Raw genomic sequence first — 227,515 nt, 5'->3', positions numbered from 1 at the left:
ACCTGCTGTGGACGAAGTACGCTCGGCTGCCCGCCTCGACGAGCGACTACAGCGTGACCCGCAACGTGCGGATCCCGATGAGAGACGGCGTCGAACTGTTCGCGAATCTCTTGGAGCCGAAGGGACCGGCGTCGGGAACGATTCTCGTCAGCTCCCCTTACGGCTACAACGTGATGGGATCGGCCATAACCGGCGGAATGTTCGCCTGCCGCGGTTATCGGGTCGTGCTGATCCGGTGGCGGGGCACGTTCGGATCGGGGGGAACTTTCGAACCGCACATGCGGGAAGCCGACGATGCGGCCGACATCGTCGCTTGGATGCGCGAGCAGCCGTGGTTCGACGGGCGCTTTGCCACGCACGGCTTTTCATCTGTCGGCTTCGCCGCGTGGGCGTTGCTGATGGATTCGCCTCCAGAACTGGCCACCGCGGTCATCGCGTGCGCGCCGCACAACTTCGGCGCATTCGTCTATACCGGCGGGGCGTTTTTGCTCAGCACTGTGTTCGAATGGTCGTTCGCCACGACCAAGCAGGAGGAGCCAATCCTGCCTCGCGTCTTTGCGGTTCTCTCTTCCCGGGGCCGTATCAAGAAGGCCCTGGCAGCGCTTCCGCTGGTCGACGCCGCCGAAAAGCTGATGGACGGGAAGGCGCCCTGGTACCGCGAGTGGGTCAGTCGGCGGGATCTGGGCGCCCCATGGTGGAAGCGCGCCGACCTGACTGAAGCGCTGGATCGGGTGCACGTTCCCGTGCTGCTGCAAGGCGGCTGGCAGGACGGTTTCCTACGCCAGACGCTGGCGGGGTACGCACGGCTGGCCGAGCGGGGCGTCGATGTCGCACTCACCATGGGCCCGTGGACGCATGCTCAGGGGGGCGCCGAGGGTGCCCGCATCCTGCTCCCCGAAGCCCTCGCCTGGTTCGACGAGCATCTGGCCAGATCAAGCGACCGGCGCCGCGCCACGCCGGTCAAGGTGTTCGTCAGCGGCCCCGGCGAGGGGTGGCGCGACCTTCCGGCCTGGCCGCCGGCGACGGTCGAGCAGATCCTGTATCCCCGCTCCGGGGAACTCCTGGCCGCTCAGCCGGCCGACGTGGGAGAAGTGAGCGAGTTCACGTATGACCCCGCCCAGCCGACTCCCACGTACGGTGGCGCGTTCGTCACGCAAGTTTCCCCGGGGTTGACGGCGGGCTACACGGATGACAGCGCGCTCGCATCGCGTTCCGATGTGCTGGCATTCACGTCAGACCCGTTGACCACGGAGCTCGAAGTCGTCGGCAGCCCAGTTGTAGAGCTGGGCCACAGTTCCGACAACCCCTTCGCCGACCTGTTCGTTCGCGTGTCGGAAGTGGATGCCCAAGGCCGCTCACGCAACGTCAGCGACGGGTTCGTCCGACTCGACCCTTTGGCGCCCCAGGGCCTGATTCGTATGGAGCTCGACGCCGTAGCGCACCGGTTCGCGCGAAACAGCCGGATTCGGCTGGTCGTTGCGGGCGGGTCGCATCCGCGCTGGGAGCGGAACCTGGGAACACCCGACGACCCGGCCACCTCAACGAGGATGCTGCCGTCACACCGGACGATCGACCTGTCGATCTCACGGGTCGTGGTTTCGATCAGGGGCGTGGATCAGGGTAGGGCCGACGCCGTGGTGGAGAGCGAACTGCTCGACCAGGCGAAGGCCGAAGACGCCGGTGCGTAGCCCGTTGCCCAGCGCGGCCTCTGCAACGTCCACCATCGCCTCGACGACGACCAGGAGGGCGCGCAGCGTCTCGGGGACGGCGGGGTCGGCCTTGCGCGGGGTGGCGGCCTCGTCGTGAGTGAGGGCCAGGTGCTCGCGGTGGCCGGACAGCACCTTGCGGGCGGCCTTGGTCTGGGGTGGGGCGGCGTCGGCGGCCTGGTGCATGGTGCGGATCGCGGTCTTCACCGAGGTCGCCGAAGCGTCCCGGGCCGGGGTGACCAGCCACTCCAGCCGGGTCATCCCCAGCCCCGCATCCACGGCCAGCATCCGCTCCAGGTCGGCGCGGACCTCCTCCGTCAGCAGGTGCCCTACCAGCTGCGAGGTCAGATCGGAGGCCGCCTTGCGGGCGGTGCCGACCATCTTGGCCAAGACCAGCGCGCCGGGCCGGATTACCCTGGCCGCCATCAGATACTCGCGCGCCAGGTTGAACAGCAGCGTCGGGGAGTCATGCTCCATCGCCCGATCCAGCAGGAACTGCTCCAGCTCCTTCATCGCCTGGCTGCCTGCAGGGGCGGTCTTCCACTCCAGGTATTTGGCGACCTGCGCCAGATGGCCCGAGCGGGTCTGTGCCCGGTGGCCGTATAACGACAACGCCGCCGGCGACACGCCCAGCCGCTCCGCGACCCGGGCCACCGCCGCTGGCGGCGCGGAGGCCGCATCGTCGGGCACGAACCCGAGCCACGGCAGCGTGCAGAGCTGGACCAGCATGCCCAGCTGGTCCACTGAGCGCCGCCCACGACCTGGATCGACGAACGCCAAGTCCGCTGGCGTCGGCGTGAAGTACCGGATCAACTCATCTGCGCTGATCTCCGGGAACGAGCGCAGCTGCTCAAGCTGCTCCTCGGAGAACATCTTCTCTGACAACGCACCACCCCACGTGCCGTACCGGACGAAACCGGAACAGAACGTAGCGGCAGTGATCGTCAACCCGCCACGGGCAGTCAAACGCCTCCGTTACCGCAGGTCAGAGGCTACTTCGTTGAAAATTTCTTCATTGCTACCGGGACCCCTAGTAAGAAGGAGCTGCAGCTCTCGCGCATCGTCGAGCACGCCGCCCGTCAGCTCGTCCAACTTGTGGAGGAGGCCTCCGCCCAGATCAACTCCGCCCCCGCACACTCCGCGCAAGGCCAGAGCCACGAGGGGCCAGCCCTGATGCCCGTCACCGCGCACGCGCGGAACCAGGAGGGCGGCAACGATGTCTGACGATCCGCTGGCGTACCGCCATCCGGCGCGTGCGCTCTGGTGGGCGCCAGCCCACATGTCGGCCTGTGCGACTGGATCGGCTGTTGAACGGGATCAGTCTTCGCCGCGCTGCTTCTGGAGCACGGCCAACGCTTCATCCCCGCGCCCCGCCCCGCCCAGATTGCGCCAGGCCCGCCCGGCAGCTGCTTCGCCACCGCGCTCGCGCATGCCGACCGCCACCAGCTGACCTACGTGGAGGGGATGGCCCTGACCGCCGGCGATGGCGGCCACCTCGCTGTCGAGGTCGGCGCAGATGCGGGAGACCTCGCTTTTGGAGATCCCGGACTCGGCGCCGAGGGCTTTGACCAGGTCATCGACGTTTCTGGTGGACACTCCTTGCAGGTAGGCCTCCATCACCACCGCGAACAGTGCCTGGTCGATGCGGCGGCGGCGTTTCAGCAGGGAGGGGAAGAACGACCCGGACCGCAGTTTGGGGATCTTCAGTTCCAGGTCGCCGGCTGCGGTGGTGAGCAGTCGGTCGCGGTAGCCGTTGCGGTGCGTGGTTCGTGCTTCGGTGCGTTGGTGGGGTGCGGCGCCGATCACCGCGGCGGCCTCGGCTTCGATGAGCGCTTGCAGCATGCTTTGGAGCGCTTGGCGGATGACGTCGTCGGCGTCGGCGGCTTTCAAAGACTCCAACAGGTCGAGCAGGGCAGACTGGTCCAGAGCCATCGTGTGGTGTCCTTCGCGAGAACCTTGGCGGGAACTCGCTGACCGTCACACGATGGCTCGTCCCATGTCTGGGGCTTGCGTTATCAGCTTGGAGTTACACCACCCGAGGGGACGTGACCCGGTCTTGCTGCAGGACTCAACGTCCAGGTCCACAGAGTGCTCACCTGCCGGCGGCTACCACAGGAGTCTGCCGGATGGCTTAGAGCCTGTTAGCGATCGGTTTGGGTGGGTTGTGAGCTTCCCCTCGTAGCGTGGAGACCGAACCGGGAGAGGTTTGGTCGTGGCAGGTACCACGAGGCGCCGCTTTGATCCGGAGTTTCGGGCTGGAGCGGTGCGCATCGTCAAGGAGACCGGCAAACCCGTCTCGCACGTCGCGCGGGACCTTGGTATCAACGAGTACACGCTGCACAACTGACCGGAAAATGATCCACCTCAGCCAGCGCGCGGCAGCGAACCCCGCCGGTGATCGCCGGTTCGGGGTTTGCCACAGCGGTATGGGTCAGGCGGCCGAGGTCAGGGTGACGGTCAGACCGAGTGCTTCGAGCTGCCGGACGTAAGTGCGGATCCTCTTGTCCTTGTTCACGCGGTCGGCGTGGTACCCGGCTCCTAGGTCGAAGTACTTGGCCGTGGGGTCGGCGAGCAGGTGCCAGATGATGACCAGGATCGACCGGGCGACGGCGACCAGAGCCTTGAGCTTGCCGCGGCGTTTGACGATGCGCCGGTAGCGTTCGCCGAGAAAGCTATCGGTCCGGGCAGCCACGGCCGCGGCTTGGCCGAGGACTCCTTGAGGTAGGGGTTGCCCTTGCCGGTCCGGCCGCCAGTGGGGCTCTTGGCGCCGGACTGGATCGTTCGCGGGCATAGTTTCGCCCAGGACACCAGATGGCCGGCGGTGGGGAACCGGTTCATGTCCAGTCCCACCTCCGCCAGGATGACTTGAGCGACCGCCGGGCTGATGCCGGGAATCTCATCGAGCCGTTCCACGGCCGACAGCATCGGCTGACTGGCCGTGGTGATCTCGGGATGGTGACTGGGGCTCGTGGAAGAATTCCCGTCCCGGCCGCTGTCGCCCGAGGCGCGATGTGGCTGCGCGGCAGGCAGATCGTCTAGAAGCTGCTCGATTCGGGCGGTGAGCTTGCCGATCTGCGCATCCAGACCGTCGATCTGGGCCAGTAGCAGCGCCGCGATCTCGGCGTGGTGGTCGTCGAACTGGCCGGTGAGCGCTTCGACCAGTGCTGGGATCTTGGCGCGCATCCTGCCGCGGGCGAGCTCGGCCAGCACCCGTGGATTGCGTTCTCCTGCGATGAGCGCTTCGATCATGTCCCGGATGGAGGCTGTGGTCAGTGTGCTGGCCACCGCCGACACCTTGATCAGGGAGTCTTCCAGTAGCTTTTCCAGCCGTAGCCAGTACCGGGTCCGCTCGGCGGTCAGGTCGCTGCGCATCCGCGTGTAGTCACGCAGCGTCCGAATCTCCTTGGGGGGTACGAACGAGGGCCGAACCAGGCCTTTCTCGGTGAGCTTGGCCAACCAGACCGCGTCCAGTTTGTCGGTTTTCGACCGGCCTGGCAGGTGCTTGACGTCACGGGCGTTGACCAGTTGCACGTTCAGTCCCCGGGCCTCCAGCACGTAGTACCAGATCCGCCAGTAGTCGCCCGTCGATTCGACGGTGACCTTCTCCACGCCCAACTCGATCAGCCGGTCGCTGAGTTCGGTGACCGCGTTCATGGTGGCTTCCACGTCCCACACCTTGGTCACCCGGCGTCCGGACGTGGACGGGTGCGGTATCCGCGTGCACACCTTGCCGAACGCCTTGGCCACATCGATCGCCGCGACTCGTTCGATGAGATGTTCATGCTCCTCATCCGGGACTTCCACGGGTTCTCTCATCGCCATGGGGTGATCGCTCCTTGTCGGCCGGGGGTGGTGGCGGGCTGCTCGGGGGCCTCGGTCGGGAGCCGAACATTCTGACCGGCGTGCTCGAAGCAAACAGTGCGTGACCCATCAAGGTCGGGGCCCCAGCGCCAGACTGAGTGACGGGATCGATGTGTCCCACGTTATGACCGGCGTCGGCGAGCAGCCCGCTCAAATTTTCACGCCTGTGTGGCGTCCGTGGAAGGGTCAGGATGACTGGGTGCAGATGGACCGGCACGCCAACGGGCAGGCCGGCGGTAACAGCGGCGGAGGCGGGACGCTGAAGGAGTCCGAAAGCGAGGAGCTGGCGCGGCTGCGGCGGGAGAAGGCCGAGCTGGTCAAGCAGCACGCTCGCGAGAAGGCGGCGTGGGAGAAGGAACGCGCTGAGCTGGAAGACGAGCGTGATGACGCCCCTATGTTTGTCAAGCCGTCGCTGATGCAGTCTGCGCTGGTGAGAGCGCTTCCCTGATGATCGGGAAGACTTCTCGGGCGACGTACCGTTTGAGGCAGCGGATGATCTCCTTCTTGGACTTGCCCTCGGCGGTACGCCGCTGCGCGTAGTCGCGGGTGCGCTGATCGCGCCCGAGTCTGGTCAGCACGACTGTGTAGAGGGCGCTGTTGCTGCGCCGGTCACCACCACGGTTGAGACGGTGTCGGGCCGTCTTTCCAGAGGACGCTTCGATGGGATTGACGCCACATAGCGCGGCGAAAGCGGCCTCGCTGTTCAGCCGCTCAGGGTTGTCACCTGCGGTGATGAGGAGACAAGCGGCGGTGTCCGGGCCGACTCCGTGCCGTTCGAGCAGCCGTGGGGCGCAGCCGGTGATGATCTCTGTCAGGGCGTTTTCGTGGGTGCGGATCTCCTCGGTGAGCGCGATGATCCGCAAGGCCAGGGTGCGCAGGACGGCGATGGCCGCGTTCTCGATCCCGCCAAGGGAGCCGGGCTGGAACGCGGCGCACGTGCGCAGCAGCGCGGCCTGTCCAAGCTCCTTGAGCGAGTCGCGCAGACTTGGATCGGTTCGCGCGAGTACGGCTTTGAGCTGGTTCATGGTCTGAGTTCGTGCCTTGATCGCGGAATCCTTGGCCATCTTGAACAGCCGGATCATCTCGACCGCGCCGTCGCCGGTCTTGGCGATCGCCGTGGCCTGTCCGGCCAGGACCGCCCGCGCAGCGTTCTCGGCGTCAACGGCGTCGCTCTTGCCGCGTCGGCGCCGTGCCGCCCGGTTGGGCCGGTTGACCTCGAGGACCTGGATCTCCTGGCCGAGCAGGTAGCGGTTGAGCGCCACTCCGTGGGAACTGGTGCCCTCAACGCCGGCCCGGCGCAACCGGCCGTGTCCGCGAGCCCAGGTGAGCAGGGCGGCATACCCTGCCGCGGTCGTCGGGAACGACTCGGTGGCCACGAGCCTTCCGAGCGCGGTGACGACCGCGGCGACGTGGGTGTCGGCGTGGGTGTCCACCCCCAAGACGATCTCTTCATCGTCAACGCGGGTGGTCTCGGCAACGGCGCGGGTCACGGTTCTCCTCACAGGCTCGGGGGTCACCGGCCGGGCGGAGGAGGTCAGGACTGTGACGATGCGCTCGCAAGGCCCCTATGGGGACACATCCCCGCCTGGTCGGCGGCACGCCCAGGCCCAGGCGACAGGTCATCACGAAGGCACGGGGCCAGTCTCAAGCCGGGTCAGACCTGGGCGCTCCGGGCGGTGCCTGTCCAGTCTCACAGTGCTCAAGCGCTCAGTGGTCTTGTGGGTGAAAGAGGCGATGGGCCGGTGAGCGTGGCGGCCTTCATCTGCTCTCAGAAGACCGACCATGACATCGGCCACGCCACCAGTTGCCGGGCGCTGGGGGTGTCGCAGTCGTGGTTCTACAAGTGGAAGAACCGCATCGGCCAGACCGCCCCGACGGCGCGTGAGCAGCGGCGGGTGCGCCTGGATGAGGAGATCAAGCTTCTGTTTGCGGCATCGGGCGGCACCTACGGCTCGCCCCGGATCACGCAGGACCTGCACGCCGAGGGCTGGAAGGTGTCGGAGAACACGGTCGCAGCCCGGATGGCTGAGCTCGGGCTGGCCGGCCGCCCGCCCAAGAAGCGCCGGTCGCTGACCCGGCAGGGCAAACGGCGAGCGGCGCCGGACCTGGTCGGCCGCACGTTCACCGCGGTCGCGCCGGACGTGCTGTGGGTCGGCGACGGCACAATGATCGATACCGATGAAGGGTCGCTGTACCTGGCCACGGTTGAGGATCTGTTCTCTCGCCGGCTGCTCGGCTACGCCATGTCCGAGCACCACGACGCGGCGCTGACCGTCGCTTCACTTCAGATGGCGGTGGCCACCAGGGGCGGGAATGTGGACGGGGTGATTTTTCACTCGGACCGTGGGTCGGAGTACACCGCTGCCCGCTACCAGGCCGAATGCCGCAAGCACGGCGTGGTGCAGTCGATGGGCCGGGTGGGATGCGCTCTCGACAACGCCGCGGCCGAGGCGTTCAACAGCACGCTCAAGGTCGAGTACGTGCACCGGCACCGCTTCCGGACTCGGGCTGAGGCCCGCGTGAAGATCGCAACCTGGATCGCCGACTTCTACAACACAAGGAGGAGGCACAGCGCCAACGACGGACTGTCCCCCATCACATTCGAGCATCAGATGACCGAGAAGAGGCAAACCTCAACGGCCCTGCTGAGGGCCGCTGTGGCATAGGACCGTCTCCACGTTTTCAGGGGATTGACAGTTGGCGTGTCGGCTCTGGAGACAGAAGAGGGCTTCTGATAGTCGAGGGAGTGTCTAGAGATCACTCGCCCACCAGAAGCCCTTGGATGACTGTCTACCGGTTTCCTGGCGTCAGCGCCAGTTGTGTTGTGCCCGGTTGCCTGTGCCGGGATCGGATCCGGTCGTACCCGTCGGATCTGACCGATGAGCAGTGGCAGGTGCTGCGGCCGGAGGCCGAGGCGGTGATGGCCAGGTTACGCAAGGGCCCAGGCGGTGCACCGACACGTCATGATCTACGGGCGATGCTGGACGCGATCGGCTATGTGACCAGGTACGGGATCGAGTGGCGGGCTATGCCGGTGGACTTCCCGCCATGGCCGGCGGTGTACGCGTTTTTCGAACGCTGGTCCGCCCGGGGGATGCCGCACAGCTTGGTGGATCGGCTGCGCGGCCGGATCCGGGTCGCGGCCGGCCGCAAGGAGGCGCCGACCGCGGCGGTGATCGATGCGCAGAGCGTGAAGGCGGCCGAGACCGTCGGCTCGGCCGCCTGCGGGTACGACGGCGGCAAGAAGATCAAGGGACAGAAGCGGCATATCGCGGTCGACACCCTCGGCCTGCTGATCTGTGTGATCAGCACCGCGGCCTCAGTGCAGGACCGTGACGGTGCCGCTCCGCTGCTGGCCCGGCTGCGGGAGAAGTTCTCCACCATCGGCCTGGTGTGGGCTGACGGCGGCTACGCCGGACGGCTGGTCACCTGGGCCAAGCAAGTCCTGGCCTGCACCATCGAGATCGTCAAGCGCAATGACGACATGAAGGGGTTCGTCGTGCTGCCCCGCCGGTGGGTGGTGGAGAGGTCCTTCGCCTTGCTGATGCGCTACCGCCGTCTGGTCCGCTGCTATGAACGAAAACCGGAGCATCACGAAGCCATGGTGCTGTGGGCCACCGTCCACCACATGACCCGCCGCCTCACCCGTGACCTGGCAGGACTGCCAGCCCACGGCCGCTGGAGCGACCCTCCACCGCTGCCGGCGCCGACCAGCCCCGACCGGCGCGGCAAGGTCCTCGAACTCCTGGCTGCCCAGCCCTGGCGGGCATGGAAGGGCAGCGAGCTGGCCGCCATCCTCGGGATCGACAACGTCAACAGCTTCCGCGTCCAGCTGTCCCAATGGTCACGCCAAGGCCACATCAACAAGATCGGCCCTGCCCTCTACGGACCCGCACTTAAGCATCTGTGAACAGGCTCTTACTCCCAGAACTGATTAGGTGCACCTGTCGGCTGACCGTCGATGCCGTCCGCTGTCCTTCGTCCTGACTCCCGGCCAGGCCGGAGACAGCCCGCAGTTTCGCGCCGTGCTGGAGCACATCAAGATCCGCCTGCCGATCGGCCGTCCGCGCGCCAGGCCGGGCGCGGTTGCCGCTGACAAGGCGTACTCCTCCCGCGGCAACCGCGCCTACCTGCGCCGACGCCAAATCAAGGCGGTCATTCCGGAGAAGGCCGATCAGGCAGCCCACCGCAAGAAGCGCGGCTCTCGCGGCGGACGCCCGGTCAGCCATGATCCCGATCTCTACAAGCAGCGCAACACAGCGGAACGGTGCATCAATCGAATCAAGAAGTGGCGTGGGCTGGCCTTCCGGTTCGACAAGACGCCCGACAGCTATCTGGCAGGCCTGCACCTACGCGGAGCCGTCTTGTGGATCCGAAGCCTCTGACCGGCCTGAAGATCCGAACCTCGTACAGGCTCTAACGGGCGATCACCTGCACCTCGGGAAACCGCGAGGAACGCCTGTCGAGCAGGTCGCCTTTGCGCCGTAGATGCAGATCGAAGAAGGCCATGGTGTAGGCGCGGGTGACGGCCACGGAACGCGCCGCCGACAGTGTCCCGTTTACCGCTCGCAACTGCTCCTTTGACAGGCCGATCACCGGGGCCACCTGCTCGTACACCAGCGGCAGGTCGGTATAGGAATTGTGCTTGACACCCTTGGTCTTCACGTGCAGCCGCCAGCCCTTCAGCCGGGACCAGAAGGCCTTCTGCCCGCGGATGGGCTTGTCGAAGATCTCGGCCTCCATGAGCATGTACGGCTTGGCCAATCCTTTGGCGGCCACCTTGCCGAGGGCGGGTCCGTCCAGGTTCAGAACCGCCTTGACCCGCCGATCCTCCAGCATCGTCGCGGCGGCCGTCGCTCCTCCCGCGGAATGGCCGAACATGCCGACCCTGCTCAGGTCGAACGCGCCACGCAGCCCCTCCGGCAGCTTCCGGCCTTCAGCATCGGGGTTCTGCCCCTTGTTCAGCTCCTTGAGCCGGTCCAGCACGAAGCGCGTGTCAGCCACCCGCACCTTGATCTCTTCGGCCTTCTCGTCCAGCCGGCTCACCGGGACTGGCTTCAGGACACGGCCGGTGACCGTGCCGTTGGGGAACTCCACCTCGCCGGCATCGCCCGGATGATCGATCGTGACCACCATGTAGCCCCAGCTGGCCAGTTCTTCGACCGTGGCGGTGTTCATGGAACGGTCGGCGCCGTTGCCGGGCGAGAACAGTACGACGGGCAGCCCCCGGCCCGCCACACGGGCCCCTTCGCGGCCATGGGTCAAAGGCAGGCTGACAGCCGCAGGCGAGAGGCTGCTGTTGCGATAGAAGGCCTCGGCGGCGCGAGGCGGCAGCCAAGGCGCAGCGGGGTGGCCGTCCGGACGACGCGTGGGGTACCACAGGCTGATCATCAGCTCACGCCGGTCATGTGCCTTGATCCACGGGTCGGCCCTGGAGCCGTCACGCAGGTGCAGCGCGACAGTGCCGATCTCGCGTGGACCTGTCGGCTGGGGCAGGGCCACAGTGACGGGCTTTGACATGGCCTGTACGGCGGGCCCGGTGAGCAGAAGGCCGACCGCCACGGCAGAGGCAACGCCCCGTCTGAGCAATGCGCAATTCATAACGGCCACGCTAGGGAGGCTCGTTGTCCAGAAGCTCCCCACCGGAGATGATTTTGGCACTCATACGAATGAAGGAAGCACCCGTCCACCTGGAGGGGAGGTCAAGGCCAACTTGAGCTTGACACTGAGGGCACTCCCCGCTAGAGCCTGTACGAGGTTCGGATCTTCAGGCCGGTCAGAGGCTTCGGATCCACAAGACGGCTCCGCGTAGGTGCAGGCCTGCCAGATAGCTGTCGGGCGTCTTGTCGAACCGGAAGGCCAGCCCACGCCACTCCTTGATTCGCCGCATCCTTCGAGACTCGGAAGCCGACGACATCCCCGAGCTGCGTGACGCCGCACCCGACGAGCCGTTGTCCGCGCTGCTCCTGACCGCCTGCTCACTGGAAGGGCACTCGTATCTGGACACGCTCATGGGCCTCGCGTCCAGTTTCGGCATCGGAGCACTGGTGGTCGGGCGGTCAGCGTCCGGAACGACGTGTGAGGTCGGCGGGGACCACCAGGTGGCGGAGGCGTCTGGGACACTGGCCGAGAAGCTGCGAGACGCCACCCTGTTCCACCTGCCCCAGGAATCCGCGAGCGCGGTGCTCCACAGGCTCGCCGTGGGGAACGGCATGCCCGCAGAACAGCCAACGCGGGAAGTGGACCTGTCTGTGCCGCCGCCTGGCACGGCGGAGCGCCGCGTGCGATTGAGCGTCGTCGGCGAGCCTATCGTCGAGGTCGATGGCAGGGTGGTCGACATCTCCGGCCGAACCAAGGCTCTGGAGTTGTTCGTGCTTCTCGCGGTCCGTCCGAAGGGCTTGGAACGCGAGGAGATCTGCGAGCATCTCTGGCCGGATGTTGAGGAGACGCTGGCCGGCTACCGCTTCCACAGCGCCCTCAAAGATCTGCGCGTCGCACTGCGCGAATCCACCGGCCTTCGAGACAAGGAGGCCAGTTTCGTCGAGCGGAGCGGCAAGACCTACCGCATTGAGGCAGAGCACGTTGACGTCGACCTGTGGACCTTCCACCGAGCGCTCGCCGACGCGCGTACCGCTGCTGATGGGGAAGCCAAGACGGTCGCGTTGGAAGCGGTCGCTGGCCTGTGTCGAGGACGCCTGGGGCAGGGCCTCAAGTACGACTGGATTGACCAGGATCACCGGTGGCCGCTGACCGTGGCGAGCGTCAAGGCACTCCTCCAACTCGGGACGCTCCACGAGCGAGCCGGACGGAGCGAACGGGCACTGGAGGTGTTCGACCAGGCATGCGCGCTCGACCCCGACATGGAAAGCGCAGCCCGGGCAGCCATCCGGCTCCTGGTCGAACTCGGCCGCTCCGACGAAGCCCGCCTACGCGTCCGCCAACTCAAGGCACGCCTTGCCGCCCTCGGCGTCTCCGCCTCCCTCGAGACCCGGGCAGTTCTGGACCAGGCGAATCGCCGAGCGTAGACAAGGGCGATAGCGCGTCGGCGAACGTAGCGATCTTCCGTGCTGGTGGAAGATCCCCGCTCAGAACATTGACACATGATGAACTTCCCGGTGGTGCCGGTGTCCGTCTCCGGCGTACTCGGCGGAGCGACCACCTGGGCTTGTGCTTCAGCACCGACGGTGGTCCGCCGATGCTGGTTTGGCCGTGTCGCCGACCTCAGGCGTTCTGAATCGACTCGAAACGGCCCTGCCCTCCGAGTGGAGGACAGGGACTTCGGTGTTTCGGCGTTGGAGTCAGGGGCGGGTGTCAGCGGCCGCAGTGCCGGTTACCCGTGCCCTCCCTGTACCGCGACGTTGTGGCTGGCTTGCGCCGATTGGAAAGTGTCGTCGCCGGCCCACTGGACGGTGTACGTGTACGTGCCGCCCTCGGTGGGTGTATCCGCGAAGCGGAACGAACCGTCGCTGGCGGGAGTCACTGCTGGCAGCGTGGTGGTGATGGTGCCGTTGCGGTTGGAAACGGTGCGCTGCACGGTCAACGAGGTGCCGGGTGCGGGAGTCTGGTCGCCGGTGTCGAGTGCGCCGCTGAACTGGAGTTGTTTGCGGGTGCTCCCCTCTGCCGGTCCGGACAGGGTGAGCGACGACTGGTGCTTGGCCACCGTGACGTTGTGGCTGGCCTGCGCTGATTGGAAAGTGTCGTCGCCGGCCCACTGGACGCTGTACGTGTAGGTGCCGCCCTCGGTGGGGGTGTCGGTGAAGTTGAAAGATCCGTCGCGGGTGGGGGTCACTGCTGGCAGCGTGGTGGTGATGGTGCCGTTGCGGTTGGAAACGGTGCGCTGCACGGTCAACGAGGTGCCGGGCGGGGGAGTCTGGTCGCCGGTGTCGAGTGCGCCGCTGAACTGGAGTTGTGTGCGGGCGATTCCCCCCGCCGGTCCGGACAGGGTGAGCGACGACTGGTGCTTGGCCACCGTGACGGTCACCGAGGTCCTGCTCCACCGGAAGTCCGAATTACCGTCCCAGTCCACGTCATAGCTGATCGTCCCGGCGACGGGTGGGGTGTCGGTGATGGTGAACGTACCGTTCGCCGCGGTTGTCACACCGGCGAGCGTCGCGCTGGTTCCATCGGGCTGTCGGCGGGTCACCACGAGCGGCTGCGCACCCGGATCCGACCCGTCGGACAGTGTGAGCCGGCCGGTCATGGTGAGCGGTTCGCGCGCTGTCGCCGATGGCGGAGCCGTCAGGGTCAACGTCGACGTCGGGAAGGATGCTGGGAGGGTGGCACCGTGCAGTCGCCACAGGTAGAGCCGGTTGGTAGACGGCTCCTTGAGCACGCCGAAGACATCGGCGCCTGAGAAGGTGAGGCTCCCGGGAACTAGCTCACCGACCGGGTTGTCGTTCGTGTAGGTCTTAGCCGTTGTCGCCGCGTCGTATACCTCGATGCCCCGACCGGACCCGGACGCCCGCCCACCCGCGACATGAGCACCATCCGGGCTGACCGCGACAGCCTGCGAGTTGCCCGGAAACGTCGGCTCCGCGCCGTAGGTACGGACGTTGGCCAGGGTGGTGGTGTCCCAGCCGTCGTACCGGTATGGATGCCAGAACGACGAGATCGCCATCGAGCCGTCCGGCGTGATGGCGAGGTCGTTCAGGAAGCCCAGGTTGTGCGTGTGGCCGCTGATCTCGCCGCGCAGGGTGGCGGGGGTGGCGCTCACGTCGTACACCAGCAGATCGCCCGGGCTCCTCCCCGGACTGCCGACCACCAATGCATTCCCGGCGGCGGCGACCAGTGGGGCCCTGTACATGATGACAGGGATCCGGACCGGCTCCGGTGCCGTAGCCGACAGGTCGAGGCTGAGGACGCCGCCGCCCCACCCGACGCCGCAACCGTACCCGACCCACAGCCGGCTGCCGGACAGTGACAGGTTCGTCGGGCACGGGTACGCGGCCAGGTCGATCCGCCGGGTGACAGTGAGGGTGGCGGTGTCGATTTCTGCCACCTGATTCGATCCGCTCAGCGCCGCGTACAGGCGGGTGCTGTCCGGTGTGATGGCAAGGCCTAGTGCACCGGATACGTCGGTGATGGCCCCTTTGAGTGTGCCCTGGGTATTCGCGACGATGATCCGGTCGTTCGCGGCGATGAAGACCTTGCCGCCGCCTGCGGCCACGTCACCGCCAATTGTGGCGCCGTCGAGGTACGTGGTGGAGTCGGCGGCTGACGCGGCGGGTGCCACGGCTGTGAGAAGGCCGACTGCCACGGCCAAGGCGCCGCCGAGGGCGACCAACCGGCGCGTTAGCCGGGTGCCGCGTTTCAGCTTTCGCGGCGAGCGCAGGTGTCCTCTGGACCCGATCGGGTGGGAATTTTCCGGGGGTGGGGGGTTGATCATGGCAGAGATGTAGCCATACCTGACTCGTCAAGTCAAGCATTTATCGAACCCGCATTCGATGACTTCTCGTCGGTCTAGGCCAAGATGCGGGCCATGTCAGCGGCGGCGTAGGTGATGATCTGCTCCGAACCTGAGCGCTTGAGGAACGTGAACAGCTCCAACATGAGCCGCAAGTCGTCACCGCAGCCTGCCAGCCGGAGATACTCGCCCGATACCGAGAACGGCGAGAGCTGCACATCGCACGCCCGCTTCAGCATGATCAGGACGTCGGTGCAGAACAGGGCGGGCTCCAGGAGGAGCATGCGCGCGCCTTCCGAGATGAACCCCAAGGCCGAGTCGACGGCCGCCATCGGCGATCGCGGGTCGATCTGGAATGGGCGGCGATCGCCGGAGGCCGGGACGGCATCCATTGCCTTCCGGTATCCCTCATAGAGCCGGGACGAGTACGTCGGTCACTACAACGGCCACCGACCTCATCAGGCGCGAGGGCAACGACCACCTGATCAAAACGAACAGGTGGTGGTGCCGATGCGTCCAGTGGGAGGTGAGAGGAGGTGGCGGTCGTACGGGGTGTGGTTCCGGGATGGTGCGGTTCGGTCCCGGAACCCTGGCGGCGCCGGCCTGCCCTGACGCGGCCGGTGGGCGGGTCAGGCTGCCTTGAGCTGACCAACCTCGCCGACTGTGGTGCGTCAAAACTCGCATATACGATCTGAACTGGGGTTTCTCCGAGCATGGGCTACATGCGCGAGTCCGAGGTGGAACGAATCTACCGGGCCATGCGGCTGTACGGGAAAGGCCGGATCGAACGCCGCAAAGTACTCGGCGGCGCGATCAACGAGTACCGCCGAGCCGCATGAGCCAGGCATCTCCCAGGGGGTTGGCGGGAGGAGATCTGCTGCAGCCCACACTTTTTAGCAAGCGAAATGTGTTCTTAACAATGCCTATCTTTATATTTCACAGTGGACTTCTCAGATGCCGCACGTCGTCGAGGTAGCGCCGGTAGTAGTCCTCCAGGTCGTGGCGGGGCTCGTACCAGCGGGTGCCCGCCGTCCAGGCGGCCTCGTCCACGGGGACGCCGAACCGGCGGGCGGCGGCCAGCGCCGCGCCCCTCGCGCCCACCTCCGGCCCCCTGGCCAGCCGGAGCGGACGCCCCAGCGCGTCGGCGAACAGCTGCAGCCAGGCATCAGAGCCGGTGCCGCCACCGCAGACGGCCACCTCCCCGGTGAGCCCGGCCGCCTCGAAGCAGTGCCTGGCGGCGAAGGCCAGGCCCTCGCACCCGGCGCGGACGACGTCCGCCTTGGTCACGGCCAGCTCCAGGCCGTCGAGCCTGCCTCGCGCCGCCGGTTCGACGAACGGCGCACGCTCGCCCGACGGAGAGAGGTAGGGCAGGAAACGCGCGCCCCGCGCGCCCGGCGGGCTCTGGCCGAGGAGGTCACCGAGCTCGCCGTGCCCGACGCCGACCAGGCGGAGCAGCCAGTCGAGCGCCGCGGTGCCGGTCATGGCGGGCATCGCGCGCAGCCAGCCGTCCGGCGTGCAGAGGGTCTGGCCCGCGGGCTCCCCGCCAAGGTCGAGCCGGTCGGTGGCCACCTCGCAGGCGAGCGTGGTCCCGATGATCAGCAGGCCGTCGCCCGGCCGGGCGACCCCCGCCCCGGCGGCGCAGGCCGGCAGGTCGTACGGCCCGGCGGAGAGCGGGACGCCCCGGAAGGCGCCCCGCAGGATCTCCCCGGCCGGCAGCTCCGCCGCGACGGGCGGTAGCAGTCCCCGCCGGTGCTCCAGGCCGCACAGGCGGAGGAGGTCCGCGTCGCGTTCCCTCGTCCGCGGATCGGTGAAGAGGTTGGAGGCGTCGGACAGGTCTGTGGCACGCACCCCGGTGAACCGCTGCATGATCATGTCCTTGCAGCGCGCGGCGGTGGTCGCCCGGTCCAGCGTTTCGGGGCTGGTTCGGTCGAGGTGGGCGAGCAGGGGGGCACCCGAGCCGGGGAAGGCGGCGTTGCCGGTGCGCCGGAAGAGCTCCTCGAACGTGCCGTCGCGCATCCACTCGCCGACCAGCGGGGTGGCGCGGCCGTCCAGCCAGGACAGGGCGGGCCCGGCGGGCCCGCCGTCCTCGTCGAGCAGCCAGAGCCCGTCTCCCTGGCCGGTGAGCCCGGCGGCCTGGACCTCGCCGGTCCGCACGCCACCCGCCGCGAGCCGCCCGAGGACATCCTTGACGGCCGCGACCACCGCCTCCGCGTCTTGCTCTACCTGGCCGGGGCCCGGATGGCCGAGCGCGAGCGGCCGCGATTCGACCGCCACCACCTCGCCGTCCGGCGCGAAGGCCACCGCCTTGACCCCGGACGTCCCGGCGTCTACTCCGACGATCATCTCTGACTCCTGCTTGTCGGGGGATTGCTGGACCCGGGATCGCCGGCCCGGGAAGAGAGGAGGGGAGCGCGGTGGCCGATCGCCCGCGGAGCGTCTGACGGGACGGAGGTCACCGATCTGACCACAGGCCGGGACGGTCGTGGAGTGGCCTTGGGGGAGTCCGCCACCGGGCCGGGGCGGGGCGTGCTCAGCCGGTGAGGGCCGGGGCGGTGACCGTGTAGGAGAGGGGCTCGCCGCGGCACCAGCGGGCGACCTCCTCGACCGCCATCCGGACCGCGCGGTCGGCGGTCTGCCGGGTGGCCCCCGCCAGGTGCGGGATGAGGAGGGTGTTGGGCGCGGACCTCAGCGGATGGTACGCGGGCAGCGGCTCCGGTTCGTAGACGTCCAGGCCGGCCCCGCCAAGGTGCCCCGACTCCAGGGCGGCGGTGAGCGCGTCGGTGTCCACGAGGGCGCCCCGCGCGGTGTTGATCAGGACTGCTCCGCGGGGCATCAGGGCCAGTTCGGCGGCGCCGATCAGGCCGTGCGTCTCGGCGGTGAGCCGGGCGTGCAGGCTCACCACCCGAGAGCGCGCGAGCAGCTCGGGCAGCTGCACCGGGGTGACGCCCCCGGGCAGCGTGCCGGCGAACGGGTCGGCCACGAGGACGTGTGCCCCGAGCGACTGGAAGGCGGCGGCGACCCGGCGGCCGATGGCTCCGAACCCGACGACGCCCACCTCGGCGCCGTCGAGCTCGCCGCCGCAGACGTCGTAAGAGTACAGGTCCGAGCGCCACTGCCCGTCGCGCATCGTGGCGTGCACCTCGCTGAGGCGGCGCAGCACGCCGAGGGTCAGCGCCACGGCCAGCTCGGCCGCGGCGGGGGCGTTCCGTCCCGGTGTGGAGCACACCGTCACCCCCCGCTCGGCGGCCCTGGCGAGGTTCACGTTGACGGGGCCGCCGCGGGTGACAACGAGCAGCTTCAGAGCGGGGGCGTTCGCGAGGACCCGGGCGGTGAACGGGGCCATCTGGGTGATGGCCACCTCGACGTCCCGCAGCGCGGCAATCAGCTCGTCCTCGTCCCCCGACGCCTCGTGCACCTCCGCGATCGGGCCGAACGGCCGCGCCGGCCACGGCCCGCTCAGGGACGTCACCGCGACGTGCTCGCCGAGCTCGGCGCGGAGCCCGTCGGCGATGGCGGAGGGCCGGACGAAATGATCTCCGGCTGCGAGCACGTTCACTACATCTCTCAGCATGACGTGAAACGCTACATCAGCTCTGTGAGAATTAACATAGAAAATGTTAAATATCTCAATTGGAGATCACTCCGGCACCACCCAGGTCCACCGACCTCTAGAGCTCGGCGATCTCGACGTTGCGGTGCCTCTCGCGCAGGCGCTGGACGGCGTCGGCGGGGGCGCGTGAGTCGACCACGATGGTGTCGAAGTCGTCCAGTGGCGCCACTTTGTGCAGCGCCACCCGGGCGAGCTTGGAGTGGTCGATCGCCAGGACGCGGCGCGAGGCGGAGCGGAGCATCGCCCGCTTCACCAGCACGATTTCCTGCTCCTGGTGGAAGGCGTAGCGGTCGGAGACCGCGGAGGTGGAGACGACCACCAGGTCCGTGCTCATCGCCTCGATGGCGTCCACGCAGGCGACGCCGAGGAAGGAGTCGTGCGTGGGGTGGTACTCCCCGCCGAGCGCCATCAGCCGGATGCCGGGCGCCGCCGCGAGCAGCTTGATGGCCTCCAGGAAGTTGGTGACCACGGTCAGCGGGGCGACCTCGCCGAGGTGCCTGGCCACCGCGAGCGCGGTCGTGGAGTCGTCGAGCATGATCGAGCTGCCGGGCTCGATGAGCCGGGCGACGTGCCGCGCGATCGCCTCCTTCTCCTCCTGGTGGGCCGTGCGCCGGTAGACGATGTTGCTCTCGAAGACGTTGGACGCCTGCGCGGTCGCGCCTCCCCTGAACTTGCGGACCATCCCCTGACGTTCGAGCTCGTCCAGGTCGCGGTGGACCGTCATCACACTGACGCCGAAGGCCTCGGCGAGATCGGTGACCGAGGCCGATCCCTGGCGCATGATGTGCTCTGCCATCGCCTGGCGCCGGGAGGCGCCGCCTGCCGTGTGCTGACGCGAATTCACCTGGCGAGCTCCAAGTCGTTGTTGATCGCGCATCGTAGCGCTATCGGATGGGGGAGTTGAAGCACCGGAGAGCCGGGCCGCCGGGGCCGAAGGCCAGCTCGGTCACCGTGCCGTGCTCGATGAGCGGCAGCCGCCTACGGTAGTCGGCCAGCGGGATGTCCAGGAGCCCGCACAGGGCCAGGCGCAGGATCGTGTTGTGCGCGACCACGAGGACCCGTCCCGCCGCGTCCAGCTCCCGCAGGCACCGGGTGACCCGCTCCACGGCGTCGACGGGGTCCTCCCCGCCGGGCAGGAAGTCCGTGACGGGGTCGGCCTCGAAGCGCCGCACGGCCTCAGGGTCCATCTCGGCGCGGCGGAGCCCTTCGGCGTCGCCGAAGTCCAGCTCACGCAGGCGGGGGTCGGTGCGCAATGGGAGCCCCGCCGCGCGGGCGGCGTCCGTGGCGGTGTCGCGGGCACGCAGCAGCGGTGAGGAGACCACGCCGGTCAGCTCGGCTCCCCGCGCCCAGTCCGCGAGCAGCCGCGCCTGTCCCCGCCCCACCTCGTCCAGGGGGATGTCGCTGACGCCCGCGTAGCGTCCCTGGACGCTCCACTCGGTACGGCCGTGCCGGGAGAGGAAGATCGTCATGACGTGACCGCCTTCGCTGCGAGTTCGGTGGTGAGGTAGTCCCGCTCGACGAGCGCGTCGACGAGCAGGCGGAAGCTCCGCTCGAACCGTGCCACGCGGTCCGGGCGGGGATCCAGCTGTTCGCCCCGGGACACCATCTCCCGGATGGTGTCGTCGAGCGAGCGCCCGGATGAGGCGGCGAGCACCGCCATGCCGACCGACGCCTCGGGGTGGCGGGGGATCCGGACCGGCATGCCCAGGACGTCGGCGCGGAGCTGGCACCAGTAGCGGCTGCGCGTGGCCCCGCCGACCAGCGCGAGGCTCTCGGAGACGGGGGCGCCGAGCAGCGCGAGGGAGGCCAGGCCCAGCCGTTCCCCGTACGCGACGCCCTGCAGCAGCGCCGCGTAGTGCTCGGCCTCCGACCCGGTCTCGCCTACCACGACCTGCTCGGCGTCCGGCCGGTAGAAGGGGAAGCGCTCACCTCGGGTGGTGAGCGGGTAGACGACGGCCCCCGCGGGTTCGTACCGGGCGGCGGCCTCGTCGAGGGCGGCAAGGTCACGGCCGGGGAACGCGGAGGCCAGCACGCCGGCGCCGACGTTGGACGCGCCGCCGGGCAGCCAGCCGCCGCCGGGGTGGCGGTGGCTGTAGACGGCGCCGGAGGGGTCGCGCAGGAGCTTGTCGCTCACCCCCTTGAGCACCAGCGTGGTGCCCAGCACGGACACGCCGCTGCCTGGCGTCAGCGCGCCGGCGGCGATCTGGCCCGCGCAGCCGTCGGTCATGCCCGCGACGATCCCGCATCCTTCGGGCAGCCCGGTGAGGGCGGCGGCCTCCGCCCCCACCTCGCCGATCGGGCTGCCCGGCCGCGCGACGGGGCCGAACAGGTCGGAGGGCAGGCCGAGCCGGGACATCACTTCCAGGGGCCAGCGCTCCCTGAGCGAGTCGTAGCCGGTCTTCAGCGCGTGGCTGAAGTCGGTCGCGGTCAGCTCGCCCGCCAGGCGGGCGGTCACCAGGTCGGCGGAGTGCAGCAGCCGTGCGCCGGCGGGCAGCCCGCCGTTCCCGGCGAGCCAGAGCAGTTTGGGCAGCGCCCACGAGGCCTGGATCCGCACGGCCAGGTCGTCCCAGAGTTCCTGTCCGGCGGCGGTCACCTGTTCCACGTAGGGGTGGCCCCGGTCGTCGTCATACATGAGGGCGGGCGAGACGGGCCTGGCCGCGGCGTCGGCGAGCACGATCGTGCCGGAGGTGCTGCACACCGCGAGCGCCCGGATCCGCCCGGGGGCGAGGCCCGCCGTGGCCTGCCGGCACGCCGTGACCGCAGCCCGCCACCAGTCTTCGGGGTCCTGCTCGTGCCCGCGTCCCGCACCGCGCAGGCTGCGCAGCGGGGCGGACCCCGTCGCCAGCGGCGTGCCCCGGCCGTCGACGACGGTCACCCGCACCCCTTGAGTGCCGATGTCCATCCCGGCCCACGCGGGATCACCTGTGAATCTCTCTGAAACCATGCGCCCTCTCACGCCCCGGCTTCGGCGGAATCCCGCATCGGCCACCCTTGACACTCGGATCTGGTGGCTCATAGTCTCCACCCATCAATCACAAAATCACATCATAAATCGTTAGATTTAACAAAGAGATAGCAGGGAGGTGTGCATGATCGGCAATGCGGCCCACCGTGCCCCCGCCCAGACCCCGGCCTCCCCCTCCGCGCCGGCCCGGCTGACGCCGTACGGCCTGCGCTGCGAGCACCGGGAGACGCCGCTCGGCGTCGGCGAGCCCCGCCCGCTGCTGTCGTGGCGGCTCGCGTCGGCGCGGGCGGGCGACGACCCGGTGGCCTACGAGCTGGAGGTGGGCGGCTGGTCCAGCGGCAGGATCGAGGACCCCGCCGCGATCGGCGCGGTTTACGGCGGGCCACCGCTCCTTCCCCGCACGAGGTACGGCTGGCGCGTCACCGTCTGGGCGGAGGACGGCGCCGAGGGCAGCGCGGAGTCGTGGTTCGAGACCGGCCAGGACGTCTGGCAGGCGTCCTGGATCGCGCACGACCCCGACGCCGTCGAGCACGTCGACCCGCCGACAGAGGGCGACCAGGCGCTCAGCCACCACGGCCTGCTGCCCTGTCCCCAACTGCGCACGAGCTTCGAGAGCGCGGCCGGGGTGACCCGGGCCAGGCTCCACATCAGCGCCAAGGGCCTGTACGAGGCCAGGGTCAACGGCCACCGGGTCGGCGACGCCGAGCTCGCCCCGGGCTGGACCGACTACCGCAGGCGGATCCAGTACCAGGTCCACGACGTGACCCCGTTCCTGCTCGACGGCGAGAACGTGCTGGCCGCGACGCTCGCCGACGGCTGGTGGAGCGGCTTCACGGGCTTCGACCCCCGTCGCCCCGGCTACCACTACGGCCGCTTCCCCGAGCTCATCGCCGAACTCCACCTGACGTTCGACGACGGTTCCACCCGGATCGTCGCCACCGGCGAGGGCTGGCGTACGGGCCACGGCAAGATCCGCTACGGCGACCTGCTCAAGGGCGAGTGCCACGACGCCCGCGCCGAGACCCCCGGCTGGGATCTGCCCGGGTTCGACGACTCCTCCTGGCGCCCCGCCGTGGTCACCGGGGACGACCACTCCCTCCTCGTCGCCTCCCGCGACGAGCCGGTGCGCGCCCTCGGCGAGCTGCTCCCGGTCTCGTCCGTCCTGGTCCGGCCGGGCGTGCACCTGGTGGACTTCGGGCAGAACATCGCGGGCCGGGTGCGGCTCGCCGTACGGGACCAGGAGCCGGGACGGCGGGTGACCGTGCGGCACGGCGAGACGCTCGACGGCGAGGACCGCCTGCACACCGCTAACCTGCGCACCGCCGACGCGACCGACGTGCTGATCACCGCGGGTGGAGCGGAGGAGGTGTTCGAGCCGCGGTTCACCTACCACGGATTCCGCTACGCAGAGGTGAGCGGGCTCGACCGGCTCGACGACATCCGGGCGGTCGTCCTGCACAGCGACACCCCGTGGACCGGCACGTTCGAGTGCTCGGACCCGGAGGTCAACCGGCTGTACGAGAACATCGGCTGGGGCCAGCGCGGCAACTTCGTCAGCGTCCCCACCGACTGCCCGCAGCGCGACGAGCGGCTGGGCTGGCTCGCGGACGCGCAGGTGTTCCTGCCCACGGCCTGCTTCAACGCCGATGTCTCCGCGTTTTTCAGTAAATGGATGCGGGACGTGGTGGACGCGCAGTCACCGGAGGGCGGTTTCTCCAACGTCGCCCCGCTGCTCACCGGAGTGGCCGACGAGGGCGCGCCGGGCTGGGCGGACGCGGGAGTACTGGTGCCCTGGCACCTCTACCGGGTGTACGGCGACGACAGGTTCCTCGACGTGGACTCCATGGCCCGGTGGGTGGACTTCGTCGCGCGGCACAACCCCGACCTGATCTGGCGGCACCGGACCGGCCCGCACTTCGCCGACTGGCTGGCCCCCGGCCCCGCCACCCCGCGTGAGGTGCTGGCCACGGCGTTCTTCCACCGCAGCGCGGCACTCGCCGCGGAGGCCGCCCGGGTACGCGGCCGGCACGGCGAGACGGAGCGCCTGGGGGCGCTGGCCGCCCGCATCCGTGAGGCGTTCGCCGCGGCGTTCGTCGGCGACGGCGGCCTGGTCGAGGGCGACACCCAGACCGGCTATCTCCTGGCGCTCGCGTTCGGCCTGCTCACCCCCGAACAGGGGCGCGGCGCCGCCGCCCGGCTGGCCATGCTGGTCGAGGAGTCGGGTCCGCAGACCGGGTTCCTCGGCGTCAACCTGCTCTGCCCGGTGCTGTCCGCGTACGGCCGCGCCGACCTCGCCCACACCCTGCTCCGCCGTACCGACCCGCCGTCGTGGCTCTACCAGGTGCGGCACGGCGCGACCACCGTCTGGGAGCGCTGGGACGGGGTCGGGGCGGCCTCGATGAACTCCTTCAACCACTACGCGTTCGGGTCGATCGGCGAGTGGCTCTACAGCGGCGTCGCGGGGATCGACCAGGCGCCCGGCTCCGTCGCCTTCCGCGAAGTGGTGATCTGCCCCCTCCCCGGCGACCTGAGCTGGGCCTCCGCCTCCCACGAGTCGGCACGCGGTCTCATCTCGGTGAGCTGGCGGAACGATGAGGAGGGCTTCCGCCTTCAGACGCGCATCCCGCCCGGCGCCACGGCGACGGTGCACCTGCCCGGCGGTGACACCCGCCAGGTGACCTCGGGGGACCACATTTTCGAGCTAGTCCGAGGAGAGAAACCATGACCGACCTTCGCGACGCCAGGATGAGCCGCGCCCGGTTCTTCCGCATGATGGGTGGTCTGGCGGCGGCAGCCGCGGCGGCCGGGTGTTCCACCAAGCCGCAGACGGGCGGCGTCACCGGCGCGACCGGCGCCGCGGCGCTCGACCTGAAGTTCGTGGGCGTCGCCGACCAGAAGACGCCGATGGACGAGCTGGTCGCCGCCTACAAGCAGGCCAGAGCCGGTGTGTCGATCACGACCTCGTACGCCCCGACCGACCAGGTGCAGACCTCGCTGCGCACCCAGCTCGGCGCGGGCAACGCCCCCGACCTGCACGTCGTCTACCCGGGCAGCGGCAGCGCGATGTCGATGACCCAGATCGCCGGGGCCGGACTGCTCGCCGACCTGTCCGCCCAGGCGTGGACGAAGACGATCCCCACCGGCTTCAAGCCGGCCTTCCAGCTCGACGGCAAGACCCTCATGTACTCGGCGGGCTCGTCGGTCATCGGCGCGATCTACAACAAGAAGGTCTTCCAGGAGGCGGGCATCGACGCCCCGCCCACCACGTGGACCGAGTTCCTCGGGGTCTGCGAGAAGCTGAAGAGGGCGGGCAAGATCCCGATCGCGGTGGGCGCGCAGACCCCGTGGGTCACCCAGCTCATCACCTACGCGCTCGTGCCCTCCACGGTCTACGCCAAGGACCCCACCTTCGACGACAAGCAGGCCGCAGGGCAGGCGAGCTTCGCCCAGTCCGGCTGGCGCGACGCCATGGAGATGTACCTGGAGCTGCAGAAGCGCGGCTACTTCAACGACAAGCCCAACGGCACCACCTTCGAGCAGCAGACCTCGATGGTCGCGACCGGCAAGGCCGCGATGGCGATCCAGGTGTCGGCGGTGCTGCCGTCCTTCCGTGACGCCGCCGCAAGCCCCGACGACCTGTCGATGTTCCCGCTGCCCGGCGCCGACGACGCCGCCTCGGTGTGGATCCCCGCGGGGGTCGTCGTGGGGCTCGGCGCGAGCGCCAAGGGCAGGAACGCCGAGGAGGCCAAGGCCTTCATCGACTTCCTCGGCAGGCAGGAGAACATCAACCGTTGGGCCAAGGCGATCGCCGCGATCCCGCTGACCCAGGACGCGAGCTCCACGATCGACCCGGCCGTGGAGTCGTTCCTGCCCTTCACCAAGGACCGGGCGGTGCCGTTCATGGACCAGCGCTGGCCCAACGCGGAGGTGCAGCCGACCCACTTCGCGGTCATCCAGGACCTGCTCGCCGGGAAGAGCAAGATCGACGAAGCCCTGAGGAAGATGGACGAGGCGTACGCCAAGTGAACGGCCCGCACCCCCTGACAGGCCCGGACCGCGCCGGACGGCATGCCGCCCCGGACGGGCGGGAGGTCTCGTGACCCTGGCGACCCGGCCGGTCGACGCGCCACCCGCCGTGCGGACGCGGCGGGTCAGGCCCCTGGCCGGTCTCTCCCCCTCCTGGCTGTTCGCCGTCCCCGCCCTGCTGGTCTACGCGGCGGTCGTGCTCTACCCGAGCGTCGTCGGCGTGTTCTACGCCTTCACCGACTGGAGCGGTGTCGGCAAGGACATGTCCTTCGTCGGGCTGTCGAACTTCCAGACGATCCTCGGTGACGAGCAGGTCATGGGCTCCCTCGGGAACACGCTCCTGCTGACCGTGGCGATCCTGGTCGTGCAGAACGGCGTGGGGCTGTTGCTAGCGCTCGGCGTGCACGCCCGGCTGAAGAGCCGCGCGCTGCTGCGGGTGGTCTTCTTCGCCCCCGTCGTGGTCAGCCCGGTCATGGTCGCCTTCCTGTGGAAGTATGTCTACACCCCGGACCCCTCCACGGGCCTGAACGGCCTGCTCGGCCTGGAGGTCGACTGGCTGGGTGACCCGTCGGTCGCGCTGTGGTCGATCGCGGGCATGGTCGTGTGGCAGTACGCCGGCTACTCGATGGTCATCTTCCTGGCCGGGCTGGAGGGCGTCCCGAAGGAGTTGCACGAGGCCGCGATGATCGACGGGGCGGGCACGCTCCAGCGGTTCCGCTACGTCACCTGGCCGCTGCTCGCCCCGGCCCTGACGATCAACCTGATGCTGTCCACGATCGGCGGGCTGAAGCTGTTCGACCAGGTGTTCGCGGCGACCAACGGTGGCCCCGGCTACGCCACCGAGACCCTGTCGACCGTCCTGTACAAGCAGGCGTTCGTCTACGGCAAGTTCGGCTACAGCACGGCGATCGCACTCGTGCTCGCCCTGTTCGTGGCGGCGGTCTCGCTCGTCCAGATCTACTACCTGCGCTCCCGGGAGGTGGCCCAGTGAGGTCGAGGACCTTCCTGCTGGAGATCGTCATGATCGCGGTGGCGGTCGCGTTCCTCTTCCCGGTCTACGCGCTGGTCACCCTGGCGCTGAAGGACCCCGGGCAGATCGCGCAGACCCCCCTCTCGCCGCCGAACCCGCCCACCACGGCCAACTTCGCCGAGGCGTGGTCGGCGGCGGCGCTCGGCCCGTCGCTGATCAACAGCACGGTGATCACGGTGGTCAGCCTGATCGCGCTGATCGGGCTCGGCTCGTTCGCCGCCTACTTCCTGGCCCGGACCGCGACCCGCCTCGGCTACGCGCTGTACGTCCTGTTCCTGCTCGGCATCGTGCTGCCGTTCCAGCTCGGCATGATCCCGCTGTACGGACTGGTCAACGACCTGGGCCTGATCGGCACGCATACCGGGATGATCGTGTTCTACACCGGCATCCAGCTACCGTTCACGGTCTTCCTCTACACCGGCTTCATCCGGGCGCTCCCCCGGGAGTACGCGAGCGCCGCCCAGATCGACGGCGCCTCGCACCTCACCGCCTTCACCAGGGTCGTCTTCCCGCTGCTGCGGCCGATCACCGGTACCGTGCTGATCCTCAACGCGGTCTTCATCTGGAACGACTTCTTCACGCCGCTGCTCTACCTCGGCGGGTCCGGCTTCGAGACGGTCCCGGTGAGCATCTTCGCCTTCGTCGGCCAGTACGTCTCCGACTACGGCCTGGTCTTCGCCGGACTGGTGCTGGCCGCGCTGCCGATCGTGGCGGTCTTCCTGGTGCTGCAGAAGTACGTGATCAAGGGCTTCTCCAGCGGTCTCAAAGGCTGACGCCCGTCTCCGGCGGGAGGCCGGGGTCTTCCACCGGAGGTATTCGATGAACGTGTTCGACGCGCTGCGGAGCCCGCCCCGCAGCCATTCACCCGCGGCGATCTGGTGGTGGAGCGGCGAGCCGCTGCGCAGGGAACGGCTGCGCTGGCAGATGGAGCGCCTCGTCGCGGGCGGCGTGCACAACCTGGTCATCCTGAACCTGGCCCCGTCGGGACCGTTGTTCGGCGCCGACGCCGACGACCCTCCGTTCCTGTCGGAGGCGTGGTGGGACCTGCTGGACGGAGTCTGCGAGGACGCCCTGCGTGTCGGCGCGCGCCTGTGGTTCTACGACCAGCTGGGCTTCTCCGGCGCCGACCTACAGGCCCGCCTCGTGCAGGAGAACCCGGCCTTCGCCGGGCAGTGGCTGGCCGCCGACGGCTCGGTGTCGCTCCGCGGGTTTGACTACCTGTCCCGTACGGCGTGCGAGGTGCTGCTCGACCGGGTGCACGGCGAGTTCGCGCGGCGGCTGGGCCACCGGTTCGGCAGCGTGATCGCCGGCTCGTTCCAGGACGAGCTGCCGTCGATGCCCACGTGGTCGGCGACGTTCAGCGAGGAGTTCCTCGCCAGGCGCGGCTACCCGTTCTCCCGGGACGGAGGCCCCTCCGTCTGGCGCGACTACCAGCGGACCAGGGCCGAGCTCGCCGAGGAGGCGTTCTTCCGGCCGCTGGCAGAGTGGCACGCCGAGCACGGTCTGCTCAATGGCTGCGACCAGCAGGACCCGGCCCGCGCGGGACACCCGGTGGAGGGCGTCGAGCTGTACGCCGACTACACGCGCACGCACCGCTGGTTCAGCGCGCCCGGCTCCGACCACCACGGGGACGCACGGGTGCACTCCTCCCTCGCCCACCTGTACGGCCGGCCCCGCACGTGGATCGAGGCGTTCCACTCCAGCGGCTGGGGCGGAACGCTGGAGGAGACGTTCGACTGGCTGCTGCCCTGGCTGCGGGCGGGGGCCAACCTCTACAACCCGCACGCGGTCTACTACACGACGAGGGCCGGCTGGTGGGAGTGGGCGCCGCCGTCGACCGACTGGCGCCAGCCGTACTGGCGGCACCACCGCGTCTTCGCCGACGCGGTCACCCGTCTGTGCGCGGTCCTCTCCCTGGGCCGCCACCTCTGCGACGTCGCGGTCCTGTTCCCCACGGCCACCGCCCAGGCGGGCACCGCACCCCCCGGGACGGCCCACGGCTCCGGCGAGGACGGCGGGGACGCGGCGAGGTCCGGAACCGGCGACCGGGACGCGGCGGCGCGGGCGCAGCGGGTCTACCGGGAGCTCGTGGGCGACATGGCCTGGTTCCAGACCGTGCCGGGCGCGCTCGACCGGCTCTGCCTCGACGCCGACGTGATCGACGAGGAGTCCGTCCAGCGCGCGGTGGTCTCGGACGGAAGGCTCAAGGTGTCCACCGAGTCGTACGGGGTCGTCATCCTCCCGGCGACGACCGTCCTGGACGAGGTGACCGCTGAGCGGCTGGACGGGTTCGTGACGGACGGCGGCCTGCTGGTCGCCGTCGGGGCACTCCCGGACTCCCCGCGACTCCGCCGCCACTTCGAGAGGACCGCTGGAGGGGAGGCCGCCGAAGCCGGGGAAGGCTCGGTCGGCGGCTCCGCGAGGGGCTCCGGGGCGGGTCCCGGAAGAGGCGCGGCTCGATCCGTCGCGTCGGCCGCGGATCTCGCAGAGGGGCTGGCGGGATACGTCCCCCAGGTCGAGGCTCCCGTCCCACCACTGGCGCGCGAGGTGGACGGCACGACCGTGGTCTTCCTGACCGCGGCTTTCCCAAGGGCGAGCGAGATCGGTGTCGGCAGGCCGGAGGAGCGCGGCGTCGAGCTGGGCTGGCTGGACGCGACCTGCGACTTCGACTCCGGCCGCTACCGGCGGGAGATGCGGGTCCGGATCCGTGACGTCACGGGGACGCCCCTGCTGGCAAGCCCCTTCAGCGGCGAGCTCCGCCCTCTGCCATACACGCGCGACGACGGCGTCGTCGAGGTGACCGTCCCCTTCGAGGACGGTCCCGCCGCCCTGCTCCTGTTCCCCGGCCAGGGGACGGCCCCCGAGGCGGCGGAACCGGCGGCGGCCCCGGAGGCACGGCTGCCGGAACCGGCCGCCGGGTCACGCGCGCCGTACACGCATGAGATCGACCTCGGCGACGAGTGGGACATGGAGCTCGTGCCGACGCTGGACGACACCTGGGGGGACTTCGGCACCTCCGCGACGACGGTCGAGCGGTGGACGCTGGAGACTCCGGACGGCGAACCCGTCCACGCGACGTTCGGCCCGCACGGCCTGTGCCGGACCGGAGACGGCGACTGGCGTCCCGCGATTTGGTCGACCTCGCGCGGCCTGCACAAGGACCCGATCCACCGTGACACGCTCGGCCCGAAGGGACACGTCCCGGAGGAGTTCCTCGACTTCGGCCCCGTTCCAGCGGGCCGGGCCGCCTGGTTCCGCACGAGCGTCACCGTGCCCGGCACCCCGGAGGCCAGGCTGGTCGTCGGGGCGGCGGCGGCGAAGCAGGTCCGGGTGGACGGTACGGAGCTGCCGCTCGACGACTCCGGATACCTCGCCGTCGGCCTGAGCCCGCTTGAGCCCGGTGAGCACCTGCTGGAACTCCGGCTGATCCCCGACGAGGACCTCACGCTACGGGCGCACGTGTCCTTCACGGCGGATCCCGAGACCGCGCGCAGGCCCGAGTGGATCGTCGGTCCCGTGCTGGAGACGGTCGTGGAGGGCGGAGAGAGCGGCGAGGGCGTTGTCCAGATCGCCTCCGCCGCCCCCTGCATGGTCCTGGTGAACGGAATCGAGGCCGGGAGGCAGGGCGGGTTCGACCCGTACGCCGAGGCGGACATCCCGCGCGTGCGCCGCTACGACGTGTCGCACCTGCTCCGTCCCGGTCCCAACACCGTCCGCGTGGAGTCGGACGGGGCGGTGCTGGCCGACGGCCTGGTGGTCTCCGGCCCCGGCTGGACGAGCGGACCCGGCGTGCGGCGGCGCCAGCACGGCGACCCCGCCGCGCTCCACTTGCGCGCCCGCCCGCATCCCCTCCCCGAGGCGGGTTGGATCGACTCCCGCACCACCGCCCTGCCCGCGATCTTCGCGGTGCCCGGCGTGACGGGACGGGTCGAGCGGTTCCAGGTGGACGTCCCGCCCGGCGCGACGCTGATGGAGGCCGACGTCCACGGCCCGGTCCGGGTGCTCGTCGACGGCGTGGAGTCCAGCCTGCCCGCCGTCCTCGACGGCTCGGCCCGCCGGGCCGAGCTTATGGTCACCACCCGCCCCGGCCTCCAGGGCGGGGCGGCCCTGGCCGGACCGGTCAGGTTCGCCTGCGGCCCCGGACGGATCAAGCTGGGCGACTGGGAGACGCAGGGGCTGGCCGGATACAGCGGCGGCGTCCGCTACCGCACCGCCGTCCGGCTCCCCGCCTCCGCGGCGCCCACGGAACCCGGCCCCGCCGGGCTCGCGGGGGGACGCAGGCGGGCGGAGCTCGATCTGGGACGGGTGCGCGGCACGGCGGAGGTCACCGTGAACGGGCGGTCGGCCGGGGTGCGCGTCTGCTGGCCGTACGTCTTCGACCTGGACCTGGACGAAGGAGAGAACACGGTCGAGATCCTCGTGCTCGGCACCCTCGCCCCCTACCTCGACGAGGTCAGTCCCACCCACTTCGTCTTCCCCGGCCAGCGGGTCACGGGCCTGTTCGGGCCCGTGGTCCTCAGAAGTCGTTCACCAGCGGGCCTGTGAGATGTGATCGAGCGTGGCCCTGGCCTCAGACCCATCAGCCGCTGCTGAGCACGGACCGAGCCGACCGAAGGCGAGCAGCAGCCGAACCCCCGGATGTCCAACCGAGGGTCAGGGCCAACTTCGTTTGACTTGCAACCAGTACTACGGCGACCCTAGGTCCCATCTCTTTTCGACCTCCAACTTGGCGACCCGCCTACGCAACCGCGCAAGTTCTTCTCGCTCGCTGCGGGCCAGCCCCACTCCGGCGTCGGGCTCGGTCTCTTCAGTCTCGCGAACCCATACGCGCAGGGTCTCGGAACCTGTCAATTTGATCGAGCTGGGGGACAGGGCGGAGGGGTTCAGGCTCCTCATTCGCGATCGGGATACGAAGTTCACCGCGATGTTCGACGAAGTCTTCACGGCCGAGGGCATCCGCATCCGCAAGACACCACCTCGCGCTCCGCGGGCCAACGCTTTCGCCGAACGCTGGATCGGTGGCGTGCGCCGAGAACTCCTCGATCGGATCCTCATCGTCAACGCCCGCCACTTACGACGCGTGCTGGCCATCTACGAGACCCACTTCAACGAGCATCGCCCACATCGCTCCCTGGGCCAAGCCGCTCCGCTACGAGCCCTTCCCGACCCGGTCGAGGACGATATCAAGGTCATCCGACGTGACCGCCTCGGCGGGCTGATCCACGAATACGCGCAGGTCGCATAAGGTGGCCGAGTTCTTGGCATCCACACGGTAACGGACCGGCGGGCAGCTACTCGGTCGACACGGGCGGGTCCTGTGCGGTGGCAGCTCGTTCGCGTCGCCGCTCACCGCGTACGTGGTGGTGCGCGGCGACGGTGGGCAGTGGTCGCCGCGCGTGCCGATCGCCTGGCGGTCCTGCGGACTGGTGTGATCAGGGTGTAGGCCATCGAGCGTGATCAGCGAATACGGGTATGCGGCCATGGGCGGTCTCTCCTTCTGGCGGGCTGCCCAGCCGCCCTGATCCCCGCAGGTCGCCCCACGGGGCGGAGCGTATCGTTGACAGGTGAGACCTCCCCCCGCGAGGCCGCGGCTCTTGTTGTGCCGGAAACGAGGGGTTATGGCTCATGACACGACTCACCGGAGTCCCGCGCCGACGATCGCGCGGGTCGCGGTGACCTTGACCGTAAACGGCGTCGATCATCGGCTCGACTTGGACTCCCGCGTGACCCTGCTGGACGCCTTGCGCGACGGGCTGGGGCTGACCGGCACCAAGAAGGGCTGCGACCAGGGCGCCTGCGGCGCGTGCACCGTGATGGCGGACGGCAAGCGGGTCCTGTCCTGCCTGACATTGGCCGCGCAGTGCGAGGGCCGGGCGATCACCACCGTCGAAGGCCTCGCGGCCGACGGCGTCCTGCATCCGGTGCAGGAGGCGTTCGTCCGTCACGACGCCTTCCAGTGCGGCTACTGCACCTCCGGGCAGATCATGTCGGCGGTGTGCCTGCTGGCGGAGGGGCGCGCGGGTTCGGCTGCGGAGATCCGCGAGTTCATGAGCGGCAACCTGTGCCGGTGCGGCGCCTACCCCAACATCGTCAAGGCGATCCGCGAGGTCCGCGACCGGATGGGGGCGGGTGGCCGAGATGCGTGAGTTCGAGTACGTCAGGGCGGACGAGGTGGGCCAGGCCGTGGCGACGGTGACTGCGGATCCCGGCGCGTCCTATCTGGCCGGCGGCACGACTCAGATCGACCTGATGAAGGACGGCGTCCTGGAGCCGGACCGGCTGGTCGACATCACTCGGTTGCCGCTCGCCGGCGTCGCGCGCGACGGCGACGTGCTGCGTGTGGGGGCGCTGACCACGATGGAGGAGCTGGCCGCCGACCCCACGGTGACCGTGCGCCTGCCGTTCCTGCGTGAGGCGCTGCTGCTGGGTGCGTCCGTCCAGCTGCGGAACATGGCGACGATCGGCGGGAACCTGTTGCAGCGCACCCGCTGCCGCTATTTCCGCGACCCCACCGTCCCCGCGTGCAACAAGCGGCACCGTGGTTCCGGGTGCGCCGCGGTGCGGGGGGCCGCCAGGATGCACGCGATCCTGGGCGCGAGCGAGCACTGCATCGCCGTGCACGCCTCGGACATGGCGGTGCCGCTCGTGGCGCTGCACGCGGTCGTGCACCTGCGCGGGACGGGCGGGGAGCGCTCGGTCCCGCTGACGGAGTTCTACCGCGTGCCGGGGGACACGCCCGACGTGGAGAACGTGCTCACCCACGGTGAGCTGATCACCGCTGTGGACATCCCGCTGCTCCCGCCGGACGCGCACTCCACATACCTCAAGATCCGCGACCGGGTCTCCTACGAGTTCGCGCTCACCTCCGCCGCGGTGGTCCTGCGGTTCGACGGCGGCGTGATCGGCGAGGCACACGTCGCCCTGGGCGGCGTTGGGACGATTCCCTGGCACGCGCCCGAGGCCGAGCAGGCCCTGCGGGGGCTGCCCCCGAGCCTGGAGGTCTTCACCGCGGCGGCCGAGGCCGCCGTCCGGGACCCGTTCACCGTGGAGGGCACCGCCTTCAAGGTCGAGCTGGCCAAGCGCACCCTGGTGCGCGCCCTGCGAACCGCCGCCGAAGGTGCGTCATGACGATCGTCGAGCAGATCGATCTGGTCGGCGAGGGAGTGGACAGGGTCGACGGTCCCTTGAAGGTCACCGGCGCCGCGCACTACCCCAACGACTTCAGCTTCCCCGATCTGGCGCACGCCGCGCTCGTGCGCAGCACCGTGGCCGCCGGGCGGATCAGCCGGCTCGACACGAGCGCTGCTCAGGCCTCGCCCGGCGTGCTGGCGGTCATCACCCACCAGAACGCGCCCTCGCTGGGGCGTGCGCCCGACAATATCCTGTCGGCCCCGCCGCCGCCGTTGCAGGGGGATCGGATCCTGCACTACGGCCAGTACGTGGCCGTGGTGGTGGCGGGCACCGCCGAGGAGGCGACGGCCGCGGCCCGTCGGGTCGAGGCGGAGTACGAGGCGACCGAGCCGGTCCTCGACTTCCACGACCCCAGGGCGGAGGTGCTCACCGACCCGTTCGAGTTGGACTCCAGTCGCGGCGACGCCGGGACCGCTCTGGCCTCGGCCGAGGTGACGTTCGAGGCGACGTACACCACCGTCGACAACACCAACAACCCGCTGGGCCTCTTCACCACCGTGGCCGCCTGGGACGGCGAGGCCCTCACCGTCCACGACGCCACGCAGTGGCCCGTCCTCCTGCGTACGGCGCTCGCGCGGGTGTTCGACATCCCGGAGAGCGGCGTGCGGGTGCTGGTCCCGTTCGTCGGCGGCGGCTTCGGGGCGGGGCTGCGTGTGTGGCCGCATGTCATGCTGGCGGCGCTGGCCGCGCGCACGGTGGGCCGGCCTGTCAAGCTCGTGCTGACCCGCCCGGAGATGTTCACCGGCGTCGGTCACCGCACGGCCACGGAGCAACGCCTCAAGATCGGCGCCGGCCGTGACGGACGACTGGTCGCGATCGACCACGAGAGCACCTCGACGCTGCAGATGGAGGGGGACAACTTCGAACCGTGCGCCTCCGGCACGGCTTACGCCTACGCCTGTCCCAACGTCTCCACGCGTGACCGGCAGGTCCGGCTGAACGTCACATGGTGCAACTCGATGCGCGCGCCCGGCGAGGCGCAGGGAAACTTCGCGCTGGAGTCGGCCATGGACGAGTTGTCGTACGAGCTCGGCATCGACCCGCTCGATCTGCGGCTGCGCAACTACGCCGAGAGCCACCCGCAACTCGGCCTCCCGTGGTCGAGCAAGGCCCTGCGCGAGTGCTACGAGGTCGGCGCCGAGCGGTTCGGCTGGTCGCGCCGCCTACCCGAGCCCCGCTCGATGCGCGACGGCGACTGGCTGATCGGGTACGGCCTGGCCGGCGTCTCGTTCTTCTGGTTCCAGAAGCCGTGCGAGGCGACCGCGACGCTGCGCAGGGACGGGACGGCTCTGGTGCGCAGCGCGGTGACCGACATCGGAACCGGCACCTACACGGTGATGGCCCAGCTGTCGGCCGAGCTGCTCGGGCTGGACCTGCCGCGCGTCACCTTCGAGCTCGGCGACACCGACCTGCCGCCGGGGGCCGTGGCGGGCGGCTCGGGCCTGACGGCCAGCCTCGGCAGCGCGATCCACGCCGCCTGCCGCAATCTCGTGCAGGAATTCCTGGACATCGTCCGCGACGATCCCACCTCGCCGCTGGCGGGGTGCGCCGTCGACGAGGTCAGCATCGGCCGCGGTCGCATCCACCGGACGGGATCGCCCGAGCGCGGCGAGGCATACACCGACATCCTCGTCGCGCACGGGCTGACGGAGCTCAGCGCCTACGGCGCCAGCACCCCGGCCGACTCGCGGGAGCTGGGCCTGGCGCCCGCGGGACCCTTCGGCGCGAAGTTCGTGGAGGTGCGGGTCGACCCGGATCTCGGACTGCTGCGGGTGGCCAGGGTCGTCTCGGTGATCGACGCAGGCCGCATCCTGAACGAGAAGACAGCCACCAGCCAGATCATCGGCGGTACGGTCGGCGGCATCGGCATGGCCATGTTCGAGGAGACGGTCACCGATCCGGGATCCGGGCGCATCGCCAACGCCACCTTCGGCGACTATCTGATCCCGGTCAACGCCGACATCCCCGACATGCAGGTGAGCTTCGTCGGCCGGCCCGACAGGTTCAACCCCGTCGGGGTCAAAGGCGTCGGCGAGATCGGCCTCGTCGGTATGGGTGCCGCCATCGCCAACGCGGTCCACCACGCCACCGGCAGGCGCATCCGCTCGCTGCCCATCACGATCGACAAGCTCTTCTGATAGGACGCCCTTAGCTTGCGATTTAAGCAGGTCCGGGTGTTGGTGCGGTCTGGGGTGGATAGCGCCCGATAGCAGGACTATCGCGACATAGCGGGATGCACCGGAATGTGACCGTTGTGGTACGGCGTGTCGCACCCAGGAGAGCGGCCACCATCTCCATCTTCGGTGTTGTCGAGACGCCGGAGACCCGAGAGGTGGCCGCAGATGCTCACTATCGCATCGGTGCGCGAGGTGACGGAGCACATCGGCGCATCCAGTCGGTCACATCTTCGTTCCCTGATCGATTTCCGGGCCGGCCTCCACCGGCTCTTATGGCGCCGGGCGGACGCGTTGTTCGAGCTCACCGACGCGATGCTGTGCGCTCAGGGGCCGGTGCGCTCGCCGGTGGAGTTGTCGATGGAGCCGGAGTTCCGCCGCGGGCACGGCTCGGTCTATGCCGCTTTGGATCAGGGCCGGATCGACACGGGCGGGCTGCGGCGCCTGCTGCTCGGGGTGTCTGCCGCGGCCCGGCCGGGCGAGCCGTTGATGTTCGCGCTGGACGTCACGCCGGACGCGCGACCCGACGCCGAATACGCCGATGAGCGGGTGATGGTGCAGGTTCGCGGCAAGGGCGGGGACAAGTTCCTGCCCGGCTGGCCCTACAGCCTGCTGGTGGGCGTGCAGTGGGGAGACTCCTCCTGGGTGGACCCGATCGAGGCGCGCCGGCTGCGGCCGGGCGAAGAACACACCGATGTCACCATCGAGCAGATCACCGGCCTGCTGGCCGACCTGGAGGCGACCGGCCGGCTCACCGCAGGCGATCCGCCACCGCTGATCATGCTGGACGCCGGGAACTACGCCACCGACATCACCCACGCCCTGGCCGGCCGGCACGTTCAGATCCTGGTCCGGCTGCGCGCCACCCGCGTCTTCTACGCCGACCCCGAACCCCGCCGACCCGGCGAAATGGGCGCGGGTAAGCGTCACGGCCGGGAGTTCTCCTGCTCGGATGCGGCCAAGCGGCACGCCCCGGACATCGACTTGACCGCAGGCTCGGTCCGGTACGGCACCGTGACGGTGCGCGCCTGGAAGGGCCTACATCAAAAGCTCACCCGCACCGGCCGCTGGGCCGGCCACTCCGCCGATGAGCGGCTGCCCATCGTGCGCGGCACCGTCCTGCAGATAGTCGTGGACCGGCTGCCCGACGGCCGCAGACCCACCAAAGATCTCTGGCTGTGGCACGCCGGGCCCGTCGAGGTCGACCCGGATCTGGTGGATCTGTTGTGGAAGGCCTACCTGCGTCGCTTCGACCAAGAGCATTTTCACCGGTTCGCCAAGGTCTACCTGGGCATGGCCCGCGCCCATCTGGCCTCGGCGCAGGCCACCGATCGCTGGATGCATCTGATCATGGCCGCCTACGCCCAACTTCGGCTGGCCAGTCCGCACGTCGATGATCTGCGCCGTCCCTGGCATCCACGCCCCGAACGGGGAAAGCCGCTCAGCCCGTACCGGGTCCGCCTCGGGTTTCGCCGTCTCCGCGCAAAACTCGGGACACCCACCGACTCACCGAAACTCACCCGACCCGGCCCCGGACGTCCCAAAGGATCAAGGAACCGGCCGAAGGACAAGCGTCCGCCTTACCGAAAGACCGTAACGACCGACAACGAACACCGAGAGTGACGTTAAATCGCAAGCTTAGGACTCCCAACAAAAGTGGTGGGCTTGACCTGGTCAGAGGTCGGTGTCGTGCACGAGGCCGCCGGGTAGCGGGACGCGGTCGGCCGCGTAATCGCAAGCGATAAACCTGGCGACGTCGGCGATCATCCCCGGGATACTGGTCGCCCATGGATGAGGTCGAAGTCGTCGTCGCCCATTCCGAGCGCGCGACTCTGCGCGTCGGTGACGTGTTCTTGAAGGTGGACGCCGATCAGGCGCGCATCGACGTCGAGGTCGAGGCGATGTCCCTCGCGCCGGTCCCGACCCCGGAGGTCGCACGACGCGCGTCACGGCCGCATCGGCTTCCGGCCCGGTTGTCGCCGGACCTCGCGCGGTGTTTGGATGGGGATCATGGCCCTCGACGAGCTGCGCGACCTCCTCATCCGCCATGCTCGACCCGATCTCAGAACGCCCATCGAGGATGTCCTGATCTTCAAGGCCGAGCGCCCCCAGCCCCCGACCCCGACGACCTACGGCAAAGTGCTGGCGGTCGTCGCCCAGGGCACGAAACGGTTCGCGCTGGGCGACCGCCTGTACGAGTACCGAGAGGGGCAGTATCTCGTCGCTTCGGTCGACCTGCCGGTGACCGCCCATTTCGCGAAGGCCGGCCTTGAACAACCTGGGCTTGGGGTCGGGATGACCCTGCATCCGGCGGCCATCGCGGAGGTGCTGCTGCAGGCGGATCCAGACGATCTGCCGGATCTCGGTGACGACGCGCCGCCCGGCCTGGCGGTCAGCACCGCCTCCGCCGAGCTCCTCGACGCCGTCGTCCGCCTGCTTCGCCTGCTCGACCGGCCCGGCGACATCACCGTCCTCGCGCCGCTCATCAAACGGGAGATCCTCTGGCGGCTGATCACCAGCGATCAGGGCGCGATCGTGCGCCAGTTCGGGCTTCCCGACAGCAGCCTCAGCCACGTCGCCCGCGCGGTGCAGTGGATCCGCGACCACTACGCGCAGCCTTTCGGTGTCGAGGATGTGGCCAAACTGGCGGGGATGAGCGTCTCGGCCTTCCACCGCAATTTCCATGCCGCCACCGCGATGAGCCCGATCCAGTTCCAGAAGCAGATCCGCCTCCAGCAGGCGCGGCTCCAGCTCGCCGCGGCCCCGGGTGACATCGCCGCCGTCAGCCGTCGCGTCGGCTACACCAGCCCGTCACAGTTCAGCCGCGAGTACCGTCGCCAGTTCGGCGCGCCACCGAGCCAGGACGCCAAGCGCCTCACTCCAGCACGCGATCAAGACGGATCGGCAGGGATCTCTGCCTGACCCCGGTAGCGTGCCAGACGGCGTTCGCGATCGCGGCGGCCGTACCGACGTTGCCGATCTCGCCGGCGCCCTTGACGCCCATGGGGATGCCGGGCTCGTGGTCGGGCACGAAGTCGGCTTCGATGTCGGGCACGTCGGCGTGCGCGGCGATGTGGTAGCCGGCGAAGTCCGCGTTGACGTGCCGGCCGGAAACCGGATCGCGTAAGCCCTCTTCGTGCAACGCCATGGAGAGTCCGCCGATCATCCCGCCGACGACCTGGCTGCGGGCCATGAGCGGGTTGACCACGCGGCCTACGGCGAACATCCCGAGCAACCGGCGCACGCGCACCTCGCCCGTCATGGGATCGACGGTCACCTCGGCGAACACGGCGCTGAAGGAATGCCGTTCCCTGGCCGACAACCCGCCGAGCGACCGCGTGGTGTCGGCCGTGACCGTCCCGCGGCACTCCTGGCCGCGCAGCTTCTCCGCGGCCTCGATGATCGCCCAGCCCCAGGACGTGGTCCCCCGGGAACCGCCCGCGCCCCACGCGGGACCGAGGCCGCTGTCGGAGATCCTTAGCCGGATCCGTTCCGTGCCGACCGCCAGCGCGTCGGCGGCGATCGCGGTCAGCGCGGTGCGCGCGCCGGTGCCGAGGTCGGTCGCGCCGATGGCCACCGTGAAGGTCCCGTCCGCCTCGGCGGTGATCGTGGCCGAGGAGGGGAAGGCCCCGGCACTGAAGGACGTGGCGGCCAGCCCGGTGCCGACCAGCAGAGCTCCCTCCCGCCCCACCCGCGGCCGGTGATCACGCGTGTCCCAGCCGAACCTGCGGGCGCCTTCGAGCAGGCACGCGACCAGGTTGCGGCTGCTGAACGGCAGTCCCGACACGGGACCGGCCACCGGCTCGTTGCGAAGCCGCAGTTCGAGCGGATCCATGCCCAGCCGCTCCGCCAGCTCGTCCATGGCGGATTCGAGGGCGAACGACCCGGGCGCGGCGCCCGGTCCCCGCATCGAGTACGGCGGCAAGATGTCCAGTGGGACAGCGCTGAGCCGGGTACGGATCGCGCGCGCCGCGTAGAGCGTCTTGGTGAGCTCGGTGCATCCCTCGAGGTACTCCACCAGCGGCGAGATCTCGAACGCCGCTTCGTGGTGGATCGCCCGCAGCCGGCCGTCCGCGTCGGCGCCGATCCGGATCCGCTGATCGATCGCGGGCCGCATCGCGGTCGCCAGGAACACCTGGGCGCGGGTGAGCGTGACCCGTACGGGCCGGCCGAACAGCCGCGCGGCCATCGCGGCCAGGATCAGCTGTGGACCGCAGAGTCCCTTGGAGCCGAAGCCGCCCCCGACGTGCTCGGTGCGGACGCGCACCAGATCCGGGCTCAACGAGAACAGCGTGGCCAGGGTGACGGCTATGGAGAACGGCCCCTGGTTGGAGTCGATCGCCTCCAGCCGCTCTCCCTCCCACCACGCGGTCGCCGAGTGCGGCTCCATGGCGCTGCAGTGCTCCTCGGGAGTGCAGTACCGTTCCTCGACCACCACCGCGGACACGGTGAGCTCCGCCTCCACGTCACCGACGTTCACGGGCTCGTCGAAGATCGCCAGCGCCGGACGGCTCGCCGGGTGATCGGCGGTGAAGTCCGTGTCATGCGGCTCCTCGTCGTAGGTCACCGGTAGCGCCTCGGCTGCCGCCTGGGCCTGTTCGAATGTCTCGGCCACGACGAGCGCGACGGGCCGGCCGGCGAAGGGGATCACCTCGTCCTGCAAGAGCTGCAGCTGGCCGTCCGGGCCGAAGAAGCCCCCCGCCTTCGGGTTGAGGCGAGGCGCGTTCCTGTGGTCAATCACGCCGAGCACGCCGGGCATGTCGTGGACGGCGGAGACGTCGATGTCGCGGATTCGGCCGCGGGACACGGTGGCCAGGACGACCACGCCGGAGGCCAGATCCGGCATCGGCACGTCACCGGCGTAGCGGGCTGCGCCAGTGACCTTGGCCCGGCCCTCGATCCGCGGCTGCGCGACCCCGACTGCGTTCTTCATGGCTGGAGCTCCTTCAGCACGGTCTCGATGAGATTGCCGGCCAGCCTCACCTTGTAGCCGTTGCCGGGCAGCGGTTCGGCGGCAGCCAGTTCGGCATCCGCGGCGGCCCGGAAAGCCTCGGCCGTGAGGGGAGCGTCCAGCAGGAAAGCCTCTGCGGTTCTGGCGCGCCACGGCCGCGAGGCGACCCCGCCGAGAGCGATCCGCACCGAGCCTTCGTGCAGGTCAAGCCCCGCTGCGATGGAAACGGTGGCGAAGGCGTAGGACGCGCGCTCGCGGACCTTCCGGTAGCGCGACCGTGGGGACACCGCGCTACCCGGCAGGACCACCGCGGTGATCAATGCTCCCGGCGGCAGCGCCGTCTCGCGGTGCGGCGTGTCCCCGACGGGCGGGTAGAACTCCGCCAGCGGGATCTCGCCGGGGCCGTCGAGCATCTCGTAGCGCACGACCGCGTCGAACGCCAGCATCGCGACCGCCATGTCAGAGGGATGGGTGGCCACGCAGCTCCGGGTCCAGCCGAGGATGGCGTGGTTGTGGTGCTCCCCGGCGATCGCGGGACACCCGGTGCCGGGGACTCGCTTGTTGCACACCTGCGCGGCGAAGTAGGCGCACCGGGTCCGCTGCAGCAGGTTGCCGCCCACCGTGGCCATGTTGCGAAGCTGGCCGGACGCGCCGGCCAGCACCGCCTGGCTCAGCGCCGGATAGCGCCGCCGTACCTCGGGATGGGCGGCGAGGTCGCTGTTGGTCGTCGTGGCGCCGATGACCAGCCCGCCGTCCGGCGCCTCGCTGACGCCGGCGAGCGGCAACCGCCGTACATCGACCAGTCTCGTGGGAGCCTCCACCCCCGCCTTCATCAGATCGACGAGATTGGTGCCGCCGCCCAGGTATCGGGCACCGCCGTCGGCTGCGATCAGCGCGTCACGGACGTCCGTCGCACGCTCGTAGGCGAACTCCTTCATCCCGCGGTCTCCTCCTGGGCAGCCGTCTCCAGCACGGCGCGGACGATGGACGGGTAAGCGCCGCAGCGGCACAGGTTGCCGCTCATCCGCTCACGCACCTCCGCCGCGTCCAGTACCGGCGCCGGGCCGTCCGGGGACACGTCGGCGGTGGCCGCGCTGGGCCAGCCCGCCGCGTGCTCGGCCAGCATCCCGACCGCCGAGCAGAGCTGCCCGGACGTGCAATATCCACACTGGAAGCCGTCGAGCCTGATGAACGCCCGCTGAAGCGGCAGCAGTCCGCCGTCACCGGCCAGTCCCTCGGCGGTTGTGATCTCGGCGCCCTCGGCGGTCACCGCCAACGTCAGGCAGGAGACCACCCGCCTGCCGTCGAGGAGCACGGTGCACGCGCCGCACTGGCCGTGGTCGCAGCCCTTCTTGGGTCCGGTGTGGCCGATGTCCTCGCGCAACGCGTCCAGCAGCGTCGTGCGATTGTCGACGCTCAACCGGTGCGGCACGCCGTTGACCTGGAGCGAAATCACGCTGCGGTGATGGTTCGTCATCGTCCTTCCTCCCTCGGGGCTACGTAATCAGTCCTGCGGCGGGCGGACGATCCCCGAAGCTCGCGCGTCCTTGCCCATTCCTGCTCGCATGGCGGCCCCTCTCGACGGCGATCAGAGCGGCCAGGATGGCCACCACGCCGGCCAGCCCGGCCAGCGGCGGGAGGAGCACGGCGGCCGGCGCGGCGGCAAGGACGGCGCAGGCCGCGGCCAGCCGCCGGCGGCCGAGCGTGCGCTGCATCCGGAGCCTGAACAGCAGATGTCCGACGAGGTAGAGCGCGACACCGCCATGGAGCGCGAGTGCGGAGAACACGCCCAAGGGCTCACCCTCGCCGGCGTGCGCGACCACGCCCTCGACGCCCAGCGCGGTGAGCAGGATCCCGGCGATGATGGGGAAGTGCCCGTAGGTGTAGGCCTCGACGGCCAGGATGACCTGCTCCTCGCCACGTACGCCGCTGAGCCTGCGCTCTGCCGCGCCTGCCACCACATCGAAGTAGAGCCACCACAGGCACACCGCGACGGCGATGCCGAGGATGGCCGCGAGCAGCAGCGCCGCGCTGACGGGCTGTCCCGCGGCGCCGGCACCGACGGCGATGACCGACTCGCCGATGGCCAGGATCAGGAACAACCCGTGCCGCTCGGTCATGTGCGCCGGGCTGCGCAGCCGCCAGTGACCGTTCCTGGCCGTGAGATAGATGCCCACCCAGTCCACCGCCAGGGCGACGGCGAACAGCAGCACCTGCGTCCAGCTCCCCAGCAACGTCCCGGACACCAGGAGCGCCGCGCTCGCCGTCATGGGCAACCAGGTGATGGCGATCTGACGCCGCAGCCCGGTGTCACCGTTCGCGGCCACGGCGAAGACCATGAGATGCACCCAGCGAACCACCAGGTAGGCGCCCACCAGCACGAGGGCGCCCGGCCCATCGGCCCACGCCTCCGGGATGGTCAGACCGACCACGAATATCGCGGCCATCGCGACGACCATCCCGCCCCGCAGCAGACCCCCGTCTGCCCGGGAATGGTTGCCCAGCCAGGTGTAGCCGGACCAGGTGCCCCACAGCAGCGCCAGCATCAGCAGGCCCCGGAACACGCCGTCGGCATCGCGCTCGCGTGCCATGGATCCGGTGAGCTGCGTGATCGCGAAGACGTAGACGAGGTCGAAGAACAACTCGAAGGGCGTCGCTCGGTGGTCCTCGCCGGCCGATCGTACGGTCGGCAGGGCCATCTGCCGCAGAGCCATGATCGACCTCTCTAATCGAAGGCCAAGGCCGGGACACGAGGCCTCCGGCAGAAGTAGACGAACGCGGGCGGCACGTTGGCCCACACCGTCCGGCTGACCACGACCTCCTCGAACAGCCCGCCCAGGGACCGCCGTAGCCGCCGGGCAGGCGGAGCCCACCGCGTGTGCGCGTACGCGAACGTGGTGAACGCGCCGTGCGGGGCGAGCGCGCCGGTGAGGGCATCGAGCAGGTCGTGCTGTCGGCTCGCGGCGAACGCCGCCCAGGGCAGTCCGCTCACGATCACGTCCGCGCGGTGGTGGCCGCGCTCCGCGAGCACCTCGCGAAGATCCCGGGCGTCGGCCACTGCGACGTCGATCTGGGAATAGCGGCCGGCGAGGCGCCGCGCGAACCGCTCGTTGATCTCGATGGCCAGGTGATGGCCACGGCCGCCGAGCCGGCGCTGGATCGCCGCCGTGAACGCACCCGTGCCCGGACCGACCTCGACGACCAGCGGGTCACCGTCACGCGGCACTGGCGCGGTGATCAGGTCGGCCAGCGGCTCGCCGCTCGGCGCGACCGCGCCGACGGTGAAGGGGGCGCGCGCGAACTCGTGCAGGAACGCGGCGCGGTCGTGGGCGCTCACCGGACGGCCCCGGGCGATGACCGCAGCACCCGGGCGAGCCAGTCGTTCCTGGTACGGCGGGCCGTGACCGAGATCCGAGCCTCGGGCACCTCCCCGCGACCGATGACCGATCTCCAGCCGAACTCGTTCATCTCGCGGGTCCAGACACCGGGCTCGCCGGAGTACTGGCGGCTGGAGGTGGTGATGTTGCGGTGATCGAGCATGGGCGTCTCCTCGTTCACAGGGCGGCCTTGCCGCCGACGGGGATCTCGTCGACGTACTGCGCCTCTCCGGCCAGCAGCGGCTGCAGGGCTGCGACGAACGCCTTGGCCCGCTCGTTCGCGAAGAACCTGCCGTGGGCCTCCTGACTGACCCAGCCCTCGGTGACGTAAACGGTGTCCGGATCGCCGGCCGAGCGGCCGACCAGGAAGACGACGCAGTCCTCATTCGGCAGGGATGGTGCGTCGAGCAGGGCCGCGACCAGGTCGTCGCCCCTGCCCGGCTGCGCGGTCATGGCGGCATGGAAGCCGTGGCTGATGGTCATGGGGTTACTCCTCACTGGTGGAGCTCGTCGCAGCCCACTGTGGGCGCCGCTCGGCCGTGCCACATCAGTCATCCGACTCCCGCCTTGAGCGCCCACGGCGGCCGGTGACTTAACCGCTGATGCAGTTAGGTCATTTGACAGATGCGCGGCTCGGGCGCGTGTCCGACCATCGACACGTGACGAGTCCTCCAGAGCCGCCGGCCGTCCTGCGCATGCGGGAGGTCCGGGACCGGGCGCTGTTCGACCTGGACGACGGTGCGGTCACACCGTCGAACCGGGCCGAGCTGAAAGCGGTCGCTGACCTGCTGAACGTGTTACTGGCCAGCATGGTCGTGTCCTCGTTGCAGTACGAGCAGCACGCGCTGCTCGCCCGCGGGCCTTTGCACCGGACGGTCGTGGAGTTCCTCTACGGCTGTGCCGACCGTGACCGCGCCGGCGCGCGGCTGCTCGCGACCCGCATCGCCCAGCTCGGGTTCACCGCAGATCACGACCCACGGCACCTGCCCGCGCGGTCGCGCATCACCTTCCAGACGTTCCAGGACGGCGATCTCACCGGCATCGTGACGCAGGACCTCGTGGGGGCGCGGATCCTCATCCAGTCGTTGCAGGAGGCGGTGCGCTGGGTCGGGGTCGACGACCCCACCACCCGGCGCCTGCTGGAGCGGCTGCTGGAGGACAAGGAGGCGCAGGCCGACGAACTCAGCGCGGGGCTTCGGAATCCGGGGAGAGCGCATCCCTGAGCCCCGCGCGAGAGGTGACGCCGAGCTTGGGAAAGATGCGGTACAGGTGCGCACCTACCGTCCGGTGCGAGAGGTAGAGCCGCTCCGCGATCTGTTTGTTGGTCAGACCGCTCGCCGCCAGCTCGGCGATCTGCAACTCCTGCGCGGTCAGGGCGACCGGGCCGCCTGGCGATGTCTCGGCCGTCCGGTGTCCCGCGGCGCGCAGCTCGCTCTGCGCACGCTCGACCCAGGGCCCGGCGGCCATCGCGGCGAAGCCGTCGCACGCGACGAGAAGATGCCGGCGCGCCTGCGACGCCGATCTGCCACGACGCAGCCTCTCGCCGAGGACGAGCCGGACGCGGGAGGCGTCCCACAGCCACCGTTCCGCCACGTGGCCCCACAACAGCGACTCCAGCCGCGCCTTCGTCTCATCGTCATCGAACACGAGAAACTCCGCCGCCGCCTGGATCAGCGTCATGCGGGTCGATAATGCGGCCACGTCGGCGGCCCGCATCGCCTCGACGTGCGCCCTGGCTTCGACCATCCGCCCGGTCCGCACCGCCGCCTCGACGAGGTCGAGCATGACCCACATGCAGTGAGGCACATATGAGGCGAGAGCGCCGGGCGGGCTCATCGCGGCCGCGTGGTGGAAGGCGGCGCCGAAATCTCCCTGTCCCAGCGCTGCGAGGGTGCGCGGATGCTGGGCGAAGAGGGCCGCAGCCGTCACACCACGCGGGAGCGCCCAGTGGGTGATCTCGTCAGCGAGCGCGTACGCCTCCTCGAAGCGTCCCCGTCCGGCGGCGAGGATCGCCCTGTTGTACAGGAAATACCACGCGAAGAAGGAGAAGCCGCTGGTGTCACAGACCTGCTGTCCCTCACGAGCGAGTTCCTCGGCCTCGTCCCATCGGCCGACGAGGTAGTCGTCCAGGCACAGGTGCATGAGGGCACCAAGGTGCCGGCGGGGCGCTCCTCCCTCCCGTCCCTGCTGGACCAGCCGCCACGAGGACTCGCGGCAATCACCCAGCCGATCCAGATAGACCGAGGCCGTGCCGACCCGCACGATCCGCGTGGGGTCGGTCTCGTCCGCGAGAGTGTCGAGGATGACCTGGCTGCTCGCCAACGCCGCCGCCCCCGTGCGGACCGGGTCAGGAAAGGTCCTGCTCGCCAGCGACAGTACGTCGGGCGGTCGTGGCTCCAGCCTCTCCAACGCCCGATAGAACGGCTCCCAGTACTCCGGGGCGCTGCCGTACCAGGACAGCAGCATCAACGTGTGCATGGCCTCGACGAGCGCGGGATCCTCGGCCCGGTAGCCGTGCTCCGCGGTCTCGATGGCACCGACCAGGAGCCGGTGAGCGGTGGCGACGTCGCCGTCCCCGTTGAGCATCAGGAATGCGGCCGCGTTGGCCGCGTGGAGCGAGCCGGTGGAATCCGGAGCCGCCCGCCGCGCATCGGTCAGGAGCGTCTTCGCGTCGTCGATGGCTCCGCTCGCCTCGGCGCCGATGTACGCGGCTTCGGAGAGCCGACGCCCCCGATCGGCGCTCGTCACGCTCAGCTCGGCCGCGCGGATCAGCGCGGCGACCGCGGCGAACGCGTCACCGCGAAGCATGATGCGATGCGCTGAGTCCTCAAGCAGAGCCGCCACCGTCTCGTCCGGGCCGACGGCGGCCGCGGCGAGGTGCCACGCGCGACGTTCCTGGTCACCCGTCAGGGCACCGGCGAGGGCGACATGCGCGCTCCGGCGCTCTTCGTGCGTGGACCCCGCCACGATCGCCGACCGGATCAGTGGGTGCCGGAACGCGATCCGCGCCGTGGCGTCGTCCACGCGTACGAGCTGTGCCCGCTCGGCGGGGGCGAGGTCGGCCAGCCCGGCCTCATCCGCCAGGGCGGCCCTGAGCACCCGGACGTCGCCGGTGCCCTCGAACGTGGCCAGCAGGAGCATTCTCCTGGTCGATTCCGGCAGGTCAGCGATCCGCGCGGCGAACATCGCCTGGAGCCGATCGCTGAGCGGGACCACCTCGGAGTGCGCCACCGCGGGATGCGGCGCGCCCAGCAACGTCGAAGGCAGTTCCGTCAATGCCAGCGGATTGCCCTGTGCGAGGTCGAGCAGCCGTTTCCTGATCCGCACCGGCATATCTGGGAAGTTGACGTCGACCAGCTGCCCTGCCGCTTCTCGATCCAGTGGCTGAACGGCCACCTCGGTCAACCCTCGCGGCGCCGAGGAGCTCACCGCGCCCGTCCTGGCGGAGATCAGCAGCGCAGCCCGGACGCCCTGCAGACGGCGGGCGACGAATCCCAGCACGACGGCACTGGCCCGGTCGATCCATTGGACGTCGTCCACGAGAAGGGCGAGCGGCGCCTCAGCGGCGACCCCCTTGACGAGCAGGAGGGCGGTGTTGCAGACCAGGAGCGCGTCAGTGGGCGCGCCGGCGCCGAATCCCAGCGCCACCGACAATGCCTCCCGGAGCTCCGGCGGCAGGCGCCGGATGTCGGCTTCGACCGGCAGGAGCAGCTGATTGAGGCAGGAGTAACTGACGTCGGCTTCGAACTCGGACCCGGACGCTCGCAGCACGCGCATCCCCGCCGTGACGGCCAGCTCGGCCGCGGCGGCCAGGAGAGCGGACTTGCCGATACCGGGGTCCCCCCACAGCAGCCGCGCGTCGCCATGCCGCCGAGCCGCGTCGAGAAAGCCGGACAGCTGTTCGAGCTCGGCATGGCGGCCGAAGAGTGCGTTGCTGGCCACGGATACCTCACGGCGTCGGTCAGTGCCTCACCAGCTCCGGATGAAGACTGCTGCGATCATAGCCATCACACGATCACCCTCAAGGTCTGCTTCCGCCTCTCTCCTCAGGAAGGCGAGATTGGGCAAGGGATCGCGACCATCGAGCAAGTCCCCCCGCCTCACCGCCCATGGGCAGACGTGTCCGGAGTGCAACTAGGGCGCGTATTCAATTGTGATCAAGGGATGGTCCTGGTGAGGTCTCTGATCCAGATCATCGCGGCGCGAAGGTGGAGGCCGGCGAGGTAGCTCTCAGGGGTCTTGTCATAGCGGGTGGCGATGCCTCGCCAGGCCTTCAGCTTGTTGATCAGGCGCTCGACGGTGTTCCGCTCCTTGTAGAGGTCGGCGTCGTGGCTGACGGGCCGACCGCCCTTGCTGCCCTTCTTCCTCCGGTTGGCAGCATGGTCCTTCTTTTCCGGGATGACAGCCTGAATGCGGCGTTTCCGCAGGTAGGCGCGGCTGCCGCGGGACGAGTAGGCCTTGTCCCCGGCAACCGCGTCGGGCCGGGTGCGGGGACGACCGACGGGCCCCCGGACTCGTATCTTCTTGAACACGGGGATGAACACGGGCGGCCTCGTACACGGGGAGCGCGGCAGGCGTCAGTTCTTCTAGGGCGGCGAGGTCGGCTCCCGCGCGGACCAGGGCCCGCGCGGTGCCCGCGGGATTGGGGTTCTCGTCGTTGACGTTGTGCTGGAGCACGATCAGGTCATGTGCCGTCCCCCGGCCCGCGGGCAGCACGAGCCTGCCGAACAGGGCGATCCAGACCGCCGCGAGCTGCGCCGTGGCCACCGTCGCGGTGGTCGAGCGGCGTAGCGTCGCCAGGCAGAGCAGCACGGGGACGGCCAGGCCGAGCCAGGGGAGGAAGGTCTCCAGAAGGCTGCCGAGGTTGCCCACGGTGTTCGGCACGGCGGCGTGGAACAGCAGCAGCCCGGCGACCAGCACGGAAAACGATGCGAGGATCCGCCCCCGGGTCCATCGCGTGCGGCCTTTCGCGTCCGTGCCGCAGCGCCATCGGTCGATGCGATGACGTCGCCCCTCGGCGGCCACAACCCTCCCCTGCCTCGCTGCCGATGCGGCGTGACCGGACAGCGAAGTCACACACTGATATCGCGCCGGACATAGTGATGTCCACAAGACCGGGGCAACATCAAGTCTCGGAGTCCTCCGCCTTCGTGGTGTCTCGGTGGAGGAGCTGGTCGCCGACGTGCGTGAGCTGTTGATTAACCCACGCGGTGACCTTGGGACGAGCTGAGCGCCTCTTCGGCTACCCCTCGGTCTTGCGTGCGGTGAGCAGCAGGTACTCCCAGGCCATGGAGGTGGTGCCGGTGTCGTGAGTGTGGCGATGGGCGAGGGCGGCCAGGTCATGGTCCAGAGCGGTGACACGGTCGGGATCGTTCGCGATGGCGCGGTAAGCGGCGACGGTCGGGCCGTAGTTGGATTTGAAGTAGTCGCGGAATGCCTCGGGTGTCGTGAACCTGTCGATCTGCACGGTCCGTCGATCGGCCGTGACATCGGTGATCTGGTCGCCGAAGAGCGCGCGGACGTGTTCCGGGCGCCCCCACAGGGGCGGAGGCTGCGTACCGGGCGGCGGCGGGGACGCGTAGGGCTTCATCGCCGCGAACATCTGCCCGATGAACCCCTCCGGCGTCCAGTTGAGCAGGCCGATTGTGCCGCCTGGGCGGCAGACGCGGAGCATCTCGTCAGCGGCGGCCTGATGGTGCGGGGCGAACATGATCCCGACGCAGGAGAGCACAGTGTCGAACTCACCGTTGGCGAACGGCAGTGCCTCGGCGTCAGCCTGGCGCCACTCCAGCTCCACGCCGTGCTCAGCCGATGATCGGCGTCCGGCCTCCAGCAGTTCCGGCGTCAGGTCGCAGGCGACGACCTCCGCGCCAGCCGCAGCCGCCGGGATCGCGGCGTTACCCGTTCCGGCCGCGATGTCCAGCACCCGGTCGCCGGGCCGTACGTCGCATGCCTGCACCAGGGTCGCGCCCAGATTAGGGATGATCTCCGAGGCCACGGCCGGGTAGTCACCCAGCGCCCACATCGCCCGGTGCCTCGCCTTCAAGGCGCGGTCGGTCTCCGCCGCGCTGATCACATTGCTCATGAAACGAGACTAGGTTCCGGCGAAATCGCCTCCTAGTACAACATCTGTACTGGAAGGCGCCGGGGGCGGGGCTTACGCTGCAATCCATGGGCTCCTCCTACTACCAGTTCTGCCCCGTCGCAAAGGCGATGGAGATGCTCGACGAGCGCTGGACGCTGCTCGTCGTGCGTGAACTGCTGTCCGGGAGCCAGCATTTCAACGAGCTGCGCCGTGGTGTGCCGAGAATGTCCCCCTCGCTGCTGTCCAAGCGGATGCAGCAACTGGTGCGCGCCGGCATCGTGGAGAGAGCGGCGGATGGCAACGAAGTACGGTACGTCCTTACCCCGGCCGGCGAGGAGCTGCGGCCGGTCGTCGAGGCGCTCGGCGTCTGGGGCACCCGATGGATCGGCGACCTCGGCGATATGGACTTGGACCCGAAACTGCTGCTGTGGGACATGCACCGACGCATCGACCACGCCGTCGTCCCGGTCGGCCGGACCGTGGTGCTGTTCAGCTTCCCGGACGTGCACCCGCGCGCTCGCGACTGGTGGCTGGTGATCACATCCGGCGAAGCCGACGTCTGTGACGTGGACCCCGGCTATACCGTGGCGGTCACGGTGACCGCCAGCCTGCGCCATATGGTCGCGGTCTGGCGCGGTGATCTCAGCTGGCGCGACGCCGTGGGTTCCGGCGTGGTCGACGTACATGGCCCCGAGGCGCTCCGTCGGCAACTGCCCCGTTGGTTCACATTCTCTGAGTTCGCCTCAGTGCCTCGACCCACCTGATCGAAGCGGGGCCCAAACACCCCTGCGGACGAGTGACGCGGCCAGCACTCCGCGTTCGGCCGTTCGGGCGGCTCGCCCATCCTGGCCGCGTGGAACGCCAAGGAAGACCTGCTTGACCTGCTCGCGCTGGCGCGCACCCATGCTGACCGCACCATCATCGCCGAGCGGCTGTTCCGCTTCTACGACCGCTGCGCCGCCTCCGGCCTGCCCGAACTCGAACGACTCGCGAGCACGGTCCAGACCTGGTGGCTCGCAATTCTTGCGTTCATCCAGACCGGCATCACCAACGCGGGCTCTGAAGGGACCAACCGTCTGATCAAGACAGTTGCCCGTGACGCGTACGGTTTCCGCAATCCCGAGAACCAGCGGTTACGCACCCGCTGCGCTACCACCCGACGAAGCCGCGGATTCCTTGATCCCGCTTAACTTCGAAGAGCCGGCATGACGGTAGGCAGGCGCAAGCTGCTCCTCCACGCAGTCCCCGCTCCTCCGCCCTCAGCCGCTGCGTCAGGCAGGGCGGAGGAGAGCAACCAGGAAGCTCGAGTCGTCCCCGAACGGGCGCAGGTCCCAGGTGGACAGCAGCAGGTCGGGTTCGAGCGCGCTGGCTGCCGCATCCGCAAAGAACTCGCTGAACTCGTAGCCGCGGCCGGCGCCGAAGCCGATCGCGGCCCGGCCCTCCGGCGCGAGGTGCGCACGGAACCGTCTCAGCACCTCACGACGGGTGCTCGGCGCGAGGAACGTCATCACGTTCCCGGCGCAGACGATGGCATCGAACGGCGTGGTGATGCCCTGCGCAGGAAGGTCGAGTTCGGCCAGGTCGCCGACCATCCAGCGCGGCCCGGGGTGGTCCTGCTCGGCGGCCTCGATCAGAGCCGGGTCGACATCGACGCCCACGACGTCGTGGCCGGCCTCGGCCAACATGCCGCCGACCCGGCCGGATCCGCAGCCGGCGTCGAGGATTCGGGCGCGGCGCGGCACCATGGCGTCCACGAGGCGGGCCTCCCCGGCGAGGTCGTCACCAGCGCGAGACATGGAACGGAAGCGCTCAATGAACCAGGTGGAGTGATCGGGGTCGGCCGCGACCTTCTGCATCCAGATGCTCTGTTCAACCATGCCTGCATTCTCCCGGAGCGGAGGGGGCGATTGGCGACCGCCGAACGGATGCCACTGCCTGCTCAATACTCGTGAGCGACCGTCCAGCCAGGAGATTTCGACACCTACGAGTCCGAGTTCACACGACTTATCGCGTGGGAAGGAGTCCGGGAAATCTCCAAGGAGGGGGCGACCCTCCGCCCTCGGTCGTAGCGAGAAATTCCTACGGGACCAGCGACGCGCTCACCGCGCCAGGAACCAGGCCCACGAGTGATGGCCCGTTGGGTTCGACGAACGGGGTCGTACGGGTCTTGGCCCTGGATGGACAGACCCCACGAACGAAGGGGCTGTCCAGCGCCAACGGCTCTGGGTCTCTCTTCCGGCTCTGTCACAGGTATTGGGTGGTGACGAGAGGGCCCTGCGGCGTCGCAGTGAGCCGTGCATGGTCTTTCCCAGTTCATGAGGGTGGTGTTTGCGGGATTGTCGCCGCTGCTCGTGGAGGCTGTGGCCGACGAAGGCGAGTGGATCCGGGTACGGGCGCGGATCCAGCAGAGGTTGCGGCGGCGCGCATGGCGGTGACGAGCAGGCGTCCGGGATAGTCGGCCAGCCGGGGGAAATCCCACCGGTGGTAGCAGGACCAGTAGCTGGCCACGCGCTGGTCGATGAGGGCGAGGAGTCCGGGGTTGTCGGCGAGGAAGCGCCCGAAGGCGCGGTGGGCCGGGGAGTCCGCGATGTTGAGGTCGCCGAGCGAGGTCTGGATGTCGGTCACGATCTCAACGACGTACTCCCCGATCAGGTACACGATGTAGGGGAGAACCCATGGCTCGAGCGAGCCGATGATCTGCCGGAGGTGGCGACGGCGGACGTAGCCGTCGTGGTGGCGGGTGTAGATGCAGTGCAGGATCGTCCGGCGGAGCGGCGAAAGACCGCCGAGCGCCTCGGGGGCGGGTTCGGGGTTGTAGATCCGTGCCGGGATGGTGAGGCTGTCGTCGCCCACGATCGCGCGGAAGGAGGCAGAAGGGGTGTGCCTGGCGGTAGGGAGGGCGTTGACCACGGCGGTGACATCGTGTGCGAGCACGTCAGGGAAGGCGCAGGTGAGACTCTCGTTGAGCTCGGACGGCTCCACCTGCCGGGGTTCGTCGATGCCCCGCCACCGGTAGCGGGCGTCGGGCAGGTTCTCCTCGTTGTCGCTGCCGTCCCCCTCCTCCATCAGAGTGAAGCGGCGGCGCTCGTAGAAGCGGCGGGCGCCGGTGTTCTGCTGGAACACGCACAGGCCGAGCCCACCCGGTCGAGCCTTCTTGGTCTCGTCCAGCAGCGCGGTGCCGATGCCGCTTCCCTGGGCGTCGGGCGTGACGTACAGGTGCTCCAGCAGGTCGTCGCGCAGGGCGGCGAAACCCGCGACCCGTCCGTGTAGCTCGGCGATCCATACCACGGATGCCGGAAGCATGACGTCGCTGACCCAGGCCCGGGTCTGCTCGTCGGAACGCAGGTGAGGCAGGCCGGTCATCTGGGCGCGGGCGGCGAGGAAGACCTCGGCGATGTGAGCGGCATCGCCCGCCCATGAGAGGCGGATCAGCGGCAGGGCGTCATGCGCGATCAGTTCCGCCATCTTTCGCAATCGAAAGAAACCAGAGGAGACGGGGAAGCTGAGGCGAAGCCCCCGAAGGTCGGCCAGGCAGTCCCGCAGCAGGCGCCGGTGGTCGGGGTGCAGGTTCCCTTTGCGTTGTAGGTAGGTCCAGATCACGCCTGCGATGGAGGTATCCAGTTCCACCAGGCCACCCTTCGGGGCCGGCGGGACGTCGGGGAACGGCAGGCGCGTGTGCTCGTCCCACAGCGCTGTGACGGTCCGCAGCGTCGCCTCGTGCGCGTCCGGGCCCGGCCAGTGGCAGCCGTATCGGTAGCGAATCTCCTCCTCCATTACCGTACGGCTGTGCCGTTGTTTCTTGTCCGCGCCGCGGCGGCACGCGAACTCGGCCAGCTCCGCCTGCCGGGCCTTCCGGCTGACCTCCAATACGTCCAGGGCGCAGATGAGCGCGGCCTCGTCGGTGCGGACGTTGCCGGCGCGACCGGTGATGTAGGCCCATGTGGCGTTGAACCCCAGCGGCATATACCGCTCGACCGCGCAGCGCAGCGCGGAATACCGCGCGCCGTACGGAAGATTCCGGTCACGTACGCGCCGGGCGTAGGTGCCGAAGCTCATGCCCCCGTCTCCAGCGCGCCGCGGGTCGCCATCAGCGCGAATCCGAGCAGGTTGAGGCCCTGCCAGGCGGCGGGGGAGGCGGCGCGGTCGTCGTCGGCGGCAAGGCCGATGCCCCAGATACGGTCGTTCGGGCTGGCCTCGACCAGGACCCGGTTCCTGGTGGACAGCAGGTAACGCCGTAGCTCGGGGTGCTGGCCGAACTTGGCGGTGTTGCCGCGCACGACGACGTCGAAACGGTGGGCGTTCCAGACCCGCTGATCGAAGCCGCGTACGGCCCGGCCGAGCGTCTTGGCCTCACCCGGGTGGCCGGCCGTGAGGATTCGTTCGGCGGTTGGGGCGTCGCTGAACAGCCAGGCCTTGTGCGCCATCATGTAGTGCTCAGCGGAGGCGAAGCTGCGGCCGTTCTCGGTGAAGGTGACCGGCCACCATTGCGACAGGCAGCCGGGACCGACGCCGCCGCCCCTGGGCGGGCGATGCCCCCAGAAATAGAGGTAAAGCAGGAGATGCCCGGTCCGTTCCGCGGCGATCGCCTCGTCCATGCTTTGCGGCAGGGAGAACTGCTCAGCCACCCCCACACCGTGCCATAGCCGGTTCCACCCTCGCCATCGACTTATCGACGCCGTCGAGCCGGGCGCCGATATGGCCGCCCAGGCCGGTTCAGGCACGAAAGCCGGGGAACATCACGGCCTCCAAGAAACCCGGCGCAGTTCACCGCCGCCTGGTCCGACAGTGGTGGACGTACCCGAACCGGCCAGGCCGCCCGAGGACGAGCAAGGAGATCCGGGACCTGGTGGCGCGGTTGGCGTGGGAGAACCCGGCTTGGGGATACCGCAGGGTGCACGGTGGACTCGTCCGACTCGGCTACCAGGTCAGCGAAGCGACTGTGCGGCGGATCCTGCGGCGCCGGCGGTTCGGCCCGGCTCCCCGGAACATCGGGTCTAGGGCGCGTATTCAGTTGTGATCAAGGGATGCTCCCGCCCCTCGATCGTCCGAGCAGGGCAGCTCTCAGCCGGAGCCTGCGCCGGTCAGGCCCAGTCATTTCCCCCTCAAGATCGAAGAGCCCAGTTCGCCTGGGGTGTTCGCCGTGGCGGAGAGCGAGTGACTCGTCCAGCCATCGGCGTTGGGATGCGGTGAGCAGTCGCAGAACCGCAGTGAAGTCGATCGCGTTGCTCAGTCTGACAGAGGCAACCGCATAGGCCGACGGAGAATTTTGTCTTGACAAGAATAATTGTCGGTGAGAAGCTCTTGGCATGTGGGAAGTGGCGGTGATTGAGGACGCGGTGGCGGCCGGAGCCACGCTGGATCCGCTCCGGGCGCGGCTGTTGGCAGAGCTGGTCCGGCCTGGCTCGGCGAGCAGCCTGGCGGCCCGGGTCGGGCAGCCCCGGCAGAAGGTGAACTACCACCTCCGGGAGCTGGAGCGGCACGGCCTGCTCAAGCTGGTCGGGGAGCGGCGCAAGGGCAACATGACCGAGCGGGTGCTCCAGGCGACGGCGTCGTCGTACGTCATCTCGCCGGCGGCGCTGGCCGCGGTTGAGCCGGACCCGGCGCGGTCGCCGGACCGGCTCTCGGCGCGCTGGCTGCTGGCGGTGGGCGCGCGGCTGGTGCGCGACGTCGGCACCCTCATTACCGGGGCGACCAAGGCCGGCAAGCGGGTCGCGACCTACGCGCTAGACGGGGAGGTGCGGTTCGCCACGGCGCACGACCGTGCCGCCTTCGCGGAGGAGCTCACCAACGCGGTGACTGGACTGGTCGCCAAGTACCACGACGAGAAGGCGGCCGGCGGCCGGGCGCACCGGATCATCGTGGCAGTCCACCCGTCGATCCCCCAGACCGCAAGCGACGACACAAAGGCCACCGAGACAGCGGCCAGCGACCTACCGGCCGACGAGGGGAACGAGTCCTGACGTGGGCACCACTGGGAGCGGCGCGCCGAGGCGAACCGATGCGCTCTACCGCTTCATCCGGGGCTACTTCGGCTCGATCCTCCTGGGACACCACATCTTCACACAAGACAGCACCGACACCCCGCAGGCGTGGCGGACCTGGCTCAACGGCCTGCCCGCCTGACACCTAAGGAGCACTGACATGGGAAGCATCAAGTCCGGCCTGTTCATCTCGCTCGACGGCGTGACCGAGGCCCCGGACACGTGGCACTTCGGCTACTTCAACGAGGAGATGGGCAACGCGGTCGGCTCGCTCATGGGCGGCAATGACGCCATGCTGCTCGGCCGCCGTACGTACGACGAGTTCGCGGGCTACTGGCCGAACGCGGACGCCAACGACCCGATGACCAAGCAGATGAACGGCACCCAGAAGTACGTGGTGTCGAACACGCTGACCCAGTCCGACTGGGAGAACACCACAGTGGTCGGTGGCGACGACGTGTATGACCAGTTGCGCGCTCTTAAGGCCGATCAGAACCTGGGCATCACCGGCAGCGGGACGCTGGTGCGATCGCTGCTGGCGGAGGGGCTGCTTGACGAGCTGCACCTGTTGGTGCACCCCGTCGTGCTGGGCGCCGGCCAGCGGGTGTTCGAGGGTTCGGCCAAGGTCCCGCTGAAGCTGGTGAGCTCGGCGACGTTCAGCACAGGTGTGCTGCACCTGGTCTACGCGAACGAGTAACGAAGAGGACGCGAGCACGCGCCGAGGCCTTCCGGCGTACAGGCGGCGCTCGAACAGCACTCGGCGCGATGGCAAGACATCGGGAAGGGTGTGGCCGCGCCGCCACACCCACCCGTGGATCACGTGAACGCCCCGGGCGCGCGAGCCGTTGATCGCGGAACTCGCGGAGCCCCAGCCGTCTCGCGGGGTCAGCGTCAGCGTCTCCGTAGACGTGAGGATCGAGGAGCCGCAGTCGCTGGAGCGTTCGGCAGCAAGATCCGCCGGATCGTGGGTTTACGGCACCCGTGAAGCGGCGGTCGATCACCCTGTCTTCGTCGCGGCATCCCCGCTCCCGCCGCCCAGCCGGTTGATTTCCGGGCTGTACAGGATCCGCTGCTCGACCGCTCCGGGCCGGGTGACGGCGAGCATGGTGCGGCCGATGTGTTCGGTAGTTGTGGTGTGACGGGGAGCGAGGCGGTGCAGCAGGGGGTAGAGCCAGGAGGTGAGGGCGTAGAGCACCCGGTACGCCGGAGTCCTGGAGACTGCTCCGTGGCGGGGGTGGATATAGCCGGGGCGGAACATGTACGCGTCCATCGGCATGGCCAGCAGAGCGTTCTCGGTGCGGCCCTTGACGCGGGCCCACATGGTCCGGCCGCGTTCGCTGCTGTCGGTGCCCTCTCCTGAGACGTAGGTGAAGGTCAATCCGGGGTTGGACGCGGACACGGCACGCGCGGCAGCGAGGGTGCAGTCGTAGGTGATGCGGGTGTACTCCGCCTCGCTGCAACCGAATGATGAGATGCCGAGACAGTAGAAGCAGGCATCGAGACCGACCAGCTGCCCGGAGATGGCGGACAGGTCGGTGAAGTCCTGGTGGATGACTTCCCGCAGCTTGGGATGGCTGATGCCAAGCGGGCTGCGGACCACCACCAGCACACGCGTGACGGCCGGGTCGACGAGACAGGCGCGCAGTACGCCCTGTCCGATCATGCCGGACGCGCCGAAGATGACGACTTTCACGGGCAGACTCCAGGTAGAGGGTGAAGGTTCAGGTCCGCAACACCGCGGTGGCGGTCGCGACGACGGTGGCGCGCCGGCGCTCACGGTCAATGCTGGCGCCCACGGCGCGCGTGCGGAGCGTTGCTCAGGGAAAGCACGAGCATGAGGTCACGCAGTTCCCCAACGGGCAGCGCATCGGAGACGAGGCCGTCTTGAGCCCCGACCTCCAGGTAGCCGGGGCGCGTCGTCCAGTCCGCACCAGGGAACAGGACATCCGGGTTGTGGGCCCCGAACCCATCGGGGAGAAGAGTGATCGACGTTATCCCCGATGGCAATACGGGACCGAGTGCCCGACTGGGACATGGGGCCTTTCGAGACGTGTGGGTTTCTGTGTTGCGAGGGTGTTGCCGCCTGCGAGGAGTGCAGTGGGGCGCTGGTCGGGCCTCAGCCGTTGAGCGTGCCCATGAACTCGGGTGCGTAGCGGTCGCCGGTGACCACGCCGTGCGGGGCGACCGCCTCGATCGCGGCAAGGTCCTCGGCGGAGAGGGTCACCTCGGTCGCAGCGATGTTCTCCTCCAGGTAGCGGCGCCGCTTGGTGCCCGGGATGGCGACCGCGCCCTGGTGCTGGACCCAGGCGAGGGCCAGCTGGGAGGGCGTGACGTCCTTGGCGGAGGCGATGCGGCGCACCTCGCGGACGACGTCGAGGTTGCGGTCGAAGTTCTCGCTCTGGAAGCGGGGGTCCGTCCGGCGCCAGTCGTCCTCGGCGAAGTCGTCGGGGCTGGTGATGGCGCCAGAGAGGAAGCCGCGCCCCAGCGGGGAGTAGGCGACCAGTCCGATCTGCAGTTCCCGCAGGGTGTCGAGCACGCCGTTGTTTTCGATGTCGCGTTCGAAGAGCGAGTACTCGGTCTGGACAGCGGTGAGCGGGTGCACGGCATGGGCACGCCGGATCGTGTGGGCGGACGCCTCACACACGCCGATGTGGCGTACCTTGCCCTCGGCAACCAGCTCGGCCAGCGCGCCGATGGTCTCCTCGATCGGCACCTTGGGGTCGATGCGGTGCAGGTAGTACAGGTCGACGTGGTCGGTGCCCAAGTGTCGCAGCGAACGTTCGAGCGCCCGGCGCACGTACTCGGGCCGGCCGTTCAGGTCGAGTAGCCGGCCGTCGTCGGTGATCTCCACGCCGGTCTTGGTAGCAAGGACGGCGGCATCCCGGCGCCCTGCCAGCGCCTGGCTCGGCAGCGCTGGCGGGCTCGATGAAAATCTCCTTCGTACCCTGGCTCGCCGCGTCATAGTCACAACGTTCCGAAACAACTCGCCGACCTCACATGATCGGCTGGAGTTACACCACTCAACGGGACGTGACCCCCTCGCATGTCCCCGCCGTCTTGGCACTTCTGGGGAAGACCGGCAGGACGCGTGAGCTGGTCATCCTGCGGAATCCGGATCAGCAGTCTCGCCTGCCATACCTGATCCGGCTGCCGCTCGTGGAGGGGCTGTGCCCGCAGGCGGATGGCACCTGCCCGTGTGAGAAGGCGATCTACTGCTATCACATCGAGCCGGAGGCGGTTGAGCGGGTTCCGGTTCGTTCGAGTGTGCGGCGGGGCGCGGCGATCGATCTGGTGCTGCTGGACCGGGCGCGGGAAGAATCGATCGCAGATCGTCCAACGAAGGCCCGTGGCCGGGACTCTGCCGGTGTTCAAGCTGGAGCATGTACGCCCGGCGGTCGTCGCGAAGGGACAGCCGAGTTGCAGGCGGCCTTTCCCGGTGTGCTGATTGTGTTCCGCGAGAGCCGGCAGTTGGACGAGTCGCAGTCGAAAAACTGGCTGATGCTGCGGAAGCAAGGGGCCACGGTGTGGAGGTCCCATCGACGGCCCTTGCGCTTGACCGGGGTGTGCTGGCCCATGGGGTCACACCTGCTCGAACACGCGCGTGTCCGTCTGTGCTCCTTCTTGTCCCCTTCCATCTCATGGAGGCAGCCCTTCCAATGGGACTGGATCGCTATGGCCGGCATTGGTGGGGGTGTAGACGTGGACGTGACGGTCCACCGCGGCGCCGGTGGGTGCGCTATGTCATGCCGGTGATGGTGGAGGCTCGATCCCGACACTGAGCCATTGTCGGTAACGGCTTGTCGCGCTGGGTAACGAGCGGGAGCGATGGCGGGCAGGATGATCAAAAAGCGTAAAGCCCCTGGTAGAAGTGGTCTTGACTAGAGATCAACTTCCGGAACCAGAGGCTTCACGTGCCCACAAGTGTCACATACACCGCGACCTTGAGCATCCACCGAGAGACCGTCCTTTTCCTGGCGGCTCTCCTACACGAGGAACGCCGCCGTCGCGGTACCCGCAAAGGCCGTCGCGCGATCACCTGCTTCACCCAGGCCATGCTCATCCTGCGCTGGTTCCTGGACAACACCCGAATCACGCAGCTCGCGATCGATCACGGCGTCAGCCGCACGACCGCCTACCGCTACCTGCACGAAGGCATCAACGTCCTCGCCGCCACGGCACCCGACCTGACCGATGTCCTGGAGGAGGCGAAGCGGGCCGGACTGACCCACGTCAACCTCGACGGCGTCCTGATCGCCACCGACCGGGTCGCCACACCGGGACCCAACCGCGCCGACCTGTGGTGGTCGGGCAAGCACAAACACCACGGCGGGAACATCCAGGTCATCTCCGCCCCGGACGGTTGGCCACTGTGGGTGTCCGACGTCCGGCCCGGCCGCGAACACGACATGACCTGCGCCCGCCAGCACGGGATCATCACCGCTCTCACCACCGTCCGCCCCGACCTACCGGCCCTGGCCGACCTGGGCTACGAAGGCGCCGCCGACGTCGTACGCGTCCCCGTCAAGAAGAAGGCCGGCCAACCCAAGCTCGGCCATGACCAGCACACCTACAACAAGCTTCTCCGCGGCCTGCGAGGAGTCGGCGAGCGAGCAAACGCCCTGCTCGCCGTCACCTTCAAGGCCCTACGCCGGGTCAGCCTCGACCCTTGGCGCATCGGCAAGATCGTTCAGGCCGCACTCGTCCTGCTCCACCAAGAGCACAACTGGACCATGTCAGCGTCACACAACGTGATCTTCAGTTACTGACAATGGCTCACTGACCAGATCACCCGGGCGGTGACGCTGCCCGAGGAGATCCGAGACGACCGCGACGACATGGGCAACTTCTGCGTCTACGACGAGAAGTTCGTCCGCCGCCGCATGGACTACGACCCCGTCGACCAGTCCGAACTGCACGCCTGGAACCTCGCCCAGCCACGGTGGAGCTCCCGCTTCCGCGTCGGTGGCCTGCCTCCAGCAGGCGGTACATGTCCGCGGACACGGCTGCGGGCAGGCTGTCGCCGCGACCAGGATCGAGGTCCATTTCTCTCCCGATCTATCGGGGGCGGCGGCGTGATGCGCAGGAACCCTTGCGGCCTTACGCATGTAAGGATAGCGTCTGCAGCAGCCTTACAGGTGTAAGAGGCGGAGCGGCCGGCCGCGGCGACATATACGGGGAGAAGTGTCATGAATACAGCCAGGCGGGCAACTATAATCGCCGGCGCACTAGTCATCGTGAGCATGATCGGCGGCGTGTTCAGTGTTGTTCCCGCCATAGAGGAGCCGCACTATCTGGCTCTCATTTCTGCGCATGAGAGCCAGATCATCATCGGCGCAGCTTCTCAGTTCATTATGATCCCCGCCTATGTCGGTTTTGCGCTGTACCTCTACCCGACATTGGGAATGGCTAATGAAGCGCTCAGTCTGGGCTTCCTTGGATTCAGGATGATCGCAGCGGCGTTCCATCTCACAGGGGTGATTCTCTTACCATTGTTCCTGGTGCTGGGTCAGGAATTCACCCAAGCCGGCGCTGTGGGCGCATCCCACCTCGGAGCCTTGGGCGAGTTGTTGCGGACGGTGCGCGACCTGGTCAATCATGTCGCCTTGATCATCTCGCTGAGCCTCGGAGATCTACTGCTGTTCGCCATTCTGTATCGGTGGAGATTTGTCCCTCGCTGGCTGTCTGTATGGGGAATCCTTGGGGCTGGATTGGCTGTGTCGGCGAGCTTCTTGGTGCTGTTTCGTGTGACTGGCGTCGTCACGCCGCTCTACCTGGCCATGAACGCACCACTAGCCCTACAAAGCTTGGTCCTGGCCGTGTGGCTGATCATAAGAGGCTTCGATACGAAGGCCTTGACTGCGGGGGCTGAGCAGCGAGGAGTTGGCGGTGCTGCCCGACAGCGCCGCGGCTGAGCCCTCGCGGAGGCGGGTGTCCGGTTGACCTCCTTGATGATGGTGCGGGGATGGACTGACCTTCCCCTCGTAGCGTGGAGACCGAACCGGGAGAGGTTTGGTCGTGGCAGGTACCACGAGACGCCGCTTTGATCCGGAGTTTCGGGCTGGAGCGGTGCGTATCGTCAAGGAGACCGCAAACCCGTCTCGCACGTCGCGCGGGACCTTGGTATCAACGAGTACACGTTGCACAACTGACCGGAAAATGATCCACCTCAGCCAGCGCGCGGCAGCGAACCCCGCCGGTGATCGCCGGTTCGGGGTTTGCCACAGCGGTATGGGTCAGGCGGCCGAGGTCAGGGTGACGGTCAGACCGAGTGCTTCGAGCTGCCGGACGTAAGTGCGGATCCTCTTGTCCTTGTTCACGCGGTCAGCGTGGTACCCGGCTCCTAGGTCGAAGTACTTGGCCGTGGGGTCGGCGAGCAGGTGCCAGATGATGACCAGGATCGACCGGGCGACGGCGACCAGAGCCTTGAGCTTGCCGCGGCGTTTGACGATGCGCCGGTAGCGTTCGCCGAGAAAGCTATCGGTCCGGGCAGCCACGGCCGCGGCTTGGCCGAGGACTCCTTGAGGTAGGGGTTGCCCTTGCCGGTCCGGCCGCCAGTGGGGCTCTTGGCGCCGGACTGGATCGTTCGCGGGCATAGTTTCGCCCAGGACACCAGATGGCCGGCGGTGGGGAACCGGTTCATGTCCAGTCCCACCTCCGCCAGGATGACTTGAGCGACCGCCGGGCTGATGCCGGGAATCTCATCGAGCCGTTCCACGGCCGACAGCATCGGCTGACTGGCCGTGGTGATCTCGGGATGGTGACTGGGGCTCGTGGAAGAATTCCCGTCCCGGCCGCTGTCGCCCGAGGCGCGATGTGGCTGCGCGGCAGGCAGATCGTCTAGAAGCTGCTCGATTCGGGCGGTGAGCTTGCCGATCTGCGCATCCAGACCGTCGATCTGGGCCAGTAGCAGCGCCGCGATCTCGGCGTGGTGGTCGTCGAACTGGCCGGTGAGCGCTTCGACCAGTGCTGGGATCTTGGCGCGCATCCTGCCGCGGGCGAGCTCGGCCAGCACCCGTGGATTGCGTTCTCCTGCGATGAGCGCTTCGATCATGTCCCGGATGGAGGCTGTGGTCAGTGTGCTGGCCACCGCCGACACCTTGATCAGGGAGTCTTCCAGTAGCTTTTCCAGCCGTAGCCAGTACCGGGTCCGCTCGGCGGTCAGGTCGCTGCGCATCCGCGTGTAGTCACGCAGCGTCCGAATCTCCTTGGGGGGTACGAACGAGGGCCGAACCAGGCCTTTCTCGGTGAGCTTGGCCAACCAGACCGCGTCCAGTTTGTCGGTTTTCGACCGGCCTGGCAGGTGCTTGACGTCACGGGCGTTGACCAGTTGCACGTTCAGTCCCCGGGCCTCCAGCACGTAGTACCAGATCCGCCAGTAGTCGCCCGTCGATTCGACGGTGACCTTCTCCACGCCCAACTCGATCAGCCGGTCGCTGAGTTCGGTGACCGCGTTCATGGTGGCTTCCACGTCCCACACCTTGGTCACCCGGCGTCCGGACGTGGACGGGTGCGGTATCCGCGTGCACACCTTGCCGAACGCCTTGGCCACATCGATCGCCGCGACTCGTTCGATGAGATGTTCATGCTCCTCATCCGGGACTTCCACGGGTTCTCTCATCGCCATGGGGTGATCGCTCCTTGTCGGCCGGGGGTGGTGGCGGGCTGCTCGGGGGCCTCGGTCGGGAGCCGAACATTCTGACCGGCGTGCTCGAAGCAAACAGTGCGTGACCCATCAAGGTCGGGGCCCCAGCGCCAGACTGAGTGACGGGATCGATGTGTCCCACGTTATGACCGGCGTCGGCGAGCAGCCCGCTCAAATTTTCACGCCTGTGTGGCGTCCGTGGAAGGGTCAGGATGACTGGGTGCAGATGGACCGGCACGCCAACGGGCAGGCGGGCGGTAACGGCGGCGGAGGCGGGACGCTGAAGGAGTCCGAAAGCGAGGAGCTGGCGCGGCGCTTTTCGCACCGGGAGCGTATCCCCGCCTCGCCCTCGCGATGCGCGCCGGTGCCGACCCCTGGCGGCACGGCGGGCCGGATCGAGAACTGCCAGATCGGGAGAAGGCGGTCGGATGGGCCGCCGCAGCCGGACCCGCGCGAGCCGTTCTGGGCGGAGAGCACCGCGGTCGCTCGATTTACGGCAAATAGCCGGGTTTGAGGGAGTAGGTGGAGCAGACCCCATCCATCATCTCTGTCTGGCTATGTGCATCGGCGACGAGCCGATCGAGGCCGCCTGCGACACCTTCCGGCTGGCCGGTCCATGATTCGGAGCACGGCCGCGGGCGGTAACCGCGTTGATCGCGATCACTGTGCCTCGGTCTCCGTCCATGTTGGGGTATCCGCGCGATCGGCGGCTGTTGCTCGAATCGATCGGCCATTGAGCAGGACCGCCATCCGGACCAGCGAGACCGCGCCGCCGACCGCGGTGGCCAGCGTGAGCCCGAACCAGAGCAGGGTCCAGGTGGGCGGGATCGGCAGGAGCAGCGCCACCAAGGGCGGGTAGCTCAGCACCAGCATCCGGAGTCGCCGGTCGTCGCGGACCTGCTGCCGGGTCGTCGGGGCAGGGCGCAGCCCGCCGACCATGACCAGGCGCCAGGTGGACAGCGCGGTGCCGTACAGCACGAAGAGCATCATCAGGCCGAGGAGTTGCACCCAATCGGGCACGGTGTCGTGATTCGGTGTCGACGCGGGCAGGGTCAGCGTGGCGATCGGCAGGGCGCACAGAGCCTCGGCGGCGAGAATCCGGGTCGCCGGCCGCTCGCGGAAGAGCATCGCCAATGATACTTTCATGATACATGTGATCGTAATTTAAACGATCGATTTAGTCACGATCTGCAAGGAGTGACTGATGAAGATCCTCGCCCTCGGCGGACCCGGCGCGATGGGCCGGGTTGCGGTGCGCGTGGCCACTGGGCTGCCCGGAGTCCGGGAGATCGTCGTCGCCGACCGCGACGTGGAAGCGGCGCGGCGACTCATCCGCGAACTGGCCGATTCGCGGGTGCGGATGAGCGCCCGCAAGGTCGACGTCACCGACGAGGCCGAACTGGACGCGGCGCTCAACGAGGCCGACATCGTTTTCAACACTGTCGGTCCGTACTACCGGTTCGGCCTGGGTGTGCTGCGGGCGGCGATCCGCACTCGTACGCACTACATCGACATCTGCGACGACTGGGAACCCACCCTGCAGATGCTCGACCTCGACGCCGACGCCCGCGCGGCAGGGGTATGCGCCGTGATCGGCATGGGCGCGAGCCCAGGCATCAGCAATCTGCTCGCGGCCAGGACGGTGGCCCGGCTCGACACCGTGACCGACCTCTACACTGCCTGGCCCGTCGATGTGCCGGGCTCCGGTGCTGAAGAGACCGACCTGCGCGGCCCGGACGGCCGTCCGATCGCCGCCGCCGTGCACTTGATGCAGCAGATCAGCGGTACGGTCGCCGTGGTGAGCAGCGGCGAACTCGTGCAGCAGCCGCCGCTGCAGCCGGTCACCCTCACCCTGCCCGGTGGCCGCAAGGGCACCGCATACACTGTCGGCCATCCCGAGCCGGTGACCTTGCAGCGCAGCTATCGGCCGGAGGGAGACTCGGCCAACCTCATGGTCATCACGCCTGGGACCGTGGCCTATATGGACGTGCTGCGCAGGGAGATCGACGGCGGCAGGCTCACCAACGAGACGGCCGCCACCGACCTGGCCAAGCCCTCGATGCGACGCGCCATGAGGGCCGCCGTGCGCGCCGTAAAGTTCAAGACCCCCGGCTCGCTGCCGCCGTTCTTCGCCGCCGCCAGAGGAATCAAGGATGGTCGGCCGACCACGATTCTGGCGCATTTGACGGGCACGGCCGCGCTGATGAAGGGCATGGCCGAGGCCACCGGGATCCCGGCGGCCCTGGGGCTCGCCCAGTTGCTCGACGGCACCGTCAGCCGGCCCGGAGTCCACCCGCCGGAAACCGCCATCGACTCCGACCGTTTCTTCGCCGACCTGGCGGAGCGGGCCAAGCCCATCGCGGTCGTGATCGAGGAAGCATCGTGACCGGCGCGAGGGCCGGGCGCAGGGCGTGGAGTGCGGCACCGCCTGTGGGTGCCGGAACGTCGGCGCCTACGCGACCTGCGCATGCTGGTGGATCGGCCCACCGAGGCGATCACCGCGGACGACCTTCAGCTTCGACCGTGTCCGGCCGGGCCCGTAGCGGTCCGGCCGGACATTTCCCGGGTGCGTGGAGTCGCGATACGGAGTGCCGGTCACGTGCGAGCGGTCGCTGTGCGGGCCATGTCCCCGTACAGGCGGAAGAGGCGGGTGCTCTCGCTGCCCGGGCCGGCGTTCTCGTTCAAGAGTGACCAGCACTGTGCGACCAGTGCTCGGGCGTGGCTGCCCGGCCAGGGCTGCGGGAGCAGCTGGGGCGGCAGGAGGGGGTCGGGCTCCATGGCGCGGGCGAATTCGGCGGCCAGTTCCACCGCGATGGTCAGCCGCTGCGCGTCGGTGAGGTCGGCGTGGTCGCGGAGGCGCTCGAGGCGCGGTTCGGCGACGGCGGTGAGCCGGCGATAGCGCTCGGCGATCTCGGCCAGCGGCCACAGGGCGAGGGCAAGTGCGGCGGGGTCGTCCTGGTCGCCCTGGCGCAGGTCCCGGGTGGTCGCGAAGGTGAGGTTGTCGAGGACGTCCAGGTGGCGGGCGTGGTCCTCGACGTAGGGTTCCCACGGGTTGGCGCTGACGTACAAACCGCCTTGGATGGGAGCTCCGCCCAGGCGGGTGAGCGCGGCGCGCAGGGCGTCGCGTGCGGTGCGGGCGGTCTCGGGGACGGCGAAGGCGACCAGGTGCCAGGTGCCGTCCCAGGGGGCGAGCCCGGCGTCCTGGCGGAAGGCGTGGGCGACGAATTCGACGTCGAGGCCCAGGGTCTGCTCGGTGGTGTCGGTGGCCCGCAGTACTGCTTTGCGTCCTCTGCCCTCGTGGGTGAAGCGTCCTTCGGCGACCAGCCGCTTGATGCACAGGCGCACCTGCTGGTCGGTCATGCCCAGCAGATTGCCGGTGGCGTAGATCTCACCGGTGTCGACCGTGAGGTCGGCGCGGACGAGCGCTTCGACGAGCATCCGGGTGGGGACCTGGACGTCCGGTTCCGGCATCTGGGGTGCGGCGGTCATGGTGCGGGCCTTCCGAGTGCGGCCGGGGCGGCACGCCGTGATGGCGACGCCGCCCTCTGGCGGGTGCGGGCGGACAGCGGGGTGCCCGGCGTGCCGAACCTATGGATCCTAAACTATCGAATCCAAATCGATAGTTCAGGACCATGGGTTCGTCGTGGTCCGCAGGGACTACTTCGCCGTGGCGGGTGGCGGGCCGGCCTCCAGGCCGTCCCAGAAACGGGTGAGCAGGGCGGCGAACTGCTCGGCCCGTTCGATCTGTGGCATGTGACCGGTTCGGGAGAACAGGTGGGTGTGGGCCTGGGGCAAAGCGGCCGCCGCGTTGATGAGGTGGCCGGCAGGCAGGATCCGGTCGTGGGTGCCCCAGGCGACGAGCGTGGGGATGCCGAGCCGTGCCATTGCCATGAGCAGGTCCCGGCGCCAGCCGGGGTGGACGCCCCGTATGGAGCCCAGGCCGGCGGCCACGCGCCGCAGGGTCCGGGCCGCCTCAGGTCGCTGGGAGAGTTCGTGTGCCAGGGCGACCCGTTCGGGTGTGGCGAAGGCCGGGTCGTAGAACAGCGAAAGCTCGGTCGACCGTGCGGTGCGCTCGTCGGGGCGGAGCAGCAGCCGCCACAGCAGCGGCAGGTCGAGGACGCGCAGGGCCCACGTGACCCGGCGGCCGAATCCGGCGCTGTTGGCCAGGGCCAGCGAGGCGACCCGGTCGGGGTTGTCGGCGGCGAGCCGCATCGCGACGGCACCGCCCAGCGAGTTGCCCACCACGTGCACGGCGCGGGTGACGTCCAGGGCGTCCAGCGTTCTCATGACGTGCCCGGCCAAGGAGTCGAGCCGCGGCTCGGGCAGGGGATGGGAGTGTCCGAACCCGGCGAGGTCGATCGCCAGCAGGCGATACCCGGGCAGGGCCGCGCGTAGTGGCTCCCAATCCTCCAGGCTGCGCCCCAGGCCGTGCAGCAGGACCACCGGCGGACCCGTACCTGTGACGCGGTAATGGACACGGCGCCCGTCGACCTCGGCGAACATAGCGGAAGGAGGGATACGGTCGTGCCTACCGAGGGGCCCCTGCGTCCCCGGCGTGCCATGAGATGCCATCACGACCGGACCACCTCGACGTCGGTCGGGGTCACGTCCACCACCACGCCGTCGGGAGCGCCGTCAATGCGCAACCGGGGGGTCTGGCGCACCAGGTCGTGGAAGAACCGCTCGGCATCGATGACCGACTCGGGCGGATGAACGCCGGGCCGGACAGGGGAGCCGTCCAGGAGCTGCGCCAGCCCCAGGGCCAGCGGGACCCCGGTCGCCTCGGCCATGTCGTCGGTCAGCGCGCCGACGCCGGGCGTGTCCGCGAGACGGGCGGTGACGGTGACCGGACCGCCGTGCCGCGTTCCCGTGGCGGTGGCGAAGAACGGCGGCAGCGTTCCGGGCCCCTTGCGACCCAGCGCGGACACGGTGGCGCGTAGGCCGCGCCCGACCGATGGCCTGGCCAGATCGGCGGCGGCGGTCTCGTTGGTGAGCGTACCGGAGTCGATGCCCTGGCGCAGCAGGTCCAGGTAGGCGAGGGTCGTCGGCGTGATGACCATGAGGTTGGCGGACCTGCCTGTGGGGCGGAAACTGCGGTGGAAGGTGACCGGCTCGGGATGCCCCACGATGTAGGCCGTACCGGAACGGCCGGGGGCGACGGTCAGGGTGACCGGCTGCAGCGGCCGCCGGCGCACGAGCCGTCCGCCGTCGACCACGGCGACCTTGCCGCTGATCTGCTCCATCCAGTGCACGGCTGCGGCGGTGGGACGCCCGTCGGGACCGAGTAACTGCTCGTCGTCCTGCCCGCCCGCTTCCGAACTGGAGACGTCCACGGGCCAGGCGGTGTACAGGTCCCGGACCGGTCCGTCCAGCATCGTGACCGCGCAGGGCCAGCAGGTTGCTGACCCCCGGGCTGGCGCCCATGCCCACCACCGCGCAGACTCCGGCGGCCCGGGCCTGCTCGTCCAGGTCGAGCATCTGCTGGGTCGGCTCCCAGTCGTCGCAGATGTCCAGGTAGTGGGTGCCGGCCGCGATGGCCGCGCGCAGCACGGTCATGCCGAACCGGTAGTACGGGCCGACCGTGTTGAGCACGACGTCCGCCTGCTCGAGAGCGGCCCGTAGCTCGCCGGCGTCGGTCACATCCACCCGCAGCGGCCGCATCGACGTGCCGGTGCCGGCGAGGCGGCGCACCAAGCTCTGCGCCGCCTCAAGGCGCCGGTCCGCCACCACGATCTCGGTCACACCAGGAAGTCCGGCGGCCACGCGCACCGCGACCGCCCCCATCGCTCCGGGCCCGCCAAGCGCCAGGATTCTCATCTCCACCTCAAACTATCGTTGACTTTTCGTTCGTATTTTATACGATAGATATGAATGTGAGCAATGATGAATGGGGGGACTATGACCGACCAGAACCTGAGGAAGGCGCGACGTACCCAAGGACACCGGGATGAGACGAGCCCGACCGGGCCGCACGTCGCCGTCGTCATCGTCGGCGCGGGGTTCGCGGGTCTGGGCACGGCCATCCGCCTGCTCCAGGAAGGCCACCGGGACCTGGTGGTCCTGGAACAGGCCGACAACGTGGGCGGCACCTGGCGGGACAACACCTATCCGGGCTGCGCCTGCGACGTTCCCTCCCGCCTGTACTCCTTCTCGTTCGCCCCGAACCCGGACTGGAGTCGCCGGTTCGCCCCGCAGCGCGAGATCGAGGGCTATCTACGACGTTGCGTCCACGACTACGACCTCACGCCCTATCTGCGACTGGGTGTCGCGCTCCAGCGGGCGTCCTGGGACCAGGAGCGGCACCGCTGGATCCTGCAGACCAGCCGAGGACCGCTCGCGGCAGGAGTGCTGGTCATGGCGCAGGGGCCGCTGTCGGAACCGGCCGTTCCCTTGCTCCCCGGGATGGAGGACTTCGCGGGCGAGATGTTCCACTCCGCCCGCTGGCGGCACCACCTGGATCTGCGCGGCAAGCGTGTGGCGGTGATCGGGACCGGCGCGAGCGCCATCCAGTTCGTTCCGCATCTGCAGCGCGTCGCTCGGCAGGTGACCGTGTTCCAGCGCACCCCGCCGTGGATCATGCCGCGTAATGACCGGCCGATCCCCGGCTGGCGGCGCCGTGTGTACCGGCTGGCTCCACCGTTGCAACGCCTGGCGCGCGGCGTGGAGTACCTGCGGCGCGAGGCGGGCCTGCCCGCGCTGCTGGGCAACCGCGCCATGGCCGACATGGGCCGCAAACAGGCACTGGCCCACCTGCGCCGTCAGATCGCCGACCCGGCGCTGCGCGCCAAGCTGATCCCGGACTACGAGCTGGGTTGCAAGCGGATCCTGATGTCCGACGACTACTATCCGGCCCTGGCCCAGCCCAACGTCGAGGTGGTCACCAACGCGATCACCGCCATCACAAGGGAGGCGGTGATCACGGCACCGGGTCCCACGCACCATGCGACCACGCATCCGGCGGATGTCCTGATCTTCGGGACCGGGTTCCGCGTCACCGACGCCACCTTCACACAGCACATCATCGGTGCCGACGGGCGGAGCCTGGGCCAGACCTGGCAGGGAAGCCCGCAAGCCTACCTCGGCACCACCGTCGCCGGCTTCCCCAATCTGTTCCTGATGGCCGGGCCCAACACCGGGGTGGGGCACACCAGTCTCATCTACATAATCGAATCGCAGATCACGTATCTGCTCGGCTGCCTTCGCGTCATGGCCGAGCGTGGACTGGCCGCCGTGGAGGTACGCGCCGACGTCCAAGCCTCCTACAACACCGCGCTCCAGCGGCGTATGGCCGGCACCGTCTGGGCCGCGGGCGGCTGCACGAACTGGTACACGGACTCCCAGGGCCGCATCACCGCCATCTGGCCCGAGCCGACCTGGCGGTTCCGTCACCGCACCCGAACCTTCGATCCGGAGCAGTACACGCTGACGGCCGCACACGACACACCGCCCAACCCCACGCCGGATCAACCGGCCCACACACTCGCCTGACACGCCGTGACCAAGACCCTTGAGGGCTCGGATAGACGCGCGCCCCTGGGGCACCCCCACCCGCCTCTCGCCCTCGAAGCGGTGGGCACCATACTGATCTCGGTGCCGGTTCCCTCCCTTGGAGCTGCCCTTTCAGCGGCTGTCCGATTTCGCCGCCCCGGCAGGCGATCCCTTGGAAGTCATTCAAGGACGTGGCCCCTGGGGAAGGGATGAGGCTCCCGCCAGCCGGTCGAGCAGCGCCGCGACGTAGGGGATGCGGACGTAGTACTGCTCAGCCTGCTTACGCGGTTCGTGGTCGAGGAACTCCTGCCAGGCGGCGGCGGTCACGGTGCCGGCCCGGTGGACGACCCGCACCTCGCTGCCGGGCACCAGGGCGGCGACGCCGCGGAGCAGGTCCCGCGCCGCCGCCTTGTCGCGTGCGGCGGCCTCGGCCAGGAGCACCTCGTCGCCGGGGGGCGTGGTGCGTCCGACGGCGGTGACGGTGTCGTCCTGCTCAAGGACCCAGAGGTTGCTCGCCTCGTGGGCCAGCAGCCATCGCCAGCATGCCGCCGAGTGCGGCATGGCCACGTCGAACCGGCTCTGGGTCGCGTCCTGCAGGGCCGCCATGGCGGACGACCCGGTCGCCGTCGACCAGAACGGCGCAGGCGGACCAGCCGGCGTCGGGGTCGGTGACGACCAGCCGGTGGTCGACGGCGGCCCGCGCCTACGGCCGCCTCATCGACCTCCACGCCGGTGTGCCGGAGTTCAAGCCCGGAGGGCCCAAGTTTGCCGCGGAGACCAAATCCGGCGGGTGCGAGAATCCAGATACTGAAGACATGGATCTTGAGCTGGTAGAACGCGCCGTCGCCGACTTCACTCCCGACGGGCCGGATGCGCCGGGCCTCGCGGTGGGCGTCTACTCCGGTGGCCGGGCGCTGCATACGGCCGCCACGGGCGTGGCCACGGTGGAGTTCGGCGTCCCGATCGACGCCACGACCCGCTTCGACATCGCCTCGGCCTCCAAGCAGTTCACCGCGGCCTGCGTGCTCATGCTGGCCCACGAGGGCAAGTTGAGCCTGGACGACGACATCAGGAAGCACGTGCCGGAGCTGGCCCTGGAGAGCGAGGTCACGATCGGCCAGTGCCTGAACCACACCGGCGGCCTCCCGGAGTGGTACGCCCTGCAGGCCATCACCGGCGTCCCGCTCCAGGTGCTGACCGAGGAGCGGCTCATGAAGATCATCAGCCGCATCCGCCGGACGACCTTCGAGCCGGGCACCGCCTTCTCCTACTCCAACACCGGCTACGTGCTCGCGGCCGTCGTGGTCAGGCGGGTGACCGGGAAGTCGCTGGCCGAGTTCGCGGCCGAGCGGGTGTTCGGGCCACTCGGCATGGACGACACCGGCTACCGCGACGACGCCTCGGTGCCGTTGCCGCGGATGGCGTTCGGGTACGCGGCCGGGCCGGTCAGGGCCGATACCGAGGAAGGGGCGGTGGGCGACGGCGGCCTGGTGACCAGCGTGAGCCAGCTCGCGCCGTGGTTCGGGTTCCTGGCGGACGGGCGGGTGCTGGGGACGCGGCTGCGTGACGCGCTGCTGGAGCGGGGAGTGCTGGCCGACGGGACCGTGCTGTCCTACGCGTACGGGATCTTCCATTGGAAGGTGGGCGAGCTCGACGCGTTCGGCCACACGGGCGGCATGCACGGGTACGTCTCCAACCTCCTCTACCTGCCAGGGCCTGATCTCGGCGTGGCCGTGTTGACCAACCAGAGCGCTCTGGACCCGGTCGGTCTCAGCCGCCGGCTGGCCCTTGAGCTCACCGGCCAACGGGAAGATTCCGAAAATGTCGCCCGAGGCCGGGCCCCCGCGCCGGTCGTGGGGCACTGGTACGAGGAGGCGACCGACAGCCCGATCACCGTCGCCGAGGCCGGCGAAGGCCGGGTCGCCATCGTGCAGCAGGAGGCCGAGTTCGCCCCGGGCGCGGACGGCCGCTGGTACGGCGTGGGCGAGGCGCGCACCACCTGGCTGGCCGTCGAGGACGGCACCCTCATCGTGGGAAGCACCCCTCGGGACGAGCCTCCCATGATCTTCACTCCCTGCCGTGCTCCCGGCGAGGACAGGGCCCCGGACGGCGCGTGGCTCAGCGACGAATACGACGTGCTGGCCGTGCTCAAGGACGGCAGGTTCACCATGGGCCTGACCCTGGAACTCGACACCGAGCCCGCCCCAGCGGGCGCCTGGCGGGCGGGCCCCTTCACTCTCCGTCTGGAGGCCGGCGGCGACCTCACGATCAGCGGAGAAGGCTTCCGCCGCATGCGCCTCACCGCCCAGCCGGAGGGGACCACGCCCGTGGGCATCCCCCCTGGCCTGGTCTGATACCACCGGTTGGCCAGAAGGACGAGGGCAGCCGCCAGGAGTTTGGCTGACGAGTTAGTGAACGCGGGGCATCCGCCTTCTACCGTGCGAATGCATGACATCCGCAACCGCGCTCCCCAGGGTCGCGCTGGCCGCCCTCCTCCTGCTGTCCGCGGGCTGCGCCGGGTCGAAGCAGGACCGGGCAGACACGTTACGTTGGGCGTTGAGCGAGGTGCCCAACAGCCTCGACATCGCCCACGGCTTCAACAACCCCTCCACCATCGTCCAGTTCGCCGTCCTGGACTGCATGGTCACCCTCGGGAAGAAGGGGGAGGTCCTCCCCAGCGTCGCCGAGTCCTGGACCCACCCCGACCCCCTCACGTACGTCTTCACCCTGCGCGAGGGCGTGAAGTTCAGCGACGGCTCCCCGGTCACCGCCGAGGACGCCGTCTTCTCCCTCAGCCGCCATGTCGATCCCAAGGTCGCCTCCCAGGCGGCCAGCTACGTCACCATGGTCAAGAAGGTCGAGGCCACCGGCCCGCGCACGGTCACGGTGACGTTGTCCAGGCCGAACCAGGCGTTCCTGCCCACGGCCGCACTCGCCTGGCAGATCGTGCCGAAGAAGCTGGCCGAGGCGCACCCCGAGGACCTCGGATCGCCCGAGGTGGGCACGCTCGGCTCCGGCCCGTTCAAGGTCGCCAAGTTCAGCCTCACCGAGGGTGTCACCCTGGAGCGCAACCCGCTGTACTGGGGTCCCAAGCCCGCGTTGCGTAAGATCGAGCTCAAGACGATCTCCGACCCCGAGACCCTCCGGCTGGCCGTGTCCTCCGGCGAGGCCGACGGCACCGCCGACGTGCGGCCCAGCGAGGCGCGCAAGTGGACCGGCCTGCGCGATGTCACCACGACCTTCTACCCGGCCGACAACATCGCCTTCCTGTCGCTGGCGGTCGACCAGGGCCCGCTCAAGGACGTGCACGTGCGCCGCGCCATCGCGCACGCCGTCGACAGGGCCGCCCTGGTCCAGCTCATGACCGGCGGACACGGTAGCCAGGCCGACCTCTTCCTGCCCAAGCCGCAGCTCACCGCCCTGTACGGCGACGCCTGGCCCGCCCTGCCCACCTACGCGTACGACGTCGAGGCGGCCAAGGCGGAGCTGGCCAAGTCCGCCTACCCGCGCGGGTTCACCCTCGCCACGCCGTACGACAGCGGGGGCGAGAACGTCAAGGCGATGCAGGCCGTCGCGGCCGACCTCGCCAAGATCGGGATCACGCTGGAGCTCACGCCGCTGCCGAGCGAGAAGTACATCACGCAGCGCATGGACCACGAGGACCTGGCGGTGCAGATGGCCAACCTCTACTACAGCACCCCCGACCCGAGCGAGGTCCTGCCCGACCTGCTCAGCCGCGCCTCCGCGAAGCCGCAGGGCTTCAACTTCAGCGGGTACGGCACCGCCGCCCTGGACGCCGAGCTCGACGACGTGGGCCGCCTGGAGGGCGAGCCCAGACGGGAGGCCATCACGAAGGTGCTGGCCGAGGTGGCCGAGCAGGTGCCCTACGTGCCGCTGTACCACAACGAGTCGGCCTTCGCGCTGAACAAGCGTTTCACCATGGACGCCGGCACCTGGACGATCGACATCCTCAGCGCCGTGCGCCCGGCCGGTTCGTGATGGCCTTCATCGCCCGCCGCCTGGGCGCCGCCGTCCTGCTGCTCGGGGTGCTGTCGCTGCTCAGCTTCGTCCTGCTGGCCGCCGCTCCGGGCAACCCCGAGAACCTCCTGCTCGGCCCGCGCCCCTCCACGCCCGAGACCCGTGCTGCCATCCGGGCGCAGTTCCACCTCGACGACCCCCTCTACGAGCGCTACCTGTCCTGGCTCGGCGGGGCCCTCCACGGTGACTTCGGCACCTCGATCTACACGCGGGAGCCCGTCGCGAACGTCATCACCGACCGCCTGCCCGTCACCGCCGGCCTGGCCACATACGCGCTCATCCTCACGGTCGGCGTCGGGGTCCCGCTGGGACTCGCCGCCGCCATGCGCCGCGGCGGCAGGCTCGACCAGGGCATCACGCTGACCTCGCTGGTCGCGTTGGCCGTGCCGCCGTTCGCGCTGAGCATCCTGCTGCTGTACGGCTTCGCCGTCGCGCTCGGCTGGTTCCCCGTCTTCGGCGCCGGCGAGACGGTGGCCGAGCGGATCGCTCACCTCACGCTGCCCGCCGTGGCCCTGGCCACCTCGGAGGCGGCCATCATCGTGCGGCAGATGCGCGCCGCCGCCCTCGACCTGGCCGGTCAGGACTACCTCACCTTCGCCAGGGCGCGTGGGCTGAGCCTGCCGCGTGTCTGGATCAGCTACGCCCTGCGCAACGCCGCGCTGCCCGTCCTAACCGTCGGCGGGCTGCTTATGGCCGCCAACCTCACCGGGGCGCTCTTCGTCGAGCGGGCCTTCGGGCTGCCGGGGCTCGGGGAACTGCTCGTGACCGCCGTCGCGCGGAAGGACATCCCCGTCGTCCAGGCCCTCGTCCTGCTCGGCGGCGCCGTGGTCGTCGTGGTCAACCTCCTGATCGACCTGACCTACCTGGCCGTGGACCCGCGGGTCAGGCACGGGGCGGTGGCCTCATGACAGCCGTTTCCGGGACGCCCCTGTTCGGCGGGCGGGTGGCGCGGCTCCGCCGTACCAGGCCGGGGTTCCTGACCGTGGCGTCGGCGGTGGTGCTGGCGCTCATGGCGCTGGCCGCGATCGGTGGTACGTGGATCGCCCCCTACGACCCGGCCGCGCAGGACGTCGCGCTCGGCGCGACGATGCCGAGCTGGGCGCACTGGGCGGGCACCGACGACCTCGGCCGCGACGTGCTCTCGCGCTGCCTGGCCGGGGCGCGCTCGGCCCTGCTCTGGCCGGTGATCGTGACACTGTGCACGTGTGTCATGAGCACCACGCTCGGGCTGCTGGCCGGATACCGGCGCGGCTGGCTGGACGCGATCATGATGCGGATCGTCGACCTGCTCATCGCCCTGCCGGGCATGCTCGTCCTCATCGTCCTGGTCGGCGTGCTCGGCGGCGGGATCGGCTGGGCCGTGCTGGCCTTGGCCGTGCTGTTCACGCCCGGCGACATCCGCGTGGTCCGCAGCCTCACCATGGCCCAGCGTGAGCTGGCCTACGCCGAGGCCGCCCGCACGCTCGGGCTCCGCCCGGCGCGGATCATGTTCAGGCACCTGCTGCCCAACATCGCGCCGACGGTCGTCGCCGGTGCGCTGCTCAGCTTCGTCGCCGGGCTGGTCGCGCTCTCCGGGCTGTCGTTCCTCGGGATCGGGCTGCCCGCCGGGACCCCCGACTGGGGTCTGATGATCGAGGAGAACCGCACGCTGCTCGACCTCAACCCGTGGGCCTCCGTCATCCCGGCGGCGCTGGTCACCATCGCCGCCACCGCGGCGACCCTGCTGGGCGACCGGCTGTTCGAGAGGCTCTCCGATGCTGCTTGAGATCAACGAACTGACGATCACCGGGCCCGCCGGGACGATCGTCGACGGCGTCGGGCTCACCGTCGCGGCCGGGGAGATGGCCGGGCTGGTAGGCGAGTCGGGCAGCGGTAAGTCACTGACCGCACGGGCCGCCATCGGCCTGCTGCCGAAAGGGCTGCGCGCCTCCGGCTCCATCCGCGTCGGCGGGGTGGAGATCGTCGGAACGGCCGGCGAACGGGTGCTGCGCGGCCTCAGGGGACGGCGTGTCTCGCTGCTGATGCAGGACCCGTTCTCCATGCTCAACCCGCTGCGCACGACCGGGGCGCACATCGCCGAGACGATGCCGGGCCGGGCGACCCGCGAGGAGGTGGCGCGCAGGCTGGCCGAGGTCGGCATCGACGACCCATCCGTCGCCAGGCGCTACCCCTTCCAGCTCTCCGGCGGCATGCGGCAGCGCGTGGCCCTGGCCGCCGCGCTTGCCGGGGACCCGGAACTGCTGATCGCCGACGAGCCCACCACCGCCCTGGACGCCACCACCCAGCACGAGATCCTCACACTCCTGGCCAGGGTCCAGGCCGACCGCGGCATGGGCGTGCTGCTGATCACCCACGACCTGCGGGTGGCCTTCGCCATCTGCGACCGGGTCTCGGTGATGTACGCCGGACGCGTCCTCGAACAGGGACCGGGCACGTCCCTGGCCCAGGCGCCCGCCCATCCATACACCGCCGGGCTGCTGCGCGCCCTTCCCTCGGTGGAGCACACGCTCGAACGCCTCACCGGCATCCCGGGCAGCGTCCCACCGGCCGCGCAGGTGGCATCCGAGTGCGCGTTCGCCGCCCGCTGCGACCACGCGACCACGCGATGCCGCGCCTCCCGCCCGCCGCTCCGCGAGATCGGCGACGGCCGCCTCACCGCGTGCGTCAACGACACGGTCCCCCTGCTCACGGCCCGCGACGTCGCGACGGGCACGCTCCCCACCGGGTCCGGCGAACCGCTGCTCGTCGTGGACGACCTCGTCAAGCGGTACGGCACGCACACCGCGCTCGGCGGCGTCAGCCTCCGGGTGGCGGCCGGGGAGACCGTCGGGCTGGTCGGCGAGTCGGGCTCCGGCAAGACCACGCTGGCCCGCTCCGTCCTCGGACTGGTCACCCCCGACCAGGGACGCATCGAGCTGGACGGCCTCGACATCACCCGCCGCCGGGCCCTGACCAGGCAGGAGCGGGCCCGGGTCCACCGGCTGGTCCAGTGCGTGTTCCAGGACCCCAGCACCTCGCTCAACCCCGCCATGACCGTGGGCGCGACCCTGTCCGAGGCGGCGGCGCGCGCCGAACCGGCCGGACGGCTCGCGCCGGGCGACCTGCTGGAACTGGTCGGCCTTCCTCCCGGGTACGCCACGCGGCGGCCGAAAGGGCTGTCGGGCGGCGAGCGGCAGCGGGTGGCCATCGCCCGCGCGCTGGCGGTGCGGCCGTCCCTGCTCATCTGCGACGAGCCGGTGGCCTCGCTCGATGTCTCCGTCCAGGCCCACGTGCTGGAACTGCTGCGCCGTCTCGGCCGGGAGCTGGGCACCGGGATGCTCTTCATCACCCACGACCTCGCCGTGGTCCGGCAGATCGCGGTCAAGACCGTGGTGCTGTTCAAGGGGCGGGTCGTCGAGCAGGGGGACACCGCGACGGTCCTGGACGCCCCCGCGCACGACTACACCCGCCGGCTTGTCGCAGCCATTCCATGAAATTCCCTACCAACGCATGAAGCGGATCTCGGTCACTTCAGGAAGGCTTCCTCCATGCACGACCTCATCCTGCGTGCGGGCACGATCCACGACGGATTCGGCTCGCCCGGCCGTACCGCCGACGTGGCCGTCAGCGGCGGGCGGATCGCCGCGATCGGGCGCGAGCTCGGACCGGCCGCCCGCGTCATCGACGTGGACGGGCTCATCGTCGCGCCCGGCTTCGTCGACCCGCACAGCCACTCCGACACGGTGCCCTTCCTCGACGGCGAGAACCCGTACAAACTGCTGCAGGGCGTCACCACCGAGATCGTCGGCAACTGCGGCTTCTCCTGCGCGCCGGTCCCCCCGTTGAGCCCGGTCCTCGTGCCGGAGGTCCTGACCGACCAGACCTTCCCGGCGTTCGGCGACTACTTCGACGCCGTCGACCAGGTGGGGACGACCGGCAACCTCGCCGTCCTCGTCGGGCACAACACCCTGCGCGCGGCCGTCGCCGGGATGGACGCCGTCCTGCCCCCCGGTGCGCTGGCGACGATGGAGCGGCTGGCGGCCGAGGCGTTCGAGGCGGGCGCGGTTGGGCTGTCGAGCGGACTGGAGTACGTGCCCGGGGCTTACGCCGACATCGAGGAGCTGATCGCGCTGGCCCGCGTCGCCCGCCGGTGGAACCTCGTCTACGCCACCCACATGCGCAGCGAGAGCGAGGGACTGGCCGACGCGCTCGACGAGGCCATCGCGGTGGCCAGGGGAGCGGGGCTGCGGCTGCAGGTCTCGCACTGCAAGGCCTCGGGGCGTGCGGTGCACGGGGACTCGGAGATGCTGCTGGCCGTGCTGACCGAGGCGCGGGCGCGCGGCGTCGATCTGCGCGCCGACGTCTATCCGTACCAGGCGTTCGGCACCGAACTGGTGGCGTTGCTACCGCCGGTGGCCTGCGAGGGCGGACAGGAGGAGCTGCTCAGGCGGCTGGGCGACCCCGGCGAACGCGCCAAGCTGCGCGCCCTCGCCGAAGACCCGGACCAGGGCACCGGCGTCGGCCTGTGGCGCGAGGTGCACCCGGAGGATGTCCAGCTCATGAGCTTCGGCAAGCGGCTGTCCGACGTGCTCGACGGCCGCGACCCCTGGGACGTGCTGTGCGACCTGATCACGGATGACCCGCACGGGTCCGGCGTCTTCCACACCATGCACGATGACGACGTCACCCGGATCATGCGGCATCCGCTGGTCTCCATCGGCTCCGACGGCGGGCCGCCGGTCGGCCCCGACCACCCGCGCACGTTCGGCACGTTCCCCGTCTTCCTCGGGACCTACGTGCGCGAGCGCGGGGTCGTGCCGATGCCGGAGGCCATCCGCAAGATCACCTCGGCCACGGCTGCCCAGTTCGGGCTGGCCGACCGGGGGTGGCTCGGGGCGGGGGCCGTGGCCGACGTGTGCGTCTTCGACCCCGAGACCATCAGGCACGACGGCACCTACGAGGTTCCCGACGTGGCCCCGGTGGGCGTCAGACACGTGCTCCTGGCCGGTCACCCGGTGATCGAGGACGGCGCGTTCACCGGCGGCAGGCACGGGCGGGTGCTGCGCCGGTGAGTGCCAACGGACGCGTCACACTCGGCGTGCTGCTCGACAGCCTCGGCCCCGACGCCGTCACCGCGATCTGCCTGCCCGGCGGCAGACAGGTGCTGGTCGGCGCGACCATCATCCACGGCGCGAGCGAGCCCCTCGCCGCAGCCGAGGGCGCGCTGCTCCTGGTGACCGGCCGCCCCGACCCGGCCGACATCCAGCAGGCCGCCGCCGCCGGGGTGGCCGCCGTGGTGGTCCGAAGCCTGGGAACCGAGGGCGTCTCGGGGAGCTTCGTGGCTTTGGCGGAGGCTGCCGGTACGGCGGGCATCGCGCTCCTGGCGGCCGCCCCCGACCTGGCGTGGGGCCAGCTCTACGCCCTGGTCGACGCCCTCCTGGCCGTGGTCGCCCCGGCGGCCAACCTGGGGGAGACGACGGCGGCCGACCTGTTCGCCCTGGCCAACCAGGTGGCGGCGCGCGCGGGCGGAGCCGTGGCCATCGAGGACCTGGCCATGCGCGTCCTGGCCTACTCCACGGTCGGCGGGCAGCGGATCGACGACCTGCGCAGGGAGGGCATCCTGGGCCGCAGGGTCCCCGAGCACCCGACTCACACCGAGGAGTACGCCGCCGTCCTCCGCTCCGATGAAGCCGTGTGGAGCTACGAGCCCCGCGAGTACCTGCCCCGGCTGGGCATCGCGGTCCGGGCCGGGGGCGAGGCGCTCGGCACCATCTGGGTCATCGAAGCCGACACCCCGCTCGAACCCGACGCGCCCCAGATCCTGGCCGAGGCCGCGAGGAACGCCGCCCCGCACCTGGCCAGGATCAACCTGGCCGCCGACGAGGCGCGCCGGACCAGGGACGAGTGGCTCGGCTGGCTGCTACGCGGCGTCGGCCCGGTCGGCGAGCTGGCCACCTCCTTCGGCCTCAACCCCGGCGAGCCGGTCGTCGTCGTCACCATCGGATCGGGCGACGGCGACGTGTTCACCGCGGGACACGCCGGAGACCTCCTGCGCACCGCCTACGCCGCCTACCGCATCAGGGGCGCGGTGGGCGCCGTCGACGGCCGCGCATACGCGGTCGTGGCCGCCGACTCCACCGCACCCGCCCTGCGCAGGATCACCGCCGGGACGCTCGGCCAGATCGAGGAACGGCTGGGCGGCCGATGGCGTGCCGGGATCGGCAGGACCGTGCCCTCCGTGGTCCAGGCGCCCCTCAGCGCCCGCCAGGCCGGGGAGGCGCTGCGGGCGATGCGCGGGCCGTTCGCCACCGGCACGGTCGGCGGGTACGAGGAGTTGTCGGCGACGCTGTTCCTGCAGGAAGTGGTGGCCTCCATGCGCACCAGTCCCGCCCTCCTCGGCGAACCCCTGTCGGCGCTGGCCGAGCACGACGCCAGGCACAGCACCAACTGGGTGCACAGCCTGCGGGCATGGACGGCGGCGCACTACGACGTGGCCAAGGCGGCCGAGGCACTGTCGGTGCACCCCAACACCCTGCGCTACCGCCTGCGCAGGATCGGCGAACTCGTCGCCCTGGACGACCCCGACATCCGGCTGGTCCTGGCGCTGCAACTGCGGCTCGGCCCGGCGCTACGCCCGAGTACAAACGAGGACCGATGAATTTCTGCTTTCCCGCCAACGCCCGAGCCCCGTCCGCGGCGGGATGCTGCCGAACCCTCCGATGGCGGTGAGGCACGAGTGATCCTCGACTCCTCCGGCCGGGTAGCCGGGCCGGACGGCCATGCCGTACTGAAGTGCGCGACCCCCGCCGACATCGAACGGATGCGCCAAGAGGAGCCCGGCGCGGCGCGGGACTGGCGGGCCGCGCAGTGCGAGGCCCTGAGGGGCGCGCTGACCGAGGGCTACCGGGTCACCGGCTTCACCCGCGACGGCTGGTACGTCCTGGAGCGCGCCGCGTGAAGCTCGCCGATCTCTCCATGGGGTCGGCCAATGCGAACGGCTCCTGGCTCGTGCGGCCGAGGTTTGGCGGTTCGGCCACTCGCACGGGTGAACTCTTTGAAAATCTCGCCGAAGATCAGCCGCGGGAACCGAATTCACAATGGTGCGAGCTCACCCAGGGAGAAGAACCGCAGACCAGAAGGTAAGGAAAGTGATGATCAGATCAGTCGTGCTGACATTCAGCCTCCTCACAGGCGGGCTGGGCATCCTCCCGGCGTCCGCGGCGGCGGCCCCGGCCAGCGAGGATCCGGTACAGGCCGCCTTGGACGAGGCGCTTGCCAGGGCGGCCGCGAAGGCCGGTGACCCCGGCGTCCAGGCCGTCGTGATACGCAACGGCAAGCTGATCTGGTCGGCGAACTCCGGCAAGGCGGTCAACGACCCGCCCTCACCGGTCACCGACTCGACGATGTTCGGCTTCGCCAGCTTCGGCAAGAACATCCTGGGCGCATACGCCCTGCACCAGGTCGAGAGCGGAGTCCTGGCCCTGGACAAACCGATCTCGGCCTATGTCGGCAAGGAGGTGCCGGGATCGGACGCGGTCACGCTCCGGATGCTGCTCACGCACACCGCGGGCTACCCGGACCTGTACGACGACCCCAAGACCGCCCCCCTGTTCCCCCCGGACGGCGCGCAATACGATCCGAACCGGCCCTACACCTTCGCCATGCTGGCGCCGGGCATTCGCAAGCCGGTCGCCCCCGGCAAGCGGTACGACTACTCCAACACCGGATTCATCATCCTGTCGCGCGTGCTGAGCAGGACGGCCGGTGGAGACGAGGCGCTGGAGCGCGACATCCGGCGCTTCCTCCAGCGGGCGGGGGAGACGAGCGAACTGCTGACCGCCGAGCGATCCCGGAGCGCCTTCCTCCGGTTCGCCCACGGCTACGACTACGAGAGCGCCGGCAAACCGATCGACACCTTCACCGACTTCGGCGCCACAGGCATCCCCACCGACCTGTACGGCCTGCCGTTCGGGGACGGCTTGTTCGCCGGCACCGCGCTCGGCGGCGCCAAGTTCCTCGACGCGTTGTACGTCAGGAACCGGCTCCTGCGGCCCGACACCGTCAAAAAGATGATCACGTCGTCGCCGCAGGCGGTCGCGCAGGACGACACCTACGGGATGGCGACCGAGCGCGCCACGGTCGGCGGGCGCGTTTGGCAGGGCCACCCCGGCGCCTTCGCCGGCTTCACGTCGATGGGAGCGACCGACATGGTGCGAGGTGTGACGCTGATGGTCGTGACCAACCGGGACGGATCCGATGAGGACCCCGCGGGCACGATCTGGAACGAGCTGGCCACGGCATACACCTCCGTAACGCACTGACGCCGCCGGATCTGAACCACTCCGGCCTTCAAACTCCTACGCCATGAACGTGCAGACCGTGTGCTCCGCGCCGCCGTCGACGCCGGCATCCCCTACGTGGACATCACGCGATGGACCGGCCGGCTCACCCGCGCGGTCACGGTGGCGACCCTCGCCCGTCCGACCGCGCCCGTGCTCCTTTCCTCGGGCTGGATGGGCGGGGTCACCAACCTTGTGACGGCGGCGCTCGTCGCGGAACGAGGAGGCGACGCCACATCGGTGGACATCGCGATCCGGTACGACATGAACGATTCCGCCGGTGTCGACTCCGTGGACTTCATGGACCGGCTCGGCTACGACTACGAGGTGCGCCACGGCGGGAAACCGGAGACAGTGGCGCCGCTGACCTCGACACCCGTATAACCTGAGCCCTCCGGTTTCCAACCTGGGTCGATGGAGATGGACCGCCCCAGTGCCCGGGACGGTGGAGTCGTGGCGGTCGTTGTGGATTCACGACCTTGTGGCAGGTACGACCACCAGGCTGTCGCCGGGGGGGCTCAACATCTGCTCACGCATGGAGTAGTTTATGCCGCTTCGAGTAGATCATTTTGCTGAGAAAACCTCAGTCAGCACAGAGTCCGCAGCCCGCTAGGGTATCCACGTGCTCATCGTGATGTTCATCTGACGGTCCTGGGTCTCTCCCGCCCAGGTTCTGATCCGTAGAGGGTGCGCTTTGCCGTGCCCTCCGGACCTCGACAACCGTCAGACTCTGGCGGCCGCGCATACGACGCCGGTCGCACATCATCGGAGCTTCTTCGTGCTTGCAGTGCTTCTGCTTCCTGGCGCGCTTCGCGCCTTCCTCCCCGCCCTGATCGGTCGATCCGCTCTTGCGATGGGCGGTCTTGCCCTCCTCCTCGCCGTCCAAGACAGTACGGGTTCGTACGCACAAGCCGGTTTCGCAACAGCGGCGTTCGGAATCGCCAACGTCATCGCCGCCCCCTGGCGCGCCAGGGCCGTCGATCGATTCGGTCAACGAATCGCGCTCACCACCATGGCGTCAGGCCAAGCCTCAGGGTTCATCGCTCTCGCGCTCATCACAGAAGCCGAGGGAGTTGCGGATATCTGGTTCCTCATTCTCAGCGCGGTGATCGGCCTGGCATCGCCACCCCTGGGGGCGGCGATGCGAATGATCTGGGCGTCGCTCACGACGGCCGGAAGCCAGCGAACAAAAGCCTTCAGCATCGACGCGGTGTGCGAAGAACTCCTTTTCGTCGCTGGCCCCGTCATCATCACCGCGGTCATTGTCGCCAGTTCTCCCAGCGCCGGGCTCTGGGTGACCGCGGCAGCCGTTTTCCTCGGCACCGCAGCTATGACGTCGAGCGCGTCGTCGGGGGCGCTTCGCGGAACAGGAGGGGGCGTCGCGCGAGGTGATCGTCCGCTGCGCCAGCCAGGTTTCGCAAGGGTACTGATCGTCCTGCTAGGCGTCGGTGGTGTACTTGGAGTCGCGGAGATCGCAGCACCGGCAGCCGCTGCGCGGCATGATGCTGTCTCAGCTTCGGGCTGGCTCCTGGCAGCCTTTGCCGGCGGAAGTGCTCTCGGAGGATTTCTCTACGGGCAGCTGAACCTCAAGGCAGGAATCGGCGCGAGACTGTTCGCCCTGTGCGTCAGCATGGGGCTTGCCGCGGTGCTCGTGTCGCAGTTGGACACACTCGGTCTCTTCGCTGCGGGCCTCGCGCTCGTTGGCCTGTTCCTCGCTCCGTCTCTCATCACCGGGTACCTCATCGCCGACACCATCGTTCCGGAAACCAGCCGGACGGAAGCGTCGACATGGATCAACACCTCCGTAAACCTCGGCGCATCGCTGGCATCCGCGGCAGCTGGAATCGTCATCGACAATTCTGGCGCCTGGTTCGCCCTTTTGCTGGTGGGAGCGATCGCTCTCGCGCTCGCCTCAGCTGTGCCATTCACACGACTGCGCAAGATCGAGCCGCCTGCGGTCCACGCTCTCGATCGTTGTGAGCACAGCTGATCAGCAACCCAGCGGGTCGCAGTCCGTGTGCTTTGTGGCGAGCGCTGTGTCCACCCGGGTCATCTCCTTTTGCCAGGAGCGCAGCAGCCGGAACCGCACGGTGTGGCCCGGGAGCGTGACCTGCCCGGTGGTCAGCCCTTCGTGGGTGTGGCGGTCCACGATTGCCAGCGGTTCGGCCAGCGGCGGCGGGACCGGCCAGGGCGAGCGACCGGGCGACCTGCATGGCGTCCTCCAGACGGCACTCATGCTCGACGCAGCCGGTCACCAAGGACGGCCCCCATACCAGGGCCTGCCGCGCTCGCTATCGGTGGCGTACCCTGCGCAGGCCCGGTACAGCCGCCAGTCCCCATCGCAGCGCACCCAGCGCGACGCGGTTGGAGGTGGTCACTGGTTCTCCTCGCCAAGCACTCGGCTGAACCGGGACAGCCCTTCGGCGAAGTCGTCACTGGGGCCGCCGAAGCCGAGTCGGACGCGATCGGGATGCCCGAAGCAGTCACCAGGCACGACCAGGACGTCGTGCTGACGCAGCAGGCGTTCGCACAGCGCGGGGACGTCGGGCACGGCTAGGCGGAGGAAGGTGGTGACGCCACCGGCGGCGAGCGGACCGTCGACCGACCCGCCCTGAGCCACGATCCATCGGGCGAGGGCGCCGCGGTTACGCCTGGCCTGCGCCAGCCGCGGCGCGAGCAGCCGGTCGGCCTGGGTGATCATGGCGGTGGCGAGCCGTTCGACCATCGGCGACAGGGCGAGGGTCGAACGATCCCGCATCGGCAACAGTCGTCGCAGGACGGCCGGTGCTGCCTGGCACCATCCGAACCGTAGTCCCGGGGCACCGTACGCCTTGGACAGCGTGCCGAGCGAGATGCACTTGTGGTAGCGCGTGGCGGGGTCGGGCAGCGGTGCGGCCGGGTCGTGGGCGAGATCTGCGAATGCGCCGTCCCAAAGGAGGAAGACGTCGTGCTCAGCGCACAGCTCGACCAACTCGGTGAGTTGTGGCTCGGTCAGGGTGACACCGGTCGGGTTGTGCGGGAAGTTGACGATGACCATGCGGGTGGCCGTGGTAATCAGCCGGCGCAGGGCGTCCAGATCGGGCTGGAAATCCTCCGTCGGGTCCAGGCGCCAGCGGACGAGTTTGCACCCGATGGCCTCAGCGACGGAGTCCAGCGCGTAGTAACAGGGGTCGGTGACGACCACCTCGTCACCGGGGTCGAGCAGGCTGGCGGTCACCAGGAAGATCGCCTCGGAGGAGCCGTGGGTGACCATCACGCGGTCGGGGTCGCCGTCGCCCCAACGCCGGGCCACCGCAGTGCGGGTGGTCTCGGCCCCGAACGAGGGGCTGTCGTCGAAGACCACATCGTCGAAGAAATCGGTGCCGAGACCGAGCAACTCTCTCAGCTCACGGTAAGACCAGCTGTTGACGCCGCTGCACCCCAGGTCGTAGCGGGCGGTGAAGTACGAGTCGCGCAGCCAGTCCTCCAGGTGCGCGGGTGCGAACCTCATCGGGTGTCCGCCTTAGCGCCCGGTGCGTCCGCGGTGGTCCTGCGGATCGTGATCGCCTGAGTGGGGCACATGTCGACGGCGGTACGAACGCCGGTGTCCTCCTCCACAGTCTCCGCGATGGGCCGTGAGCGGTCCTCATCGTCGAACTCGAACCGGTCGGGGGCGATCGCCATGCGGGTCCCGGACCCGACGCAGCGCGCCGCGTCGACGACAATAGTCACTCTGCTCACTTCTTTCCCCTGCCTATTGTGAATTGAACTGCGCACTCCAGGACATATGCGGAGAGGTAGTCGCCCGCGGCGAGGACCTCTCAGCGGGTGCTGACCCGCAGCCCCGGGTCGGCAAGTCGGGCGGCGCGACCGGCGCGGAGCCGACATCGTTGAAGTGCCCCCCAACGCCTTCGCCCACCCTCGCGGAGTGGAGCTGGCACGGGTTGAACGCCGAGAGCCGGATCGCGGTCGGCGGCGCGGTCGTCGCCCTGATCGGGGTTGCCGTGGCCGTGGTCGCGCTCGTGTATGCGAAGAGGTCCGCGGAAGCGTCTGCGGACTCCGCCCGAGCTGCCCGGCAGTCGGCCGACGAAGCGGCCAAGCCCGAGGCTAGCCGGGGCCGGGGTTTCGGCCAAGGTGATCGGGTGACTACGCGGAGGCGCCGGCGGGCGCGGTGACGCGCCCGCCGGTCACGGCCAGTTTCGGTTCCCGACCGAGGCCCCCCGGGCCCCAGCCCTTCGAGGCGATTCTTCCTAGCGGCGCCCCAGGTAGGCGGAGAGCTTCTGCTCCAGGGCGTGCTTGGGCGCGGCGCCGACCCACGACCCCTTGGGCTCGCCGTCGGCGTAGACGACGAAGGCGGGAACGGCGGTGATCCCGTGCCGAGCCGCCAGGCCGGGCTCCTCTTCGATGTCGACCTTGACCACGTCCAGTGTGTCCGCGTGCTCGGTGGCCAGCTCCTCCACGATCGGGGTGACCATGCGGCACGGGTGGCACCACAGGGCCCAGAACTGGATCAGGACCGGCCGCTTCGCCTGGAGTACGCGGGCGGGGAACGTCTGCTCGGTGATGCTGTCTACGGGGGTTGCGGACATGGTGAAGACCTCCTTGTTCGAGTGCGGGACGGCGTTCTCGCCGTCATGGCGTGGTGGCGGGGCCGGGTCTCAGGCCCGGTGTTCTTCGAGGGAGACGGCGTGGGCGATCGGTCGCAGGGAGGCCGGGGACCTGGCCTCCGCCGTGCGGTAGTCCTCGACGTCCCGCGCGACCTCCTCGTTCACGAGATCGTGGTCGATGGCGATCGCGGCCGCCGATCCCATGCCTGCCGCGGTGATCACCTGTGCCCGGGGATCGGCGACGTTGCCCACCGCCCACAGCCCGGGGACGCTGGTCCGGCCCGAGGGATCGGTGGTCACCCAGCCGTTCTCGTCCCGCTCGCAGCCCAGGTCGGTCAGCAGGGCGTCACGGGGGAGCATGTGCGGGAAGACGAACACCGTGCTGCGGGGCACCACGCTGCCTTCGGCCAGCTCGACTCCGCGCACCCGGTCCTCGTCCACCACCAGCCGCTTGATGACTCCGTCGATGACGCGCACTCCGCGGGCGGCCAGCCGTTCGCGCTCGCCGTCGGTCACCGCCAGGGTGTGCGGGAAGAAGACGATGTCGGCTGACCACTTTTGCAGCAGCAGTGCCTGGGACACCGCGTTCGGATGGGTGCCCAGAACGCCGATCGGCTCGCCGCGGACCTCGTAAGCGTGACAGTACGGGCAGTGCAGCAGGTCCCTGCCCCAGCGCTCGCGTACTCCGGGGATCTCGGGCAGTTCGTCGCGCAGCCCGGTGGCTACCAGTACTCGCCTGGCGCGGAGCGCCGGGCCGCCCGCCAGGTGCACGAGGAAGCCTGGCTCGATGTGGTCGACCCGGCCCTCGATCAGCTCAACGCCGTACCCGGTCACCTCGGCCCGGCCCACCTCCAGCAGGGCCGCCGGGGGCATGCCGTCCCGGGACAGGAAACCGTGCATGTGGGCGGCCGGGGCGTTGCGTGGGGTCCCGGCGTCCACCACCGCCACTCTGCGTCGGGCCCGGCCCAGCACCAGGGCGGCGCTCAGCCCGGCAGCGCCCGCGCCGACCACCACCACGTCGTACATCGAATCGTTCATTGCCGCGTTCTTCGCATCGCTCATAGCGACCACCTCCGCCCGCAGCCTGCAATCACCACCCCCAAGGAGGCAACATTTGTTGCTGTTTCCGGGAAACGTGCGGTGGAATGAGGACATGGAACACCCATCCGCGATCGCCGCCGCCCTGGCCGAGGTCGGCCCCCGCCTCAAACGCCTGCGCACCGAGCGCGGCGTCACCCTGGCCGCGCTGTCCGAGGCCACGGGCATCTCCAAGAGCACCCTGTCCCGGCTGGAGGCCGGCGAGCGCCGCCCCAGCCTGGAACTCCTGCTCCCGATCTCCCAGGCTCACCAGGTACCGCTGGACGAACTGGTCGGCGCGCCAGAAGTCGGCGATCCCCGGGTCCGCCTCACGCCCAAACACGTGAACGACAACGTGATTCTGCCCCTGACCCGGCAACCCGGCCCGCTGCAGGCCTTCAAAATGGTCCTTCCCGCGACCAGGGCCACGCCGGAGCCATGTACACACGAGGGCTACGAGTGGATGTACGTCCTGTCCGGACGCCTGCGGCTGATCCTGGCCGATCACGACCTGGTTCTCGACCCGGGCGAGGTCGCCGAGTTCGACACCCGGCTGCCGCACTGGTTCGGCAGCACCGGTCAGGGGCCTGTCGAGATCCTCAGCCTCTTGGGGCGCCAGGGCGAGCGCATGCACGTACGCGCCCGGCCCCGTCCCCGCGACAAGCCCGCCCACTGACGCTACGACCGCGTCAAGGTCAGGTGCGTGACGCCCGCTGGGGGCGTGAGACCCGATCTGGAAGCGCTTTCCGAGCTCTTCAAGGCCATCCCGCAGCCGCTCACCACGACCCACGAACAGAACGATGGTGAATGTGTGGCCGCCACCCGCTCCGTCTCCGTGCTGCGCCGTGCCATCGCCCACGGGGTGACGCTCAGCGTCGGCGTGGACACCCCGGCGGTGCTGCCGATCGACCTGCTCGGCCAGATCCGGCTCGCGCACATCCTGCTCCAGCACACCGACGCCCAGGCCATGCACGATGCCGGCCGCATCGCTGCAGCGCTCGCAGGCGAAGCCAAGGACGAACGATCTTGACGCGAGACGAGGAGCGGCCATCGTCATCGCGCCGAGGAAGGACCAGCGCACACGGTATCCAACACCGCGATCAACTTGTCTTGGCGCTCGCCCGGGGGTGGGGACAAACCGTGGCGCTGTCAGGGGTCCCACATCCTTGCCCAGCCACCGCCCTGCTCCTCGGCTCTCTGCTTCATCAGGAACCACGCCCGCCGGGTCCGCAGCGCGAACACCTCGACGAGCCGGGGACGGTCGACGTCCGACATCCCGTAGGCATCAGCCAGGATCGACGGATGGCAGGTCCGCAGGCGGACCCGCGCTGTGGCTGAGGGGACAACACCTCGGCCTGGTCGGCGTGGCAGCCCTACGGTGGTAGCTCGTCCCGCTGGGTGCGCGGCCTGTCGGCCTTCGCCCAGGCGCCGCGGACTCTCAGGGCCGGATGCGAGTACTTGCCGCCGATGGTTCACTGAACGGTTCGGCAAGGGCGGGAAGGTGCTGACGCCGCACCCTCCAAGCAGTCCTTGCACGCTTCGTGATCTCCGGGCAGGCGTCGCGTCTTTATGCTCTTCGAGAGTCTGGCCTGTCGCAGGCTCCACTGCCTCGCCGCCTCGTCCCGGCCGGTCACCGTCAGGACGCGTCTCACGTTTCAGGCCGCTCGCGCGTCTACGTTGTGGACAGGCAGCGGTTGCAGGCAGGAGATCAGAGTGGACGTCCGACACGCCTATGTGGACAGCCCGGTGGGGCGGCTGCTGCTCGTCGCCGGCGGTGACGCGCTGGTGGGGCTGTATTTTCCGCGCTACCGGTACACGCCCCCGCAGTCGGCGTGGGGCCGCCGCGTCGCCGCATCGGCGGATCCGGTTTTGGCGCAGGCGCAGAGCGAACTCGACGAGTACTTCGCCGGGGACCGGCAGGTATTCGATGTCCCGGCGGTGACGAACGGCGACAAGTTCCAGGAGCGGGTCTGGGCGCTGCTCCGGGAGATCCCTTACGGTGAGCGGATCACCTACGGCGATATCGCGGTCGAGCTGGGGAGCAAGGGGCTCGCGCAGTCCGTGGGCCAGGCGGTGGGGCGTAACCCGGTGAGTATCGTCATCCCCTGCCACCGGGTGGTGGGCGCGGGCGGGAAGCTCACGGGATTCGGTGGCGGGCTCGAGCGCAAGCAGACTCTGCTGGACCTTGAGGAGCCGGCCGAGGCACGGGCCAGCCGGTTGTTCTAGCCGCAGCCTCACGTACCGGCCGAGATGGCGTGCCGATCAGGCTGTGACCAGGAGACCTCCCTTCTGTGTGGCCCGCGCCGGGACGCGGGCCGCCGATGCCGTACGCCGCAATGCCGCAAGGCGCGGCGTCACCGCCCCCGTATGTGCCCGGAGTCGGAACGGTTGAGTCCCTGCCCGCCACCCGGCTGTCCAGTTCACGGCTGATCGCCGCCTGCGGGGCCGTCGGCCCCGGCCCGCAGGCGGCGGCCTGCGCATGCTCGCGGTCCCGGCGGCGATCGCGTGCCAGCCTGTCGAAGAGCTGCGCGAACGCATCGGCCTGACCCGCGCCACGCCCGCACCGAGACCCTGCCCCCGCGCGCCACACTCGGTGCCGGCCTACGAGGTGGGGCCATGGACGGTGGACTACCCGGCCGTCCGCGTCGGCACCGGCCGGACGCCTTCCCCGCCGGGCGACGCGGTCCTGCGCCACGCCCCGGCCGCGGGCTGCGGCTTAGAGGCCTTGAAAGTTCTCCGTCTTCGCATCTCACGTCCGGGGCGAGAGCGCGTCTCCAAAGCGAGGCCGAGATTCGGTCCGGAAGGAGAATGACACATGCCCGATATCCGAACCCAGCAGGGGCGTGCCGAGCTGTTCCGCAGCCTGCACGACGGCCATCAGCCCTATACGGCGGTGCCATCTGTTCGCTGGGACGGTTGGGCGGCAGGGCGGTGGCCTGCGGCTTGGAGAGGGATATTCCGGCTGTCGCGAAGCAGGTGTGCGGAGTACAGGGCGTACCAGCCGAAGCCGATCGCCTGGCTGATGCGCTGCCACAGGCCGTGGCCGCTTCCCGAGAGGGTGTCGAAGCTGAAGCGCTGTGCCGCGATGTACAGCGTCAGTGGGGTCAAGATGCCGGCGATGACGGTGGTGAGGATCCAGGCCATGCCCTCCTTGCGGACGATGCCCCGATAGGCGGCCATGAGGATGGCCGCCGTCAACGCCGCCCAGGCCGGGAAGAGGTTCAGGTTGTGGACCCAGCCGTGCAGGGTGGGCTCGGGGGGCGGCTGTACGCGGGGCGGGAAGCCCGGGTTCGGGTCCGTGACGAACACCCCTGCGACGATCAGGCAGAACCCGAGGACGCCGGTGAGGACTGGTATCGCCTTCGAACCTGGGCCGCTGCGCAGCGCGCGGCGTACCCCGACGGCGAACGCGGTGGTCAGCAGGCCGGTGACGACGAAGTTGGCGATCTGGATCCAGCCCCAGTCGCCGTTGCTGAGTTCGCTGCCCCAGCGGTCGACCGGGTCGTAGCCGGGCTGCAGCGCCCCGTCCAGGAGGATCACCACAAGGAACATCAGCGGGGCGAATCCGCAGGCCAGAAGCGCCTTGATCCGCCTCTGCGCGGACCTTCTCGGGCGGGACATCCATCTCTCCTCGAGCCAGATAGCCATCCGTGTCTGTCTACACTGTAGAAGAAGCATATGTTGTAGACGAAAACTACACCGTAGAGGAATCCTTGAGTGAGGGGAGAGAGACACCGTGAGTGACGCCGTCATGGTTCCCGGGGCCCGGTTGCACGTCGAGCGGACCGGCGACGGGCCACCGCTCCTGCTGATCTCCGGCGGCGGAGGGGACGCCGACATGTATGCGGACGTGATCCCGCTGCTGGCCGGGACCTTCACCGTGATCGCTTATGACCGGCGCGGCAACTCGCGCAGCCCGTTCACCCACCCGGACGCCCCGATCGATCCCGCCACGCAGGCCGGCGACGCCGTCGCCATCCTCGACCACTACGGCCTGGAGCGCGCCTGCGTCTTCGGCAACAGCAGCGGCGCGATCATCGCCCTGGAGATGGTGATCGGACACCCCGATCGCCTCCTGGGCGCGGTGGTGCACGAGCCGCCGCTGGTGCAACTCCTCCCTGCAGACTCCGCCGAACGGCGGGAGATCGAACGCCTCGGCCGCCTCGGCCGGGACGGGCACGTGATGCGGGCCTACGCGGCCTTCGGCGGCATGACCCTGCCGGACCCGCCACGGATATTCCTGTCGCCATCCGGCCAGGCCCTGATCGCCGCCGCCACCCACCTCGTGCTCGCCGCCGGCGGCCTGACGCGCAAGATCACCAGGCGTGAGCCGGACGTGATGACCCGTCAACTCCGCAACGCGGAGCTGACCATGCGCCGCGAACTGCCCGCCTTCTGTTTCGACTACCGGCCAGACCTGGCCGCGCTGGCCGCCACCACGGCGCCCTGGTGCCCGGCCACCGGCCGCGACAGCGCGGGCAAGCCCTACTATGCGCCCGCGCACCTGCTGTCCGAGCGCCTTGGCGTACCCTGCCAAGAGTTCCCCGGTGGCCACGTCCCGTTCATGCGGCACCCCGAGGAATTCACCGCGACGCTGACGAAGATCCTGGAGGGTTTCCAGCCATGACGGCCGACCCGAGCCCGCCGGTCAGGCTGCCGGAGCAGCCCACGCGGCCCACCGTCACCCGCGAATACCTCGCCGCCGCCGCGCTCGCCCTCATCGACGCCCACGGGCTGCGCAAATTCTCCATGCGTAAGCTCGGGACCGCGGGCGGCTTCGACCCGATGGCCGTCTACCGTCACTATGCGGACCAGGAGGACCTCTTCGACGGCGTCGCCGAGATGTTGTTCGCGGAGGTCGACGTCGACACCCTGCCCTGGGACGGGCCGTGGCAGCAACTGGCCCGCGACTACTGCCTGCGGCTGCGCGACACGCTCCTGCGCCACCCAAACGCGGTGTCGTTGTTCGCCACCCGCCCGGTACGCTCACCGGCCTCCATCGACACCGGCGTGCGGATGCTCACCGAACTCCGCGACGCCGGCATTTCCCCGGCAGAGGCCCTGCGCATCACCCGCTGCCTGCGCGAGTTCACCGTCGGCCACGCCCTCAGTGTCGCCGTGACCAAGCTGGGCGCCGATCGGCGCAGCCGCAAGCCCCAGCCCGGCAGTCCCGACTACAACCTGCTCGCCGAAGCCGCCGACGCCACCGCCCTCGACGACCACTTCGAGACGGGGCTCACCGCGATGCTGCGCGGCTTCGAGCAGCTCGCCCGGTGAATGCCGTCCACGTCACCGACGGGCGGCCGCACGACAGCGTGCGCCTTGCCACGGGGATCGCGCTGTGCCGGGCCGCCGGATGTGTGGTGACGGCCTCGACGACCACCACCGCCGCACACCTGCGCGCGGACTCCTCGTAGCGGCCGGCCAGGGCACCGCACGGCCCTGCCCGAGCCCGCGGGCTTCACCAAGATCGCCGATACCGGAGCGACGTCCGCCGGCCCAGGGGTCCCGGATCTCCTCCCGTCTTCGACCGCTTCTCCATGGCGCGCAGCCGGTTTGGCTGTCGTGGTCGACGGCGGAGGACGAGGTCCGCTCGTACGCGCCGCATCGGGGTCGGCGTGTGCGCTGTGGTGCCGAAGATGTGATCGTCACCGGGATGATGCCGGTGACCGGCGTGTTCGGGCGGCCGGTGGTCATCCAGCTGCGTCGGCACCGCGACATGGGCAGGGTCGGCGGGCGGGCAGCTGGTGCGGTTCTTCCGGGAGGGTGACGGCCAGGACTATGAGGGAGAAGGTAACTCACTTGGCCCAGAACCCTCTTGGGCCTCAGAGCATCGCCACTCCCGCCACGGTCGTCGCCATGAGCACGACGAACACCAGGACGTTGAACGTCACCTCCCGCTCCTCCGAGCGGTGTTCGGCCGCGCGGTCCAGCGTGAACTCGGCCGGGTCGGCGGACGTGTAGTGGACCGTGACGTCACGGCCGTACGAGCCGGCGGGGTCCGGGAGGTTCGACGTGCAGTGGGCCGTGACGGCCGTGCCCTCGCGGGTGGTGAACGACACGACCGGGGTGATGGTGGTCGAGGCGTGGCCGTCGTCGTCGACACTGACATCCTTCAGGACCGCGACGACCTGTCCCTGCACGGTGTCCATCGCGGCCAGCCTCTCGATGCGGCGGTTCTTGGCGCGTACTGCCCCGGGCAGATGAACGGCGCCGGAGACCGCCCACGGCCCGCCGAAGCCGATCAGCGCCCACGGCCACCCCCAACCGACCGCGGCGAGGACCACCAGCCCGACGTAGACCAGGAAGACCGCGAAACTCGGCCAGCCCAGCCCACGACTGGGCTCCTCCGGAGTGTTGGAGAACCGGTAGGCGTGCGGTCTGCCTCGCGGGTGGCTGACCCCGATCTCCCGGCCCTCCCACGCAGAGGTGATCATCTCGCCCCGCTCACCGTCGTTCGTCACGGTGACCTCCTGGCCCGAGGCCGGGTCGCGGTAGGAGACGACCACCGATATTCCGCCCGCCCGGGACCCACCGTGCCGGGGCTCCCGCACCCGCTCGATCCGCCCTGTGAGCCGGACCGTCCGCTGCGCCTTGGTCACTCCGGCCAGCGACATGCCGTACCCGACCAGCGCCACCACACCCCACACCGCACACCACAGCACCAGAAATTCGTCCCACCCCATGCGCCCCTCCTCCTGCCGATCCGGTCAACTGCCGCTGCGCCGCAGCACTTTGCCCTGGCGGTTCGCCTCCAGCGTTCCCGTGCCCCCGCCGCCGGTGACCACGACCCTGAGCGTGAGCGAGCCGGTGACGCCGTCGGCGGTGAGCTGCCAGCTCTGCGGGGACTCGACGCCGAGGGTGGTCCTGGCCTCCTCGACCAGGCCGGGGACGCGGTCGTAGGGCAGGGACCTCGGGTCGAACCCGGCGATCTTCACTCCGCTGGGGGAGAAGACGACCGTCAGCAGGCGGTCCTGCACGACGACGGTGAGCGCCTGACGCTTGTCCGCGCCCTGCGTCAACGACTCGACGGCCTTGCGCAGTTCGCCCTCGTCGAGCATCGATTGGCCAGGACCGAGGGTGACCGTGCCCGTCGCCGACGTCACGGTGGTCGTGGACGACGAGGAGGAGACGGACGGCTTGGGGGCGCCGCTCTCGCCCTCGTGGGAGTCGAACAGGTCGGCACGGAACAGCAGGAGCACGGCGGCCGCGCCGAGCAGCAGCCCGAAGAGAGTGAGGAGACCGCCGGCACAGCCCCCCGGGGTCTCGCTCTTCATGGCTGGACCGGGCACCGAGTCCACCCGGGCCACGGCCGCCCGCTCCTCCCACTCCGGCGTCGGCCGCTTCACGATCCGCGTCTTCCACGGTCGGTCCGGCGGATACTCCACCACCACGACCCCGCGCGGCCGGTAATCGGTCAGCTCGACGAGGTTGACGTCCTGCCGTATCTCGACACGGAACGCGGGTGCGTCGTCCGGCGCAACGGACAGCTCGAACCGCACCGGCACGTCGCTGCTCTCACCCCCGACGGCCTCCAGACTCTCGATCACCGCGAGCGCCGCGCGCGGCACGACGGCCGCCTCCCTGGCACGGCGCGGCAGCGTGGCGAGGAAGAAGAGAAGCCCGTAGACCGCGGGCAGGACCAGCCCCGTGACGATCAGCGGCACCTTCTCGACGACACAGCCACCGATGAAGGCGGTCAGCGACGCCCCGATCACCCCGCCCGTCAGGAACCCCAGAGCGAGGTCGGCAAGCGTGTTGTGCGTGGGCGGCGCGCCCGCAGTGATCGTCATGTGGCCGATTGTGCACGTCATGGGTAACGGCCGACAGACCTGTGGATGAGGGGTCCCACCGGTAACGCTGCGGGATTGAACGCCAAGCAATGATCTTGGCTCGGCCGTCTCGGACTGCGCCCGGGCGCGTCTGCGTCCCGGTGCACCTTCACTGTCTCGCCAGGAGGCCCGCTTCTGCGCCGACCCGTTGGCCATCGGCTCCTCAGCATCCTGCCGTTCTTTGTCAGGGCGTACCTGATCATGATCGTTAACGTAGGCTGGCGCTCGTCCGCTGAGGGAAGGGAGCGCGGTCATCACTGACTTAGCCAGCTTCGCGCAGGTACTGCGCCAGCATCGGCGGGCGGCCCGGCTGACGCTGGAGCAGCTCGCCGATGCCTCCGGGGTCAGCGTCCGCACGCTATCGGACATGGAACGCGGCCGCAGCAAAGGCCCGCAGCACCGGACCGTTGCCGCCCTGGCCGACGCGCTGTCGCTGGGCGAAGCCGATCGCGAGCTGTTCATCGGCCTGGCTCGTGACGGCCGGCTGCGGGATCACTGGGCCCGCCCGACCGGTCTGGGCGAGCTGCCCCGGTCGGTGGACGACTTCACCGGCCGCGCCGCCGAGCTGGCCTGGATGGACGACTTCGTGCACGCCGGTGACGTGCCGGGTGCAGCCGGGGTCGCGCTCGTCACCGGGGCGGCGGGACTGGGCAAGACGACCTTCGCCGTCCGGGCCGCGCACGTCTTGCGCTCTGCCTTTTCCGGCGAAGTGTTCTTCGTGGATCTGTTCGGCATGTCGGCCCAGCCGCTGGCCGCCGATGACGTACTGGCGCACGTGCTGCGCGCGCTTGGCACGGCCGAGCGGCAGATCCCTCGCGACGCCCTCGAACGCGCCTCGCTCTACCGCGCGATCCTGCGGGAGCGGCGGGTGCTGGTCGTGCTCGACAACGCCAGGTCCGAAGAGCAGGTCCGCCTGCTCCTGCCGGGCGGCGGACCGAGCAGGGTGCTCGTGACGAGCCGCCGGTTGCTGGCCGGCCTGGAGGGGGTGCAGCGGCTGAGCCTGGGCCCGTTGCCGTCGGGGGAGGCCGCTGATCTGCTGACCGGGATCCTGGCCAAGCGCGGCTCCGCCGACGGTGCGGCGGCGATCGGCGAACTCGCCCAGTTGTGCGGTGGTCTGCCGCTGGCGTTGCGGATCGTGGGCAACCGGCTGGTCAGCCGGCCCGGCTGGAGCGCTGACGAGCTCGCGTCCCGGCTGGCGGACGAGGAACGCCGCCTGGGCCAGCTCCGGGCGGGTGATCTGGAGGTCGCCAACGCGTTCGGGATGTCGTACGAGCAACTGGTCGTATCCGCGCGGCGGGTCTTCCGCCGCCTGGCGCTGGTGCCCGGCCATGACTTCGACGCGGCCCTGGCCGCGGTCGTCGCCGGGGTCTCGATCGCGCAGGCATGGGACGCGCTGGCCGAGCTCGTCGACCTCGGCCTGCTGCACGACAACGCCTCGGGCCGCTACCGCTTCCACGACCTGGTACGGCTGTTCGCCCGTGAACGGTTGCACGCCGAAGAGCCCGCAGCCGACCGCGAGGCGAGCGCCGAGACCATGACCTCGTGGCTGCTGCGCATGGCCGTCGCGGCCGGGCGGTGGTTCGAGCCCGCCTATGGCGGCCCCGGCCGGCCTGACGCCGACCTGGCCGAGCTTTCCTCGTCGGAGGAGGCGGAGCGCTGGCTGCGCGCGGACGCCGACAACTGGCTGGGCGCCTTACGGCAGGCGGCTGGCGAGGGCCGGCACGCGCTCGTGCTGGAATGCGCGGAGTCGATGCACTGGTTCTCCGACCGCTGGATGTACTGGCCGTCGTGGGAGGAGGTGTTCACGCTCGGCGTCCGGGCGGCCGAGGCCCTGGGCGATGCGGCTCAGCACGCCACCCAGCTCAACTACCTGGCCTGGGTTCATCTGGTGCCGCCCATGGACCTGCAAGGAGTGCTGCGGCTGGCGACCCAGGCGCTGGACCTGGCCAGCACCAGCGGCTCCAGGGCGCAGATCGCCTGGGCCCACCAATACGCGGGGACGGCGCTGCGGCACCTCGGCCGGCTCGGCGAGGCCGCCGACTCGCTGACGATGGCGGCGCAGATGTTCCACACCGACTCCGACATGGACGCCTACGTCCAGAGTCTGAACGCTCTGGGCGACATCCTCGTCGCCGACGGACACCACGAGGCGGCGCTGGAGCAGTTCCAGCAGGTGCTGTCCCAGCTGGACGACAAGGATTCGGGCATGTCGCCGGACATAGCCTCGTTCACCCGGTCGCAGACGCTGGCCCGGATCGGCCACTGCCTGAGCCTGCTCGGCCGCCCGGCCGAAGCGATCGGCATGCTGAACGAGGCCGCCACTCTGCTGGAGAAGTTCCACGCCTTCAGCTCGCAAGCCCGCGCCCTGGAGACGTTGGCGGGCATCCTGGCCGGGGAGGGGCGCGGCGAGGAGAGCCGCCACACCTACGCTCGGGCGGCGGAGGTGTTCGACATGATCGGCGAGGGAGACGCGGCGGCCCGCTGCCGCGACCAGGCGGCCGCCCAGGGCTGAACCGCTCAGGCCTGGGCTCTGCGCTGCATGGGTCGTGGTCTCCGGCGCGAGTTGAGAGGGCCTCTGGCAGGCAGTGGGCCTGTTCTTCCAGGTCAGGAGTGACCATGCCCATCATTGGGAACCTGGTGCTGATTGTGAAAGATCACCGCCGACGTGCGCGACCGGCAATCCCGACATCCGCCCCGGTCCCTTGTTTTTCACGGGGCCGGGTGTCTCGCGACTCCGAACGTCCTCTTTCTCGCCGGAACACGGTCAGCCGAAGTCGCGCGACCGGCGGGCGCCTCCTTGTGGTGTCTGCCGCGCGATGGGCAAGTCCCACCGGATTTCTTACGATGAATGATCGCTCGGGGTGAGGGAGGGTGATGCCCATGATCGCTCCAGCCGGCTTCGCAGAGGTGCTGCGCCGCCACCGGCGGGCGGCCCGAATGACCTTGGAGCAACTTGCCGAAGCCTCCGGGGTCAGCAACCGGACACTGTCGGACATGGAGCGAGGCCGAAGCAAAGGACCCCAGCATCGCACCGTCACCGCAGTGGCCGACGCTCTCGCCCTGGAAGGCGACGACCGCGACCAGTTCCTGGAGCTGGCCCGCGAGGGCCGCCTGCGCGACCACTGGACCCGCCCGAACGGTCAGTGCGATCTGCCCCGGCCGGTCGACGATTTCACCGGCAGGACCGTCGAGCTGACCTGGACCACCGAGCTCATCCGCCCCCAGGGTGCGCCCGGCGCCGCGGGCGTGGGAATCATCACCGGATCCGCTGGACTGGGCAAGACGACGCTCGCCGTTCGCGCCGCGCATGCTCTGCGGCCGGACTTCCCCGGCGGCGTGCTGTTCCTCGACCTGTTCGGCATGTCGTCCCACCCCATGCCCACGACAGAGGCCCTGGCGCTGCTGCTGCGCGCGCTCGGTGTGATCGAGCATGAGATCCCCGCCGACGTCGCCGGGCGGGCGTCGCTGTACCGATCGCTGCTGCGGCAGCGGCGCGTGCTCGTCGTGCTCGACAACGCGGCTTCCGAGGGACAGGTCCGGCCGTTGCTGCCCGGCGACGGCGTGGGCCGAGCGCTGGTGACGAGTCGCCGGTTGCTGGCCGGGCTGGAGGGCGTCCGCAGGCTCAGCCTCGGCCCCTTACCCCTGCTGGAGGGCACCGAACTGCTGACTGAGATCTTGAAAGGGCGCAGCGCCTCCGACGACGGAGCGGCGATCTCCAGGCTCGTCGAGCTGTGCGGCGGACTGCCGCTCGCGCTGCGCATCATCGGCAACCGGCTGGTCAGCAGGCCCGGCTGGAAGCCCGCCGAGCTCGCCGCCCGCCTGGGGAACGAGCAAGGGCGCCTGGAGCAGCTCAAGGCCGGCAACCTGAAGATCGCCAATGCGTTCGCGATGTCGTACGAGCAGCTAACCCGCTCATCACGCCAGATCTTCCGGCGGCTGTCCCTCATCCCCGGACGGGATTTCGACGCCACGCTCGCCGCCGTCGTGGGCGAGGTCGACACCGAGGACGCCTGGGACGTGCTGGACGAGCTCGTCGATCTCGGCCTCCTGCAGGACAGCGCGGCGAGTCGCTACCGCTTCCACGATCTGGTCCGCCTGTTCGCCGGCGACCGCCTCCGGCGGGAGGACACGGCGGCCGAGCGGGAGACGGTCACCGAGGCGGTGACGTCGTGGCTGCTGCGGATGGCCACCGGTGCCGGGCGGTGGTTCGAATCCGGCCATGGACAGGCCGCCGGCGGCCTGTCCTCCCCGGAGGAAGCCGACCGTTGGCTGCGCGTGAACGTGGACAACTGGATGGGCGCGTTGCGCGCCGCGGCGGGCACGGGCCGGCACGCGGCGGTCCTGAACTGCGCCGAGTCGCTGGACTGGTTCTCCGACCGGTGGATGCACGCGCCGCACTGGCTGGAGGTCTTCACTCTCGGCGCCGATGCCGCCGCCGCCCTGGGCGATCAGGCCCGGCAGGCCAACCAGCTGAACCTGCTCGCCTGGGTCCATCTGGTCCCGCGTGACGACCCGGAAACCGCGCTGCGGTACACGGCCCAGGCATTGGACCTCGCCACCCGAAGGGGCGCCACGGACGAGATGGCCTCGGCTCACCACAACGCGGGAGGCGCGCTTCGCAGCCTCGGACGGCTCAGCGAAGCCATCGCGTCGGAGACCCGGGCGGCGGAGATGTTCAAGGCCAGTGGCGACATCGACTCCTACAGCCAGTGCCTGGGCGCCCTCGGCACCTGCCTGCGCGACGCCGGACGCCACACCGAGGCACTGGAGCAGTACCTCGGGCTGTGGGACCTGCTGAACGACAACCGGTCGGGGATGAGGCCCAGCGTGGTGACGTTCACCCGGCCCATCGCGCTCGCCCGGATCGGCGAATGCCTGGCGCTGCTCGGCCACCGATCCGAAGCCGTCTTGAAGCTCACCGAGGCGATCGGCCTCATGGAGCAGGCCCAGCTACCGTCCCAGCAGGCCCGCTCCCTGGAGACACTGGCGGCCCTGCTGGCCGAGGAGGGCCGGAACGAGGAGAGCCGCAGCTCGTACGCGCGGGCGGCCGAGGCGTACGAGGAAGTCGGAGACGCCGAGGCGAGCAGCCGCTGCCGCGACCTGGCCTGACAGTTCGGCGTGCTTCTTCAACGTCCGATGTCCCATTTGTATGCGGGCTCGGCAAGCTGAACCGGACGAAACCCGAGCGTAAGGTCGGTACGTGACTGCGATCACAGGTGGTCCGCTGGCGAACCAGGGCAGGCCGCCGCCCAGCGTGTAGCCGGCCACGCCGACGTCGGCCGCGGTCTTCTCCGATCGCCGGCGGTGGTGAGGCCGCCCGCCGTGAGCTGGCCGGACGGGACTTCTCGTTCGTCAGCTCGCCGTCAGGGACGGGCGTGGACGACGCGGCCGCCGACGACGGTGTGCGTGGGGTCGAGGTCGCGGAGAACCTCAGGGGGACAACCGGCGGGGTCCCGGTCCCAGATGGTGAGGTCGGCGAGGCGGCCGGGGGTGAGGGTGCCGCGCAGGTGTTCCTCGCCGAGCAGGCGCGCGGCGTTGGTGGTGTGTAGGGCGACGGCCTCGTCGTAGGTGATGGCGTGTTCGGGGCCCTGGACGCCGATCACGGTCTGCCGGGTGATCATGCCCCAGACCGAGCGCATGGCGCCGAACCGGCCCACCGGGAAGTCGGAGCCCGCCGTGACCAGCGCACCCTGGTCGATCCATCCCCTGGCGGGGAAGAGCGCAGCAACGCGTTCCGGGCCCCAGAACTCGCGCTCGACCTCGGCGGTGTCGTGCAGCAGCGGCTGCTGGACGGTGACGGGGATGCCCAGCGCGGCTGCTCGGGCGCGCTGGGCGGGCCCGGCCAGGCCGCCGTGTTCCATGACGAGGGTGCCCGCAGGCAGGCCGGGGTTGTTCCGCAGCACGCGCTCGTAGACGTCCAGGAGGATGCGCACGGCGCGGTCGCCGTAGGCGTGGGTGCCGACCCGCCAGCCGCGGCGCACGACGGTCTCGACGGCCTCGAACAGCGCGTCCGGTTCGCAGACCAACGTGCCGGAGAAAGCGTGGTCGCAGGCGTACGGTTCCTCGGTGGCGCCCGCCTCCAGTCCGCCGTCGAGGCCGAACTTGACGCCCCACACCCGCAGCCACGGGTCGGCGTCGTAACGCCATACCTCCATGGCGTCGAGCAGGTCCTCCAGCTCGGCCCCGCCGAGGCCGAACGCCCCGATCAGGGCCCGCACCCGGATGTCGAGCGCATCGGCCTCCCGGACGGCGCGAAGCAGGGCGTAGTCGTCGAGGGATACGGCGCAGTCCCGGACGGTGCCGATGCCGGTGGCGGCGTACCGGCCGCCGGCCAGGCGGAGCCCGTCGGCGCGTCCGGCTCGGTCCTCCGCGGGGACGAGTCGCTCCACCAGGGCCATGGCGCTGTCGATCAGGCGGCCGTCGAGCCGTCCACCGGCGTCGCGGCCGATCACGCCGCCGGGCGGGACCGGGGTGTCCTCCGTGATGCCGGCCAGGCGCAGCGCGTAGGTGTTGACGACGTCGTTGTGGCCGCCGCGCTTGACCAGCACCGGGTGGCGGTCGGTGGCCTGGTCGAGCTCGGCGGCGGTGGGCATGCGCCGCTCCGCCAGGTTGTACTCCTGCCAGTTCGTCGTCGTGCGGATCCACTGGCCCGCAGGGGTGACGGCGGCCCGTTGCCGGATCAGCTCCAGGAATTCGGCGATGGTGTGCGCCTGGTGCACGGGGACGTCATGGGCGCTGCGCCCGGCGAAGATCAGATGGGTGTGGGTGTCGTCGAACGCGGGCAGCACCGTGGCCCCGGGCAGATCGAGGATCGTGGTGCCGGCGGTCACCCAGTCGTCGAGGCCGTCGGGGTCGGCTGACAGCGCGGCGATGCGGTCGCCTCGTACCGCCACCGCCCGCTGCGGGGCCTGGCCCGGTACCAGCGTGTGCACCGCGGCGGCCCGGATGAGCATGGTCTCCATACCCGACGTTGTACGGCGAGCTGCTCGCTCCGCTCGGGCTCGGTCGCGCCGGGCGATGCGTCACCCTTGTGCGGCCATCAGCAAGTCGCTGTCCCGGCTAAAGAGCCGTGATTGAGGCGCTCAACTTACCTGCCGACGTCCGGGGGCAGCCGCAGGTGGCTACGCCACCGTACGGGTGAAGCCCGTGATCGCGCGGGTGAAGGCATCGGGTTCTTCGAGGTGCCCCAAATGGCCGCTCTTTTCCAGGAGGACGAACTGAGAGTGGGGGATTCCCTCGTGGAGCTGCCGTCCCCAGTCGGGGCCGCAGATGAAGTCGTGGGCTCCGCTGATGATCAGGGTGGGCGTGGTGACGGCGTCCAGGAGGTCGCGGACATCGAAGGGTGGTTCGTTCGCGCGCATCGGGCCGGCCCCCCAGAGGCGCATGGACGCTCGCAAGGGGGCCAGGTCGGCCTCGTGGGCCCAGTAGTCGGCGAAGTAGGCGGGCAGTATGGCGCGTAGGCCCTGCGTGCAGGATTCGTTGTCGGTGGCGGCCAGGGTCTGCTGGAACGCCTGCGGAATCGCGGCCGCCTCGGGCTGGCCGGGGTGACGCTCCGGCAGACGGTCGAGGTTGGTGAGCGCCTGGTTCCAGAATGTCTCCCCGGTCTGGGGCGAGGTGTCGTACAGGATCAGGCCCGCGAGAGCGGCGGGGTGGTCGAGCGCGTAGCGTTGCGCGACGAAGCCGCCGTGGGAGTGACCGAGCAGGAACGGCTTCGGCGCGTTCAGGTGCTCGATGAGGCCGTGCAGGAACTGGGCGTAGGTGTCGACGCGGTAGTCCTGCGGCCGGGACAGGTGCCCGGATCCGCCGGTTCCGATCGGTTCGAGGTAGACCAGCGTCAGGTGCTTTTCCAGGTCCGGCATCCGCAGGTACTCCCAGCCGAGCCCGGGACCGCCGGGGTGGACGACGCACAGCGGGCCGGAGCCCGCGACGTGATAGCGCTGTAGGACACCGTGAAGGCTCACGGTGTGAGTACCGGGACGCGGCAAACTCATGAGGACTCCTGAGAGGGAGAACGCTGCCCCGGCGGTGCCGGGGCGGCGTTCAGGTGAAGTAGCGGCCCGGGTTGTCGATCAGCATGGTGCCGAGCTGCTCGTCGGTGACCCCGGCCTGGCGCAGTGCCGGGAGGACCGCGTCGCGGATGTGGGTGTAGATGCCGGTCGCCGCGATGATGCTGATGCCGACCAGGGCGTTGACTTTCGCGATGCGGGCCACGTCGCGGCCCAGTCCGATCACCGTCGGGTCGGCGATGGTGTCCACGCCGGCCGGTTTCAGCGCGGTGAGCCTGCGCACCGCGTCGGCGACGCGCTCGTCCTCCTGCCACAGCTGTGAGCGGTTGGTGATCACCGCTCCGCTGTACGAGTGCGCGACCAGCACGATCGGCCCGTCGATCGACTTCAGGACGCCTCCCGGAAAGGTGGGTGGCGCCGGCCCCCGCAGGCCGAGGGCCGGGCCGGGAAATGGTCAGGCTGCGGCCTGGCGGATGAGGTCGGCGACGGCGGCGGGCTGGGAGACGTACACGGCGTGGCTGCCGATGACCTCGACGACGGTCGCGTTCGCGCGTTCGGCCATCGCGCGTTGGGCCGGGGGCGGGATCATGCGGTCCTCGGTGGCCACCAGGTACCAGGCGGGCTTGTGCCGCCAGGCGGGCTCGGTGACCGTCCCGCCGAGGGCGTCCACGCCCCAGGGGACCTGGGAGTCGGCCATGAACGCGGCGGTCTGGGCGGGCAGGTCTGCGGCGAACGAGCCGTGGAACTTGTCGCGGTCGAGGAACAGGAACCCCTCGGCCGGGGGCAGGATCGGCGGCACGGGCGCGCCGGGGGGCGGGTCGGCGATGATGGCGTTGACCGACTCGCCCTTGTCGGCGGCGAAGGCGGCGATGTAGGCGAGTGAGGCGACGTTGGGGTGGGTGCCCGCCTCGGTGATGACGACCCCGCCGTAGGAGTGGCCGACCAGGACGGCCGGGCCGTCGAGCGAGTCCAGGACCCGGCGGGTCACCGCGACGTCGTCCTCCAGCGACAGCGTCGGGTTCTGCACGACGTGGACGCGGAAGCCGTCCCTGGTCAGCTCGTCGTAGACGCCCTGCCAGCCGGATCCGTCCACGAAGCCACCGTGCACCAGCACGATGTTCCTGATGGTGGTCATGGTCACTCCTGACCTGGATGGACAGGCCCGACGCCTGTCCCCGTGCGCTCAATCCAAGTCGCAGGCGCGCAGTCAGACCATGCAGAACAGCATGCAGAAGTTCAGGGGAGATCGCGGCTGCGTGTGCCGCCTTCTCGACCGCGCACGAAACGACCTCTGCGACTCCCCCAGTGGCCCGCTCGCCAGGGCCGCGGAGCTTGGCGTGGGCGAAGCCGGCGATCTTCTGCCCGGCGGGCTTGCCACACCCCTCGTTACGCTCCGTTATATGACATAACAACAATATGGTAGTGTGGGGTGATGGGCGAACCTCCCTGGCTTACCCCCGAAGAGGCCGCCGTCTGGGAGAAATACCGGACGCTGCGGCGGGAGTTGCAGCTCGCGCAAGACCGGCAGCTGGCACGCGATTCGGGTTTGTCCGGCGCGGACTACGCACTCCTTGCGCCGCTGTCGGAGTCACCCGAGGGCGTGCTGAGATTCCGGGAACTGGGGCTAGAGGTCGGCTGGGAACGCAGTCGGCTCTCCCATCAGCTCACACGCATGGAGAAGCGCGGGCTGGTGACCCGGGAAGCGTGCCCGGGCGACGCCCGCGGAGCGATGATACGGCTGACCCGGCACGGACGTGACGCCATCGAAGCAGCCGCACCTCAGCATGTGGAGACCGTGCGACGGCTGTTCTTCGACCCCTTGGCCCCGGGGGAGATGCGGGTGCTCGAAGGATTCCTCGATCGCATGCTCGCCGCACTCGAACGCGAATCGGCCGCGCACCGGCCGAACGGCTCCGCCGGGAAGTTGGCCCGCCCCGGTCTCCGGCCTGGTTGAACAGCCATTGCCGGTCAGCCGTACGGCTCGCGTCCGCCCGGACGCCCCATGACAATGAACCGGCCGGCTCAGCCGTGTCATGAGGACGTCCGAGCGTAGCGAGATCAAAACTGGCCGGGACTCCCGTAGCGGTAGAAATGAGGGCCGAGCTGGGCGGCAATGGCCCGGGTCAACGCCGAGCCATCCTCCAGCAGGCGGGCCGCTTGGTCCAGATCCCCGACGAAGACGGGGTCGTAGCCGGCGTCCCTGACCAGCTGTTCCGTCACCGCCTTGGCGGCGTCGTCGGCGGCGTACAGGTTGCTCGGCCTGACCTGCTGTTTGGCGATCTCGTCATACAGGGCGGCGAAGTTGGTGGAGAACGACTTGGCGGTCGGACCTCCGATGACGGATTTGACCTCGTGGGCCAGCGACGGGTGCTCGCTCGTCCGTGGTACGTACATGTTGGTGGTGTCGATCGTCACCTGCCCGTTCAGCCCGGACACCCGGCCCAGCGCCTCTCCGGCCGTCTGGCCCGGGACCGCCACCACGACGACCTCGGCGTCACCTGCGTCGCCGCCGTCACGGCCAAGTACGGTGACCTGATGACCGGCGTCGGCCCACAGCCTCGCCAGACCGCCTCCGACCCGCCCCCGCCCGATTACCGTGATCCTCATGCGCGCTCCTTCGTTCGAGATGGCGCCATCCTGCCTGGGCAGACCAGGCTCTTGTCACGTGGCGTCTGCGCCGAGCAGCTGGAACTCCCAGGCCAGCGCGGCCCCGAAACTGCCTCCGTGAGAGAGGAAAATGTCGGCGATACCCGGGACGGTCTCCTCTCGTGCCCAGTCACGCTGCAGCTCCCCCAGAACCGTCGCCGTCGTGGTGGGGATCACGCCCGCCTGCACCATGCGCTGGACCCCACGCTCGTGCGCCTCCAAGGAGGTGGCTCCCGAGGCATCGGTGACCGCGAAGACCCGGTAGCCGTCGGCGAGTGCGTGGATCGCCGGGAAGGCCAGGCAGATGTCAGTCCACAGGCCGGCGATGATGAGGTCCTTGCGCCCGGTGTCCGCGACGGCCTGGACTACCCGGGGGTCCTCCCAGGTGTTGATGGTGGTGCGGTCGATGGGCTTTTGCTCAGGGAAGACTTCCTGGATCTGACGGATGATGCGGCCACCACGGTCTTCGACCACGGTGCTCAGGATGGTCGGGATGCCAAACAGCTTCGCCCCTTTGGCCAGCGCCGTCACGTTGTTGATCACCAGATTGGCGTCATGACTTTGCAGTCCGGCGAACTGCGCTCCTTGGTGATCGATCAGCAACAGCACCGAGCGCTGCGGGGTGAGCAGGGCGTCGAGTCCGATGTAGGGAGTGACGTGCGGATCCATGTGGAGATTCCTTTCGTCAGCCACTGAGGGCAGTTCCGCGGGGCGGGACTGCCAACCGCGCCGCCCGGGGGAGGCCACGCGGCATCGAGGACACAGCTGCCGGGCTGTACGGGCCTCACTAGCTGTCTCCATTCGGCGCTGTCCGACCCCTACAGCCGTCGTCTTCAGCGATGGGCTCTCGGCCGTGACACCCAGCACTGATGATGTGTCAACAAAATAAGCTCGACTTTGATGCCAAGTCAACAACTTGGCTCTTGGCGCCCGATCGGGGGTGTCGGTAAGGCTCGAACCACCAGCCGCAAACGACGGTGTCCGCCCAGGTGAGCACTGCGCCTGCCGATGATCGTCCTCGCCGGGCACGTGGTCGTGGCGGTGCCAGGCGGCGGGCTCCTCGGGTCGGCCGGAGGCAGGGGCCAGCCGCCAGGTCACATCGGGACGGCCGATGACGTCATGCCGGTGGGCCAGTGCGGTCTTGCCTGGTCGTCTGGGCGATCTGGCTGATCCCGTACACGACGGGGGCGATCGGCGCCATGCGACCGATGCCCGGCCACCTCCCCGTCTCGAGCCGGAGCCGTCCCGTTTCCGGCTCGCGGCTCACGCGCGCATGATCAGGGCGGTGTCGAGGAGGCCGGCGACGGTGCCGCGCTCCTCGAGCCCACGTACCTCACTCGCCAGCGCCTCAGCCGCCTCGTACGGCAGCACCCGGGCGGCGTTGAGCGCGTACTTCGTCCGCAACTCGTCGAAGGTCAGCGGGTGCTCGGGGCCGCCGCGCGAGGAGTGGACACGGTGCTCCAGGTCGCTCCCGTCGACGGTGCGGACCCGCAGTACCGCGGAGAAGGCCAGGGGGAACTCCTCGGAGCACTCCTCGTCGGCCACGACCCTGATTTTGGCGGCCAGCGCCAGCCTCCGCTCGTCCCGGAAGGCGGACTCGGCGAAGTCGTCGAGGTGCAGGCCGAGGCCGCCGCCTCCGATCAGCGCGCTGGCCACGGTGTACGGCCCGGAGAACTTGGCATGGTACGGCGTGCGCGGCCGCACCTTTTCCTCGTACGGCTCCCCGATCGTGCGCAGCGGCGCGGCGGCCACGCCCAGCTCGATCTCCGCCACGTCCTCGGGCCGCAGCCCCCGGGCGCGGAGCGCGAGCGCGGCGTCGATGCCGGGGTGGGTGAAATGGTTCGAAGGGTAGGGCTTGTACACCGTGCGCAGCAGCTCCCACCGCTCGCCGAGCCCGTCGGTGATCGCGTGCACGTCGTAACGCCCCTCGAGGAACGCCTCGAAGAAGCCGAAGCGTCCTTCGAAGACCGTCGGCGGTCCTGTCACCCCCTCGGCGGCCATGGTGGCGGCGACGACACCGGCGTGCGCGGCCCAGCCGCAGTGCACCCGCTTGACGGTGCCGCCGGTGCGGTTGGCCTCGATGACGCCCGCTCCCATGCTGGCCGCGATGCCCATGGCGTGGGCGATGCCGTCCGCGGAGAGCCCCATCAGCAGGGCGCAGCCGGCGGCGGCGCCGATCGTCCCGCAGATCGAGGTGGCGTGCCAGCCCTTCTCGAAGAAGAGGGAGTTGCGCAGCTCGGGGAGGTAGGCGGCCATCCCGAGCCGGTTGGTGATCTCGTCGCCCACCGCCACGGCCTGGCACAGCTCGACGCCGGAGGCGCCCACCGCCTCCGCCACTGACAGGGTGGCGGGGACCACCGACGCCGACGGGTGGAGCACCGACGGCAGATGGGTGTCGTCGAAGTCGAGCGCGTGCGCGAGGGTGCCGTTGACCAGTGCCGCCGAGGGCGCGGGCAGGGACAGTCCGCGGCCGATGACGGAGGAGCCGCCTGCGCCGCCCCATCGTTCGGCCATCCGCAGCACCGCCTCGTGCGGTTCGGACGGGTCGGTGAGCTCCTGTGCGGCGAGGCAGTTTCCGAAGGTGTCGAGCACGCGTCCGGTGACGTCGGCGACGACGGGCTTCGGCAGCCCCGTACGGCCGGCGGCGGCGAATTCGGCCAGCGCCGAGACGACGGTCATGCGGCCAGCACCGCGAGCGGTCGTACCGGAGCGCCGGTGGCGCCCACGACGGGCAGGGGGTTGAGCACCAGCAGGAACTCCGCCGTACCGAGGCCGAGCAGCTCGGTCAGGCGCATCGTCTCGACGATGTGCACGCCCGCCTCGACGAGCAGGATCCGGTGCACGGGCAGCGTCGCGTGACCGCGGCCGGGCGCGATCCGCTCGAAGGCGATGGTCTCGCCTCCGGCCACCGCGACCCCGTGGCCGACCAGCCAGCGGGCCGCATCCGGGCCGGGGCCGGGCACGCCGCCCTCGTCGCCGACGAACCGGACCGGCCGGTCCCACTCGCGCGACCAGCCGGTTCCGATCAGTACGGCGTCGCCGCGGCGGATCTCCACACCGGCCTGCCGCCGCGCGGTCTCCAGGTCGTCGGGCGTCACCTCGTAACCGGGCGGCAGCACGTCGACCCCGTGTACGGCGGCCACGTCGAGCAGCACGCCGCGTCCGACGTACGGACTGAAGGCCTCGATCCCGTACCGGGAGAGGCCCTGGTGCGACTGGATTCCCGCGGCCTCGACCCTGCCGTACACGTAGCCGTCCTGGGAGACGTGGCCGAGGGCGTCGACGTGGGTGCCCACGTGCCCGCCGGTGAGGATCACCTCGTTGGCGGCCGAGCCACCGTCCTCGCGGACCATGTCACCGTGCCTGCGCTCGATGACCATCCTGAACCGCGGATGGTTGGGCGACTGAGGCATCCCGGTGCGCATCGGCTGTGCGAGATCGACGATCCTGGCCCCGTCGACATGCCGCCACAACGACATCACACGACTCCTTTGTCCCGCAGGGCGGCCAGCTCGGCGGCGCTCACGCCGAGACCACCCCACACCTCCTCGTTGTCGGCGCCGCGTGCGCGACCCGTCCACCTGATCGACCCCGGTGTCTCGGAGAGCCGGAAGAGTACGTTCTGCATGCGCAGCGGCCCGAGATCCTCGTCGTCGACCGTGGTGATCGTGTCGAGCGCCTGGTACTGCGGGTCGGTGAACACGTCACGGATGTCGTAGACGGGTGCGATCGCGGCCTCCGCCTTCTCGAACTCCGCGACCACCGTGGCGAGGTCCTGCCGAGAGATCCACGCGCCGACGTGCCCGTCGAGCAGGTCGGCGTGCTCGGCCCGGCCGGCGCCAGAGGCGAACCACGGCTCGCCGATCACCTCGGGGTGCCCGACGAGGCGCATCACGCGCTCCGCGATCGAGTCGGCCGAGGTGGACACCGCCACCCAGCGGCCGTCCCGCGTCCGGTACGTGTTGCGCGGGGCGTTGTTGACCGAGCGGTTGCCGGTACGCGGCTGGACCTGGCCGAGCTGGTCCCAGACGAGAGGCTGCGGGCCGAGAAGTGTGAGGAGCGGCTCGACGATGGCCAGGTCGATCACCTGTCCCCGGCCGCCGCCTCCCGGCCTGTCGCGGTGGTGCAGCGCCATCATGATCGCGTTCACGCAGGTGAGGGCGGAGACGCCGTCGGCCAGCCCGAACGGGGGCAGCGTAGGTGGTCCGCCGGGCTCCCCGGTGACGGCGGCGAAGCCGCTCATCGACTCGGCGAGCGTGCCGAACCCGGGTCGCTTCGCGTACGGGCCGAACTGGCCGAAGCCGGTGACCCGCGCGATGACCAGCCGCGGGTTCATCTCCAGCAGGGTCCGCGGCGACAGGCCCCACCGCTCCAGCGTGCCGGGACGGAAGTTCTCGATGAGCACGTCGGCTCGGGCGAGTAGCCGCTTGAGCAGATCGGCGCCCTCGGGCCTGCCGATGTTGGCGGTGACCGTGCGTTTGTTGCGGCCGAGCATCTTCCACCACAGCCCGATCCCGTCCTTGCTCGCGCCGTGGGTGCGGGAGGGATCTCCTCGGTCGGGGTGTTCCACCTTGACGACGTCGGCGCCGTAGTCCCCCAGGATCGTCGCGGCCAGCGGTCCGGCGAACAGGGTGGCCGCGTCCACGACCACGACGCCGGTCAGCGGCCCCGTCGGCGTGTCCGGCTGACCGGCCGTCGCCGATCGTTCCCCCGGAACGATCTGCTCTGCCTCCACGAAACGGCCTCCTCGAAATGTGTCCGTTGCTCTGGGCGGGACGCCTCCCCGAAGGCGGATCCTCATGTTCGGCCGGGGCTTTCCAAGCTATTGAAACAGCGTTACCGTATGCGGAACAAGCCCGCTTCGTATTTCGCCCTCCGGAGAGGCAGAGGTGACGGCTGTCCGTCGAGATGGACCGGATCAGAAAGGGGGTGACGGCCGCCAGCCGGTGGGCCGTCGCGTATGACCCGATACGAATTGCTTGTCAAGGGTGGCGTCGTCGTTCTTCCGTACCACGGGGAGGTCCGCGCCGATCTGGCCGTATCCGGGGGGAAGGTCGCCGCGCTCGCGGACGACATCCCCGTCTCCGACGCCGCGGAGGTCGTCGACGCCAGGGGGAAGGTGGTCCTTCCCGGGGCCGTCGACGCTCACTTCCATCTCGGTATCTACCGCGACCTGGCCCTCGACGCCTTCGAGGAGACCCGATCCTCTCTCGTCGGCGGCGCCACGACCGTGCTGTCCTACTTCCGCACCGGTTCGCACTACCTCGACCGTACGGGGTCGTACCGGGACATCTTCCCCGAGGTCCTCGACGCGGTCGCGGGACGTGCCTGGACCGACTACGGCTTCCACCTCGCGCCGATGACGGTGGACCAGATCGCCGAGATCCCGTTCCTCATCAAGGAGCACGGCGTCTCGTCGTTCAAGTACTACATGTTCTACAAGGGCTTCGACCTGGCTGCGAACAGCCGGGACGCCCGTTCCTTCACCATGGGTGACGAGTACGACCTCGGCCACCTCTACCTCCTCATGGAGCAGGTGAGCGCGGTGCAGCAGGCCGACCCCGGCCTGCGGCTTTCGGTCTCGCTGCACTGCGAGCAGTCCGAGCTGATGCGCGTGTTCATCGACCGGGTCCGCGCGAACGGCGATCCGCAGACGCTGCGCGCCTACCACGAGGGACGCCCGCCGCTGACCGAGCGGGTGGCCATCGGCGAGGCCACCACGCTGGCGAGCCACACCGGGACGAACCTGAACCTTCTGCACCTGTCCAGCGGTGACGCGGTCGACGCGGTCATGCTGGCCCGTAGGTCGTTCGGCGCGGTGGACATGCGCGCGGAGACCACGCTGCACCACCTGTGTCTCGACCATGAGAGCCTCGACGCCGCGGGCGGCCTCGGCGGGAAGGTCAACCCGCCGATCCGCACCAAGGCCGACAACGAGGCCCTGTGGCGGCACGCCGCCGATGGCACGATCGACTGGGTGGCCTCCGACCACGCCTGCTGCATGGAGGCGGAGAAGGGCGACGAACTCTGGCCGGCGCGTCCCGGCTTCGGCGGCACCGCCCTGCTCTACCCGGTCCTCTTCTCCGAGGGGCACCTCAAGCGCGGGATCTCCCTCGCCCGCGTGGCGGAGCTGGCCTCGGCGAACCCGGCGCGGGCGTACAACCTGTGGGGCCGCAAGGGCAGCCTCGCCGTCGGCTTCGATGCCGACCTGACCGTGGTCGACCCCGAGCTGACCCAGACGGTGACCGTCGAGACGTGTCTCTCCGGGCAGGACCACACCCCGTTCGAGGGTGTCGACCTGACCGGCTGGCCGGTGACCACGGTCGTCGGCGGCCAGGTGCGCTTCCGTGACGGTGACGTCGTGGGGGAGCCCGGCGGGCGGTACGCGCGCCGGGCCTGACCGTACCTGCCGGAGGGTCCGGCTCAACGATCGCGGCCTGAAGCCGCGTTCCGACTATCGGAACGCGGCGTCACCCATGAACAATCCGGAGGAGCGGTCAGGCGGGCCCGGGGCGACTTCTCCGCGACCCCCGTCCGTGCCGTTCGGCGATTCCACGGAGGCGCATGCGATGGCGATGTCCGCCCCACCTACTCACGTCGAGCCCGGTGACAGGACGGCTCGTCAGGGCTCTGTGTTCGACTCTGCGGCGTATCACCGAGCGCGCCGCGTGATCCTGGGCGGTCTCGCGGTCGCCGCGATCGCGGTGCTGCTCGCCTGGCCGGCGATCACCGACTACTACAGCTACAACGCCTCCTACTACGACGGCATCGTCGCTTCGGCCGCGATCAGCGCGATCCTGACCGTCTCCCTCAACCTGTCGATGGGCTATGGGGGGATGCTGTCGATGCTGCATTCCGGCCTGCAGCTCGCCGGGGGGTGCGCCACCGGGTACATCGTGGTCAAGCTGAGCGGCTCGTGGCTGCTCGGCATCCTCGCCTCGGTGGCCGTCGGAACCGTCGTCGCGACGCTGGTCCTGTTGGTCAGCCTGCGGGCGACCTATCTCTACTTCGGCATGATCACACTGGCCGCCAACCTGATCGTCGTCGAGATCGGCCGCGAGTGGGAGCCCGTCACCGGCGGCGTCGTCGGCGTCAGCGGCATCGCCCCCACGCTGGGCGGCGAGCTCATGTCGAAACAGTCCTTCTATTACGTGGTGCTTGCCTGTCTCGCCCTCGCGTACATCCTGCAGCGCAACTTCGTACACAGCGGTGCCGGCCGGGCCTCGATGGCGGTGCGCGAGTCCTCCGACACCGCCTCGGCGATGGGCATCTCACCCGCTCGTGCCAAGCTCCTGCTCTTCGGCGTGTGCGGCGGCGTCGCCGGGCTGTCCGGCGGGCTGTACGCGTTGCAGCTCGGGTTCATCAACCCCGACGTCGGCCTGCTCGACAACGGGATCGTCTTCTTCGTCGGCCTGTTCCTCGGCGGCATCTCCACGCTGATCGGTCCGGTGGTCGGCGTCGCGTTCGTCGCGGTTCTCGTCGAGCTCATCAAAGACCAGGCGCGGTACACCACGCTGGTGCTGGGAGTCCTGCTGCTGGCCGCCATGATGGTGATCCCGCGGGGCATCGTGGGCACCTGGAAGGCGTCCAGGATGGGCCGTGACCGGCCGTTCCCCGCAGGGGACGAGACGCTGCCCGACGAGGTCCCCGATGTGGTGCCGGAGGTGCGCGACGTCCCCGACGGGGTGGCCGCGCTCGAAGGCTCCGGCATCGCGAAGCACTTCGGAGGCGTGCGCGCCCTCGACGGCGTCGACGTTCGGATCATGCCGGGCACGGTCCACGGGATCATCGGGCCCAACGGGTCCGGGAAGTCCACGCTCGTCTCCTGCCTCACGCGTTATCACCGGATCGACCACGGACAGGTACGGATCTTCGGTGCGGAGGCCCCCCACTCCGCCCACCGCGTCGCGCGCGCGGGGGTGACCCGGGTCTTCCAGGTCCCGCACCTCTTCGAGAGGGTCAGCGTGCTCGACAACGTGCTCACCGGCATGCGGATGAGGGAGAGCTACTCCTGGGTGGGGGCGGTGGTGCGCGCGCCCTCCTACCGCAGGCAGGACCGCGCCGAGCGCGAGGAGGCCAGGGAACTGCTCGCCTTCGCCGGGCTCGCGTCCCGCGCCGACCTGCTCGCGTCCTCGCTGTCACACGGCCAGAAGCGGCTGCTCGAAGTAGTGCGCGCCGTGGCCGGCCGGCCGAAGGTGCTCATCCTGGACGAGCCCGCCACGGGCCTGACGTCCGATGAGCTCGACGCCCTGGCACGGCTGTGCCGGGTGCTACGCGCGCGAGGTCTCGCGGTCGTGCTCATCGAGCATGACGTCGACTTCGTGATGGGGCTCTGCGACGAGCTCACCGTTCTGGAGAGCGGAAAGGTGATCGAGCGCGGCAGCCCGAAGAGGGTGCGCACCTCGGCGGCGGTGCTCGAGGCGTACCTCGGCCGTTCCGAACCGGTGGAGGAGGCGTCGTGAGCGTGCTGCTCGAAGTATCGGGGATGACCGCGGCCTACGGGGGAGTGCGCGCTCTCGACGGGCTCGACCTGCACGTCGACGAAGGGGAGTTCGTGGTGTTGCTCGGGCCCAACGGGGCCGGCAAGACGACCACGATGAAGACCGTGTCCGGGCTGCTCACACCGCTGTCCGGACGGATACGGTTCGCCGGTCGGGATCTGGTCGACGTGCCCGGCTGGCGCCGTGCCGGCCTGGGGCTCGGCCACGTGCCCGAAGGCCGGCAGATCTTCCCCGACCACACCGTCCTGGAGAACCTCGCCCTGGGAGCGTTCCCGATCCGGCGCCGCCGGGCGGAGGCGGCCCGCAGGCGCGAGGAGATGTTGGAGATCTTCCCACGGCTGGCCGAGCGCGGCTCCCAGCTCGCGGGCACACTGTCCGGTGGAGAGGCCCAGATGCTCGCGATCGCCCGCGCGCTGATGGCGGGCCCCCGGCTGCTCATGCTGGACGAGCCGTCTCTCGGCCTGGCCCCGCTCAAGGTCGCGGAGCTCTTCGACCACCTCAAGCGGCTGCACGACGAACGCGGCCTGACCGTCCTGCTCGTGGAGCAGCAGGCCGGCACCGCGCTCCGGCTCGCCGATCGCGGGTACGTGCTGGAGCGCGGCCGCGTGGTCGTCGAGGGTACCGGCGCCGAGCTGCGGGGCGACCCCAGGGTCCAGGCCGCCTACCTCGGCCGGCTCCGTCAATGAGCGGCGGCGGTCCCGGGGGCAGGACGGGATCGCAGGTACCACGGTGGTTGTACGCCGTAACACCTCCTGGGGCGGATGCCCTCTCGCGCCGTACCCGAAAGCCTGTGGGCGTGGACGTCGGCCTTGGCACTGCCCTGTGTGTGGCATTGTGCCTGTGCTACGCGGGGAGCCGTCATCCGGCGACCCCCTGGCGACGATCCCCCGAGAAGGAGAAATCTATGAAGAAGCTCTATTACGCGGCCCTCGTCTACATGGTCCTCGGGCTCGCCGGCGGGCTCTATTACCGCGACCTGACCAAGATGAAGAACTTCACCGGTGAGACGCAACTCTCCGTCGTCCACACCCACTTCCTGGTGCTGGGCATGGTGTTCTTCCTCATCATGATCTTGTTCGAGCGCGTGTTCGCCCTGTCCGAGAGCAGGGCGTTCACCTGGTTCTTCTGGGTCTACAACGCCGGGCTCGCGCTGACGGCCACGATCATGACCGTGCACGGCACCATGACCGTCCTGGGCAAGGAGACCGGTGCCGCGATCGCCGGTATTGCCGGGATGGGGCACATCCTGCTCACCGTCGCCTTGGTCCTCTTCTTCGTCTGCCTGCGCGGCCGCCTCTTCCCCAAGGCCGCGGCGGTCCGGCCGGGCGCCGAGAAGAGCTCGGCGGCCGCATAGGCCGGAGCGTTAGGCCGGAGCGGCGGCGGACTCCTGTCCTTCACTCGTGACCGCCGGTGCCGATCCCGTCGGCACCGGCGACGACGCCGATCATGGGCCGCGCCGCGCGGACGTGGTGGCACCGCGGGTCAGTGCCACCACGGGTCCGGCCGGGTCGATTCGTTGACCAGATAGGAGCGGCGGCGGAGGAAACGGCTCAGCGAGGCGGGACCCATCCGCGAACCGCCCAGCCCGGACGCGTTGAAAGAGTTCTTCTCTCCCTCGTGGACGAACGCGGTGAGCGCGGAGTCGTTGACGCTGACCGCGCCGACACGCAGCCGATCCGCGGCGGCCATCGCCGTGGCGGTGTCGGCGGCGAAGACCGCGGCGGACAGCCCGTACGCCGAATCGTTGGCCAGCTCCACCGCGTGGTCGGCGTCACGGACGCGCATGACCGGCACGATGGGACCGAACGTCTCCTCGGTCATGACCAGCATGTCGTGATCGACGTCGGTCAGGACGGTCGGCCTGCACCAACGGCCACCGCCGAGCCGTTCCACCTGTCCTCCGCACCGAACGACCGCCCCCTTCTCCAGGGCGTCGGCGAGATGCCGCTCGATGACCACCGCCTGCGCCAGATCGATCACGGGGCCGACCTGGCCGTCACCCGGCTCCGGGTAGGCCGGCCTGAGCCGCTCGGCCTTCTCGACGAGCATGCGCAGGAACTCGTCGTACGCGGAGTCCTCGACGTACACCCGCTCGATCGACAGGCATGACTGTCCCGCGTTGGTGGTCGCCCCCCACAGGATGGAGGAGCTGGCCCGGTCGAGATCGGCGCCGGCCAGGACGATCGCGGGATCCTTACCGCCCAGCTCCAGGAAGGCCGGGATGAACGCCGTGGCCGCGGCCGCGGCCACGGTTCGCCCGGTCGGGACGCTGCCGGTGAAGGCGACGGCGTCCACGAGGTTCACGATGGCCGCGCCTGTGGCGCCGTCGCCCTCGACCATCGCGACGACCTCGGCGAGCTCAGGCACCCGGGCGACGGTCGTCATCAGGGGGGCGATGAAACGGGGTGTCACCTCGCTGGGTTTGATCAGTACCGCACAGCCCGCGGCCAGGGCGGGAATCGCGTCGATCAACCCGAGAAGCAGCGGGAAGTTCCACGGGCTGATCACGCCGACGAGCGGATAGGGCACGCCGTCGCCGCGGATCTCGATGCCGGGGATCGTCGCCTGCCGCGGAGGCGGCGGCGCCAGCAGCGCGGGCGCCTGGGCGGCCCAGCGTTCCAGCATGCCCGAGACGGCGTCCACCTCCATCACGGACTCGGTGAGCCGTCCGGTGTCGGCGGTGAGCGCGGCCACGAGTTCGTCCCGTGCGGCGTCGATCTCCTCTCGCCAGGTCAGGAGCGCCGTCGCGCGCCGCTCCGGCGTGCGCGCCGTCCAGCGGGGTTGGGCGGCGCGCAGCCGGGCTACGAGATCGCCCAGCTCGGCGGACGTGGGCGGGCGCAGGGCCCGCTCGATCTCGCCGGTGCGCGGATCCCGAACCTGGTACGCCCCGACGGTCACGCGATCACCCCCGCCGCCCGTAGGCGTGTGATCGTCTCGACCTGGCGCTCCTTGAACCACGCGCGGTCCGGCACCTTCCCGTCGAGTTCGTTGGGCCGCTCACCTTCGTGCCGGGCGTACTCGGTCGCCCACAGCGCGGGTTTGGCGCGGGCGAGCAGGTTGCCCATGCCGGGGCGGCGGCGGTAGCGCCGGAGCGCGCCGAGGTCGAGTTCGGCGGCCGCCACCAGGCTCTCCCCGGGGCCCGCCTGAGCCAGCACCCGCCCCTCGAAGTCGATCAGCTCGGAGCCGCCGGACGTGGAGTCGGCCGGGATCGGGGTCCCGATGAGACCGCCGCTGTTGGCGGAGACCACGTAGGCGAGGTTCTCGACGGCACGTGCCCGGCGGGCGATCGCCTTCGGCGTGAGGAGCGGGCTCGAGGACTCCGAGGTGGGATGGCAGAGCACCTCCGCGCCGCGCAGGGCGAGGGATCGGGCCAGCTCGGGGTAGAGGATCTCCTCGGAGGAGATGGCGGCCAGATTGCCGATCGGCGTGCGTGCGACGGGCAGCAGGGCGTCGGGTCCGTAGACGTCGAGGTATCGGTCCCATACGTCGAACGGCGTGGGCGAGTACATCGAGTACAGCCGCCGGCAGCGGAGCACGGTCTCGCCCGCCGAGTCGATGACGAACGACGTCTGGAAGTACAGGTCGGGGAAGTGCTCGTCGCTCTCGTAGGCGTTGCCCGCCAGGTAGACGTCCTGGTCCCGGGCGATGGCGGCGAGCGCCTCGTACTCCGGGCCGCCCGGTTCCAGCGCCGCCTTGTCCCGCCAGGCGGGGATCGGTTCGCCCAGCGGGAACCCGGTCAGCGCGTACTCCGGGAGCACGACCAGGCGGAGATCGGGTCCTATCCACTGCTTCGACCCGCCGACCTGTACGGCGATCCGTGAAACGGCGTTCCTCATGGATGCGCGGGCGTCGTCCATGGACATCCCGCTCACCGAGTGCGTGGCGATCTGCAGCGCGAGGGCACGGTACGAGGCGGGATGCGAAAGGTTCGGCATGGGCCTTCCCAAAATGAAATTGCGTTCCTATAACTGGAAAGTAGCACTCCGGTCGGGACGCGGGAAGTGCGTGAACCCCGTTGACGGAAGGAACGATGTGGCACTGCACCAGGCCAGGCCAGGCCGGTACTACGAGGACTTCGAGGTCGGGGACGTCTACCAGCACCCGCTGGGCCGCACGATCACCGAGGCGGACAACACGTGGTTCACGCTGCTGACGATGAACACCAACCAGAACCATTTCAACGCCGACTTCGCCGCCCGCGCGCCGTACGGCAAGGTGATCGTCAACTCGGGCCTGTCGGTGGCGGTGGTGCTGGGCATCTCGGTCTCCGACATGAGCCAGAACGCCGTGATGAACCTGGGCTGGGAGGAGATCAAGCTCAGCCACCCCGTGTTCGTCGGGGACACCGTCTACGCCGAGTCGATCGTGCTGGACAAGCGCGAGTCGCGTTCGCGGCCCTACGCCGGGATCGTGACGTGCCGTACGCGAGGGCTGAACCAGGCCGGCGACGAGATCATGTCCTGGCGGCGCAGCGTCATGATCTACCGTCGTGACGCGCCCCACGACAAGGACTACTTCCCCGTCGCCAAGACCGGTCCGCTCACATGAGGATCACCTACGGCCCCTGGGGGGAGACCCTTGACGAGCTCGCCGCCGCCGGGAAGGCCGCGGAGGAGGCCGGCGCCGAGGTGCTGTGGGTGCCCGAACTGCACCGCAGCGCGACGATCACCGCCGCCGTGCTCGCCGCCGCCACGAGCACGGCGCGGGTCGGCACCGCCATCGCGCTGGCCTTCACCCGCAGCCCCATGACCACCGCCTTGGAGGCGCTCGACCTGGACGAGGTGTCGGGCGGACGGTTCATCCTCGGCCTCGGCAGCGGCGTCCGGAGACTGAACGAAGACTGGCACGGCGTCCACTGGGACAAGCCGGTCGAGCGGCTGCGCGAGACCGTCGCGTGCGTGCGGCGGTTCGTCGCGGACTGCGGCTCCGGAGAGCCGATCGAGCTGGCGGGGCGCCGGCAGAGCATGCGGATCCGCGGATATCAGCGGCCCTTCCCGATCACCCGGAACCGCATCCCGGTCTACGTCGCCGCCGTCGGCCCCGCGATGACCCGGATGGCGGGCAGGACGGCCGACGGCTGGATCTCCCACGAGCTGTGCTCGCCCGACTACCTGCGCGAACGGCTGCTGCCCTGGATCGAGGAGGGCCTGGCCGGCGCGGACAGGAAGCGGAGCGATCTCGACGTCGTGGTCTCGGCCTGCTGCTCCATCGACGACGACCCCCACGCGGCGCGTCGCAGGGCCGCCGGGCTGGTCGGCTTCTACGCCTCGGTGCGGACCTACGCCGACTTCTTCGACTTCCACGGCCTCGCCGCCGAGCAGGCCGCGGTCGTCGGGGCGTTCACGGGCGGGGCGGGAGCCGACCACCTCGCCGACGTCGTCCCCGACCACATGGTCGACCGGCTCACCCTGTCGGGTACGGCGGCCCAGGTCCGAGAGAAACTCGCCGCCTACGAGGGCCTGGCCGACACCGTCAAGCTCACCCCGCCCACCCACGGCATCTCGGCTGAGGAGACCCGGCGTGCCCAGGAACGGATCATCGAGCTCATCGGAGGCCTGACATGAACCGCCCCCTGCACGGCGTACGGATCATCAGCCTCGAGCAGTACGGCGCCGGCCCCTTCGGCTCGCTGCACCTGGCCGACCTCGGCGCCGAGGTCATCAAGATCGAGGAACCGACGTCCGGAGGTGACGTCGGCCGCTACGTGCCGCCCTACGCCGAAGGCGAGGATTCGCTGTTCTTCGAGGCGTTCAACCGCAACAAGCGGTCGCTGTCGCTGGACATCACGACCCCCGCGGGCCGTGACGTGTTCGACGACCTGGTACGCGGTGCGGACGCGGTCTACTCCAACCTGCGGGGCGACGTGCCGGAGAAGATCGGGATCACCTACGACGCGCTCAAGCACCTCAACCCCAAGATCGTGTGCTGCTCGCTGACCGGTTTCGGCATGACCGGACCGCGAGCGAACGAGCCCGGCTACGACTACATCCTGCAAGGCCTGGCCGGGTGGATGGACGTGACCGGCGAGCCCGACGGGCCACCGGCCAAGTCAGGGCTGTCGATGGTCGACTACTCCGGCGGGTTCGTGGCGGCGCTCGCGCTGCTGGCCGGGCTGCACGCGGCACGACGCGACGGGACGGGGATGGACTGCGACGTCTCGCTGTACGACACGGCGATCTCGTTGCTCACCTATCTCGGGGTGTGGCACCTCAACGCGGGCCACGTCCCGGTGCGCACCCGGCACTCAGCCCACCCGTCGCTGGTGCCGTTCCAGGTCTTCCGCACCTCGGACGGCTGGATGGTGGTGGGGTGCGCGAAGGAGAAGTTCTGGCGGCGGCTCGCGTCGGTCCTCGGCCACCCCGAGTGGGCCGAGCCGGACTCGCCGTACGCCACCTTCGCCCGGCGCGGGGAGCTGGCAGCCGAGCTGCTGCCCCTGCTGGAGGACATCTTCACGACCCGCACCACCGTCGATTGGCTTGCCGAGCTGACTCCGGCAGGGGTGCCCTGCGGCAGGGTCAACACCGTCGAGCGCGCCCTGGCCGAGCCGCACACCATCGCGCGCGACCTCATCGTGACCACCGAACACCCCCGCTACGGCACGCTGCGGAACCTGGCGTCACCCGTGCGGGTGGGTGACCTGCGGCCCGGCTACCGCCGTGCCCCGCGCAGGAACGAGGACGCCGGGTACGTGCTGGGCGACCTGCTCGGCTACGACCGGGAGAGGATCGAAGCGCTGCGAGACGGCGGAGCCTTCGGCCACCGGCGGACCGCCGGCGAGGCCGTGTCGTGACCGAGCCGACCGGCGGGACCGGCAGGACCGATAGGACCGGCAGGACCGATAGGACCGTCGCGCAGGAGCTCGCCCGCTGGGCGACGGAACTGCGCCTCGCTGACGTGCCGGAGCCGGTGCGGGCGGCGGCGCTGCGGCACCTGCTCGACGGCCTGGGCACAGCGGCGGCCGCGGTCAGATACCGCGCCGCCGAGCCCGCCCTCGCGGTGGCGGCGGATCTCGGCGGCCCACCCGAGGCGTCCGTCCTCCGGGGCGGCCCCAAGGTGGGAGCCCCCGCCGCCGCGCTGGCCAACGGGACGCTCGTCCACGCGCTGGACTTCGACGACACCCACGCCGCCGGACTGGTCCATGCCACCGCACCGGTGCTGCCCGCCGTACTGGCTGTCGGCGAGGAGACCGGCGCGAGCGGAGCGGAGGTGCTGACGGCGGCGGTCGTGGGGCTGGAGACGATCTGCCGGCTCGGGGCCGCCGCGCCGCACGGCTTCCACGCGCGCGGGCTGCACGCCACGTCGGTGTGCGGCGTGTTCGCCGCCGCGCTGGCTGCGGCCCGCCTGTACGGCCTTGTCCCCGACCAGGTCGTGCAGGCGCTCGGCATCGCGGGCAGTCAGACGGGCGGTCTGATGGAGTTCATCAACACCGGCGCCTCGACGAAGCGGCTCCATCCCGGCTTCGCCGCGCACGGCGGCGTGCTGGCGGCGCGGCTGGCCGCGCGCGGCGCCACCGGACCCGCGAGCGTGTTCGAGGGCGAGTACGGCCTGTACGGCGTGCTGGCCGGCCGGCGGATCGACGGCGGGACGGTCGTCGCCGGGCTGGGGGAACGCTGGGAGCTGACCAGGATCACCGTCAAGCCGTACCCGGCGTGCCAGCTCAGCCACGCCCCCCTCGACGCGGCGGCGGCGTTGCGTCCGCGCGTCGCAGGGCGGGCGGTCGACGAGGTCATCGTCCAGATCCATCCGGACGCCGCCCAGTTCGTGTGCGGACCCGGCAAGGAGCGGCCCGCCTCGCCGTACGCCGCGAAGTTCTCCCTGCCCTGGTGCCTGGCCGCGATGCTGATCGATGGCGCGGTCACCGTGGCCACCTTCGACGACCTGGAACGGGAGGACCTGGCGTCGCTCGCCGCCCGGGTACGGCACGAGATCACCGACTTCGGCGGGGCGGCGGCCGACCAGCCGGGCAGGGTGAGCGCGCTGCTCGCCGACGGCTCACGGGTGGCGGCCGACGTGCCGCGCAGCGGAGGCGGCCCTGAAGACCCCGGCCTCGACGACCTCGTGCGGGCCAAGGCACTGGCGAACCTCGGTGGTGGCCCCGCCGCCGGGCGTGTGGCGGCGATCGTGGCCGACCTGGCCGCCCAGCCGTCGCTCACCCCGCTCATGACCGCGCTGACGGAGGCGCTGACGGCCCCCGCCGGCTCCGGCGGGCACGGTCGCACGGTGCGGGCGGTGGTGCGAGAGGCGGTGCGGGCGGCGTCGCCCACGACCGGTCCGAGACCACGGGCGATCAGAACAGGAGAGGATCTGATGACCGTCCATCTGCCCGCCGCCCCCGGCTACACCGGCGCGGTGGCCGGGCTCCGCACGGCGGGCCTCGACGTCGCCGACGTGGTGCACATCGTCGAGTACGTCACCGCGGCGGCGCTGGCCGGCTACGACGGGGTCACCGCGGCCAGGGAGCGGTTCCTCGGCGGCCACGCCGTACCGGTGGCGACCGTCCCCGTGGCGGCGCTGCTCGACGCCGCGGAGCCGTACGCGGTCGAACTGACCGCGTACCCGGGTGGCGGCGAACCGGTCGAGGCTCATCCCGACACGGGATTCCACCGCGGATCCCTCATGATCGCCGGCGATGTCGTCTACCTGCCGGGCATCGCGCCGTGTGACGCCGGCGGGCTCGTCCACCCGGGCGACTTCCGCGCGCAGTACCGCTATTGCCTGGACCGCGCCGCCGGCCTGCTGAAGGCGGCGGGACTCGGCCCCGGCGCGCTCGTGCGTACCGTCGACTACACCACGACCGCGACCCGCGCCGAGTATCCGCGCTGCGGGCGGCCCCGGCGCGAGGTCCTCGGCGGGACGGGAACCGACGGCGTGGCCGTGTTCCCCGGAGCGGCCGGCATCCTCGTCGACCAGCCGCTGCTGCCCGGGGCGCTGGTGTCCCTGCAGGCGATCGCCTCACGCGCCCCGCTGCGCACCGTCAACCCCGGCTGGCGGCGGTACGAGTCGTTGACCTACAAACCGGGCCTCGCGGCCGGTGAGATGCTCTTCATGTCGGGGTTCGGCGCACTCGAACCCGCCACGCAGAAGGCGATATTCGCGGGTGACCTCCTCGCGCAGGCGGAGTTCACCTATGCGGGCGTCGCCGCGGTGCTCCGCGAGGCCGGGCTCGACGGCCGGGACGTGACACATCTCATCGAGTACGTCACCCCCGAGGGGGCGGTGGGGTACCCCGAGCTCGCCGGTCTCCGCGAGCGGTACTTCGGGCGCGCGCCGGTGAGCGCCGTCGTCTGCTCGGCGCTGCTCCGCCCCGAGTTCCTCATCGAGGTCGTCCCCGTGGCGGCGCTGCGATGAGCGGCCTGCTGACCGGCGAGATCAGGGCCATGGTCGGGCGGGAGGCCGTCTACACGGCGCCCGAGCCGCTGGGCCGGGCCGCGTTCCGCTACTACGCGCTCGCCGTGGGGGACGACAACCCGGTCTACCGCGACTCCGCGTACGCCGCGGCCCACGGCTACCGGGACGTGGTCGCGCCGCCCACGTTGATCTGCGAGACCAACCAGTACGCCGGACTCGCCCGCGACGACGACGGATACGCCGGGCACAGTTGGCACATCGACGTTCCCGGTGCCCGGCTGGTGCGCGGCGGCAACGACTACACCTTCCATCGGCCCGTCCACCCCGACGATGTGATCACCGCCACCTGGCGTATCGAGAGCGTGACGGAGAAGGCGGGCAAGCTCTTCGTCGTCTCCCGCGTCGTCTACACCAACCAGCACGACGAGCTGCTGGCCACCAACGAGGAGACCCTGATCTACGTGGGAGCCGAATGAAGGCCGGCGACGCGCTCCCCGCGCTGGAGCGCACGATCCAGGCGGCCGACATGGTCGCGTACGCGGGCGCCACCTGGGACTGGCACAGGATGCACTACGACCTCGTCTATCTCAGGGACCGGGGGCTCCACCTCCCCGTGGTGGACGGCCAGATGCTGGGCGCGTTCCTCGCCGAGCAGGTCCAGGACTCGCTCGGTCCGGCCGCCCGGCTGCGGCGGCTGCGGTTCCGGCTCACGGCGAGGGTGTTCGCGGGGGAGACGGTCCGCGTCACCGGCGTGGTCACGGCCGTCGATGGAGAGCGGGTCACGATCGAGCAGTGGGCCGCGGTGGCGGACCGGGTGGCCGCCACCGGGGTCGCCGAGGTGGCGCTGTCCTCCTTTCCGGAGGCGTCCGTTGAATGAGAACGGCGACGTCGTCGGCGGCCGGATCGGTGGGCACCGCCCAGGAGAACAGGGCTCCGCGCAGGCAGGCGGGGAGGCGCGATGACGGGTGTCGCCATCGCCGGGGCGGCGGAGTCCGACCTCGGTGTCACGGGCAAGTCGATCCTGACACTCCAGGCGCAGGCCGTCACCCGGGCGCTCGCCGACGCCGGGCTCTCCCTCGCGGACGTGGACGGGCTCGCCACCTCGGGCGTGTCTCGTTTCTCCGCCACGCAGTTGGCCGACTATCTGGGCATCCAGCCCGTCTGGACGGAGTCCACCTTCGCCGGAGGCTGCGCCTTCGAGATGTACGTCGCGCGCGCGGCCCAGGCCATCGAAGCGGGGCAGTGCCGTACCGTGGTGATCTCCTACGGATCGAACCAGCGGTCGGCGCGGTCACGGTCACTGGCAGGCGTGATCGAGGATCACACGCCGGAGGCGCAGTTCGAAACGCCGTACGGCCCGCTTTATCCCTTCTCCTACTACGCGATGGCCGCGCAGCGTTATCTGCACTGCTACGGGGCCGGGCGCGAGTCGCTCGCCGAGGTCGCGGTCGCGGCGAGGGAGTGGGCGCTGCTGAACCCCAAGGCCTTCAGGTACGGCGCCGGACCGCTGACGGCCGATGACGTGCTGTCCGCTCCGATGGTGTCGTCGCCGCTGACGACCGCGGACGCCTGCCTGGTCACCGATGGGGGCGGCGCCGTCGTGGTGACCTCGCTGGAACGCGCGCGCGATCTACCCCGGCCACCGATCCGCGTCCTGGGGTACGGCGAGTGCGTCACCAACACCTCCATGACCTCCGGTGACGACCTGACCGTCACCGGCGCGGTCCGGTCGGGGCAGGCCGCGTTCGCGCGCTCGGAACTGACCGTCGCCGACGTGGACGTCGCCCAGATCTACGACTCCTTCACCATCACGGTGCTGCTCACCCTGGAGGGTCTGGGCTTCTGCGGCGCCGGTGAGGCGGGCGCGTTCGTCTCGGACGGCCGGATCCGGCCGGGAGGCGCGTTCCCGCTCAACACCAGTGGCGGCGGTCTGTCCTACAGCCACCCCGGCCAGTTCGGCCTGCTCCTGATCGTCGAGGCGGTCCGGCAACTGCGCGGTGAGTGCGGCCCGCGCCAGGTGGAAGGCGCCGAGGTCGCGCTGGCGCACGGGACCGGCGGCATCCTTTCCGCGCACGCCACCGTGCTGCTCGGGGTCGATCGATGAGCGTGTCCGATGAGGTGACGGAGGGCTTCTGGGCCGCCACGCGGGAGCGGCGGCTCGTCATCCAGAGTTGCCGGGCCTGCGGTCGCCGCCAGCACTACCCGCGCTGGCTCTGTACGGCCTGCGGAGGCGCGGAGCTGGAGTTCCTGCCGGTCTCCGGCCTCGGCGTCGTCGACTCCTTCACGGTCGTCCATCGCGCGCCGGCCCCCGGCCTGGCCCCGCCGTACGTCGTCGCCAGGGTCCGGCTGGCCGAGGGCCCGGTGATGCTCACGAACCTGGTCGGCGACGCCGACTGGGCCTGCGATCTGCCCGTCCGCGTCGACTGGCGGCCTCTGCCCGACGGCCGCCACCTCCCCGTTTTCCGGCCGATGAAGGACTGAACATTGGATTTCGAACTCTCCGAAGAGCAACGGCTGTTCCGCGACACGCTGCGCGAATTCGTCGACAAGGACGTACGCCCGGTGGCACGGGAATGGGAGGCGGCCGACCGCTATCCCACGGAGATCATCGACAGGATGAAGGACATGGGCCTGTTCGGGCTGACCGTGCCCGAGGAGTATGGCGGGCTGGGGGCGGACATGGTGTCCTTCGCTCTCGTCTTCGAAGAGATATCCAAGGGCTGGATGGGTGTGGCGGGGACGATCGGCTCTCACTCGCTGGCCTGCTGGCTGATCGCCAGGTACGGCACAGCCGAACAGCGCGCACGCTTCCTTCCCGACCTCGCCACCGGGGCGCGGCGCAGCGGTATCGGCCTGACCGAGCCGGGGGCGGGAAGTGACCTGCAGGGAATCACCACCACCGCGCGCCGGGACGGCGACTCCTACGTGATCAATGGCGCCAAGACGTGGATCACCAACGCGCGGCACGCCGACCCGCTGCCCGTCCTGGTCAAGACCGCCCAGACCACCCCGGCGCACCGCGGCATGTCGGTGATCCTCGTCGAGCGGGAAACCCCCGGCTTCACCGTTCTGCGTGACCTTCCCAAACTCGGCTACAAGGGCACCGAGTCGTGCGAGGTCCTGCTCGAGGACGTGCGCGTGCCAGCCGAGAACCTGCTCGGCGGCGTCGAGGGGCAGGGCATGAAGCAGGTGCTTTCCGGACTGGAGACCGGGCGGCTGAACGTCGCCGCCCGCGCGCTCGGCGTCGCCCAGGCCGCGTACGACGAGGCGCTGCACTACGCGGGTCAGCGTCGGGCATTCGGCCAGGCGATCCAGGACTTCCAGGCGGTCCAGCTCAAGCTCGCCGAACTGGCCATCAAGGTGCAGTCCGCCCGACTCCTGGTCTACTGGGCGGCGTCCCGCGCGGACGCGGGCGAACGGGTCGACCTGGAGTCCGGCATGGCGAAGGTCTTCGCCTCGGAAGCCGCCCAGGAATGCGCGCTCATCGCGATGCAGATCCACGGCGGCTACGGCTACTCCAAGGAGTTCGTCGTCGAGCGGCTCTACCGCGACGCGCCGCTCATGATGATCGGCGAGGGGACCAACGACATTCTGCGCATGGTGATCGCCAAGTCGCTGATCAGTGGAAAGGGGCGCGTCGGATGATCGCGCGCTCCTATCTGTACGTCCCGGGCAACGCACCCGGCAAGCTCGCCAAGGCGGCCGACCGGGCCGCCGACGCGCTCATCGTGGATCTGGAGGACGCCGTTCCGCAAGCCGGAAAGATCGCGGCCCGGGCGGCAGTAGCCGACTGGCTGTCGGATCTCGCCACCTCCGGTGGCCGGCCCCCCGGAGGCCCCGAGATCTGGGTCCGGATCAACCCCGGGGAGGCCGGGCACGCCGACGCCGACGCGATCGTCACGGCCGCGGGACAGGCGCTGACCGGCCTGTGTGTGGCGAAGACCGAGAACGCGGACGAGATCGAGGAGCTGGCCCGGCTGCTGGACGCGGCCGAACCGCGCTCTCGGCTCACACCCGGCTCGATCGGGCTGACGCCGCTGGTGGAGTCGGCGGCCGCCCTGTTCGCCGCCCCCGCGATCGCCCGCGCGCCCCGCGTCGTCCGCCTGCAGATGGGGGAGGCGGACCTGGCCGCCGATCTGGGGATCAGGCCCGGGCGGGATGCCACAGAGCTGCTGTGGGCCCGCTCGCAGGTGGTCGCGGCCAGCGCCGCCGCCGCCATCGCGCCGCCGGTGGCGCCGGTGAGCATCGAGACACGCGACCTGGACGCCCTCCGCGCGTCCACGCACGCCCTGGCGCGTCTCGGCTTCCTCGGCCGCGCCTGCGTCCATCCGGCCCAGATCCCGGTGGTCCACGAGGTGTTCACCCCGTCGCCTGAGACGGTCGCCGCGGCCAGGGAGGTGCTGGCGAGGTACCAGGAGTCGCTGGCCGCCGGGCTCGCGGTCTGCCTGGACGAGAACGGCCGGCTGATCGACGAGGCGGTCGTGCGGTCGGCGCGGCGCGTCATCGAGCTGGCCGAATGATCACGTATCTGGATCGGGACCTGCCCTGGCGCACGTTCACGATCCCCCAATCGGTGCCGGACGTGTCCCTGGCCGGGCTGTACACCGGCCCCGCCGGCTCCTTCCTGGTGCTCGTCCGTTTCCCGCCGGGCTGGGCACGTCCGGCACGTGGGCACTACACCTGCGACGAGGAGTTCGTCGTGCTCCAGGGCGAGATCGAGGTCTCCGGAACGCCCTTCCGCGCCGGCGCGCGCGGCTGGTTTCCGGCGGGTAGTGAGCGGTCGGACTCCCGTTCCGGCGGGGGAGCGCTCGCCCTGGCGTGGTTCTCCGGCCCCGCCGTATGGGTGGCGGGCGGCTGAACCCGGCCTGCGGCGGCTCACCTGATCCGTCCACACACCTTGGTCGCATCGAGAAAGTCTTCGAGGAGGTCCGAATGAGGAAACCCGCGGTTGCGGTGCTGGCTGCGGCCGTCGCTCTCGCGGCGTCCGGGTGCGCGGCCAAGGAGGCCGGAGGGACGCCCGTCATCGCGATCGGTTTGATCGGCCCGGTGACGGGGCCGCTCGCCGTGCTCGGCACGGGACAGCAGAACTCCCTGCAGATCGAGATCGACAAGATCAACGCAAGTGGCGGACTCGCCGGATCGCAGCTCAGACTCGTGGTCCGCGACTCCGGGCTCGACCCGGGGAAGGTGGTTCAGGCAGCCACCGAACTCGCCGGAGACGAGCAGGTCAAGTTCATTGTCGGCCCCTCTCTCACCTCCTTCTACAACGCGGCCAAGGAGACACTCGAACGCAACAAGAAGATCAACTGCCAGCCCGGCGTGGCGGCGGGATCGTTCGCCGACCTGAAGTACGGCTTCCGTGCCCAGGACAGCACCGAGATCGACATCGCCAAGGCGCTGGAGCTGCTCAAAAGCGAAGGGGGCAAGACCTTCGGCCTGATCTACGAGAACGACGACACCGGCAAAGCGGTGGACGCCCTGCTCGCCAGACAGCGGAACGGCATGACCTACCTCGGCTTCCAGACGTCGCGCCCGGACGACCAGAGCCACGCCGCGTACGTGGAGAAACTCAAGAACGCCGACGCGATCTTCTTCTCCAACAACGTGGGCGGGGCCAAGACGATCGCCGCAGCGGGCGCGGCCGGATACCGGGGGCGGCTCATCGGGGCCGGCTCGGGCGCGCAGAACATCGCTTTCGTGGAGGGCGCGGGAGACGCGGCCAAAGGCGTGGTCTTCGAGATGCCCAACTACCAGTACCCGACGCGTGATCGGGCCTCCTGGGAGCCCGGATACCGAGCTCACATCGAGGCCGTGGAGAAGCGGTTCGGTGTCAACGTCGGCCCGAGAACCGGAGCACGGTCGCCCAAGGGAACGGCCATGGCCGCTGACTGCCTCTACGCCTACGCCGCGGCGGTCAAGGCCGCGGGCGGCACCGATCCGGACACGGTGGCCGCGGCCATGGAGAAACTCGATCTCCCGGCTGACGCGACACCGTCGGGCAACTCCGTCACGCCTGGCACGGCGCATGAGTTCTACGACGCCGCCGACGTCCGGATCTACCAGTGGGACAAGGACGAGCAGGGCTGGTTCACCCGTGAGCTCAGGGTGGCCCCCTGACATGCGCGTGTTCGCACCATCCGCCGGGGAGCGCGGCCGATGACCACGCAGACGTGGATCGACGGGCTGTTCGCGGGAGCGGTCTACGCTCTCGTGGCTCTGGGTCTGACCATCACCTTCCAGCCCACCCGGGTGATGAACTTCGCTCAGGGGGAGGCGCTGGTCCTCGGCGCGGCCGTCGGCTACCAGGCGATCAGCCTCGGCAGGCTGAGCTGGCCGGTCGCGCTCCTCCTCGCGGTCGTGCTGGGCGCCCTGATGGGGGTGGCGACGGAACGCATGACCATGCTGCCGATGCGGTTGTCCGGCTCCCGGTTCGGATGGATCGTGGCCGCACTCGCCGTGGCACTGATCGCGCAGTCGCTGTTCACGCTGAACTACAGCGATGTCGACGCGCTTCGCCCACCGCCGTTCGCGGAAGGCGGCCTGGAGGTCGGCGGCGGCCGGATCGCGTGGCAGGTGTCGCTCACCATCGGGATCGCTCTGGCGGTGACGGCCGCCTACGACGCGTTCCTGCGGCACAGCCTGTACGGCAGGGCGCTCCGCGCCGCCTCGCACAGTCCCGGCACCGCCGTGCTGATGGGCATCCCGGTGCAGCGGATCGTGGTGCTCAGCTTCGTCATCTCCACCGCGGTCACGGCACTCGTCGGGCTGCTGGCGGCGCCCGTGCTGTTCATCGCTCCCACCGCGGGGCTGATGTTCACCATCAAGGGCTTCACCGCGGCGGTCATCGGCGGTGTCGGGTCACCGCGCGGCGCGCTGACGGGCGGACTGATCGTCGGCTTTCTCGATTCCGTCGTACGCGCCGAGATCAACGCGACGGCCGGCAACCTCGTGGTCTTCGGGCTGCTCGCGCTGATCCTCGTGGTCTTCCCGGCCGGTCTGTTCGGCAAGCCGATGGAGGCGCACTAGCCGGGGGAGGGGCGTCATCTCGGGCACGGCGAGCCCGGGCGCGACGAAGTCCTAAACGCGCAGAATCCGCTCGGCGGCGTCGCAGGCGTACGAGATGACGTCCGCGGGCGGGTCGCCCGCGTCGATCCTGCGGGTGCAGGCGTCCACGACGGCCTGGACGACCGCTGTCGTCAGCTCGGGCCGGCCGATTCCCAGCTCGGCGACGATCTGGTCGAGGGTCGTGGTGAGGCACGAGTGCATTTCGCGCACACGTTGCCTCGCCGACGACGACAGCGAACCGCGAGACAGCGACGTCCGCCAGCCGTGCGAGCCGGAAGCCGCCTGCTCCAGGTTCGACCGTACATAGGCGACGGCCTTGGCGTGCGGGTTCGTCTCCGCGGCCACCGCCTGGGCCACCGCCTCGACCCACGCGGGGAACTCCCTCATCACGACGATCTCGACGAGATCGTCGATGGAGTCGAAATACCGGTAGAGGCTGTTGCGCGCGATCCCCGCCCGCGCGCTGACCGCGCCTGCGGTCAGCGCCTCGATCCCTCCCTCAGCCATGATCGCCTCTGCGGCGTCGATCAGCTTTTCGAGCCGCTGGGCTCGGTGTTCACGGAGACTCCCCGCGTCGATCCTCGGCATCTTCCCCTCGTTTCGGTGACCGATGGGCACCCGATTCGCGCCCCTCGGATATGGCTTGCTACCTTCGACGAGTCTTAGAGACACCCCTGTCGCAAAGAGTGGCCGTCGTTGATGAGGACTCCACGAATGTACTCCGCCTTTCTGCGAGGCTTTCTGGCATCGCGAACCCGGGCCCTGATCACCGTCCTGCTATGGGTGGTCCTCGCCGGGGCCCTGGCACAGGTCGCGCCCGACCTGAAGTCGGTCGAGGACAGCGCCTCGGCCAACCTTCCTCCCGCCACCGCCGACTCCATGCGGGCACGGGAGCTGACCCGGTCGGCCTTCCCCGACCAGACCGCCACCCCCGCGATCATCGTGGTCCGCGGTCCCGATGGCGACCGTACGGCTACTGAGCAGGCCGTCCGGCGCATCACCGCCACCCTGTCCGGACCTGACCGCCCCAAGAACGTGCTCGACGTCATCTCCTCGGCGCGAGACGCCGGCTCTCCGGCGGGGACCGGCGCCCCGGAGGCGTCGGGCCCGCCGCCGGACGCGGGATCGTCGCAGGGGCTGGTATCGCCGGACGGCCGGACTCAGATGATCATCGTCCCCCTCGGGGGGGGACCCGTCCGAAACGTCCTTCCGCGACGCCGTCGACGTGCTGCGCTCCGTCGCCACCACCCAGGCCGGCGCCGCGGAGGCCGCCGTGACCGGGCCCGCGGGCATCGTCACGGACACCGTCAGCGTGTTCGGCAGGGGTGACAAGATCCTGCTGCTGGCCACGGTCCTTCTCGTCCTGGTCATCCTGCTCGCCATCTACCGCTCGCCGGTCATGGCGCTCCTCCCGTTGCTGGCGGTCGGGCTGGCCATGCGCGTGGCCGAGACGCTGGGCGCTCTCATGGCCGATGCCGGATGGTTCGACATCAGCTCGCAGACCGCGTCGATCATGACCGTCCTGCTCTTCGGAGTCGGTACCGACTACGCCCTCGTCATCACCGCCAGGTACCGCGAGGCGCTGCTGGATGAGTCCGACAGGTACCGCGCCATGCAGACCGCGATGCGCGCGGTCGGCGAGACCGTGTGGGCCAGCGCCTCGACCATCGTGCTGGCGATGTTCGCGCTGCTGGTCGCGGTCTCGCCCGCGCTACGCGGCTTCGGGCCGTATCTCGCGCTCGGCGTCGCGGTCATGGCCGTGGTCGCGTTCACGTTCATCCCCGCCCTGGTCCTGCTCTTCGGGCGCGCCGTGTTCTGGCCGGGCGGTCTGCGAAAGGCCGCGGAGCGCAGCCAAGACGGCCGGGTTTGGCACAGGGTCGCCGACCTCGTCACCAGGGCCCCCGTCAAGGTCATCGGCGTGGTGGTCGCGATCCTGGCGGTCATGGGCGTCGGCCTGGTGGGATACCAGGAGAGCTTCAACTTCGTCAGCGGGTTCCGGGTCGACACCCAGTCCGCGCGCGGCCAGGCGCTGGTGGCCGAGGCGTTCGGTCCGGGCGAGACAGCCCCCACCACCGTCCTCATCCGAAATGGCACGGACCTGCGGACGTCGGACGCGCCCGCACGCGTCGCGGGCTCCCTCTCGGAACTCGGCGGTGTGGCCAGAGTGGACGCGCGCCCCCGGCTCAGCGGTGACGGCCGGACACTGTCACTCCGGGTCGTGCTGGACAAGGACCCGTACAGCTCGGAGGCGCTCGACGCGATCGGCCCGCTGCGGTCGGCCGCGCAGGCCGCCGCCGAGCGGGCCGGGATCCACGAGCCGCGGATCCTCGTCGGCGGTGAGACCGCGCAGACGGCGGACATCCGGTCCGCGCTCGACCGCGACATGATCTACATCATCGCGCTGGTGCTGGTCATCGTCGCGGTCATCCTGGCGCTGCTGTTGGGCTCGGTGCTCGCGCCGGTCTACCTGGTGGGGACACTGGTCGTGCCATTCGTCGCCACGCTCGGCGCGACGACCTTCTTCACACTCACGGTGCTCGGGGACGACGGCATCGGCAACAGGGTCACCGCCTACATCTTCGTCTTCCTGGTCGCTCTCGGCGTCGACTACAGCATCTTCATCATGAGCCGCTTCAAGCAGGAGTCGCGCACCAGCCCGCCGGTCGAGGCCATCCGCGTGGCGATCGAACGCACCGGAGGCGTCGTGTCGTCCGCGGGGCTGATCCTGGCCGCGACGTTCGCGGTCCTGATGACCCAGCCGATCCGCGAGCTGTTCCAGTTCGGGTTCGCGATGGCGTTCGGGATCCTGCTCGACACGTTCGTCATCCGCCCGCTCCTGGTGCCCGCCATCGTGCGCCTGCTGGGGGACAAGGCGTTGTGGCCGATGCGCATGCGACGCGACACGGCCTCCGTGCCGGTCGCCTCCGGGGTGCTTTGACGCCCGCGCTCGCCCGATCAGGTGGCGTGCTCTCGTTTCGCCGACCGTTGTCTTCAGAGGTGAGCAGGGGGGTCCGTCCCATCGGGGGCGTCCTCCGATGGGACGGACCGCCCACAGGCGCGGAACAGGTGCGCCCGCTGAGGGCCGTCATTTCCTCTCGGTCTCGGCGTAGCCCATCTGCGCCGACAGCCGGCCGGTCGCTTCGAGCAGGGCCTCGGCGCACTGCTGCGCCTCGCCCCGGAACCGCTCCAGCGGGCCGCAGACGCTGATGACACCGGCGGGCCTGCCGTGGTGGTCGAAGATGGGCGCGGCGACCGAGGCCGACCCCGGCTGGCGCTCGGCATTCGACTTCGCGAATCCGCGACGCCGGATCGCCGCGATGTCCTTGCGCAGCACGTCCTCATGCACCAACGTGCGCTCGGTCAGCCGGGTCAGCGGGACCGTTCTGAAGTAGGCGTCGATCTCTTCGTCGGACAGGAAGGCGAGGAACGCCTTGGACGAGGCGCCGGCGTGGAGGGGATAGGGGACGCCGAGGGAGACAGACATGATCACTTCGCGGCTCGGCGTCACCTGGTCCACGTAGACCCTGGTCATTCCGGTCCGGATCGACAACGTCGCGGTTTCGGACAGCGACCTCGACAGGGTGACCAGCTCGGGCGCCGCCACCCTGCGCACGTCCAGCCTGTCGAGATAGGCCAGCCCGAGCCGCATGGCCGTCAGCCCGAGGGAGTAGCGCCGGGTGTCCTCGTCCAGGTCGATCAGCCCCCGCAGCCGCAGCGAGGCCAGAATCCGGTGAACCGCGGCCTTGGACAGCCCGAGTTTCTCCGCGATCTCGGTGACGCCCAGCGTGACGGAGCCCGGCTCGGCGAAGAGCACGAGCACGTCCGCGGCACGCTCGACGGTCGCGACCGTCTGGCTCGAGGCTTCAGGCGTACGACGGCGCAACGGCTTGGCTGTTTCCATGGACGAGGCCCCTCAGTTAGCGATGACGGCACCCCCTAATCGCGGGAGAACCCCACGGGCACGGGCGTGTCGGTGACGATCCTTGTGTCGAGGAAATCCCACCACGATTCCTGGGACACCCGCTCCGTCTCCCATGATGCATCGGACTTCAGTTCGGCCAGCGCCGCCCGGTAGGCGCCCCAGGCCGCCTCGTCCTCGAAGGCCGCCCAGTTCTCCAGCACGTAGACGTCACCGACGACGCTGTAGTACCAGTGGAGCTCCTTGACCATCGGCAGGTCGCGGTAGAACCAGCTCTCCCGCTGTTCCAGCCACTTCCAGAATCCCTTCATGTCGCGCCGGGCGCTCTCGGTGAGCCGCATCCGGTAGACGAGGTAGATCATTTCTCCTCCTGCGTCGTGTCCGGCCGGGCGGCGGCGGACGTTCCGCCGCGCGCGGGCCTGGTCAGGTGATCGCGCCGGGCCGCTCCGCTACATGCCGTCGCCGTCCCAGCGGCCACGGGAGCGGCTCCGGACGGGAAGGGTGGAGATGATCGGTGCGGGAATGGGATCGCCCTGCTTCCAGGGACGGCCCTGGCCCCAGTTGTGCGCGACCGCGCCGGTTCGCTCGTCCCGGTGCTCCAGCGAGCCGGCCTCGGCGCCCCAGTCGGCCGTCACGCCGTGGTCGTGCCCATGGTCGTGCCCGTCGTTGTGATCGTGACTGTGGCCGTGGCCGCCCTGGAGCTGGGCCGCGTCCAATGCCTTGGCGATCGCGACCAGGCCCTTGTCCGTGCCATGCCCGTGCGGGACGTAGTCGACGTCCTGCGCGCCCGTCTCCCGCTGGAACCGCACGGATGCGGCGAGGTCGGCCAGGTCGCGCTCGCTGCGGCGGATCGAGCCCTTCCCGAGGTCGTGCGACGACTGCGACCAGCGCATCCGGGTGCCCCCGGGCCCGTAGTTGACCGCCTCGCCGCCCCAGCGGATCCACTCGTTCTGGGTGTACCAGTTGAACAGTTCGCCGTCGGAGCGCAGCAGCATGGTCATGCCGCCCTCCATGGTGGTGAAGTGGCCGTGCTTCACCCGGGCCGGGCGGAAGAAGTAGCTGCCCTGGTCCAGGGTGCCGAAGCTGTACTCCATGCGGCCCTGGGTCGTGTAGGCCTCCTCGTAACAGGGGTGGTGGGCCAGACGGTGGTCGGTCCAGCCCTCCTGGCAGTACACCAGGCGGGTGTAGAAGCCGGTGATCGGGTCGACGTGCAGATATTTGATGAACAGCCCCGGCATGGGGCCGGGGTTGGGCACAGCGTCCCAGGTCATGGCCTCGGTGTCGACGACGATGACGTCCTCACGCGCGTCGGCCCAGCGGGGCGCGTCGAGGCTGTCCACGGGGTCGAAGCCGGCGTCGCCGTACTCGCGGTAGTGCAGGATCCGCGTGCCCTCGGCGAACGTGATCGCGTCGGTGGGCACGCCCTTGGGCGCGTGGACGTAACCGCCCTTGCCGATCTCACGCCCGCCGTACGTCATGGAGCCTTCGAGCACGTAGTACTCGGTGTCGGCGTGGTGGATCCCCGGCCCGCGACCCCAATCGGTGTGGAAGTCGACCCGGAGCGAGGAGGAGCCGTCCTCCTCGTCCACCGAGAGCCGGCGCTCGCTGGCTCGCCCCTCGCCGCCGACGAGCTCGGCGGCGTGCCAGACGTAGTCGTCATCGTGGATCAGTTCAACGTGCGGGCGCATTCAGGCATCCTTTCTGAGCTCCCGTTTCAGCACCTTCCCGGCGCTGTTGCGCGGCAGTTGCGGTACGAAGCGGATGGCTTTGGGGATCTTGTATCCGGCGAGGCGGAGGCGAAGGTGGGACTCGATCTCATTCGCCGAGGTCACGCCGACCACGTAGGCGACGACCCGCTCGCCCCAGGTCTCGTCGCGCTCGCCGACGACGGCGGACTCGACGACGCCGGGGCAGCCGTCGATCGCGATCTCGACATCGCGCGGGTAGACGTTGACGCCGCCGGTGATGATCAGATCTTTCTTGCGGTCGACGATCCTGATGAATCCCTCGTCGTCGCTGACGGCGATGTCGCCGCTGGTGAGGAAACCGTCCTCGGTCATGCAGGCCCGCGTCGCCTCGGGATCGCGCAGGTAGCCGTTCATCAGGTACGGCGAGCGGCTGAACAGCTCACCCGGGCTCCCGGCCGGTACGGGGGCGCCGATGTCGTCCACGATCCTGACTTCGGTCATGAACCACGCATGGCCGACGGACCCGGCTTTGCGCCTGGCCTCGGCCGGGCGGAGGTTCGTGACGATCCCCGCCTCGGTCGAGCCGTACAGCTCGTGCACGCCCACGGCGGGAAACGTGTCGAGCACCCATTCCTTCAATGGGATCGGCAGCGCGGCGGCGTTGAAGAACAGGGTGTCGAGGCTGCTCAGGTCGTGCCGGCGCGGGGCGAGGTCGCCGAGCGCGCGGATCGTCTGGGCGTGGGTCGGCACCATGAAGACCGACTGGGCCCGGTCCTTCTCGATCATCGCGAGCAGTCGTTCCGGATCCCACGAGCGGAGCATGGACACCGTGCCCCCCGTGTGGATCGCGCCGTAGCCGAACGCGAACCCCGCCCCGTGATACATCGGCGCGACCGCGATCGAGCGGCGTCCCGGCCCCAGTCCCCATTCCAGGGCCGAGGCGTAGAAGGTGAGCGCACGGGAGCGGTGACTGATCAGGACGCCCTTCGGGTTGCCGGTCGTCCCCGAGGTGTAGGCGACGCAGAACGGGTCGTTCTCGCTCACCGAGACGCGGGGGTCGCGACTCGGAGCGCCGGCCAGGGCGGCCTCGTAGGATCCGCCGTCACCTGTGACCAGCACGATCTCCAGCGCGCCGGCGACGGCGCCCGCCCGGTCGCCGAGCGCCTCGTCCACGATCAATGCCCGGGCCCGGGAGTGTTCGACGATGAACGCGATCTCCGGTGGGGTCAGGCGCGGATTGAGCGGGACCATCACGAGGCCGGCCTTGGCCAGGCCCGCCGCCGCCTCCGGGTACTCGAGCTGATTGGCCAGCAGGAGGGCCACCGTGTCTCCGGGGATCAGGCCGGAGGAGAGCAACGCGTTCGCCAGGCGGCTCGACCGGTCGTGGAGCGCCGCGTAGCTGAGCCGCCTGTCACCGTCGATGACCGCGATGGCCGCGGGAGCGGTGGTGGCGAACTCGCGCACGCCGCTCGCGATCGACAGTTGGGCTCTCATGCCAAGACGCGCTTCTCATTGATCAGGGTGCGCTGGATGCACGTACCGCCCTTGATCCACTGCCACACGCGGTTCCGGGTGTTCCCGTCCTCGCTCAGCACGATCAGCTCGAACAGCCGAAGGCCGGCCCCCAGCTCCTTGTAGATCCACGAAAGGTAGATCGCGCTGTCGTCGACCCCCCAGAACTCACCCTTGATCCGCTCGGTGTCGAAGGCGCAGCGGCCTCCCCCCAGGTACGTGCCCGGGAAACGGTGTTCCTCGGTCTTGCCGTCGTCCCACGTGTAGACGTTGGTCTGGTGGTAGTCCCACTCCCCGTCTTCGGGAAACGCACAGGTGAGCCGGGAACGATGCGAGTCGATGATCTTCCCGTCGGGGTCGACGTAGGTGTAGGTGCCCTCCCACACGCCTTCGTGCCGGGCGAGCAGTGGCATTTCTTCTTTGATGCCCATGCTGTGATGACCCTTTCCGTAGTTAGGAGAGGCCGACTCCGACGAGGCTCCCGATGCCGAAGGTGGCTGCCGCGGCGATTCCGCCCAGCAGCAACTGGCGTCCGGCCCCCAGCCACCAGGGACGCGCGGTCAGCCGGGCGACGGTCGCGCCGAGGGCGAGCAGGCCGAGCATGCTGATCAGCCCGGTCACGACCAGCCCGGTCACGCCGAGCATGAACGGCAGCACCGGGATGATCGCCCCCAAGGCGAAGGCGATGAAGGAGGAGATCGCGGCGACGTAGGGCGAGGGCAGGTCGTCGGGATCGACGCCCAGCTCCTCGCGGACGTGCACGCGCCATGCCAGTTCGGGCTGCTCGGTGAGCTGTGTGGCGACCAGCGCGGCGGTGCCCGCGTCCAGGCCGCGCGCCTCGTAGAGGGCGGTGAGTTCGGCGAGCTCGCCCTCGGGGTTGCGCCGGAGTTCGGCCTTCTCGATGTCGATCTCGGCCCGCATGAGTTCGGCCTGGGAGGTCACCGAGGTGTACTCGCCCGCGGCCATGGCGCAGGCGCCGGCCGCCAGCCCGGCCAGCCCGGTCATCACCACGATCGCGTTGGGGGCGCCGCCGCCCACCACGCCGCTGATGAGGGCGAAATTGGAGACCAATCCGTCCATCGCGCCGAACACGGCGGGTCGCAGCCACCCTCCGGTGACGTCGCGATGGTGCTGGTGTTTTTCGACCGAGGGAAGGGCCACGTCCGTGCTCATATGCGTCCTTTCCGCCTGCCGCCTCGAGGAAGGGAGGCCGGAGCTCGTCGGAGGTGGTTCGGGAAATCGGTAAGCCGTCAACCCTTGTTTTGTGACACTATGTCGTGAAACGCTGTTCCGCAAGTGACTCGGGGACGTCGATCGGAATCGCTCGGCACCACAAGGGAGGCGCTTATGCTCCGGAACCGCTCACCGCGTACGTGGCTGGTCGCACTGGCCGTCACGTTCGCCGTCACCCTCCCGCTCGCCATGGGGACCGCGACCGCGGCGGCCAAGCCGAAGCTGACGGCGAGCCAGACCACCGACCTCACGTCCGGAACCGAGATCACGGTGACCGGAACGGGGTTCACTCCGAAGGCCACGCTGTTCGTCGCCCTCTGCGACACGGCGCAGCCCCCGGGAAAGGCCTGTGACACAGGAAACTTCGCCCGGGTGAAAACGGACGGCGAGGGCAGGCTCGAGACCACGATGACGCCGGTCGCCGTCTTCGGCGGCACGGACTGCACCGTCACGACCTGCGCCCTCATGACGAACGACCCCGCCAACCCGCGGGACGTCACCGACTTCACGCAGTTGCCGCTCACGTTCGCGGCCGCATCGAGCCCGGCCCCGTCCGCCGCTCCGGTCGAGTCGGCCGCGTCCGGCGGCACCTCGGCCCCTGCCGCGTCGTCGGCCGCTTCATCGGCCACGTCCGATGAGGACGCCGGGCCTTCCGTACTCATCATCGTGATCACCGTCATCGTGATCCTCGTCCTGGCCGCCGCGGTCGTCCTGTTCGTACGGCGCCGCGGAGCCGAGAAGTGAACGGCATGCTCTGAGCGGTGCCGAGCGCCGAGGAAGGTGAGGGCGGGCCGGCGGACAGCGGCCCGCCCTCACCTGTGGGCGGGTATCTCGCCGTCTCGCAGACACGCGCTCGTCCTGTCGCCGATGTCGAGCAGCTGCGGAATCTGCTTCCGGCAAGCGTCGGTCACGTAGGGGCAGCGGGGATGGAACGCGCATCCGGGGGGCGGATGGACGGCCGAGGGAACCTCTCCTGTGATCGCGGTCAGTCCCCGGCGGGCGGGGTCGGGAACCGGGATGGCGGCCAGCAGCGTGCGCGTGTAGGGATGGTGCGGCGCCGAGAAGATCGCCTCCGCGGGTCCGTGCTCGACGATCCTGCCCAGATACATGACCGCGACGTGGGTGGCGAGGTGCCGGGCTATGTCGAGCTCGTGGGTGATGAGCACATAACTCAGGCCGAGCGAGGCCCGCAGGTCCAGCAGCAGGTTGATCACGGTCGCCTTGACACCCACGTCCAGGCTGGCTGTCGGTTCGTCCAGGACGATCACGCGAGGCTGGGCGGCGAGAGCCCTGGCCACGGTGACGCGCTGCAACTCCCCGCCGCTCACCCCGTTCGGACGGCGGGCCGCGTAGTGCGCGGGCAGGCCGACCTGTTCCAGCAACTCGGCCACGCGCGCCTTCCGCTCGGCGGAGGACGAGCACAGGCCGTGCACGGCGAGAGGCTGGCCGACGCTGTGGCCGATGGTCTTGCGCGGGTTCAGCGCCGACCAGGGATTCTGCGCGACGAACTGCACGTGGCGCCGCGTCGCCCGGTCCATCCGCGCGCGTACCGGAGTGCCTTCGACACGTACGGTGCCCATCGTGGGGGTGATCAGGCCGACAGCGAGCCGGGCGACCGTCGACTTGCCGCAGCCGGACTCGCCGACGATGGCGAGCGTCTCTCCGGGTTGGAGACGCAGGGAGACGTTCTCGACCGCGTGGACGGTCTGGCCTCGTCCGAGGGGGAAGCGCTGGGTGATGTGGTCGAGTTCGAGCAGCGGCGTCATCGAATCTCCTTAAGCGTGGAGACCTCCGCCTTCAGGCGGGGGAGGAAACGCGGCACGATGCCGCGCGGTGGATGCGAACAAACGTGCGATGGCGAAGCTGATCGCGTGGTAGAACGTGAGGTGTGACGCAGGTGGTGAAGCGGGCCTACAAGTTCCGCTTCTATCCGACCTCCGAGCAGGCTGAAGGGCTTGCCCGGACGTTCGGCTGTGTACGTCTCGTCTACAACAAGGCATTGGAGGAGCGGACCCGCACTTACACGATGGCAGGTCGACGCGTTTCCTATGGGGAGTCGTCGGCCGCGCTCACCGCGTGGAAACGCACCGAGGAATTCGCGTTCCTGAATGAGGTGTCGTCTGTGCCGTTGCAGCAGGCCTTGCGGCATCTGCAGGCGGCGTTTGCGCACTTTTTCGCCAAGCGGGCCAGGTACCCGACCTTCAAGTCCCGTAAGAAGTCCCGGTTGAGCGCGGAGTACACCCGTTCGGCGTTCCGCTGGCGGGACGGGGCGCTGACGTTGGCGAAGATGGACGGCCCGTTGGACATCGTGTGGTCGCGCCGGTTGCCGGAGGGGGCGGAGCCGTCCACGGTCACGGTGTCCCGGGATGCGGCCGGGCGCTGGTTCGTGTCGATCCTGGTCGAGGAGAGGATCGCACCGCTGGACCCGGCCGGGGATGTGGTGGGAGTGGATGCGGGGATCACCGCCCTGCTCACCTTGTCCCGGCCGATCGACGGGCTGAGCGATGAAGTCGGCAAGGTCGCCAACCCTCGGCATGAGCGGGCCGACCGCAGGCGGCTGGCCAAAGCCCAGCGGGCGTTGTCCCGTAAGGCCAAGGGCAGTAACAACCGGGCCAAGGCCAGGGTGAAGGTGGCTCGTGTGTATGCGCGGGTCACTGATCGCCGCCAGGACTTTTTGCACAAGGTCACCACACGGCTTGTTCGCGAGAACCAAGTGATCGCCGTGGAGGACCTGACCATCCGAAACATGCTCAAGAACCGCTCGCTCGCCCGCGCCGTATCCGACGCATCGTGGCGGGAACTGCGCTCGATGCTGGAGTACAAAGCCGAGTGGTACGGGCGGGAGCTGGTCGTGATCGATCGCTGGTTCCCCTCCTCGAAGCTGTGCTCGGCGTGCGGGGTCGTGCAGGAGTCGATGCCGCTGAACGTTCGGTCGTGGGTGTGCGCTTGCGGCGCGGTCCATGATCGGGATGTGAACGCGGCCAGGAACGTCCTCGCCGCCGGGCTGGCGGAGAGGTGAAACGCCTGTGGAGCTGGTGTAAGACCTCAACGGATATTTCTCCGAGCGGGCGACCGGCGGTGAAGCAGGAAGGCCGACTTGTGAGGGTCGGAATCCCCTTCCTTCAGGGAGGGGAGGAAGTCAATCTTTCTCCTCTGCGCGATGGCAGCGAACCACGTCCGCTCCGGTGATGATCGGCCGCGGATCCTCTTCGTGGCAACGGGCGAAGGCGACGGGACAGCGAGAGGCGAACGCGCACCCCGTGGAGCGGCCGCTGACATCGCGGTGGACATCACCGGGAATCGTGCCCAGCCGCTGTCCCGGCCGGGTACGGCCGGGCAACGCGGCCAGCAGCGCCTGGGTGTAGGGGTGGCGGGGGGCGTTGAAGATCTGGTCGACGGTGCCCGACTCGACGAGCCGCCCGCTGTACATCACCCCGATCCTGTCGCAGATCTGGGCCACGACCGCGAGGTCGTGGGTGACGTAGAGCATCGCCAGCCCGAGCCGGTCACGCAGGTCGAGCAGCAGGCGGAGCACCTGGGCCTGCACGGTGGCGTCCAGCGTGGTGGTCGGCTCGTCGGCGATGAGCAGATCGGGCTTCCTGGCCAGCGCGGCGAGCACGACGAGCAGTCGCTGGAGCTGTCCGCCGGAGAACCGGTGCGGGTAGTCGCGCGGCCGATCGATCACGGCCTTCAGGCCGACCTGGCCGAGCAGGTCCGCGAGGTCGGACCCGTCGTGATACCAGCGAAGCTGGCGCAGCACGGGGGAGGAAGGGCTGAGCGAGGTCATGGGCCGCTGCGGCACCAGGCCGATGCGGGAGGCCCGGATCCGCCGCATCTCCTCGTACGACAGCTCGCTCAACTCCCGGCCGTCGAAGCGCATCTCGGCGGCACGGACCCGCGCGCCGGCCGGGAGCACGTTCGTGATCGCCGAGCACAGGGTGGTCTTCCCGCTGCCGGATTCTCCGACCAGGCCGAGGATCTCCCCCCTGCGCAGAGTCAGGGAGACACCCTGTACGGCCGGCCGTCCCGCGTAGTCGACGTGCAGGTCCGCGATGGTCAGCAGGTCAGCCACCGCCGTTCCCCCTGGGGCGCAGGCTCGGGGTGCCCAGCCTGCTGATTCGCATCCGGCCGGGATCCAGCGGGCTGACGCTCGTACGTTGTCCCACGATGATCTTCGGATAGACGGGCGGGAACATCACCGCGTCCTCGGTCAGGGCCGCGTTGACCTGCTTGAGCAGCACGTCGCGCTCTGCCTGATCGGTGGTCGCCCACACGCGGTCGAGCGCGGTGTCGACGGCGGCGTTCTCATAGCCGCAGGACAGAACGCCCTTGGACTGGGCCGGTGAGAGGGCCAGATAGTTGGCGTCGCCGCTGGTGAAGCCGCTCGAGAAGCGATTCATGGTCATCTGATAGGCGCCCGAGATCCAGCGCTGCGCCCAGGGCCCGCCCTGCAGAACCTCCAGCTTCACGGCGATGCCCGCCTGCGCCCAGCCCTGCATGAGGACCTGCGCGATGTCCTCCATGACCTGCCCGGCGCTGATCGTCAGAGTGAAGGAGGGGCTCCTGATCCCGCGCAGGAGCTCGCGTGCCCGGGCCAGGTCGGGCTGGGCCGGAAAGACCCGCAGACCGGGGTCGTATCCGCGTTCGGCGGGACCGATGGGGCCCTGGCCGAGGACCGCCGCCCCGCCGAAGACCTTCTCGTTCACCCCTTGACGGTCGGACGCGTAGGCCACCGCACGACGGAAGTTCACGTCGTCGAAGGGAGGATCCCCGACCTTGACGTACGTGAGGATGTCGATCGGTGCGTCCACCCGGTGGACGGTGACCTGCGGTTGGCCGGTGAGCAGTGTCAACGCCGCCACGGGCAACTCGGTGACGATGTCCACGTTGCCCGCGCGCAGGTTCACCGCGCGGGTGGAGCCGTCCGGAATGATCGTGAACTCCATCCGGGCGTAGGCCGGCTTCGGGCCGTGATATCCGTGATAGGCCGCCATGGAGTAGCCCAGCCCGGCCGATACCTTCTCCAGCTTGTACGGCCCGGTGCCCATCATCGTGTCCTTGCGGTCGGCGAAGGCCTTGTGCGTGATCGGCAGGTTGGTCAGATGGGAGTGGAGCAGGCCGTACGGGCGCTTGAGCTTGATCTCGACGGTGTGCGGGTCGACGGCGCGGGCACCCGAGTAGTAGCCGAGGAAGTAGACGACCCACTCGCTGCCGCTGGCGAACGCGGCCACGTGGTCGAGCGAGGCCACGACGTGCTCGGCGGTGAAGGGGTCGCCGTTGTGGAACGTCACCCCCTGTTTGAGCGGGATGGTCCAGGTGAGCCCGTCGCCGGAGACCGTGGGCGCCGCCGCGGCGAGCAGGGGTACCGGCGCGAGCCGCGCGTCGTAGTCGTAGAGCGTCTCCATCACCGGTTCGGCGATCCATCGGGTGACTTCACTGCCGGAGTCGAGGGGGTTGAGGTTGCTCGGGCCCGCGGCGACACCGATCCTTAGCGTGTCGCCGCCGGTGGGGGCACCGGTCGAGCAGGCCGCGGCCAGCGACACGGCGGGCAGTAACCCGAGGAAACGTCGCCGGGTCCAGGAAGGAGGAGGGTTCATCACATCTCCTTGAGCGTGGAGCGCCCGCTGAGGGAGTCGGACAGGGCGTCGCCGAGCAGGTTGAAGCCGAGGATCCCGGCGAGCATGATCGCGCCGGGCAGGACCGAGTACCACCAGATCCCGGCGGGCAGATAGCCGGTGCCGCCGCCGGTGAGGTTGCCGAGTGTCGCCTGCGGGAGCTGGATGCCCAGCCCGAGGAAGCCGAGCCCGCCCTCGGCGAAGATCGCCAGAGCCATCGCGAGGAACGCCTGGACCACCATGGCCGGCGCGACGTTGGGCAGCAGCTCACCGAAGAGGATCCGGACGCGCGGCACACCCACCACCCGCAGCGCGGACACGTAGTCCTGGCCGGTCTCCGCCAGGGTCGCGGCCCGCGCCACACGCGCGAAGTAGGGGACGAACGCCACGCCGAGCAGCAGCACGACCTTGGTGGTCATGGTGATCGTGATCGGGCCCAGATGCGCCGTGGCGGTCCCGCTGAGCCCGATGACGAACATCGCCAGCACGAACATCGGCAGCGCTTGGATGATCTCCAGCACCCTCATGATCAGATCGTCGAGGAGGCGGCCGCCGTGATAGCCGGCGACGATCCCCAGCGGCAGGGCGAACAGCAGGCCCAGCGTCACGGCGGCCAGGCTGACCATCAGCGACACCTGGGTGCCCGCCGCGGTGCGGGCGAGCAGGTCGCGGCCGAGCTGGTCGGTGCCGAACGGGTGCGCCAGGCTCGGGGCGGCCAGCATATCGGGGCCGGTCGCGTTCGGGTCGCCGGTGATCAACGGTCCCAGCAGGGCCAGCAGGCAGAACAGCCCGGCGCAGCCCAGGCCGAACCAGGTCAGCCCGTCACGAGGGCGGAACCGCAGGGGACGCGGGGCCGGAGCGACGGCGCTCACCTGGGCTTCCCCCCTTTCAGCACGCCTTCGCGGATTCGCGGGTCGATCGCGAGCTGCGCCGCGTCGACGAGCAGATTGGTGAGGAGATAGAGAAGCGCCACGGCCAGGCAGCAGCCGGCGGCCACCGGGTAGTCCTGCCGCCGGAAGGCGTCGACCATCAACTGGCCGATGCCCGGGACGCCGAACACGTTCTCGACCAGGATCGCGCCGCTGACCAGCATGCCGAGCATCAGTCCCATGACCGTGACCAGGGGGATCGCGGCGTTGCGCAGTGCCACTCTGAGCACCAGTTTCCGGCGGCGCATGCCCATCGCCGTCGCGAAGGAGACGTAGTCGCGGTCGAGCACCTCCAGGAGGGAGGCGCGGAACGTGCGGGCCACGACGGCGAACGCGGGCAGGCCGAGCACGAACGCGGGCAGGATCAGGCTGCGCAGGTGGGGGACCACGCCGTCGGCGAGGGAGACGTATCCGCTGACGGGCAGCACTCCCGTGAAGTAGACGCCGAAGACCAGCACGCAGACGAGGCCCAGCCAGAAGCTCGGCACCGAGAGCGCCACCACGCTGGCGACACGGACGAGACCGTCGAGCGGTGAACCGTGCCGGAGCGCGGCGAGCGCACCGGCGAGGACGCCCAGCGCCATCCAGACCACTCCGGCGACCAGTCCCAGTTCGAGGGAGACGGGCAGGCGCTGCGAGACGAGTTCCCGTACGGACTGTCCGGAGAAAACGGATGTGCCGAGATCCCCGCCGGCCAGTTGTGCGAGGTAGTGCGCGTATTGCTCCGGGATGGAGGCGTTCAAGCCGAGCCGCGCGGCGACCGCGGCTCGGCCTTCCTCGCTGTAGCTGAATCCGAGCAGGGTGTAGAGCGGGCTGCCCGGTGACAGCCGGAGGAGGACGAAAACCAGCGAGATCACCACGAAAACCGTGGTTACCAGTGCAATCAGGCGCCGGAGAAGATAGGAGACGATGGCGGGCCACCTCTCTCAGCGTTCCGATATCCGGAATTCCGTATATGTAAACGGAATATTAGATTGCGCTACCGCTCGCGGGAAGGCTTTGACGACGGGTCGTCGTCATCTGAACGATGGATTGCCAGCCGCGTGCTTCTGGAAGTATGTCCAGCTGGTCTCGTTCGGCCCCGACCACGCCTCCGGGGCATGCGCGTACTGGGGCCCGTGCTCCGCCACGAAGTCCCTCGTCCGCTCGGGCACCTCCGCCCAGCCGGCCAGTTTCGCCCCTCGGCAGTGGTAGACGAGGGCGCCCGGCCGATCCGCCATCCGCATCCACGGCAGCCAGGGGGCCACGCGGGTCCAGGACAGGGTGCAGGGCACATCCGTGACCTCGGGGTCGTCGACGTCGGCGGCCCGGGTGAAGAACTGGAACAGCTCCATGGCCCGGTAGGTGTCGCTCCCGGAGTTGTCGGGGAACTCCGCGACCGGAAGGGGTGAGGGATAGGCGAGCAGGACGTCCGTGTTGAAGATCACGGCCTCCCCGATTCTGACCCGCGGGACGCGGAAGGGGCCGTACGGACCATCGGCCGGCCAGCGCTGGTTGACCGGGTCGTTCCACACGTGCAGGACGTCCACGCGCTCGCCGGTGAACTCGTTGTCCCACTGGTCGAGGATCTCCCGGGACCGGGGGTCGAGATAGAAGGCCGCCTCGCGCGTGAGGAGCTCGTAGCCGCCCTCCACGGCGACGGCCCGGGCCACGTTCACCCCTTCGAAGCCGTAGATGTGATGCGGCCCGCTGTCCGGCGCCCACGCGTAGACGTCGCCCGTCCACCACAGGACGACCTCGGAACCCGCGAGGTCGGCGCGTACTCGGATCATGTCCACCAGATCTTCCATCGTGCTCTCCTCTTCGTCGCGATCGCACGGCAGGCGGAAGATTATGACGACGTGTCGTGAAATCTTGACCGCCGAAACTCTTTCTGACACTCTGTCGTGAAACGGCATTGCGATGCAAGGGGAGTCCAGGCATGACTGCAACCGAGACATTCGCCGATCGGCTCAAGAAGGCGACCTGGAACGACCACGAGGCGGCGGAGCACACCACCTACCTGGACGCGCTCATGAGTGGACGCGTCTCCCGGGAGGGCTACGGGGAGATGGTGGCCCAGCACTACTTCGCCTACATGGCGCTGGAGCAGGCGGGACGAGCCCTTGCCGACGACCCGATCGCCGGGCCGTTCGTCAGTCCGGAACTCGAGCGCATCCCCTCCCTGGAGGCCGACCTTGAGGAGCTGTACGGGAAGGACTGGCGGGACAAGGTCGCGCCCTCCAAGTCCACGCTGACGTATGTCGCGCGGATCAATCAGATCGCCGACTGGCCGGGCGGGTTCATCGCCCACCACTACACCCGCTACCTCGGCGACCTGTCCGGTGGGCAGGTGATCCGCAAGATCGTGGAGCGCACGTACAAGTTCCCCACCTCGGCGGGCGTGCAGTTCTACATCTTCCCTGTCATCTCGGACCTCAGGCAGTTCAAGGTCGATTATCGGGACAAGCTCAATGCGCTGGAGCTGGACGAGGTCCAGGCCAAGCGGATCATCGCCGAGGCCGTGCTCGCCTACCAGTTCAACACCGAGGTCCTCGTCGAGATCGGCAAGCGGCTGCCCGAATACCTGGTGGCATGAGCTTTCCCCTGCCGGCACGTCCGCTCCGGAGCGCGCGCCTGCTGCTCGGTCCGGAGCCGGTCGGGGAACCGGGCCCGTGTGACCTTTCCGCCGCGGAGATCATCGAGATCGCCGAGGCGGCGGGCGTGCGCGGGCGCGGCGGCGCGGGATTCCCGATGGCCGTCAAGCTGCGCTCGGTCGCCTCGGCCCCCGGCTCCGCCCGCTATGTGATCGCCAACGGGGAGGAGGGCGAGCCCGCCTCCGTCAAGGACCGGTTCCTGCTCCGGGAGCGCCCCGAACTCGTGCTCCGTGGCCTGGCGCTGGCCGCCCGTGCCGTGGGAGCCGACCGCGCCTACGCGTACGTCAGCGACCCGGCCGCCGCCCGCCGTCTCGCCGAGGCGCGCGGCGGTGACCTCGCCGGTCCCGTCGCCCCCGTCCACATCGTGCGGGTGAGGCCCGGATACGTCGCGGGGGAGGAGACCGCGGTCGTCCGGGCGGTCGCCGGGGGACCGGCCCTGCCCACGGTGAAACCGCCCCGCCCCTGGCAGGCGGGGCTGCACGGAGCGCCCACCCTGGTGAGCAACGCCGAGACACTCGCCCAGCTCGCTCTCGCCGTACGGCTCGGCCCGGAGGTGTACCGAGGGATGGGCACTCCGGAGTCCACCGGCACCTTCCTCGTGACCCTGTCAGGCGCGGGCCGGGCCGCCTGCCTGTATGAGGTTCCGTACGGCATCCTGATGCGCGAGCTGGTGACCGCGCACATGGGAACGGCCGCCGGGGTGACCGGAATGCTGGCCGGCGGCTTCGCGGGAGGGGTGCTTCCCGCGTCGGGACTCGACCTCCCGCTCACCCATGCCGCGTTCGGCGCGGCGGGAAGCACGCTCGGCTGCGGCGCGTTCGTCCTGCTCGCCGGGGACTGTCCGGTCGGCGTGGCCGCCGAGGTGGCGGCCTTCTTCGACCGGGAAAACGCCGGGCAGTGCGGGCCGTGCGTCAAGGGCACGGCCGGCGTGGCCGAGGTCCTCGCCGGGCTGACCGCGGGCACCGCGACGGCGGACGACGTGGCACGGCTGGAGCGGTGGGCGCCGGCCCTGGCCGGACGGGGAAACTGCGCGACGCCAGACGCCGTGACGGTCCTGGTCGGGTCGCTCTTTCGGCATCACCGCGATCTCGTCGGCGCGCACGTGGACGCGGTATGTGAACGGTGCGCCGCCTCCCAGGTCACCGCGGACACGAAATTCCGCATCTCATTGGAGGACACATGAAGGTCGTGATCGACGCAGCCGTCTGCGACGGCAAGGGATATTGCAAGCGTTTCGCCCCCGAGGTGTTCGCGCTGGACGAGTGGGGCTACGGCAAGGTGCTGGTGGACGAGGTGCCGCCGGAGTCCGTGGCCAACGCCCAGGCGGCCGTCGAGGCGTGTCCGTTGCAGGCCATCAAGGAGGTCTGACGTACGGGGAAGGCGCGTCTTCGCCGTGAATATCGTCCTGATGGGCCGCCCTCCGTCGGAGGGCGGCCTCCACGTGTCAGGAGACGCCGAACTCCTCGCCCAGCTCGACGGTGATCGCCGCGTTGCCGCGGAAGGCGTGGTTTCCCTCCTCTACCAGGGGAGCGACGTCCTCCGCGGTGACGGGCACCGCGTTCATCCGCGCGTGATAGTCGGCGATGAAGGTGCGGTTGTCCTCGATCTCCGTGAAGTCGTAGAACGCCACGCCGGCGCCGTCGCTCAGCCCGTACGTCGTGGTGAGCATCTTGGCGAGCGTCGCCCCACCGTGCAGGTAACCGGCGTAACGGATCCAATGGTGGGGGACCAGGCCGAGCGGCCACTCCTCGCGGACGCGGTGTAGCCGCGCCACGTATGCGTCGGTGGCCGGAGACGTTGTCAGCGAGTCCCGCCAGTCGCGGCCGTAGAAGCAGGCGAGATCGCGCTCGATGGCCTCTGTGCGGTCGAGCTGCGGTAGGTACAGCGCGCCGACGGCCGGGTCCGCGCGCAGGGCCTCCGTCGTCTGCTCCAGGGCCGAGTACACGGCGTGGAACCGGACCAGCCACGCACTGTAGGCCTTCTTGGTCAGCTTGCCCTGGAACAGGGCGAGCATGTAGGGGGTGTTCTCGGCCGCGCGATGCGCCTCGGACGTCCCGTGATAGAGCAGCTTGGATAGCGGCTCGCGTTCCTGAGCGGTGCTGGTCTCCACGTCTGTCCTCCGTTTTACGACGACCTGCCATTAAAATAACGACAAACTGTCGCCAAAACAACCGATTGAATCATCGTTCCGGCGGGCGTAGGCGGAGAGGTCGATGTCGGCATGCCCGCTGCGTGCGAAAATGCGGCTATGCCTAGGATTTCTGCCCCGAACCTCAGGGAGCACCGAGCGCAGACCGTGACTCGCATCATTGACGCGGTGGCACGGCTCTCCAAGGATCGAGGCATCGATGCGATCTCCATGACCGACGTTGCGGCGGAAGCCGGTGTCGCGCGGACCGTCCTCTATAACTACTTTCCCGACAAGGCCGCCCTGCTGCTCGCGTTCAGCCAGCGCGTGACTGACTACTTCGTCGACCAGTTCGATCAGGACCTGCCCGAGGACGCCACCGCCGGCGCGCGGCTGGAATCCTTCATCCGACTCCAGTTGAGAGGGCTCATGGCCCACCCCCACCCGGGTGCGGCCGAGATTACTGCCGCTCTCGGGCCCGACGCCTACCAAGCGCTCGCGGGACATGTGGCGCCCATGCAAAAGATCTTGTGCGACATCCTCGCCAGCGGGATCGAATCGGGTGAGTTCCGTGATCTCAATGCGGAGGCGGCCGCTCGGAGTGTCCTTGCCGTCATCGGGGCGGAGCGCATCCCCCTTGTCAGCGGTGACGTGACACCGGGAGACGCGGAGAGGAACGTCATCGCGTTCGTTCACGGAGCCGTCGGATCGGCCGCGTCCAGGGGGGCGTCGTGAACGCATCCGAGGTGACGTCCGTAATGACCACGCGGCGGTCGGCCGGGAGAGTGTCGCCGATCTGGGCGCCCTGGCGGGCGCGGTACTCGGCGTAGGTGTTCCAACCGTCGGCCAGGCGGATCTGCTGCGAAGCGGTTGGCCGGCGGGTCACTGAGCTCGGCGGCGGGTGACCACCTCGATCAAATTGACAGGTTCCGGCCGTCGCCGAGGGTGACCGTCACGGGCGGTCGTCCGTCGCGCGGACGGCGACGGCCGCGATGTCGTCGTCGAGTCGGCCGTGGCTGTAGTGGACCAGGTCTCTGTGCAGCTGCTCGAGCAGCCGGGAAGGGGAGTCCGCGTCCCACTGGCCCGCGCGCTGCGTCAGCGGGAAGAACGCGCCAGTATGGTCGCGGGTCTCGGCGACGCCGTCGGTGTACAGCAGCAGTTGGTCGCCGGCGGCGAAGGGGAGGGGGTCGATGTGATACTCCTGCCCGAGCAGGGCGCCCATGTTGATGGGCGGCGAGGGAGCCGTGGGAGTGACCTCGCGGACCGCTCCCGCGCGGAGCAGCAGCGGCGATGGGTGGCCGCAGTTGACGATTTCGACCACCGATCCGTCGTCGGGGAACTCGGCGAGCAGGGCCGTGGCGAAGTACTCCAGGTCGTCGTCGGACAACAGCGTGGTGTAGCGGTTCATGCTCACGTCCAGTCGGCGGGCCAGCCGCGCCAGGTCCGGCTCGTCGTACGCGGCCTCCCGGAAGCACCCGACGATCGCCGAGGCCACGCCGACGGCGGGGAGTCCATTGCCGCGAACGTCTCCGATGATCAGGCGGACGCCGTGGGGCGTCTCCAATGCTTCGTAGAAGTCGCCGCCGACACGGGCCTGGGCCGCGGCAGCGAGGTAGAGCGCGTCGATGTCCAACCGGCCGAGGCGGCGGGGCATAGGGCGCAGCAGGACCTTCTGTGTCGTCTCGGCGACGGAGCGGACCTGGGCGAGGGTCTCCTCCCGCTGCTGGCGCACATGGCTGGCGGAGGCGGCCGCGGCGGTCACACCCGCGATCACCGCGATGGTGAACAGGTGGGTGCGCGACTCCGTCGGATTGCCGATGGATACGGCGATCAGGACGTCGATGGCCATGGCCAGCAGGCCGAGGGCCACCGTTTCGATCACCGGCCACATCGAGGCGGCGAACGCGGGGGCGACCACGAGGAAGCGGCTGAAGTAGAGGTGGCTCGGAGTCAGAACGGACACTACGGTGACGACGGCGGTCAGCGCCAGGGGCGCCAGGAGCACCGGCTCCTTCCAGAGAATTTCCGCGCGACGCCACAATCGACTGGAATGGTTCACCTAAGCATCGTAAGGTGACCAACCTTCACCCTACGTGATCTAATCCGGCTGTCTGGGTCGGCTGGGCCACGCCTCAGCAGTACGACGCGTACAAGCACGGCTCAACTCGTTCGCCGAGCCGATCGAGCTGCGTGTACGGCGGTGGTTGTTGTTCAAATGGATTCGGGGCGCACGGGTTATCGTCGTTGTGATCTACATCGTAAAGGTGCCGTGCCTTGCCCCTGGGGACCCAAGGAGCGTGGCACGCGCGTCCCGGTCGAGCGCCTCACGCCTGAGTCGATGAGCCAGGTTCTCCGTCCCTGAGGCGGAGCCGTAGCCAGGTGATGAGGCGGGTGCCGGGGTCGGTGAGGTCGAGCCCGTTGCCGGTGAGCCTGCGGATCCGGTAGCGGAGCGTGTTGGGGTGCACACCGAGCCGCTGGGCGGCGGCGCGGACGTCTCCATGACATTCGATCCACGCCAGCGCGGACTCCTCGGCGTCCCGCAGCGCCGGATCCGCCTCGTGCAGGAGCAGGTCGGGATGATCGTCGAGCAGCGAGCGCAGCTCGATGAGCGTCGCCGCCGCGCGGACCTCGTCGATCGTGGCGACGGCCGTCCCCGAGGTCCTGAGCACGGCCAGGGCCAGATCGGCCTGACGGCGGGAACGCGGTAGATCGTCCGCGCTCACCCGGCCGCCGACGCTCGCCGCCAGGCGGCGCCGCAGGCCGAGCCGCCTGGTGAGGTCGGATGCGACCTCCCGCAGCGCCGCGAGGTCCTGCGCGGGCATCAGGCAGTAGACGGTGTCGCCGCGCAGCACGCACGCGGTCGACCGCCGGTAGGCGTCGAGGTAGGTGGCGACGGCGTCGAGGAGGTGCTCACCGAGCGGGACGTCTCCGGCGACCAGTTCGGCCACGGCCAGGACCGCGATCCCCGCACCCGGATCGAGACCGAGGCGATGGCAGGCCGTACGCGGATCCCTGCCGTCCAGCGCCTGTCCGACCAGCTCGCCGCGGCGCTCGCGATCGACGGTCCGAGCCCTCCGCACCCGCAGCAGATGCGCGGCCGCCAGCCGGGCGAACTCTTCCACGAGCACCAACTTGTCCTCGGAAAGCCGCTCGTCCCCCTCCAGGACCCACAGCATGCCGAGGGGCTCGGGTCCGCCGCGGATACCCGCGCCGATCCGCCAGATCCGATGCCCGTCATCGTCGTACGGCGGGCCGGTGTAGAAGCGCAGCGCGCGGTGGCTGGTCAGCAGCAGCCGCCGTGTCTCCTGGGGCGCGTTCCTCGCGGGCACGGTCCTGCTCAGGATGACGTCCCGCTGCAGATCGTCGTTGGTCTGGCCGGGTATGGCGGAGTAGGCGAGCAGCCGCCACTGCGTGTCCACTATCCCCGCCGGCCGGTCGAGCGTCTCGGCGATCGCGTTCACCAGCGCGTTCAGGTCGCCGGCCGGGACGCTGCCGAGGTCGCGGCTCGGCACCGCGACCAGGCTGTCGCCCAGCAGGACCGCGTCCTCCAGCAGCGTGTGCAGGTGGCTCCAGGACATCGCGACCCGCAGCGCGATCAGGGCCACACCCGCCTCGGCCGCCGCCTCCGCCAGCGACGCGGCACCCGCCGCGTCGGATCTCAGGACGGCCGCCGCCGCGCCGGCCAGCCGGCGGATCGTCTGAGCCGCGCCGGGTGTCTCGGGAGTCAGGCCGACGAGCAGCACCATGGCGCCCGGCTTGGGCGGCGCGGCGCTCAGCGGATCGTGGATCGCGGGCCCGGAGATCGGAACATCTACTCCGTTCGGTGCGGCGACGACCGTCACATAGTCGGCTCCGATCCGCCCGATCACCTGCGCGAGCGACGGCTCGAGGTACTCGACCTGGTTCATCCGTGCAGTATCGGCCAAGGGCACCGATGATTCTTCGTCCGATCGGCCAAGGAATCGCGTCCTCACTTCACCCAGGGTTGGCGCATGAAGAATTCCTGGGGCTCGGTCCGACTCCACCGCGACGCGTACGGCGTGCCGCTGGTCGACGGGACCTCCGAGCCCGCCGCCTATTTCGGGCTCGGATACGCACAGGCGCAGGACGACCTGCACGGTCTGCTCAGGCAGTACCTGCTGGTGCGCGGCGAGCTCGGCGACGAGGCGCGGGACGCCAACCAGCGGCGCTGGCAGGTGCTCGAGGAAGCCCGCCGCGGCTTCGACTCCCTCCCGGAGGACCTGCGCGCCTGCTACGAGGCGTTCGTCGCCGGGATCGGCGCGTGGATGGACGAGCATCCCGAGGACGTCCCCGCGTGGGCGCCGCCCCTGGAGCCCGCCCTGCCGATCGGCGTCAACCGCACGGTCATGCTGTACTGGATCATCACCGACGCGGTCGAGGCGCTGCGCGCGTCCGGTGTCACCCCAACCGGTGTGACCTCCGAGCTGGAACGCGGCCTGGTCCCTCCTGGCTCGAACGCCTGGGTGATCCGGCCGTGGCGCACCGCGACCGGCGAGACGTTCCTGGTCAGCGACCCGCACCTCCCGTTCGGCGGGACCTTCGCCATGTACGAGGCCGTCATCAGGGCAGGGGACCTGCACTACTCCGGGTTCGGCTTCATCGGCGCCATGCTGCCCCCGCTGGCCCACAACCCAACCTGCGCGTGGGGTCTGACCACCGGCGGACCGCGCGTCTCCGACGCCTATCGCATCGCCGTGGACGGAGACGTCTATCTGTACGACGGCGAGACCAGGAAGGTCCTTGAACACGACGGCCACGAATACGTCGTCCACAACGGCGTGGTCGCGCCCGTGCTGGCGAGGGACGACGACGCGATCTATGCGGTGTGCACGCCGTACATGGGCCTGGCGGGGGAGACCGAGCGGCAGATCATGGCCATGGTGCGCGCCCGCGACGTCACCGAGCTGCGCGAGGCCTTCGAGGCCCGCGCGTTCCCACCGCAGAACGTGCTGGCCGCCGACTCCTCCGGCGACTGCTTCTACCTGCGCACCGGGCGGGTCCCGATCAGGCCGGCATGCGACGGGGGAGTGCTCGACGGGAACACCTCCGCCACCGCATGGCTCGGCATCCGCCCGGCCGGCGACCTGGTGGGGGTCTCCAATCCGGCGTCCGGATATCTCCAGAACTGCAACACCGCCCCCGACACCGTCACCCCCGATCCGGCGCTCGCGGCCGACCGCTGGCATCCGGACGCGTTCAACGACGAGCCGGGCCGCACCACCAGCCGGGGACGGCGCAGCGTGGAGCTGCTGTCCCGGGCCTTCTCCGTGGATGTCACGGAGGTTACCGCGTGGGCGGTCGAGGACCTCTGGCCGGACACCCCCATGTGGCAGGCGAAGCTCCTGAGCGCCTCATCCAGGGAGCCGGACCGGATCCACGGCTGGCCCGAGGGGCATCGGCGCCTCCTGCACCGGCTGCTCGCCTTCGACGGCCATGCCTCACCTGAGTCGGCGGACGCGACGGCCTGGCTCTCCTGGCGCGCGCAGATCTCCTCGGACGACCTCCTGGACGCCGTGGAACGGGCCGCGGAGGCCGTACCCCGTGGGACGTATGGGGAGGAGCATCAACTCCTCCCCGGTGTGCCGGGCCGCGCCGGCGCGCTGGAGCTCGAGGTGCCCCTGCGGGCTACCTACTACGCGCAGGGCATGGCCTTCGCCGGAGGTCCCTGCCTGCGGATCATCGCGCTGGGCGGGTACGGCATGCGGTCGTGGAGCGTGTCGATGCCCGGCCAGGCCGCGCTGTACAGCCGGGGCGAGGTCAAGCCGATCACCTTCGACCCGTCATGAGGCTGTATCCCGTCATCGCGATCGGCATGCTGGCGATCACCGACGCGTTCGTGAACCAGGCCCTCGGCGTGCTCGCGCCGGACATCACCGGGTCGCTCGGCGTCTCCACCGGCGCGCTCACCTTCTTGCTCGCGATCCAGCTCATCGCCGTCGGCGTCGCTCCTTTCGCCATGTCGGCGCTGGTCAGAGGGCGTCCGATCCGGGCCGCGGTCTCCATCGGCACCGGGTTCGTGTGGAGCATCGCGACCTTCGCGATCGCGTTCGTCCACGACATCTGGACACTGGGCGCCCTGCTCCTGGTCAGCGGCCTGGCGAACGGCAGCCAGATCGCGCTGCACTCGCCGTTGCTCGCCGACATCTATCCGCCCGCCGTGCGCGGCCGGGTCCTTGCCCTGTACGGCACGGCGATGCCCGCCGGCGCGATCCTGAGCCCGCTCACGGTGTCGGCGCTGGCCGGGTGGCTCGACCTGGACTGGCGGGCGGTCTACGCCGTGCTCGGGGTCCTGTCCCTGCTCGGTTGCCTGTCGGCCTCGCGGCTGCGCGACCCCGGGATCGGGCGATACGACGACGTGGCGAGCGCTCGGGGCCTGTTGCGTTCGAGGACGCTGCGCCGCGTCTTCGCCGCCTTCGTCGCGTACGGCATGCTTCTCGTCCCGGCCGCGACGTTCCTGTCGGTGCATCTCAAGGAACGCTGGGGTCTGGACACCGACGCGCGCGGCCTGTTCTCGGCGTGCTGCTCCGCGATGGCCATCGTCGTGCTGACCACGCTTGGGCGACGGCTGGACTCGATCTTCCAGTCCGATCCGAGGAGGGTGCCGGCCGTCGTCGCCTGGGTCTTGACCGGCTCGGCCGTGGCCTTCGCCGCGGGTGCGACGGCGCCGGCCCTGCCGCTGTCGCTGGCCGCGTTCCTCGTCGGTCTGACGCTGACCCCCTTGATCGTTCCGATGATCACGCTGATCATGATCTCGGTGACCGCCCCGGGTGGGCGGAGCTACACGGCCAGCCTGTTCGGCATCGGCCTGGCGGTCGGCGGGCTGGTCGGAGCCGGGCTCCTCAGCACCGTGGAGAAGGCGTACGGCACGGCGGGAGCGGTCGCCGCCATCGCCCTGCCCGGTCTGGTCGCCGGGCTCATCATCGCGTCGACCGCCCGTACCATCCAAACCGACCTGATTCCCGTCCGGGAGGAGATCATCAATGTCTAGCGTCTTCGGCGATCCGGGATACGCGCGACTGCCGGACGGACGACGTCTGCACTACGTCAGCCAGGGCGAGGGGCGGCCCGTCGTCGTCCTGGAGTCGGGGCTCGGGGCGACCCGCACCGAGTGGGGTCTCGTCATGCCCGCGATCGCCGAGCGCACCCGGGTCGTCGCCTACGACCGGGCCGGACTCGGCCGCAGCGACCACGATCCGCACCGGCGCCACCTGGACCGCATGGTGGAGGACCTGGGACACCTTCTCGATCACCTGGGCGAGGACCGGTACATCCTGGCCGGGCACAGCCTGGGCGGGCCGATCATCCGTGCGTACGCGTCCGCGCACCCGGAACGGGTGGCCGGGCTCGTGTTGATCGACCAGGCCGCGGAGGACCTGGACTTCTACTACAAGCGGAGCATGCGCGCCGTGGCGATGGGCGCCCAGTCCGTCATGGCGGGACTCGCCACGCTGGGTGTCAAGGTCGTCCCGGCCGAGGTCCGCCGCATCCTCGCGCTGTTCCCGCCGGACAGGCGCGCCGAGGCGCTGGCCGAGATGACCCGCCCGTCCGAGATCCGCGCCACCCGGGCCGAGTACGCCGCGCTGGCCGAGGGGTTCGCCCGCCTGCGATCCTCGCCGGGCGTGTTGCCGCCGGTTCCCGTCACGGCCATCAGCGGCGCGCTCACCCCCAGCAAGGTGGAGGAGCGTGTTCGCCCCGAGCTCATCGCCAGCCACCGGCGGCTTGTCGAGTCGCAGCCCCACGGCCGTCACGTCCTGGCCGAGCGGTCCGGGCACATGGTCCCCCAAGACGAGCCCGACCTGGTCATCGCCGAGATCCTCCGGCTCATCACCCGACCTGCCGGCTGATGGCCGGGCCGGTGTTGGCGGTGTCACTGGGAGGCTGTGGGGGCGCGGGCTCCGGTGGCGGAATGGGCCAGCGATTGGAGGCGAGCCGTGGGACCGCCGTCAACGACCCGGCCGTGCCACAGGACGATCGTCGTGTCGGTGTGCGCGGCGATCAGTGAGAGGTCGTGGCTGATCAGGACCAGAGTGACGCCGTGGTCGCCGCGCAGACGGGACAGCAGGTCCATAATGCTCGTGGCGGTGCTGGCGTCGAGCGCGGAGGTCACTTCGTCGCACAGCAGCACGTCGGGGCGCACCGCGAGGGCGCGGGCGATGGAGACGCGCTGGCGCTGGCCGCCGGACAGTTGGTGGGGGTACCTTCCGGCGAACTCCGCTGGCAGGTCGACCGCCTCGAGGAGTTCCGCGACGCGCGCGGGGACCTGTCCGGCGGGCACCACGCCGTGCAATGTCAGGGGCCGGGCGAGCGTGGCTCCCACGGTCCGCGCGGGATTGAGCGCGCCCAGGGGGTTCTGCGGAACGAGTTGCAGCGCGCGGCGCTGTTCGCGGGTGCGGCGCCGGTGAGAGCGATGCAGTGAGGCTCCGTCGAGGGCGACCGTGCCCGTGCTGGGCGGGTGCAGTCCGGCGAGCACGCGGACGAGGGTGGTTTTTCCCGATCCTGAGACGCCGACGACCCCGATCGCGCTGCCGGGAGCGAGATCGAGGTCCATGTCGCGGAGGACGGTTCGCCGTGCGCCCCGGCCACCCACCTCGGCGCTGAGGTTCCGTACCGTGATCCGGCCCCGGGACGGCGGTGCGGGCGCCGGAGGCGCGGCGACTGAGACGAGGTCGGGCGTCTCTGCGGCCAGGGGCACCCCGGTGTACGCGGGCACCGGTGCCTCGGGTGGGTAGGCCGCTCCAGGCGCGGCCGAGGGTGTGGGCATGCATGCGGCGGGTACGAGGAGCCGCGCTGTTCCCGCCGGAGGCTGGAGCGCCACCACGTCGTGGGCGCAGCGAGAGACCAGCGCGGGGTCGTGGCTCGCCACCGCGACGGCGACGCCGGTACGGACGGCCAGCTCGCACAACAGGTCGGCGATCTCGTCGCGCAGCTCCGGGTCCAGTCCGGCCGTCGGCTCGTCGAGGAGCAGGACGTCGGGGCGCCGCGCGAGGGCGCGGGCGAGGGCGACCCTGCGCTGCTGGCCGCCCGACAGGGCGCCCGGACGGCGCAGCTCCAGGCGCTCCTCGGCGGGCAGCCGTACCTGGGTGAGCAGGTCGCGCACGGCCCGGCGGCCGCGGTCCACGGCGGTCTCGGCGATGAGGCGGCGGACCTTCATCCGGGGGTTGAGGCCGGACCCGGGATCCTGGCCCACGTAGGCCAGCCGCCGGCGGCGGAGCAGCCGCAGGTCCCGCTCCCCGAGGGCCAGGACGTCGTGGCCGAGGACGGTGACCCGCCCCGCGGTACGGCACGCACCGGCGGGGAGCGCCCCCGCGACGGCGCGCAGAAGGGTGGTCTTGCCCGCGCCCGACGGGCCGGTGAGCGCGACCACGCGGCCCGGGGACAGCGTCAGCGAGGCAGCGGTGAGGAGGGGAAGGCCGTCGGGCAGGCGGATCTCCAGATCGGCGACCTCGACGGAGGGCGGCTCGGCGGGTGTCACAGGGAGACCTCCGTTGTCGTGCCGGTCTTGGGCATGAGGGCGTCGGCGGCGAGGTTGACGCTGAGCGCGAGCACGCCGACGGCGAGGGCGGGGATCGCGACTGCAAGAGGGTTGAGCATGATGCCAGGCGAGTTCTCCCTGATCATCAGGGCCCAGTCGGCGGTCGGCGGCTGCGGGCCGAGCTGCAGGAAGGCGGCGACGGACACCACGTAGACGGCCTCGACGAAGCGCAGGCCGAACAACGCGAGGAGGGTGGCCCTCAGATTGGGCAGGACCTCCCGGACGATCAGATACCAGAGGCGTTCGCCGGAGGCGGCGGCGGTTTCGATGTAGCCGGACACCGCGATGGGCGCGGCCGCCGCGGCGACCACCCGGGTGGCGTACGGGACGCCCAGGACGGTGGCGGCCGCGGCGATCGCGAGGCGCCCGCCGTCCTGCCAGGCGAGGGCGACGAGCATGATGCCGAGGACGGCGGGCACCAGGATGGCGAGGTCGGCCGCGCGCTCCACCCAGCGGCCGAGCCCGGGGCGCAGGGCCGCGAGGACGCCGAGCAGTGCGGCGGCGGCGGTGACGAGCGCCGCGATCGCCAGCGCGTTGAGGACGAGCGGACCTCCTCCCGCCAGGAACCTGCTGAGGACGTCGCGGCCGAGCAGGTCGCCGCCGAGTACGGCGGCGGCGTCCGGGGTCGCGTACGGCGCGACGAGGGGCCGGTCGATCGGGTGCGGCGCGAGCAGCGGGCCGGCCAGGGCGAGCAGGACGAGAGCCAGGGCGGGGGCCGCGCGCAGCACGCGTGTGCGGCGGGACGTCCCCCGCTCGGCGCGGCGGTCGCGCGGATCGTCGTAGCGTGCGGAAGGGGTTGTCACAGGCGCTCACCCACCGTTCGGGCGCGGACGAGGTCGGCGAGTAGCAGGACGACGCTGATCGCGCCGCTGGTCGCCGCGACCACTCCGGCGACGACCGGCGTGTCCCGGTCGGCGATGGCGCCCGCCAAGACGGCGCCGACGCCGGGGTAGTTGAACAGGGTCTCCACCACGACCGCGCCGCCGAGCAGCATCCCGGCCGAGGTCGCGACGCCGACGGCGACCGCGGGCAACGCGCCGGGAAGGAGATGGTGCGTCAGGATGCGGTGGCGAGGCAGCCCGTCGATGATCGCGGCGCTCACGTGCGGCAGCGCGGCCTGGTCGGCGAGCGCGGCGCGCACGATGCGGGTGTTCCAGCCGATCTGTGGGACGGCCAGGGCCAGCAGCGGAAGCAGCAGCATGCTCCACGAGGCCGGAGCGCCGTCGGGACCGATGAGGGTGACGGCGGGCAGCCAGCCGAGCCACAGGGACAGGACGAGCAGCAGCGCGATGGCCACCACGAACTCCGGGAGCGCGAACGCCATGGTGGCCACGACGCCGATGACCCTGTCGGCGCGGCCGCCCGGACGCAGCGCGGCCCAGCTTCCCAGTGCCAGGGCACCCGCCAGGCTCACGGCCAGGGCCAGGCCCCCGAGCAGCAGCGTGTTGGGGAACGGCCCGGCGAGCAGGTGGGTGACCGGCTCCCCTCGGGCGGAGGTGCCCAGGTCACCGGTGGGCAGGGCAGTCATCCAGTCCCAGAAGCGCTCGGCGAGCGGGCGGTCGAGGCCGAGCGCCGTACGGCGTGCGGCCAAATCTGCGGCGCTCTCGCCGCGTTCGGACGTGCTGGAGGCGGCGTCGCCGGGCAGCAGCTCGACGGCAGCGAAGACGACCCCGAGCAGGACCGCGAGGACGGCGAGGCGCCGCAGCGCCGACCAGGCAACGTGGCCCGCGACCAGGACGAACCGTGGCTTCTCCGCAGACCACGCCTCTCCGTCAGACCGTGGATTTCCAGCGACCCGGTTTTCCGCTCCGCCCCACATCTCCGGTCCGGCCCCGGTCTCCGCTCCGGGCCGCGGCTTCGTTCCGGAGCGGCCCCGGCCCCGGCCCCGGCCCGGGGCCGGAGGCGCGGGGTCGCCTTCTTCGGGCTCGCGACGGCTCAACGGGCCAGCCACGCCTTCTCAAGCTGCACCCGGCCGTAGCCGGGGAGCGTGGGCAGGCCGCGTACCGCACTGCCGGCCAGGTCGATGCCGTCGGCCATGCCCCACAGCAGGTAGCCGGACTTCTCGTACTCGATCTGCTGCAGCTTGCGCAGCGCCTCGGATCGCTTCGCGGTGTCGGCGGTTGCCATGGCCTCGCGGTACGCCTCGTCGAAGGCGGGTTCCTTCCAGCCCGCTTCGTTCTGGCCCGAGTCGGACAGCATCGTCTTGCTGGCGAAGAACACGACGGAGTCGTTGGTGCCCCAGTACGTGGTGTACAGCGGGGCCTTGAGCCAGGTCTTGTCCCAGAAGACGGCGGAGTCCTGTTTGACCACGTTGATCTTCACACCGGCCTCGCCGACCTGCGTCGCGAACAGGGTCGCGGACTCGGCGAGGCCGGAGATGTCCTCGGTGGTGACCAGGTCGTAGGTCTTGGACAGGTCGAAGCCGGCCTCGGCGAGCAGGCTCTTCGCCTTGGCGAGGTCGCGGGAGCGCTGCGGGAGGTCCTTGGCGTACGCGGGGTCGCCCGTGCCCAGGACGTCGTTGGCGACGGTGCCGTACCCGGACAGGACCTGCTTGACCATGGCCTCACGGTCCACCGCCAGGCGCAGGGCCTCGCGGACCCGGGGATCGGCGAACGGCCCGTCGGCGGTGCGCATGACGATGGGCATCGCCATGTCGTTGGGCCGGCGCAGGATCTGGATGTCCTGGCGGGACTCCGCCGTGCGGGCGGCGACGGCGCCGACGTTGGACGCCACGTCGATCTGCCCGGCCAGCAGGGCGTTGGACATCGCCTGCGGGCTCTCGAAGATCCGCACCTCGATCGCGTCCAGGAACACCTTCCCGCCGTACCAGTTGTCGTTGCGCACCAGGCGGGCGTTGCCGTCGCGGAACCAGTCCAGCTTGAACGGGCCGGTGCCGGGGGCGGTGGCCAGCGCGTCGTCCTTGGTGTCCTTCTTCATGATGAACGTGGTCAGGCGGGTGAGCAGCGGCAGGTCCGCGTTGGGGTAGTCCGAGACCAGTACCGCGGTCTTCGCGTCTTCCGCGGTGATGCCGGAGGGCTGGATGCCGGGCAGCCGGCTCGCGCCGGCCGGGGTGGCACGCAGCCGCTTGAGCGACCAGACCACGTCCTCGGCGGTGACGGGCGTGCCGTCGTGGAAGGAGGCCCCGTCGGCGATCGTGAAACGCCAGGTCTTCAGGTCCTCGGACGCCTTCCACGCGCCGGCCAGGCGCGGCGCGGTGTTGGTCGCCTCGCCGGGGACGGTCAGCGTGTCGTAGAGCAGGCTGATGATCAGGTAGTCGCTCTCGTTGGTCTGCGTGCCGTGCGGGTCCCGTGTGACGGCCGAAGCTCGGCCGAGGGCGCCGACCCGCAACGTGCCACCCGTACGCGGCTGCTCCGCGGCCGAGCCGGACGCCGAGACCGCCGCCGGACCGGTCTGCCCGCCGTTTCCGCAGGCGGCGAGCACACCGGCCAGCCCGATCCCCGCGCCGGTCCACAGCAGCTGTCGTCTGGTGAGCACGTCGCCCTCGTTCCTCAAATGATGCGATCCGATTTAGGTTTGCCTATCCTAAACACATGCTTTACCTGAGGCGAGAGTTGGGGACGGCCGCGTCCACGACCGACCTGACCGGGCGGAAGCGTGCACACCGGGCCGGAGGCCGCCCTCCATGGGTTCTCCGTGCGCGGCACCGCTAGGGTCACTCAGGCGGACGACACCGGCGTGACCGGTTCCCCCCGGAGTACCGATCCCGCGGGACGGCCGGGCAGCCGGCCGACGTGACCCTGCCCCGCACGATGTGAGGAGCCATGCCCCTTTCCCGACTCCGCCAGGACGTCAAGCCCCTGGCCGCCCTCGCCGTGCCGCTCGCGCTCACCCAGCTCGCGCAGGTCGCCCTCACGACCACCGACACCGTCATGATGGGCCTGATCGGCATCGAGGCCCTGGCCGCCGGAGGGCTCGCGCTGGTCCTGTTCAACCAGCTCCGCACCATGGGCGTCGGCCTGGTGACCGCCGTCGGGAACCAGGTCACCGCCGCGGCGGCCCGCGCCGAGACCGCCGAGGCCGGCTCGGTCGAGGGGCACGGTCAGGTCAGGGGCAGGGACCAGGCCGGAGACGACGTCCGCGACCTGCTGCGCGCGGCACTGGCCGTCGCCACCCTCGCCGGCGCCATCGGCGCCGTCCTGCTCGTCTTTTCCGGGCACGCGCTCACCTGGCTCGGCCAGGACGCCGCCGTGGTGCGAAGCATGCAGCCCATGCTGGTCGCGCTCGCCCCCGGGCTGCTGCCGTGCCTGTGGTTCCAGGCCATCCGCCAATTCACCGTTGGCATGCGCCGCCCGCAGGCGCTCCTGCGCATCACGCTCGCGTCGGTGGCGGTCAACGCCGGCCTCAACTGGGTCCTCATCCATGGGTGGTGGGGGCTGCCCAAGGTCGGTCTGGCCGGCATCGGCGTCGCCACGTCCCTGGTGTACCTGCTCTCGTTCATCGCGCTGTACGCCTCCGCGCGGCGGGACCCCGTCCTCGCCCCCATGCTGTCCCTGCGGATCTGGCGGGTCAGGCCCGCGACCCTGCGCCGGCTGCTCGGGCTCGGGACGCCCATCGCCGCGACGTACGGTTCCGAGGCCGGTTTCTTCTCCGTCGTCGCCCTGCTGATCGGGAGCTTCGGCAGCTCCGCGCTGGCCGCGCACACCGCCGTCAACCAGCTCATCTACATCGTCTTCCAGGTTTCGGTCGGGCTCTCGCACGCGGCCTCCATCGGGGTCAGCCGCGAGGTCGCCCTCGGCCGGGCCGGGGCCGCGGCGCGCATCGCCCGCACCGCCCTCGTATGCGGGGCCGCTGTCATGACCGTGGTCGGGCTGGTGTACCTGGCCGTTCCCGAGCTCGTGTTGCGCCCGTTCCTCGACCCGTCCGGCGGCCAGTATCGGCAGACGCTGGACATCGCCACCTCGCTGCTCCTGGTCGCCGCCGTTCTCCAGTACGTCGACTGCGCGCAGAACATCGGCGTGGGTCTGCTGCGGGGCCTCGACGACACCAGGAGCGGTTTCCGGATCACGCTCATCGGCTACTGGGCGATCGGGCTGCCCGCGGCCTGGCTGATCGGCGCCGTCGCGGGTGCGCACACCGTGGGCGCCTGGCTGGGGCTGCTGACGGGACTGGCCGCCACGGGCGGTCTGCTGCTCCGGCGCTTCCACCGTTCCCTCGCGGCGTACGGCACGCGGGCGCAGGCCGTGGAGTCGCCCGCCTGACCCCGGACGACGCCCGAGCGCAGGTCGACAACCAGTGGTCCATGGGCGAGTACGGCTCCCAGGCGGTGGTGTGACAGACCGCCGTCAACCCGGTCGTGGCCGTGGAACTGAACCGCACGGGTCCTTTGTCGGGACGCCCAAAGTTCCCCGTGGGGCCTTGGCGGCTTCCACGCTGACAGGGGATGTGTAACACCTGTTTCATCGTTCGTATGCTGGAACAGGAGATATACGCGCTCGACGATCCGGAGGCGCTGCGCGGGCTGATCCGCGACCACGGCTGGGCGACGCTCGTGACCGTCTCGGCGGAGGGCGAGCCCGTCGTCACGCACCTGCCCGTGATCCCCGATCCGGAGACGCCCGGGCCCGCCGTCGTGGGGCATCTCGCCCGTACGGACCCGGCCGCGCGCGGGCTGGGGGAGCGGCCGGTCGTGCTGGTGGTCCAGGGTCCGCACGGGTATGTCTCGCCCACGTTCTACGAGGCGGGGCTGTACGTCCCGACCTGGAACCACGTCACCCTTCATCTGCACGGAACACCGGATCTGCTCGGTCCCGGGGAGACGTACGAGGTGCTCTCGGCCACCGTCGACCATTTCGAGTCCGCGCGGCCTGAACCGTTCCGGATGGCCGACGTGGAGGGGTACGCCCGGCGGATCGCCCCCGGCACCACGGGCTTCCGCCTGGTGCCGTCGAGGGTCGTGGGCAAGGCCAAGCTGAGCCAGGACAAGCCGGCGGAGATCGTCGAGCGGGTGATCCACGCCCTGGACACCGACGACGTCCACCGCAACCCGGCGCTCGCCGACGCGATGCGCGCCGTGACCAGCGCGCCGTGAACGGGCGTCGCGGCCGGCTGGCCGTGTGCCCGCGCCCGTGAGGACGGCGGCCTCCGAGAAGGGGCTCGCGAGGAGGCGTCCGCGAGGAGGTGCCGGCGAGGACGGGCGCAGGGTGTCGTGCACGGTGCCGTAGGGTGATTTACTCCCCCGTGTTGAGGAAGGGGCGCTCATGTCCCAAACCGACCTGATCCCCGACGGCACCATGGCCCGCCCGTACCGGCCCTCGCTCGGCCAGGTGCTGGAGACGCTCGGCTCGCACGTGCTCTCCGCCGTCCACGTCCCCGACGCCGGCCTGCCGATCGGCGAGCCCGTCGTGCACGACCCGGACGATCAGCTCGACGACCGTCCCGCGGGTGTGCTGCTCGCCGTCGGCGCGCGGCCGTCCGCGCCGGAGACCCGCGATCTCGTACGGCTGGCGGGGGCCCACGACTACCACGCGGTCGTCATCAAGGACCGGGGCGCCGAACTCGGCGAGCTCATCGACGTCGCCCGCGAGGCGGGGGTGGCGCTTCTCGTGGCGTCGGCGCGGATCCCGTGGCGCCAGCTCGACGCGCTGCTGACCGCCGCGATCTCGGGGCCGGGAGCGGCCACCGCGACCTTCTCCTCCGTCGGCATCGGGGACCTGTTCGCCCTGGCCAACGCGATCGCCACCACGATCGGCGGGGCGACCTGCATCGAGGACGCCGAGGGCAACGTGCTCGCGTACTCCAACGTGCCGGGGCAGGAGATCGACGAGATACGCAAGCTGGGCATCCTGGGGCGCAAGACGCCGCAGCGGCCGACCAACCGGCTCGAGTACAGCCGGGTGTTCCGCGCCGACGGGCCGGTACGCTTCCCGAGCCTCGGGCCGGGGCACATGCGGCGGCTGGCCACGGCGGTGCGTGCCGGAGCCCGGCTCCTGGGCTTCATCTGGGTGCTGGACGGCACGCCGCCCGTCGTCCCCGGGGCGATGCGGCTGCTCGGGGACGCGGGCCGGATCGCGGCGGCGCACATGCTGCGCTCGCGCGACCCCGGCGACCCGTGGCGCTGGCAACGGGCGGAGACGCTGCGCCTCCTGCTCGACGGCGACGTCTCCGAGTCCGTCGCGGCGGCTCGGCTGGGGCTGCCCGCGGACTCGTCCGTGGCGATCATGGCCTTCGCCTCCGCGCGGCCGGTCCCCGAACCGGGAGCCGCCGAGGCCGCCGTCACGACCGTCGTCGACCTGGTCAGCCTCGCGTGCGAGGCGTGGCACCACGAGGCCGTCTGCACCACGAGCCGGAGCGTGCTCTACGCCCTGGTGCCCGTGCCGGAGGGCACGCCACCCGACCGGCTGGTCCGGTTCGCCACCGGCACCGCGGCCTCCGTGCGCAAGGCCGCTGGAATGGACCTGCACGTCGGCATCGGCCCTCTCGCGGCGAGGCTGGAGCAGGTCCCGGAGTCCCGCCGGCTCGCCGACCGCGTCGTCCGCGTACTGGCCGAGACCGCGGGCGGCGCCACACGCGTCGCCACCGACGAGCAGGTGCGCAGCCGGATCGCCCTGCTCGACCTCGTCGACAGAGGCGACACCGCAGCCGAGCGGCTGCTCGAACCGGTCCGGCGGATGCTGGAGTACGACGCCGCGCACTCCAGCGTGCACGCGGTGACGCTGCTGGCCTACCTGGACGCGTTCGGCGAGGCGGCCAGGACCGCGGCCGAACTGTCGATCCACGAGAACACGCTGCGCTACCGCATCCGCCGCCTGCAGGAGCTGTTCGGAGTGGACCTCGCCGATCCGACCGAACGGCTGGTCATCTGGCTCCAGCTCCGTCTGCTCCACATGCGTGCGGAGTTCTCGTCGATGCCCACAAGAGTCCCGGGATGGAACGTCCGTTCTCAACGATGAGTGATCGCGGGGACACCGCCTAGCGTCTGCCGTATGTCCTCACCTTCGGCGCCGTCGACGCCTCCCGTTCCCCCGCCCCTCTCCTCAGTCGTCTCCCCGCCCGCGCCTTCGGCGTCCGAGGAGCGTCCCGGCCTGGTGCTGCGCAACGCCAGGGTCGGGCTCCGCGGCCCGCTCCGGCACATCCTGATCACCGGTGGACGGGTGGCCGCCGTGCTCGACGAGCCGCCCGGCTCCACCGAGATCGGCGACCTGACGGCCGGTCACACGCGGGCCGGAGCGGTCGAGGACGTCGATCTGGAAGGCGCGACCGTCCTGCCGGGGCTGTGGGACGCGCACGTGCACTCCGTGCAGTGGGCGCAGGCCCGCCGCCGGATCGACCTCGGCGGCGCACGCTCCGCGCGGGAGGCCGCCGAGCTGGTCCTGCCGCACCTGCGGCCGTCCGGGCCGACCTCCGAAGTGATCATGGGGTACGGCTTCCGCGACGCACTCTGGGCGGACGTGCCGGACAGGTCGCTGCTCCCCGAGGCCCACCCGGTCGTGCTGATCAGCAACGACCTTCACACGGCCTGGCTCAGCGGCGCCGCGCTCGCCCTCATCGGCAGGGGCGACCACCCGACCGGGGTCCTACGCGAATCGGAGTGCTACAACGCGCTGGCCGCGCTGCCGCCGCCCCCTCGCGAGCTGCTGGACAGGTGGGTGGCCGAGTCGACCGTCGCCGCCGCCCGGATCGGGGTGACCGGCATGCTGGACTTCGAGCTGGCCGACAACGTCACGGACTGGCTGCGGCGGTTCCGTGAGCAGGAGGTCGCCGTACGCGTCGCCTGCTCCATCCCGCGCAGCGGCCTCGACGAGGCGATCGCCCATGGGCTGCGCACCGGCGACGCGGTGGCGGGCTCGGGGGGATGGCTCGAGGTCGGTCCGGTGAAGATGTTCGTGGACGGCTCGCTCAACACCCGCACCGCCTACTGCGACGACCCGTATCCCGGCTCCGGCGACCGCGGGCGGCTGGAGACGCCGCCGGACGAGCTGGCCGCGATCATGGAGCATGCCGCCCGCCACGGCCTGCACCCCGCTGTGCACGCGATCGGCGACCTCGCCTCCTCCATCGCGCTCGACGCCTTCGAACGGGTCGGCTGCCCCGGGCGGATCGAGCACGCGCAGCTCGTCCGCGCGGGCGACTTCGCCAGGTTCGCCCGGCCGGGACTGGTCGCCGGAGTGCAGCCCGCGCACGCCCCGGACGACCGCGAGGTCGCCGACACCCACTGGTGCGGCCGGACCGCAAGGGCCTTCGCGTACGCCGACCTGCTCGCGGCGGGCGCGACCCTCGAACTCGGCTCCGACGCACCCGTCGCGCCGCTCGACCCCTGGGACGGCATCGCCTCGGCGGTGACCAGGACCGACGACGAGCGTCCGCCATGGCATCCCGAGCAGGTCATCTCGCTCCAGGACGCGCTCGCCGCCGCCTCCAGGGGACGCTCCGCCGTACGGGAAGGGGAGCCGGCCGACCTGATGATCCTGGAGCGCGACCCGTCGCTCCTCGCGCCCGGGGAGCTGCGCCGCCCGAGCGTGCTCGGCACGCTCGTGGGCGGCCGGTGGACCCACCGGACAGTGGGCTGATCAGCGGGATTCGACGCCCGGCTCGCCGGGAGGCGCCCACCCGCCCGGCGAGCATTTACAAAACGTCCAATCCATTGACCAACAGTCTAAATCTTGGGTAGCCTCGGCCTTCACGGCTCGCGAGGCGAGCCCCGTGAAGTGCCCAGGAGGTCGGCATGGAAACCGGATTTCTCGCACTGCCCGAGCCGTTGGTGCCCTTCGCGCGCTACGTGCCGTGCCGGTGGAGCGGTGACGAGCTGCACGTTTCAGGGCAGGTCGCGGCGCGCGAGGGGGAGTTCCCGCTGCGTGGCCGCGTCGGCGCGGAACTCACGCTGGAGCAGGGCCGGGCGGCTGCGCGGCAATGCGCGCTCAACGTCCTCGCCGCGTTGCAGCGCGAGTTGAACGATCTGTCCAGGATCCGCGCGCTCGTCAAGGTGACGGTGTTCGTCGCTACCGGGCCGGACTTCCTGGAACACCATCTGGTGGCCGACGGCGCCTCGGAGGCGTTCATCGAGGCGCTCGGCGACGTGGGCGAGCACGCGCGCTCCGCGGTGGGCGTCGCTCGGCTGCCGATGGACTCCCCGGTGGAGATCGAGGCCACCGCCCTGGTCGGCTGACCGCTCGGCGCCGTTTAGGAGGAATGATGGACGCCACCCCCAAGCACCTGACCATCATCAACGGCCGCCTGTTCCTGCCCGGCGCATCGATGGAACCCCGGTCCGGCGACGCGCCCACCGCCCTGGTGATCGAGGACGGCAGGATCTCCGCCGTCGTCTCCGACGACGAGGCGCTGCGTCTGCGCCACCCCCGCGCCGAGGTGATCGACGCCGCGGGCGGGTCGGTCCTCCCGGGGTTCGACGACGCCCACATCCACGTGATCCCCGGCGGCCAGTGGGACGGCCTGCTCGCGCTGAGAGGCGCCGCCACGGTCCCGGAGCTGCAGGCGCGCATCGCGGAGTACGGTGCGGCGCACCCGGAGCTGCCGTGGATCTGGGGCGGAGGGTGGCACTACGCCGCCTGGGGGGACGCCAGGCCCGCCAAGGAACTGCTCGACGCGGTCCTGCCTGACCGCCCGGCCATGATGACCTGCATGGACGGTCACAGCTACTGGGTGAACTCCGCCGCCCTGCGCGCCGCGGGCATCGACCGCCACACCCCGGATCCCGTCAACGGCACGATCGTGCGCGATCCGGCGACCGGTGAGCCCACCGGCTGGTTGAAGGAGAAGGCGGGCCAGCTCATCTACCGGGTGATGCCCGAGCCGACCCACCATGACCTGAAGCTCGCCCTGCGCCGGGCCGTACAGGCGTTGAACGCGTCCGGGTTCACCGCCGTGCAGGACGCCCGGACCGATCCGCGCGAGGTGCCGGTATGGCGGGAGGTGCTGGCCGAGGGCGGGCTGACGCTGCGTTCGAGGATCGCCCTGCCCATGGCGCCCGAGCAGTCACTCGGGGACTGGCGGACGACTCTGGACGAGCATGAGGAACTGGTGGCGCCGCTCCGCGGCGGCGACTGGCTGACAAGTGGGATCGTCAAAGGCTTCGTCGACGGCGTGATCGAGAGCCGGACGGCCGCGATGCTGGCGCCGTACGAAGGCGAGGAGAGCAGCGGCGTGCCCGCTTTCGAGCCGGAACAGCTCACGGCGTTCACCGTGGAGGCGCACCGGCGGGGATGGCAGGTCCAGCTGCACGCCATCGGCGACCGCGCCGTCCGCATGGCCCTGGACGCATTCGAGGCGGCGGGGCGGCGCCGGCACCGCGTCGAGCACGTCGAGGTCATCCATCCGGAGGACGTCAAGCGCTTCGCGGCACTGGACGTCGTGGCGAGCATGCAACCCGCGCACGCCTTCTCCGCCCCGGACCGGGCGCACGACTGGCACGGCGTGATCGGGCCGGAGCGTGCGGCCGCGAACTGGCCGATGTCCGCGATCCACGCGTCGGGAGGGGTCATCGCCCTCGGGTCCGACTGGCCCGTGGTGGACTTCGACCCCTTTATGACACTGCACGCGGCGATGTCCGCGGACCACGCGCTCACCTTGCCGCAGGCGCTCACCGCGTACGGGCGCGGGTCGGCCTACGCGGCGCACGTCGAACACCGGCGGGGCGACGTCGCCGTGGGAATGGACGCCGACCTCGTCGTGCTCGACCGGGACCTGCTCGCCGCCGGGGACGTCCGGGGGACCGGAGTCATGGCGACGATCGTCGACGGCGTCGTGGTCCATCGCGCCGCCCGTTGAGGGGCGGATCCGAACGCAGGCGTCTCTCGCCGAGGCGTTCTGCCACATCAGTCTCAGGAGTTGGCATGGAGTACGACATTCTGCTGCGCGGTGGTCGGGTGATCGACCCCGCCGCGGGCATCGACCGGGTCGCCGACGTGGCGGTCGCCGGGGGAAAGGTGGAGGCGGTCGGCCCCGATCTGGCCGGGCACGCCGCCACGGTCATCGACGTCGCCGGCCGATACGTCATCCCGGGTCTGGTGGACCTGCATGTCCACATCCCCGACCATGCCGGCGGCGGTGCCGGGCACGCCATGCTGGCCCGCGCGGGTGTGACGACCGCCCTCGACCTGTCGGGCCCGGTCACGGGCGTCCTGACCGCCGCCGCCAAGTCGGGCGTCGGGCTGCACATCGCGGCGGTCGAGGCGTTCCGTCCGGGACAGCAGCTGCCCGCGCGACCGACCAGAACCGAGATCCGGCGGGCCGTCGAGCGGGTGCTCGCCGCGGGCGGCATCGGAGTGAAGCTGCACGTCGACAAGGGCTGGGAACCCGAACCGACCGGGATGATCATCGACGAGTGCAACCGTGCCGGCGTGTGGATCGCCAGCCACTGCGGCACCACCGCGACCGGGAGCGACATCATCGGCCTGCGCGAGACCCTGGAACTCGCCGGGGACAACCGGCTGCACGTCGCCCACGTCAACAGCTACTGCCGGGGCGACGTCGAGGACGCGGGTGCCGAGGCGTACACCGCTGTCGAGCTGCTCCGCACGTCGCCGCACGTCTTCGCCGAGTCGTACCTGGCGGAGATCAACGGGTCCAACGGCACCTGCGTCGACGGCCTGCCCAAGAACAGGCGCGTCCGCTCCTGGCTGGAGGGAGCCGGCTATCCCGGAACCGAGGACGGCCTGCGCCGCGCGATCCGCGAGGGCTGGGCCCACGTCACTCGGATGGAGCCGGACGACGTGCTCCTGCTCTCCGGAGACGAGGGCGTCGCCCTCTGGGAGGAGGCGGAGACGCGGACGCCCATCTGCCTGCCCGTCAACCCGGCCATCTCCCGGCTGGTGCTCGGATCGTCCAGGAAGGCCGACGGCGGTTTCGACGTCCACGCGCTGGCCACCGACGGCGGCGCCTACCCCCGCAACGTCACGGTGTCCGCCGGCCTGTCGATGGTCGAGTGGGGCCTGCTCACCCTTCGGGAGTTCGTCACCAAGGCGTCCTGGACGCCGGCGCGGATCCTCGGGCTGCCCGGCAAGGGACGCCTCGTGGACGCCGACATCGCGGTGATCGACCCGGTGAGCCGTACGGTCACGAGCACGATCAGCGCCGGGCGGCTCATCTGGCACCGGGGCGCCGTCCTCGGTCGCGGCACCCGCTTCCTCAGCACCGAACGCGGCGCGGCCGCCGCGCGTGAGGCCTGCGGCGTCCATGAGCTTCTCGAACCGGCGGGCAGCGGCTTCTACACCGGCGACGGCCTCGCCGCCTGAGCCGGCCGGAGGGCAAGACAGCCAGGGCTTGAGAAAGACAGCGCTTGAGACAAACAGAAAGGGAACGCAGCGCATGACGACCGCCTCCGAACTGCTCGCCTCGCTCACCGAGACCACCGAGAAGCACCGACTCGACATCGGGGTGCCGGGCGTCGCGCTCGGCGTGGCCGCCGGTGGTGAGGTCGCCTCGACCGGGCTCGGGGTCACCAGCGTGGCCGATCCGCTCCCGGTCACGACGAACACGCTGTTCCGCCTGTGCTCCATCACCAAGATCTTCGCCGCCACGCTCGCCATGACCCTGGTCGAGGAGGGCGTGCTGGATCTCGACGTGCCGGTGGTCGCCTACTATCCGGAGCTGTCCCTCGCCGACGCGGACGCTCGGGCGTCGGTCACCATGCGCCACCTGCTCACGCATGCCAGCGGCCTCGAAAGCGAGTTGCGCGGCGATCTGGAGACGTTCGGACGCAACGCCGACGCTCTCGACCGCGTCGTGTCGGCGTACGGCTCGCTCCGCCAGTTCGCCCCGGCCGGTGAGATCTGGGGGTACTGCAACACCGGTTACTGGCTCGCCGGCGCCGTGCTCGCGCGGCTGGCGGGGACGTCGTTCGAAGACGCGGTGTCGCGGCGCGTACTCGAACCGCTCGGCATGACGGGGAGCTGCTTCCTGGCCGAGGACGCCGTGCTCGGCCGGGTCGCGCTGCCCCACCGCCGCGCCTCGGCGGGTTCTCCGGAGCACGTCCCGATCCCGTCCTTCGCCTTCCCGCGAGCGCGCGTGCCCTCCGGGGGCGTGATCGCGGGCGTGAACGACCTGCTCAAGTTCGCCGGTCTCCATCTCGGGAACGGCCCCGCCGTCATCTCCGAGGCCGGCCGCGCGATGATGCGGGAACCCCTGATCCCGGGTGACTCCGCGGGTGACCACCAGGGCCTCGGCTGGATGACCTCCAGTCCGGGCGGCACGCCGGTGGTCGAGCACAGCGGGTCGTACAAGGGGTACTGCACCAGGCTGACCCTCCTGCCGGACCTGGGGGTCGCCGTCGCGGTGCTGACCAACAGCGACGACGGCGGCCGCCTGTGCCGCGCGGTCAAGGAGGCCGCCCTGGAGCTCCTGACCGGGTGGCGGACCGCCGAGGTGGAGTACGCCGACCTCGGCCCCGACGTCCTCGCCGCGTACGCGGGCGACTACGCGATCCCGGGCGTGGACAGGATCCGGGTGTCTCCGCACGAAGGCGGTCTCCGCCTCGAACTGGTCAAGAACGCGGCGCCGGCCGGGGAGTCGCTGTGCCGGGCCACGTCCGAGACCGAATTCGAGATCGTCCACGGGCCGAGCCTCGGATCACGGCTGGTCTTCTTCCCCGGGTCCCCTGTGATCAGGCTGGGCCTCCGGCTCGGGGCCAGGCTGTCGTGACGCCCCCGGCCTTCCGGGGCGGGCCGGGCTTCGGCGCCCGGCCGGCTCCCGAACTCGCGGCCGCGTTCGCCGCCATGTTCGCCGACGTCAGGACACCAGCGCTCGTCGTCGACGAGGCGGCGGTGGAGCTGAATCTCCGGCTGATGACGAAGCTCGCCCGATCCCCGGAGAGGTGGCGGGCCCACGTGAAGACGGCCAAGGCGCGCTGGGCCATGGAGCGGCTGATCGCGCACGGGGTGACCAGGTTCAAGGCGTCCACCACCGCCGAGCTCGCCACCCTGCTCTCCCTCGACGTGGCCGACGTGCTTCTCGCCTATCCGGCGGTCGGGCCGACACAGTGGCGGGCGGCCGAGCTCGCCTCCGCCCATCCGGGCGCGGCGGTCTCCGTGCTGGCCGACAGCGTGGCGGGGATCCGCACCTGGCGGCCGGGACCGGTCGGGGCGTTCATCGACGTCGACACCGGAATGGGCCGTACCGGCGTGCCCGTGGACGATCACGCCGCCGCCTTCGCCGTGGCCGACGAGCTGGCGCGACGGGGGATCCCGCTGCGCGGCCTGCATGGTTATGACGGCCACCTGGCCGACCTGCCCACGCCCGAGCGGGAGCGGGCGGCGGCCGACGGCCTGGCCGCGATGACGGATCTGGCCGAGGCGCTTCAGGCCGCCGGGCACGTGAGCGGAGAGCTGGTCGTGGGCGGGAGCCACACGTTCCGGGAGATCCTGGCCACGCCCACGCCGTGGAGCGACCGGGTGACCGTGGGCGCCGGCACGGTGGTCTACAACGACGCCCGCAGCCTGGCGAGGTTCGGTGACATCGGGTTCACGGCCGCGGCGGCCGTGCTCACACGTGTGGTGAGCCGTCCCGCGGCGGGACGGGTGACCGTGGACGCGGGGCTCACGTCGATCCAGGTGGACGCCGGCCGGCCGCACGCGGAGAGCGCGGGCCTGGTGGCGGTCTCGGCGGCGCAGGAACACCTCGTGCTGTCCTGCGCGCCGGGGGCCGAACCCGAGATCGGCGAGCTGGTCACCCTGGTGCCGCGCCACGTGGACACGGCTGTCAGCCAGTTCGGTGAGATGCACGTGATAGGCCCGGACGGCCGGGTCAGGGTGGAGCCGGTCACCGCACGCCACCACGAGTCCGCGACCGTCCGATGAGCGTGAGGCCGCGCCCCCGATCTCGCGCGCCGTGCCCGTCCGCCGACTCCGTGATCAGGATCCAGCGGACTCCTCCTTGAGACGGGTGATGTAGTTGTAGACCGACTGGCGTGACATCCCGAGCCGCTCCGCGACCATGGGGACGGCCCGGCGCAGCTGGAACAGACCTCGCTGGTCGAGCTGGCGGAACACCTCCGTCCGCTCCGCCACGGTAAGCCGGGTGAGCGGGTGGCCCAGGGCGTCCTCCACCTCGGCGAGCACCCCGTCGACGACGGACTCGATGTCGGTGCCGAACGTGGTGGAAGGGGACTCCAGCGGGTCGAGGTCGCCGGCCATCTCGATGAGGAGCCGGCCGGCCACGCGCATCTCGGTCACGTCCAGATTGATGCAGACGGCGCCCACCACGTGGCCGTCGGACGTGCGCAGCAGGATGGTCGACGATTTGATCACGCGGCCGTCGGGAAGCCGCGTCACATAGTTGAGGTCGTCCTTGGCGTCGTCGCCCTGCCGCAGCATGCTGAGGCCGATCTGGCTCATGGCCGACCCCACGCGGCGGCCGGTGACATCGCCGGCGACGGCGATGACCGAGTGCTCCACGCGCCGGTAGTCGTGGAGAACCACCTCGCACTTGCGGCCGAACGTCGCCTGGATCCCGTCGACGACCGGACGCGTGGCGGCGAACAGCGCGTCGGCTTCCACCGACGGGTCGACGGCCGAAGATTTCTGGCTGATCGGATTGTCCTTTCTCGCTGGAACCTCACTGGAATCTTGTGGGAACCTCGCTGGTCTATCACCGGAATCGCACTGGAATCAGTGGAATGCACCCGGACGGGCCGTGCGGGTCCGGCAACGAGAATTTTACGATTAGTCGAACCCATTGACAACAGGTCCAAATTCGGCCTAATTTGCGGGCTACCAACCGAATCCCCCCACCTCGCGCGAGCTGTCTTACCTTGTCAGCCCCCTGACGGCGGCCGGCGATGAGAAAGGCGGAACAATGTCGGGTCCCTTGGTCGCCGAACGACTGAGCGTCGGTCACGACGGCCGCACCATCTTGGCCGATGTCGACTTCACCCTCCCCGCGAGCGCGGTCACCGTACTCGTCGGCCCCAACGGCTGCGGAAAATCCACCATGCTGCGTACGCTCGCCGGCCTCCAGCGGCCGACCGGCGGGCAGGTACGCGTCCTGGGCGACCCCCTGGACAAGCTGAGCAGAAGGGAGCTGTCACGGCGGCTGGCCTTCCTGCCACAGACCCCCCTCGTCCCCGCCGGGATCACCGTACGCGAGCTGGCCAGGAATGGCCGCTACGCGCATCGCGGCGCGTTCTCACGGCACACCACCGAGGACCTGGAAGCCGTCGAGTGGGCGCTGCGCGTCACCAACGCGCTTCCGCTCGCGGAGAAGAGGATGAACGAACTGTCGGGCGGCGAGCGGCAACGCGCCTGGCTCGCCGCCGTTCTCGCGCAGAAGGCGGACATCCTCCTGCTCGACGAACCCACCACCTATCTCGACCTGCGCTATCAGGTCGAGGTGCTGGAGGTGGTACGGGCACTCGCCCATGAGTACGGCATGGCCTGCGGCCTCGTCCTCCACGATCTGGGGCAGGCCTCGTCCTACGGGGACCGGGTGATGCTGACCGCCGGGGGCGAGATCCTCGGCTACGGCGAGCCGGCCGAGGTGCTGGCCTCCGAGAGCATCGCCCGCGCCTTCGGCCTCGACGTCAAGGTCGTCCACGACCCCGAGACGGGTGGGATCGCCTGCTTCCCCCGCACCTCACCCAACTGATCCGCAGGACCCACCTGCACGGCCGACCCCCACGACCGACCACACGGAATGACCCCCCACCAGCTAAGGCAGACGACGATGCGCAAATCCGCCATCCTTCTCAGCACCGTGGTCGCGGTGCTCGCCCTCGCCTCGTGTGGCTCCACACCCGCCACCACCGGCCAGTCCGGCGCCGCCCCTGCCCCGGGCGCGGCGAAGATCACCATACAGGACGGCTTCGGCCCCGTGGAGCTCGCCGGCCCCGCCACCCGCGTCGTCTCCCTCGAATGGACCTTCACCGAAGAGCTGCTCGCGCTCGGTGTGGCCCCGGTCGGCGTCGCCGACAAGGCCCTCTACAACGACTGGGTGACCGCGGGCACGCGAGTGGCCGAGTCCACGGTGGACGTCGGCACCCGCCAGGAGCCGAACCTGGAGACCATCGCCTCGCTCAAGCCCGACCTGATCGTGGGCAACGCCGACCGGCTCGCCAACAACATCGAGAGCCTCAAGGCCATCGCTCCGGTCGTCGCCTTCCGCTGGAACGATCCGGCCAAGGCACAGCTCGCGGCCATGAAGGAGTCCTTCACGTCGCTGGGCACGGCCGTCGGGAAGAACGCCGAGGCCGCCAAGACGCTCGCGGGGCTCGACGCGACCACGGCGTCGGCGAAGGAGAAGCTCTCCGCCGTGGGCGGGACGTTCGCCCTGGCCTACCCCGCGGGAGGTGCCGGCGCCGCGACCGTGACGATCTTCGCCAAGACCTCCCTGGCCTCCCAGATCCTGGAGGAGGCCGGCATGACCAACGCGTGGACCGGCAACGCCGACTCGGACGGGCTCAGCACAGTTGGCGTCGAGGCGCTGACCAGCCTGCCCGCCGACGTGAACTTCCTCTACGTCTCGCCGTCCTCCGACGACACCTTCCTCAAGCTGGCGGACAACAAGGTGTGGACGGGACTGCCCTTCGTCAAGGCGGCCCACACCTACAAGCTCGACCCGACCCCCTGGTTCTATGGCGGTCCCACCTCGGCCGAGCAGCTGCTCACCCAGACCGTGGCGACGCTGGTCAAATGAGCGCCGTCCTCGCATCCTCCGCCCCCGCCCCGATGCGACCCACCCGGCGGCCGGCCGCCCCGGTCGCCTGCGGCCTCGCCCTCGTCCTGCTGGCCCTCGTCTTCCTCTGGCACCTGGGCCAGGGCGCCTCCCACCTCGGTGTCGGCGACGTGCTCAGGGTGCTCACCGGCGGCGGTGACCAGCTGGCGGACGACATCGTCTTCAGCGGACGACTGCCCCGGACGCTCGCGGGACTGGTGGCGGGACTCGCCCTGGGACTCGCGGGAGGCCTGGTCCAGGGCGGGACACGTAACCCGCTCGCGGCTCCCGACACGCTGGGCGTGAACGCGGGCGCCTATCTGGCGGTCACGGCCGCCAGCGCGACCGGACTGAGCGTCGGCGTGCTCGGCACCGGCGCCGCCGCACTGGCCGGAGCCGTCGGCGCCGCGGCCCTCGTGTACGCGCTGGCGGGGCGGTCGCTGTACGCTCCCGGGCGGGTGCTCCTGGCCGGTACGGCCGTCGCGCTCGCGGCCACATCCCTCGCGCTGATGCTGCAGATGCTCGACGAGCAGACCGCACGGGGCACGTTCTTCTGGGGCAACGGATCGCTGATCCAGACCGGGCTGACCGTCCCTCTCTGGACCGGTGCGGCGACCCTCGTCCTCGCCATGGCCGTACCCGCGCTGGTCCGCCCGCTCGACCTGCTCTCCCTGGGCGACGACACCGCGGAGGCCATGGGGATCAACGCGGGACGCATGCGCCTTTACGTCCTGCTGCTCTCCGTCGCCTTCGCCGCCGTCGCGGTGACCGTCGCGGGACCGATCGGCTTCGTCGGCCTGGTGGCCCCGATCGCGGTCCGGATGGTGGGCGTCCACAGGCACGCCTGGTTGCTCCCCCTCTCCGGCTCGGTGGGCGCGCTGCTCGTGCTGCTCGCCGACGGCGCGGGACAGGCCCTCCAGACCGCCGCGGGCGGCGAGATCCCGGTGGGCGTCGTCACCGCGCTGGTGGGCGGCCCCGTCTTCCTGGTGCTGGTCCGCCGACTGACCACGGGCGACGCCGAGACCGGGGCCTCGGTCACCGAGGCCAGGCCGCTGACCGGCAGGCGCTACACCACGGTCGTGGCGGTGGCGGCCGTCCTGCTCGTCGCCGCGATGCTCGTCGGACTCTCCGTCGGCACACTGAGCATCGACCTGTCGCAGATGCTCAACCCCGATCCGCTGATTCAGAGCGTCCTGTCCCAGAGGTTCACGCGGGTGCTCGCCGCGGCCGGCGGCGGAGCCTGCCTCGCGGTGGCGGGCGGCACCGTACAGGCCGTCATCCGCAATCCGCTCGCCGAGCCGTCCCTGCTGGGGGTCACCGGTGGAGCGGCCATCGGCGCCGTCACAGTGATCACGATGGCGTCCACCGCCCCGCATTGGATGATCCCGGCGGCGGCGTCGCTCGGCGGCTTCCTCGCTCTCCTGCTGGTGATGGCCGTGGCACGACGGAAGGGCACCCTGGATCCGACCCGTGTGGTGCTCGTCGGCATCGGCCTGGCCGCGGCGACCTCGGCTGTCGTCCAGGTACTGGCCCTGCGCTCCACCATGACGATCGGCGCGGTGCTGACCTGGCTGGCGGGTTCCACCTACGGCCGCGCGGGCGAGGATCTGCTCTGGTTGGTCGTCCCGCTGGTCGTCACGGTGTTTCTCATCATCGGCACCCGGCCGCTGGACATGCTGGCGCTGGGGGAGGACCTGCCGCGCGCGTTCGGGCTCGGCCTCGGCCGGGTCCGCCTCCTCGTCCTGATGGGCGCGGTGGCCCTCGCCGCGGGGACCGCCGCGACGATCGGCGCGGTCGGCTTCGTCGGGCTGATCGCGCCGCACCTCGCGCGGGGGTTCGTCGGCTCCTCACACCGGAGGATGCTGCCCGTGGCCGCGCTCCTGGGGGCCGTCCTGGTGGTCGTCGCCGACACGATCGGCCGTCTCGTGATCGACCCGCGGCAGGTCCCCGTGGGTGTGATGACGGCGCTGGTCGGGACCCCGTACATGATCTGGCTGCTCCGCTCGAATCGGAAGGTGAACCGTTGAGCCTCGACCCCGGCGAGTTCCTCGCCGTCGCCTGTCAGATGGACACCGTGGACGGCGCCGTCGGCCAGAACCTCAAGCAGATGGTCACGATGATCGACTGGGCCATGGAGGGCTACTCGGCCCTCGGCGTTCCGGTCCGGCTGATCGTCTTTCCCGAGCTGGCGATCCACGGCTCGGTCGGCGCGACCTACGCGGACAAGCGGCGTCACGCGATCGAGCTCCCCGGGCCGGAGATCGAGGAACTCGCCGAGAAGGCCAGGTCCCACGGCGTCTATCTCGTGGCGGGCACGGTCTTCGAGTACGAGCCGGAGTACGACGCGGTATTCAACACGCTGGTGATGCTCGCGCCGTCCGGGGAGATCGCGCTCCGCTACCGCAAGGTCAACGTCTGGTATCCGCTGGAGACGACCCAGTCGCCGATCGACCTGCTCGGCGAGGGGTACGACACCGCCAGGTTCCCGTTGTTCCCGGTCGCCCACACCGAGATCGGCACCATCGGCGGGCTCATCTGCTACGACGGATTCTTTCCCGAGGTCACGCGGCAACTGGCGGCCGAAGGCGCGGAGATCTTCGTGCGCGCCTCGGCGATCATGGACCCCTGGGGCTCCGGGCCGACCGGCGCGAGCGTCATGACCGACCGGATGCGTTCCCTGGAGAACCTCGCCTACACGGTGAGCGCGCAGCGCGGGTCCAGCCCGCGGACGGGTCCGCCGTTCTCGTGGCCGGGCCGCAGTTCGATCGTGGACTTCGAGGGCCGCGTGCTCAGCGAGGCGGAGCGCGGCGAGGAGATCATCATGGCCAGGATCGACGCCAACCGGGTGCGCGCGTACCGCGAGTCCGTACTCGGCGGCAACATGCTGGCACACAACCGCACCGAAGCCTACGACTACCTGACGAGGCCCGGTCCCGGGCCGCGCCCGCGGCTCTCCACGGGTCGGACGGTGTCCGAGACGGAGCACTTCGCCACCGCCCGCGAGCAGAACGACGCCTACTGGGCCGGCTACTACGAGCGGAACCCCTTCTGGAGACGCCGGCGCGATCTGGCGGCCCGCGAGAGGGACGCCTAGCAACCGCGTTGTCTCACCCGAAATGGACAAAGGAGTGCGATGGAGCCACACGGCACGCCGACGGGCGCGATGCGGGAGATCACGGATCGAGCGCTCGACACCGCCGTGAGCGCGGGCGCCGACTACGCGGACGTTCGCGTAGTACGGCGGGTGGAGGAGTCGGTGACGGTGCGCACCGGCCGGGTGGAGTCCATCGCCTCGGACGAGAGCGAGGGCGTCGGCGTCCGGGTGTTCGCGTACGGGGCGTGGGGCTTCGCGGCGACACACCGGTATGACGCGGACGCGATCGACCGGGCCGCGGCCGAGGCGGTACGGCTCGCGAAGGGCGCGGCGCCCTCACTCAGGCGCCGCGTCAGCCTGGCGGAGCGCCCCCGCGCCTACGGCACGTACGCCACGCCCGTGCGTGAGGATCCCTTCGCGCTCCCGCTGGAGGTCAAGGTCGCCGACCTGCTCGACGCCGACGCCGCGCTGGCCGTCCCCGGAGTCGTGTCGACCGCGTCGACGTACGCCGCCCAGCGGGAGTGGAAGACCTTCGCGGCGACGGACGGCAGCCTCACCGAGCAGGTGTTCACGCACGTGGGCGCGGGCATCGAGGCGCACGCCGTGAAGGGAAGCGAGCACCAGCGGCGCAGCTACCCCGAGGCGCGGGGCGGCCGCTGGCAGCAGGCGGGATACGAGTTCATCCGCGAGCTCGACCTGAAGGGGAACGCGGCCCGATGCGGAGAGGAGGCCGTCGCTCTGCTGTCGGCCCCGCCGTGCCCCGAGGGCCCCGCCACGGTCGTCATCGACCCCAGCCAGCTCTACCTGCAGATCCACGAGTCGTGCGGGCACGCCACCGAGCTCGACCGGGTCTTCGGCGCGGAGGCGAGCTACGCGGGGACCAGCTTCCTGACCGCAGGCCTGCTGGACTCGCGTTACAGGTATGGCTCGGACCTGGTCACCCTGGTCGCCGACGCCACGGTGCCCGGCGGCCCGGGATCGTTCGGCTGGGACGACGAGGGAGTGGCGGCGCAGCGGACCACCCTGGTGGAGAACGGGATCCTCACCGGCTATCTGACCTCGCGGGACACGGCTCCCCGCATCGGCAGGGAGTCCGGCGGCACCGTGCGCGCCGAGAGCTGGAACCGGCTCCCGCTGGTCCGCATGACCAACGTCAACCTCGCGCCGGTGCCCGGCATGAGCCTCCAGGACATCGTGGCCGACACCGACGACGGCCTCTACCTGACCCAGAACCGCAGCTGGTCGATCGACGACCGCCGATGGAACTTCCAGTTCGGCACGGAGATCGCCTACGAGATCAAGGGCGGCAGGCTGGGGCGCATCCTGAGGAACCCCGTCTACTCGGGGATCACTCCGGAGTTCTGGCGCTCCTGCGACGCGGTCGCCGACGAGCGGAGCTACGTCATGTACGGCAACCCCAACTGCGCCAAGGGCCTTCCGCCGCAATGCGTGCAGGTCGGCCACGGCACTTCGGGCGCACGGTTCCGCGGCGTGCGGATGGGGGCGGGACGATGAACCTCGAACGATACGCCGATCGGGTGCTGGAGACGGCGCGCCGGCACGGTGCGACCGACGCCGAGGTGAGCGTGGAGGCCCGGGTCGCCGCGCTGACCCGGTTCGCCAACTCCGAGATCCACCAGAGTGTCGCCGAGGACACCGTTCGGGTCACTCTCCGCTACGTCCACGGCAGGCGGTACGGCATGGCCGCCACGGGGCGCCTGGACGACGCCGCGCTCGAATCCCTTGTCGAGCGCGCGTCGGCGAACGCGCGCAGCACGGCCGAGAGCGACGACTGGCCCGGCCTTCCGGAACCGGGTCCGATCCCGGAGGTGACAGGCGCCTACGCGGCATCGACCGGCGAGGCCACGGCCGAGCGCCGGGTCGAGACCGTGCGCGAGGTCGTCGCCGCGGCGGACGCCGCCGGTGTGGCCGCGTTCGGCTCCTTCACGACCGGCGCCGTCACCACGGCCGTGATCAGCACACGGGGTGTGCGAGCCGTCCAGACCAGGAGCGACGCCTGGCTGGTCACCGTGCACATGTCGCCCGGTGGCGGCACCGGCTACGCCGAGACCTGCGCGGTGGACGTGGCGGACGTCGACGGCGCGTCCCTCGGCCGGGAGGCGGCCGGCAAGGCGCGCGCCGACGATCACGCGGTCGACCTTGCGCCGGGGGAGTATCCCGTGGTCCTGGAGGAGTACGCCGTGGTGGACCTGCTGGCCAAGCTCGGCAGGTGCGGCTTCAACGCGCTCGCCGCGCAGGAGGGGCAGTCCTTCGCGGCCCCCGGACTCCGCGTGGCCAGCGATCTCGTCACCGTCTGGGACGATGGCACCGACCCCGCGGGGCTTCCCACGGCCTTCGACCACGAGGGCGTCGGGAAGGAGCGCGTCAGCCTCATCGATCGCGGCAGATGCGTGGGACTGGTCCACGACACCCGCACCGCAGCCAGGGCCGGGATCAGGTCCACCGGGCATGCGCTGCCCGCGCCCAACCCGGTCGGGCCCCTTCCGACGAACATGTTCATGGCGCCGGGCGCGTCGACACGGGAAGAGCTGGTCGGGCGGCTGGACCGGGGGCTCCTCGTCACACGCTTCTACTACACCAACCCGGTGAACCCGAAGCGCGGGATCGTCACCGGGGTGACCCGGGACGGCGTCTTCCTCGTCGAGCACGGCGAGATCGTCTCCCCTGTCCGCGACCTGCGCTTCAGCGTGAGCTACCTGGACGTGCTGCGGGGCGTCGCGGCGGTCGGCAAGGAGCGCAAGACGCTGCGCGGCTGGTACGGAGGGGTGTCGGTGCTCGGCGACATCACCGTTCCCGCCGTCCTCGTGGACAGCTTCCGTTTCTCCGGCTAGCCGTGATGCCGGGCAGCGACGGCTCATCGGGCTCCCCGAGATTCCCATACGGCACGAGTCCACCGGTCGCGGAGCGCGCCGGGGTCCTCCAGCGCGCAGTCGCCGCATTTGCGGCCGTCCCGCGCCCGGTAGTACAGGCAGCAGCTGCGGCGGATGAAGAACGGGTGGCCGGGCGCCGGTTCCGCCAGCTCGCCCTTGTCCCGGAGGAGGCCCAGGTCGAGGAGCTCGCGGGCCAGCGCGAGGGCCGCTCCGGTGAGCTCGGGGCGTACGCGGGCGAGGGCGCGGACGGTCCCGGCCAGCGAGGAGGCCACGTTGCCCCACAGCAGGCCCGGAGCGATCTTCACGACCCCCTGGACCGCCTCGGCGAGCGGTTCCAGCAACCCGGGCACCACGGTGTGGTACATCCGCTCGGCTGTCCGCGCCGGGTCGCGGATCTCCCAGCCGGCGAGATCGGTGGTGCGCAGCGGCGGCGGCACGCCGTCGGGCGCCGGCCGCCAGTGGACGCGCCCTGGGACCAGCTCGACGAGCAGGCCGTGGACGACCGCCGCGCCGAAGAGAGGCGAGCACAGCCGGGAGGCGAGCTTCTGGAACAAGATCGAGGCGGCCACCCGGGCCTCGGCGGTGCCCAGGCGTTCGGCGACGTCCCCGATCCGCTGTCCCAGGACGCCGGCATCGGTGAACAGGTCGGTGAACGGGCGCCATCCGGCCTCGACCCGGCCGATGCCGAGCTCGAATCGGTCTCCCATGGAGGAGACGTCGGCGACCGCGTGGAAGACGGCCGAGGGAGGGGCGGGCGGCGGGTCCGCGTGAAGTCGTGTCGGCCGCGAACTGCGCTGGTCCATCATCACACCGCCGGTCTGGTCAGGGCCGCGCGTCCGCGCGGCGGTAGGGCGATCTGGGAACCCTCAGCGGCGGCCGCTATTCGCGGGGCCGCCGCTGAAGGGGCATTGGAGCCGCGGGCGGTGGATGATCACCGGCCCGCCGGGTCAGCCGATGAACGTTCCCACCAGGCTGCCGACCCCGTACGTCACCGCCGCCGCGAGGGCGCCGAGCACGAGCTGGCGGCCCCCGCCGTACAGGGGGGACCTGGCGGTGAGCCGGGCGACCAGCGCGCCGGTGGCGAACAGCGCGACCGCCGTGAGCACGATCACCGCCGACATCGAGGACGACCCCAGCAGGAACGGCAGCACCGGGATCAGCGCCCCGATGGCGAACGCCAGGAAGGAGGATCCCGCGGCGACCCAGGGCGAGGGCAGGTCGTCGGGGTCCAGGCCGAGCTCTTCGCGGGCGTGTACCCGCCAGGCCACCTCGTCGTCGCGGTGGAGTTGCCTGGCCACTTCCTCGGCGAGTTCGGGCGTCAGGCCGCGCGACTGGTACAGCAGGGCGAGCTCCCGTTCCTCGGCCTCGGGGTTGCGGGCCAGCTCGCGGCGTTCGACGGCGATCTCGGCCTGGGTGAGTTCCCGCTGCGAGGCGACCGACGTGTACTCGCCGGTCGCCATGGAGAAGGCGCCGGCCGCGAGCCCGGCGAGCCCGGCGACCGTCACGGCGGTCCCCGTAGCCCCGCCGCCGACCACTCCGGCCAGGAGCGCGGCGTTCGAGACCAGCCCGTCCATCACCCCGAACACGGCGGGACGCAGCCAGCCGCCCGTGACGTCCCGATGATGGCTGTGCAGTTCCACTGCCTGTGCGGTCATGGGCTAGCTCCTCACATCGATCACGACGCTGGCGACGAAGAAGAGAAGCAGCAGCACGCCGCCGGCGACGGTGGCTGCCGCGGTGGACACGCCCGCGAGCACGACCACGAGCGTCACGGCGAGGGCAGCGACGACCGCCACGGCGATCTTCCAGTCGTCGCCGATGACGAAGTCGTACCAGAACTGTCCGAAACCCTTGATGAATCTCATCGGGCGACCTCCGGCTTGAGTCGGGGCAGGAACGTGACCAGGACGCGGGAGATCAGCAGCCAGCCGGCGATCAGGGCGAGGATGGCCCAGTCATGGCCCGGCCATTCGAGGCTCTCGCCGCTCTCGGTGAACACGCCCAGACCCTCGACGGCCCAGTACGCGCCGAAGCTGGCGAGCAGCAGGCCCACGCCGTACTTCAGGGCGTTCTCGGGGATCATCGCGAGCGGGCGGTGCAGGATCAGCCCGGCGATCAGCACGAGCAGGCCGGCGACGGCCGCGCCTCCGATGGCCGCGGGCATGTTCGCGGCGCTCAGCCCGAACGTGATCACGATGAAGACGACCTCGACGCCTTCGAGGAACACGCCCTTGAACGAGACCACGAACGCGAACGTGTCGATGCCGAAGCGGCTCTTGGCCGCTGCCTTGCGCCCGGCCTCGGTCTGGCTGGCGAACTCCTCGTCCTCGTCGTGCATGGCCTTCAGCCCGGAGGATCGCAGGACCGCCTTGCGCAGCCACTGCAGGCCGAAGATCAGCAGCAGCGTGCCGACGACCAGCTGGAGGAGCGACTCGGGCAGCCAGGTGCTCAGGGCGTATCCGGCGGCGGCGGTGAACGCGGTCAGCGCCACCAGCGCCACGAGGGTGCCCGCGAGGGCCGAGCGCCAGCCGCGAGTCACACCCATGGCCAGAACGATGGTCAGGGCTTCGACGAACTCGACGAACGAGGCGGCGAAGGTCGAGGCCACCAGGCCCCACGTTGCGCCTGTCACGGCGGCTCCTTCTGTGTAACAGATGCTTCAATGAATCATATGCTTCATTACTCATATCCGACATGTCAACTGGGTGGCCTCGGGTGCCATGACGATCGACGAGCGATTCCTGCAGCTCGTGTACCGCGTGCCGGCCACGACCTCGCGTGCTCGGGTGGCGGTGTGGCGGGAGCTGAAGCGCCTGGGCGCCCTCTACATCCAGCAGGCTGTGTGCGTACCGCCGGCGTGCGCTGGCCGGCAGTGTCGTGTACGCCAACGACGAGTTGTTCGCCGAGCGGGAGAACCTGATCAAGCCCGGGCCCGCGGTGTTCTCGACGGAGGACTTCGGCCACAAGGGCAAGGTGTACGACGGCTGGGAGACCCGCCGCCGCGAGCCCGGGAACGACCACGCGATCGTCCGGCTCGGCGTCCCGGGGGTCGTGCACGACGTGGTGATCGGCACCGCCTGGTTCAAGGGCAACTGTCCGCCGTACGCCTCGGTGGAGGCGACCAGCGTTGAAGGGCCGTGTCGATCCCCCAGGGGTCTCCGAATAGGTGTTGGACGTGCGGGATACTGGTATACCGCAATCCTTCGAGAGGGGACCATGATGACGAACCACACCGCCGATGCCGGCCTCCGTACCGTCGCCGGTGCCTCCGCCACCGTCTTCCGCGACGTACGCCCCTTCGGCGGGCCCGCCGTCGACCTGGTCGCCGTGGACGGTGTGCTGGCGGACGCCGTCCCGGACGGCGCCGTGGTCGAGTACGTCGACGGGGGCGGACGGCTGGCCCTGCCCACGCTGGTGGACACGCACATCCACCCCGACAAGACGGCCTGGGGCGAGCCCTGGCACAGCCGCCGGCCGGCCCGCGGCATCGCCGAGTACGTGGCCGGGGATGTGGAGCTGCACCGCGCCCTGCCCACCCCGGTCGCCGAGCGTGCGCGGCGGCTGATGGCGCACGCCGCCGCACAGGGCACGCGCGCGATGCGCGCCCACGCCGACGTGGCGCCCGCGTACGGGCTGAAGGGCGTCATCGGCGTGGCCGAGGCGCGCGAGAAGCTGCGCGGCGTCCTCGACGTGCAACTCGTGGCGTTCCCGCAGCACGGCGTGGAGCGGGCGCCCGGCGCCGCCGAACTGCTGGAGGAGGCGGCCGCCGGCGGCCTCATCGACGCGGTGGGCGGGATCGACCCCGCGGGCTTCGATTCAGGCGACGGCACGTCCGGGGAGAACCGGCAGCTCGACCTCGTCTTCGGGATCGCCGAACGTCACGGGCTGGCGATCGACATCCACCTGCACGACGTCGGGGAGCGAGGCCTCGGCCCGCTGCGCGACATCGCCGCGCGGACCGAGGCGCTCGGCCTGCGGGGGAAGGTCACGATCAGCCACGCCTTCGCGGTCGCCGCCCTGTCCGGACGGGAGCTGGACGAGACAGCGGACCTGCTGGCCTCGGCGGACATCGCGCTCACCACGGTCGCGCCGTCGGCGAGGACTGTGCTGCCCTTCCGGCGGCTGGCCGAGCGCGGCGTGCGGGTCGGTCTCGGCTCGGACGGCGTACGCGACAACTGGAGCCCGTACGGCAACGCGGACATGCTCCATCGCGTCTGGCTGTTGGGGTGGACCCGTGGCGTGCGCCTCGACGAGGAGCTGGAGGCGTGCTTCCGGCTGGCGGCGGACGGCGGCGCCGAGCTGCTCGGGCTGCCGAAGGCGGATCTGCGGCCGGGGGCGCCCGCCGACTTCATGCTGGTCGAGGGCGAGTGCCTGCCGCAGGTCGTGATCGACCTGCCGCGCCGCGACGTGGTGGTCCGGGCGGGACGGGTCGTGGCCCGCGACGGCCGGCTCGTCTGAGATCGCAACCGTGGATCGCGATCGCCGGCGTTGCGCCAACCCGGGACGAGCGCCGTGCCGGTGAAGCGAGGGCGTCGTACTCATGCGTCGCGTGACAACCACCCAGACCGCCATGACCGTAGCCCATATCGGGCTTGAAGAAAGGAGATCTGTGGCAGTACAAAACAGACAGGAGTCGACTTTCCCGGAAGGGGTTGCTCCTCCGAGTGGCGGCCGTTCTCCCCGAATCTTCGGCGTCGGCGGCCAGATGTTCTCATCTCTGAAGCAGTATCCGAACTTTCGGCGGCTATGGATCTCGAATCTTTTCTTCTTCGGGGGCGTGTGGACCCAGACATTGGTCCTGGGCTGGATCGTGTTCGATATGACCGGTTCGGAGTTCCTGATGGCGGTCTTCACGGCGGTCAGATTGGCTCCGATGTTGCTGGGGCCGCTCAGCGGTGCGATTTCGGACCGGTTCGACCGGATCAAACTGCTGCTGGTTGCTTCCGCGTTGGCCTTGGTCACCATCACCGTGGTCGCTGTGCTCGCCTCGACGAACCATATTTCCTACTGGGGGTTGGTGATCGGTGGTCTGTGCATCGGAATGACGCAGTCCCCGTCGCAGCCGGCGCGGTCGACGCTGGTGCTCGATTTCGTCGGACGTGGGAGTTTGAGCAACGCGAACGCGCTGAACTCGATCGCGATGAATATGACGCAGGTCATCGGCCCTGCCGTCGGAGGCGGCATGATCGCCGCTTTCGGGGCACCGGTCGCCCTCTGGATCTCCGCAGCATTGTACTTGATATCCCTGATGGCTTTATGGCCGCTGAGAAAGGCAGGAAAGGCCGCGACTCACGCGGCCGGCGAGTCGCTGGCGAAAATGCTGGCGCTCGGAGCGAAAGCCGTATTCTCCAACCGCCTAGCTACATCGGTGCTGCTGGTCACCTTGATCGCCAATATTCTGCTTTGGCCGATCTATCAGGCGTTCATGCCTATTTTCGCGCACGTCGGCTTGGGGCTGGACGCGGGCGGCCTCGGTTGGCTGCTCACCTGCAGCGGACTGGGCGGGCTGCTGGGATCTCTTTCCATAGCCGCTCTCGGTGACTTCAAATTCAAAGGCGCGCTTTTCGTCATCGGCACGGGTGCCTGGGGTGCGCTGTGGGCCGCGTTCGCGCTATCAAGTTCAGTCCCCCTGTCATTCACCTTGATGGCGGCCATCGGATTGGCAAGTTCACCTTTCGGTATCCTCCAAACCACACTGCTGCTGATGATGACCGAGCCTTCCGTGCAAGGACGAGTCATGGGTATACAAGAACTGGCCATCGGCGTCATGCCTCTTGCCGCACTCGCTCTCGGAGCGGCTGCCGAACTCATCGGTGTGGCGGCAGTGGCCCTGATCAGCGGCGTACTGCTCGTGCTCCTTCTGGCAGTTCTCACCGCGAGAGTGCCAGCACTACTGCGATACAGCGGATCAACCCAGGGGTGAAGTCTCATGCGGAATTCCGGCCGCGCTCGCCATCTCCGAGCGGAGCTGCTCAGCCTTCTGGCGCTTACAGTTGCAACTGCTGCACGCCCGAGCGATGACACGCAGCCCGGCGAGTAGCGTGGTCCACATGCGGGGCGACGGTGGATGTCGGCTCGCGAGTTGATGTTCCTTTCGCCCCTGGAATTGGGTGAGGTGTGCTGGCCAGGGGCCTCGCTTCTGGGCTATGGACGCGGCTGAGCAAACAATCCCGGCTCGGCCTCGATGAGGATGCCGCGGCTGACCAAGCGTTTGAGCTTCGAGCGGATGTTCTCGGTGTGCTTCGACACGATGGGCAGGTCCAGGGCCTCGCACAGGTCGCGTGTATGCAGCTGGCGGCGCAGGTCGGCGAAGACAGTGGGAATCTGCTGGTAGGCGGGGTGGTCGGGCAGCGCGGGAGGCGGTTCGGGTGACGCCACACCCGTCTCGGCGTCGCCCTCGTCGGCGAGGGCGACAAGGGTCTTGCGCGTGATCCGCAGGTGATCGATGGCCTTGTCGAGTTCGCGCAGCTTCGCGGCAATCCGGATCTCGGGTCGCGCCGATCTGTGGATCTACAACGTAAAGGCGCCCGGATCGGCCTGTGCCTGCACATCAGGGTGCGTACGGCGCACCGACAGTCGGGCGACCCACGCCGAGCGAGACGCGGGCGCGGGGTGACCGATCAGGAAAGGGCTCAGCGCGTCGTGATCTCGCCGCCGAGGAGCTTGGCGGCATTGGCCAGGCGGGTCGCGTTGAGCATCTTGATGCTGGCCAGCCGATCGCGATGCCGGGCGATGATCCTTTTCTGGTAGTCGGCGTAGACCACCTGCCTGACGCCGCAATAGTTGGTGTCCAGGCGGCAGTCGGCGTCCGCGACGGCCGTCTCGATCTCCGCGAGGGTGCCGCGCGGTTTCTCAATGTGGTCGTCGGCGGCTGTGACCGCCCATCGCGGATCGCCGCTGGCGTCGGCGGGTGTCGCGTAGTCGAATCCGGACCCCTTCATGCAGGTGCTCCACGAGCGCTCGGCAGCGCGGATCCTCAGGTCCTTCCAGGCGAGGTCGGCCGCGTCGTAGGAGAAAGTGAGAAGTTCTTTGTCGTTGAACTTCTTGGCGCGTTCGGCTTCGGAGACGCCTTCCGCTCCCCGGTTGAGGATGCCGTCCGCCTCCGTGAAACACCCGCCGCGCGGCACCGCCTGGCCCCGGAACCGCCTGGCCTTCCCTTCGAGCACGTAGAACTGCTCGTCGGTGACCGAGTACCCCCGGATGCCGGTCTGTGCGGCTGACTCCTCCTCCGCCTGCCCCGGCGGGCCTGCGTACCCGTACTTCTCGGCCCGGTCCGGGTCGAACCAGTCGAGGTAGGCGGCGTTTCTGGGATAGCGCACCGGCTCCGTCGAGGGGCCCTCGAAGTCGATCCGGAACCGCCGCATGCAGTCCTTGACCAGCATGAACCGCGCACGCTGGACCCGGGCCTGATCCTCGGGGGCGAGGTGGTAGTCGTCCAGCGGCAGGACGAGATCGGACGCCTCGCGCGGCACGGGCAGGTCGCCCGCCCCGCTCGCACTGCACCCGGCGGCGGCGACGACGCACAGCAGCGCCGCGGCCCGACGGAGGTCCCTGGACGACGACATGAAGATCATCGGCTATTTGTATCGAATTGAGGCGAATCGCGCCCCGGAAAGCGCAATAAATGCGCAATTCCAGTCCGGACGTGGCGGAAAGCGTGGACGGGATGATCTCGTATACGCCATGCCGTATCGGACTCGCGCCCGAGACTCTTGTGAGATCTCCTCGCCGAGGATGGAATCGGTCACGCACGGCCTTCGCTCGGAAAGCGCTCCACGTCGCCGCAGGACTCCCGGGAGGAGAGAAGGTGCCTCTGGAACGGTTTGTGAGCACGACGGTGGAATCCCCAGGATGGCCGCCGGAGACATTCGCCCAGATGGCGGACGGCCCCCACTGGCTCCCGATCATTTACCGCACCGCCCGCCGCGTGTACCGAGACCTGCTGGCAGTCGGCGCGATGACTCTCGCCCCCGGCGTGGGATTGCCGCTGATCGTGCTGGTCGCCATGGGACACCGGATCGTCATCGTCAACGGGTCGCCGCATCTGGTCCACTACACCCTCGCCGGGATCGGTGCCCTCGCCGCCGCCGGACTCGCCGCGATCCTGTCCGGACTGCTCTTCCTGGTCGCTGGCAGCCGCGTCGTGCTGGACCACATCTGCGGACGGCCCGTGTCGGCCATCCGCGCCCTGTGGGCGATCCTCCGCCGACCGCATTCGTTCCTGCTGCTCGCCGTCCAGTTCGGCGTGGCTTTCACTGCCCTGGTCGGCGCCGCGTTGTGGCTGTCGGTCACGGTGCGATCCGTCATTCCTGGGCTGATCCTGCTGCTCGGGGTGGGCGTCTTCCTTCTGCTGCCAGCCATGACGGCCTGGGCCGCCGGGCGGCCGGTCGTCTTCCGCGCCTCGGGCTACCCGGAACTGATTTTCTGTGACGACGCCGCCTGCACTGGGAGTCGGACCACCGAGCTGAGGGAGTACTTCGACATCCATCCGGGGGTCGCCATGGCGGCCGACGGCTCGCTTGCGGTCGCGGGGTGGACGCACAAGCCTGGCTGGAAGACGGAGCTGGAGACGTTCTCGTGCCGCCCCGATGGCTGCGCGCGGAGGTCCGGCTCGCCGCTGCGGGTCGCGAAGGATGCCGAGCTCGAGGTGCGCGCCGCCGCCGTCGCCACGCGGAACGGCATCGTCATCGCCTCGATCGCCCCCGATCCCGATGACCGGGACGACCGGAATGGCCGGAACGCACTCGTCGACCTCACGACGTGTCCGGAGATCACGTGCGCACACCCGATCACCGTCCGGCTGGGCCGTCTGCTTTCGCACATCACGGACGTGACAGTGGACGAGCGCACCCTCGCCGTCACCGCGTCGCCGGACGGCCGCCCGATCGTCGCGTACGCGGACAGGTACACGCAGGAGACGACCCTGGCGATCTGCGACTCCGCCGTCTGCGCGCACCCGGTGATCCGTACCTTCGATCCGACTCAGTGGCGGCAGGGCGCCTGGTCCTGGGGGCCGCTGCGTGTGCAGGTCGCGGTCCGGCCGGACGGCCGGCCGGTGATCGTGCGCAATGATCCGCACGATCTCTCCACGACGATCGTGGTCTGCCGCGATCGGGTGTGCTCGGGGACTCCGCGCACCGCGCGGGTCACCGAAGTGGTCGCGCTGGGCACACCCGGTCTCACGCTGGACCCGCGTGGACGGCTCCTGCTGGTCGGATATGACCGTGACTATCCGCTTATGTCCATTCTGACCTGCGAGGATGACGCCTGCACGAGCCGGTCGACCGGCCAGCTCGTGCCCGCGTACGGGTTCGGCTATTTCGATCTCGCCGCCGGTCCCGACGGCCGGCCGCGCCTCCTGTGGTATGGCCGGCTCGGCCCCGCTGGCACCGACGCGTACCACCTGCTGACCTGCGTCGACGCCCGCTGTTCGGCGTGAGAGAGGTGCCACCGCCGTCCGGAGGCCCCACCGTCGCCGCCGGCTCCGGCGGCGAGCAGGCGGGCCTTCCCTCGGCCTTCCCTCGGGCGGACGGCTACGGAGTGCGCGTGCGCAGAATGGCGGAGTTTTCGGAAGTGGGCGGGGCCGTACGACGCGGACGTGTCAGGCTTCGTGAGGTCGCCAGGGCGAGGACAATAGTGGCAAATGGGGTGACAGGATGCGCAAGATCCGTTAATTTCGGCCGTCTCGTCCTCGCCTTCCAGGAGTTCCGACATGGTGACCGCGTTGCGCGCGACGATCGCGTTCGGCCTGCTGGCGGGCTTCTACGTGCTCGTCGCCGCTGTACTCGGAGCCGCAGCGCTCGTCGACGTCGCCGCCGTACGGCACATCACGGTCGGCTCGCTGAAGATTGCGATCGTGCTTACCCTGGCCGCCCTGGCGCTGCTGCGCGGTCTCATCCTGGTCAACCGGCGCGGAAGCCAAGCGAAGCCGGGTGTCGCGGTCGGCCGCGAGGACGAGCCGGTGCTCTGGCAGACGGTCGAGGAACTCGCCGCGCGGGTGGGGACCCGCCCGCCGGACGAGATCCGGCTGGTCGCCGAGGTGAACGCCGCGGTGAGCGAAGACACGAGCTGGCTGGGGCTGCTGGCGGGCCGCCGGACCATGTACGTCGGCCTGCCGCTGCTGATGACGCTCACCGTCGACGAGATGCGCGCGGTGCTGGGACACGAGCTGGGCCACTACAGCGGAGCGCACACACGGCTGGGCACACCGGTGTACCGCGGCCGGATCGCCGTGCTCGCGGCGGTTCAGTCCCTGGAGAACCACCCGTTCATCCAGAAGCTCTTCTCCCTCTACGCCACGCTCTTCCTGCGGGTCTCCCAGGCCGTCTCACGCAGGCAGGAGCTGGAGGCCGACAGGTTCGCGGCCGCCGTCGCGAGCCGTGAGGCCGCCGGAAACGCCCTGCGCAAGGTGCACGGCACGGCGGACGTCTGGAACTTGTACATGGAGCGGTACGTCGGCATGACCGGCATGGCGGGCAGCCGTCCGGCCGACCTGTTCGGCGGCTTCCACGCCCTCGTCGACGTGCATCGGGCCCAGATCGCCCAGGCGGACGGGGCCGACGAGGAGACCAGCCCGTACGACTCCCACCCGAGCCTGCCCCAGCGGTTGGTCGCCATCGCCGCTCTGGAGGACGTGCCGCACGTCCGCGACCCCCGTCCCGCGCCGGCGCTCCTCCGGGACCCCGCTCTCACGGCGAACGCCGTGGAGCAGACCTTCTGGACCGATGAGGCGCTGAGGCTGCGCCCACTGCCCTGGGAGGAGATGGTCGCCCAGGGCATGTACATGGGCCTCAACGACGAAGCGGTGCAGGACCTCTCGGTCGCGGGTCAGCGCATCGTGGGTGGGCCGGCGCCGTCCCTCGACGCCGCCCTGGAGGCGCTGGCCCGGGGCCAGGCCGCCGCCCTCCACGAGGAGCTCGTCCGGCTCGATTGGCGCCCGTCGCCGGACCTGGTGGCAAAGGTCCTGGCCCGCGCAATCGAGGGCGTGCTCATCGGAAGCGGCAAGGCCCGGTGGACGCTGTCGTGGACCGGCCCCGCCACGCTGCTCGACGCGGCGGGCAAGAAGGTCGACGTGGACGAGTTCGCCGCCCGGCTCGCGGCCGATCCCACGCAGGTCGCGGGCGCGCGGGAGTGGTTCGCCCGGACGGGTGTCTCGCTGCTGCCCGGGGTGGGGACGCCCGTCTCGTAGCGGACAGCCGTCCCTCCCCGTGAAAGGCCTTTATCGGCAGCTATGAGCTCCTGATGTCCCAGATCCGGCGCCGATTCCGATCGGCGGAGGAACCTCCGCTCTCCTGAAGCGGGTGCCGCAGACATCCGATCTGTCTTTACTGCGGCACCTCCTACCCCCCTGATGCCGAGCGGGCACGTCGGCGGAGGAACCCCCAGGGCAGGACAGCCAGACCCCAGATGAGGGCCGCGACGCCCCAGCTCGTGCCGGGGTTCGCCGGGTGGTCGGGGTAGCCCATGGCGAGGGCACCGAAGCTCATCGAGGCGATACCCGACGTGACCGCAGGAATCGGGTGTCCCCAGGCGACCAACGCGACCAGGGCGATGCCCAGGGCCGCCTGAACCGGCCAATGGTCCAGCCCCATCGTGATCTCCATCGGTTCACGGCCTTCCTCGGCGGCCCGGATCATGTCGGCGGCGTACCAGATCCAGGGGAGTGCCGCCGCCGCCGCGAGCGCGAGCGGCAATCGGGATCGGGGGTCCGGGGCGGCGCCCCATCGGCTGAGGACGACGGCGAGCGCCCCCACAGCGCCCACGACGCCCAGCCACGCCGCCGATGCGGCCTCGCCGAGCACCATAGCCGCGGCTGCGCCGGCGAACGGGGCGACGGCGAGAACAAGATGCCAGGTCCGCGGTCTGCCCGCGGTCGTCCAGCCGCGGAGCATCGCGGCGAGCACTCCCACGCAGAGTCCCAGAATCGCGGTGACAGCCAGAAATGCCGGCTGGCCGGCGAGCACGCCGGCGAGGCCGATCACCGTCCCGACGACGATCACTTCCCCAAAGGCCGCGGCCCGCGCCGCGGGATTGAGGAAGACGACCAGGAACGGCACGGCCACCAACAGGGAGAGCACCAGCCCCCAGCCGCCCTCCAGCATCGACGCTTGGACAAACGCGGGCGACGGTGCGGCGATGGGGACCGCGAGGTCCACTGTCCCGAACCCCGGATAGACGGCGGCTCCGATCGCGCAGCAGAGGGCGAGGGCGCGCGCGGGCCACGCGAGACGGGATGCGTTCATGAGGTACGTCCTCCGGCGAGGCGGTCGACATAGATGTCCCAGAATTTGGTGGGGTCGACGTGGCTGACGACGTGGGCGGGGGAGGCGCCCTGGACCGCCTTGCCCGTCGCCGGCTCGGCGGAGACGGGGCGGTCGCTTGTGTCGGTGACGATGTCGGGCTGGAGGAAGACGGCCGCCGCGACCGTGTCCCAGACGGGCATGCTGTAGGCGGGATTACCCGCGAAGATCGAGCCGTGCAGGTTCCGCAGCGGCGTGGAGAGGGGCGCCGCTGGGGCCGCGACCACCCTGTCGTAGATCTCCTTGTCGTACAGGAGCTCCTGGCAGGCGTCGAGGGGGATGACGGTCTTTTCCCTGAAGGGCGCGTCGAGCGCGGTCTCGGCGGCTCGGGGGTCCCACCACCAGTTGAACTCGGCGTCCTTGGTGACGCTGCCCGGCACGTCGAACGCGCCGCCCATGAACACGACCCCGTTGACGAGGGGCACGATCTCGGGATGGTCCTCGATGGCGCGGGCCAGGTTGGTGGCCGGGCCCAGGGCCAGGATCGTCACCTGGTGTGGATTGCTCTTCACCTGGTCGGCGATGAACTCCGAAGCCGTGGTGTCCCTCGGTTCGGTGGTTGGGTATCCCAGACGTGGTGTCTCGCTCAGGTTCCGGTAGCCGAGGGGCCGGGGGCGGGCCAGCGCGCCGGCGTAGGGGAGGGAACGGTAGTTCTTCCCGTCGGGGCGGGTCCGTGGGTCCGCGGTGGCTCCCCGGATGACCGGTATGTCGGTGCGGCCCAGCAGTTCCAGGAGCCGCAGAGCGTAGGCGGCCCCCTCCTCCGGCCAGGTGTTGCCGCCGACCGTGGTGATCCCGAGCACCTCGACCTGGGAGGAATCGAGCAGCATGGCCGTGGCCAGAGCGTCGTCGTTGAGCTCGCCGGGGTCCTCGTCAATGATGATCTTTCCCGCGCCGGGGGGCTGGTGCAGCGTGGTGGGAGCCGAGCACGCCGCCAGCGCGACCGCGAGCAGGATGATGAACTTTCTCACGCCGACCTGTCGGGAAAAAGGGTGAATTGGGTTCGATGAACCGGTCACACCCTCCGCGGCGACAGAGGAGGATGAATCCGACCGCCGCGGCAACGGGTTCGCCTCGGCCGTGCAGGACTGGCGGTTCGACTCCCGTTGCCCGGCTTCCGTCGTCATCCATGAGCACCACACCAGCCACGGAGACCCGCCGCCCCCTGGGAGCGCGGGTGCGCGGATGGTCTGCCTGACGGTTCCGTTCTAGCGAAACAATTGGACGAGTACGGCGCGTGCAGTACGGGCGACCTCTCCGGGCCGTCGCCGGCGGTGACGAGCGCGCCCGGAGACGTCGCACGGCGGCCACGCGTCGTGGCTCGCCCCGCGCCGCCGCCTTCCCTTGGGTGAGCCTGTCGTGAACCGTATGGAAGCCGCGGCGCGACAGAGGACCGAGGAGCTATCGAGGCACAGACCGACAGGCAGAGGCGATGAACGATAAGGCGGAGTGGAGTGACGCTCGATTACTGGGCGCGATCGCGGATGGGGACCGGCGTGCGCTGGAGGTCGTGTACGAGAGGCACGCGCCGTGGCTCCTGCTCCGGCTGAGTCGACGGTGTGCCGACCAGGCGGTCGTGGACGAGGCCGTGCAGGACACCTTCGTGGCGGTGTGGCGCACCGCGGGTAAGTGGAACGGCAAGGGCGAAGCGGCGGCGTGGATCTGGGGGATCGGCATCCGCCGGTTGCTGGATCTGCTGCGCAGGCGGCCCCTCGTGGTGTCGCCGGCCTATGAGCAGATCATGGTGTCGGCCGAGGAGCAGGTCCTGCTCGGAATCGAGTACGGCGATCTGGGCCGGGCGCTGGACAGGTTGTCGCCGGAACTACGGGCGGTCGTCCAGGCCACTGTGCTTGACGGGCTGACCACGCGGGAGGCGGGGAAGCTGCTGGGCATCCCCACGGGGACCGTCAAGACGCGGATGATGCGTGCGAAGGCCCTGCTGAGGGAGGAACTGACATGACCTGGCACATGGACGGCGGCCTGGCGACCAGGTACGCCGACGGGGATCTCGACGCGACGCTGGCCGCCTCGGTGGAGGCCCATCTGCTGGCATGTGCGCGGTGCAGGGGGCTGCTGACCCCCCAGGTGCCGCGAGCGCGGCTCGATCGGCTGTGGGATGAGATCGCCGAGGCCGTGGACAGTCCCGTTCCCGGGCCGTTCGAGCGGCTGCTGCGTCTGGTCGGCGTGCGCGATCACACAGCGCGGCTGCTGGGCGCGGCCTACTCGCTCCACCTGTCGTGGATCTCGGCCGGCGCGCTCGCCCTGCTGTTCGTGGTGCTGGCCGCCAGGGAGACGACCAGATGGGGCCTGGTCGGCTTCCTCGCCCTGGCGCCGATCCTGCCGGTCGCCGGAGTGGGCTTGGCCTACGGCCGTGGGGCGGACCCGGCGTACGAGATCGGACTGGCCGCACCGTACTCGGCATTCAAGGTGATGCTGATGCGCGCGGCCGCGGTGCTGGTCACCTCGGCGCTGCCCGCGCTCGTCATCGGCTTCGCCCTGCTCGGTCAGACCTGGACCGTCGCCGCTTGGCTGCTGCCCGCGCTGGCGCTCACATCCCTGTCCCTTGTGCTGTCCCGGTGGTTCGAGCCCGCGCATTGCGCGCTTGCGGTGTCGATGCTCTGGCTCGCCGGGATCGCCGGCACGAACGTGCGCGAGCCGAGCCTGGCGATGTTCAGCACCGTTGGGCAGCTCGGCTACCTGACCATAACGGTCGTTTCCGGCGTGCTTCTGGTAGCGCGCCGCAAGGAGTCCTCATGAGCGTGGTCGTCGAAGGTCTGACGAAGGCCTATGGCCGGAGCAGCCATGCCCTGGACGGGCTCTCGTTCACCGCCGGCGTCGGCGTGAACGGCCTGCTCGGCCCCAACGGCGCGGGCAAGACCACGCTGATCCGCCTGCTGGCGACCGTACTCACGGCTGACGGCGGAACGATGCGGTTGCTGGGGAGGGATCCGGCCACCGAGCGGTCGGCGATCCGCCGCAGGCTTGGGTACCTGCCGCAGGAGCCGGGCTATCACCGTGGATTCACCGTGTTCGAGTTCGTCGACTACGTGGCGATCCTGAAGGAGATGGCGGACCGGCGTGCCAGACACGATGAGGTACGCAGGGTGATCGACGCGGTCGGGCTCGCGGACGTGAGCGGCAAGAAGATCCGGGCCTTGTCAGGAGGGATGCGGCGGCGGGTGGGCATCGCACAGGCGCTGCTCGGCGAGCCGGAGCTGGTGCTCCTCGACGAACCGACGGCCGGGCTCGACCCCGAGGAGCGCCTGAGGTTCCGGGAGCTGATCTCCCGAATCGGCGAGAACCGCACAGTGATCCTCTCCACCCACCAGATCGAGGACGTCGCCGCACTGTGCGGCAGAGTGGTCGTGCTCAAGGACGGCAGAAGCGCGTTCGAGGGAGCACCGGAGGAGCTGCGAGCCCTCGCCAAGGGCCGTACGTGGCTCTGGGAGAAGAAGGCGGGTCTGCTCTCCTGGCGTACCGGCGAGGGGGTCTTCAGGAGTATCGGCGACCCGCCCGAGGGCGCTCGACTGGTCGAGCCGACCATCGAAGACGCCTACCTGCTGCTGCTCGGTGAGGCCGCTCTGGTGGCGGCCGGATGACCGGCGTTGCGCGGGTCGTCCACGGCGAGCCGCGCTCCGACGTCCTGGCGGCGATGGCGATCAACGAGATGTGGCGGCTGCTGCGCCATCCGCTCCATCTGCTGGGCGCGGCGCTGTGGAGCCTGGCGATCGCCAAGAACGCGTGGGACGGTCCGCGGCCCGCGTTCAGCGATCTGACCGAGCCGATGACGATGTTCTGGGGGGTCCCGGTCTTCTTCGCGGCCAACCTGGTCGCCTCCGCCGCCCGCCGGGCCGGTGCGGAAGAGATGCTGGGGGTTCTGCCGCGCGGGCGGGCGGAGCGCACGGGGGCGCTGTGCCTGGCCGCGTTCGGCCCGTTCCTCGTGGGCGTCGGCGCGCAGGCCCTCCTCTCCTTTCTCTATGTGGTCACGGAAAACCAGTTGGAGCGGTTTCCGACGGTCGCGGAACTCGCGTGCGGACCGCTCAACCTGCTCGGCGCATGCCTGCTCGGGATCGCGATGGCCCGGTGGACGCCCTGGCCGGGAGCGTCGGTGCTGGCGATGGTCGTGCTGGTGAGCTTCAACCTCATCGTGAACACCACGGGGGCCGGGTACGGTGACGGGGTCGGCCCGTTCTACCTGCTGGGCTTCTACGCCGACTTCGCGGTCTGGGGCCCCGCGCCCTCCCTGGCCGCCGCGGGTTTCAACCCCGGCTCGACCGGCTGGCACGCGGTCTACCTGTTCGGCCTGTGCCTGGGGGCCGGCGCGCTGGCGATCCTGGCCGACTCCTCCCGCCGACTGTTGTGGTCGGCGGTGGGCGTCGTGTCCGTGCTGGTCGTCGTCCTCGCGGGAATCTGGCAGCTGCCGTGACCCCACAGCTGGGTCCGACGCCAGGGGCGGCATCAAGGCCCTGGACGTCACCACTACGGGGGGTGAGTACGGTACCGAACGTGTCATCGGCTTCAACCACGACGACATTGGCAGCCCGCGGAGGTCAGCGTGACGGTGTAGGTGAGCCTCGTGCCTGGTCCCAGCCGCCCTGCTGAAGAACGGGCAGCGGAGCGGGGACACCGTCACCGGCGCGATCACCTTCGAGGAGCAGAGCACGTTCACGTTTACCGACCGCCGCGACGACCTGGTGGGCAAGACCCTCCACGTCGACACCCGCTACCGCCGGTGGGGCGGCAACGCCCCGCTGCCCGACATCTGGGCGCTCGCCCGTGGCACCCGCGCTGGCCGGCCGACGTCGGTCGCCGTGTACCCCCACGCCAAGCTGCCGGGCAGGATGGGCGGGCACACCGGCATCCCGCTGGCCCCCGCGGTCGAACTGCTGCGGCAGGGCCGGATCGGCCAGGTCGGCGTGCACACTCCCGCGACCGCGATCGATCCAGAGGACTTCTTCGGGCTCTACGCGCGGCTCACCCAGCCACCGGCCGGTTCGGTCGACGAGGTCCTGACAATCGTCGAGGAGCGGGACTGTACGGTGGCCTTCGGCTCTGTCGCAGATTCGGTGGTGACGGAACCTCCCGGCACGTAACGGTAAGCCGTGCGTGATCTCGACGAGCTTGTGAATGTGCTGGACGACCTCATCGCCGCCTGTCCGGAGATGATCCATCTGGCCGGGCTCGTCCGCGGCTTCGCCAGCCTCTGCGACCGTGTGAGCGCAACGCGGACCGGCTCGACGCGTGGATATCGCGTCCTCTTGGCCTAACTCTCAGTCACCACCGACAGAGAGACAGAGCCGCCGGCCGGAATGACCCGTAACCGCCTGGGCGGAAATTGCCGTTGACCTGGCCTTACTTGGAGATTCATGGGGGTTTGCTGCGTATGCTCCCTGTTTAACCTCGGAGAGGTGCGCCAGGAACGACGTCAGTCACAGGTTTCGGGGGAACAGCATGGCCGCACGCACCGAGCCGATCTTCGAACGGTTCTTTGAAGGGCAGCCGATAGAGGGGAATGTTCGGCCTGCCATCTTGAAATCGTGGCGCAGGTGCCAGGAGATCGGCCTCATCCTGGAGAAGCTCAGGTTCGCCGATCCGGTTGAGATCGACATGGACTGTGTCCTCGTCCGGGTGGCCCGACCGGTGTTGGAGCGGTTCCGGACCGCAATCGCGGACGTCGGCGTGACTCTGATGCTCAACGACGAGCGGGCCAGGCTGCTGCAGCGCTATGAGGGGGATCCGCAACTGAGGAGAGCGCTCGACCGCGAGCATCACTTCCCGGGTGTGGAGTACACCGAAGCGCTCCTCGGGACCAACGCCGTAGGCACCCCCCTTCGCGAGAAGCGGTTGGTCCAGGTAGCAGGCTTCGAACATCTGGCCCAGTGCGTGCAGCCGTTCACCGCCACCGGTGTCCCGATCCTCGACCCGCTCACCGGGCACGCGCGCGGTGTGGTGACGATCGCGTGCCTGAACAAACGCACGCATGCGGCGATGAGCGTGCTCGCCCGTCAGGTGGCCGAGGCCATCGAACAGCGGCTCCTGGAGCAGAGCACCGCACAGGAGCGCGCTCTGCTCGACGCGTTCCTGCGAAGTGCGGACCTGCCTGACCTCCTGTCCGCCCAGGAGGCCGACTCTCTGCTCCGCGATCTGCGGCTGTCGAGGTCTCCCTGTCCCACGGTCGCAACGCCACCCTGCGCTCCCTGCCTGGGACGGAACCCGCCGGTATGGTCGGCGTCGTCGCGCAGGTCCGGATCCAGGGCGGCCGGTGGGAGTCTCTCGCCGACGACCTCGTCACGTCGGCACCCGATCGGCTGGGCTGGTCGGTACCCCCGCAGGCGACCGTCGTGTACCCCCAAAACGCTGCGAACACCAGCACCGAGGCGGCCCGAAACGCCGGCGCGGGCGGCTTCCCGACTGCGGGCGACGCTTGGCCCGGCATGGGCGAGGAGGGCGAGACGTGCCCGCCGTCCGGCTCCCCGCAGGAGGCGTCCACGCCCACCGACCCGTGGTTGTTCCTCTTCGGCGAACCGGGGGTCGGCAGGCTCGCCACCGCGGCGCGCAAGCGCCTGAGGCTGCTGTGCGAGGCAGCCATGAACATCGGCCAGACCCTCGATGTGGTGCGTACGGCCGAAGAACTCGCCGAGGTGACCGTCCCACGACTTGCCGACCTGGTGACCGTCGATCTCAGCGAGAGCGTCGTGCGCGGTGAGGAGCCCGCAGCGCTCACCGGCGACCTGCGCCGGGTCGCCGTCCAGAGCGCCCAGGAGAACGGGAGTCCGGTCGCCGCGGGCGAGCCGGTGCACTACCCCGCCTCCTCCCATCAAGCGCGCTGCTTGGCGAGAAGGGAGACGGTGCTCTGGCCGGATCCGGGCGGCGCTCGGCCGGTGCAGGCGACCGAAGGACCGATCTCCTCGGTCATCGTGGTGCCGTTGCTGGCTCAGGACAGGGCGCTGGGGGCGGTGACGTTCACGCGGTGGCGGGCATCAGATCCGTTCGAGGACGACGATGTCTCCCTGGCCGAGGAACTGGTCAGCCGCGCGGCGGTGTGCATCGACAACGCCCGCCGCTACACCCGCGAGCGTGCCATCTCGCTGGAACTGGAAGGCGCCACCGCGTCGCTGCAACAGTCACTCGCACTCCAGCGGCGATTCACCACCGACGCCTCCCACGAGCTGCGCACCCCGCTCGCCGGACTGCGTGCACAGCTGGAGGAAGCACAGCTGCATCCCGACCAGACCCACCCGGGCGAGCTGATCGACTATGCATTGCGCGATGTGAACCGGCTCCAGGCCATCATCGACGACCTGATGCTGCTGGCCCGGCTCGGTGCCGCCCCGCCTGCCGCCTTCAAGCGCATCGACCTGGCCGAACTCGCCGAAGCCGAAACCCGCAGCCGTACCGGCGACCGCCACAGGGTCCGCCTGGATGTGCGCCCCGGTGTGATGGTCGACGTCGTCCCCTCGCAGATCTGCCGGGTTCTGCGCAACCTGCTCGACAACGCCCAGCGTCATGCCGCGCACATCATCGTGGTGCGGGTGCGCCGCGTCAGCGGTGAAGCGGAGCTCAGTGTCACTGACGATGGTCCGGGAGTCCCCGAAGCCGAGCGTGACCATATCTTCCAGCGCTTCACCCGCCTGGACACCGCCCGCAGCCGTGACCAGGGCGGCACCGGCCTGGGATTGGCCATCGCCCGCGACATCGCCCACGCCCACCACGGCACCCTCCACGTCCAGAACGCATCCCCTCACGGAGCGCGCTTCATCCTTCGCCTTCCACTCATCACCCCTTCCTGACCGTCGAGGAGACCTCGGAGACCGCCGTCGAGCAGCTCGCGCTGGACTTCGTGCCATGTCAGCCGCGCCGCCCGATAGGCGCTGCACGCCCAGCTGGAGAGCGGACTGATGTGCTACTTCGCTGACGCCTTCAACCCTTCGGGACTCTCACGTCAGGCCGGGCGCTTTGACCGGTCGTGCGATGGCGCGCACGGACGGTGTTGTTGTGGCGCCAGATGAGGGGGTTGACCTCGCCCGGTGCCAGGCAGCCGGCCGCCGGGCTGTCGAAGACCTCTTGGCGGGATGTCCGGGCGATGGTGACTCGCTGGTGGTAGTCGCGGAAAGTTTGCACCTCGCCGTCGGCGCGGCACGGCTCGTATTTCGCGCCGTGGATCTCGGTGTAGGCCATGCCGTGATAGTCGTCCTCGCCGAGCCGCGCCACGTCCAGGGCCCAATGTCTGAGGAGGACCGGTGCGGCGCGGAAAATGAGCAGGCCGCCGATCCGGTCGATGCGGGTGCCGTACGGGTCGGGGTCCGGCCACAGTTCCCGCCGTCGCCGTATCCACGAGCCGTCGTCGTGTGCGTCTCGGATGCGTGTGAGCTGGTCGTCGAGGCCCCAGGTATGCCAGCGGACCGTACGGCCGGAGGCTGTGCCGGGCTGGTTGAGCCGGTGGCGAAGCTGTCGGGCGGCTTGCGCGGTCAGGACGGTCAGATAGGCGGGCACGAGCGCGATCGGGTCGGCCGGCTCCGCGTCGAACGGGTTGGTGTCCAGGTGCGGCCGGTCGATGACGACGATCGTGCCGGGGCGGCGTTGGTAGGAGAGTCCCCACAGCAGGCGACTGAGCAGGAGAGCGCCGTGCGGGTCGGACAGGATGTGCCAAGTCTCGTGGAAGCGGTTGGTGGAGAACCTGGCCGTCACGCCGGGGCGTGGGGTGATGACGTGGTAGTCGCGGTCGTCGACGCGTAGCACCCGTAGATGCAGCTTGAGGCGGTCACCGACGTCACGCGCCGATGAGGGGCGAAGCCGTTTACCCATGCGACACGCGTTCTTCCTCCCGCGAACGGTCCATCACCAGATTGATCACCTTATGGAACCGCCGTGTATGCGGGTTGCACAACAGGGTTTTCTGCTCGCGGGCCCTCGCCGCTCCGATCATCCGCCTCTCACGACGAACAGCATCGGCGGCAAGGGGGCGTCTCCCTCCACGGCCGAGTCGGTGGTGGCGGCCGCCGATGCGGTGGAGAGGTTGAGGCGGGATTCGGAGATGGAGCCGCGCGTGCTGAGCCGTTCCAGCCATAGCCGCGTGCCTTCCCGTTCGCGCAGGGGCGTACGAGACCCCGCCCGGCTCAGGCCAGATCTTCGTCGGCAACCTCAATCCCCAGGCGTTCACCAACTTGGGATGGGGGAGCCTGGGCACCACCTTCCTCAGCACGATGCTGGACGGTGCGCGAACCATCCCGCTGCTGAACTATGGTGACGAACTGCTCGAACTGCAGCGGCTCAAATTTGACGCCGAACTCCTCGCCATCAAGAACGGCGGCAACCAACGCTACTGGTCCGCCTACTACCGCACCAGCATGCTCAAGTCGATGACCCAGGCGCAGACCAAGAGCCTGCGTCTGGTGAAGTTCGCCAAGGGTGCCAACTACCTCGGCGCGGCGCTGGCGGGATGGGACAACTACAACGCGCAACGGGCGGAGGACAGAGGTCGTACGGACTTGTCCGGCGGCATGAAGACCGCGCGAGCCGTCGTCCGAGGCGCTGCCACGGTGGGAGGCACGCTCGTCGGAGGGGCCTTGGGCAGCGCGCTGTGCGGACCCGCGTGCGCCGGGGTCGGCGGACATCTCGGTTCCGCGGCAGGCGGCACCGCGGGAGCCTGGGCCGCCCGATCACTTCCGAAGATCAGGAAGTGGTTCGGCTAACCGGCCTGGCGGCGGGGCGGCAGCACAGTATGGGCGGCCGCCCCGCCCTGCTCCTTGACGAACAGAGCCGGTCCAGCCCAGGTGGAGCTGGGGGAGGCGCCGATGGGGAGGTACACCCCTTCCCGGCCGGTCCGCAGATCTCAAGCATTGCTGCGGCCTCGGTCAGGTCCGACGCCTCGGCTGGGCGGCGGGGTCAGCCGGAGCGTCGCTTCTCGTACTCGTCGATGACCTTGCCCAGCTTCGCCAGCCGCTCGGTGAACCACACATTCTCCGCGCCTGCCGCAGGCCGGTTCGAGTCGACGTACTGGTAGCCGAGGTTGGAGAACATGGCGACGATGTATGTGCGGCCGCCCTTGCCGGGCAGGGCCTTCACGATCCCCGCGTCGGCGCCGGAGTTGTTCACCCAGCCGTTCTTGTGGGCGTACGTCACCTCGGCCTTCTGGTTGCACGGTCGCACGTCGCGGCTGTACGAGATGCCCTGGCCGGGAATCGTCACGGTGCCGTCGGCGCCGAGCCACCGCGAGGGCGTGAGCTGCGGGATGCCGGGGGCGGGATAGCCCGCGCCGCACCAGTTGGTGGTGGAGAGGGTGACGTTCATGCCCTGCTCGGCCAGCCTGCTCCTGAAGAACTCGCGGGAGGCGTCGCTCAAGACGTCGGCGGTGACCGTGGTGCCGCCTGGAGTCTTCCACAAGGTGCCCACCCCGCCGTTGACCAGCATCAGCAGCTTCGCCGTGTCAAGCGAGGTCATGGTGACGGGGTTCCCCCATCGCGCGCCGTTGTCGGGGTTGGTGTTCTTGAGCTGCAGCGTCTCCAGACCGAGATTCTGGAAGGTCTGGTTGAGGCCGTCCACCGCGCCCTCGTCGTGCAGCAGCTTGACCATGGCGCACGCGGCGGCGTTGGACGACCAGGTGAGCGCGGCGTCGAGGTAGTTGCGGACCGTGTCGCTGCGGGCAGGGCCGCACAGCGAGCTGACCGTGACCGGCTGGTAGGCGTAGGTGTCGTCGAGCGAGATCTGGCCCTGGTCCACCAGCCGCAGCACCCCGAAGGCCACCATCAGCTTCAGGACGGACGCGGGGTAGGGGCTCATGAAGTCGATGGGGGCGTTCTCGCGGCCCGGCACGATGTCGATGCTGCCTTGGCCGCGGTTGGCGTACCAGCCGGCGTCGTCCCACTGCCTCCAGCGGACGGCCGTGGTGTGCAGCTTGTCGTCCACCGGTACGGCCTTGCCGTCCGGGTACTGCGGGCTCATCAGCACGGTGCCGGAAGAGAGGGGGCGGCCGAGCCTGTTCAGCTCGATGACGGTCAGGTCAATCTGGGGCTGCTGCGTGATCGGCGCGGCCGCTGCGGCGGCCGCGCTCAGGTCCGCCTTCTGCGGAATCTGCTTCGCCTCCTTGTCGGCGCCGTCGCGCCGCAGCGCGTTCAGGTCGGCCGTGCTCGTCGGCGGGTTGGTGTCCAGGAGCTGCTCGAACTGCTGACGGTCGAGCGCCTGCTGCAGGAAGTGCGCCAGCGCGCTTACGGAGCCGTTGTCCACCTCCGCGTTCGCGGGGAGCGGCGCTACGAGGCCGCTCAGCAGCACGGCTGTGGCGGCGAGCCCGGAGAGAGCACGCCTCCGATGAATTGTTGATCTAGTCAAAATCACCGGACCACTCTAGTCAGAATGATCTAGGTGATCCCGTAGATATGAAAAGATTTCGCGATAAGTGCGACTTTCGGTCTCTAGTCGGTGTCGTGGGTGACGAGCAGGCTGAGGACGGTTCCGCGCGGGCTGAGCGCGCCGATCGCGAGTTCCCGATACACCCAGTACGGCTGCCGCCGGATGATCCGGAACATCGTCCATCGCCATCGAGCGGCGAGTTCGTTGATCCGGTGGACGGACGCGCCCGCCGGGGCGCGGACGAGGCCGGCGACCGACTGCCACGCCGCGAGCCTGCCGTATCCGCCGCGGAGGCCAGGGGAGTAGCTGGCGTCGCAGTAGGCCACGGCGAACAGCTCGTTCACCACCGTGTCCAGGCTCGTCATCGCGCCGTACAGCGCGATCTGGGCACTGAGCGCGCCCGGCAGGAACGCGTTCACCTCCAACGGCGTCAGCTCCTGGGGATCGATCCGCCGGGGAAGCTCGATGACGGCCGCCACCTCCGGCGCGCCCCAGTGCTCCACCGCGGACGCGATGCGCCGCTCGTCCTCCCGCGTGCTGACGATCCTCGGCTCGTGGTCCGGAGAACCCCGGCCCGCGAGCCAGGCGTCCCGCTCCGGAGGCTCCGGGAGGGCCTGCTCGCCGCGTGGCGTCCAGCCGGGACCAAGGACGGCCGCGTCCATCCGCCGCTCTCCCCGGGTGCGCTTCAGGGGCAGTCCGGCCAGGGGATGGCCGAGTCCCCGTAGGGCGTCCGCGCATCGCGCCGCCGCTGGCACCCTGACCAGGGTGCGGCGGCGTGCCACCAGCTCCTGGATGAGGCAGGCGACCAGCTCGGCCCACGCGTCCGGTTCCTCTGGCGGGTGCTCCAGCAGCGGAACCAGGTGGTGGACCCGCCGCCGCTCCGCCAGCAGCGCGGCCAGGTCGCGGACCCGGCCCCCCTGCCGCTCGTCGGCGTACTGGTCGCGCACCAGCTCGGCCAGCGACGCGGCGTCGCCCGGGACACGCGCCAGAGCCCGCTCGTGCGGCCCGCCCCTTCTCTCATGCACGGTCATGAAGTCCCTGACGTGATCTCGCTGACATGGTCGCCCTCTCGTACCGGCCCTGGCCCGGCGTTCGTCGCCGCACGCCCACGCACTCATCATCGGTAAGGTCGCCCCGCGCCACAGCGGGATGATCTATCAGGGGCGCGGATGTTCCATGCGGGAGAGCCAGGTGGTGAGCAGCGTTTCGAGTGACTCGGCCTCGGCAGGCGTCAGTAGATCCAGCAGGTGGCGTTCGTTGCGCATGTGGTCGGTGAACGCCTGGTCGATCAGTTCGCGCCCGGGTCTGGTGAGGGCGACGATCCGGCCGCGCTGGTCGTCGTCGGAACGGCGGCGGGTGACGAGTCCGGCTCGCTCCAGGCGGTCGATTCTCTTCGTCATCGCGCCGGTGGTGACCATGGTGTGCGCGGCGAGCTCGCCGGGTGCCCGTTCGTAGGGCTCACCGGCGCGGCGCAGTGCGCACAGGACGTCGAACTCTCCCTCGCCGAGACCGTAGCGGCCGTACACGAGGCAGAGTTCCTCGGTGAGCCGGTCGGCCAGGCGGTGCAGTCGGCCGATCACTCCTTGCGGGCTGACGTCGACGTCGGGCCGTTCACGACGCCAGTCGGCCTGGATGTGGGCCACGCGGTCCAGCTGTTGCCGGTGTTCCATGGACCTCATGATAGCTTCCGGGGAAGTTATATTGCCTTCCATGGAAGCCAATATGCGTTGGGTGGCACTGACCGCAGTCGCGCCGGTGGCCTGGGGAACCAACTACTTCGTCACGCACGAGTTCCTGCCGGCCGACCGCCCGCTCTACGGGGCTGCCCTGCGAGCGCTGCCCGCCGGCCTGGTCCTTCTGGCCTTGCGCAGGCAGCGGCCGCACGGCGCGTGGTGGTGGCGGTCCGCGGTGCTCGGGCTGCTCAACATGAGCGTGTTCTTCGTCCTCGTCTATGCCGCCTCTCAACTGCTTCCGACGAGCGTCGCCTCGACCGTCATGGCGGTGTCCCCGTTGACGATGATGCTCATCGCCTGGCCCTTGGTGTCCGAGCGGCCCCGGACCGCACACCTGGCTGGCGCCGCGGTCGGGCTCGGCGGGGTCTGTCTCATGTTGCTCACGGGAGTGGAAGGGGTCAGCGTGCCGGGAGTCCTCGCCTCGGCCGTCGCCATGCTGGTGTCGTCCTTCGGCTACATCCTGGCCAAACGGTGGAGCGCCGGTGCCGACGTACTCGCCTCGACCGCCTGGCAACTCACCGCCGGAGGTCTGTTCCTGCTCCCGGTCGCCGCAGCCCTGGAAGGCCCTCCGCCCGCGCTCTCCATGCCGACGCTCCTCGCGTTCGGCTACGTCGCCCTGGTCGCCACCGCGCTGGCCTTCGCCGCCTGGTTCACGGGGCTGCGGCACCTGCCCGCGGGGACAGTCGGACTGATCGGACTGCTCAACCCTGTTACAGGCGTGCTGCTCGGCACAGCGGTCGCCGGAGAGGTGCTGACGGTCCAGCAACTGTGCGGACTGGTCCTGGTCCTGGCTGGAGTCGTTCCAACGACGTGGCCCGCCCCGTCGCCTACGCGCGTAGTAAGGAGGAGCTGCAGCTCGCCCAGGGCATGCTGTGCACGCTCTGGCACGAGCGCGACCCCCGGCTGTCGCACGAGGCCGGCCGCCGCTACAGGATCGGCATGTGGCTGCCCGGCACTCGTTGGCAGCTGTCGGCTGTCATGCGCGTGCTCCACCTGTTCCTGCGCGACGAGCAGCCCAGAGCTGCAGCTGAGGCGGTCCGACTCTCGCGGATCGTCGAGCACGCCGCCCGTCAGCTCACCCAGCTCGTGGAGGAGGCCTCCACCCAGATCAGCCCCGCCCCCGCACACTCCGCGCAAGGCCGTAGCCGCGCGGGCCGGGCCCTGATAGCCGTCGCCGCGCACGCCCGGAGCCAGGAGGACGGCCACGATGTCTGACGCGCGAGGCAGCAAGGGCGACGGCGCAGCAGCCCCGCGCGGGAAGGACCCGGGCAAGGACCCGGTGAGCATCGGGCTGCAGGCCCGCAGTCGCTTGCACGCCGTGGCGCTGGACGCCAACGCTCTGGGCCAGGGCCGGCCACATCTGGGCAAGCTGACCACGCTGGCCGCCAGGCTGCAGGTGATCGGCCTGCCGGTGTGGGTGCCCGAACCGGTGGCGTGGGAGTGGGCGCAGCACATCGGCGAGGACTGGCAAGCGGTGTTCGGCACCACGGCCCCGTCCTGTCGGCGACTCGCCGACGCCGGGTTGACCGTTGCGCCTCCCGCATCCCCCTACCCAGACCAGATCGCCGTCCAGCGCGCGTTCCTGGAGGCCCTGGAGAAGATCGACAACCTGACCGTGGTGCCGCTGTCGGCCGACAGTGCGAAGGAGGGGCTGAAGGACCAGATCCTGCAGCGACCCCCCCGGACGGCGCAAGGGCGAGGTGAAGACGGGGGCCGCAGACTCGGCCTGGCTTCGGGACCTCCAGGACAAGGCCCAGGGAGACCTCAGCCGGGTACTGCTGGTCAGCACCGATACCGACATCAAGCGGGCCTGCCAGGAGTGGCGGGTGCCACCGCCGCTGATGAGAAACGGGGCGCAGCTGCTGGAGACCCTGTTCACCTTCACCCTCGACGACTCCGACGCCACCGTAACCCGCCTGATCGTCACCGACCTCCGGCATCGTCTGGCCCAGAACCCGCCGGGCGGCCCCTGCGGGTTCACCGTCACCGCCGACCCCCGCCAGCTCGCCATCCTCGCCGATGACGCGCTGGACGACGGGCGGAATGGACATCTGATTTCGGCTGAGCTGACCCAGCTGAACCATCTGGCCGGCATCGTCGACGTCAGCGTGCAAGCGCCCGAACCCTCGCCGGCCACTCCGCCCGGCAACGGACCCAGCAGGCCGCCCACGCAGGCGGTCACCCACACCGCGTTGGCGACGGTGTTCTTCCTCGGGACGGCCGAGTTCCTGTCCCGCGAGAACGGACACCTGTCCACCTGGCGGGAGAACGACATCCTGGTCCGGGTGGACATGGCCTTCGAGATCCAGGACGGCGGAGCGGTGACCAGTGCCGAAAGCGTGCGTGAGGCAGCGCTCCACCAATCCACTGGTTTCAGCGATTCATCCGAGGCGCTGGAGGCGGTGTGTGAGGCGCTGAGCACCATCCCGCTGCTGCGCTTTCCCGACCGCTGGCAAGACACGGAAGAAACGGTCACCGTCACCGGGCCCGGCGGAGTGGAGGTCTACGTCGAGCTCGAGCGCCGCGGCCCATGGAGCAGCTGGACGCTCACCGTCCTGGTGGGTGACGATCCTGCCGAACAGGCGGAACTGACCTGCGAGCAGGACGATGATGCAATCTTGGACGATTCCGCAGGCTACGGCTATCACCCCGACCCGCCGTTCGTGCTGCGCGTATCCAGCGGCCCCATTCCGCATGGAAATCCCGCCTGGGGCCTGGCTGCATGGGTGATGGGTCAGTTGCCCATCTGAACGGAGAACGATGAGCGATGAGAAGCATGGCGGCTGTCGCGTCTGCGGGCGAACTGACGTCACGCTGAACCCGACAACCTGCTGTCGCACGGATTCACGTTCGAGCACGAGAACGCCGCCGACAACCTCCGCCGAGCAGCGACCGAGGTTCGGCGCATCGCTGGCGAACTCCTCGCAAACCTGCACGCGGACCCGTCAGCCATTGTGTACGGCGGGTTCGCCCGAAACCTCGCCTCAGCACGCGGGGGAGGCCGCGGAGCGCGCCGGCGAACTCGACATGGCGAACCGGTTGGCGTTCACGAGTCCCGCCACCACAGAGGGAGGGCGACCGATGGCTGAGTACGACATCGTCTTGGGACCGCGGGAGCGAGGCTCGGCATGTGCCATGAGGTCGGGTGCCGACAGGTCGGCGGATGCCGCGAGTACGACCCCTACGCCTGATCTATCCAGCCCTTCTCCCGGTCTGCCGGGACTCTGCGAGCGAGTGCCGCTGCGCTGGCCGGAGGTGCATGCCTCGTCCCTGCCCCTTGACCAGAAAGGATGCGACTCCGCACGGGCCACTCATCTGAGAAGGCCGCCTCCGCCCACGCCCAGAACGTGGTTGACCTGCTTGCCGAGCATTTCCCCGGCCTGCACAACTCGGTCACCCCGCGCAGCGTCGTCTCCTCCATCGAGCACTACCTATCCGCCCCAACCGCTGACTGGCAGGTAATCCTCGACCATCCGGGGATCGCCAACTGGTCGCTGGGGCCTGACAGAGCCGGTCGCATCGAGGTGGTCTGCCGCGGCACCTCCGATGCCGGACAGAAGCGTGCGCGCGGCCGATCTGACTTTCAGTACGCCGGGCGCTTCCGCTCCGGGGGACAGCCCCGATGCCGGCACCGCAGGCGCGGTGGCGCAGGCGGATCACCGTCACGCGCGTGAGCCGTGGGCGTCGTCGGCCAGGACGATCCCCTCCACCGGCACGTGCTTGCCCAGCGCGTATGACGAGGGCAGGGTCGTGCCGAGGCCGCCGAAGGCGGCTCCTGACTCATCCTTCTGGTCATGCACGGTGACGGCGTGACTGGAGATGCCGCGGCTGACGTCGTAGTGGCTGTCGAACCCGACCTCGATCTCGTCGAAGGTGATGTACATCATGTTCTTGCGGCGGCGCTCGCTGTAGGGCAGGCCGTGCTCATTGGCGTAGGCATAGACGGCCTCCATAAGGTCGTCGAGGCGGGCAATGTAAGTGTGCCCCTGCTCTTCTTCAGCGGCATTGATCCTTCTGTCGAGCTCCGCTTGAGGCAGGCGGATCTGTACCTGGAGGCTGGTGACGGGCTTCAGGCGGGCGGGTGCGACGAGCTGGGCGGCCACGTCGGCGGCGTCGGAGTCGTTCGCACGTCGCCAACCCCTGCCCGCCGGGGTGTTAGTGTGCGGCGGGGCGTTGGCCGAGCACGACCTAGAACTGCGCGTTCTCCACCAGCCCGTCGTCGGCGAACTCAGCCAGCAGCGTGGTGGCCGCCTGCTCGAACTCCTCGATCCGGTCGCCGAACAACGGCCCAGCGGCGAACGAGGTCGACGACAGGTAGCCGAGCACCTGCTCCGGCCTCCACTGGCGCCGGACGGTGATGCGGTGCTCGCTCACCTGTGAGAAGGCCGAGTCCGCCAGGACCTCGGCGTAGGGCCGGTCGTGGTGGGCGTAGGTCTGCCCACCGGCCCGGCGCTGGTCGCCGAGGAAGTGCTGGATTAGCTCGCGCAGCGCGTCGGTCCAGGCGCTGCGGGCCGTCCACAGGCTGCCGTCTCCCATCACGGCGACAACGCCGGTGCCAGCCACGTAGGTGTCGAGCTTCTTCAGCAGGGCGGGCTGGTCCATCCAGTGGAAGGCGCGGCAGATCGTCACCAGGTCAGCCTGCCAACTGGGGTAGGGCGGGGCGAAGGCTTCGGCCTGCTGGTGGTGCAGCCGCAGGCCGTCGCCGATCATCGGGCGCAAGACGGCGTCGGCGTTGGCCAGCATGTCGGCGTCCGGCTCGACGGCGTCGACCTCGGTGAAACTCTCGTGGAGGGCGGCGGGCACCTGCCCGGTTCCCGTGCCCAGGTCCAGCAGACGCCGCGGCGCGGCCAGAAGGCTCGCCTGTTCGGTCAAGAGCTGGACGGCCTGCTCGGGGATACCCGGCCGATACAGCCGGTAGTAGCGGGCGGATCCGGCGAACGTGCTCAACGTCTCCTCATTTCATGTCGCATGCGGTGTTGTCGGTGTGGGGCCTGTCAGCAGGTCACGCACATGATCGACGACTGCGGGCAGCGTCGATACGAGATGCAGGCACCCGTCGGCGTCGGCGGGCGGATCGGCCGCCGCCTGGTGCGGCGGCTCGGCGGGCAGCCACACCGCGCGGGCTCCGACGCCGAGCGCGGCGCGCACGTCGAATTCCACGCTGTCACCCACATGGATGATCTCCTCGGGCGACACACCGTGGGCGGCAGCCACCGCGAGGAAGGCGCGCGGGTCGGGTTTGGCGTAGCCGATCCGGTAGGAGGGGTGGTGGCCGCTCAGGTACGGCCGCAGCTACGCGAGCTGACCGAGCCCGGCGTCGCCGACATCGTTGTGGTCACCGTCGGGCGCAACGGCGCGATCGGCCGCACCCGCACCGGCGAGTTCTTCGCGGTCCCGGCCCTTGCGGTGGCCGTCCACCAAGTGCCGGGGGCGGGATCAGCGTTCAGCACCGCGCTGATCCACGCGCTGAGTCAAGGAGCAGCCGCTGAACAAGCCGCCGCGTTCGCCTGCCGGGCGGGCAGCCTGTGGTGCAGCCGGACCCCGCACGGGCCGTTGTCCACGCTCGCCGGCGCCGCAGCCCAGCAGGTCACACGGCTGCCTGGCCGGCCCAGATCCGACAGCTGACGAGAGCCAGGGCGATGGCGGCGGTGGAGCTGCCGGGGGCGTGATGTCGGCGCACGCGTCGGGTCGGACGGTCGAGCAGTAGCGGTCGTGGGTGCGTGAGCGGTACTAGGGCCTGTGCGGAGTTCGGATCTTCAGGCAGGCCGGAGGCTTCGGATCCACAAGATGGCTCCACGTAGATGAAGGCCGGCCAGATAGCTTTCAGGGGTCTTGTCGAACCGGAAGGCCAGCCCACGCCAGTCCTTGATCCGGTTGATACAGCGCTCAACCGTGTTGCGCTCCTAGTAGAGATCCGCGTCATGGCTGACCGGGCGGCCGCCACGCGAGCCGCGTTTCTTGCGGTTGGCCGCCTGGTCCGCCTTCTCGGGGATCACCGCCCGGATGTGGCGTCGGCGCAGGTAGGCGCGGTTGGCGCGAGAGGAGTACGCCTTGTCGGCGGCCACCGCGTCCGGGCGGGTACGCGGGCGCCCGACGCGAATGCGGACCTTGATACGGGCCAGCACGGCGTGAAACTGCGGGCTGTCTCCGGCTTGGCCCGGGGTGAGGACGAAGGACAGAGGGCGGCAGCGCCGGTCGGCGGACAGGTGGACTTTGCTGGTCAGCCCACCCCGTGAGCGGCCCAGCTTGGCTGCCGTCAGCCGGATCCGGCGCCGCAGTCGTAATCGCCGCTGTTCGCCTCGCTCCTCGTCCCCATCGTCGCCATCATGGGGGTTTTGCCCCTTTGACGAAGCCCCTTTTCCTGCTCGGCGGCCTCCACCAGCGCCGTGACCAGCTCGCCGTCCAGGGCCATCCCGGCGGCGTGGTGGTGGGCACGGGCCGTGGTGGAGTCCACGCTGACCAGGCCGAGGTCGGCCTGCCCCTGGGCCGCGGCTTCGGCGATCACGGCCTGCATCAGGTGCTCGAAGACGCCCGCCGTCGCCCAGGAGCGGAACCTGTCATAGACGGTGGACCACGGCCCGTACTCGGCGGGCAGATCCCGCCACGGGCTGCCGGTGCGAAACCGCCACATCACGGCGTTGAACTGCTGTCGCAGGTTCGGGATCGGGCCTCGCTCACCCAGGGGCAGGTGAGGCTCGATCAAGGGCCATTCCTCGTCGGTGAGGTCTCCACGCGCCATGGCGATGGCCTATCAGCATCAGAGACCGAGGCGCAGGCGAATCCTTCTGATCTCAACTCCGTACAGCCCCTAGGGCCGCTCCAGCGGCCTGGGCTCTGGCCTAGGAGACGAGGCGTGTCGAGGCGGCGTCGAAGAACAATTCGGCTAAGTTGATCAACAGCCCGTCTCGCGATCCGAACGCGCCGATCCCGGAGGACGAGGAAGATATCGTCAGCGCACTTTGAGCTGGGCTGTCCACTCGCGTTGGCGAGGCCGGCGCCTCTTCCGCTCCCTCGAACGAGGGGCCTGCGGCCGATCCGTCCCCGCTCGGCTCCTGTGGTTGCCTGCCCGTCATGGTGATGACACCCCGGCGCAGATCCCGGGCGGCGCGGTGAAACTCTCGGATTGTCGTACCCGACAGGTTCAATGGAACCGACGAGACGACCAACGGGAGCACCGCGCATGGAGCCAATCTTCTTCTCAAGTCCTGGGGAGTTCCGGGACTGGCTGGAGGAGCACCACGCGACTGCCTCCGAATGTCGGGTGGGCATGTGGAGGAAGGGAGCGGGTAAGCCCACGCTGAGCTGGTCGGAGGCGGTCGACCAGGCCCTGTGCTACGGCTGGATCGACGGCCGGCAGAGCCCGATTGACGACTTCTCCTGGACGATCCGGTTCACTCCGCGCAGGCCGCGCAGCAACTGGAGCCTGGTCAACCTCCGCAAGATCGAGGAGCTGACCGCGCAGGGGCTCATGCGGCCGGCCGGTACCGCGGTGTTCGAAGCCCGTGACCGGGATCGCGAGGAGAAGTCGGTCTTGGAGTTCGAGGCGGCGCAGCTGGCTCGCTTCCAAGCGGAACCGCGGGCGTGGGAGTGGTTCAGCGGGCAGGCGCCGTCCTACCGCAAGTCGGCCATCCACCATGTGATCAGTGCCAAGCTGGACGAGACTCGGGAGCGGCGGTTGGACCAGCTGATCGCCGACAGCCTGGAGGGGGTGTGGCTCAAGCCGTTCCGGCGACCTGAAACCTGAGGGCCCGCTGTAACAGGCCGAGCGCGATCGCGTAGCCCTCCAGCTCGGCCGTCCAGCGCGGGACCTGCCGCTCCGGGAACCCCTCGGGCTGGCCTTAGGGCGCGTATCGGATTGTGATCAATCTGCGTGATTCGCCCGGATAGCGAGGCCTGATCCGATAGGCCGTCTTGTGTGACGCGAGTCCAACTAACAGACGAAGAGTGGGAGTTCATCGAGCCTTACCTGCCAATCGGCGGGTTCGGCCCGTACCCCGAGCGGCTGCGACAGCAGTTCGAGGGCGTGATCTGGCGGTTCAAGACGGGCGCGCAGTGGCGGGAGATGCCGAAGGAGTTCGGCGCCTGGCCGACCGTCCACAACCGCTTCCGCCAGTGGCGGGACGCCGGCGTCTTCGAAGCCCTGCTGGAGGGCCTGATCGCGGAAGCCGCGAAACGCGGCAAGGTGGACTTGTCCCTCGTCAGCGTGGACTCCACCACCGCCCGGGCCCACCACGACGCTGCCGGGATGTATCTCGGCCAGGACGTCGTCACCGCCCTGGAGAAGGCCGCCGAACAGGAGGAGAAGGCCCGGCAAAAAGGGGCGGCCCGGAAGGACAAGAAGAGCAGAACGCCGAAAACGACCCAAAGCGGGAAGAACGGCGACGCATCCGGCGCCGGCACAAACTCCGACTGAAAGCTGCCCTGCTCGGACGATCGAGGGGCGGTCAGACCAGCAAGATCCACCTCGCCGCCGACCGCAAGTGCCGCCCGCTGGCGTTTGTCCTGACCGCGGGGCAGGCCGCGGACAGTCCCCAGTTCATCCCCGTGCTGGAGAAGATACGAGTCCGGGGGCCCGTCGGCCGTCCTCGCACCCGGCCCGACGCGGTTGCCGGGGACAAGGCCTACTCTTCCCGCGGCAGCCGCGCCTACCTGCGGAAACGCCGCATTCAGGCTGTCATCCCAGAAAAGAAGGACCAGGCCGCCAACCGGAAGAAGAAGGGCAGCAAGGGCGGTCGGCCCGTCAGCCACGACGCCGACCTCTACAAGGAGCGGAACACCGTCGAGCGCCTGATCAACAAGCTGAAGGCCTGGCGAGGTATCGCCACCCGCTATGACAAGACCCCTGAGAGCTACCTCGCCGGCCTCCACCTTCGCGCCGCGATGATCTGGATCAGAGACCTCACCAGGACCATCCCTTGATCACAACTGAATACGCGCCCTAGCCGCCCATGGCCCACGGCCCGTGATCGACAGCGCCGCCTACGAGGCGCCAGCCGCCGCCACAACCTGCACCGCCCGTCGCGACCTCGACCCCGGAAGTGCGCCGAGTGCGTGGCGATGCTGGCCCGGCACGAGACGGTCCACCCGCAGCGAGCCAGGTCGGCAGACCCGCCGACTCGTGACCAGGCGACTGCCGGAACGGACAAACCCACCCTATTGAGCGGAACTGTTCTCGAAGCCCTGCCTCGTCCGCTTCAAGGCGGGTGAAGGTCTCCGCTGGTGCGCGGCCGGCCGTATCGTTCGACGAGGGCGTTGCCAATCGAGGCCAGGCGGTCTCGGACCCCCGGAGGGCCGGTCACCTCGACCCATTCGACCAGCCCGGAGAGCTCGCCGGCGAGCATGTACTCATTGGGGCCGCGGATCACGACCTCGATGCGGCCGTCGGTCGTGGAACCTCCCACGTCGAGCCGGTCGCCGAGCGCCATCCGGAGTATGCCTATCCCGTCGGGTGTGCATACCGCCTGGACCTCCAGCGGCGTTCGTTTGCGATCGACCTCTTTGGCGATCTCATTCCAGCTCTCGGCAAGGTCGAAGTCCCCGGGTCGGTGCACAGGGTCGCCGGTCGGGTCGGCGGACGACACGCGGTCGATCCGGAAGGCCCGTTGGCCGGTCTCGGTGTTGGAGACGAGGTACCACACAGGACCTTTGGCGACGATGCCCAGCGGGTGGACGGTTCTCCGGGTTTCGACGCCTTTGCTGTCGACGTAGCCGAGTGACACCTGGACGCCGCTGATCACCGCGTCCTGGAGTTCGTCGAGGAAGCGAGGCGGCCGGTGCTCGATCCGGCTCGCCCCCCATCGCTGCGGGTCTACGACCAGCGACGCCGCCGCTGCCTCGGCCTGCACCTGGAAGGGCTTCGGTAGAGCATGGACGAGCTTGCGCAGAGCTGCTTTCATCGCCGGCGTCGCATCCGAGGCCGGACCGACAGCCAGGAACAGGGCGCGTGCCTCACTGGCGGTCAACCCGGACAGGTCGGTACGAGCACCGCCCACCAGGCGCCAGCCGCCACCTCGGCCCTGCACGGAGTACACGGGCACCCCGGCCATGGCCAGGGCGTCGAGGTCACGGCGGGCGGTGCGCTCGGAGACGTCCAGCTCTCGGGAGACCTCTGCGGCTGTCACCTGCTCGCGCCGTTGGAGCAAGAGGAGTATGGACACCAGCCGATCGGATCGCATACAGACAAAACTCTCATAAAAACCGGTCATGAGGTGACCGGTTTGGGTAGCAAGCTGGCGACATGACCTCATCGAGGAGGTCGACCGCCAGCGAACGCCCCCAGAGAGGAAAAGCAGTGATCAATCAAGCAGAATTTCCCGAGCCCACCCTCATCCAGGTCAACGGTGTGGAGCTCGAAGTCTTCGAAGCAGGCCGAGAAAACAAGGGCAAGCCCATCGTGCTCTGCCACGGCTGGCCGGAGCACGCCATCACCTGGCGTCACCAGATGCCCGTCGTCGCCGCAGCCGGCTACCACGTCATCGCACCGAACCAGCGGGGATATGGCAACTCATCCCGCCCGACCGAGGTGACGGACTACGACATCGAACACCTGACGGGTGACCTCGTCGCGCTCCTGGACCACTATGGCTACGAGGACGCCACCTTCGTCGGCCACGACTGGGGTGCGTTCGTCGTCTGGAGCCTGGCCCTGTTGCACCCCGACCGGGTGAACAAGCTGATCAACCTGAGCCTGCCTTACATGGAACGCGGAGAAACGCCGTGGATCGAGGTCATGGAAACCTTCCTCGGCGGTGACTTCTATTTCGTCCACTTCAACCGGCAGCCGGGCGTCGCGGACGCCGTGTTCGATGCCAATACCTCCCAGTTCATCCGCAACCTCTACCGGAAGAACGTGCCCCCCGCACCCCCTGAGCCGGGCATGGCATTCATCAATCTCGCCAAGGCGGAAACGCCGCTCGGTGACCCCGCCATGACCGAGAGTGACCTCGCCGTCATCATCTCCGCGTTCGAGACGTCGGGATTCACCGGCGGCATCAACTGGTACAGGAACCTCGACCGCAACTGGCACCAGCTGGCGGACGCGGACCCGATCATCAAGCAGCCCGCCCTCATGATCTACGGCGACCGGGACCTTGCGGTCCCGAGGTCCGAGACCCTGACAGAGTTCGTGCCCAACGTGGAAGTGGTCGGCCTGGACTGCGGTCACTGGATCCAGGGGGAAATGCCCGAAGAAACCAACCGCGTGATTTCAGAATGGCTGGACCGGCAGGGCTAGAGTCTCGTGATCCGGTTCGTATCACCTGAAGGCCGAGTTCTCGCATCACACCGATGACAGCCGGACGTGGGGGCGGGCCAGGTCGCGCGGCCTCCTCGTCAGGGCTTCAAGGTCATCTGGTAGCGGGTTTCAGGCTCACCCTGGGGTGGAACCCAACCTCCCCACCGTGGCTCGTCGAGCCCGAGCGACTGACCCAAGCCCCGACAAGTGTCATCCCGGCAACCCACTTGCCTAGTGAACGCCGGGCATGAGCCATGCCTTGGCCTTGGCATGATCGACAAGCATGAGCGTTCTGGCCGCCTCGTCCAAGAGTGCGGCATAGACCGCTAGATGCCGGTGTGGAGTCGCCGGCTTGGCCGTGCGGAACAGCGGGTACCCGGCATCGATCCAATCGAGCATCCACCGCTGGTCGGCAGACTCGCGCTCGTCATACGGCACAACGGCCTGCACGAGATCTCGAACAACTAGCCGCGGGTCAAACTGCCTGCCAGGCATCGGACACCTTCCGCTGATGGACGATCTGGTGAACCTCCAGCCCCTCCACGCTCACCAGTGCAGGCACCCTACCGACCACAGGCCACCGCACGCCCGGCCATCAGCAGGACTCGTCCCACCGGGGAGTCTGCGTCGCGCGGTCGGCGCCGCAGGGCGACGTCGTTCAGCGGGGTCCGGTCAACCGGTCAGGCCCGGCTTGGCCGATCGCCCGCGCGATGTAGGAGCCGACCAGGCGCTCGGCCGCGACCAGCGGGTACCACGCGGCACCGAGCACCTCGGACTCCTGGATGTCACCCACGTCCGCGTGCGTCGTCACGAACGCATAGCCGATGTCGAGGTGATGGTGAGCAGGCTCGTCCTTGTCCGGCCGCACCGGTACGCGGCCGTAGTCGACGTACACCGGGGTCTGCGAGGCTGGGGCGATCTGGTCGGGATCGACACCACACGCGGTCCCCGGATGATGGCCATGTTCGCCTGCATGTACTACGCGGCATTCCGTCCCGAGGAGGCTTCGGGGCTGCGTTGGCAGAACTGCGATCTTCCCGTGGAGGGGTGGGGCCTGATCACGCTTGAGAAGGAGCGGCCACAGGCGAACAAGCGGTGGACGAACTCGGGGGAGACCCACGACGAACGCGGTCTCAAGCACCGGGCCAGCGACGATACCCGGGAGATCCCGATCCCTCCGGTTCTCGTTGTGACCCTTCGCGAGCACATCGGGACGTATGGCACGGCGAGGGATGGCAGGCTTTTCCGGACGAGCAGGGGCCGGCCCTTCTCTTCCTCGGCGTACTCCGCTGTCTGGCAGGAGGCCCGGCGGCTGGGCTTTACCGTCGAACAGGTCGCCTCCCCGTTGGCGGCCCGGCCATACGACCTGCGGCACGCGGCGGTTTCCCTGTGGCTCAACGCGGGTGTACCGCCGACTGAGGTCGCTCAGCGCGCCGGGCACGGCGTTGACGTTCTCCTCCGCGTCTACGCCAAGTGCATCGAGGGTCAGCGTGCGCGTGCCAACGGGCAGATCACCAAAGCCTTGAAGACGTAAGGGCGACCTTCACCGGAACGGAATGGGGCAGCCGAATCGACGGATTCAGCTGCCCTTACTGAGCCGATTCCATCCTGATGGCGCTGGTCAGGATGGCTGCGAGGGGACGAGGGTGATGAGGAGGGCCCCATAAGGTTCGCCGCGGCGGGCCGACCCGTATGGGCCGACCCGCGTGAGCCGATCCGCCGGTGTCAGGACTCGCACTGCGCGTCAGGAGTGGCGGTGTAGGCGGCCGTTGTCCGATCCGCTGCCGCCCGCGCCTCGGCCTCGTCCGTGCCCGCCGCGACGCTCGCCTCGCACCACCTGTCGCTGCTGAGCGTCATGAACTGCCTGCCTTCGTCGGACACCACCCAGGCCGCACTGTCGTTCGGGTCGACGGCCTGGCCGGACGCCAGATAGGTGGCCAGGCCCAGGAGTCCGCTGTCCCAACCAACGCCCACCGCGCCGGGACCGAACTGGGCCCACAGCTCGTCGTCGACGTGCGCGATGTGGTCGAGCGTGAACCGCGTCCTGCCGTCGGGTTCGGCCGTCAGCCGGACTTCGATCCAGCTGACGGCCCCTCCGTTCTCCCAGGTGGCGGAAAAGCTCTTCGGCGGATCGCACTGCTCGATCGTCCCGCCCGCGTTGCCGACGAGCTGGTAGCGCCCGCCGAGGCGAAGGTCACCCTCGATCGGCAGGAACCAGCGCGGAATGCGCTCGGGATTGGTGCACGCGTCCCAGAGGTCGTCGATGTCGGTGTCGTACGTCTGACTGACGGTCACGGTGCGGGCCTCGCCCGCCTCCAGGACGCGCGTGCCGACCTGCCGCCGCACCGCGTTGATCTGCTGGGTGACATCGATCACGGAGTACTCCCCCTTGGAGTCGGTTCTTCGTCGGACTGCCGGAGACGGCGTTGGCGTCTGCCACGGGCCAGTTCTGTGGCCAGCGCATCCAGGTGCGGCGTCCAGAAACGCCGGAAGCGATCGAGCCACATATCGACTTCGTGTAGCGGTTCGAGATTCACGGCGTACAGACGCCGGGTTCCCTCGGGCCGCACCGTGGCGAAGCCGCCGTCGCGCAGGACCTTGAGATGCTGCGACACTGCCGGCTGCGAGATCCCGAACTCCCCTTGGATGACCCCGCATATCGCGCCGGCGGTCATCTCACCATCAGCGAGCAGTTCGAGGATCCTGCGGCGTACCGGGTCGCCGAGCACATCGAATGCGTGCACAAGGCGAAGCTATCAGCGTCTACTTATTTAAGTCAACGCCTATAAATGCTGATCCGGGGGCCGCTCGCGCGTGCGCAGCCCAGCGCGAACGCCCTGTGCTGCCCGCCTGCCGCACGCGCGAGCCGACGGGATCCACCACAGTGTGTCGAGGAGAAGGCCGGCCGGTTTGATCGCGGGCCTCCAGACGTGAGCGTTGAAAGTGAACGGTCATAGGCGCACGCGGAGAAGCCGAACACGACCCGGAAACCGGCTTCGTTTGCAGGCGGGCGTTCGGAGCGCCTCGCTTCATCGTGCGCTGGAGGTGTGGAGCCTGTGCAGCGAGCCCATCATCGTCACCCGGATCCCTGGACCCGCCGGGCCTTTGTACGAACGAGGCAGCAACGGCACTCACCGCATCCACACCGCGCGCATGCTCGATTTGCCCGCCATCTGGGCCGAGGTGTGGCAGTACGCGTTGCCGTTATGGGTGACCCCGCGCTCAGCAGGGGCAGACAGTAGAAGCGAGGCTGAGAAGATCATCACCTGCTGGCGGGGACTTCTCGCGCGACGACTGGTGACCGGGCATATCCAGCCGCATCGGACCAACCCCCTGCTGGATACCCTGCATCTGCAGGACACGGCCGCGCCGTGGTTACTCGCCGCCCCTCCACGCGCAACCGCTTGGGCGCGAGCGTACGAGCGCACCTATCCCGGGTCGCTGGCTCAGATCGGTATCCCGACGTTGGCATACGCGACGCCAGAGAACTGGATGAGCTGGCTCGCCACCAGCCCGTAAGTCACTCCCTGCCGCGCTCTGTGAGCCTGGGCGCGTGTCCCTGAATCCAGGGGCATAAGCCAGCGGCCGAACTGCGGTCGGGTGGCCAAGCGGCCGCGGTGGTGACGCCTGCATGCCAGGTTCCCCGATATCCGGTCCGGGCGGCGTGCCGCTGAAGGACCACCGCCCCGGCCATACGTTCTCGTTCTAGATCCCGAGCGGTTCCGCTCGGCAATGGTATCGTCTTCGCATGGGTAGAGGAGCGAAAAGATGATGTGGGGCGAGCATCAGTACACGCTGTCCCAGTTCGCCCGCCGTGCCGGCATCTCCGAGGGCCGCGCGCGCGCCATGTGGGCGGAAAAGGGCCGGCTGCCGAATCCCGACGGCAGCGACGCCGACGGCCGCCCCCTGTGGAGGGCATCGAGTATCGACCGCTGGTGCCGTCGCACCGGCCGTGCCATACCGGAGGGCGCTATCGGCCCGGCCTCCTGGCCGGACGCGACCGAACCGGCACCACTAATGTTCAGCGGCGAAGTGCAGGTCCGCCTCGCCTCCTGGCAGCCACCCGGCCGGGTGCACGCCATGGTCTGGGACACCCCACACGGTCACCTCGTTCACGTGACCCACTACGCCGGGGAGTGGATGGAGAACACCGATGCAGCGCGGGCCGCCGCCCACGTTCTGGA

At 69.9% G+C, this 227,515-nt stretch carries 202 protein-coding genes and 11 pseudogenes (2 of these 213 running past the window's edge); 116 read left to right on the top strand and 97 right to left on the bottom strand.

The window, feature by feature from the left end:
- Window positions 1-1,688, top strand: partial view of a CocE/NonD family hydrolase gene (locus ACQP1V_RS28510; RefSeq protein WP_433413136.1) — the 3' portion only. It extends 46 nt beyond the left edge of the window; only the last 1,688 of its 1,734 coding nucleotides appear in the window; its start codon lies beyond the left edge, outside the window; the stop codon is at window positions 1,686-1,688.
- Here the strand turns inward: ACQP1V_RS28510 and ACQP1V_RS28505 are convergent.
- Window positions 1,584-2,591 carry a DUF4158 domain-containing protein gene (locus tag ACQP1V_RS28505; protein ID WP_433413135.1) on the bottom strand — a complete coding sequence of 336 codons (1,008 nt, stop codon included), beginning with the start codon at window positions 2,589-2,591 and terminating at the stop codon, window positions 1,584-1,586. The genes ACQP1V_RS28510 and ACQP1V_RS28505 overlap by 105 nt on opposite strands.
- A gap of 603 nt (window positions 2,592-3,194) precedes the next feature.
- Window positions 3,195-3,638 (bottom strand): annotated as a pseudogene (locus ACQP1V_RS28500) (transposase); the annotation flags it as partial.
- A gap of 280 nt (window positions 3,639-3,918) precedes the next feature.
- Here ACQP1V_RS28500 and ACQP1V_RS28495 point away from each other — a divergent pair.
- A complete protein-coding gene (locus tag ACQP1V_RS28495; RefSeq protein ID WP_387408955.1) occupies window positions 3,919-4,053 on the top strand; it encodes a transposase in 135 nt (44 codons plus the stop codon).
- 191 nt (window positions 4,054-4,244) lie between these two features.
- Here the strand turns inward: ACQP1V_RS28495 and ACQP1V_RS28490 are convergent, their stop codons facing one another.
- A complete protein-coding gene (locus ACQP1V_RS28490) occupies window positions 4,245-5,510 on the bottom strand; it encodes an IS110 family transposase (protein ID WP_433413100.1) in 1,266 nt (421 codons plus the stop codon).
- A 181-nt stretch (window positions 5,511-5,691) separates the two neighbouring features.
- Here ACQP1V_RS28490 and ACQP1V_RS28485 point away from each other — a divergent pair, with 181 nt between their 5' ends.
- The gene (locus tag ACQP1V_RS28485; protein ID WP_433413134.1) at window positions 5,692-6,015 is read left to right on the top strand and encodes a hypothetical protein; all 324 of its coding nucleotides are present in this window, start codon (window positions 5,692-5,694) and stop codon (window positions 6,013-6,015) included.
- On the opposite strand, the gene ACQP1V_RS28480 is transcribed toward ACQP1V_RS28485, so the two are convergent.
- On the bottom strand, window positions 5,969-7,057 hold the full coding sequence (locus ACQP1V_RS28480; protein WP_433413133.1) for an IS110 family transposase: 1,089 nt from the start codon (window positions 7,055-7,057) through the stop codon (window positions 5,969-5,971). The genes ACQP1V_RS28485 and ACQP1V_RS28480 overlap by 47 nt on opposite strands.
- A gap of 252 nt (window positions 7,058-7,309) precedes the next feature.
- Between ACQP1V_RS28480 and ACQP1V_RS28475 the strand changes: the two genes are divergently transcribed.
- The 3 genes and pseudogenes from ACQP1V_RS28475 to ACQP1V_RS28465 form a co-directional block, all read left to right on the top strand.
- Window positions 7,310-8,233, top strand: a complete 924-nt coding sequence (locus ACQP1V_RS28475) for an IS3 family transposase (RefSeq protein ID WP_433413132.1) — start codon at window positions 7,310-7,312, stop codon at window positions 8,231-8,233.
- Between the two features lie 116 nt (window positions 8,234-8,349).
- Window positions 8,350-9,477, top strand: coding sequence for an IS5 family transposase (locus ACQP1V_RS28470; RefSeq protein ID WP_433413131.1), 1,128 nt, complete (start codon window positions 8,350-8,352; stop codon window positions 9,475-9,477).
- A gap of 28 nt (window positions 9,478-9,505) precedes the next feature.
- Window positions 9,506-9,952, top strand: a pseudogene (locus tag ACQP1V_RS28465) (IS5 family transposase); the annotation flags it as partial.
- Between the two features lie 31 nt (window positions 9,953-9,983).
- Here the strand turns inward: ACQP1V_RS28465 and ACQP1V_RS28460 are convergent.
- Window positions 9,984-11,087, bottom strand: a complete 1,104-nt coding sequence (locus ACQP1V_RS28460) for an alpha/beta hydrolase family protein (RefSeq protein ID WP_433413130.1) — start codon at window positions 11,085-11,087, stop codon at window positions 9,984-9,986.
- 356 nt (window positions 11,088-11,443) lie between these two features.
- Between ACQP1V_RS28460 and ACQP1V_RS28455 the strand changes: the two genes are divergently transcribed.
- A complete protein-coding gene (locus tag ACQP1V_RS28455; RefSeq protein ID WP_433413129.1) occupies window positions 11,444-12,592 on the top strand; it encodes an AfsR/SARP family transcriptional regulator in 1,149 nt (382 codons plus the stop codon).
- A 305-nt stretch (window positions 12,593-12,897) separates the two neighbouring features.
- Here ACQP1V_RS28455 and ACQP1V_RS28450 read toward each other — a convergent pair whose 3' ends face one another.
- The 7 genes and pseudogenes from ACQP1V_RS28450 to ACQP1V_RS28420 form a co-directional block, all read right to left on the bottom strand.
- Window positions 12,898-14,733, bottom strand: a complete 1,836-nt coding sequence (locus ACQP1V_RS28450; RefSeq protein ID WP_433413128.1) for a YncE family protein — start codon at window positions 14,731-14,733, stop codon at window positions 12,898-12,900.
- Between the two features lie 293 nt (window positions 14,734-15,026).
- Window positions 15,027-15,386, bottom strand: a pseudogene (locus ACQP1V_RS28445) (hypothetical protein); the annotation flags it as partial.
- A gap of 520 nt (window positions 15,387-15,906) precedes the next feature.
- A complete protein-coding gene (locus tag ACQP1V_RS28440; RefSeq protein WP_433413127.1) occupies window positions 15,907-17,313 on the bottom strand; it encodes an FGGY family carbohydrate kinase in 1,407 nt (468 codons plus the stop codon).
- 187 nt (window positions 17,314-17,500) lie between these two features.
- Window positions 17,501-18,541: a 2-hydroxyacid dehydrogenase gene (locus ACQP1V_RS28435; RefSeq protein ID WP_387417799.1), complete on the bottom strand. Its 1,041-nt coding sequence runs from the start codon at window positions 18,539-18,541 to the stop codon at window positions 17,501-17,503.
- Between the two features lie 97 nt (window positions 18,542-18,638).
- Window positions 18,639-19,424, bottom strand: a complete 786-nt coding sequence (locus tag ACQP1V_RS28430; protein ID WP_387417798.1) for a DeoR/GlpR family DNA-binding transcription regulator — start codon at window positions 19,422-19,424, stop codon at window positions 18,639-18,641.
- Between the two features lie 40 nt (window positions 19,425-19,464).
- On the bottom strand, window positions 19,465-20,049 hold the full coding sequence (locus ACQP1V_RS28425; protein WP_433413126.1) for a histidine phosphatase family protein: 585 nt from the start codon (window positions 20,047-20,049) through the stop codon (window positions 19,465-19,467).
- Entirely contained in the window at window positions 20,046-21,482 is a 1,437-nt protein-coding gene (locus tag ACQP1V_RS28420) for an FGGY-family carbohydrate kinase (protein WP_433425969.1), read from the bottom strand. The genes ACQP1V_RS28425 and ACQP1V_RS28420 overlap by 4 nt, the downstream gene beginning before the upstream one ends.
- A 187-nt stretch (window positions 21,483-21,669) precedes the next feature.
- Here ACQP1V_RS28420 and ACQP1V_RS28415 point away from each other — a divergent pair, with 187 nt between their 5' ends.
- From ACQP1V_RS28415 to ACQP1V_RS28365, 11 genes are all read left to right on the top strand, one after another.
- A complete protein-coding gene (locus tag ACQP1V_RS28415) occupies window positions 21,670-24,270 on the top strand; it encodes a family 78 glycoside hydrolase catalytic domain (RefSeq protein WP_433413125.1) in 2,601 nt (866 codons plus the stop codon).
- A complete protein-coding gene (locus ACQP1V_RS28410; protein ID WP_433413124.1) occupies window positions 24,267-25,571 on the top strand; it encodes an extracellular solute-binding protein in 1,305 nt (434 codons plus the stop codon). The genes ACQP1V_RS28415 and ACQP1V_RS28410 overlap by 4 nt, the downstream gene beginning before the upstream one ends.
- A 70-nt stretch (window positions 25,572-25,641) precedes the next feature.
- Window positions 25,642-26,562 (top strand): carbohydrate ABC transporter permease, encoded by a 921-nt coding sequence (locus tag ACQP1V_RS28405; RefSeq protein ID WP_433413123.1) that lies wholly within the window; start codon window positions 25,642-25,644, stop codon window positions 26,560-26,562.
- On the top strand, window positions 26,559-27,374 hold the full coding sequence (locus ACQP1V_RS28400; RefSeq protein ID WP_387417793.1) for a carbohydrate ABC transporter permease: 816 nt from the start codon (window positions 26,559-26,561) through the stop codon (window positions 27,372-27,374). Before ACQP1V_RS28405 ends, ACQP1V_RS28400 begins: the two co-directional genes overlap by 4 nt.
- A 46-nt stretch (window positions 27,375-27,420) precedes the next feature.
- A complete protein-coding gene (locus tag ACQP1V_RS28395) occupies window positions 27,421-31,146 on the top strand; it encodes a hypothetical protein (protein WP_433413122.1) in 3,726 nt (1,241 codons plus the stop codon).
- A 307-nt stretch (window positions 31,147-31,453) separates the two neighbouring features.
- Window positions 31,454-31,846 (top strand): integrase core domain-containing protein, encoded by a 393-nt coding sequence (locus ACQP1V_RS28390; RefSeq protein ID WP_433413121.1) that lies wholly within the window; start codon window positions 31,454-31,456, stop codon window positions 31,844-31,846.
- A 373-nt stretch (window positions 31,847-32,219) separates the two neighbouring features.
- Complete coding sequence (locus tag ACQP1V_RS28385) at window positions 32,220-32,747, top strand: (2Fe-2S)-binding protein (RefSeq protein WP_433413120.1); 528 nt, start codon at window positions 32,220-32,222, stop codon at window positions 32,745-32,747.
- On the top strand, window positions 32,740-33,729 hold the full coding sequence (locus ACQP1V_RS28380; protein ID WP_433413119.1) for an FAD binding domain-containing protein: 990 nt from the start codon (window positions 32,740-32,742) through the stop codon (window positions 33,727-33,729). The genes ACQP1V_RS28385 and ACQP1V_RS28380 overlap by 8 nt, the downstream gene beginning before the upstream one ends.
- Window positions 33,726-35,930 carry a xanthine dehydrogenase family protein molybdopterin-binding subunit gene (locus tag ACQP1V_RS28375; RefSeq protein ID WP_433413118.1) on the top strand — a complete coding sequence of 735 codons (2,205 nt, stop codon included), beginning with the start codon at window positions 33,726-33,728 and terminating at the stop codon, window positions 35,928-35,930. The genes ACQP1V_RS28380 and ACQP1V_RS28375 overlap by 4 nt, the downstream gene beginning before the upstream one ends.
- Before the next feature lie 204 nt (window positions 35,931-36,134).
- Window positions 36,135-37,589 (top strand): transposase, encoded by a 1,455-nt coding sequence (locus ACQP1V_RS28370; RefSeq protein ID WP_433411367.1) that lies wholly within the window; start codon window positions 36,135-36,137, stop codon window positions 37,587-37,589.
- 387 nt (window positions 37,590-37,976) lie between these two features.
- On the top strand, window positions 37,977-38,888 hold the full coding sequence (locus tag ACQP1V_RS28365; RefSeq protein WP_433413117.1) for an AraC family transcriptional regulator N-terminal domain-containing protein: 912 nt from the start codon (window positions 37,977-37,979) through the stop codon (window positions 38,886-38,888).
- Here the strand turns inward: ACQP1V_RS28365 and ACQP1V_RS28360 are convergent.
- Genes ACQP1V_RS28360 through ACQP1V_RS28330 form a run of 7 tightly spaced genes read right to left on the bottom strand, consistent with a single transcriptional unit; the run spans window position 38,842 to window position 44,777 of the window.
- The gene (locus ACQP1V_RS28360; protein ID WP_433413116.1) at window positions 38,842-40,899 is read right to left on the bottom strand and encodes a xanthine dehydrogenase family protein molybdopterin-binding subunit; all 2,058 of its coding nucleotides are present in this window, start codon (window positions 40,897-40,899) and stop codon (window positions 38,842-38,844) included. The two genes, ACQP1V_RS28365 and ACQP1V_RS28360, sit on opposite strands and share 47 nt — an antisense overlap.
- Window positions 40,896-41,855 carry an FAD binding domain-containing protein gene (locus tag ACQP1V_RS28355; protein WP_433413115.1) on the bottom strand — a complete coding sequence of 320 codons (960 nt, stop codon included), beginning with the start codon at window positions 41,853-41,855 and terminating at the stop codon, window positions 40,896-40,898. Before ACQP1V_RS28355 ends, ACQP1V_RS28360 begins: the two co-directional genes overlap by 4 nt.
- Entirely contained in the window at window positions 41,852-42,394 is a 543-nt protein-coding gene (locus tag ACQP1V_RS28350; protein ID WP_433413114.1) for a (2Fe-2S)-binding protein, read from the bottom strand. The genes ACQP1V_RS28355 and ACQP1V_RS28350 overlap by 4 nt, the downstream gene beginning before the upstream one ends.
- Before the next feature lie 19 nt (window positions 42,395-42,413).
- Window positions 42,414-43,631, bottom strand: coding sequence for a low temperature requirement protein A (locus ACQP1V_RS28345; protein WP_433413113.1), 1,218 nt, complete (start codon window positions 43,629-43,631; stop codon window positions 42,414-42,416).
- Window positions 43,632-43,642: 11 nt separating this feature from the next.
- On the bottom strand, window positions 43,643-44,254 hold the full coding sequence (locus ACQP1V_RS28340; protein ID WP_433413112.1) for a class I SAM-dependent methyltransferase: 612 nt from the start codon (window positions 44,252-44,254) through the stop codon (window positions 43,643-43,645).
- Window positions 44,251-44,457: a hypothetical protein gene (locus tag ACQP1V_RS28335; protein ID WP_433413111.1), complete on the bottom strand. Its 207-nt coding sequence runs from the start codon at window positions 44,455-44,457 to the stop codon at window positions 44,251-44,253. Before ACQP1V_RS28335 ends, ACQP1V_RS28340 begins: the two co-directional genes overlap by 4 nt.
- Before the next feature lie 14 nt (window positions 44,458-44,471).
- The gene (locus ACQP1V_RS28330; RefSeq protein WP_433413110.1) at window positions 44,472-44,777 is read right to left on the bottom strand and encodes a putative quinol monooxygenase; all 306 of its coding nucleotides are present in this window, start codon (window positions 44,775-44,777) and stop codon (window positions 44,472-44,474) included.
- Between the two features lie 176 nt (window positions 44,778-44,953).
- Between ACQP1V_RS28330 and ACQP1V_RS28325 the strand changes: the two genes are divergently transcribed.
- On the top strand, window positions 44,954-45,517 hold the full coding sequence (locus ACQP1V_RS28325; protein WP_433413109.1) for a ferritin-like domain-containing protein: 564 nt from the start codon (window positions 44,954-44,956) through the stop codon (window positions 45,515-45,517).
- Here the strand turns inward: ACQP1V_RS28325 and ACQP1V_RS28320 are convergent.
- The 3 genes and pseudogenes from ACQP1V_RS28320 to ACQP1V_RS28310 all read right to left on the bottom strand — a co-directional run bounded on the left by ACQP1V_RS28320 (window position 45,477) and on the right by ACQP1V_RS28310 (window position 50,379).
- Window positions 45,477-48,236, bottom strand: coding sequence for an AAA family ATPase (locus tag ACQP1V_RS28320; RefSeq protein ID WP_433413108.1), 2,760 nt, complete (start codon window positions 48,234-48,236; stop codon window positions 45,477-45,479). The two genes, ACQP1V_RS28325 and ACQP1V_RS28320, sit on opposite strands and share 41 nt — an antisense overlap.
- Before the next feature lie 215 nt (window positions 48,237-48,451).
- Window positions 48,452-48,841: pseudogene (locus ACQP1V_RS28315) on the bottom strand (transposase); the annotation flags it as partial.
- Window positions 48,842-49,536: 695 nt separating this feature from the next.
- Window positions 49,537-50,379, bottom strand: a complete 843-nt coding sequence (locus ACQP1V_RS28310; RefSeq protein ID WP_433413107.1) for a class I SAM-dependent methyltransferase — start codon at window positions 50,377-50,379, stop codon at window positions 49,537-49,539.
- Window positions 50,380-50,465: 86 nt separating this feature from the next.
- Between ACQP1V_RS28310 and ACQP1V_RS28305 the strand changes: the two genes are divergently transcribed.
- Entirely contained in the window at window positions 50,466-51,143 is a 678-nt protein-coding gene (locus ACQP1V_RS28305) for a winged helix-turn-helix transcriptional regulator (protein ID WP_433413106.1), read from the top strand.
- A 78-nt stretch (window positions 51,144-51,221) separates the two neighbouring features.
- Complete coding sequence (locus ACQP1V_RS28300; protein ID WP_433425967.1) at window positions 51,222-51,569, top strand: transposase; 348 nt, start codon at window positions 51,222-51,224, stop codon at window positions 51,567-51,569.
- Window positions 51,570-51,650: 81 nt separating this feature from the next.
- On the opposite strand, the gene ACQP1V_RS28295 is transcribed toward ACQP1V_RS28300, so the two are convergent.
- The 3 genes from ACQP1V_RS28295 to ACQP1V_RS28285 form a co-directional block, all read right to left on the bottom strand.
- Window positions 51,651-52,256 carry a class I SAM-dependent methyltransferase gene (locus ACQP1V_RS28295; RefSeq protein WP_387415564.1) on the bottom strand — a complete coding sequence of 202 codons (606 nt, stop codon included), beginning with the start codon at window positions 52,254-52,256 and terminating at the stop codon, window positions 51,651-51,653.
- A gap of 436 nt (window positions 52,257-52,692) precedes the next feature.
- Window positions 52,693-54,435, bottom strand: a complete 1,743-nt coding sequence (locus ACQP1V_RS28290; RefSeq protein ID WP_433413105.1) for an N-acetyltransferase family protein — start codon at window positions 54,433-54,435, stop codon at window positions 52,693-52,695.
- Complete coding sequence (locus tag ACQP1V_RS28285) at window positions 54,432-54,974, bottom strand: NADAR family protein (RefSeq protein ID WP_433425965.1); 543 nt, start codon at window positions 54,972-54,974, stop codon at window positions 54,432-54,434. Before ACQP1V_RS28285 ends, ACQP1V_RS28290 begins: the two co-directional genes overlap by 4 nt.
- 711 nt (window positions 54,975-55,685) lie before the next feature.
- Here ACQP1V_RS28285 and ACQP1V_RS28280 point away from each other — a divergent pair.
- From ACQP1V_RS28280 to ACQP1V_RS28270, 3 genes are read left to right on the top strand one after another with little or no spacing between them, the layout of a single operon-like run.
- Window positions 55,686-56,339: a winged helix-turn-helix domain-containing protein gene (locus ACQP1V_RS28280; protein WP_387415558.1), complete on the top strand. Its 654-nt coding sequence runs from the start codon at window positions 55,686-55,688 to the stop codon at window positions 56,337-56,339.
- 1 nt (window position 56,340) lies between these two features.
- Window positions 56,341-56,502: a hypothetical protein gene (locus tag ACQP1V_RS28275; protein ID WP_433413104.1), complete on the top strand. Its 162-nt coding sequence runs from the start codon at window positions 56,341-56,343 to the stop codon at window positions 56,500-56,502.
- Between the two features lie 18 nt (window positions 56,503-56,520).
- The gene (locus ACQP1V_RS28270) at window positions 56,521-57,057 is read left to right on the top strand and encodes a dihydrofolate reductase family protein (RefSeq protein ID WP_387415556.1); all 537 of its coding nucleotides are present in this window, start codon (window positions 56,521-56,523) and stop codon (window positions 57,055-57,057) included.
- 300 nt (window positions 57,058-57,357) lie between these two features.
- Here ACQP1V_RS28270 and ACQP1V_RS28265 read toward each other — a convergent pair whose 3' ends face one another.
- Together ACQP1V_RS28265 and ACQP1V_RS28260 are read right to left on the bottom strand one after the other, a co-directional pair.
- Window positions 57,358-58,053, bottom strand: a complete 696-nt coding sequence (locus ACQP1V_RS28265) for an epimerase (protein ID WP_433413103.1) — start codon at window positions 58,051-58,053, stop codon at window positions 57,358-57,360.
- A 423-nt stretch (window positions 58,054-58,476) separates the two neighbouring features.
- Complete coding sequence (locus tag ACQP1V_RS28260; RefSeq protein WP_433413102.1) at window positions 58,477-59,322, bottom strand: aldo/keto reductase; 846 nt, start codon at window positions 59,320-59,322, stop codon at window positions 58,477-58,479.
- 949 nt (window positions 59,323-60,271) lie between these two features.
- On the opposite strand from ACQP1V_RS28260, the gene ACQP1V_RS28255 reads away from it, so the two are divergent.
- Both ACQP1V_RS28255 and ACQP1V_RS28250 read left to right on the top strand, forming a co-directional pair.
- The gene (locus tag ACQP1V_RS28255; protein ID WP_433412438.1) at window positions 60,272-61,126 is read left to right on the top strand and encodes an HARBI1 family protein; all 855 of its coding nucleotides are present in this window, start codon (window positions 60,272-60,274) and stop codon (window positions 61,124-61,126) included.
- 420 nt (window positions 61,127-61,546) lie between these two features.
- A complete protein-coding gene (locus ACQP1V_RS28250; RefSeq protein WP_433413101.1) occupies window positions 61,547-62,272 on the top strand; it encodes a DUF4386 domain-containing protein in 726 nt (241 codons plus the stop codon).
- Window positions 62,273-62,700: 428 nt separating this feature from the next.
- Here the strand turns inward: ACQP1V_RS28250 and ACQP1V_RS28245 are convergent, their stop codons facing one another.
- Complete coding sequence (locus ACQP1V_RS28245) at window positions 62,701-63,966, bottom strand: IS110 family transposase (RefSeq protein ID WP_433413100.1); 1,266 nt, start codon at window positions 63,964-63,966, stop codon at window positions 62,701-62,703.
- 181 nt (window positions 63,967-64,147) lie between these two features.
- Here ACQP1V_RS28245 and ACQP1V_RS28240 point away from each other — a divergent pair, with 181 nt between their 5' ends.
- Complete coding sequence (locus ACQP1V_RS28240; RefSeq protein ID WP_433413099.1) at window positions 64,148-64,516, top strand: hypothetical protein; 369 nt, start codon at window positions 64,148-64,150, stop codon at window positions 64,514-64,516.
- 146 nt (window positions 64,517-64,662) lie between these two features.
- Here the strand turns inward: ACQP1V_RS28240 and ACQP1V_RS28235 are convergent, their stop codons facing one another.
- Window positions 64,663-65,148, bottom strand: a complete 486-nt coding sequence (locus ACQP1V_RS28235) for a hypothetical protein (protein ID WP_433413098.1) — start codon at window positions 65,146-65,148, stop codon at window positions 64,663-64,665.
- Between the two features lie 58 nt (window positions 65,149-65,206).
- Here ACQP1V_RS28235 and ACQP1V_RS28230 point away from each other — a divergent pair, with 58 nt between their 5' ends.
- A complete protein-coding gene (locus tag ACQP1V_RS28230) occupies window positions 65,207-66,388 on the top strand; it encodes a saccharopine dehydrogenase family protein (RefSeq protein ID WP_433413097.1) in 1,182 nt (393 codons plus the stop codon).
- A 209-nt stretch (window positions 66,389-66,597) separates the two neighbouring features.
- Here the strand turns inward: ACQP1V_RS28230 and ACQP1V_RS28225 are convergent, their stop codons facing one another.
- From ACQP1V_RS28225 to ACQP1V_RS28210, 4 genes and pseudogenes are all read right to left on the bottom strand, one after another.
- The gene (locus ACQP1V_RS28225) at window positions 66,598-67,491 is read right to left on the bottom strand and encodes a PaaX family transcriptional regulator C-terminal domain-containing protein (RefSeq protein WP_433413096.1); all 894 of its coding nucleotides are present in this window, start codon (window positions 67,489-67,491) and stop codon (window positions 66,598-66,600) included.
- A gap of 168 nt (window positions 67,492-67,659) precedes the next feature.
- Window positions 67,660-68,505: an alpha/beta fold hydrolase gene (locus tag ACQP1V_RS28220; protein ID WP_433413095.1), complete on the bottom strand. Its 846-nt coding sequence runs from the start codon at window positions 68,503-68,505 to the stop codon at window positions 67,660-67,662.
- 68 nt (window positions 68,506-68,573) lie between these two features.
- Window positions 68,574-69,377 (bottom strand): hypothetical protein, encoded by an 804-nt coding sequence (locus ACQP1V_RS28215; protein WP_433413094.1) that lies wholly within the window; start codon window positions 69,375-69,377, stop codon window positions 68,574-68,576.
- 67 nt (window positions 69,378-69,444) lie between these two features.
- Window positions 69,445-69,819 (bottom strand): annotated as a pseudogene (locus ACQP1V_RS28210) (saccharopine dehydrogenase NADP-binding domain-containing protein); the annotation flags it as partial.
- A gap of 81 nt (window positions 69,820-69,900) precedes the next feature.
- Here ACQP1V_RS28210 and ACQP1V_RS28205 point away from each other — a divergent pair.
- On the top strand, window positions 69,901-71,490 hold the full coding sequence (locus ACQP1V_RS28205; RefSeq protein WP_433413093.1) for a flavin-containing monooxygenase: 1,590 nt from the start codon (window positions 69,901-69,903) through the stop codon (window positions 71,488-71,490).
- A 183-nt stretch (window positions 71,491-71,673) separates the two neighbouring features.
- Here ACQP1V_RS28205 and ACQP1V_RS28200 read toward each other — a convergent pair whose 3' ends face one another.
- Complete coding sequence (locus ACQP1V_RS28200; protein ID WP_433413092.1) at window positions 71,674-72,096, bottom strand: hypothetical protein; 423 nt, start codon at window positions 72,094-72,096, stop codon at window positions 71,674-71,676.
- 209 nt (window positions 72,097-72,305) lie between these two features.
- On the opposite strand from ACQP1V_RS28200, the gene ACQP1V_RS28195 reads away from it, so the two are divergent.
- The 11 genes from ACQP1V_RS28195 (at window position 72,306) to ACQP1V_RS28145 (ending at window position 85,836) form a co-directional block, all read left to right on the top strand.
- A complete protein-coding gene (locus ACQP1V_RS28195) occupies window positions 72,306-73,844 on the top strand; it encodes a serine hydrolase domain-containing protein (protein ID WP_433413091.1) in 1,539 nt (512 codons plus the stop codon).
- Window positions 73,845-73,938: 94 nt separating this feature from the next.
- Window positions 73,939-75,489: an ABC transporter substrate-binding protein gene (locus ACQP1V_RS28190; RefSeq protein WP_433413090.1), complete on the top strand. Its 1,551-nt coding sequence runs from the start codon at window positions 73,939-73,941 to the stop codon at window positions 75,487-75,489.
- A complete protein-coding gene (locus ACQP1V_RS28185; RefSeq protein ID WP_387415522.1) occupies window positions 75,489-76,436 on the top strand; it encodes an ABC transporter permease in 948 nt (315 codons plus the stop codon). Before ACQP1V_RS28190 ends, ACQP1V_RS28185 begins: the two co-directional genes overlap by 1 nt.
- Window positions 76,433-77,293, top strand: coding sequence for an ABC transporter permease (locus tag ACQP1V_RS28180; RefSeq protein WP_387415520.1), 861 nt, complete (start codon window positions 76,433-76,435; stop codon window positions 77,291-77,293). Before ACQP1V_RS28185 ends, ACQP1V_RS28180 begins: the two co-directional genes overlap by 4 nt.
- Entirely contained in the window at window positions 77,283-79,001 is a 1,719-nt protein-coding gene (locus tag ACQP1V_RS28175) for a dipeptide ABC transporter ATP-binding protein (protein ID WP_433413089.1), read from the top strand. The genes ACQP1V_RS28180 and ACQP1V_RS28175 overlap by 11 nt, the downstream gene beginning before the upstream one ends.
- Before the next feature lie 54 nt (window positions 79,002-79,055).
- A complete protein-coding gene (locus ACQP1V_RS28170) occupies window positions 79,056-80,579 on the top strand; it encodes an N-acyl-D-amino-acid deacylase family protein (protein ID WP_433413088.1) in 1,524 nt (507 codons plus the stop codon).
- Complete coding sequence (locus tag ACQP1V_RS28165; protein WP_433413087.1) at window positions 80,576-82,165, top strand: PucR family transcriptional regulator; 1,590 nt, start codon at window positions 80,576-80,578, stop codon at window positions 82,163-82,165. The genes ACQP1V_RS28170 and ACQP1V_RS28165 overlap by 4 nt, the downstream gene beginning before the upstream one ends.
- Window positions 82,166-82,243: 78 nt before the next feature.
- Window positions 82,244-82,465 carry a hypothetical protein gene (locus ACQP1V_RS28160; protein ID WP_433413086.1) on the top strand — a complete coding sequence of 74 codons (222 nt, stop codon included), beginning with the start codon at window positions 82,244-82,246 and terminating at the stop codon, window positions 82,463-82,465.
- Between the two features lie 193 nt (window positions 82,466-82,658).
- Window positions 82,659-83,828, top strand: a complete 1,170-nt coding sequence (locus ACQP1V_RS28155) for a serine hydrolase domain-containing protein (RefSeq protein WP_433413085.1) — start codon at window positions 82,659-82,661, stop codon at window positions 83,826-83,828.
- Between the two features lie 60 nt (window positions 83,829-83,888).
- Window positions 83,889-84,230 carry a hypothetical protein gene (locus tag ACQP1V_RS28150; RefSeq protein WP_433413084.1) on the top strand — a complete coding sequence of 114 codons (342 nt, stop codon included), beginning with the start codon at window positions 83,889-83,891 and terminating at the stop codon, window positions 84,228-84,230.
- Between the two features lie 394 nt (window positions 84,231-84,624).
- On the top strand, window positions 84,625-85,836 hold the full coding sequence (locus tag ACQP1V_RS28145; RefSeq protein ID WP_433413083.1) for an MFS transporter: 1,212 nt from the start codon (window positions 84,625-84,627) through the stop codon (window positions 85,834-85,836).
- On the opposite strand, the gene ACQP1V_RS28140 is transcribed toward ACQP1V_RS28145, so the two are convergent.
- From ACQP1V_RS28140 to ACQP1V_RS28120, 5 genes are all read right to left on the bottom strand, one after another.
- Window positions 85,837-85,995, bottom strand: coding sequence for a hypothetical protein (locus tag ACQP1V_RS28140; protein WP_433413082.1), 159 nt, complete (start codon window positions 85,993-85,995; stop codon window positions 85,837-85,839). It abuts the gene before it with no gap.
- Between the two features lie 225 nt (window positions 85,996-86,220).
- Window positions 86,221-87,336, bottom strand: coding sequence for a capreomycidine synthase (vioD, locus tag ACQP1V_RS28135; protein ID WP_433413081.1), 1,116 nt, complete (start codon window positions 87,334-87,336; stop codon window positions 86,221-86,223).
- Window positions 87,333-87,557, bottom strand: a complete 225-nt coding sequence (locus ACQP1V_RS28130; protein WP_433413080.1) for a ferredoxin — start codon at window positions 87,555-87,557, stop codon at window positions 87,333-87,335. The genes vioD and ACQP1V_RS28130 overlap by 4 nt, the downstream gene beginning before the upstream one ends.
- Window positions 87,558-88,075: 518 nt before the next feature.
- Entirely contained in the window at window positions 88,076-88,414 is a 339-nt protein-coding gene (gene trxA, locus ACQP1V_RS28125) for a thioredoxin (RefSeq protein WP_433413079.1), read from the bottom strand.
- A gap of 69 nt (window positions 88,415-88,483) precedes the next feature.
- Window positions 88,484-89,494, bottom strand: coding sequence for an NAD(P)/FAD-dependent oxidoreductase (locus ACQP1V_RS28120; protein WP_433413078.1), 1,011 nt, complete (start codon window positions 89,492-89,494; stop codon window positions 88,484-88,486).
- A 91-nt stretch (window positions 89,495-89,585) separates the two neighbouring features.
- On the opposite strand from ACQP1V_RS28120, the gene ACQP1V_RS28115 reads away from it, so the two are divergent.
- Together ACQP1V_RS28115 and ACQP1V_RS28110 are read left to right on the top strand one after the other, a co-directional pair.
- On the top strand, window positions 89,586-90,185 hold the full coding sequence (locus ACQP1V_RS28115) for a helix-turn-helix domain-containing protein (RefSeq protein WP_433413077.1): 600 nt from the start codon (window positions 89,586-89,588) through the stop codon (window positions 90,183-90,185).
- A 45-nt stretch (window positions 90,186-90,230) separates the two neighbouring features.
- The gene (locus ACQP1V_RS28110) at window positions 90,231-90,539 is read left to right on the top strand and encodes a hypothetical protein (RefSeq protein ID WP_433413076.1); all 309 of its coding nucleotides are present in this window, start codon (window positions 90,231-90,233) and stop codon (window positions 90,537-90,539) included.
- Window positions 90,540-90,658: 119 nt separating this feature from the next.
- Here the strand turns inward: ACQP1V_RS28110 and ACQP1V_RS28105 are convergent, their stop codons facing one another.
- On the bottom strand, window positions 90,659-90,784 hold the full coding sequence (locus tag ACQP1V_RS28105) for a hypothetical protein (RefSeq protein WP_387415492.1): 126 nt from the start codon (window positions 90,782-90,784) through the stop codon (window positions 90,659-90,661).
- Window positions 90,785-91,222: 438 nt separating this feature from the next.
- Between ACQP1V_RS28105 and ACQP1V_RS28100 the strand changes: the two genes are divergently transcribed.
- Window positions 91,223-91,735, top strand: a complete 513-nt coding sequence (locus tag ACQP1V_RS28100; protein WP_433413075.1) for a methylated-DNA--[protein]-cysteine S-methyltransferase — start codon at window positions 91,223-91,225, stop codon at window positions 91,733-91,735.
- Between the two features lie 657 nt (window positions 91,736-92,392).
- On the opposite strand, the gene ACQP1V_RS28095 is transcribed toward ACQP1V_RS28100, so the two are convergent.
- Window positions 92,393-93,130, bottom strand: a complete 738-nt coding sequence (locus tag ACQP1V_RS28095; RefSeq protein ID WP_433413074.1) for a DUF998 domain-containing protein — start codon at window positions 93,128-93,130, stop codon at window positions 92,393-92,395.
- A gap of 115 nt (window positions 93,131-93,245) precedes the next feature.
- Here ACQP1V_RS28095 and ACQP1V_RS28090 point away from each other — a divergent pair, with 115 nt between their 5' ends.
- The 3 genes from ACQP1V_RS28090 to ACQP1V_RS28080 are packed head-to-tail and all read left to right on the top strand — an operon-like array spanning window position 93,246 to window position 94,926.
- Window positions 93,246-94,136, top strand: a complete 891-nt coding sequence (locus tag ACQP1V_RS28090; protein WP_433413073.1) for an alpha/beta fold hydrolase — start codon at window positions 93,246-93,248, stop codon at window positions 94,134-94,136.
- A complete protein-coding gene (locus tag ACQP1V_RS28085) occupies window positions 94,133-94,786 on the top strand; it encodes a TetR/AcrR family transcriptional regulator (protein ID WP_387415482.1) in 654 nt (217 codons plus the stop codon). The genes ACQP1V_RS28090 and ACQP1V_RS28085 overlap by 4 nt, the downstream gene beginning before the upstream one ends.
- Window positions 94,783-94,926, top strand: coding sequence for a hypothetical protein (locus ACQP1V_RS28080; protein WP_433413072.1), 144 nt, complete (start codon window positions 94,783-94,785; stop codon window positions 94,924-94,926). The genes ACQP1V_RS28085 and ACQP1V_RS28080 overlap by 4 nt, the downstream gene beginning before the upstream one ends.
- 408 nt (window positions 94,927-95,334) lie before the next feature.
- On the opposite strand, the gene ACQP1V_RS28075 is transcribed toward ACQP1V_RS28080, so the two are convergent.
- Window positions 95,335-96,195, bottom strand: a complete 861-nt coding sequence (locus ACQP1V_RS28075) for a DUF3592 domain-containing protein (protein WP_433413071.1) — start codon at window positions 96,193-96,195, stop codon at window positions 95,335-95,337.
- Window positions 96,196-96,219: 24 nt separating this feature from the next.
- Window positions 96,220-97,302: a hypothetical protein gene (locus tag ACQP1V_RS28070; RefSeq protein ID WP_433413070.1), complete on the bottom strand. Its 1,083-nt coding sequence runs from the start codon at window positions 97,300-97,302 to the stop codon at window positions 96,220-96,222.
- 271 nt (window positions 97,303-97,573) lie between these two features.
- Here ACQP1V_RS28070 and ACQP1V_RS28065 point away from each other — a divergent pair, with 271 nt between their 5' ends.
- On the top strand, window positions 97,574-99,853 hold the full coding sequence (locus ACQP1V_RS28065; protein ID WP_433425963.1) for an ATP-binding protein: 2,280 nt from the start codon (window positions 97,574-97,576) through the stop codon (window positions 99,851-99,853).
- 368 nt (window positions 99,854-100,221) lie between these two features.
- Window positions 100,222-102,450, top strand: coding sequence for a helix-turn-helix domain-containing protein (locus ACQP1V_RS28060; protein ID WP_433413069.1), 2,229 nt, complete (start codon window positions 100,222-100,224; stop codon window positions 102,448-102,450).
- A 254-nt stretch (window positions 102,451-102,704) separates the two neighbouring features.
- Here the strand turns inward: ACQP1V_RS28060 and ACQP1V_RS28055 are convergent, their stop codons facing one another.
- The 4 genes from ACQP1V_RS28055 to ACQP1V_RS28040 form a co-directional block, all read right to left on the bottom strand.
- A complete protein-coding gene (locus tag ACQP1V_RS28055) occupies window positions 102,705-104,303 on the bottom strand; it encodes an amidohydrolase (RefSeq protein ID WP_433413068.1) in 1,599 nt (532 codons plus the stop codon).
- A 159-nt stretch (window positions 104,304-104,462) separates the two neighbouring features.
- The gene (locus tag ACQP1V_RS28050) at window positions 104,463-105,302 is read right to left on the bottom strand and encodes an alpha/beta fold hydrolase (RefSeq protein ID WP_433413067.1); all 840 of its coding nucleotides are present in this window, start codon (window positions 105,300-105,302) and stop codon (window positions 104,463-104,465) included.
- Between the two features lie 79 nt (window positions 105,303-105,381).
- Entirely contained in the window at window positions 105,382-105,714 is a 333-nt protein-coding gene (locus ACQP1V_RS28045; protein ID WP_433413066.1) for a hypothetical protein, read from the bottom strand.
- Between the two features lie 87 nt (window positions 105,715-105,801).
- Complete coding sequence (locus ACQP1V_RS28040; RefSeq protein ID WP_387415464.1) at window positions 105,802-106,482, bottom strand: alpha/beta fold hydrolase; 681 nt, start codon at window positions 106,480-106,482, stop codon at window positions 105,802-105,804.
- A gap of 297 nt (window positions 106,483-106,779) precedes the next feature.
- Here ACQP1V_RS28040 and ACQP1V_RS28035 point away from each other — a divergent pair, with 297 nt between their 5' ends.
- Window positions 106,780-107,301, top strand: a complete 522-nt coding sequence (locus tag ACQP1V_RS28035) for a MarR family winged helix-turn-helix transcriptional regulator (protein ID WP_433413065.1) — start codon at window positions 106,780-106,782, stop codon at window positions 107,299-107,301.
- 104 nt (window positions 107,302-107,405) lie between these two features.
- Here ACQP1V_RS28035 and ACQP1V_RS28030 read toward each other — a convergent pair whose 3' ends face one another.
- From ACQP1V_RS28030 to ACQP1V_RS28010, 5 genes are all read right to left on the bottom strand, one after another.
- Entirely contained in the window at window positions 107,406-107,954 is a 549-nt protein-coding gene (locus ACQP1V_RS28030) for an NADPH-dependent F420 reductase (protein WP_433413064.1), read from the bottom strand.
- A 54-nt stretch (window positions 107,955-108,008) separates the two neighbouring features.
- Window positions 108,009-108,662, bottom strand: coding sequence for a hydrolase (locus ACQP1V_RS28025; protein WP_387415458.1), 654 nt, complete (start codon window positions 108,660-108,662; stop codon window positions 108,009-108,011).
- A 594-nt stretch (window positions 108,663-109,256) separates the two neighbouring features.
- Window positions 109,257-110,672 carry an MmgE/PrpD family protein gene (locus ACQP1V_RS28020; protein ID WP_433413063.1) on the bottom strand — a complete coding sequence of 472 codons (1,416 nt, stop codon included), beginning with the start codon at window positions 110,670-110,672 and terminating at the stop codon, window positions 109,257-109,259.
- Window positions 110,669-111,472, bottom strand: a complete 804-nt coding sequence (locus ACQP1V_RS28015) for a cyclase family protein (RefSeq protein ID WP_387415454.1) — start codon at window positions 111,470-111,472, stop codon at window positions 110,669-110,671. The genes ACQP1V_RS28020 and ACQP1V_RS28015 overlap by 4 nt, the downstream gene beginning before the upstream one ends.
- Complete coding sequence (locus ACQP1V_RS28010; RefSeq protein WP_433413062.1) at window positions 111,472-112,728, bottom strand: CaiB/BaiF CoA transferase family protein; 1,257 nt, start codon at window positions 112,726-112,728, stop codon at window positions 111,472-111,474. The genes ACQP1V_RS28015 and ACQP1V_RS28010 overlap by 1 nt, the downstream gene beginning before the upstream one ends.
- Window positions 112,729-112,953: 225 nt before the next feature.
- Between ACQP1V_RS28010 and ACQP1V_RS28005 the strand changes: the two genes are divergently transcribed.
- The 4 genes from ACQP1V_RS28005 to ACQP1V_RS27990 all read left to right on the top strand — a co-directional run bounded on the left by ACQP1V_RS28005 (window position 112,954) and on the right by ACQP1V_RS27990 (window position 117,848).
- Window positions 112,954-114,393, top strand: a complete 1,440-nt coding sequence (locus tag ACQP1V_RS28005) for a dihydroorotase (protein ID WP_433413061.1) — start codon at window positions 112,954-112,956, stop codon at window positions 114,391-114,393.
- 268 nt (window positions 114,394-114,661) lie between these two features.
- Complete coding sequence (locus tag ACQP1V_RS28000) at window positions 114,662-116,455, top strand: branched-chain amino acid ABC transporter ATP-binding protein/permease (RefSeq protein ID WP_433413060.1); 1,794 nt, start codon at window positions 114,662-114,664, stop codon at window positions 116,453-116,455.
- The gene (locus ACQP1V_RS27995; RefSeq protein WP_433413059.1) at window positions 116,452-117,180 is read left to right on the top strand and encodes an ABC transporter ATP-binding protein; all 729 of its coding nucleotides are present in this window, start codon (window positions 116,452-116,454) and stop codon (window positions 117,178-117,180) included. Before ACQP1V_RS28000 ends, ACQP1V_RS27995 begins: the two co-directional genes overlap by 4 nt.
- Window positions 117,181-117,398: 218 nt before the next feature.
- On the top strand, window positions 117,399-117,848 hold the full coding sequence (locus ACQP1V_RS27990) for a DUF2871 domain-containing protein (protein ID WP_433413058.1): 450 nt from the start codon (window positions 117,399-117,401) through the stop codon (window positions 117,846-117,848).
- Window positions 117,849-117,976: 128 nt separating this feature from the next.
- Here the strand turns inward: ACQP1V_RS27990 and ACQP1V_RS27985 are convergent, their stop codons facing one another.
- The gene (locus ACQP1V_RS27985; protein ID WP_433413057.1) at window positions 117,977-119,392 is read right to left on the bottom strand and encodes an aldehyde dehydrogenase family protein; all 1,416 of its coding nucleotides are present in this window, start codon (window positions 119,390-119,392) and stop codon (window positions 117,977-117,979) included.
- Window positions 119,389-120,429 carry a nitrilase-related carbon-nitrogen hydrolase gene (locus ACQP1V_RS27980; RefSeq protein ID WP_433413056.1) on the bottom strand — a complete coding sequence of 347 codons (1,041 nt, stop codon included), beginning with the start codon at window positions 120,427-120,429 and terminating at the stop codon, window positions 119,389-119,391. Before ACQP1V_RS27980 ends, ACQP1V_RS27985 begins: the two co-directional genes overlap by 4 nt.
- A gap of 97 nt (window positions 120,430-120,526) precedes the next feature.
- Between ACQP1V_RS27980 and ACQP1V_RS27975 the strand changes: the two genes are divergently transcribed.
- The 13 genes from ACQP1V_RS27975 to ACQP1V_RS27915 all read left to right on the top strand — a co-directional run bounded on the left by ACQP1V_RS27975 (window position 120,527) and on the right by ACQP1V_RS27915 (window position 132,868).
- Window positions 120,527-121,042, top strand: coding sequence for a MaoC family dehydratase (locus ACQP1V_RS27975; RefSeq protein WP_433413055.1), 516 nt, complete (start codon window positions 120,527-120,529; stop codon window positions 121,040-121,042).
- Window positions 121,039-122,058: an LLM class flavin-dependent oxidoreductase gene (locus tag ACQP1V_RS27970; RefSeq protein WP_433413054.1), complete on the top strand. Its 1,020-nt coding sequence runs from the start codon at window positions 121,039-121,041 to the stop codon at window positions 122,056-122,058. Before ACQP1V_RS27975 ends, ACQP1V_RS27970 begins: the two co-directional genes overlap by 4 nt.
- Entirely contained in the window at window positions 122,055-123,284 is a 1,230-nt protein-coding gene (locus ACQP1V_RS27965) for a CaiB/BaiF CoA transferase family protein (RefSeq protein WP_433413053.1), read from the top strand. Before ACQP1V_RS27970 ends, ACQP1V_RS27965 begins: the two co-directional genes overlap by 4 nt.
- Window positions 123,281-125,842, top strand: coding sequence for an MmgE/PrpD family protein (locus ACQP1V_RS27960; RefSeq protein WP_433413052.1), 2,562 nt, complete (start codon window positions 123,281-123,283; stop codon window positions 125,840-125,842). Before ACQP1V_RS27965 ends, ACQP1V_RS27960 begins: the two co-directional genes overlap by 4 nt.
- Complete coding sequence (locus ACQP1V_RS27955) at window positions 125,839-126,318, top strand: MaoC family dehydratase (protein WP_387415434.1); 480 nt, start codon at window positions 125,839-125,841, stop codon at window positions 126,316-126,318. Before ACQP1V_RS27960 ends, ACQP1V_RS27955 begins: the two co-directional genes overlap by 4 nt.
- On the top strand, window positions 126,315-126,719 hold the full coding sequence (locus tag ACQP1V_RS27950) for a MaoC/PaaZ C-terminal domain-containing protein (protein WP_433413051.1): 405 nt from the start codon (window positions 126,315-126,317) through the stop codon (window positions 126,717-126,719). The genes ACQP1V_RS27955 and ACQP1V_RS27950 overlap by 4 nt, the downstream gene beginning before the upstream one ends.
- 81 nt (window positions 126,720-126,800) lie before the next feature.
- The gene (locus ACQP1V_RS27945) at window positions 126,801-127,946 is read left to right on the top strand and encodes an acetyl-CoA acetyltransferase (RefSeq protein WP_433413050.1); all 1,146 of its coding nucleotides are present in this window, start codon (window positions 126,801-126,803) and stop codon (window positions 127,944-127,946) included.
- A complete protein-coding gene (locus tag ACQP1V_RS27940) occupies window positions 127,943-128,323 on the top strand; it encodes a Zn-ribbon domain-containing OB-fold protein (protein WP_433413049.1) in 381 nt (126 codons plus the stop codon). Before ACQP1V_RS27945 ends, ACQP1V_RS27940 begins: the two co-directional genes overlap by 4 nt.
- A 3-nt stretch (window positions 128,324-128,326) precedes the next feature.
- Window positions 128,327-129,487, top strand: a complete 1,161-nt coding sequence (locus ACQP1V_RS27935) for an acyl-CoA dehydrogenase family protein (RefSeq protein WP_433413048.1) — start codon at window positions 128,327-128,329, stop codon at window positions 129,485-129,487.
- Window positions 129,484-130,362 carry an HpcH/HpaI aldolase/citrate lyase family protein gene (locus ACQP1V_RS27930; protein WP_433413047.1) on the top strand — a complete coding sequence of 293 codons (879 nt, stop codon included), beginning with the start codon at window positions 129,484-129,486 and terminating at the stop codon, window positions 130,360-130,362. The genes ACQP1V_RS27935 and ACQP1V_RS27930 overlap by 4 nt, the downstream gene beginning before the upstream one ends.
- Window positions 130,359-130,700: a hypothetical protein gene (locus ACQP1V_RS27925; RefSeq protein WP_387415422.1), complete on the top strand. Its 342-nt coding sequence runs from the start codon at window positions 130,359-130,361 to the stop codon at window positions 130,698-130,700. The genes ACQP1V_RS27930 and ACQP1V_RS27925 overlap by 4 nt, the downstream gene beginning before the upstream one ends.
- A gap of 74 nt (window positions 130,701-130,774) precedes the next feature.
- Entirely contained in the window at window positions 130,775-131,959 is a 1,185-nt protein-coding gene (locus ACQP1V_RS27920) for an ABC transporter substrate-binding protein (RefSeq protein ID WP_433413046.1), read from the top strand.
- A gap of 39 nt (window positions 131,960-131,998) precedes the next feature.
- Complete coding sequence (locus ACQP1V_RS27915; RefSeq protein ID WP_433413045.1) at window positions 131,999-132,868, top strand: branched-chain amino acid ABC transporter permease; 870 nt, start codon at window positions 131,999-132,001, stop codon at window positions 132,866-132,868.
- Window positions 132,869-132,919: 51 nt separating this feature from the next.
- Here the strand turns inward: ACQP1V_RS27915 and ACQP1V_RS27910 are convergent, their stop codons facing one another.
- The gene (locus tag ACQP1V_RS27910; protein ID WP_433413044.1) at window positions 132,920-133,495 is read right to left on the bottom strand and encodes a TetR/AcrR family transcriptional regulator; all 576 of its coding nucleotides are present in this window, start codon (window positions 133,493-133,495) and stop codon (window positions 132,920-132,922) included.
- Window positions 133,496-133,606: 111 nt separating this feature from the next.
- Here ACQP1V_RS27910 and ACQP1V_RS27905 point away from each other — a divergent pair, with 111 nt between their 5' ends.
- The 3 genes and pseudogenes from ACQP1V_RS27905 (at window position 133,607) to ACQP1V_RS27895 (ending at window position 135,845) form a co-directional block, all read left to right on the top strand.
- Complete coding sequence (locus tag ACQP1V_RS27905; protein ID WP_433413043.1) at window positions 133,607-134,236, top strand: MMPL family transporter; 630 nt, start codon at window positions 133,607-133,609, stop codon at window positions 134,234-134,236.
- Window positions 134,118-134,804: pseudogene (locus ACQP1V_RS27900) on the top strand (MMPL family transporter); the annotation flags it as partial. The gene ACQP1V_RS27905 and the pseudogene ACQP1V_RS27900, both read left to right, overlap by 119 nt.
- 45 nt (window positions 134,805-134,849) lie before the next feature.
- Window positions 134,850-135,845, top strand: coding sequence for an MMPL family transporter (locus ACQP1V_RS27895; RefSeq protein WP_433425961.1), 996 nt, complete (start codon window positions 134,850-134,852; stop codon window positions 135,843-135,845).
- A 147-nt stretch (window positions 135,846-135,992) separates the two neighbouring features.
- Here ACQP1V_RS27895 and ACQP1V_RS27890 read toward each other — a convergent pair whose 3' ends face one another.
- The 6 genes from ACQP1V_RS27890 to ACQP1V_RS27865 all read right to left on the bottom strand — a co-directional run bounded on the left by ACQP1V_RS27890 (window position 135,993) and on the right by ACQP1V_RS27865 (window position 141,199).
- Window positions 135,993-136,808 carry an IclR family transcriptional regulator gene (locus tag ACQP1V_RS27890; RefSeq protein ID WP_433413042.1) on the bottom strand — a complete coding sequence of 272 codons (816 nt, stop codon included), beginning with the start codon at window positions 136,806-136,808 and terminating at the stop codon, window positions 135,993-135,995.
- Window positions 136,809-136,843: 35 nt separating this feature from the next.
- Window positions 136,844-137,188 carry a hypothetical protein gene (locus ACQP1V_RS27885; protein ID WP_387415410.1) on the bottom strand — a complete coding sequence of 115 codons (345 nt, stop codon included), beginning with the start codon at window positions 137,186-137,188 and terminating at the stop codon, window positions 136,844-136,846.
- Between the two features lie 87 nt (window positions 137,189-137,275).
- Window positions 137,276-138,514 carry a DUF4437 domain-containing protein gene (locus ACQP1V_RS27880; RefSeq protein ID WP_433413041.1) on the bottom strand — a complete coding sequence of 413 codons (1,239 nt, stop codon included), beginning with the start codon at window positions 138,512-138,514 and terminating at the stop codon, window positions 137,276-137,278.
- Window positions 138,515-140,008 carry an AMP-binding protein gene (locus tag ACQP1V_RS27875; RefSeq protein WP_433413040.1) on the bottom strand — a complete coding sequence of 498 codons (1,494 nt, stop codon included), beginning with the start codon at window positions 140,006-140,008 and terminating at the stop codon, window positions 138,515-138,517.
- Window positions 140,005-140,457, bottom strand: a complete 453-nt coding sequence (locus ACQP1V_RS27870; RefSeq protein WP_433413039.1) for a DUF3598 family protein — start codon at window positions 140,455-140,457, stop codon at window positions 140,005-140,007. Before ACQP1V_RS27870 ends, ACQP1V_RS27875 begins: the two co-directional genes overlap by 4 nt.
- Before the next feature lie 22 nt (window positions 140,458-140,479).
- Window positions 140,480-141,199: a VIT1/CCC1 transporter family protein gene (locus ACQP1V_RS27865; protein ID WP_387415402.1), complete on the bottom strand. Its 720-nt coding sequence runs from the start codon at window positions 141,197-141,199 to the stop codon at window positions 140,480-140,482.
- Window positions 141,200-141,373: 174 nt separating this feature from the next.
- On the opposite strand from ACQP1V_RS27865, the gene ACQP1V_RS27860 reads away from it, so the two are divergent.
- Window positions 141,374-142,003, top strand: coding sequence for a neocarzinostatin apoprotein domain-containing protein (locus ACQP1V_RS27860; RefSeq protein WP_433413038.1), 630 nt, complete (start codon window positions 141,374-141,376; stop codon window positions 142,001-142,003).
- Between the two features lie 68 nt (window positions 142,004-142,071).
- On the opposite strand, the gene ACQP1V_RS27855 is transcribed toward ACQP1V_RS27860, so the two are convergent.
- Window positions 142,072-143,025 (bottom strand): oligopeptide/dipeptide ABC transporter ATP-binding protein, encoded by a 954-nt coding sequence (locus tag ACQP1V_RS27855; RefSeq protein WP_433413037.1) that lies wholly within the window; start codon window positions 143,023-143,025, stop codon window positions 142,072-142,074.
- 122 nt (window positions 143,026-143,147) lie between these two features.
- On the opposite strand from ACQP1V_RS27855, the pseudogene ACQP1V_RS27850 reads away from it, so the two are divergent.
- A pseudogene (locus ACQP1V_RS27850) lies at window positions 143,148-144,448 on the top strand (RNA-guided endonuclease InsQ/TnpB family protein).
- Here the strand turns inward: ACQP1V_RS27850 and ACQP1V_RS27845 are convergent.
- The 5 genes from ACQP1V_RS27845 to ACQP1V_RS27825 all read right to left on the bottom strand — a co-directional run bounded on the left by ACQP1V_RS27845 (window position 144,399) and on the right by ACQP1V_RS27825 (window position 149,593).
- Window positions 144,399-145,331: an ABC transporter ATP-binding protein gene (locus ACQP1V_RS27845; RefSeq protein WP_433413036.1), complete on the bottom strand. Its 933-nt coding sequence runs from the start codon at window positions 145,329-145,331 to the stop codon at window positions 144,399-144,401. The pseudogene ACQP1V_RS27850 and the gene ACQP1V_RS27845 sit on opposite strands and share 50 nt — an antisense overlap.
- Window positions 145,324-146,856 (bottom strand): ABC transporter substrate-binding protein, encoded by a 1,533-nt coding sequence (locus ACQP1V_RS27840; protein WP_433413035.1) that lies wholly within the window; start codon window positions 146,854-146,856, stop codon window positions 145,324-145,326. The genes ACQP1V_RS27845 and ACQP1V_RS27840 overlap by 8 nt, the downstream gene beginning before the upstream one ends.
- Entirely contained in the window at window positions 146,856-147,746 is an 891-nt protein-coding gene (locus ACQP1V_RS27835) for an ABC transporter permease (protein WP_387415392.1), read from the bottom strand. The genes ACQP1V_RS27840 and ACQP1V_RS27835 overlap by 1 nt, the downstream gene beginning before the upstream one ends.
- Complete coding sequence (locus tag ACQP1V_RS27830) at window positions 147,743-148,714, bottom strand: ABC transporter permease (protein ID WP_433425959.1); 972 nt, start codon at window positions 148,712-148,714, stop codon at window positions 147,743-147,745. The genes ACQP1V_RS27835 and ACQP1V_RS27830 overlap by 4 nt, the downstream gene beginning before the upstream one ends.
- A 105-nt stretch (window positions 148,715-148,819) precedes the next feature.
- Window positions 148,820-149,593, bottom strand: a complete 774-nt coding sequence (locus ACQP1V_RS27825; RefSeq protein ID WP_433413034.1) for a DUF1838 family protein — start codon at window positions 149,591-149,593, stop codon at window positions 148,820-148,822.
- A gap of 131 nt (window positions 149,594-149,724) precedes the next feature.
- On the opposite strand from ACQP1V_RS27825, the gene ACQP1V_RS27820 reads away from it, so the two are divergent.
- The 3 genes from ACQP1V_RS27820 to ACQP1V_RS27810 are packed head-to-tail and all read left to right on the top strand — an operon-like array spanning window position 149,725 to window position 151,807.
- Window positions 149,725-150,381 (top strand): heme oxygenase (biliverdin-producing), encoded by a 657-nt coding sequence (locus ACQP1V_RS27820; RefSeq protein WP_387415388.1) that lies wholly within the window; start codon window positions 149,725-149,727, stop codon window positions 150,379-150,381.
- The gene (locus ACQP1V_RS27815) at window positions 150,378-151,622 is read left to right on the top strand and encodes an NADH-ubiquinone oxidoreductase-F iron-sulfur binding region domain-containing protein (RefSeq protein WP_433413033.1); all 1,245 of its coding nucleotides are present in this window, start codon (window positions 150,378-150,380) and stop codon (window positions 151,620-151,622) included. The genes ACQP1V_RS27820 and ACQP1V_RS27815 overlap by 4 nt, the downstream gene beginning before the upstream one ends.
- Window positions 151,619-151,807, top strand: a complete 189-nt coding sequence (locus ACQP1V_RS27810; RefSeq protein ID WP_387415384.1) for a ferredoxin — start codon at window positions 151,619-151,621, stop codon at window positions 151,805-151,807. Before ACQP1V_RS27815 ends, ACQP1V_RS27810 begins: the two co-directional genes overlap by 4 nt.
- 76 nt (window positions 151,808-151,883) lie before the next feature.
- Here ACQP1V_RS27810 and ACQP1V_RS27805 read toward each other — a convergent pair whose 3' ends face one another.
- On the bottom strand, window positions 151,884-152,549 hold the full coding sequence (locus tag ACQP1V_RS27805) for a heme oxygenase (biliverdin-producing) (protein ID WP_433413032.1): 666 nt from the start codon (window positions 152,547-152,549) through the stop codon (window positions 151,884-151,886).
- 207 nt (window positions 152,550-152,756) lie between these two features.
- On the opposite strand from ACQP1V_RS27805, the gene ACQP1V_RS27800 reads away from it, so the two are divergent.
- Window positions 152,757-153,302, top strand: a complete 546-nt coding sequence (locus tag ACQP1V_RS27800) for a TetR/AcrR family transcriptional regulator (protein WP_433413031.1) — start codon at window positions 152,757-152,759, stop codon at window positions 153,300-153,302.
- A 217-nt stretch (window positions 153,303-153,519) separates the two neighbouring features.
- On the opposite strand, the gene ACQP1V_RS27795 is transcribed toward ACQP1V_RS27800, so the two are convergent.
- Entirely contained in the window at window positions 153,520-154,572 is a 1,053-nt protein-coding gene (locus ACQP1V_RS27795) for a PP2C family protein-serine/threonine phosphatase (RefSeq protein ID WP_433413030.1), read from the bottom strand.
- 319 nt (window positions 154,573-154,891) lie between these two features.
- On the bottom strand, window positions 154,892-156,475 hold the full coding sequence (locus ACQP1V_RS27790) for a PucR family transcriptional regulator (protein ID WP_433413029.1): 1,584 nt from the start codon (window positions 156,473-156,475) through the stop codon (window positions 154,892-154,894).
- Window positions 156,476-156,559: 84 nt separating this feature from the next.
- Between ACQP1V_RS27790 and ACQP1V_RS27785 the strand changes: the two genes are divergently transcribed.
- From ACQP1V_RS27785 to ACQP1V_RS27775, 3 genes are read left to right on the top strand one after another with little or no spacing between them, the layout of a single operon-like run.
- On the top strand, window positions 156,560-158,374 hold the full coding sequence (locus ACQP1V_RS27785) for a penicillin acylase family protein (RefSeq protein WP_433413028.1): 1,815 nt from the start codon (window positions 156,560-156,562) through the stop codon (window positions 158,372-158,374).
- Window positions 158,371-159,576 (top strand): MFS transporter, encoded by a 1,206-nt coding sequence (locus ACQP1V_RS27780; protein WP_433413027.1) that lies wholly within the window; start codon window positions 158,371-158,373, stop codon window positions 159,574-159,576. The genes ACQP1V_RS27785 and ACQP1V_RS27780 overlap by 4 nt, the downstream gene beginning before the upstream one ends.
- Window positions 159,569-160,432 carry an alpha/beta fold hydrolase gene (locus tag ACQP1V_RS27775; protein ID WP_433413026.1) on the top strand — a complete coding sequence of 288 codons (864 nt, stop codon included), beginning with the start codon at window positions 159,569-159,571 and terminating at the stop codon, window positions 160,430-160,432. The genes ACQP1V_RS27780 and ACQP1V_RS27775 overlap by 8 nt, the downstream gene beginning before the upstream one ends.
- Before the next feature lie 23 nt (window positions 160,433-160,455).
- Here the strand turns inward: ACQP1V_RS27775 and ACQP1V_RS27770 are convergent, their stop codons facing one another.
- From ACQP1V_RS27770 to ACQP1V_RS27755, 4 genes are read right to left on the bottom strand one after another with little or no spacing between them, the layout of a single operon-like run.
- Window positions 160,456-162,060, bottom strand: a complete 1,605-nt coding sequence (locus ACQP1V_RS27770; protein WP_433413025.1) for an ABC transporter ATP-binding protein — start codon at window positions 162,058-162,060, stop codon at window positions 160,456-160,458.
- Complete coding sequence (locus tag ACQP1V_RS27765) at window positions 162,057-162,923, bottom strand: ABC transporter permease subunit (protein ID WP_433413024.1); 867 nt, start codon at window positions 162,921-162,923, stop codon at window positions 162,057-162,059. The genes ACQP1V_RS27770 and ACQP1V_RS27765 overlap by 4 nt, the downstream gene beginning before the upstream one ends.
- Window positions 162,920-164,071, bottom strand: a complete 1,152-nt coding sequence (locus ACQP1V_RS27760; protein ID WP_433413023.1) for an ABC transporter permease — start codon at window positions 164,069-164,071, stop codon at window positions 162,920-162,922. The genes ACQP1V_RS27765 and ACQP1V_RS27760 overlap by 4 nt, the downstream gene beginning before the upstream one ends.
- Window positions 164,056-165,615, bottom strand: a complete 1,560-nt coding sequence (locus tag ACQP1V_RS27755) for an ABC transporter substrate-binding protein (RefSeq protein ID WP_433413022.1) — start codon at window positions 165,613-165,615, stop codon at window positions 164,056-164,058. Before ACQP1V_RS27755 ends, ACQP1V_RS27760 begins: the two co-directional genes overlap by 16 nt.
- A 287-nt stretch (window positions 165,616-165,902) precedes the next feature.
- Here ACQP1V_RS27755 and ACQP1V_RS27750 point away from each other — a divergent pair, with 287 nt between their 5' ends.
- The 9 genes from ACQP1V_RS27750 to ACQP1V_RS27710 all read left to right on the top strand — a co-directional run bounded on the left by ACQP1V_RS27750 (window position 165,903) and on the right by ACQP1V_RS27710 (window position 177,887).
- Window positions 165,903-167,339 carry an MATE family efflux transporter gene (locus ACQP1V_RS27750; RefSeq protein WP_433413021.1) on the top strand — a complete coding sequence of 479 codons (1,437 nt, stop codon included), beginning with the start codon at window positions 165,903-165,905 and terminating at the stop codon, window positions 167,337-167,339.
- Between the two features lie 209 nt (window positions 167,340-167,548).
- Window positions 167,549-168,169, top strand: coding sequence for an FMN-binding negative transcriptional regulator (locus tag ACQP1V_RS27745; protein ID WP_433413020.1), 621 nt, complete (start codon window positions 167,549-167,551; stop codon window positions 168,167-168,169).
- Between the two features lie 169 nt (window positions 168,170-168,338).
- Entirely contained in the window at window positions 168,339-170,030 is a 1,692-nt protein-coding gene (locus ACQP1V_RS27740) for a PucR family transcriptional regulator (protein ID WP_433413019.1), read from the top strand.
- Between the two features lie 33 nt (window positions 170,031-170,063).
- Window positions 170,064-171,647, top strand: coding sequence for an amidohydrolase (locus ACQP1V_RS27735; RefSeq protein ID WP_433413018.1), 1,584 nt, complete (start codon window positions 170,064-170,066; stop codon window positions 171,645-171,647).
- Window positions 171,648-171,802: 155 nt separating this feature from the next.
- Entirely contained in the window at window positions 171,803-172,243 is a 441-nt protein-coding gene (locus ACQP1V_RS27730) for a RidA family protein (protein ID WP_387415362.1), read from the top strand.
- A gap of 26 nt (window positions 172,244-172,269) precedes the next feature.
- Complete coding sequence (locus tag ACQP1V_RS27725; RefSeq protein WP_433413017.1) at window positions 172,270-173,862, top strand: amidohydrolase; 1,593 nt, start codon at window positions 172,270-172,272, stop codon at window positions 173,860-173,862.
- Between the two features lie 65 nt (window positions 173,863-173,927).
- A complete protein-coding gene (locus ACQP1V_RS27720) occupies window positions 173,928-175,328 on the top strand; it encodes an amidohydrolase family protein (RefSeq protein ID WP_433413016.1) in 1,401 nt (466 codons plus the stop codon).
- A 73-nt stretch (window positions 175,329-175,401) separates the two neighbouring features.
- Complete coding sequence (locus ACQP1V_RS27715) at window positions 175,402-176,733, top strand: serine hydrolase domain-containing protein (protein WP_433413015.1); 1,332 nt, start codon at window positions 175,402-175,404, stop codon at window positions 176,731-176,733.
- Complete coding sequence (locus ACQP1V_RS27710; RefSeq protein ID WP_433413014.1) at window positions 176,730-177,887, top strand: alanine racemase; 1,158 nt, start codon at window positions 176,730-176,732, stop codon at window positions 177,885-177,887. Before ACQP1V_RS27715 ends, ACQP1V_RS27710 begins: the two co-directional genes overlap by 4 nt.
- A 54-nt stretch (window positions 177,888-177,941) precedes the next feature.
- On the opposite strand, the gene ACQP1V_RS27705 is transcribed toward ACQP1V_RS27710, so the two are convergent.
- On the bottom strand, window positions 177,942-178,586 hold the full coding sequence (locus ACQP1V_RS27705; RefSeq protein WP_433413013.1) for a helix-turn-helix transcriptional regulator: 645 nt from the start codon (window positions 178,584-178,586) through the stop codon (window positions 177,942-177,944).
- A gap of 298 nt (window positions 178,587-178,884) precedes the next feature.
- On the opposite strand from ACQP1V_RS27705, the gene ACQP1V_RS27700 reads away from it, so the two are divergent.
- From ACQP1V_RS27700 to ACQP1V_RS27675, 6 genes are all read left to right on the top strand, one after another.
- Entirely contained in the window at window positions 178,885-179,673 is a 789-nt protein-coding gene (locus ACQP1V_RS27700) for an ABC transporter ATP-binding protein (RefSeq protein WP_433413012.1), read from the top strand.
- Between the two features lie 78 nt (window positions 179,674-179,751).
- Window positions 179,752-180,720 carry an ABC transporter substrate-binding protein gene (locus tag ACQP1V_RS27695; protein WP_433413011.1) on the top strand — a complete coding sequence of 323 codons (969 nt, stop codon included), beginning with the start codon at window positions 179,752-179,754 and terminating at the stop codon, window positions 180,718-180,720.
- On the top strand, window positions 180,717-182,765 hold the full coding sequence (locus ACQP1V_RS27690) for an iron ABC transporter permease (RefSeq protein ID WP_387415347.1): 2,049 nt from the start codon (window positions 180,717-180,719) through the stop codon (window positions 182,763-182,765). The genes ACQP1V_RS27695 and ACQP1V_RS27690 overlap by 4 nt, the downstream gene beginning before the upstream one ends.
- The gene (locus ACQP1V_RS27685) at window positions 182,762-183,832 is read left to right on the top strand and encodes a nitrilase-related carbon-nitrogen hydrolase (protein WP_433413010.1); all 1,071 of its coding nucleotides are present in this window, start codon (window positions 182,762-182,764) and stop codon (window positions 183,830-183,832) included. Before ACQP1V_RS27690 ends, ACQP1V_RS27685 begins: the two co-directional genes overlap by 4 nt.
- Before the next feature lie 39 nt (window positions 183,833-183,871).
- Window positions 183,872-185,347 (top strand): TldD/PmbA family protein, encoded by a 1,476-nt coding sequence (locus tag ACQP1V_RS27680; protein WP_433413009.1) that lies wholly within the window; start codon window positions 183,872-183,874, stop codon window positions 185,345-185,347.
- Entirely contained in the window at window positions 185,344-186,684 is a 1,341-nt protein-coding gene (locus ACQP1V_RS27675; protein WP_433413008.1) for a TldD/PmbA family protein, read from the top strand. Before ACQP1V_RS27680 ends, ACQP1V_RS27675 begins: the two co-directional genes overlap by 4 nt.
- 23 nt (window positions 186,685-186,707) lie before the next feature.
- On the opposite strand, the gene ACQP1V_RS27670 is transcribed toward ACQP1V_RS27675, so the two are convergent.
- From ACQP1V_RS27670 to ACQP1V_RS27655, 4 genes are all read right to left on the bottom strand, one after another.
- The gene (locus ACQP1V_RS27670; RefSeq protein ID WP_433413007.1) at window positions 186,708-187,526 is read right to left on the bottom strand and encodes a (2Fe-2S)-binding protein; all 819 of its coding nucleotides are present in this window, start codon (window positions 187,524-187,526) and stop codon (window positions 186,708-186,710) included.
- A gap of 144 nt (window positions 187,527-187,670) precedes the next feature.
- Entirely contained in the window at window positions 187,671-188,378 is a 708-nt protein-coding gene (locus tag ACQP1V_RS27665; RefSeq protein WP_067142495.1) for a VIT1/CCC1 transporter family protein, read from the bottom strand.
- Window positions 188,379-188,381: 3 nt separating this feature from the next.
- Window positions 188,382-188,588, bottom strand: coding sequence for a hypothetical protein (locus tag ACQP1V_RS27660; protein WP_433413006.1), 207 nt, complete (start codon window positions 188,586-188,588; stop codon window positions 188,382-188,384).
- Window positions 188,585-189,355: a COG4280 domain-containing protein gene (locus tag ACQP1V_RS27655; RefSeq protein WP_433413005.1), complete on the bottom strand. Its 771-nt coding sequence runs from the start codon at window positions 189,353-189,355 to the stop codon at window positions 188,585-188,587. The genes ACQP1V_RS27660 and ACQP1V_RS27655 overlap by 4 nt, the downstream gene beginning before the upstream one ends.
- A gap of 88 nt (window positions 189,356-189,443) precedes the next feature.
- Between ACQP1V_RS27655 and ACQP1V_RS27650 the strand changes: the two are divergent.
- The 3 genes and pseudogenes from ACQP1V_RS27650 to ACQP1V_RS27640 form a co-directional block, all read left to right on the top strand.
- Window positions 189,444-189,569: pseudogene (locus tag ACQP1V_RS27650) on the top strand (Chromate resistance protein ChrB); the annotation flags it as partial.
- A gap of 31 nt (window positions 189,570-189,600) precedes the next feature.
- The gene (locus ACQP1V_RS27645; protein ID WP_433413004.1) at window positions 189,601-191,181 is read left to right on the top strand and encodes an amidohydrolase; all 1,581 of its coding nucleotides are present in this window, start codon (window positions 189,601-189,603) and stop codon (window positions 191,179-191,181) included.
- Between the two features lie 91 nt (window positions 191,182-191,272).
- On the top strand, window positions 191,273-192,646 hold the full coding sequence (locus ACQP1V_RS27640; protein WP_433413003.1) for an MFS transporter: 1,374 nt from the start codon (window positions 191,273-191,275) through the stop codon (window positions 192,644-192,646).
- Window positions 192,647-192,867: 221 nt separating this feature from the next.
- Here ACQP1V_RS27640 and ACQP1V_RS27635 read toward each other — a convergent pair whose 3' ends face one another.
- Both ACQP1V_RS27635 and ACQP1V_RS27630 read right to left on the bottom strand, forming a co-directional pair.
- On the bottom strand, window positions 192,868-193,101 hold the full coding sequence (locus ACQP1V_RS27635; RefSeq protein WP_433413002.1) for a hypothetical protein: 234 nt from the start codon (window positions 193,099-193,101) through the stop codon (window positions 192,868-192,870).
- Between the two features lie 254 nt (window positions 193,102-193,355).
- Window positions 193,356-194,297 (bottom strand): hypothetical protein, encoded by a 942-nt coding sequence (locus ACQP1V_RS27630; protein ID WP_433413001.1) that lies wholly within the window; start codon window positions 194,295-194,297, stop codon window positions 193,356-193,358.
- Between the two features lie 302 nt (window positions 194,298-194,599).
- Between ACQP1V_RS27630 and ACQP1V_RS27625 the strand changes: the two genes are divergently transcribed.
- Both ACQP1V_RS27625 and ACQP1V_RS27620 read left to right on the top strand, forming a co-directional pair.
- Entirely contained in the window at window positions 194,600-196,162 is a 1,563-nt protein-coding gene (locus ACQP1V_RS27625; protein WP_433413000.1) for a hypothetical protein, read from the top strand.
- A 273-nt stretch (window positions 196,163-196,435) separates the two neighbouring features.
- The gene (locus ACQP1V_RS27620; RefSeq protein ID WP_433412999.1) at window positions 196,436-197,911 is read left to right on the top strand and encodes a M48 family metallopeptidase; all 1,476 of its coding nucleotides are present in this window, start codon (window positions 196,436-196,438) and stop codon (window positions 197,909-197,911) included.
- Between the two features lie 151 nt (window positions 197,912-198,062).
- Here the strand turns inward: ACQP1V_RS27620 and ACQP1V_RS27615 are convergent, their stop codons facing one another.
- Window positions 198,063-198,965, bottom strand: a complete 903-nt coding sequence (locus ACQP1V_RS27615; protein ID WP_433412998.1) for a hypothetical protein — start codon at window positions 198,963-198,965, stop codon at window positions 198,063-198,065.
- The gene (locus tag ACQP1V_RS27610) at window positions 198,962-199,990 is read right to left on the bottom strand and encodes a nucleoside hydrolase (RefSeq protein ID WP_433412997.1); all 1,029 of its coding nucleotides are present in this window, start codon (window positions 199,988-199,990) and stop codon (window positions 198,962-198,964) included. The genes ACQP1V_RS27615 and ACQP1V_RS27610 overlap by 4 nt, the downstream gene beginning before the upstream one ends.
- A 461-nt stretch (window positions 199,991-200,451) precedes the next feature.
- Between ACQP1V_RS27610 and ACQP1V_RS27605 the strand changes: the two genes are divergently transcribed.
- The 6 genes from ACQP1V_RS27605 to ACQP1V_RS27580 all read left to right on the top strand — a co-directional run bounded on the left by ACQP1V_RS27605 (window position 200,452) and on the right by ACQP1V_RS27580 (window position 204,286).
- Window positions 200,452-200,979, top strand: coding sequence for an RNA polymerase sigma factor (locus ACQP1V_RS27605; RefSeq protein WP_387418308.1), 528 nt, complete (start codon window positions 200,452-200,454; stop codon window positions 200,977-200,979).
- The gene (locus ACQP1V_RS27600; protein WP_433412996.1) at window positions 200,976-201,776 is read left to right on the top strand and encodes a zf-HC2 domain-containing protein; all 801 of its coding nucleotides are present in this window, start codon (window positions 200,976-200,978) and stop codon (window positions 201,774-201,776) included. Before ACQP1V_RS27605 ends, ACQP1V_RS27600 begins: the two co-directional genes overlap by 4 nt.
- Window positions 201,773-202,618 carry an ABC transporter ATP-binding protein gene (locus ACQP1V_RS27595; RefSeq protein ID WP_433412995.1) on the top strand — a complete coding sequence of 282 codons (846 nt, stop codon included), beginning with the start codon at window positions 201,773-201,775 and terminating at the stop codon, window positions 202,616-202,618. The genes ACQP1V_RS27600 and ACQP1V_RS27595 overlap by 4 nt, the downstream gene beginning before the upstream one ends.
- Window positions 202,615-203,445 (top strand): hypothetical protein, encoded by an 831-nt coding sequence (locus ACQP1V_RS27590; RefSeq protein WP_433412994.1) that lies wholly within the window; start codon window positions 202,615-202,617, stop codon window positions 203,443-203,445. The genes ACQP1V_RS27595 and ACQP1V_RS27590 overlap by 4 nt, the downstream gene beginning before the upstream one ends.
- 268 nt (window positions 203,446-203,713) lie before the next feature.
- Window positions 203,714-204,112: a hypothetical protein gene (locus tag ACQP1V_RS27585; RefSeq protein WP_433412993.1), complete on the top strand. Its 399-nt coding sequence runs from the start codon at window positions 203,714-203,716 to the stop codon at window positions 204,110-204,112.
- A gap of 9 nt (window positions 204,113-204,121) precedes the next feature.
- The gene (locus ACQP1V_RS27580) at window positions 204,122-204,286 is read left to right on the top strand and encodes a hypothetical protein (protein WP_433412992.1); all 165 of its coding nucleotides are present in this window, start codon (window positions 204,122-204,124) and stop codon (window positions 204,284-204,286) included.
- A 127-nt stretch (window positions 204,287-204,413) separates the two neighbouring features.
- On the opposite strand, the gene ACQP1V_RS27575 is transcribed toward ACQP1V_RS27580, so the two are convergent.
- Window positions 204,414-205,001 (bottom strand): hypothetical protein, encoded by a 588-nt coding sequence (locus ACQP1V_RS27575; RefSeq protein ID WP_433412991.1) that lies wholly within the window; start codon window positions 204,999-205,001, stop codon window positions 204,414-204,416.
- A 239-nt stretch (window positions 205,002-205,240) separates the two neighbouring features.
- Between ACQP1V_RS27575 and ACQP1V_RS27570 the strand changes: the two genes are divergently transcribed.
- Window positions 205,241-206,809, top strand: a complete 1,569-nt coding sequence (locus ACQP1V_RS27570) for a sensor histidine kinase (protein WP_433412990.1) — start codon at window positions 205,241-205,243, stop codon at window positions 206,807-206,809.
- A 130-nt stretch (window positions 206,810-206,939) separates the two neighbouring features.
- On the opposite strand, the gene ACQP1V_RS27565 is transcribed toward ACQP1V_RS27570, so the two are convergent.
- Window positions 206,940-207,824, bottom strand: coding sequence for a hypothetical protein (locus ACQP1V_RS27565; protein ID WP_433412989.1), 885 nt, complete (start codon window positions 207,822-207,824; stop codon window positions 206,940-206,942).
- Window positions 207,825-208,183: 359 nt separating this feature from the next.
- Here ACQP1V_RS27565 and ACQP1V_RS27560 point away from each other — a divergent pair, with 359 nt between their 5' ends.
- Entirely contained in the window at window positions 208,184-208,711 is a 528-nt protein-coding gene (locus tag ACQP1V_RS27560) for a hypothetical protein (protein WP_433412988.1), read from the top strand.
- A gap of 193 nt (window positions 208,712-208,904) precedes the next feature.
- On the opposite strand, the gene ACQP1V_RS27555 is transcribed toward ACQP1V_RS27560, so the two are convergent.
- The 3 genes from ACQP1V_RS27555 to ACQP1V_RS27545 form a co-directional block, all read right to left on the bottom strand.
- The gene (locus ACQP1V_RS27555; RefSeq protein ID WP_433412987.1) at window positions 208,905-210,350 is read right to left on the bottom strand and encodes a serine hydrolase; all 1,446 of its coding nucleotides are present in this window, start codon (window positions 210,348-210,350) and stop codon (window positions 208,905-208,907) included.
- Window positions 210,351-210,427: 77 nt separating this feature from the next.
- The gene (locus tag ACQP1V_RS27550; RefSeq protein WP_433412986.1) at window positions 210,428-211,396 is read right to left on the bottom strand and encodes a DUF6183 family protein; all 969 of its coding nucleotides are present in this window, start codon (window positions 211,394-211,396) and stop codon (window positions 210,428-210,430) included.
- A 126-nt stretch (window positions 211,397-211,522) separates the two neighbouring features.
- Window positions 211,523-212,035 carry a MarR family winged helix-turn-helix transcriptional regulator gene (locus tag ACQP1V_RS27545; RefSeq protein ID WP_387418300.1) on the bottom strand — a complete coding sequence of 171 codons (513 nt, stop codon included), beginning with the start codon at window positions 212,033-212,035 and terminating at the stop codon, window positions 211,523-211,525.
- Here ACQP1V_RS27545 and ACQP1V_RS27540 point away from each other — a divergent pair.
- The 3 genes and pseudogenes from ACQP1V_RS27540 to ACQP1V_RS27530 form a co-directional block, all read left to right on the top strand.
- Window positions 211,998-212,888, top strand: a pseudogene (locus ACQP1V_RS27540) (EamA family transporter); the annotation flags it as partial. The gene ACQP1V_RS27545 and the pseudogene ACQP1V_RS27540 sit on opposite strands and share 38 nt — an antisense overlap.
- A gap of 20 nt (window positions 212,889-212,908) precedes the next feature.
- Entirely contained in the window at window positions 212,909-213,313 is a 405-nt protein-coding gene (locus ACQP1V_RS27535) for a hypothetical protein (protein ID WP_433426147.1), read from the top strand.
- A gap of 485 nt (window positions 213,314-213,798) precedes the next feature.
- Window positions 213,799-214,848 carry a hypothetical protein gene (locus ACQP1V_RS27530; protein ID WP_433412985.1) on the top strand — a complete coding sequence of 350 codons (1,050 nt, stop codon included), beginning with the start codon at window positions 213,799-213,801 and terminating at the stop codon, window positions 214,846-214,848.
- Between the two features lie 912 nt (window positions 214,849-215,760).
- Here ACQP1V_RS27530 and ACQP1V_RS27525 read toward each other — a convergent pair.
- The 3 genes from ACQP1V_RS27525 to ACQP1V_RS27515 form a co-directional block, all read right to left on the bottom strand.
- Complete coding sequence (locus ACQP1V_RS27525; protein WP_433412984.1) at window positions 215,761-216,201, bottom strand: hypothetical protein; 441 nt, start codon at window positions 216,199-216,201, stop codon at window positions 215,761-215,763.
- An 85-nt stretch (window positions 216,202-216,286) separates the two neighbouring features.
- Entirely contained in the window at window positions 216,287-217,045 is a 759-nt protein-coding gene (locus ACQP1V_RS27520) for a class I SAM-dependent methyltransferase (RefSeq protein WP_433412983.1), read from the bottom strand.
- 12 nt (window positions 217,046-217,057) lie between these two features.
- Window positions 217,058-217,378 carry an HAD family hydrolase gene (locus ACQP1V_RS27515; protein ID WP_433425957.1) on the bottom strand — a complete coding sequence of 107 codons (321 nt, stop codon included), beginning with the start codon at window positions 217,376-217,378 and terminating at the stop codon, window positions 217,058-217,060.
- On the opposite strand from ACQP1V_RS27515, the gene ACQP1V_RS27510 reads away from it, so the two are divergent.
- Window positions 217,367-217,723 (top strand): PfkB family carbohydrate kinase, encoded by a 357-nt coding sequence (locus ACQP1V_RS27510; protein WP_433412982.1) that lies wholly within the window; start codon window positions 217,367-217,369, stop codon window positions 217,721-217,723. The two genes, ACQP1V_RS27515 and ACQP1V_RS27510, sit on opposite strands and share 12 nt — an antisense overlap.
- A gap of 131 nt (window positions 217,724-217,854) precedes the next feature.
- On the opposite strand, the pseudogene ACQP1V_RS27505 reads toward ACQP1V_RS27510, so the two are convergent.
- Window positions 217,855-218,837: pseudogene (locus ACQP1V_RS27505) on the bottom strand (IS5 family transposase).
- 441 nt (window positions 218,838-219,278) lie between these two features.
- Here ACQP1V_RS27505 and ACQP1V_RS27500 point away from each other — a divergent pair.
- Window positions 219,279-219,842, top strand: coding sequence for a YdeI/OmpD-associated family protein (locus ACQP1V_RS27500; protein WP_433412981.1), 564 nt, complete (start codon window positions 219,279-219,281; stop codon window positions 219,840-219,842).
- 171 nt (window positions 219,843-220,013) lie between these two features.
- Window positions 220,014-221,017 (top strand): annotated as a pseudogene (locus ACQP1V_RS27495) (IS5 family transposase).
- Window positions 221,018-221,292: 275 nt separating this feature from the next.
- Here ACQP1V_RS27495 and ACQP1V_RS27490 read toward each other — a convergent pair.
- Complete coding sequence (locus tag ACQP1V_RS27490) at window positions 221,293-222,255, bottom strand: helix-turn-helix transcriptional regulator (protein WP_433412980.1); 963 nt, start codon at window positions 222,253-222,255, stop codon at window positions 221,293-221,295.
- Between the two features lie 134 nt (window positions 222,256-222,389).
- On the opposite strand from ACQP1V_RS27490, the gene ACQP1V_RS27485 reads away from it, so the two are divergent.
- Window positions 222,390-223,331: an alpha/beta fold hydrolase gene (locus ACQP1V_RS27485; RefSeq protein WP_433412979.1), complete on the top strand. Its 942-nt coding sequence runs from the start codon at window positions 222,390-222,392 to the stop codon at window positions 223,329-223,331.
- Window positions 223,332-223,562: 231 nt separating this feature from the next.
- Here ACQP1V_RS27485 and ACQP1V_RS27480 read toward each other — a convergent pair whose 3' ends face one another.
- Both ACQP1V_RS27480 and ACQP1V_RS27475 read right to left on the bottom strand, forming a co-directional pair.
- Window positions 223,563-223,826 carry a hypothetical protein gene (locus ACQP1V_RS27480; protein ID WP_433412978.1) on the bottom strand — a complete coding sequence of 88 codons (264 nt, stop codon included), beginning with the start codon at window positions 223,824-223,826 and terminating at the stop codon, window positions 223,563-223,565.
- A 163-nt stretch (window positions 223,827-223,989) separates the two neighbouring features.
- Window positions 223,990-224,226 (bottom strand): hypothetical protein, encoded by a 237-nt coding sequence (locus ACQP1V_RS27475; RefSeq protein ID WP_433426145.1) that lies wholly within the window; start codon window positions 224,224-224,226, stop codon window positions 223,990-223,992.
- Here ACQP1V_RS27475 and ACQP1V_RS27470 point away from each other — a divergent pair.
- Window positions 224,167-224,865, top strand: coding sequence for a tyrosine-type recombinase/integrase (locus ACQP1V_RS27470; protein ID WP_433425955.1), 699 nt, complete (start codon window positions 224,167-224,169; stop codon window positions 224,863-224,865). The genes ACQP1V_RS27475 and ACQP1V_RS27470 overlap by 60 nt on opposite strands.
- A 191-nt stretch (window positions 224,866-225,056) precedes the next feature.
- On the opposite strand, the gene ACQP1V_RS27465 is transcribed toward ACQP1V_RS27470, so the two are convergent.
- Both ACQP1V_RS27465 and ACQP1V_RS27460 read right to left on the bottom strand, forming a co-directional pair.
- Window positions 225,057-225,707: an SRPBCC family protein gene (locus tag ACQP1V_RS27465; protein WP_433412977.1), complete on the bottom strand. Its 651-nt coding sequence runs from the start codon at window positions 225,705-225,707 to the stop codon at window positions 225,057-225,059.
- Entirely contained in the window at window positions 225,704-226,060 is a 357-nt protein-coding gene (locus ACQP1V_RS27460) for an ArsR/SmtB family transcription factor (RefSeq protein WP_433412976.1), read from the bottom strand. The genes ACQP1V_RS27465 and ACQP1V_RS27460 overlap by 4 nt, the downstream gene beginning before the upstream one ends.
- Before the next feature lie 424 nt (window positions 226,061-226,484).
- On the opposite strand from ACQP1V_RS27460, the gene ACQP1V_RS27455 reads away from it, so the two are divergent.
- Window positions 226,485-226,850: a hypothetical protein gene (locus ACQP1V_RS27455; protein WP_433412975.1), complete on the top strand. Its 366-nt coding sequence runs from the start codon at window positions 226,485-226,487 to the stop codon at window positions 226,848-226,850.
- A 249-nt stretch (window positions 226,851-227,099) separates the two neighbouring features.
- Window positions 227,100-227,515, top strand: the beginning of a protein-coding gene (locus tag ACQP1V_RS27450) for a hypothetical protein (protein WP_433412974.1). 1,429 nt of this gene lie beyond the right edge of the window; only the first 416 of its 1,845 coding nucleotides appear in the window; it begins with the start codon at window positions 227,100-227,102; the stop codon falls past the right edge of the window.

Source organism: Microtetraspora malaysiensis, from assembly GCF_050947145.1.
Classification (GTDB): Bacteria; Actinomycetota; Actinomycetes; order Streptosporangiales; family Streptosporangiaceae; genus Microtetraspora_A; species Microtetraspora_A malaysiensis.
Note: the sequence above shows the minus strand (reverse complement) of the source record. Positions and strands in the feature narration are given on the sequence as shown.

What these genes read in the sequence shown, in the direction of transcription:
- ACQP1V_RS28485 (WP_433413134.1), top strand. Translation starts at nt 5,692, where the DNA reads ATGACCGGCGTCGGCGAGCAGCCCGCTCAAATTTTCACGCCTGTGTGG.
- ACQP1V_RS28470 (WP_433413131.1), top strand. Translation starts at nt 8,350, where the DNA reads ATGACTGTCTACCGGTTTCCTGGCGTCAGCGCCAGTTGTGTTGTGCCC.
- ACQP1V_RS28460 (WP_433413130.1), bottom strand. Translation starts at nt 11,087, where the DNA reads ATGTCAAAGCCCGTCACTGTGGCCCTGCCCCAGCCGACAGGTCCACGC.
- ACQP1V_RS28440 (WP_433413127.1), bottom strand. Translation starts at nt 17,313, where the DNA reads ATGATCGTCGGAGTAGACGCCGGGACGTCCGGGGTCAAGGCGGTGGCC.
- ACQP1V_RS28435 (WP_387417799.1), bottom strand. Translation starts at nt 18,541, where the DNA reads ATGCTGAGAGATGTAGTGAACGTGCTCGCAGCCGGAGATCATTTCGTC.
- ACQP1V_RS28425 (WP_433413126.1), bottom strand. Translation starts at nt 20,049, where the DNA reads ATGACGATCTTCCTCTCCCGGCACGGCCGTACCGAGTGGAGCGTCCAG.
- ACQP1V_RS28420 (WP_433425969.1), bottom strand. Translation starts at nt 21,482, where the DNA reads ATGGACATCGGCACTCAAGGGGTGCGGGTGACCGTCGTCGACGGCCGG.
- ACQP1V_RS28415 (WP_433413125.1), top strand. Translation starts at nt 21,670, where the DNA reads ATGATCGGCAATGCGGCCCACCGTGCCCCCGCCCAGACCCCGGCCTCC.
- ACQP1V_RS28410 (WP_433413124.1), top strand. Translation starts at nt 24,267, where the DNA reads ATGACCGACCTTCGCGACGCCAGGATGAGCCGCGCCCGGTTCTTCCGC.
- ACQP1V_RS28395 (WP_433413122.1), top strand. Translation starts at nt 27,421, where the DNA reads ATGAACGTGTTCGACGCGCTGCGGAGCCCGCCCCGCAGCCATTCACCC.
- ACQP1V_RS28385 (WP_433413120.1), top strand. Translation starts at nt 32,220, where the DNA reads ATGGCTCATGACACGACTCACCGGAGTCCCGCGCCGACGATCGCGCGG.
- ACQP1V_RS28380 (WP_433413119.1), top strand. Translation starts at nt 32,740, where the DNA reads ATGCGTGAGTTCGAGTACGTCAGGGCGGACGAGGTGGGCCAGGCCGTG.
- ACQP1V_RS28375 (WP_433413118.1), top strand. Translation starts at nt 33,726, where the DNA reads ATGACGATCGTCGAGCAGATCGATCTGGTCGGCGAGGGAGTGGACAGG.
- ACQP1V_RS28370 (WP_433411367.1), top strand. Translation starts at nt 36,135, where the DNA reads ATGCTCACTATCGCATCGGTGCGCGAGGTGACGGAGCACATCGGCGCA.
- ACQP1V_RS28365 (WP_433413117.1), top strand. Translation starts at nt 37,977, where the DNA reads ATGGCCCTCGACGAGCTGCGCGACCTCCTCATCCGCCATGCTCGACCC.
- ACQP1V_RS28360 (WP_433413116.1), bottom strand. Translation starts at nt 40,899, where the DNA reads ATGAAGAACGCAGTCGGGGTCGCGCAGCCGCGGATCGAGGGCCGGGCC.
- ACQP1V_RS28355 (WP_433413115.1), bottom strand. Translation starts at nt 41,855, where the DNA reads ATGAAGGAGTTCGCCTACGAGCGTGCGACGGACGTCCGTGACGCGCTG.
- ACQP1V_RS28350 (WP_433413114.1), bottom strand. Translation starts at nt 42,394, where the DNA reads ATGACGAACCATCACCGCAGCGTGATTTCGCTCCAGGTCAACGGCGTG.
- ACQP1V_RS28345 (WP_433413113.1), bottom strand. Translation starts at nt 43,631, where the DNA reads ATGGCTCTGCGGCAGATGGCCCTGCCGACCGTACGATCGGCCGGCGAG.
- ACQP1V_RS28335 (WP_433413111.1), bottom strand. Translation starts at nt 44,457, where the DNA reads ATGCTCGATCACCGCAACATCACCACCTCCAGCCGCCAGTACTCCGGC.
- ACQP1V_RS28330 (WP_433413110.1), bottom strand. Translation starts at nt 44,777, where the DNA reads ATGACCATCAGCCACGGCTTCCATGCCGCCATGACCGCGCAGCCGGGC.
- ACQP1V_RS28310 (WP_433413107.1), bottom strand. Translation starts at nt 50,379, where the DNA reads ATGAGCAATGTGATCAGCGCGGCGGAGACCGACCGCGCCTTGAAGGCG.
- ACQP1V_RS28305 (WP_433413106.1), top strand. Translation starts at nt 50,466, where the DNA reads ATGGGCTCCTCCTACTACCAGTTCTGCCCCGTCGCAAAGGCGATGGAG.
- ACQP1V_RS28295 (WP_387415564.1), bottom strand. Translation starts at nt 52,256, where the DNA reads ATGGTTGAACAGAGCATCTGGATGCAGAAGGTCGCGGCCGACCCCGAT.
- ACQP1V_RS28290 (WP_433413105.1), bottom strand. Translation starts at nt 54,435, where the DNA reads ATGAGCTTCGGCACCTACGCCCGGCGCGTACGTGACCGGAATCTTCCG.
- ACQP1V_RS28285 (WP_433425965.1), bottom strand. Translation starts at nt 54,974, where the DNA reads ATGGACGAGGCGATCGCCGCGGAACGGACCGGGCATCTCCTGCTTTAC.
- ACQP1V_RS28280 (WP_387415558.1), top strand. Translation starts at nt 55,686, where the DNA reads ATGTGGGAAGTGGCGGTGATTGAGGACGCGGTGGCGGCCGGAGCCACG.
- ACQP1V_RS28270 (WP_387415556.1), top strand. Translation starts at nt 56,521, where the DNA reads ATGGGAAGCATCAAGTCCGGCCTGTTCATCTCGCTCGACGGCGTGACC.
- ACQP1V_RS28260 (WP_433413102.1), bottom strand. Translation starts at nt 59,322, where the DNA reads ATGACGCGGCGAGCCAGGGTACGAAGGAGATTTTCATCGAGCCCGCCA.
- ACQP1V_RS28250 (WP_433413101.1), top strand. Translation starts at nt 61,547, where the DNA reads ATGAATACAGCCAGGCGGGCAACTATAATCGCCGGCGCACTAGTCATC.
- ACQP1V_RS28240 (WP_433413099.1), top strand. Translation starts at nt 64,148, where the DNA reads ATGACCGGCGTCGGCGAGCAGCCCGCTCAAATTTTCACGCCTGTGTGG.
- ACQP1V_RS28235 (WP_433413098.1), bottom strand. Translation starts at nt 65,148, where the DNA reads ATGAAAGTATCATTGGCGATGCTCTTCCGCGAGCGGCCGGCGACCCGG.
- ACQP1V_RS28230 (WP_433413097.1), top strand. Translation starts at nt 65,207, where the DNA reads ATGAAGATCCTCGCCCTCGGCGGACCCGGCGCGATGGGCCGGGTTGCG.
- ACQP1V_RS28225 (WP_433413096.1), bottom strand. Translation starts at nt 67,491, where the DNA reads ATGACCGCCGCACCCCAGATGCCGGAACCGGACGTCCAGGTCCCCACC.
- ACQP1V_RS28220 (WP_433413095.1), bottom strand. Translation starts at nt 68,505, where the DNA reads ATGTTCGCCGAGGTCGACGGGCGCCGTGTCCATTACCGCGTCACAGGT.
- ACQP1V_RS28215 (WP_433413094.1), bottom strand. Translation starts at nt 69,377, where the DNA reads ATGCTGGACGGACCGGTCCGGGACCTGTACACCGCCTGGCCCGTGGAC.
- ACQP1V_RS28205 (WP_433413093.1), top strand. Translation starts at nt 69,901, where the DNA reads ATGACCGACCAGAACCTGAGGAAGGCGCGACGTACCCAAGGACACCGG.
- ACQP1V_RS28200 (WP_433413092.1), bottom strand. Translation starts at nt 72,096, where the DNA reads ATGGCGGCCCTGCAGGACGCGACCCAGAGCCGGTTCGACGTGGCCATG.
- ACQP1V_RS28195 (WP_433413091.1), top strand. Translation starts at nt 72,306, where the DNA reads ATGGATCTTGAGCTGGTAGAACGCGCCGTCGCCGACTTCACTCCCGAC.
- ACQP1V_RS28190 (WP_433413090.1), top strand. Translation starts at nt 73,939, where the DNA reads ATGACATCCGCAACCGCGCTCCCCAGGGTCGCGCTGGCCGCCCTCCTC.
- ACQP1V_RS28185 (WP_387415522.1), top strand. Translation starts at nt 75,489, where the DNA reads ATGGCCTTCATCGCCCGCCGCCTGGGCGCCGCCGTCCTGCTGCTCGGG.
- ACQP1V_RS28180 (WP_387415520.1), top strand. Translation starts at nt 76,433, where the DNA reads ATGACAGCCGTTTCCGGGACGCCCCTGTTCGGCGGGCGGGTGGCGCGG.
- ACQP1V_RS28175 (WP_433413089.1), top strand. Translation starts at nt 77,283, where the DNA reads ATGCTGCTTGAGATCAACGAACTGACGATCACCGGGCCCGCCGGGACG.
- ACQP1V_RS28170 (WP_433413088.1), top strand. Translation starts at nt 79,056, where the DNA reads ATGCACGACCTCATCCTGCGTGCGGGCACGATCCACGACGGATTCGGC.
- ACQP1V_RS28155 (WP_433413085.1), top strand. Translation starts at nt 82,659, where the DNA reads ATGATCAGATCAGTCGTGCTGACATTCAGCCTCCTCACAGGCGGGCTG.
- vioD (WP_433413081.1), bottom strand. Translation starts at nt 87,336, where the DNA reads ATGAGGTTCGCACCCGCGCACCTGGAGGACTGGCTGCGCGACTCGTAC.
- trxA (WP_433413079.1), bottom strand. Translation starts at nt 88,414, where the DNA reads ATGTCCGCAACCCCCGTAGACAGCATCACCGAGCAGACGTTCCCCGCC.
- ACQP1V_RS28120 (WP_433413078.1), bottom strand. Translation starts at nt 89,494, where the DNA reads ATGAGCGATGCGAAGAACGCGGCAATGAACGATTCGATGTACGACGTG.
- ACQP1V_RS28115 (WP_433413077.1), top strand. Translation starts at nt 89,586, where the DNA reads ATGGAACACCCATCCGCGATCGCCGCCGCCCTGGCCGAGGTCGGCCCC.
- ACQP1V_RS28105 (WP_387415492.1), bottom strand. Translation starts at nt 90,784, where the DNA reads ATGTCGGACGTCGACCGTCCCCGGCTCGTCGAGGTGTTCGCGCTGCGG.
- ACQP1V_RS28095 (WP_433413074.1), bottom strand. Translation starts at nt 93,130, where the DNA reads ATGTCCCGCCCGAGAAGGTCCGCGCAGAGGCGGATCAAGGCGCTTCTG.
- ACQP1V_RS28085 (WP_387415482.1), top strand. Translation starts at nt 94,133, where the DNA reads ATGACGGCCGACCCGAGCCCGCCGGTCAGGCTGCCGGAGCAGCCCACG.
- ACQP1V_RS28075 (WP_433413071.1), bottom strand. Translation starts at nt 96,195, where the DNA reads ATGGGGTGGGACGAATTTCTGGTGCTGTGGTGTGCGGTGTGGGGTGTG.
- ACQP1V_RS28070 (WP_433413070.1), bottom strand. Translation starts at nt 97,302, where the DNA reads ATGACGATCACTGCGGGCGCGCCGCCCACGCACAACACGCTTGCCGAC.
- ACQP1V_RS28060 (WP_433413069.1), top strand. Translation starts at nt 100,222, where the DNA reads ATGATCGCTCCAGCCGGCTTCGCAGAGGTGCTGCGCCGCCACCGGCGG.
- ACQP1V_RS28055 (WP_433413068.1), bottom strand. Translation starts at nt 104,303, where the DNA reads ATGGAGACCATGCTCATCCGGGCCGCCGCGGTGCACACGCTGGTACCG.
- ACQP1V_RS28040 (WP_387415464.1), bottom strand. Translation starts at nt 106,482, where the DNA reads ATGACCACCATCAGGAACATCGTGCTGGTGCACGGTGGCTTCGTGGAC.
- ACQP1V_RS28035 (WP_433413065.1), top strand. Translation starts at nt 106,780, where the DNA reads ATGGGCGAACCTCCCTGGCTTACCCCCGAAGAGGCCGCCGTCTGGGAG.
- ACQP1V_RS28030 (WP_433413064.1), bottom strand. Translation starts at nt 107,954, where the DNA reads ATGAGGATCACGGTAATCGGGCGGGGGCGGGTCGGAGGCGGTCTGGCG.
- ACQP1V_RS28025 (WP_387415458.1), bottom strand. Translation starts at nt 108,662, where the DNA reads ATGGATCCGCACGTCACTCCCTACATCGGACTCGACGCCCTGCTCACC.
- ACQP1V_RS28020 (WP_433413063.1), bottom strand. Translation starts at nt 110,672, where the DNA reads ATGACCGTCGTCTCGGCGCTGGCCGAATTCGCCGCCGCCGGCCGTACG.
- ACQP1V_RS28015 (WP_387415454.1), bottom strand. Translation starts at nt 111,472, where the DNA reads ATGTCGTTGTGGCGGCATGTCGACGGGGCCAGGATCGTCGATCTCGCA.
- ACQP1V_RS28005 (WP_433413061.1), top strand. Translation starts at nt 112,954, where the DNA reads ATGACCCGATACGAATTGCTTGTCAAGGGTGGCGTCGTCGTTCTTCCG.
- ACQP1V_RS27990 (WP_433413058.1), top strand. Translation starts at nt 117,399, where the DNA reads ATGAAGAAGCTCTATTACGCGGCCCTCGTCTACATGGTCCTCGGGCTC.
- ACQP1V_RS27980 (WP_433413056.1), bottom strand. Translation starts at nt 120,429, where the DNA reads ATGCCGAACCTTTCGCATCCCGCCTCGTACCGTGCCCTCGCGCTGCAG.
- ACQP1V_RS27970 (WP_433413054.1), top strand. Translation starts at nt 121,039, where the DNA reads ATGAGGATCACCTACGGCCCCTGGGGGGAGACCCTTGACGAGCTCGCC.
- ACQP1V_RS27965 (WP_433413053.1), top strand. Translation starts at nt 122,055, where the DNA reads ATGAACCGCCCCCTGCACGGCGTACGGATCATCAGCCTCGAGCAGTAC.
- ACQP1V_RS27955 (WP_387415434.1), top strand. Translation starts at nt 125,839, where the DNA reads ATGAGCGGCCTGCTGACCGGCGAGATCAGGGCCATGGTCGGGCGGGAG.
- ACQP1V_RS27950 (WP_433413051.1), top strand. Translation starts at nt 126,315, where the DNA reads ATGAAGGCCGGCGACGCGCTCCCCGCGCTGGAGCGCACGATCCAGGCG.
- ACQP1V_RS27945 (WP_433413050.1), top strand. Translation starts at nt 126,801, where the DNA reads ATGACGGGTGTCGCCATCGCCGGGGCGGCGGAGTCCGACCTCGGTGTC.
- ACQP1V_RS27940 (WP_433413049.1), top strand. Translation starts at nt 127,943, where the DNA reads ATGAGCGTGTCCGATGAGGTGACGGAGGGCTTCTGGGCCGCCACGCGG.
- ACQP1V_RS27930 (WP_433413047.1), top strand. Translation starts at nt 129,484, where the DNA reads ATGATCGCGCGCTCCTATCTGTACGTCCCGGGCAACGCACCCGGCAAG.
- ACQP1V_RS27925 (WP_387415422.1), top strand. Translation starts at nt 130,359, where the DNA reads ATGATCACGTATCTGGATCGGGACCTGCCCTGGCGCACGTTCACGATC.
- ACQP1V_RS27920 (WP_433413046.1), top strand. Translation starts at nt 130,775, where the DNA reads ATGAGGAAACCCGCGGTTGCGGTGCTGGCTGCGGCCGTCGCTCTCGCG.
- ACQP1V_RS27915 (WP_433413045.1), top strand. Translation starts at nt 131,999, where the DNA reads ATGACCACGCAGACGTGGATCGACGGGCTGTTCGCGGGAGCGGTCTAC.
- ACQP1V_RS27910 (WP_433413044.1), bottom strand. Translation starts at nt 133,495, where the DNA reads ATGCCGAGGATCGACGCGGGGAGTCTCCGTGAACACCGAGCCCAGCGG.
- ACQP1V_RS27905 (WP_433413043.1), top strand. Translation starts at nt 133,607, where the DNA reads ATGAGGACTCCACGAATGTACTCCGCCTTTCTGCGAGGCTTTCTGGCA.
- ACQP1V_RS27895 (WP_433425961.1), top strand. Translation starts at nt 134,850, where the DNA reads ATGGGCGTCGGCCTGGTGGGATACCAGGAGAGCTTCAACTTCGTCAGC.
- ACQP1V_RS27890 (WP_433413042.1), bottom strand. Translation starts at nt 136,808, where the DNA reads ATGGAAACAGCCAAGCCGTTGCGCCGTCGTACGCCTGAAGCCTCGAGC.
- ACQP1V_RS27885 (WP_387415410.1), bottom strand. Translation starts at nt 137,188, where the DNA reads ATGATCTACCTCGTCTACCGGATGCGGCTCACCGAGAGCGCCCGGCGC.
- ACQP1V_RS27880 (WP_433413041.1), bottom strand. Translation starts at nt 138,514, where the DNA reads ATGCGCCCGCACGTTGAACTGATCCACGATGACGACTACGTCTGGCAC.
- ACQP1V_RS27875 (WP_433413040.1), bottom strand. Translation starts at nt 140,008, where the DNA reads ATGAGAGCCCAACTGTCGATCGCGAGCGGCGTGCGCGAGTTCGCCACC.
- ACQP1V_RS27870 (WP_433413039.1), bottom strand. Translation starts at nt 140,457, where the DNA reads ATGGGCATCAAAGAAGAAATGCCACTGCTCGCCCGGCACGAAGGCGTG.
- ACQP1V_RS27865 (WP_387415402.1), bottom strand. Translation starts at nt 141,199, where the DNA reads ATGAGCACGGACGTGGCCCTTCCCTCGGTCGAAAAACACCAGCACCAT.
- ACQP1V_RS27860 (WP_433413038.1), top strand. Translation starts at nt 141,374, where the DNA reads ATGCTCCGGAACCGCTCACCGCGTACGTGGCTGGTCGCACTGGCCGTC.
- ACQP1V_RS27855 (WP_433413037.1), bottom strand. Translation starts at nt 143,025, where the DNA reads ATGACGCCGCTGCTCGAACTCGACCACATCACCCAGCGCTTCCCCCTC.
- ACQP1V_RS27840 (WP_433413035.1), bottom strand. Translation starts at nt 146,856, where the DNA reads ATGAACCCTCCTCCTTCCTGGACCCGGCGACGTTTCCTCGGGTTACTG.
- ACQP1V_RS27825 (WP_433413034.1), bottom strand. Translation starts at nt 149,593, where the DNA reads ATGGAAGATCTGGTGGACATGATCCGAGTACGCGCCGACCTCGCGGGT.
- ACQP1V_RS27820 (WP_387415388.1), top strand. Translation starts at nt 149,725, where the DNA reads ATGACTGCAACCGAGACATTCGCCGATCGGCTCAAGAAGGCGACCTGG.
- ACQP1V_RS27815 (WP_433413033.1), top strand. Translation starts at nt 150,378, where the DNA reads ATGAGCTTTCCCCTGCCGGCACGTCCGCTCCGGAGCGCGCGCCTGCTG.
- ACQP1V_RS27810 (WP_387415384.1), top strand. Translation starts at nt 151,619, where the DNA reads ATGAAGGTCGTGATCGACGCAGCCGTCTGCGACGGCAAGGGATATTGC.
- ACQP1V_RS27790 (WP_433413029.1), bottom strand. Translation starts at nt 156,475, where the DNA reads ATGAACCAGGTCGAGTACCTCGAGCCGTCGCTCGCGCAGGTGATCGGG.
- ACQP1V_RS27785 (WP_433413028.1), top strand. Translation starts at nt 156,560, where the DNA reads ATGAAGAATTCCTGGGGCTCGGTCCGACTCCACCGCGACGCGTACGGC.
- ACQP1V_RS27780 (WP_433413027.1), top strand. Translation starts at nt 158,371, where the DNA reads ATGAGGCTGTATCCCGTCATCGCGATCGGCATGCTGGCGATCACCGAC.
- ACQP1V_RS27775 (WP_433413026.1), top strand. Translation starts at nt 159,569, where the DNA reads ATGTCTAGCGTCTTCGGCGATCCGGGATACGCGCGACTGCCGGACGGA.
- ACQP1V_RS27750 (WP_433413021.1), top strand. Translation starts at nt 165,903, where the DNA reads ATGCCCCTTTCCCGACTCCGCCAGGACGTCAAGCCCCTGGCCGCCCTC.
- ACQP1V_RS27745 (WP_433413020.1), top strand. Translation starts at nt 167,549, where the DNA reads ATGCTGGAACAGGAGATATACGCGCTCGACGATCCGGAGGCGCTGCGC.
- ACQP1V_RS27740 (WP_433413019.1), top strand. Translation starts at nt 168,339, where the DNA reads ATGTCCCAAACCGACCTGATCCCCGACGGCACCATGGCCCGCCCGTAC.
- ACQP1V_RS27735 (WP_433413018.1), top strand. Translation starts at nt 170,064, where the DNA reads ATGTCCTCACCTTCGGCGCCGTCGACGCCTCCCGTTCCCCCGCCCCTC.
- ACQP1V_RS27730 (WP_387415362.1), top strand. Translation starts at nt 171,803, where the DNA reads ATGGAAACCGGATTTCTCGCACTGCCCGAGCCGTTGGTGCCCTTCGCG.
- ACQP1V_RS27725 (WP_433413017.1), top strand. Translation starts at nt 172,270, where the DNA reads ATGGACGCCACCCCCAAGCACCTGACCATCATCAACGGCCGCCTGTTC.
- ACQP1V_RS27720 (WP_433413016.1), top strand. Translation starts at nt 173,928, where the DNA reads ATGGAGTACGACATTCTGCTGCGCGGTGGTCGGGTGATCGACCCCGCC.
- ACQP1V_RS27715 (WP_433413015.1), top strand. Translation starts at nt 175,402, where the DNA reads ATGACGACCGCCTCCGAACTGCTCGCCTCGCTCACCGAGACCACCGAG.
- ACQP1V_RS27700 (WP_433413012.1), top strand. Translation starts at nt 178,885, where the DNA reads ATGTCGGGTCCCTTGGTCGCCGAACGACTGAGCGTCGGTCACGACGGC.
- ACQP1V_RS27695 (WP_433413011.1), top strand. Translation starts at nt 179,752, where the DNA reads ATGCGCAAATCCGCCATCCTTCTCAGCACCGTGGTCGCGGTGCTCGCC.
- ACQP1V_RS27690 (WP_387415347.1), top strand. Translation starts at nt 180,717, where the DNA reads ATGAGCGCCGTCCTCGCATCCTCCGCCCCCGCCCCGATGCGACCCACC.
- ACQP1V_RS27680 (WP_433413009.1), top strand. Translation starts at nt 183,872, where the DNA reads ATGGAGCCACACGGCACGCCGACGGGCGCGATGCGGGAGATCACGGAT.
- ACQP1V_RS27675 (WP_433413008.1), top strand. Translation starts at nt 185,344, where the DNA reads ATGAACCTCGAACGATACGCCGATCGGGTGCTGGAGACGGCGCGCCGG.
- ACQP1V_RS27670 (WP_433413007.1), bottom strand. Translation starts at nt 187,526, where the DNA reads ATGGACCAGCGCAGTTCGCGGCCGACACGACTTCACGCGGACCCGCCG.
- ACQP1V_RS27665 (WP_067142495.1), bottom strand. Translation starts at nt 188,378, where the DNA reads ATGACCGCACAGGCAGTGGAACTGCACAGCCATCATCGGGACGTCACG.
- ACQP1V_RS27660 (WP_433413006.1), bottom strand. Translation starts at nt 188,588, where the DNA reads ATGAGATTCATCAAGGGTTTCGGACAGTTCTGGTACGACTTCGTCATC.
- ACQP1V_RS27630 (WP_433413001.1), bottom strand. Translation starts at nt 194,297, where the DNA reads ATGATCTTCATGTCGTCGTCCAGGGACCTCCGTCGGGCCGCGGCGCTG.
- ACQP1V_RS27625 (WP_433413000.1), top strand. Translation starts at nt 194,600, where the DNA reads ATGGCGGACGGCCCCCACTGGCTCCCGATCATTTACCGCACCGCCCGC.
- ACQP1V_RS27620 (WP_433412999.1), top strand. Translation starts at nt 196,436, where the DNA reads ATGGTGACCGCGTTGCGCGCGACGATCGCGTTCGGCCTGCTGGCGGGC.
- ACQP1V_RS27615 (WP_433412998.1), bottom strand. Translation starts at nt 198,965, where the DNA reads ATGAACGCATCCCGTCTCGCGTGGCCCGCGCGCGCCCTCGCCCTCTGC.
- ACQP1V_RS27605 (WP_387418308.1), top strand. Translation starts at nt 200,452, where the DNA reads ATGAACGATAAGGCGGAGTGGAGTGACGCTCGATTACTGGGCGCGATC.
- ACQP1V_RS27600 (WP_433412996.1), top strand. Translation starts at nt 200,976, where the DNA reads ATGACCTGGCACATGGACGGCGGCCTGGCGACCAGGTACGCCGACGGG.
- ACQP1V_RS27595 (WP_433412995.1), top strand. Translation starts at nt 201,773, where the DNA reads ATGAGCGTGGTCGTCGAAGGTCTGACGAAGGCCTATGGCCGGAGCAGC.
- ACQP1V_RS27590 (WP_433412994.1), top strand. Translation starts at nt 202,615, where the DNA reads ATGACCGGCGTTGCGCGGGTCGTCCACGGCGAGCCGCGCTCCGACGTC.
- ACQP1V_RS27575 (WP_433412991.1), bottom strand. Translation starts at nt 205,001, where the DNA reads ATGCGTGCGTTTGTTCAGGCACGCGATCGTCACCACACCGCGCGCGTG.
- ACQP1V_RS27570 (WP_433412990.1), top strand. Translation starts at nt 205,241, where the DNA reads ATGGTCGGCGTCGTCGCGCAGGTCCGGATCCAGGGCGGCCGGTGGGAG.
- ACQP1V_RS27565 (WP_433412989.1), bottom strand. Translation starts at nt 207,824, where the DNA reads ATGGGTAAACGGCTTCGCCCCTCATCGGCGCGTGACGTCGGTGACCGC.
- ACQP1V_RS27550 (WP_433412986.1), bottom strand. Translation starts at nt 211,396, where the DNA reads ATGACCGTGCATGAGAGAAGGGGCGGGCCGCACGAGCGGGCTCTGGCG.
- ACQP1V_RS27545 (WP_387418300.1), bottom strand. Translation starts at nt 212,035, where the DNA reads ATGGAACACCGGCAACAGCTGGACCGCGTGGCCCACATCCAGGCCGAC.
- ACQP1V_RS27500 (WP_433412981.1), top strand. Translation starts at nt 219,279, where the DNA reads ATGGAGCCAATCTTCTTCTCAAGTCCTGGGGAGTTCCGGGACTGGCTG.
- ACQP1V_RS27480 (WP_433412978.1), bottom strand. Translation starts at nt 223,826, where the DNA reads ATGCCTGGCAGGCAGTTTGACCCGCGGCTAGTTGTTCGAGATCTCGTG.
- ACQP1V_RS27470 (WP_433425955.1), top strand. Translation starts at nt 224,167, where the DNA reads ATGGTGAGCAGGCTCGTCCTTGTCCGGCCGCACCGGTACGCGGCCGTA.
- ACQP1V_RS27455 (WP_433412975.1), top strand. Translation starts at nt 226,485, where the DNA reads ATGCTCGATTTGCCCGCCATCTGGGCCGAGGTGTGGCAGTACGCGTTG.